General features: G+C 41.9%; 194 protein-coding genes, 1 tRNA gene and 1 pseudogene (1 of these 196 cut by a window edge). 100 read left to right on the forward strand and 96 right to left on the reverse strand.

The window, feature by feature from the left end; all coding sequences use genetic code 11:
• Positions 1-464: 464 nt before the first annotated feature.
• Positions 465-1016, reverse strand: coding sequence for a DUF922 domain-containing protein (locus AC1DO4_RS10230; protein ID WP_477415440.1), 552 nt, complete (start codon positions 1014-1016; stop codon positions 465-467).
• Positions 1017-1036: 20 nt separating this feature from the next.
• A complete protein-coding gene (locus tag AC1DO4_RS10235) occupies positions 1037-1975 on the reverse strand; it encodes an SPFH domain-containing protein (RefSeq protein WP_477401191.1) in 939 nt (312 codons plus the stop codon).
• 94 nt (positions 1976-2069) lie between these two features.
• Here AC1DO4_RS10235 and AC1DO4_RS10240 point away from each other — a divergent pair, with 94 nt between their 5' ends.
• Positions 2070-2255 (forward strand): hypothetical protein, encoded by a 186-nt coding sequence (locus tag AC1DO4_RS10240; protein ID WP_477401190.1) that lies wholly within the window; start codon positions 2070-2072, stop codon positions 2253-2255.
• Here the strand turns inward: AC1DO4_RS10240 and AC1DO4_RS10245 are convergent, their stop codons facing one another.
• The 5 genes from AC1DO4_RS10245 to AC1DO4_RS10265 are packed head-to-tail and all read right to left on the reverse strand — an operon-like array spanning position 2256 to position 6333.
• The gene (locus AC1DO4_RS10245) at positions 2256-3095 is read right to left on the reverse strand and encodes a maleylpyruvate isomerase N-terminal domain-containing protein (RefSeq protein WP_477415442.1); all 840 of its coding nucleotides are present in this window, start codon (positions 3093-3095) and stop codon (positions 2256-2258) included.
• 32 nt (positions 3096-3127) lie between these two features.
• Entirely contained in the window at positions 3128-3631 is a 504-nt protein-coding gene (locus AC1DO4_RS10250; protein ID WP_477415444.1) for a shikimate kinase, read from the reverse strand.
• A gap of 7 nt (positions 3632-3638) precedes the next feature.
• On the reverse strand, positions 3639-4697 hold the full coding sequence (locus AC1DO4_RS10255) for an ABC transporter permease (RefSeq protein WP_477415446.1): 1059 nt from the start codon (positions 4695-4697) through the stop codon (positions 3639-3641).
• 3 nt (positions 4698-4700) lie between these two features.
• Entirely contained in the window at positions 4701-5852 is a 1152-nt protein-coding gene (locus AC1DO4_RS10260; protein WP_477415448.1) for a BT_3928 family protein, read from the reverse strand.
• A 1-nt stretch (position 5853) separates the two neighbouring features.
• Positions 5854-6333 carry a DUF1599 domain-containing protein gene (locus tag AC1DO4_RS10265; RefSeq protein WP_477401185.1) on the reverse strand — a complete coding sequence of 160 codons (480 nt, stop codon included), beginning with the start codon at positions 6331-6333 and terminating at the stop codon, positions 5854-5856.
• Between the two features lie 183 nt (positions 6334-6516).
• Here AC1DO4_RS10265 and folP point away from each other — a divergent pair, with 183 nt between their 5' ends.
• Positions 6517-7374 (forward strand): dihydropteroate synthase, encoded by an 858-nt coding sequence (folP, locus tag AC1DO4_RS10270; RefSeq protein WP_477415450.1) that lies wholly within the window; start codon positions 6517-6519, stop codon positions 7372-7374.
• Positions 7375-7513: 139 nt separating this feature from the next.
• Positions 7514-10411, forward strand: a complete 2898-nt coding sequence (locus tag AC1DO4_RS10275) for a DEAD/DEAH box helicase (protein WP_477415452.1) — start codon at positions 7514-7516, stop codon at positions 10409-10411.
• A gap of 264 nt (positions 10412-10675) precedes the next feature.
• Here AC1DO4_RS10275 and AC1DO4_RS10280 read toward each other — a convergent pair whose 3' ends face one another.
• From AC1DO4_RS10280 to AC1DO4_RS10290, 3 genes are all read right to left on the reverse strand, one after another.
• On the reverse strand, positions 10676-11932 hold the full coding sequence (locus tag AC1DO4_RS10280) for a pyridoxal phosphate-dependent aminotransferase (RefSeq protein WP_477415455.1): 1257 nt from the start codon (positions 11930-11932) through the stop codon (positions 10676-10678).
• Between the two features lie 160 nt (positions 11933-12092).
• The gene (locus tag AC1DO4_RS10285; protein WP_477401180.1) at positions 12093-12827 is read right to left on the reverse strand and encodes an acyl-CoA desaturase; all 735 of its coding nucleotides are present in this window, start codon (positions 12825-12827) and stop codon (positions 12093-12095) included.
• Between the two features lie 162 nt (positions 12828-12989).
• A complete protein-coding gene (locus AC1DO4_RS10290) occupies positions 12990-14009 on the reverse strand; it encodes an LLM class flavin-dependent oxidoreductase (RefSeq protein ID WP_477415457.1) in 1020 nt (339 codons plus the stop codon).
• Positions 14010-14379: 370 nt separating this feature from the next.
• Between AC1DO4_RS10290 and AC1DO4_RS10295 the strand changes: the two genes are divergently transcribed.
• Complete coding sequence (locus tag AC1DO4_RS10295; RefSeq protein WP_477401177.1) at positions 14380-14799, forward strand: response regulator; 420 nt, start codon at positions 14380-14382, stop codon at positions 14797-14799.
• Here AC1DO4_RS10295 and AC1DO4_RS10300 read toward each other — a convergent pair.
• Positions 14796-15569, reverse strand: coding sequence for an MBL fold metallo-hydrolase (locus AC1DO4_RS10300; RefSeq protein ID WP_477415459.1), 774 nt, complete (start codon positions 15567-15569; stop codon positions 14796-14798). The two genes, AC1DO4_RS10295 and AC1DO4_RS10300, sit on opposite strands and share 4 nt — an antisense overlap.
• Before the next feature lie 85 nt (positions 15570-15654).
• On the opposite strand from AC1DO4_RS10300, the gene recJ reads away from it, so the two are divergent.
• The 3 genes from recJ to AC1DO4_RS10315 all read left to right on the forward strand — a co-directional run bounded on the left by recJ (position 15655) and on the right by AC1DO4_RS10315 (position 19747).
• Positions 15655-17355, forward strand: a complete 1701-nt coding sequence (recJ, locus tag AC1DO4_RS10305; protein WP_477415461.1) for a single-stranded-DNA-specific exonuclease RecJ — start codon at positions 15655-15657, stop codon at positions 17353-17355.
• A gap of 121 nt (positions 17356-17476) precedes the next feature.
• Positions 17477-18217, forward strand: coding sequence for an LPS export ABC transporter ATP-binding protein (gene lptB / locus AC1DO4_RS10310; RefSeq protein WP_477415463.1), 741 nt, complete (start codon positions 17477-17479; stop codon positions 18215-18217).
• Between the two features lie 6 nt (positions 18218-18223).
• Positions 18224-19747: a GH3 auxin-responsive promoter family protein gene (locus AC1DO4_RS10315; protein WP_477415465.1), complete on the forward strand. Its 1524-nt coding sequence runs from the start codon at positions 18224-18226 to the stop codon at positions 19745-19747.
• 61 nt (positions 19748-19808) lie between these two features.
• On the opposite strand, the gene dinB is transcribed toward AC1DO4_RS10315, so the two are convergent.
• The 3 genes from dinB to AC1DO4_RS10330 all read right to left on the reverse strand — a co-directional run bounded on the left by dinB (position 19809) and on the right by AC1DO4_RS10330 (position 21352).
• Positions 19809-20927: a DNA polymerase IV gene (dinB, locus tag AC1DO4_RS10320; RefSeq protein ID WP_477415467.1), complete on the reverse strand. Its 1119-nt coding sequence runs from the start codon at positions 20925-20927 to the stop codon at positions 19809-19811.
• 76 nt (positions 20928-21003) lie between these two features.
• The gene (locus AC1DO4_RS10325) at positions 21004-21183 is read right to left on the reverse strand and encodes a hypothetical protein (protein ID WP_477415469.1); all 180 of its coding nucleotides are present in this window, start codon (positions 21181-21183) and stop codon (positions 21004-21006) included.
• Positions 21184-21229: 46 nt separating this feature from the next.
• A complete protein-coding gene (locus AC1DO4_RS10330; RefSeq protein ID WP_477415471.1) occupies positions 21230-21352 on the reverse strand; it encodes a hypothetical protein in 123 nt (40 codons plus the stop codon).
• A gap of 105 nt (positions 21353-21457) precedes the next feature.
• On the opposite strand from AC1DO4_RS10330, the gene AC1DO4_RS10335 reads away from it, so the two are divergent.
• A complete protein-coding gene (locus AC1DO4_RS10335; protein WP_477415473.1) occupies positions 21458-21595 on the forward strand; it encodes a hypothetical protein in 138 nt (45 codons plus the stop codon).
• A gap of 317 nt (positions 21596-21912) precedes the next feature.
• Positions 21913-22512, forward strand: coding sequence for a GIN domain-containing protein (locus tag AC1DO4_RS10340; RefSeq protein WP_477415475.1), 600 nt, complete (start codon positions 21913-21915; stop codon positions 22510-22512).
• Between the two features lie 139 nt (positions 22513-22651).
• Here the strand turns inward: AC1DO4_RS10340 and AC1DO4_RS10345 are convergent, their stop codons facing one another.
• A complete protein-coding gene (locus tag AC1DO4_RS10345; RefSeq protein ID WP_477415477.1) occupies positions 22652-23188 on the reverse strand; it encodes a hypothetical protein in 537 nt (178 codons plus the stop codon).
• 270 nt (positions 23189-23458) lie between these two features.
• Between AC1DO4_RS10345 and AC1DO4_RS10350 the strand changes: the two genes are divergently transcribed.
• From AC1DO4_RS10350 to AC1DO4_RS10360, 3 genes are all read left to right on the forward strand, one after another.
• Entirely contained in the window at positions 23459-24061 is a 603-nt protein-coding gene (locus tag AC1DO4_RS10350) for a Crp/Fnr family transcriptional regulator (RefSeq protein WP_477415479.1), read from the forward strand.
• Between the two features lie 112 nt (positions 24062-24173).
• Positions 24174-24593 carry an ester cyclase gene (locus AC1DO4_RS10355; protein WP_477415482.1) on the forward strand — a complete coding sequence of 140 codons (420 nt, stop codon included), beginning with the start codon at positions 24174-24176 and terminating at the stop codon, positions 24591-24593.
• Positions 24594-24649: 56 nt separating this feature from the next.
• Positions 24650-25618: a zinc-binding alcohol dehydrogenase family protein gene (locus AC1DO4_RS10360; RefSeq protein WP_477415484.1), complete on the forward strand. Its 969-nt coding sequence runs from the start codon at positions 24650-24652 to the stop codon at positions 25616-25618.
• 89 nt (positions 25619-25707) lie between these two features.
• On the opposite strand, the gene AC1DO4_RS10365 is transcribed toward AC1DO4_RS10360, so the two are convergent.
• Complete coding sequence (locus AC1DO4_RS10365) at positions 25708-26526, reverse strand: CPBP family intramembrane glutamic endopeptidase (protein WP_477415486.1); 819 nt, start codon at positions 26524-26526, stop codon at positions 25708-25710.
• Between the two features lie 129 nt (positions 26527-26655).
• Between AC1DO4_RS10365 and AC1DO4_RS10370 the strand changes: the two genes are divergently transcribed.
• Together AC1DO4_RS10370 and AC1DO4_RS10375 are read left to right on the forward strand one after the other, a co-directional pair.
• Positions 26656-27072, forward strand: a complete 417-nt coding sequence (locus tag AC1DO4_RS10370; protein ID WP_477415488.1) for a helix-turn-helix domain-containing protein — start codon at positions 26656-26658, stop codon at positions 27070-27072.
• Between the two features lie 845 nt (positions 27073-27917).
• A complete protein-coding gene (locus tag AC1DO4_RS10375; protein WP_477415490.1) occupies positions 27918-28463 on the forward strand; it encodes a YciE/YciF ferroxidase family protein in 546 nt (181 codons plus the stop codon).
• Between the two features lie 407 nt (positions 28464-28870).
• Here the strand turns inward: AC1DO4_RS10375 and AC1DO4_RS10380 are convergent, their stop codons facing one another.
• Together AC1DO4_RS10380 and AC1DO4_RS10385 are read right to left on the reverse strand one after the other, a co-directional pair.
• Positions 28871-30214 carry a tetratricopeptide repeat protein gene (locus tag AC1DO4_RS10380; protein WP_477415492.1) on the reverse strand — a complete coding sequence of 448 codons (1344 nt, stop codon included), beginning with the start codon at positions 30212-30214 and terminating at the stop codon, positions 28871-28873.
• Positions 30215-30438: 224 nt separating this feature from the next.
• Positions 30439-30879 (reverse strand): Hsp20/alpha crystallin family protein, encoded by a 441-nt coding sequence (locus AC1DO4_RS10385; protein ID WP_477415494.1) that lies wholly within the window; start codon positions 30877-30879, stop codon positions 30439-30441.
• 441 nt (positions 30880-31320) lie between these two features.
• Here AC1DO4_RS10385 and AC1DO4_RS10390 point away from each other — a divergent pair, with 441 nt between their 5' ends.
• Positions 31321-32211: a patatin-like phospholipase family protein gene (locus tag AC1DO4_RS10390; RefSeq protein ID WP_477415496.1), complete on the forward strand. Its 891-nt coding sequence runs from the start codon at positions 31321-31323 to the stop codon at positions 32209-32211.
• 284 nt (positions 32212-32495) lie between these two features.
• Entirely contained in the window at positions 32496-32726 is a 231-nt protein-coding gene (locus AC1DO4_RS10395) for a DUF4287 domain-containing protein (RefSeq protein WP_477415499.1), read from the forward strand.
• Between the two features lie 92 nt (positions 32727-32818).
• Here the strand turns inward: AC1DO4_RS10395 and AC1DO4_RS10400 are convergent, their stop codons facing one another.
• Positions 32819-33811: a hypothetical protein gene (locus tag AC1DO4_RS10400; protein WP_477415501.1), complete on the reverse strand. Its 993-nt coding sequence runs from the start codon at positions 33809-33811 to the stop codon at positions 32819-32821.
• A gap of 115 nt (positions 33812-33926) precedes the next feature.
• Here AC1DO4_RS10400 and AC1DO4_RS10405 point away from each other — a divergent pair, with 115 nt between their 5' ends.
• The gene (locus tag AC1DO4_RS10405; protein ID WP_477415503.1) at positions 33927-34328 is read left to right on the forward strand and encodes a hypothetical protein; all 402 of its coding nucleotides are present in this window, start codon (positions 33927-33929) and stop codon (positions 34326-34328) included.
• Positions 34329-34355: 27 nt separating this feature from the next.
• Here the strand turns inward: AC1DO4_RS10405 and AC1DO4_RS10410 are convergent, their stop codons facing one another.
• Positions 34356-35240, reverse strand: a complete 885-nt coding sequence (locus tag AC1DO4_RS10410; protein WP_477415505.1) for a PhzF family phenazine biosynthesis protein — start codon at positions 35238-35240, stop codon at positions 34356-34358.
• A 102-nt stretch (positions 35241-35342) separates the two neighbouring features.
• Between AC1DO4_RS10410 and AC1DO4_RS10415 the strand changes: the two genes are divergently transcribed.
• Positions 35343-35711, forward strand: coding sequence for a winged helix-turn-helix transcriptional regulator (locus tag AC1DO4_RS10415; RefSeq protein ID WP_477415507.1), 369 nt, complete (start codon positions 35343-35345; stop codon positions 35709-35711).
• A 39-nt stretch (positions 35712-35750) separates the two neighbouring features.
• On the forward strand, positions 35751-36224 hold the full coding sequence (locus tag AC1DO4_RS10420) for a hypothetical protein (RefSeq protein ID WP_477415509.1): 474 nt from the start codon (positions 35751-35753) through the stop codon (positions 36222-36224).
• 11 nt (positions 36225-36235) lie between these two features.
• On the opposite strand, the gene AC1DO4_RS10425 is transcribed toward AC1DO4_RS10420, so the two are convergent.
• The gene (locus AC1DO4_RS10425) at positions 36236-36646 is read right to left on the reverse strand and encodes a DUF1801 domain-containing protein (RefSeq protein WP_477415511.1); all 411 of its coding nucleotides are present in this window, start codon (positions 36644-36646) and stop codon (positions 36236-36238) included.
• A gap of 298 nt (positions 36647-36944) precedes the next feature.
• Between AC1DO4_RS10425 and AC1DO4_RS10430 the strand changes: the two genes are divergently transcribed.
• The 10 genes from AC1DO4_RS10430 to AC1DO4_RS10475 all read left to right on the forward strand — a co-directional run bounded on the left by AC1DO4_RS10430 (position 36945) and on the right by AC1DO4_RS10475 (position 44921).
• Positions 36945-37520, forward strand: a complete 576-nt coding sequence (locus tag AC1DO4_RS10430) for a TerD family protein (RefSeq protein WP_477415514.1) — start codon at positions 36945-36947, stop codon at positions 37518-37520.
• 8 nt (positions 37521-37528) lie between these two features.
• Positions 37529-38203 (forward strand): TerD family protein, encoded by a 675-nt coding sequence (locus tag AC1DO4_RS10435; protein WP_477415516.1) that lies wholly within the window; start codon positions 37529-37531, stop codon positions 38201-38203.
• An 83-nt stretch (positions 38204-38286) separates the two neighbouring features.
• Entirely contained in the window at positions 38287-38976 is a 690-nt protein-coding gene (locus AC1DO4_RS10440; protein ID WP_477415518.1) for an HAD family hydrolase, read from the forward strand.
• A complete protein-coding gene (locus AC1DO4_RS10445) occupies positions 38976-39821 on the forward strand; it encodes a phosphoribosyltransferase family protein (protein ID WP_477415520.1) in 846 nt (281 codons plus the stop codon). The genes AC1DO4_RS10440 and AC1DO4_RS10445 overlap by 1 nt, the downstream gene beginning before the upstream one ends.
• The gene (locus AC1DO4_RS10450; protein ID WP_477415522.1) at positions 39811-40365 is read left to right on the forward strand and encodes a TerD family protein; all 555 of its coding nucleotides are present in this window, start codon (positions 39811-39813) and stop codon (positions 40363-40365) included. The genes AC1DO4_RS10445 and AC1DO4_RS10450 overlap by 11 nt, the downstream gene beginning before the upstream one ends.
• Positions 40366-40369: 4 nt before the next feature.
• A complete protein-coding gene (locus tag AC1DO4_RS10455; RefSeq protein WP_477401099.1) occupies positions 40370-40984 on the forward strand; it encodes a TerD family protein in 615 nt (204 codons plus the stop codon).
• Positions 40985-41087: 103 nt separating this feature from the next.
• Positions 41088-42230: a toxic anion resistance protein gene (locus AC1DO4_RS10460; protein WP_477415524.1), complete on the forward strand. Its 1143-nt coding sequence runs from the start codon at positions 41088-41090 to the stop codon at positions 42228-42230.
• Positions 42231-42445: 215 nt separating this feature from the next.
• Positions 42446-43366 carry a hypothetical protein gene (locus AC1DO4_RS10465; RefSeq protein WP_477415526.1) on the forward strand — a complete coding sequence of 307 codons (921 nt, stop codon included), beginning with the start codon at positions 42446-42448 and terminating at the stop codon, positions 43364-43366.
• A gap of 39 nt (positions 43367-43405) precedes the next feature.
• Complete coding sequence (locus tag AC1DO4_RS10470; RefSeq protein ID WP_477415528.1) at positions 43406-44227, forward strand: TerC family protein; 822 nt, start codon at positions 43406-43408, stop codon at positions 44225-44227.
• Positions 44228-44417: 190 nt separating this feature from the next.
• Positions 44418-44921 carry a phosphatidylglycerophosphatase A family protein gene (locus AC1DO4_RS10475; RefSeq protein ID WP_477415530.1) on the forward strand — a complete coding sequence of 168 codons (504 nt, stop codon included), beginning with the start codon at positions 44418-44420 and terminating at the stop codon, positions 44919-44921.
• Between the two features lie 88 nt (positions 44922-45009).
• Here the strand turns inward: AC1DO4_RS10475 and AC1DO4_RS10480 are convergent, their stop codons facing one another.
• The 3 genes from AC1DO4_RS10480 to AC1DO4_RS10490 all read right to left on the reverse strand — a co-directional run bounded on the left by AC1DO4_RS10480 (position 45010) and on the right by AC1DO4_RS10490 (position 47554).
• Positions 45010-45447: an SRPBCC family protein gene (locus AC1DO4_RS10480; RefSeq protein WP_477415532.1), complete on the reverse strand. Its 438-nt coding sequence runs from the start codon at positions 45445-45447 to the stop codon at positions 45010-45012.
• A 196-nt stretch (positions 45448-45643) separates the two neighbouring features.
• On the reverse strand, positions 45644-46882 hold the full coding sequence (locus AC1DO4_RS10485) for an ABC transporter permease (RefSeq protein WP_477415534.1): 1239 nt from the start codon (positions 46880-46882) through the stop codon (positions 45644-45646).
• A gap of 324 nt (positions 46883-47206) precedes the next feature.
• A complete protein-coding gene (locus AC1DO4_RS10490; protein ID WP_477415536.1) occupies positions 47207-47554 on the reverse strand; it encodes a HesB/IscA family protein in 348 nt (115 codons plus the stop codon).
• Between the two features lie 93 nt (positions 47555-47647).
• Between AC1DO4_RS10490 and AC1DO4_RS10495 the strand changes: the two genes are divergently transcribed.
• From AC1DO4_RS10495 to dnaA, 3 genes are all read left to right on the forward strand, one after another.
• On the forward strand, positions 47648-48178 hold the full coding sequence (locus tag AC1DO4_RS10495) for a DUF7935 family protein (RefSeq protein WP_477415538.1): 531 nt from the start codon (positions 47648-47650) through the stop codon (positions 48176-48178).
• Positions 48179-48183: 5 nt separating this feature from the next.
• Positions 48184-49728 (forward strand): acyl-CoA mutase large subunit family protein, encoded by a 1545-nt coding sequence (locus AC1DO4_RS10500; protein WP_477415540.1) that lies wholly within the window; start codon positions 48184-48186, stop codon positions 49726-49728.
• A gap of 437 nt (positions 49729-50165) precedes the next feature.
• Positions 50166-51593 (forward strand): chromosomal replication initiator protein DnaA, encoded by a 1428-nt coding sequence (gene dnaA, locus AC1DO4_RS10505; RefSeq protein WP_091150538.1) that lies wholly within the window; start codon positions 50166-50168, stop codon positions 51591-51593.
• Between the two features lie 173 nt (positions 51594-51766).
• On the opposite strand, the gene AC1DO4_RS10510 is transcribed toward dnaA, so the two are convergent.
• The gene (locus AC1DO4_RS10510) at positions 51767-53383 is read right to left on the reverse strand and encodes a Na+/H+ antiporter (RefSeq protein WP_477415543.1); all 1617 of its coding nucleotides are present in this window, start codon (positions 53381-53383) and stop codon (positions 51767-51769) included.
• 243 nt (positions 53384-53626) lie between these two features.
• Here AC1DO4_RS10510 and AC1DO4_RS10515 point away from each other — a divergent pair, with 243 nt between their 5' ends.
• On the forward strand, positions 53627-56428 hold the full coding sequence (locus AC1DO4_RS10515) for a PKD domain-containing protein (RefSeq protein ID WP_477415545.1): 2802 nt from the start codon (positions 53627-53629) through the stop codon (positions 56426-56428).
• Positions 56429-56545: 117 nt separating this feature from the next.
• Here the strand turns inward: AC1DO4_RS10515 and AC1DO4_RS10520 are convergent, their stop codons facing one another.
• The 4 genes from AC1DO4_RS10520 to AC1DO4_RS10535 form a co-directional block, all read right to left on the reverse strand.
• A complete protein-coding gene (locus AC1DO4_RS10520; RefSeq protein ID WP_477415547.1) occupies positions 56546-58183 on the reverse strand; it encodes a RagB/SusD family nutrient uptake outer membrane protein in 1638 nt (545 codons plus the stop codon).
• A gap of 20 nt (positions 58184-58203) precedes the next feature.
• On the reverse strand, positions 58204-61503 hold the full coding sequence (locus tag AC1DO4_RS10525; protein WP_477415549.1) for a SusC/RagA family TonB-linked outer membrane protein: 3300 nt from the start codon (positions 61501-61503) through the stop codon (positions 58204-58206).
• Positions 61504-61749: 246 nt separating this feature from the next.
• Positions 61750-62796 (reverse strand): FecR family protein, encoded by a 1047-nt coding sequence (locus tag AC1DO4_RS10530; RefSeq protein ID WP_477415551.1) that lies wholly within the window; start codon positions 62794-62796, stop codon positions 61750-61752.
• Positions 62797-62931: 135 nt separating this feature from the next.
• Positions 62932-63513 carry an RNA polymerase sigma-70 factor gene (locus AC1DO4_RS10535; RefSeq protein ID WP_477415553.1) on the reverse strand — a complete coding sequence of 194 codons (582 nt, stop codon included), beginning with the start codon at positions 63511-63513 and terminating at the stop codon, positions 62932-62934.
• Between the two features lie 655 nt (positions 63514-64168).
• On the opposite strand from AC1DO4_RS10535, the gene AC1DO4_RS10540 reads away from it, so the two are divergent.
• Positions 64169-66757, forward strand: coding sequence for a ligase-associated DNA damage response DEXH box helicase (locus tag AC1DO4_RS10540; RefSeq protein WP_477415555.1), 2589 nt, complete (start codon positions 64169-64171; stop codon positions 66755-66757).
• Positions 66758-67305: 548 nt separating this feature from the next.
• On the opposite strand, the gene AC1DO4_RS10545 is transcribed toward AC1DO4_RS10540, so the two are convergent.
• A complete protein-coding gene (locus AC1DO4_RS10545; RefSeq protein WP_477415557.1) occupies positions 67306-68382 on the reverse strand; it encodes a TlpA family protein disulfide reductase in 1077 nt (358 codons plus the stop codon).
• A 299-nt stretch (positions 68383-68681) separates the two neighbouring features.
• Positions 68682-69035 carry a hypothetical protein gene (locus tag AC1DO4_RS10550; protein WP_477415559.1) on the reverse strand — a complete coding sequence of 118 codons (354 nt, stop codon included), beginning with the start codon at positions 69033-69035 and terminating at the stop codon, positions 68682-68684.
• Between the two features lie 278 nt (positions 69036-69313).
• Here AC1DO4_RS10550 and AC1DO4_RS10555 point away from each other — a divergent pair, with 278 nt between their 5' ends.
• The 3 genes from AC1DO4_RS10555 (at position 69314) to AC1DO4_RS10565 (ending at position 72096) form a co-directional block, all read left to right on the forward strand.
• Positions 69314-69925 carry a hypothetical protein gene (locus AC1DO4_RS10555; RefSeq protein WP_477415561.1) on the forward strand — a complete coding sequence of 204 codons (612 nt, stop codon included), beginning with the start codon at positions 69314-69316 and terminating at the stop codon, positions 69923-69925.
• 172 nt (positions 69926-70097) lie between these two features.
• Entirely contained in the window at positions 70098-70427 is a 330-nt protein-coding gene (locus AC1DO4_RS10560; protein ID WP_477415563.1) for a DUF7668 domain-containing protein, read from the forward strand.
• 1270 nt (positions 70428-71697) lie between these two features.
• The gene (locus AC1DO4_RS10565) at positions 71698-72096 is read left to right on the forward strand and encodes a hypothetical protein (RefSeq protein WP_477415565.1); all 399 of its coding nucleotides are present in this window, start codon (positions 71698-71700) and stop codon (positions 72094-72096) included.
• Positions 72097-72162: 66 nt separating this feature from the next.
• On the opposite strand, the gene AC1DO4_RS10570 is transcribed toward AC1DO4_RS10565, so the two are convergent.
• The 3 genes from AC1DO4_RS10570 to AC1DO4_RS10580 all read right to left on the reverse strand — a co-directional run bounded on the left by AC1DO4_RS10570 (position 72163) and on the right by AC1DO4_RS10580 (position 74025).
• Positions 72163-72528: an SMI1/KNR4 family protein gene (locus AC1DO4_RS10570; protein WP_477415567.1), complete on the reverse strand. Its 366-nt coding sequence runs from the start codon at positions 72526-72528 to the stop codon at positions 72163-72165.
• Positions 72529-72851: 323 nt separating this feature from the next.
• Positions 72852-73511, reverse strand: a complete 660-nt coding sequence (locus tag AC1DO4_RS10575; RefSeq protein ID WP_477415569.1) for a helix-turn-helix domain-containing protein — start codon at positions 73509-73511, stop codon at positions 72852-72854.
• 196 nt (positions 73512-73707) lie between these two features.
• Entirely contained in the window at positions 73708-74025 is a 318-nt protein-coding gene (locus AC1DO4_RS10580; RefSeq protein WP_477415571.1) for an ArsR/SmtB family transcription factor, read from the reverse strand.
• A 199-nt stretch (positions 74026-74224) separates the two neighbouring features.
• On the opposite strand from AC1DO4_RS10580, the gene AC1DO4_RS10585 reads away from it, so the two are divergent.
• A complete protein-coding gene (locus AC1DO4_RS10585) occupies positions 74225-76987 on the forward strand; it encodes a TonB-dependent receptor (protein WP_477415573.1) in 2763 nt (920 codons plus the stop codon).
• A 54-nt stretch (positions 76988-77041) separates the two neighbouring features.
• Entirely contained in the window at positions 77042-78499 is a 1458-nt protein-coding gene (locus AC1DO4_RS10590; protein WP_477415575.1) for a hypothetical protein, read from the forward strand.
• Positions 78500-78588: 89 nt separating this feature from the next.
• On the opposite strand, the gene AC1DO4_RS10595 is transcribed toward AC1DO4_RS10590, so the two are convergent.
• The gene (locus AC1DO4_RS10595) at positions 78589-78957 is read right to left on the reverse strand and encodes a DUF1304 domain-containing protein (RefSeq protein WP_477415577.1); all 369 of its coding nucleotides are present in this window, start codon (positions 78955-78957) and stop codon (positions 78589-78591) included.
• 176 nt (positions 78958-79133) lie between these two features.
• Here AC1DO4_RS10595 and AC1DO4_RS10600 point away from each other — a divergent pair, with 176 nt between their 5' ends.
• Together AC1DO4_RS10600 and AC1DO4_RS10605 are read left to right on the forward strand one after the other, a co-directional pair.
• Positions 79134-81647, forward strand: coding sequence for a mechanosensitive ion channel family protein (locus tag AC1DO4_RS10600; protein WP_477415579.1), 2514 nt, complete (start codon positions 79134-79136; stop codon positions 81645-81647).
• 214 nt (positions 81648-81861) lie between these two features.
• Entirely contained in the window at positions 81862-82251 is a 390-nt protein-coding gene (locus AC1DO4_RS10605) for a RidA family protein (protein WP_477415581.1), read from the forward strand.
• A 184-nt stretch (positions 82252-82435) separates the two neighbouring features.
• Here AC1DO4_RS10605 and AC1DO4_RS10610 read toward each other — a convergent pair whose 3' ends face one another.
• Entirely contained in the window at positions 82436-84328 is a 1893-nt protein-coding gene (locus tag AC1DO4_RS10610) for a T9SS type B sorting domain-containing protein (RefSeq protein ID WP_477415583.1), read from the reverse strand.
• A 303-nt stretch (positions 84329-84631) separates the two neighbouring features.
• On the opposite strand from AC1DO4_RS10610, the gene AC1DO4_RS10615 reads away from it, so the two are divergent.
• Positions 84632-85516: a hypothetical protein gene (locus AC1DO4_RS10615; RefSeq protein WP_477415585.1), complete on the forward strand. Its 885-nt coding sequence runs from the start codon at positions 84632-84634 to the stop codon at positions 85514-85516.
• Between the two features lie 82 nt (positions 85517-85598).
• Here the strand turns inward: AC1DO4_RS10615 and ahcY are convergent, their stop codons facing one another.
• The 3 genes from ahcY to AC1DO4_RS10630 all read right to left on the reverse strand — a co-directional run bounded on the left by ahcY (position 85599) and on the right by AC1DO4_RS10630 (position 88511).
• A complete protein-coding gene (ahcY, locus tag AC1DO4_RS10620; protein ID WP_477415587.1) occupies positions 85599-86915 on the reverse strand; it encodes an adenosylhomocysteinase in 1317 nt (438 codons plus the stop codon).
• Between the two features lie 232 nt (positions 86916-87147).
• Positions 87148-87513 (reverse strand): bactofilin family protein, encoded by a 366-nt coding sequence (locus AC1DO4_RS10625; RefSeq protein ID WP_477415589.1) that lies wholly within the window; start codon positions 87511-87513, stop codon positions 87148-87150.
• A 125-nt stretch (positions 87514-87638) separates the two neighbouring features.
• Positions 87639-88511, reverse strand: coding sequence for a peptidoglycan DD-metalloendopeptidase family protein (locus AC1DO4_RS10630; RefSeq protein WP_477415591.1), 873 nt, complete (start codon positions 88509-88511; stop codon positions 87639-87641).
• 199 nt (positions 88512-88710) lie between these two features.
• On the opposite strand from AC1DO4_RS10630, the gene AC1DO4_RS10635 reads away from it, so the two are divergent.
• On the forward strand, positions 88711-89121 hold the full coding sequence (locus AC1DO4_RS10635; RefSeq protein ID WP_477415593.1) for a BrxA/BrxB family bacilliredoxin: 411 nt from the start codon (positions 88711-88713) through the stop codon (positions 89119-89121).
• 94 nt (positions 89122-89215) lie between these two features.
• On the opposite strand, the gene AC1DO4_RS10640 is transcribed toward AC1DO4_RS10635, so the two are convergent.
• The 8 genes from AC1DO4_RS10640 to AC1DO4_RS10675 all read right to left on the reverse strand — a co-directional run bounded on the left by AC1DO4_RS10640 (position 89216) and on the right by AC1DO4_RS10675 (position 107047).
• Complete coding sequence (locus tag AC1DO4_RS10640) at positions 89216-90745, reverse strand: alpha/beta hydrolase-fold protein (RefSeq protein WP_477415594.1); 1530 nt, start codon at positions 90743-90745, stop codon at positions 89216-89218.
• Positions 90746-90762: 17 nt separating this feature from the next.
• Positions 90763-93150 carry an ABC transporter permease gene (locus tag AC1DO4_RS10645; RefSeq protein WP_477415597.1) on the reverse strand — a complete coding sequence of 796 codons (2388 nt, stop codon included), beginning with the start codon at positions 93148-93150 and terminating at the stop codon, positions 90763-90765.
• 101 nt (positions 93151-93251) lie between these two features.
• Positions 93252-95612: an ABC transporter permease gene (locus AC1DO4_RS10650; protein WP_477415599.1), complete on the reverse strand. Its 2361-nt coding sequence runs from the start codon at positions 95610-95612 to the stop codon at positions 93252-93254.
• A gap of 97 nt (positions 95613-95709) precedes the next feature.
• On the reverse strand, positions 95710-98085 hold the full coding sequence (locus AC1DO4_RS10655; protein ID WP_477415601.1) for an ABC transporter permease: 2376 nt from the start codon (positions 98083-98085) through the stop codon (positions 95710-95712).
• Between the two features lie 145 nt (positions 98086-98230).
• Complete coding sequence (locus AC1DO4_RS10660) at positions 98231-100618, reverse strand: ABC transporter permease (RefSeq protein ID WP_477415603.1); 2388 nt, start codon at positions 100616-100618, stop codon at positions 98231-98233.
• 147 nt (positions 100619-100765) lie between these two features.
• Positions 100766-103195 (reverse strand): ABC transporter permease, encoded by a 2430-nt coding sequence (locus AC1DO4_RS10665; protein WP_477415605.1) that lies wholly within the window; start codon positions 103193-103195, stop codon positions 100766-100768.
• A 112-nt stretch (positions 103196-103307) separates the two neighbouring features.
• Positions 103308-106070, reverse strand: a complete 2763-nt coding sequence (locus AC1DO4_RS10670) for an ABC transporter permease (protein ID WP_477415607.1) — start codon at positions 106068-106070, stop codon at positions 103308-103310.
• Between the two features lie 515 nt (positions 106071-106585).
• Positions 106586-107047, reverse strand: coding sequence for a DinB family protein (locus tag AC1DO4_RS10675; RefSeq protein ID WP_477415608.1), 462 nt, complete (start codon positions 107045-107047; stop codon positions 106586-106588).
• Between the two features lie 150 nt (positions 107048-107197).
• Here AC1DO4_RS10675 and AC1DO4_RS10680 point away from each other — a divergent pair, with 150 nt between their 5' ends.
• From AC1DO4_RS10680 to AC1DO4_RS10690, 3 genes are read left to right on the forward strand one after another with little or no spacing between them, the layout of a single operon-like run.
• The gene (locus tag AC1DO4_RS10680) at positions 107198-108922 is read left to right on the forward strand and encodes an ArnT family glycosyltransferase (RefSeq protein ID WP_477415609.1); all 1725 of its coding nucleotides are present in this window, start codon (positions 107198-107200) and stop codon (positions 108920-108922) included.
• A gap of 11 nt (positions 108923-108933) precedes the next feature.
• Complete coding sequence (locus AC1DO4_RS10685) at positions 108934-109962, forward strand: hypothetical protein (RefSeq protein ID WP_477415611.1); 1029 nt, start codon at positions 108934-108936, stop codon at positions 109960-109962.
• A 54-nt stretch (positions 109963-110016) separates the two neighbouring features.
• Positions 110017-110748, forward strand: a complete 732-nt coding sequence (locus AC1DO4_RS10690; protein WP_477415613.1) for a DUF2490 domain-containing protein — start codon at positions 110017-110019, stop codon at positions 110746-110748.
• A gap of 115 nt (positions 110749-110863) precedes the next feature.
• Here AC1DO4_RS10690 and AC1DO4_RS10695 read toward each other — a convergent pair whose 3' ends face one another.
• The 3 genes from AC1DO4_RS10695 to AC1DO4_RS10705 form a co-directional block, all read right to left on the reverse strand.
• On the reverse strand, positions 110864-111601 hold the full coding sequence (locus AC1DO4_RS10695; protein ID WP_477415615.1) for a head GIN domain-containing protein: 738 nt from the start codon (positions 111599-111601) through the stop codon (positions 110864-110866).
• Between the two features lie 136 nt (positions 111602-111737).
• Positions 111738-113414 (reverse strand): M1 family metallopeptidase, encoded by a 1677-nt coding sequence (locus tag AC1DO4_RS10700; RefSeq protein ID WP_477415617.1) that lies wholly within the window; start codon positions 113412-113414, stop codon positions 111738-111740.
• Between the two features lie 153 nt (positions 113415-113567).
• Positions 113568-115229, reverse strand: coding sequence for a M1 family metallopeptidase (locus tag AC1DO4_RS10705; protein ID WP_477415619.1), 1662 nt, complete (start codon positions 115227-115229; stop codon positions 113568-113570).
• A gap of 208 nt (positions 115230-115437) precedes the next feature.
• On the opposite strand from AC1DO4_RS10705, the gene AC1DO4_RS10710 reads away from it, so the two are divergent.
• The 3 genes from AC1DO4_RS10710 (at position 115438) to AC1DO4_RS10720 (ending at position 118670) form a co-directional block, all read left to right on the forward strand.
• On the forward strand, positions 115438-116436 hold the full coding sequence (locus AC1DO4_RS10710) for a phosphotransferase enzyme family protein (RefSeq protein WP_477415621.1): 999 nt from the start codon (positions 115438-115440) through the stop codon (positions 116434-116436).
• Positions 116437-116712: 276 nt separating this feature from the next.
• Complete coding sequence (lpdA, locus tag AC1DO4_RS10715) at positions 116713-118116, forward strand: dihydrolipoyl dehydrogenase (RefSeq protein ID WP_477415623.1); 1404 nt, start codon at positions 116713-116715, stop codon at positions 118114-118116.
• Between the two features lie 113 nt (positions 118117-118229).
• Positions 118230-118670 (forward strand): sterol desaturase family protein, encoded by a 441-nt coding sequence (locus tag AC1DO4_RS10720; RefSeq protein WP_477415625.1) that lies wholly within the window; start codon positions 118230-118232, stop codon positions 118668-118670.
• Here AC1DO4_RS10720 and AC1DO4_RS10725 read toward each other — a convergent pair.
• The 3 genes from AC1DO4_RS10725 to AC1DO4_RS10735 all read right to left on the reverse strand — a co-directional run bounded on the left by AC1DO4_RS10725 (position 118660) and on the right by AC1DO4_RS10735 (position 120654).
• On the reverse strand, positions 118660-119079 hold the full coding sequence (locus AC1DO4_RS10725) for a putative toxin-antitoxin system toxin component, PIN family (protein ID WP_477415628.1): 420 nt from the start codon (positions 119077-119079) through the stop codon (positions 118660-118662). The genes AC1DO4_RS10720 and AC1DO4_RS10725 overlap by 11 nt on opposite strands.
• Positions 119069-119281 carry a hypothetical protein gene (locus AC1DO4_RS10730; RefSeq protein WP_477415630.1) on the reverse strand — a complete coding sequence of 71 codons (213 nt, stop codon included), beginning with the start codon at positions 119279-119281 and terminating at the stop codon, positions 119069-119071. The genes AC1DO4_RS10725 and AC1DO4_RS10730 overlap by 11 nt, the downstream gene beginning before the upstream one ends.
• 80 nt (positions 119282-119361) lie before the next feature.
• Entirely contained in the window at positions 119362-120654 is a 1293-nt protein-coding gene (locus tag AC1DO4_RS10735) for a sugar MFS transporter (RefSeq protein ID WP_477415632.1), read from the reverse strand.
• Between the two features lie 293 nt (positions 120655-120947).
• On the opposite strand from AC1DO4_RS10735, the gene AC1DO4_RS10740 reads away from it, so the two are divergent.
• The 4 genes from AC1DO4_RS10740 (at position 120948) to AC1DO4_RS10755 (ending at position 125769) form a co-directional block, all read left to right on the forward strand.
• Positions 120948-121931 carry a glycosyltransferase family 4 protein gene (locus AC1DO4_RS10740; RefSeq protein ID WP_477415634.1) on the forward strand — a complete coding sequence of 328 codons (984 nt, stop codon included), beginning with the start codon at positions 120948-120950 and terminating at the stop codon, positions 121929-121931.
• A gap of 284 nt (positions 121932-122215) precedes the next feature.
• A complete protein-coding gene (locus tag AC1DO4_RS10745; RefSeq protein ID WP_477415636.1) occupies positions 122216-123889 on the forward strand; it encodes an ArnT family glycosyltransferase in 1674 nt (557 codons plus the stop codon).
• A gap of 42 nt (positions 123890-123931) precedes the next feature.
• Positions 123932-124966 (forward strand): UDP-N-acetylmuramate dehydrogenase, encoded by a 1035-nt coding sequence (murB, locus tag AC1DO4_RS10750; RefSeq protein WP_477415987.1) that lies wholly within the window; start codon positions 123932-123934, stop codon positions 124964-124966.
• A 266-nt stretch (positions 124967-125232) separates the two neighbouring features.
• Positions 125233-125769, forward strand: coding sequence for an RNA polymerase sigma factor (locus AC1DO4_RS10755; RefSeq protein WP_477401628.1), 537 nt, complete (start codon positions 125233-125235; stop codon positions 125767-125769).
• Positions 125770-125879: 110 nt separating this feature from the next.
• Here the strand turns inward: AC1DO4_RS10755 and AC1DO4_RS10760 are convergent, their stop codons facing one another.
• A complete protein-coding gene (locus AC1DO4_RS10760; RefSeq protein ID WP_477415638.1) occupies positions 125880-126611 on the reverse strand; it encodes a helix-turn-helix domain-containing protein in 732 nt (243 codons plus the stop codon).
• 176 nt (positions 126612-126787) lie between these two features.
• Complete coding sequence (locus AC1DO4_RS10765; protein WP_477415640.1) at positions 126788-128266, reverse strand: phytoene desaturase family protein; 1479 nt, start codon at positions 128264-128266, stop codon at positions 126788-126790.
• Positions 128267-128430: 164 nt separating this feature from the next.
• Between AC1DO4_RS10765 and AC1DO4_RS10770 the strand changes: the two genes are divergently transcribed.
• Genes AC1DO4_RS10770 through AC1DO4_RS10785 form a run of 4 tightly spaced genes read left to right on the forward strand, consistent with a single transcriptional unit; the run spans position 128431 to position 130718 of the window.
• The gene (locus tag AC1DO4_RS10770) at positions 128431-129267 is read left to right on the forward strand and encodes a phytoene/squalene synthase family protein (protein WP_477415642.1); all 837 of its coding nucleotides are present in this window, start codon (positions 128431-128433) and stop codon (positions 129265-129267) included.
• Complete coding sequence (locus AC1DO4_RS10775; RefSeq protein ID WP_477415644.1) at positions 129267-129809, forward strand: hypothetical protein; 543 nt, start codon at positions 129267-129269, stop codon at positions 129807-129809. The genes AC1DO4_RS10770 and AC1DO4_RS10775 overlap by 1 nt, the downstream gene beginning before the upstream one ends.
• Positions 129806-130498: a lycopene cyclase domain-containing protein gene (locus AC1DO4_RS10780; protein WP_477415646.1), complete on the forward strand. Its 693-nt coding sequence runs from the start codon at positions 129806-129808 to the stop codon at positions 130496-130498. The genes AC1DO4_RS10775 and AC1DO4_RS10780 overlap by 4 nt, the downstream gene beginning before the upstream one ends.
• Positions 130482-130718, forward strand: a complete 237-nt coding sequence (locus AC1DO4_RS10785; protein WP_477401635.1) for a cytochrome b5 domain-containing protein — start codon at positions 130482-130484, stop codon at positions 130716-130718. Before AC1DO4_RS10780 ends, AC1DO4_RS10785 begins: the two co-directional genes overlap by 17 nt.
• A 108-nt stretch (positions 130719-130826) precedes the next feature.
• On the opposite strand, the gene AC1DO4_RS10790 is transcribed toward AC1DO4_RS10785, so the two are convergent.
• Entirely contained in the window at positions 130827-131741 is a 915-nt protein-coding gene (locus AC1DO4_RS10790) for a PfkB family carbohydrate kinase (RefSeq protein ID WP_477415648.1), read from the reverse strand.
• An 86-nt stretch (positions 131742-131827) separates the two neighbouring features.
• Here AC1DO4_RS10790 and AC1DO4_RS10795 point away from each other — a divergent pair.
• Positions 131828-131901: transfer RNA gene (locus tag AC1DO4_RS10795), tRNA-Asn, on the forward strand.
• Between the two features lie 126 nt (positions 131902-132027).
• Here the strand turns inward: AC1DO4_RS10795 and AC1DO4_RS10800 are convergent.
• Positions 132028-132294 carry a hypothetical protein gene (locus tag AC1DO4_RS10800; protein ID WP_477415650.1) on the reverse strand — a complete coding sequence of 89 codons (267 nt, stop codon included), beginning with the start codon at positions 132292-132294 and terminating at the stop codon, positions 132028-132030.
• Between the two features lie 78 nt (positions 132295-132372).
• Between AC1DO4_RS10800 and AC1DO4_RS10805 the strand changes: the two genes are divergently transcribed.
• The 3 genes from AC1DO4_RS10805 to AC1DO4_RS10815 all read left to right on the forward strand — a co-directional run bounded on the left by AC1DO4_RS10805 (position 132373) and on the right by AC1DO4_RS10815 (position 137489).
• Positions 132373-135357, forward strand: a complete 2985-nt coding sequence (locus tag AC1DO4_RS10805; RefSeq protein WP_477415652.1) for a TOTE conflict system archaeo-eukaryotic primase domain-containing protein — start codon at positions 132373-132375, stop codon at positions 135355-135357.
• Positions 135358-135439: 82 nt separating this feature from the next.
• Entirely contained in the window at positions 135440-136510 is a 1071-nt protein-coding gene (locus AC1DO4_RS10810) for a PDDEXK nuclease domain-containing protein (RefSeq protein WP_477415654.1), read from the forward strand.
• Between the two features lie 412 nt (positions 136511-136922).
• Complete coding sequence (locus AC1DO4_RS10815; protein WP_477415656.1) at positions 136923-137489, forward strand: RNA polymerase sigma factor; 567 nt, start codon at positions 136923-136925, stop codon at positions 137487-137489.
• A gap of 170 nt (positions 137490-137659) precedes the next feature.
• Here AC1DO4_RS10815 and AC1DO4_RS10820 read toward each other — a convergent pair whose 3' ends face one another.
• From AC1DO4_RS10820 to AC1DO4_RS10860, 9 genes are all read right to left on the reverse strand, one after another.
• Positions 137660-138436: a TerC family protein gene (locus AC1DO4_RS10820; RefSeq protein ID WP_477401642.1), complete on the reverse strand. Its 777-nt coding sequence runs from the start codon at positions 138434-138436 to the stop codon at positions 137660-137662.
• 81 nt (positions 138437-138517) lie between these two features.
• Positions 138518-139963: a DUF4097 family beta strand repeat-containing protein gene (locus AC1DO4_RS10825; protein WP_477415658.1), complete on the reverse strand. Its 1446-nt coding sequence runs from the start codon at positions 139961-139963 to the stop codon at positions 138518-138520.
• Positions 139944-141044, reverse strand: a complete 1101-nt coding sequence (locus AC1DO4_RS10830; protein ID WP_477415660.1) for an RNA polymerase sigma factor — start codon at positions 141042-141044, stop codon at positions 139944-139946. The genes AC1DO4_RS10825 and AC1DO4_RS10830 overlap by 20 nt, the downstream gene beginning before the upstream one ends.
• A 165-nt stretch (positions 141045-141209) precedes the next feature.
• Complete coding sequence (locus AC1DO4_RS10835; protein WP_477415662.1) at positions 141210-142367, reverse strand: PepSY-associated TM helix domain-containing protein; 1158 nt, start codon at positions 142365-142367, stop codon at positions 141210-141212.
• A 1-nt stretch (position 142368) separates the two neighbouring features.
• Positions 142369-144786 (reverse strand): TonB-dependent siderophore receptor, encoded by a 2418-nt coding sequence (locus tag AC1DO4_RS10840; RefSeq protein WP_477415664.1) that lies wholly within the window; start codon positions 144784-144786, stop codon positions 142369-142371.
• A 343-nt stretch (positions 144787-145129) separates the two neighbouring features.
• Positions 145130-146065, reverse strand: coding sequence for a LysR substrate-binding domain-containing protein (locus AC1DO4_RS10845; protein ID WP_477406372.1), 936 nt, complete (start codon positions 146063-146065; stop codon positions 145130-145132).
• A 297-nt stretch (positions 146066-146362) separates the two neighbouring features.
• On the reverse strand, positions 146363-148198 hold the full coding sequence (glmS, locus tag AC1DO4_RS10850; RefSeq protein WP_477406374.1) for a glutamine--fructose-6-phosphate transaminase (isomerizing): 1836 nt from the start codon (positions 148196-148198) through the stop codon (positions 146363-146365).
• 190 nt (positions 148199-148388) lie between these two features.
• Positions 148389-149789 carry a DUF4270 family protein gene (locus AC1DO4_RS10855; protein WP_477415666.1) on the reverse strand — a complete coding sequence of 467 codons (1401 nt, stop codon included), beginning with the start codon at positions 149787-149789 and terminating at the stop codon, positions 148389-148391.
• 15 nt (positions 149790-149804) lie between these two features.
• Positions 149805-150629 (reverse strand): glycogen/starch synthase, encoded by an 825-nt coding sequence (locus AC1DO4_RS10860; RefSeq protein WP_477415667.1) that lies wholly within the window; start codon positions 150627-150629, stop codon positions 149805-149807.
• A 154-nt stretch (positions 150630-150783) separates the two neighbouring features.
• Here AC1DO4_RS10860 and panC point away from each other — a divergent pair, with 154 nt between their 5' ends.
• The gene (panC, locus tag AC1DO4_RS10865; RefSeq protein WP_477415669.1) at positions 150784-151611 is read left to right on the forward strand and encodes a pantoate--beta-alanine ligase; all 828 of its coding nucleotides are present in this window, start codon (positions 150784-150786) and stop codon (positions 151609-151611) included.
• Positions 151612-151745: 134 nt separating this feature from the next.
• Positions 151746-152096, forward strand: a complete 351-nt coding sequence (gene panD / locus AC1DO4_RS10870; protein ID WP_477415671.1) for an aspartate 1-decarboxylase — start codon at positions 151746-151748, stop codon at positions 152094-152096.
• A 50-nt stretch (positions 152097-152146) separates the two neighbouring features.
• Here the strand turns inward: panD and AC1DO4_RS10875 are convergent, their stop codons facing one another.
• Positions 152147-152677, reverse strand: a complete 531-nt coding sequence (locus AC1DO4_RS10875; RefSeq protein ID WP_477415673.1) for a hypothetical protein — start codon at positions 152675-152677, stop codon at positions 152147-152149.
• Positions 152678-153076: 399 nt separating this feature from the next.
• On the opposite strand from AC1DO4_RS10875, the gene carB reads away from it, so the two are divergent.
• Together carB and AC1DO4_RS10885 are read left to right on the forward strand one after the other, a co-directional pair.
• Positions 153077-155893, forward strand: coding sequence for a carbamoyl-phosphate synthase large subunit (gene carB, locus AC1DO4_RS10880; RefSeq protein ID WP_477403282.1), 2817 nt, complete (start codon positions 153077-153079; stop codon positions 155891-155893).
• Positions 155894-155989: 96 nt separating this feature from the next.
• A complete protein-coding gene (locus tag AC1DO4_RS10885; protein WP_477415675.1) occupies positions 155990-156682 on the forward strand; it encodes a hypothetical protein in 693 nt (230 codons plus the stop codon).
• A 28-nt stretch (positions 156683-156710) separates the two neighbouring features.
• Here the strand turns inward: AC1DO4_RS10885 and AC1DO4_RS10890 are convergent, their stop codons facing one another.
• Complete coding sequence (locus AC1DO4_RS10890; protein WP_477415677.1) at positions 156711-157175, reverse strand: DUF4920 domain-containing protein; 465 nt, start codon at positions 157173-157175, stop codon at positions 156711-156713.
• 258 nt (positions 157176-157433) lie between these two features.
• On the opposite strand from AC1DO4_RS10890, the gene AC1DO4_RS10895 reads away from it, so the two are divergent.
• Entirely contained in the window at positions 157434-158804 is a 1371-nt protein-coding gene (locus AC1DO4_RS10895) for an NHL repeat-containing protein (protein ID WP_477415680.1), read from the forward strand.
• A 126-nt stretch (positions 158805-158930) separates the two neighbouring features.
• Here the strand turns inward: AC1DO4_RS10895 and radA are convergent, their stop codons facing one another.
• On the reverse strand, positions 158931-160388 hold the full coding sequence (radA, locus tag AC1DO4_RS10900) for a DNA repair protein RadA (protein WP_477415682.1): 1458 nt from the start codon (positions 160386-160388) through the stop codon (positions 158931-158933).
• Between the two features lie 271 nt (positions 160389-160659).
• Between radA and AC1DO4_RS10905 the strand changes: the two genes are divergently transcribed.
• The 5 genes from AC1DO4_RS10905 (at position 160660) to AC1DO4_RS10925 (ending at position 165012) form a co-directional block, all read left to right on the forward strand.
• The gene (locus tag AC1DO4_RS10905; protein WP_477415684.1) at positions 160660-161757 is read left to right on the forward strand and encodes an SGNH/GDSL hydrolase family protein; all 1098 of its coding nucleotides are present in this window, start codon (positions 160660-160662) and stop codon (positions 161755-161757) included.
• A 328-nt stretch (positions 161758-162085) separates the two neighbouring features.
• A complete protein-coding gene (locus AC1DO4_RS10910; RefSeq protein ID WP_477415686.1) occupies positions 162086-162556 on the forward strand; it encodes a carboxymuconolactone decarboxylase family protein in 471 nt (156 codons plus the stop codon).
• Between the two features lie 57 nt (positions 162557-162613).
• Positions 162614-162952 (forward strand): YciI family protein, encoded by a 339-nt coding sequence (locus AC1DO4_RS10915; protein ID WP_477415688.1) that lies wholly within the window; start codon positions 162614-162616, stop codon positions 162950-162952.
• 102 nt (positions 162953-163054) lie between these two features.
• Complete coding sequence (locus tag AC1DO4_RS10920; RefSeq protein WP_477415690.1) at positions 163055-164323, forward strand: RNA polymerase sigma factor; 1269 nt, start codon at positions 163055-163057, stop codon at positions 164321-164323.
• 242 nt (positions 164324-164565) lie between these two features.
• Positions 164566-165012: a DUF1569 domain-containing protein gene (locus tag AC1DO4_RS10925; protein ID WP_477415692.1), complete on the forward strand. Its 447-nt coding sequence runs from the start codon at positions 164566-164568 to the stop codon at positions 165010-165012.
• A 39-nt stretch (positions 165013-165051) separates the two neighbouring features.
• Here AC1DO4_RS10925 and AC1DO4_RS10930 read toward each other — a convergent pair whose 3' ends face one another.
• From AC1DO4_RS10930 to AC1DO4_RS10945, 4 genes and pseudogenes are all read right to left on the reverse strand, one after another.
• Positions 165052-169275: a hybrid sensor histidine kinase/response regulator gene (locus AC1DO4_RS10930; RefSeq protein ID WP_477415694.1), complete on the reverse strand. Its 4224-nt coding sequence runs from the start codon at positions 169273-169275 to the stop codon at positions 165052-165054.
• Between the two features lie 287 nt (positions 169276-169562).
• A complete protein-coding gene (locus tag AC1DO4_RS10935) occupies positions 169563-171113 on the reverse strand; it encodes an Rne/Rng family ribonuclease (RefSeq protein WP_477415697.1) in 1551 nt (516 codons plus the stop codon).
• A 231-nt stretch (positions 171114-171344) separates the two neighbouring features.
• Positions 171345-172187: a tetratricopeptide repeat protein gene (locus AC1DO4_RS10940; protein WP_477415699.1), complete on the reverse strand. Its 843-nt coding sequence runs from the start codon at positions 172185-172187 to the stop codon at positions 171345-171347.
• A gap of 8 nt (positions 172188-172195) precedes the next feature.
• Positions 172196-172522 (reverse strand): annotated as a pseudogene (locus tag AC1DO4_RS10945) (HU family DNA-binding protein); the annotation flags it as partial.
• A 406-nt stretch (positions 172523-172928) separates the two neighbouring features.
• Between AC1DO4_RS10945 and mutY the strand changes: the two are divergent.
• The 3 genes from mutY (at position 172929) to AC1DO4_RS10960 (ending at position 176008) form a co-directional block, all read left to right on the forward strand.
• Positions 172929-173975: an A/G-specific adenine glycosylase gene (gene mutY, locus AC1DO4_RS10950; RefSeq protein ID WP_477415701.1), complete on the forward strand. Its 1047-nt coding sequence runs from the start codon at positions 172929-172931 to the stop codon at positions 173973-173975.
• Positions 173976-173998: 23 nt separating this feature from the next.
• A complete protein-coding gene (locus AC1DO4_RS10955; protein WP_477415704.1) occupies positions 173999-174418 on the forward strand; it encodes a single-stranded DNA-binding protein in 420 nt (139 codons plus the stop codon).
• A 99-nt stretch (positions 174419-174517) separates the two neighbouring features.
• Positions 174518-176008 carry a serine hydrolase gene (locus AC1DO4_RS10960; RefSeq protein ID WP_477415706.1) on the forward strand — a complete coding sequence of 497 codons (1491 nt, stop codon included), beginning with the start codon at positions 174518-174520 and terminating at the stop codon, positions 176006-176008.
• A 174-nt stretch (positions 176009-176182) separates the two neighbouring features.
• Here the strand turns inward: AC1DO4_RS10960 and AC1DO4_RS10965 are convergent, their stop codons facing one another.
• Complete coding sequence (locus AC1DO4_RS10965) at positions 176183-178366, reverse strand: S9 family peptidase (RefSeq protein ID WP_477415708.1); 2184 nt, start codon at positions 178364-178366, stop codon at positions 176183-176185.
• Positions 178367-178471: 105 nt separating this feature from the next.
• Between AC1DO4_RS10965 and AC1DO4_RS10970 the strand changes: the two genes are divergently transcribed.
• The gene (locus AC1DO4_RS10970) at positions 178472-180001 is read left to right on the forward strand and encodes a serine hydrolase (RefSeq protein WP_477415710.1); all 1530 of its coding nucleotides are present in this window, start codon (positions 178472-178474) and stop codon (positions 179999-180001) included.
• A 102-nt stretch (positions 180002-180103) separates the two neighbouring features.
• Here the strand turns inward: AC1DO4_RS10970 and AC1DO4_RS10975 are convergent, their stop codons facing one another.
• A complete protein-coding gene (locus tag AC1DO4_RS10975; RefSeq protein ID WP_477415712.1) occupies positions 180104-180385 on the reverse strand; it encodes a hypothetical protein in 282 nt (93 codons plus the stop codon).
• A gap of 378 nt (positions 180386-180763) precedes the next feature.
• On the opposite strand from AC1DO4_RS10975, the gene AC1DO4_RS10980 reads away from it, so the two are divergent.
• The 3 genes from AC1DO4_RS10980 to AC1DO4_RS10990 all read left to right on the forward strand — a co-directional run bounded on the left by AC1DO4_RS10980 (position 180764) and on the right by AC1DO4_RS10990 (position 184539).
• Positions 180764-182635 carry a M61 family metallopeptidase gene (locus tag AC1DO4_RS10980; protein WP_477415714.1) on the forward strand — a complete coding sequence of 624 codons (1872 nt, stop codon included), beginning with the start codon at positions 180764-180766 and terminating at the stop codon, positions 182633-182635.
• Positions 182636-182637: 2 nt separating this feature from the next.
• On the forward strand, positions 182638-183933 hold the full coding sequence (locus AC1DO4_RS10985; protein ID WP_477415716.1) for a M20/M25/M40 family metallo-hydrolase: 1296 nt from the start codon (positions 182638-182640) through the stop codon (positions 183931-183933).
• 81 nt (positions 183934-184014) lie between these two features.
• Positions 184015-184539, forward strand: coding sequence for an AAA family ATPase (locus AC1DO4_RS10990; RefSeq protein WP_477415718.1), 525 nt, complete (start codon positions 184015-184017; stop codon positions 184537-184539).
• Between the two features lie 57 nt (positions 184540-184596).
• Here the strand turns inward: AC1DO4_RS10990 and AC1DO4_RS10995 are convergent, their stop codons facing one another.
• Together AC1DO4_RS10995 and AC1DO4_RS11000 are read right to left on the reverse strand one after the other, a co-directional pair.
• A complete protein-coding gene (locus AC1DO4_RS10995; protein ID WP_477415720.1) occupies positions 184597-185850 on the reverse strand; it encodes a peroxiredoxin family protein in 1254 nt (417 codons plus the stop codon).
• A 61-nt stretch (positions 185851-185911) separates the two neighbouring features.
• Positions 185912-187051, reverse strand: a complete 1140-nt coding sequence (locus AC1DO4_RS11000; RefSeq protein ID WP_477415722.1) for an acyl-CoA dehydrogenase — start codon at positions 187049-187051, stop codon at positions 185912-185914.
• 400 nt (positions 187052-187451) lie between these two features.
• On the opposite strand from AC1DO4_RS11000, the gene AC1DO4_RS11005 reads away from it, so the two are divergent.
• From AC1DO4_RS11005 to AC1DO4_RS11020, 4 genes are all read left to right on the forward strand, one after another.
• A complete protein-coding gene (locus AC1DO4_RS11005; RefSeq protein ID WP_477402731.1) occupies positions 187452-187694 on the forward strand; it encodes a helix-turn-helix domain-containing protein in 243 nt (80 codons plus the stop codon).
• Between the two features lie 86 nt (positions 187695-187780).
• Positions 187781-189832: a M13 family metallopeptidase gene (locus tag AC1DO4_RS11010; RefSeq protein WP_477415724.1), complete on the forward strand. Its 2052-nt coding sequence runs from the start codon at positions 187781-187783 to the stop codon at positions 189830-189832.
• A 563-nt stretch (positions 189833-190395) separates the two neighbouring features.
• The gene (locus tag AC1DO4_RS11015) at positions 190396-191046 is read left to right on the forward strand and encodes a hypothetical protein (protein ID WP_477415726.1); all 651 of its coding nucleotides are present in this window, start codon (positions 190396-190398) and stop codon (positions 191044-191046) included.
• 621 nt (positions 191047-191667) lie between these two features.
• The gene (locus AC1DO4_RS11020; RefSeq protein WP_477415728.1) at positions 191668-191991 is read left to right on the forward strand and encodes a GYD domain-containing protein; all 324 of its coding nucleotides are present in this window, start codon (positions 191668-191670) and stop codon (positions 191989-191991) included.
• A 348-nt stretch (positions 191992-192339) separates the two neighbouring features.
• Here the strand turns inward: AC1DO4_RS11020 and AC1DO4_RS11025 are convergent, their stop codons facing one another.
• Positions 192340-193524 carry a heparan-alpha-glucosaminide N-acetyltransferase domain-containing protein gene (locus AC1DO4_RS11025; protein ID WP_477415730.1) on the reverse strand — a complete coding sequence of 395 codons (1185 nt, stop codon included), beginning with the start codon at positions 193522-193524 and terminating at the stop codon, positions 192340-192342.
• 83 nt (positions 193525-193607) lie between these two features.
• Positions 193608-194663 carry a 4-hydroxythreonine-4-phosphate dehydrogenase PdxA gene (gene pdxA, locus AC1DO4_RS11030; protein ID WP_477415732.1) on the reverse strand — a complete coding sequence of 352 codons (1056 nt, stop codon included), beginning with the start codon at positions 194661-194663 and terminating at the stop codon, positions 193608-193610.
• 412 nt (positions 194664-195075) lie between these two features.
• On the opposite strand from pdxA, the gene rsmA reads away from it, so the two are divergent.
• A complete protein-coding gene (rsmA, locus tag AC1DO4_RS11035) occupies positions 195076-195855 on the forward strand; it encodes a 16S rRNA (adenine(1518)-N(6)/adenine(1519)-N(6))-dimethyltransferase RsmA (RefSeq protein WP_477415734.1) in 780 nt (259 codons plus the stop codon).
• Between the two features lie 45 nt (positions 195856-195900).
• On the opposite strand, the gene AC1DO4_RS11040 is transcribed toward rsmA, so the two are convergent.
• Positions 195901-196188 carry a type II toxin-antitoxin system RelE/ParE family toxin gene (locus tag AC1DO4_RS11040; protein ID WP_477415736.1) on the reverse strand — a complete coding sequence of 96 codons (288 nt, stop codon included), beginning with the start codon at positions 196186-196188 and terminating at the stop codon, positions 195901-195903.
• Complete coding sequence (locus AC1DO4_RS11045) at positions 196185-196394, reverse strand: DUF2683 family protein (protein WP_477415738.1); 210 nt, start codon at positions 196392-196394, stop codon at positions 196185-196187. Before AC1DO4_RS11045 ends, AC1DO4_RS11040 begins: the two co-directional genes overlap by 4 nt.
• Before the next feature lie 213 nt (positions 196395-196607).
• Between AC1DO4_RS11045 and AC1DO4_RS11050 the strand changes: the two genes are divergently transcribed.
• The 8 genes from AC1DO4_RS11050 (at position 196608) to AC1DO4_RS11085 (ending at position 204032) form a co-directional block, all read left to right on the forward strand.
• Entirely contained in the window at positions 196608-197357 is a 750-nt protein-coding gene (locus AC1DO4_RS11050; protein ID WP_477415740.1) for a carboxypeptidase-like regulatory domain-containing protein, read from the forward strand.
• Positions 197358-197531: 174 nt separating this feature from the next.
• Positions 197532-198431 carry a helix-turn-helix domain-containing protein gene (locus AC1DO4_RS11055; protein ID WP_477415742.1) on the forward strand — a complete coding sequence of 300 codons (900 nt, stop codon included), beginning with the start codon at positions 197532-197534 and terminating at the stop codon, positions 198429-198431.
• Between the two features lie 82 nt (positions 198432-198513).
• Positions 198514-199347: an SDR family NAD(P)-dependent oxidoreductase gene (locus tag AC1DO4_RS11060; RefSeq protein WP_477415744.1), complete on the forward strand. Its 834-nt coding sequence runs from the start codon at positions 198514-198516 to the stop codon at positions 199345-199347.
• Positions 199348-199496: 149 nt separating this feature from the next.
• Positions 199497-200336, forward strand: coding sequence for an oxidoreductase (locus AC1DO4_RS11065; protein WP_477415746.1), 840 nt, complete (start codon positions 199497-199499; stop codon positions 200334-200336).
• On the forward strand, positions 200303-200581 hold the full coding sequence (locus AC1DO4_RS11070) for an Atu4866 domain-containing protein (RefSeq protein WP_477415748.1): 279 nt from the start codon (positions 200303-200305) through the stop codon (positions 200579-200581). The genes AC1DO4_RS11065 and AC1DO4_RS11070 overlap by 34 nt, the downstream gene beginning before the upstream one ends.
• Before the next feature lie 96 nt (positions 200582-200677).
• Complete coding sequence (locus AC1DO4_RS11075) at positions 200678-202300, forward strand: NADP-dependent glyceraldehyde-3-phosphate dehydrogenase (RefSeq protein ID WP_477415750.1); 1623 nt, start codon at positions 200678-200680, stop codon at positions 202298-202300.
• Positions 202301-202488: 188 nt separating this feature from the next.
• Entirely contained in the window at positions 202489-203034 is a 546-nt protein-coding gene (locus AC1DO4_RS11080; RefSeq protein WP_477401062.1) for a peroxiredoxin, read from the forward strand.
• 413 nt (positions 203035-203447) lie between these two features.
• Positions 203448-204032 (forward strand): carboxymuconolactone decarboxylase family protein, encoded by a 585-nt coding sequence (locus AC1DO4_RS11085; protein WP_477415752.1) that lies wholly within the window; start codon positions 203448-203450, stop codon positions 204030-204032.
• A 263-nt stretch (positions 204033-204295) separates the two neighbouring features.
• On the opposite strand, the gene AC1DO4_RS11090 is transcribed toward AC1DO4_RS11085, so the two are convergent.
• The 4 genes from AC1DO4_RS11090 to AC1DO4_RS11105 are packed head-to-tail and all read right to left on the reverse strand — an operon-like array spanning position 204296 to position 208936.
• Entirely contained in the window at positions 204296-205846 is a 1551-nt protein-coding gene (locus tag AC1DO4_RS11090; protein ID WP_477401060.1) for a DHA2 family efflux MFS transporter permease subunit, read from the reverse strand.
• A gap of 4 nt (positions 205847-205850) precedes the next feature.
• On the reverse strand, positions 205851-206912 hold the full coding sequence (locus tag AC1DO4_RS11095; protein ID WP_477415754.1) for an HlyD family secretion protein: 1062 nt from the start codon (positions 206910-206912) through the stop codon (positions 205851-205853).
• A gap of 19 nt (positions 206913-206931) precedes the next feature.
• Entirely contained in the window at positions 206932-208305 is a 1374-nt protein-coding gene (locus AC1DO4_RS11100) for a TolC family protein (RefSeq protein WP_477415756.1), read from the reverse strand.
• On the reverse strand, positions 208289-208936 hold the full coding sequence (locus AC1DO4_RS11105) for a TetR/AcrR family transcriptional regulator (RefSeq protein ID WP_477415758.1): 648 nt from the start codon (positions 208934-208936) through the stop codon (positions 208289-208291). The genes AC1DO4_RS11100 and AC1DO4_RS11105 overlap by 17 nt, the downstream gene beginning before the upstream one ends.
• A gap of 561 nt (positions 208937-209497) precedes the next feature.
• Here AC1DO4_RS11105 and AC1DO4_RS11110 point away from each other — a divergent pair.
• The 3 genes from AC1DO4_RS11110 to AC1DO4_RS11120 all read left to right on the forward strand — a co-directional run bounded on the left by AC1DO4_RS11110 (position 209498) and on the right by AC1DO4_RS11120 (position 214124).
• Positions 209498-211957 (forward strand): PIG-L family deacetylase, encoded by a 2460-nt coding sequence (locus AC1DO4_RS11110; protein WP_477415760.1) that lies wholly within the window; start codon positions 209498-209500, stop codon positions 211955-211957.
• A 166-nt stretch (positions 211958-212123) separates the two neighbouring features.
• The gene (locus tag AC1DO4_RS11115; protein ID WP_477401054.1) at positions 212124-212315 is read left to right on the forward strand and encodes a hypothetical protein; all 192 of its coding nucleotides are present in this window, start codon (positions 212124-212126) and stop codon (positions 212313-212315) included.
• 108 nt (positions 212316-212423) lie between these two features.
• On the forward strand, positions 212424-214124 hold the full coding sequence (locus AC1DO4_RS11120) for a sodium:solute symporter family protein (protein WP_477415762.1): 1701 nt from the start codon (positions 212424-212426) through the stop codon (positions 214122-214124).
• A 77-nt stretch (positions 214125-214201) separates the two neighbouring features.
• Here AC1DO4_RS11120 and AC1DO4_RS11125 read toward each other — a convergent pair whose 3' ends face one another.
• A complete protein-coding gene (locus AC1DO4_RS11125; protein ID WP_477415764.1) occupies positions 214202-215050 on the reverse strand; it encodes a DUF2911 domain-containing protein in 849 nt (282 codons plus the stop codon).
• A 202-nt stretch (positions 215051-215252) separates the two neighbouring features.
• On the opposite strand from AC1DO4_RS11125, the gene AC1DO4_RS11130 reads away from it, so the two are divergent.
• Complete coding sequence (locus AC1DO4_RS11130; RefSeq protein ID WP_477415766.1) at positions 215253-216440, forward strand: class I SAM-dependent rRNA methyltransferase; 1188 nt, start codon at positions 215253-215255, stop codon at positions 216438-216440.
• 220 nt (positions 216441-216660) lie between these two features.
• Here AC1DO4_RS11130 and AC1DO4_RS11135 read toward each other — a convergent pair whose 3' ends face one another.
• Positions 216661-218952: a GH92 family glycosyl hydrolase gene (locus AC1DO4_RS11135; protein WP_477415768.1), complete on the reverse strand. Its 2292-nt coding sequence runs from the start codon at positions 218950-218952 to the stop codon at positions 216661-216663.
• Positions 218953-219137: 185 nt separating this feature from the next.
• Here AC1DO4_RS11135 and AC1DO4_RS11140 point away from each other — a divergent pair, with 185 nt between their 5' ends.
• The 5 genes from AC1DO4_RS11140 to AC1DO4_RS11160 are packed head-to-tail and all read left to right on the forward strand — an operon-like array spanning position 219138 to position 222006.
• A complete protein-coding gene (locus AC1DO4_RS11140) occupies positions 219138-219716 on the forward strand; it encodes a LemA family protein (RefSeq protein ID WP_477401046.1) in 579 nt (192 codons plus the stop codon).
• A 42-nt stretch (positions 219717-219758) separates the two neighbouring features.
• Positions 219759-220193: a TPM domain-containing protein gene (locus AC1DO4_RS11145; protein ID WP_477415770.1), complete on the forward strand. Its 435-nt coding sequence runs from the start codon at positions 219759-219761 to the stop codon at positions 220191-220193.
• A gap of 12 nt (positions 220194-220205) precedes the next feature.
• Positions 220206-220997 carry a TPM domain-containing protein gene (locus tag AC1DO4_RS11150; protein WP_477415772.1) on the forward strand — a complete coding sequence of 264 codons (792 nt, stop codon included), beginning with the start codon at positions 220206-220208 and terminating at the stop codon, positions 220995-220997.
• Between the two features lie 60 nt (positions 220998-221057).
• Positions 221058-221462 carry a hypothetical protein gene (locus AC1DO4_RS11155; RefSeq protein ID WP_477415774.1) on the forward strand — a complete coding sequence of 135 codons (405 nt, stop codon included), beginning with the start codon at positions 221058-221060 and terminating at the stop codon, positions 221460-221462.
• On the forward strand, positions 221455-222006 hold the full coding sequence (locus AC1DO4_RS11160; RefSeq protein WP_477415776.1) for an NUDIX hydrolase: 552 nt from the start codon (positions 221455-221457) through the stop codon (positions 222004-222006). The genes AC1DO4_RS11155 and AC1DO4_RS11160 overlap by 8 nt, the downstream gene beginning before the upstream one ends.
• 1 nt (position 222007) lies before the next feature.
• Here AC1DO4_RS11160 and AC1DO4_RS11165 read toward each other — a convergent pair whose 3' ends face one another.
• The 9 genes from AC1DO4_RS11165 to plsX all read right to left on the reverse strand — a co-directional run.
• On the reverse strand, positions 222008-222466 hold the full coding sequence (locus AC1DO4_RS11165) for a nuclear transport factor 2 family protein (RefSeq protein ID WP_477415778.1): 459 nt from the start codon (positions 222464-222466) through the stop codon (positions 222008-222010).
• A gap of 143 nt (positions 222467-222609) precedes the next feature.
• Entirely contained in the window at positions 222610-223365 is a 756-nt protein-coding gene (locus tag AC1DO4_RS11170) for an ABC transporter ATP-binding protein (protein WP_477415780.1), read from the reverse strand.
• A gap of 2 nt (positions 223366-223367) precedes the next feature.
• Positions 223368-224843, reverse strand: a complete 1476-nt coding sequence (locus AC1DO4_RS11175; RefSeq protein WP_477415782.1) for a DUF5687 family protein — start codon at positions 224841-224843, stop codon at positions 223368-223370.
• A 166-nt stretch (positions 224844-225009) separates the two neighbouring features.
• The gene (locus AC1DO4_RS11180; protein WP_477415784.1) at positions 225010-226290 is read right to left on the reverse strand and encodes a replication-associated recombination protein A; all 1281 of its coding nucleotides are present in this window, start codon (positions 226288-226290) and stop codon (positions 225010-225012) included.
• Between the two features lie 232 nt (positions 226291-226522).
• Positions 226523-227386 (reverse strand): twin-arginine translocase subunit TatC, encoded by an 864-nt coding sequence (tatC, locus tag AC1DO4_RS11185; protein WP_477401030.1) that lies wholly within the window; start codon positions 227384-227386, stop codon positions 226523-226525.
• A 75-nt stretch (positions 227387-227461) separates the two neighbouring features.
• Entirely contained in the window at positions 227462-228796 is a 1335-nt protein-coding gene (gene accC / locus AC1DO4_RS11190) for an acetyl-CoA carboxylase biotin carboxylase subunit (protein WP_477415786.1), read from the reverse strand.
• Positions 228797-228937: 141 nt separating this feature from the next.
• A complete protein-coding gene (gene accB, locus AC1DO4_RS11195; protein WP_477415788.1) occupies positions 228938-229408 on the reverse strand; it encodes an acetyl-CoA carboxylase biotin carboxyl carrier protein in 471 nt (156 codons plus the stop codon).
• 250 nt (positions 229409-229658) lie between these two features.
• Positions 229659-230648, reverse strand: a complete 990-nt coding sequence (locus AC1DO4_RS11200) for a beta-ketoacyl-ACP synthase III (RefSeq protein ID WP_477415790.1) — start codon at positions 230646-230648, stop codon at positions 229659-229661.
• Between the two features lie 10 nt (positions 230649-230658).
• Positions 230659-230686 carry the 3' end of a phosphate acyltransferase PlsX gene (plsX, locus tag AC1DO4_RS11205; RefSeq protein WP_477415792.1) on the reverse strand. It continues 911 nt past the right edge of the window, so the window shows 28 of its 939 coding nt (coding positions 912-939); its start codon lies off the right edge, out of view; it ends in the stop codon at positions 230659-230661.

Here is a 230686-nt window from a genome sequence, read left to right on the forward strand (position 1 = left end):
GGGGTTAACTCTGGTGTTGATGCTAAAAAAGTGAAAGTAAAAGGCTTTGGTGAAACCAACCCTATTGCTGATAACTCAACCGAAGAAGGACGTGTATTAAACCGTCGCGTTCAGTTCAAACAAAAATAATTTTTAATAAAAAATATTATTTGCGAAGGCTCCGGATAACCCGGAGCCTTTTTTGCTTTTACACAATTTAACCGGATTTATGAATTTTAGCAGTGGGTGGACAAAGGAATCGCTTTTAAAGCTGGTGCATCTATAGTAGTTTTACAATAAAACGATAAGGATTGAGACAAAAAAGATAAAATCTGGGTTGAAATATGTAATCCAAAAGTCGCCGACTAATATCATTAAGTATGAATAGCAGAGGGGCACCTGGGAGAAAAGGGACAGCTACAGATGAGCTATTGCTATTTACGGGCATGTCATCTGATTCACAATATGCCCAGGAGAAGGAATTTCTATTCCTCTGGGATATATTCTAACCTTTTTTGAAAATACAAATCCCAGCTGTTCTGCTGCTGACGATTGGTCATGTGTTGAGTATCTTCATCATAATCAGCGTTAAGCTTCTTATACCTGGCATCAATACGATTAAAGAGTTCCATGGCCTCATACCTGTAATTACGGCTAAAGCGGCTTTGCCCTATTTGCCGCAGCAATTCCTGCTGCTCCAGGTAGGCTATCAAATAATGCCCCTGCTCATGCTTTAAAACTTCGGCCATCATTTCCCGGGACGTCACCCTGCCCCTATCAAGCCATGACAGGTTATTATTGAGCGCAAGATTTACTATGGCATTCAATATATAACTTCCGTTTCGGTTACTTACCTCGTATTTGAAATTAATAGTGCAATTGGTATAAGCAACCACTCCCCTGGCATTTGCCCGCGGTGAACCTAAAAAATCATTAACAGTTAACTGGTGATATTGCTGATACTGCTGCCCTTTTGCCTTGTTAATTCCTAAAAACACGGCGATTACGCCAATCAACATCACAAATCCTTTTTTCATTCAAATACAGGTTAAAACTTTCACTTTTTGACATTGTCGGCATGTAAAAGGTTTAAGGCCATCATTTCTTTTAACGTACGTTGCATGGCTTCGGTTGAGCCATCAAGGAATATCACATTCCCTTTTGAGTTTTCAGAGAAGTGTTTGATAGATTCTGTCCACATGGTAAATAAAATTACCGAGGTATCCATATTGGCACCTGCCATTTCTTTAGCAGCTACGGTCATACCGCGGGCCACCTCCTCGCGGAACAGAGCAATACCCTGACCCCGCAGTTGTGCGGCTTCACGTTCGGCCTGCGCCGAGATTTTGATGGCATTACCTTCGGCCTCCGCAGCTTTTGTCTTGGTGATCAGCAGGGCCTGACCTTCATTTTCGGCAGCGGCTTTCAGGTTGTTTGATGCAACTACCTGGCTCATTGATTTCATGATAACATCATCAAAAGTAATATCATTCAGTTGCAAGTCCTGCAGGTGATAACCCCAGCCTTCGAGTATTACATCTAACTGTTCTTTTACATGTTCCACAATATCTCGCCTTAATATCAACACCTCACTTTGGCGTTTGGTGGCTACAAAGGCCCGGATAGATCCTTCAACGGTACGAATAAGCGCCTGCATTAGGTTACGGTCATCAACAAATTTAAAGGCTACGTTCTTGATGGTTTCTTCCTGCTGATCAAGTACCGAGTACAACAGCATCGCTTTAAAATAAACATTGGCCTGATCATAAGTTACTGCCTGGAACTCCAGTTCGACAGAACGATTCTGTATTGATATTTTGGAATAGATATTTTCAATAAATGGCAATTTAAAATTCAACCCCGGTGTAAGTATCCGGCGATACTTACCGAATACGGTAATTACCACTATTGTGCCCTGTTTTACAGACACAAAGGATGATAAAATTATGATCAATAAAATAAATACGATAACAATTGTGATGATTTGACCAGTCATAAGCAGTATTATTAATTAAATAAATATAAGGTAAATTATTGGTGTGCTATTTGTTTTTATATAAAATGCTTAATAAAAACAGCGCAAAATTATCATGAACCTAAAACGTACTTTCGGAGCCATACTTACTGTGCTTGGTATTATCGGCTTAATTTATACGGGCATTGGAGTTATAAATCACAGTGGCCAGGCCACCACATTGGTAGTAGTGGGTATTATATCCATCCTATTTTTCTTCACCGGCATCAGCCTGGTGCGCACTACTAAAGATGAAGTGTAATTAAGCCATTACAGATACCATTTTAAGCACCTGCCCGGCCAGTTCGGCATCACCCAACATTATTACTTTATCCCTGATCTCATCCGGGCGGATGCTTTTTGAAAACAATTTCCAGGACATTTCGGGCGGAATACTAACCGTGGCTGCAAAGTCATTTGAAACCATATCTTTCAATAAAGTCCATTTATCTTCCATTTTTTGCAGGTACCAGTCGCCGCCAATGTTGGTACTAATGGTAATTTTAATCACCGTACCGATTGGGGCGTCAATATCTTTAAAAGTATAGGGTAATGCTCTAAAAAAAGTATCAATACATGGATAAAATAACTCTTTGGTCATGATGCCATCCCGGCTGGTGGCTTCCCTGATTTGTTGCTGATGGTGCCACTTTTCGGTGTACTCGCGCGCAAGGTGCATCCAGTTTAAACTTTCAGATTCACCAGCCCAATCAACAGGGAATATTGCAGGGTCATTAAGATTTAAGGATTGGTGATAAGTGGTGGATAAATGGCCGGTGGCTTTGTGAAGGATTATCAAAACATCCGGACTAATCCTTTTTGATGCTTTTATCCAATCGGCATTTAACATATTGAGCCAGCTAACCAGGTCTGCATATGAATTGATAGCAGGTGGCTGTTCGCCAAAATACTTATCCCTTTGAATGGATAACGCGCGGATATTACCATCTAATAAATGCGATACTACATCCTTTACTTTCCAGGCTTTAGCTACGGTTTGTTTGTTCCAATCATCCGGACTAAGTGATTCAAGCAGCTCAATTAGCTTATCATCTAATGGCTTAAAAAGATGTTTTACCGCTATGATTTCATTCGTCATCATGGCATATATTATTTGCTTACAATAACAATAGCTTATGAAGAGGTTATCACATCCTCCAGCTTCTCAACCGACAAATCAATACCATCAACATGATGATGAGCCTGCAGGTAAAAATTTTCGCGCTCCGCCAATTTGCCGGCAATAAACTCAACCAATTCATTACCCTTTTTTCCCTGAAGCACCGGGCGGATAGTTTTACTGCCCTCCAGCCTGTCGGCTAATGTTTTGGGCGATAATTTAATATAGAGGGTCTTGCCGTTGGCATTCATCCAACTCATATTATCAAAAAAACAAGGCAGACCGCCACCAGTTGATACGACCGCATTTTCAGGGTATTCGGTTTGCTTCAGTATATCCGATTCCATCTTACGGAAAGCATCCTCTCCAAAACTCGAAAAATACTCGGCTATGCTCATGCCGATATTCTCTTCCAGCACATGATCAAGATCAATAAATTCGTAGCCCAATTTGGCAGCCAGTTTACGGCCCCAGGTGGTTTTGCCACAACCCATAAACCCGACTAAAAAATATTTCATAATAATATCAGCTTAATTTTACCCGCGGATCAATCCAAACATAAATAATATCTACCAAAATACTAATCACTACAAAAATAAACGCAATGAAAAGGATGGAGCCCATCACAACGGGGAAATCGGACATTTCGAGGGCATCAACTGTGGCCTTACCCAAGCCATTATAACCAAAAATGTATTCTACAAAAAAAGAACCCGCCAGCAGCGACGCAAACCAATTGGCTATAGCGGTAATAACCGGGTTCAGCGCATTTTTTAACGCATGTCTGTAAATAATAGCGCGATTACTCAAGCCCTTTGCTTTAGCGGTGCGAATATAGTCCTGCCCCAAAACGTCGAGCATAGCATTGCGTGTAAGCTGCACAATAATGGCCAGCGGACGCAAGCCCAAAGTAACCATGGGTAGTATTAAATTTTTCAGGCTTATAACTTCGCCTTTGAAAGGATCATAACTATACAAACTTCCTGACATATTAAGGCCGGTATACTTACTCAACTCAAAGCCAAAGATCCACGCTATGATAATTCCTGCGAAAAATGACGGTGCTGATATCCCCAAAGTAGAGAATGCTATGGCCAGCTTGTCTATCCACGTATCTTTATGTACAGCACTCAGCACCCCTAAAAATACACCTATAACAATGGCAAATATCATTGCGGTAGTTGCCAGTACCAGCGTATTGGGGATAACCTCTAAAAGCAGCGTAGTAACATCCTTGCGCGTTTGGTAAGATCGGCGCAGGTAAGGCCATTTCAAAGCAACCACTTTGGCTTTACTTACCCCAAACAGTTTTACATAGTGATATCGCTGCTGCTCATCCTTAGTATTCAGGTGGATCCCAACCGGCGAAAGATCATTCAGATAATATGCAAACTGTACGGGCTTTGATTTATCCAGGCCAAACTCCTTGCGCACTGCTTGTAATGATTGCACATCGGCACGTTGCCCCTGGGTCATCCGGGCAGGATCAACAGGCAGAATATTGAACAAAAAGAAAACTACCAGCACCACACCCAGCATAACTGCCAGTCCGTAAAGTAATTTGCGGATGAGGTAGCTGATCATGATTTATTGCTTTTGAAAATAATTTTTAACCAGGTCGTCATATTTAGGTGCCGAGTGATAATGCCACTTATTAACAATCACTCCCCCCTTCAACAAGATCACTCCCGGATTGGAGCGGATCATGGTTTTAAGCGGCACGCCATCGGCATAAAAAATTTCACTTATGAGTTTGTGTGCCTTGGCAAAAGCCTGGGCACTTTGCGCCGAATTGGATGTTAACAAAATGGTACGGATATTATAATTTTCTGTCGCGTTTATGGCCAGCGCGTTTAAGCGGTTTATTGCCTCACCATTGGTTTTATCCAAATCATAGGCTACTATAATGATGGTATAAAACGGACTTGCAAGCAGTTCCTTGGTAAAGTCGTTCCGCTGTGCGTCCTGGATAGAAAGGTCCCGTATTTTAGGCTCGTATCCCTTTTTAACCAGGCGATTTTCGGGATCGCCTATCACTTCCCAATTCGCATCCTGCCAAATATTGGTACTCAGGTATTCCTTATCGGTCATCACCTTAGTTTCTTTGGTTTTTTTATTTTTAAGGTGATAGGTAAGTACAAACACATCCTTCGGCGCATTTGGCGGCGTATCCATTTCCGCCGGGATATTAGCGCCGATTTTATAAGGTAAAAAATCAACTATCGGCAAAAAATTGTAAGTATACAACCCAAAACCTACCGAAACAATCGCTGCGCCTATGAGCCATTTATCACCGGCATTAGCACTAAATAAAGGTTTTATTTTAGTCCGGTTTACAAAAAGCACAGCCACCAATATCAGCAAAACCATATCCTTACTAAAGGATTGCCATGGCGTAAGCGGGATAGCATCGCCAAAACAGCCACAGGTTTGCACCACCTTAAAAAATGCCGAATAAAAGGTTAAAAAGCCAAAAAAGATGATGAGCAGCAGCAATCCCCAGGCAACTTTTACCGCGCGTGCGCCAATAAGCAGGGCAAAACCAAGCAGCATTTCTAATGCGCAAAGCAAAATAGCAATGGTGAGCGCGAGGTTGTTGAGGAACATGATATGGAAAACCTCAAAATATTCTTCCAGCTTGTAGGAGAAACCCAATGGGTCGTTCGCTTTTATGAGGCCCGAAAATATAAACAGTAAGCCTACTGCTATCCTGCAAAACCAAATAAGGCCATTCTTCATGTTATAATCCCAATTTTATGAGTGCAAATACTGCATAGTTCAGCATGTCCTGGTAATTGGCCTTTACACCTTCTGATGCTTCGGTAAGGCCTTTATTATCTTCAATTTGTTTTACACGCAGCAGCTTCATAAGTATCAGATCGGTTAAGGAACTGATGCGCATATCGCGCCAGGCTTCGCCATAATCATGGTTTTTGGCAAACATCAGTTCTTTTGTTTCCAGTACTTTTTCGTCAAATAATCGCTCCACATGTTCAACAGCCAATTCCGTTGGGGTATCGGCTGTACTATCAAGCTGCATCATGGCTATAACACAATAGTTAACAATGCCTATGTATTCGCCGGTAATATCTTCTCCAACTTTCGAGATCTTTTTTTCTTCGAGTGTGCGGATGCGTTGTGCTTTAATAAAAATCTGGTCGGTAATAGATTGCGGACGAAGGATGCGCCAGGCGGTGCCATAGTCGCGGGTCTTCTTCATAAAAAGTCCCTTACAATTGTTTATTACGGAGTCGTATTCTGCTGATGTGTTCAATTTAGCTGTTGTAATGTTGAAACGATGTAAAGTTGAAATGTTTAATTTACGAAGCAATGCACCAGCTGCAAAGTTAAGTAACTTTACAACATTAAAACATTTCAACCTTTTAACATTACACCAAACAAAGTGGTTAAAGATACATTTTTTCGTAAAAAAGTTACCCTAAATGCCGGGGGCAAACTAATTGATCTATCCACCCCAAAAGTGATGGGCATTATTAACATTACACCCGACTCGTTTTATGCCGGCAGTCGCAAACCCCATGTTGATGAGGCGCTGCAACAGGCAGAAAAAATGCTGACAGATGGCGCCGCCTTTTTAGACCTTGGTGCATACTCGTCGCGCCCGGGCGCAGATGACATTTCTGCTCCCGAAGAAACCGACCGCCTGCTACCTGTTGTTGAGGTAATTGCAAAAACTTTTCCCGATGCCGTTTTATCTATAGATACCTTTCGCGCGAAGGTTGCAGAGGCAGCTATTAAAGCGGGAGCTCATATAATTAATGATATATCGGGCGGTGCGTTAGATGCCGACATGTTTAATACCGTAGCCCGTTTGCAGGTACCCTTTATTTTAATGCACATGAAAGGAACTCCGCAAAACATGACCCAAATGGCGCATTATGATGATGTTTTTGATGAAGTGCTTGGTTATTTTGTTTCTAAATATCAGCAATTAAAGCAACTGGGGGTTCATGATGTGATCATTGATCCCGGCTTTGGCTTTGCTAAAAAACAGGAGCATAATTATACGCTGATACGCCGTTTGCAGGAATTCGATATTTTAGGTCTGCCGCTATTAGCCGGTATTTCCCGCAAGAAAATGATATATGGCCTGCTGGGCGGTACCGCCGCCGAAGCCCTGAACGGCACTTCGGTTTTAAATACCATTGCCTTAAGCAAGGGAGCCAATATTTTAAGGGTGCACGATGTAAAGGAGGCCGTTGAAGCGATAAAGATATGGGAGGTTGTTAGTAACTACTGATGCGTTATCATCCTTCATTAATCAACTCCCTTCCTTTAATCCATAATAAAAAACACAAAATATTTTCAATTACAGCAAATTCTCATTACGTTTGAATTTTTTGTTGATGTAACTTCTCTAAATTTTTTATCAGAAGTTAATGCTACGAGTCGACAGTACCAAACCATGCCAGATAATTTATGCCATTGCACGGCATGATTTCCTCGGCTATGTTATTGAGCCCCACATCGTTCAGCTTAACCCAAACGGCGAATTTTCATTAACCCACCAGCGTTTATTTTCCAATACAGCTAAAGAATTTATCCATTGTATTGATGAGGTCGACCTGAAGCTTATTAAGATATTGGAGGAGATGGAACAGGGCAACGTGATCAAAAAGTTTTACAAAAAGCCCATTCGTCCGTTCGAGTTCTTCTCAAAAATATTTACTGAGCAACTATTTGATACCATTCGCCCTAAACTGGAGAAACGCATGGCCGAAGCCCTGAACCTGCTATGCAATAAACAGGTGTACCAGATGAGCAAGGAAGGCTACCCTGGCGAGCGAAAGCTGCAGATAGCTACCGAGCCTGCTTCGGTGCTGTTCCATTTCAGGCGTAATGAGGAGGAGATCAGGTATTTCCCTACCATCAAATACCAGGGCCTGCGCATTGAGTTCATGTTTAAAAATGCCGAGATCATTTGCAACCATCCGGCCTGGATGCTGCTGGATGATACACTGTATTATTTTGATAAGGAGATAGAAGGTAAAAAACTGGTTCCCTTTCTTAATAAGCGTTTCATTGCCATTCCCAGGTCATCTGAACAATCATACTTTGAAAAATTTGTTGCCCCACTGATAGAAAAACATAATGTTTATGCCGAGGGATTTACCATCAACACCGAAAAGTATGATGCCCTGCCGGTGCTAAAGCCTATTTATGTGGAGGGCGGCACCTCGCAATTACAACTGTACTTTAAATACGCGGGCTATATTTTCCCTTATGGCGATGGCAGAACCATATCCGTAAGAATGGAAAAAAATGGGGATGATTACCTGTTCCATCGCATTAAACGTTCTACCACCTGGGAAAAAGGGAAGATGCTCCAGTTAGAGCAACTGGGACTTAAAACAGTATCAACCCTGTTCCAAAACCTGGAAGTTGATAATAAGCACGATGAGGATGCCGATCATTCCTTCTCGGTGTTTGAATGGCTTAATCAGTATCATGATCAATTGATTGAACAAGGGTTTGAAATTGAGCAGCCCGAAGGTCAAAAGCGCTATGTTTTTGGCAACAGCAAGATTGACCTTGAAGTAAAAGAAAATAACGACTGGTTTGACATCCATGCCATTGTATGGTTCGGCCCGTATCGTATCCCGTTTATGCAGCTTAAAAATCATATCCTTAACCATAAAAAGGAATTCATACTGCCATCCGGCGAGATAGCGGTGATACCCGAAAAATGGTTTTCGCAATATGGCAACCTTTTGCACTTTACCGAGGGGGGTAATGACCTGAAACTACGCCGCCACCATATAGGCCTTGTAACCGATCTTGCCGAAGGTGAAATGGCCAACGTTGCCATGACCCGCAAGCTGCAAAAACTAAGCAACTTTGAAGAACTGGAAGAGGTAGATATGCCCCTGAACTTTGAAGGCCACCTAAGGCCATATCAAAAAGCCGGTTACAATTGGTTCCACTTTTTAAAGCAATACCATTTTGGCGGCTGCCTTGCCGATGATATGGGTTTGGGTAAAACCATACAAACCCTTGCCCTGCTGCAAAAGCATAAGGAATTTACAGAGGCCGAAGGCAGCAAAAGCACCTCCCTGGTGATCATGCCCACGTCGCTTATTTATAACTGGCTTAACGAGGCAAAAAAGTTTGCCCCGCAGTTAAGGCTCATGGTACATACCGGTACGCTGCGTTACCGGTCTGCAGATGTATTTGCCAATTATGATGTGGTGATTACTACCTATGGCATCAGCCGGATAGACATCGATATGTTTAAGGGCTACTTTTTTGATTATGTGATACTGGATGAAAGCCAGAACATCAAAAACCCATCTTCAAAATCGTTCCAGGCGGTTAAACAACTTAAATCGCGCTTTAAACTGATATTGAGCGGTACACCGGTAGAAAACTCGGTGAATGACCTGTGGACACAGATGTCGTTCATTAATCCCGGGCTGCTGGGGAATCAACAGTTTTTCCAGAACGAGTTTGTTTCGCCTATAGAAAAGAAAAAGGATGAAGATAAAGCCCGCAAACTGCAGGCCCTGATAAAACCATTTGTTTTACGCCGTACCAAAGAGCAGGTAGCCACCGAGTTGCCGCCAAAAACCGAGAACCTTTTTTATTGCCAGATGAGCGAAGAACAGGCATCGGTTTATGAAAAAGTGAAATCAGAGTATCGCAACGAATTATTGAAAAGCCTGGAGGATGGCACATTTGCCAAAACCCAGATACAGGTTTTACAGGGTTTGATTAAACTAAGACAGATAGCCAATCACCCTATCATGATTGATAAGGATTACGAGGGTGACAGCGGCAAATTTGAGGATGTGGTGCATACCCTGGCCAACGTGCTGGATGGCGGACATAAGGTGCTTATTTTCTCTCAATTTGTAAAACAGCTTGCCATTTACCGCGAACATTTTGATATGGAAGGCGTACCCTATGTTTATTTGGATGGCAGTACCCAAAACCGCGGCGATGTAGTAAAACAGTTCCAGGAAGATGTAAAAACGAGAGTATTCCTGATCTCGATAAAAGCCGGCGGCGTAGGTCTTAACCTTACCGAGGCTGATTACGTTTTCATCCTCGACCCATGGTGGAACCCGGCAGTGGAACAACAGGCTATTGACCGTACACATCGCATAGGCCAAACCAAAAACGTTTTCATCTATAAATTTATCACCAAAGATTCTGTTGAGGAAAAGATATTGGCTTTGCAACAACGCAAGCTAAGCCTAAGCCGTGCACTTATTACAACCGAGGAGAGCTTTATCAAGTCGCTTTCTGTGGATGATATTAAGGAGATATTGGGGTAGAAAATACTTAATAATACGAGTTCCTCGCAATGACATACTATACAGAGTGGACCCGCACAGTTCGCGATTGCCGCGCTGCGCTACCCATGACGTATTAGGCTTTCAAGGTGTAAAGGCCTGTCAGTCTGAGCCTGTCGAAGACTCGTGCGGAGGGGCCTTTGCCCGCTATGCTTCGACAGGCTCAGCATGACAGCCCTTTAGTAACGTCATTCCCCCTTCAGAGTCCACGGATTTTACCACAATGACATCATAATTGATGGCTATCTACTTCAATTTCCCCAACGCTTCTTTAATCCTTGGTATCATTTGCTGAATATCTTCCAGCGTGATTGCACCTACCGATGCACGGAACCAGTTAACCGAATGATCGGTACCGAATGCTGAAAAAGGCACTAAAGCTACTTTGGCTTCTTTGATAAGGTAGAAATTTATGTCTGCAGAATCGTTCAAAACCGTTCCGTCGGGTGTGGTTTTGCCTGTATAATCTATTTTAAGCGTAAGATAAATGGCCCCCATCGGGATAATAGAATCAACATTAAAACCTTCGGCTTTAAGTGCCTGGAAACCTTCGTGCAGTGTATTCAGGCTTGCCTGGATCTTTTCTTTTAAATCATCTAAATAAGTATCAACAGCCGCTGCATTCTTTATAAAGTGAGCCATGGCGACCTGCTCGGCCTTTGGCGACCATGCACCCATGTGGCCTACTATGGCTTTCATGTTATCAATAATGTTTGCCGGGCCAAAACCCCAACCCACGCGTACACCAGTGGAGGCAAAACATTTGGATGCACCGTCAATAAACACAGTATAGTCTCTAAGTTCCGGGCGAAGGGTAACCGGATCATAGTGTTTAAAATCGCCAAAAGTTAATTGCGAATAGATCTGATCGTACAGCAAATACAATGGTTTTTCGCCAGCTGCCCGGGTTTTGTTTTCGGCAATCACGAGGTCGCAAATTTCTTCCAGGTCCTTTTTATTGAACATGGTGCCGGTTGGGTTCAGCGGTGAGCAAAGGGCAAGTAAGGTTGCGCCTTTTAAATGCGGACGAATTTCATCCGCCGTAGGCATAAAATTATTTTCGGGCCTGGTTTCAATAATTATTGCTTCGGCACAGGTAAGATCGCTGTAATGATTATTGTTCCATGAAGGTGCCGGAAAAACCACTTTATCGCCCGGATCAACTAATGCCAGAAAGGTTGAATAAATAAGCGGGCGTGAGCCACCCGAAATCAATATTTCGTTAGCCTTATAGTTGAGCCCCATCCTGCTGCTCAAAAACACCGAAACGCTTTCGCGCAGGTTTAACATCCCATCGGCAGGTGGATAGTTAGTTTGGTTATGGTTATAGGCATCTACAATGCCGGCCTTTAAATCGGCAGGTATAGGATAAATGTTGGAGTCGAAATCACCAATGGTTAAATTAGCGATATTCTGGCCTTGTCGTTTTAATTCGTTTATCTCGCCGGCAATCTTGATGATCTCGGACCCGTGTAAATTTTGAGCTAATAAAGAAACACTCATGTTGTGAATTTTATGAGCGGCAAATATAGGGGGAAAAGCTGAAAGCCAAAGGCTCAAAGCAGAAAGCTTTCAAAACAAAAAGCGATGGAATCATGATAACTCCATCGCCTTATATAGTTTGTATTTTGCTTTCTGCTTTTAGCTTTCTGCCTTCAGCTACTTACAAATATGCTTTCCTTAACCTGATTATATGCATCCAGTGCATCATTTTCATAACGGGATAAACCGGGTCGATCTCGAACCATTTTGCGCCGAAATTTGCACGGTTGGGGCGTTTGTGGTGATTGTTCTGGAACAATTCGCCAAGCATTAAAAAATCAAATGGGGTTGTATTTTTTGATTTATCGCCGTTATCAAAGTTGGCATAACCATATTTATGACCACACCAGTTAACAATAGCGCCATGGATAGGCCCCATTAAAAAGTGGATAGGAATCAATAGATACATCCACCATTGGGTAGCAAAAACAACGTAAAAAGCAATGTATAATATACCAAAAGCAATGCGCGATACCATTGATGAACCAATATAATCAATAGTGCGCCACTCCGGAATATTTCCTTTAAAACGCGCTTCGGGCTCTATTAGCTTTCTCTCGTGCATGCGGTAACTTTTAGCAGTGTAAACCATCATTTGGAAAACATCCTTAAAAAAATGCGGAGAATGTGGATCTTTTTCGGTGTCACTATAAGCATGATGCTCGCGGTGCATAATAGCATAAGCACGCGGATTTAAAAATGATGAGCCCTGGCAAATAAAAGTTAACAGGTAAAATGTTCCCTCAAAAAACTTATTGGTAGTGAACATTTTGTGAGATGCATACCTGTGTAAAAAGAACGTTTGGAAAAATAGCGACAGGAACCAGTGCGCTATGAAGAATATTATTATTACCACTGAATTAGAATAATTAGAAAATGAATTGTTATTTATAATCTTTCCAAAGATACGATTAAAACCGATAAAAAGTTTTTGTGCAATATGTTTGACGTGAATTTTACATGAAGAAAGGCTGAATCTATTTAAATAACAGCCTTTTTTCTATGAAATAATTTTTTGTTATGATTGCTGTAATTCAAATTGGCGGGCAAGTAATCTGTAGGATTGCAGCCTGTCGTCAAAATTTTCGGTGATAGTTACCGCCATAATTTCATCAATACCATAATCATCTGCCAGCCAGGTTAGTTTCAATTTTATTTCGGATGGTGTACCGGTAATTACCCGGTAGCGGTTATAGCGGATACGCTCCTGGTCATGTGCAGAATATACTTCGTCCTTTACGTCATCGTAACTTAAAGGCAAAATCGGACCGCCTTTTTCAAACTGCAGGAAACGGTGATCCATTACGGCCTGGTGTTGCTTAATTTTTTCCTCATCTTCGGAGCAAAAAACAAATATGGCTACATTTACCACCGGCTGCGCAAGGTCATCAGATGGTTGAAAACGCTCCCTGTATAATTTAACATTCTGCGGTCCGCCATTGGGGTTTATGAAATGGGCAAAGGAAAAGCCCATGCCAAAATGCGCTGCAAATAAACCGCTTTGCCCGCTGGAGCTTAGCAACCATTGAGCAGGTACGGTTTTAACCTGCGGTATAGCCCTTATTTTAGCCTGTATGGTACCGGGCTCATAAGTATCATGGAAATAGTTATTTAAATCGACCAGCTGCTCCACAAAATCCTGTTCCTTAAACTGGTTAGATGGATTTAATACCGATGCTGTAATACGATCGGTACCCGGTGCGCGCCCCATCCCCAGATCAATACGGCCCGGAAACAAGGCTTCCAGCATCCTGAAGTTTTCGGCAACCTTTAAAGTACTATGATTAGGCATCATGATACCGCCAGAGCCAATCCGCATCTTTTGGGTTTGCCCCGCCAGGTGGGCTATCAATACTTCGGGAGTTGAGCCGGCTAAACTCCCGGTGTTATGGTGTTCGGATACCCAATAACGGGTATATCCTAATTCATCGGCAAGTTTTGCCAGTTGTATAGTCTCTTTTACAGCGAGCTCGGCGGTGGCGCCTTTTCTAACCGGCGACTGATCGAGCACACTTAAGCGAATTTTCTTTGTATCCATATTATATATCAACACAAAAATAAGCATAGAGTTGCCTGCAATGATTATGGCTTTGGTTTTATGGCTTTGGAATTACTTTTAAGAAGCCTAAAAACCGCCATCTGCACGTATGAAATTTGCATTTTAAAATAGTTATCAATAAAATGTGATTTTTATTGATCGCAAATACCAAATGAGAAATTATTCAGTTAAAATATGATGCTTTATACCCGAAAAATCTATTGATCAGATTAAGAATATTGAAAAATTAAGACGTTCTTAGCCGAAAATTTATCACCCTGCGTATGAAACAATTATTAAAATACAACTTTTAGGGGTATAACCTTTTAATTTATTGTTCCGTATAAAGCATATCGATTTTAAACGAAGTATGACAATTAACACAAAATCCGTTAGTGTATTATTGGTTGATGATGATGAGATCAATAACTTCATCTCCATTAAATTAATAAAAAAGGCCTTATTAAATACCGAAATTATGGCCTGCCTGAACGGTAAATTTGCTATTGAACAACTATCAGAGATCCAGAGCAAAGACCCAGGTAAATTGCCCGATTATATATTACTTGATATTAACATGCCTATCATGAACGGATGGGAATTTTTGGACGAATACAAACGCTTAAACCTCGATCCATTAGGCAAAAGCAAAATCTTTATCATATCATCATCTGTATTTAGTAACGATATCAATAAAGCACGCTCATACCCATTGGTTAAAGATTTTATCAGTAAACCGCTCAACGTAGAAAAGATCAAGGAACTTTTTGAGGTTCAATCCCAGGATTAAGCAGGCGTAACTTTAAAATGTTCGCCGCCATCATCACTGCTTACATTGCCAATGGCAAATGATTTGGCATGATAAAACAGGCATGTCCATCCTTCTTCCGATGCTAATTTCCCATAGCCTTCACGCAGCTGCATTGCTTTGCGCCCGTCCATATCATATTTTGCTATAAACTTCCTTATCAGTTGCTCGGGTTCCGGTAGTTCATCGCCACCAAAAAGCACCTTAGTACCCTCTATATCTATCCAAAAAACCTGGTGAAAGGGACAATGTCCGCCGGATAGTTCATATCTTATTCCGGGTGCCAAATCGCCGCTACCTTCTACCAAAGTAATGTTAGCACCTTGCAAAGCTTCAAAGATCTCTTTATGATAGGACGAGGACTTCCCCGTTATCCCAAACTCCCACTCCCCTTTTTGTATCACATGCCTGGCCTGCGGAAAGCTGGGTTCCAGTTTGCCATTACGCTCGACTACCAAACCGCCAGAATGATCATAATGCAGGTGCGACATCAGTACCAAAGTAACATCATCAGGGTCGAAACCCGCATTGCGGATGTTTTGATGCAGAATGAGCTCATCGCGGGTATCTTTAAAGCCAAGTCCGGTATCTAATACGATGAGATCATGGCCGGTTTTTATCAGGAAAGGGTTTACATGGATGAACAATGAACCCGGTCGGTCCCTGAAATTATCAGTCTCGGGGTTAAAGGGGATAAATTTTTTAGTTGAATCAACTGAATATGAGCCCTCTCCTAACGCGAAAATTTCCATAGCAACGATGTGTCAGATTTTGAATGTAACTTTGTCTGTTTAAAAAGTCAATAAGTATATTTACTGTTTTAAAAGGCACAAAGATATGAATAAACGTTGGGCGGTAAGGGATAATGCTGATGAAGTATTGGTAAGCAAATTAGCCGCCGAACTTAACATTGATACCGTTTTAAGTACCTTACTGGTTAACAGGGGGATAAGCAATTACGAGGAAGCCCGTTACTTTTTCAGGCCCGATCAGCGCCACCTGCATGATCCATTCCTGATGAAGGATATGGAGAAAGCCATTGAACGCATTGAAACTGCAATGGCCGCCGGCGAAAAGATATTAGTATACGGCGACTATGATGTTGACGGCACTACAGCAGTAGCTACTGTTTATGGTTTTTTTAGCAAGCGGTACACAAACCTGGAATATTATATTCCCGACCGGTATAAAGAGGGTTATGGCATATCAACCGAGGGAATAGATTATGCAGCCAAAAATGGCTTTACCCTCATCATTGCGCTGGATTGCGGAATTAAATCAGTGGATAAAATTGCTTATGCCCATACTTTTGGTGTTGATTTTATTATTTGCGATCACCACCTTCCAGGTGCCGAACTGCCTGCCGCTGCCGCTGTACTTGATCCCAAACGTTCCGATTGCGAATATCCGTACAAAGAACTATCAGGTTGCGGAATTGGGTTTAAACTGATACAGGCTTATGCCGAAAAAAACGATATTGCCTTTGAAGAGGTAACCATTTATCTCGACCTGGTTTGCATCAGCATATCCTGCGATATTGTACATATCACCGGCGAAAACCGGGTGCTGGCGTATTTCGGCCTGCAAAAAATAAATACCGGTCCTTGCATCGGTGTAAAAACATTAGTTGAGATAGCCGGCAGAAGCACAGGTAACTTAACCATATCTGATGTGGTGTTCCTGATAGGTCCACGCATTAACGCGGCCGGGCGTATTGATGACGCCAAGCATGCGGTTGAACTGTTGATAGCCTGCGACGAAAACGTGGCGAAAGCAAAAGGCCTTATGATCAACACCCGCAATACCGAGCGGAAGGGGCATGACCTAAGCATCACCGATGAAGCCCTGGGTATAATAGATAATGACGAGATCCTGATAGGCAAAAAATCAACCGTGGTATTTAATAAGGACTGGCATAAGGGCGTTATTGGCATTGTTGCATCACGCCTTACCGAAAAATATTATCGTCCAACCATTGTGCTTACGCAATCAAACGGCCACGTGGCGGGTTCGGCACGTTCTGTTCTGGGGTATGATCTTTATGAGGCTCTTTGCGGGTGCAAAGATCTGCTGATCCAGTTTGGGGGCCATAAGTATGCAGCAGGCCTAACCATGCATCCCGAAAACGTGGAAGCGTTTAAGGACAGGTTTGAACAAGTGGTAAGCGCCACCATATTGCCCGAACAATTAATTCAGCAGATACAAATTGACGCCGAATTACGTTTAAGCCAGATAGAACCGAAATTTTTCAGGATATTGAACCAATTTGCACCTTTCGGGCCCGAGAATATGGCGCCTATTTTCATAAGTAAAAATGTGTATGTTAGCGGTAATGCGGGGCTGGTAGGTTCGGCGCATATAAAAATGGCCGTAATGCAGGAAGGCTCGGCAGCGTTTGACTGTATTGCCTTTAACCACGGCGAATACCTGCCCCTGTTAAAAAACGGCGTTCCGTTTGATATTTGCTACAGCATTGAAGAAAACGTTTGGCGTGAGAGACGGACGATACAATTGAACATAAAAGGCATAAGATTTTAAGTCAAAAAAAAAAATCAAAAGTCAAAAACAGGACGGCTTTTGATTCACCATAATGGTCTGATTGAAAAGCTAAGCCGCGCATTGGTTTTGGCTTTTGAATTTTGACTTTTGAATTTGCAACATGATACTAAGAGCAGAAAATTTAGTAAAGAAATACAAACAGCGCACCGTTGTTAACGACGTATCCTTCGAAGTGGCGCAGGGTGAGATAGTTGGTTTGCTGGGGCCGAACGGCGCGGGGAAAACTACCTCATTTTATATGATTGTGGGTTTAATAAAGCCCAATGAGGGTGATATTTTCCTGGATAATAAAAATATTACCGGCGATGCCATGTATCGCCGTGCGCAAAAGGGCATTGGTTACCTGGCGCAGGAGGCTTCCGTTTTCCGCAAGCTTTCTGTAGAGGACAATATAAAAGCTGTACTGGAAATGGGTACCATGCCTAAAGACAGGCAACGTGACAAACTGGAGGAACTGATAGATGAGTTCAGCCTGCATAAAGTACGTAAAAACCGCGGCGACCTGCTATCCGGAGGTGAACGCCGCCGTACCGAAATTGCCCGCGCCCTTGCTGCCGAGCCTAACTTTATTTTGCTGGATGAGCCCTTTGCGGGGGTTGACCCAATTGCGGTAGAAGAGATCCAGGCAATGGTTGCAAAACTGAGGCACCGCAATATTGGTATCCTCATTACCGATCACAACGTACAGGAAACCCTATCAATTACAGACCGCGCTTACCTCCTTTTTGAAGGTAAGATCCTGGAATCGGGTGTGCCCGAGATATTGGCTGAGAACGAAATGGTGCGTAAGGTATACCTGGGTGCAAACTTTGTTTTAAAAAGAAAAGTATTTCCTCAATAAGCTTATATGACAATTTTCAACTCCGTATTTACATGGTTTATGAAGAAGCGTATCCACCAGATAGAGCTTTTTATGAAATATCCTAATGAAGTACAGGAGGAATGGTTTGAGCAGCTGATATCGATGGCCGAAAGCACGGAATGGGGCCGCAGGTATCATTATAAAAGTATTGATAACCTTACCCAGTTTAAAGAGCGGGTGCCTATCCAAACTTACGATACGCTTAAGCCCTACATCGAGCGGATGCTCAAAGGCGAAAAAAACGTACTCTGGCCGTCAGAGATCCGATGGTTTGCCAAATCATCGGGTACCACCAGCGACAGGAGCAAGTTTATCCCCGTAAGTGAGGAGGCGCTGGAAGAATGCCACTTTAAAGGCGGCAAAGACCTGCTTACCATCTATTTTAATAATCAGCCAAATGCCCGCATGTTTACGGGTAAAATCCTCACCCTGGGTGGCAGTCACCAGGTGAGCCCGCTAAGTGCCGATACTTCTTTTGGCGACCTCTCTGCGGTGATCATGAAAAACCTGCCCCTTTGGGCCGAATTTCACCGAACACCCGAACTGGATATAGCCTTACTGGAAAATTTTGAAGAGAAGATTGAAAAGATGGCCATTGCCACTAAAGATGTGAATGTAACCAGCATCAGCGGCGTGCCTACCTGGAACCTGGTATTGTTTAAACGCGTACTGGAGATCACCGGCAAAAAGAACCTGCTGGAGGTTTGGCCCAACCTGGAAATGTATTTTCACGGGGCAGTTAATTTTACGCCCTATCGCGAGCAGTTTAAAAAGCTGATCCCCAGCGATGATATGTATTACCTGGAAAACTACAACGCATCCGAAGGTTTCTTCGGCATCCAGGATACCAAAGAGCCCGGCGATATGTTGCTGATGCTTGACTATGGTATCTTTTACGAGTTTTTACCGTTGGAGAACCTGCATGATGAAAACCCTCAAACGCTTACGCTTGATGAAGTGGAGCTGGATAAAAATTACGCGCTCATCATCAGCACCAATGCGGGCCTCTGGAGGTACATGATTGGCGATACCATTAAATTTTCATCGCTGGCGCCTTTCCGGATCCGGGTTACCGGCAGAACCAAACATTATATTAATGCCTTTGGCGAAGAAGTTATTATTGACAATGCCGAGCAGGCACTGGAAGAAGCGTGCCGTCAAACCGGCGCTATCATTCGCGAATACACAGCTGCCCCGGTATACTTTAACGGCAACGACTGCGGTGCCCACGAATGGATTATTGAGTTTGAAAAGAAACCTGCCGAGTTTGAACGCTTTGTTGACCTGCTGGATGAAACCTTGCGCCGCATCAATTCCGACTATGACGCCAAGCGTTTTAAAGACCTGGCCCTGCGCCGGCCGATAGTACGCCTTGCCCCCGAAGGCACCTTTTTTAACTGGATGAAGGAAAAAGGCAAACTGGGCGGCCAGAACAAAGTACCGCGTTTAGCAAACGACCGCGAGTATGTAGATGCTATTTTGAAGGTGATGGAGCTGGTAGGCTTATAGAGCCACGAGATTAGAATCGGCAGATAAGACCAGCCGGGACCTTACTATAAGTTTATCCCTCCTATAACTTCAAAGTTAGCTGATCTCCCGGACCGGCTTCTTTTTCCTCTTTATGTTTAGGTACAATATCACCAAAGTTGGATAATGAGATGCCCAATAGCCTGATGCGGCTGTCCTCGGGGTTGGTGGCTGCTATGAGTTGTTTGGCCGTTTGGCTGATGGTGTCCAGGTCGTTAAAAGCAGTGGCGAACGATTGGTTGCGGGTGATCTGCCTGAAATCGCTATATTTTACTTTGAGGGTAAGGGTCCGGCCTTTCAGCTCATATTGAACCAGGCGGTTGTGAACGGTTTGGGCTATTTTATCCAGCTCAATTTCCATTTCGGGCAAGGTTGTAAGGTCATATGCAAAGGTGTCCTCGGCACCTAATGATTTGGTTTCGCGATGGGGCTGCACTTCGCGGTTATCTATGCCACGCACTATCTGGTAGTAAAACCGGCCGGGCTTACCAAAGTGCCTGGTCATTTCCTCCTCGCTGAGTTTCTTGAGATCGGCGCCGGTGTGCAGGCCCATTTGCTTCATTTTTTGTGCAGTTACCTTCCCTACACCAAAAAACTTCTCAACCGGCAAAGCCTCCATAAAGGCCTCAATATTTGATGGCCCGATAAACTTCAGGCCATCAGGCTTGTTGATATCCGATGCTATTTTGGCTACAAATTTATTGATAGATACCCCTGCGGATGCCGTGAGGTTCAGCTCGTCTTTAATGGCTTGTTTTATCTGCCTGGCAATGTCAATGGCCGAGCCTATGTTGAGTTTATCGTTGGTTACATCAAGGTAAGCCTCATCTAAAGAAAGCGGTTCTATCAGGTCGGTATATCGGCTGAAGATTTCCCTGATGTGCTGCGATACTTCCTTGTAAGCCGCAAAGCGCGGCCTTACAAACAAGGCATGCGGGCACAGCTGCAAGGCCCTTTTTGATGACATAGCCGAGCGAATGCCAAACTTACGTGCCTCATAACTGGCTGTTGCAACAACACCGCCACGGCCCTGCGGCAAGCCACCAACCACCAAAGGTTTGCCCCGGTATTCCGGAAAATCCCGCTGCTCAACAGACGCGTAGAAGGCATCCATATCAATATGGATAATTTTACGGATGAGCTGTATGGGTTGGTTTGGCATCGGTAATGCAAATATAAGCACCGCGGCTTCCAAAAAGGAATCCGGAATTTCTAATCACCCGGCCTTTACTACAGTATTAGTGATTAAGCTTTTTTGCACCCCGCTTATAGATCCCCTTTACTCCTGTTTTGGCAGGCTCTGCCTCCTGCCTGGCATTTGCCCGAACGTGGATCTTATCATCCTTTCCTTTTGTATCGCCCGTGCTTCTATAGGCCAGGGGAATCCATTCCAGGTTAAGTTTATACCCGCTATTCATAGTCATGCTATTTTAATCGTATCTATCCGAATATCCGCATTTAATCTCAAAAATCAAGATCTTTCGCTTCGGCTAAATAAAGTAACGAGCCAGGATCTCCCCAAAACCGTTCCACCGGAACGCCTGGTACGCCCCGAACGCCCTGGAACGCCTTGGCGTTGATTATCAATACTTTACATTTTGTCAAAACACAGCATGGAACACCATTTATACTGGCTATCAACAACTTATCGTTTTTACAAATTGACACTTTTATACCTAAAACCCTAATAAAATGAAACTTAATCAGGCATATTCCCGCTACCGCCCAGGCCGGGCTTTATGCATACTGCGCCGGGCCTTACGAATGGTAAAAGCATCACTAACAGACGAAAAACCATTGCCGACATCGTGCCATTTTACACAGTCGTAAAATAAAATTAATGGTAAATATTCCGGTTAAGCAATTAAATAAATCCTTAAAGTCAAGCTATATCGAGTTATATTAATTTAAATCAAGATATATTAACATCATACCGCCTGCTAAAAAACGCATCAAAAAAACTTAGTGTAATAATTACACTAAGATGAATAATTTAACCCGAAGAAACCACACCTTTGCAGTGGAAAACAGGACACCAGTATATAACCCCACAGGGCGACAATATCGGGTTAAAATTGGCCCCGTTTTTTGGTTGTATTCATAGATAAGCAATACAATTAATTAACTCACAATTAAAAAATAAAACAATGAAAACCAAAATTTTATCCGTAATCACAATGTTTATTGTTGTGTTAGGATTAACAAAATCAACCTATGCCAACTCATTAACAATTGATGCCTTCACCGTATTAAATGATATCAGCACCATCAATAAAATAGAAGTTCACGGCAATGTGGAGCTATACATCTCTGATGCAACTCAAGACCAGGTAAAAGTTTATAATAAATACTACGCCGAACGCGCCTTGGTTCAAACCAAAAATGGCGTACTAAGCATTGCCTCATACACCAACGAAAAGCTGGTAGTTTGGGTAAGCGCTGCCAACCTGCGTTCCGTTTCGGTATTTGATAACTCCTCCGTAAAATCATTCGGTAAACTATCAAAAATTGAATTTAACGTCGATTTGCACAATAATGCCGTAGCCAGCTTAAACTTAGATGCTTTTAGTACTACCGTAACCGTAAAAGATCATGCAATAGCCGAATTAAAAGGCGCTACCGAAGAATTAAACCTTAACAGGGCAATCCAGTCGAACGTTATAAGCAACAGCTTTGCGGTAAGCCACTTAGTTGAAAACAAAGCCATTTTTACTGCCGGTATGAGCAGCAATACAATTGGCATGTAAGTACCAGACTTTTGCAAAAGTCCATCATATATTACAGGAGCTATCTGCTAAGCAGGTGGCTTTTTTGTTTTGGGGGAATTTGTTTCGGTCCTCTCCTACCGTCGAGGTGCGAAGCAATCCCTACTCCCGAAAAGGACAGTTAATCAAAGACAAAATTAGGACTGAAGTATTGCTTTACAAAAACCGTATCCCTGATAGATGGATCCGACACGCCTTGTAATATCACTTTACCTTCAAGCAGCCATCGTGCCTGGTCTGCCCGCTTTTCCGGCGTAGTGTTTACCCCTTTTACATAACCGTCTGCCGGTTTAAAAAGGACCAGGTTACAAGCCGGGCACGACTGGTTGAAAAGTACCCGGCCGGCCAACAGGTCTGCCTTGGTCAGCTCAAAGCTGTTTCCCTGCATAGGAGTTTTTATATAGATAGAAGTTGAGAAACCGGGAGATTGCTCTTTAAACCAGAATAAACGATAAGGGCCTGGCTTAAAACTGTTGTCGGCATTTAAGTCCGCTTGTTCCGTAAACAGATATTCGCAACCGGCACCGGATTTGCAGGAGGTTAAATTTTTATCATCAATTTTTAGCTCGTTTCGCACATCGCTTTTTTTAGTGCAGGATAAAAACAGTGTCATCCCGGTGAGCAGGCCGAATAACAGCAGATGGTATTTGTTTTTCATTGTTGTGTGATATTTATACTTGTTACGACGGCATAAACAGATGTGATACAGCATCCTATGTTACCTTTTTGTTAACAACTATGATGCAAGCGTAATTCATAAAAGGTGGCCATCGGCACTTACCCAACCCTGATAGCTGGCGCGATAATCACCGCTCATTGTTGCCTGGTTTTTACCCCTGGTGCACATGCCGCTTACCTTTGCCCGCTATGACACATAAACATGTTATATTTTGATAAAATTTTATGCTATTGTACTTATCTTTCATGAATGTTAGCCACTAAAGATGCATCAATAGCAAGTTTGATAAAATATTTTAGCAACTACTTTCCGCTTAATAGTAAGGAATGTGATGAATTGATGTCGCGCTTCACCGAACGTAAGGTTAAACGTCGTCAATTCATTTTGCAGCAGGGCGATGTGTGCAGTCACTTTACATTCGTTGTTTCCGGCTGCCTGAAAATGTATGCTGCAGACAAAAACGGTAAAGAGCATAATATTGAGTTTTCGGCAGAAAATGACTGGATTATTGATTTGAGTAGCTTCTATTCTGAAAAGCCAAGTCAGCTGTACATAGAAGCTATCGAACCAACTATTGTGTTGCAGATTAAGCATGATGATCTTTTAAATTTGTATATCAACCATCACAAATTCGACCGCAATTTTCGGATCATTATAGAAAAAAAATACATTGAGTTGCAAAACAGGGTACTTCAAAACATAAGCTCGACAGCTGAAGAACGGTACGGGTTTTTCCTAAAGCAGTATCCCAACCTCAGTAACCGTCTGCCCAATACACAAATAGCCTCTTACCTGGGCATTACTCCTGAATTTCTAAGCACAATCCGCAAAAGCCTTGCCCATAAAGGCTAACCCTTAAACTATCTTAAGGGTATTTCTTAAAGTTGTTTATTGGTTGGCCAGGCCCGGAATGGTCACCTTTGTCCTGATTTAACAGATAGTTCAATTAAAACATATAACCAACATGGTAACCGAAAATAATAAAGCCATTATGCACCGTTTTGTGGAGTTCATCAATACCGCCAATGAAGCATTGGCAGATGAACTGATTTCCCCGGATACCGTATTTTACGTACCGGGACGCCCCAACCCCATGCGCGGCTCCGCAGGCTACTTAGAGATTATACATATGATGCGCTCAGGCTTCCCGGATATCCAATGGACACTGGACGACATGATAGCCGAAAACGACCAGGTGGCGGCTCGTTATACAATGCGCGGAACACATCGGGGCACTTTTTTTGGTGTACCAGCCACCGGGAAATTAATTGAAGTAGGAGCTATCAATTTTTACCGTTTTTCGGGCAGCCAGATAATTGAAGAATTTGGTCAGCCGGATCTTCTTGACTTATTGCAGCAAATTGGCGCAGTACCGGCGACCTGATTGAAAGAGGCTGATTTATTGAGACCATATTTTAAACAACACCCTGGTAGTAGCATATGAAAGCAGCAGTATTATTAAGTGCGGGCGGTCCCGAAAATTTTGTTATCCGGGAAAGGCCATTGCCCAATCCGGGAGACGGCGAGGTATTGGTTAAAATAAAAGCGTTCGGGTTGAACAGGTCAGAACTGATGACCCGCAAGGGCCTGTCACCGGGAGTGATCTTTCCGAGGGTACTTGGTATTGAATGCGTGGGCGAAGTTGAAACCGATCCCGGCAGAGAATTGAAGACAGGGCAAAAGGTAGCCGCCTTTATGGGAGGCATGGGCCGGGATTTTGACGGCAGCTATGCGGAGTATGCGGTACTGCCCAGGTCTATTCTTTATCCTTTTGAGAGTCGGTTATCGTGGGAACAGCTTGGAGCTATACCCGAAATGTTTCAAACAGTGTATGGTTCGCTCCATCTTGCGCTGAAGATCCAAAAAGATGAAACCCTGCTCATCAGGGGCGGCACTTCTTCTATCGGAATGCTGGCCACACAGCTTGCTAAAATAAGCGGGCTCAGGGTTATTGCTACTACCAGGAATCATCAAAAGGAACAACTCCTGTTGCAGAACGGCGCCGATCATGTCCTGATCGACGATGGAAGTTTAGCTGTTAAGCTAAAACAGCTCTTTCCAACAGGTGTAAATAAAGTGCTGGAACTGGTTGGTACTTCCACATTGAAAGATTCACTTGCGTGCGCTGCGCAGGGAGGCACCGTTTGCATGACCGGTATGTTATCCGAACAGTGGTCTATTGCCGATTTCGCGCCGATGGAATATATTCCCGCTACCGTCAATCTCACCGTTTATGATAGCGGTCAAATTAGGGTCGGCAGACAACATTTTCAACAATTTATCCGGGATATTGAGACCGGGCTCATAAAACTGAGCATCGGCCGTACGTTTACACTTGATGAAATTATTGCAGCACACATGCTGATGGAAAGTAATACCGCAGGTGGAAAAATAGTTGTACTGCCGTGATGAATTAAATTGAGGTTCAAAAAATATAGCAGAAGAGCCGATAACCAGCGCCGGAGAGTTCGAGTCTCTCTTCGGGCACTGAAGCCTTTTTACTTTAATGTAGAAAGGCTTTTGTTTTTCCTTATAAAAACCTCCGTCCACCCAACAGCACCTATTAAAACAATTATCTGTAGTGCTAAACCTATATGCTCAGTTCTGGCAAGGTCGGCTTTAGAAGCAACTTCTACATAACCTACTTTCCAAACTGAGTTTGCGTTGCCACTTATGCCAATAAGTAATTGACCTATGTTTAGTGCGACATGTATCCCTATTGGCATAGAGATACCACGAGACCATATTGCTGACAAACCAAATACAAAGGCCCAAACAAACGGCCCAGTAAATGATGTGTATACACTCCAACCATTTAATACATGGTAACCAGCAAAAGCAAGCGCTGTGGCAAGTTGAGTTGCACGTAAACCAAATAGCTTATTCAGTTTTAAAAAAGGATAAGCCCTAAAGCCAACTTCTTCCATTAACGCTAACGGAAGAAGTGTAAGGCAACCGAGGAATGTTGCGTTGCTAGTTCCTTTGCCATTTATTTGAATATGAAGGCTGGTAAAACTAATTAAGGCAAACACCATCAACGTAAATATTAGCGCACCGATAAAAAGCCCTTTAATAAACCTTAAAAAAGTGCCGGCCTCCCAAATAAGTCCGATACTTTTAAATGATATTTTTTCGAATTTTATAAATATCCAGGTCGCGATAAAGGCTCCAACGGTTCCGAAAGAGCCATATAATAACCGGGATAATTTAGCGGAAAAAAAAGAAGCTAATAGCCCGCTGGCTGCAAGCAGGATTAGAAATACCGTCCAGAATAAAATACTTTTAACGAGTGCATTTATGTTAGAATGTTTTTCCATGTTAAAATAAATAAAGTATTGCTATTAAATTTACTGTCGTGGCAAATGTATTACCTTAAAAAGTAGAAATTTAACGTCATTTGTGTTTGGCGTAAGAATGTCGTAAACGTAATTTCACTATTACAAAGCATGCATCTGGTAAAAGAAGAAATCGCGCAATTGGTTAAAGGTGGTCGTATATCCAAAGGTTATACTCAACAAGAACTTTCAAAACGGACAGGTATTAGCCTGCGATCTGTACAGCGGATAGAAAATGGAGAGGTATTACCAAGGATGTATACATTAAAAATATTGTCAAAGCATTTGGACTTTTCTCTCGAACAAATACAAAATGGTAAAAATGAATTGAAGGTAGCTGTTTCTCAACGTGCCAATAAGCCCCAAAAAGTTATATTAACATTGGGAAGTGGAATAGTTATCTTGTTATTAACCGGAGCGTTTGTGGCCCAATCACCTAGATTTCCCGAAACACAGTTTGAATCTTTTCTGCTGATGGCTATTGTATTAGGGTGCTATGCCCTTATCCTTTTCAGGATATGGAAGTAAATAGATCTGAAAAGTAACATTATTTACTTCCTTTTCAAAGCTACGATCTTCCTGCAGTCATCTATAAAAGAGTTCGACATCTGTACCTTTGGGGTCACGTTGGTGTTGTCACAATTGCCATTAACCCTATTTTCTTAGCACGTTATATGTGCGGCTATGTGCTATACTGTTTTCCATACAACTTTAAGTTTTAACATTACACTACTTGTTGCTTTTGATAGAAAACCACCCCTCTGTTCCCCAGAGGCTGTCTAAAAATAAAAAAACAGACCGTCACACGGGTAACCACCAGGATAATCCTGGAAAAAATGGGGATGACGTTGGTTTAAACCAAGCAATCGGCTTTGCATGCTGGCAACGACTCACCCCGGCTACGCTTCGCTGGCCGACCCTCTCTTCAACTTCGTTGGAAAGAGGGTTTAAAACATTTTTATTAATTTTTCAAATCCCCTCTATGCGCGAAGCGGAGAGAGGGGTGACAAGCGCAGCGATGTCGGGGTGAGTCGGCTCGCCGCTATGCTGAAACATCATTTCAGTTTCACGAAATTTTACAATTCATATTATAGGTTATTTAAAACATATACTGATAATCAATAACTTATAAACGCGTCATTATAAGGCACGAAGCAATCCCCAACTATATGCAGATCGGATTTACAAAGCTACTCTGTAAGGTGGGGATTGCTTCGTACCGCAATGACGCGTGGATATATGCTTCATTAGAAGTCTAAAAACATTTAATAAATCATTTTTATACAGCCTCTCAGTAATTAATATTGTTGATAAACAGGTAAAACTGGCATTAGCTTTGTATTCTTTCATCATACCTTAAAAACACATTTATCATGGCAACTACAAAAACAAGGGCACCCGAACAAACAACCGATGTACATGATTCTGCATTAAATGAATTATTTTTGGATGAGTTAAAAGACATTTATTGGGCCGAAAAACACCTGACCAAAGCCTTGCCAAAAATGGCAAAAGCGGCAACCTCAGATAAGCTACGTGCTGCAATAGAAAACCACCTGAGTGAAACGGAACGCCAGGTTACCCGCCTGGAAGATGCCTTTGCATCGCTGGGCGAAAAAGCAGTTGGCGTAAAATGCGAAGCTATGGCCGGTTTACTGAAGGAGAGCGAAGAAATTATTGCCGAAACTGAAAAACACAGCAGTACCCGTGATGCCGGCCTCATCTCTGCCGCTCAAAAAATTGAGCATTACGAAATTGCCACATACGGAACGTTAAAAACACTGGCCAGCGTACTGGGTTACAACGAAGCTGCGGAACTGCTGGATTCAACCCTGCAGGAAGAAAAAAACTGTGATAGCCTGCTTACCCAAATTGCCCGGGCCGGTATAAACCAGCGATCAAAAACAGAGAAAGCCTAAGGCTTTGCTTAGAGGCTGTCTAAAAATGATTTATTAAATATTTTTAGACTTCTAATGAAGCACATACCCACCGTCATTGCGAGGTACGAAGCAATCCCCGCCTTACAGGTAGTTTTGCAAATCCGACATGTATTTTGGGGATTGTTTCGTTTCTTATAACGACGTTCTTGCAAGTTGTTGATTTTCAGTGCTATTTTTTAATATAATCTATGTCATTGCGAGGCACGAAGCAATCGCATACTGTACAGAGCGGATTTGCACAGTTCGCGATTGCCGCGCTGCGCTCGTATGACATTGTTGTTGTTGTGTCCTAAACCCAAAGCGTCATCCCCGTTTTTTCCGGGCTCTTCTTTTGATGCACGGTTCCTTTGCGTAAATTTTAAAGGTGCAACAGAACTTAAAAGCCTTTACCCTTCCAATACCCCTAACTTTTCCATTTTTGCGTGGCAAAGCTCCGTTAATGCCAACTTTACCATTGGCTGAACGCTAATAAGGTTGTTTTTTATGATGGCATTCATATACATATCGGCGCTATCAATATTATCAACTGCGGTAAAATAACGGCACATACAGGCGTAATAGTTTGCAGCCTCGGTAATGTGGAATACTTTGCGGTCGCGGTATAAATAATTAAGATCTATTGTACCATCAAATACCTCCAGGACACCCTCGGGCGTGCCTGCATCAATGAGCAAATTTGCATAACACACCTTGGCGGGTAAATAATCAGGAAACCTAAAATACATTTGTATAGCTACCTTATCGCTTTCTTTATACTGGTTATTGTAACTAAGCGCCGATTGTAACAGTGAGTAAAATGGTGCTGCATCAGCATATTTAACAATTGCCTTCCGTAATCCTTTTATTGCTAATTCAAAGTTATGGTCGCCCAATGCTATATCCAACAAGCGGTAATATTCCTTTTCCTCCTCCGGGGTATCAAATTTTACATATGCTGTTTCGGCCCCGTCATCGCTCAACCGGTAACCTAAACCAATAAAGGGCTCTTCGAGCGACTCCTTTGCCCTGGGTGTCCTCAGCTTATCATCATAAGCTATGCTAATTTTCTCAAAAACCTGCAGTACAGCTTCCAATACAACCGACTCAACATCTTCTTCATCCACATCATCTTCTTCATCCTCGTCATCTTCCCAGTCGTCATCTATATCATCAAAATCTTCATCCAGATCTGCTATTTTAAAATTACCTGCACCTGCAGTTTTGGTAAGCGTGCTGATAACGGCTTGTATTTTATGCGGGCTATCATTGGGACCCGGTACGTAATTGGGTATACCATCTATACCAAAATCCAATTCTATAAATTCCACATCGTCGGTATCCTCTTCCAAAATAAAGCGGGCAATTTCAAAATCCTTATGGGGTTTAAATCCATATTCTTCGGCAAAAGCAATACCGCCATAAATAATATTGTGCGCAAGTGAATATTCACACGCTTCCCAATCAGGCATCTTGCGTTTTAGCAGTTCATAATCAGCCGGAAGAAGATTAAATTCGTAAAATGTATCTTTAAGGCCAAGGCAAAACATATCCACTAAATATAATCCTGCCGTTATATTGCCGTTTTTATGTTTACGTGCAACAACAATATTGCAGATTCCTGCACTTTCCCAATCTTCATTTATAATGCATTCTACAATTGGCAACAAGCGTGCATTGTTCCTTATATAATTTTCTGCACTTTGCTGCACAGGTTTTAATGCAATAACCTTCCCTTTTTTCTTTTTAGCCATCGTAATTCAATCTGTAATACTCAAAACTAAAATAAACGGTGTTATTCTTCCTTAGTTGATAATAATTTTTTTAAGCTATTACCTTGTGCGGTTATTGCTTTCGGCGGAGCCCTATACGTAGCAGGCGAGCGGATGACTTGTATCCTTTAATCTGCAGAATTACAGTACCTACGCCAATAAAAAAGGTCGCCWTTTGGCGACCTTTTTTATTAACATTGAATGGATTATTTTAGCTCTATTTGGCGGCTTTGGGTTTTAGCTTCTTCTTTTTTAGCCACGTCAATTTTAAGCACACCATCTTCATAGGTTGCATCTATCCGGTTGTAATCGGCCAGTTCGGGCAAAGTAAATGAGCGCACGAAAGAGCTATAGCTGAACTCGCGTTTATTATATACGCGCCCGCTATTGGTATTTTCGGTTTGCTGCTCAACCGAAATGTGCAACATATTACGATCAACATTGATTTTAAAATCCTGCTTTTTCAAGCCTGGCGCACCCAGTTCGATATGATAACTTTCATCAGATTCGCTGATGTTTACAGCCGGAACCCGGGCTATCATACGATCATTAAAAAAGGTGTCGTTAAAAATGGATTCAAAAACGTCACTAATGCCTGGCATTGCGGCGTTACCTGGTTGGTTTCTGTTAAATTTAACCAGTGTCATTGCCTTTTCTCCTTAAATTGATTTAAAATAAATAAACATTAAACCTGGATAACTATCCACTTAATTGTATCAAGTAGAATGCCAAACAGGGCTAAAACTGCCGGGGTTTGTACCCAATGGAAAAAACGACAGCATCCGGGGTGAAAGAAATTCAGCCGGTATGTCAATTTTTCATTTTCTGCTGTTTTGTTTGCGACTGGGATCTTAAAAAATGTCGCTGTCAATAAATAATTTCACTATCGGCAATAATATCATCCGGTGTACCATGCACCAACATGGCTGGATAATTGATGATAGTTTAATGCTACTTATTTTATAAACCCATCGGCAGTAGCCTTAAATCCTTTAGATATTACTTCTGCTTCATTGTAGTCTCTTATTTGTTACTTTTACCAGGCAGGTTAATATCACGGCTATCAATAAAACCTTTATTATTATTAAATGAAACAAAACGTATCTTTAGTACTATCGGGTGGCGGCGCCAGGGGCATAGCTCACATTGGTGTAATTGAAGAATTAGTGAGGCAGGGGTTTAACATTACCTCGGTTGCCGGTACATCAATGGGGGCTGTTGTTGGCGGTGTGTATGCCTTAGGGCAAATGGATGCCTTTAAAAACTGGCTTTTTACCCTTGATAAGCTAAAAGTATTTGGCCTTATTGATTTTAGCTTCAGCGCACAGGGCATGGTTAAGGGCGATAAGCTATTTAATACCATTAAAGCGTTCATCAATGACGCCAATATTGAAGACCTTACCATACCATATGCAGCTGTGGCGGCCGATATTATTAATAAAAAAGAAGTGGTTTTTACCGAAGGGAGCATATACGATGCTATCAGGGCGTCTATTGCCATACCAACGGTATTTACCCCTGTAAAGCATGCCGATGGTTTACTTGTTGATGGCGGCATTATTAATAACCTGCCTATTGAGCATGTTAAAAGAAGTGCCGGCGATATACTGGTGGCCGTTAATGTAAATGCGATGATACCTGTTGACAAACCGGTGGTATCCCAAAATGCGATGGAAGTAAAACATTCCATTTACCGGCAAAAGATCAGGGATTTTTACAGCTATCTTTACACCGTGAAGCCATCTGACCACACCGAAAAGCTGGGGTATTTTAACGTGATCAATAAAACCTTAAATTTAATGACCTACCATACCACCCGGCTTGCTCTTGAAAAATATTCGCCAAATATCCTGATCAATATATCGCATGAATATTGCAGCACCTATGATTTTTATAAAGCCGAAGAAATGGTAGAAACCGGCAGATATGCCGCTTTAAAATGTATTAAAGCCTACAAAAACAGCCTCGATAAAATATGATAATGGAGAATTGCTACAGGAAATCGCTTTTTAAATTAAAAAAACGGGAGGCGCCTACGGAGCCAGGCTTTGGGGCTTTCTTGCGCTATAAACACGTGACTCCCACGGAGTCAATGATATACCAACCATTTCCAACTCCAGCGGAGTTATGTGTTTATAGTGAAAAAATATTTTATTCTTTGGCTCCGTAGGTGCCTCCTTTTTAAAGGCAATTTCCCTCGGGATTGCTATGCACAATGCTTACAATTATATATATTTAGGTTAATAAACCGATAAAAGCTATTATGTCATTCCAGGGATATTTAAATACTATTAAAACAAAAACCGGCAATGGTCCCGCTGATTTCAGGATCCTTGCCGAAGAAAAAGGCTTCACTCAAAATGGTATACTAAAGGCCGATGTAAAAGCAGGCGATATTGTAAAATGGCTTAAAGAAGATTTTGAACTGGGCCACGGCCATGCCATGGCCATTTACGAATTGTTGAAAGGTATGAAGAACGAGCACAGCGATTAATGATAGCAGGGATGCGGATTTGCATCTTATTCCTGGCAACTATTCATCCATATTCCGGCCTGGTTTTCGGCTTTATGCCTTCTGCATTTAGCTTATCTCAGCTTTTGCTTCATATCAAAATGCTCTACGGTTTTAATGCCCGTTGGCCACTCGTTAAAGGCGGCATACAAAACACACTTATTCTCCTGGTCAAGCCCGGGTATGGTTTTGTCAATCACCTTTCTTATCACTTCGTTTTCTTTTTTAATGGCCGTAGTATCCTTTAGTTTGATATTGGTAAGATAATATATCATCGGGAAATCGCCCTCGGGGGTGGGCTGGTTAAATATCCTTATTATTTCCAGATGTGTGGGCGCATCCTTTATAGCTAATGGGATGCGGTACCTGCCCGATACTTCGTTTAAAACTGTGTTGTAAAACCCGCTTATTTCGGTTTCCGCATCATATTTCCATATAGTGCATGGCCGGGTACAGTCAATGGCCGATGCAGCGGTGTTAAGCGCATTAACCAGGTAACCTTTGGCATAACTTGCTTTGGCAGCCTCATAAAGCTGTGGCGTGTTTAGGCCATTTTTGGCATAAGCGCTTTCATCAAGCTGGTTAAGTTTCCAGCCATAATCGTACTTGCAATAAATTGCCGTTATCATGTATTGATTGGGGATATTCTTAGGCACAAAACAGGCAATGTACATTTCTTTAACACCACCGGGGCAGTACAATTTATAATTGGCGTTACCCTTTAAATTAGCGTTAATGGTATCGCCATGAATGTAATGGTTTACTATATAGTACTCATCAAGCAGGGTGTAAGTACCCTCTTTAAAGCGGTTACTCGCCAGTTCCACCTGCCGTTTTCTGCCAGTGCCGGCAATAAAATCCTGCGACATGATAAACTCCAGCTGTGCTTCATCGTTTGTTTTAAGTGCATTAAATAACTTATTATTCAAATCATGGAAACGGCTTTGATCTCCTGAGCTTATCTTATCATTTTTATAGATCCCCGGAGCGGGTGGCGCGCAGCTTTGTAAAACAAAAACAGTTAATAAAAAAAAGAAGATCCGGTTTAGGGAATTAATATATTTCATTATAAATTGTAAAAGGTTGTTGCTACGATAATACATATTTAATAGCTATTGAGCAAAATTTAGTGTAGCATTTTCATTACCATGTGCGTAACTCTATTAACAAACCTGAGTATCAATGAAAAAATTATTATTGATAGGCATACTCGCCCTTTTATTTAGCTGTAAAAAAGATAACACTGCCAACAACTTAAACCTCACCGGCAACTGGGAGTACCGCGGCACAACGTGTTATTGTGCCCCACCAACTGATAGCAGTGCATATAAACCAGGTAACGGCACCGTTTACAACTTTTCGGCCACCAATTACAAATATTATCTTAAACACGCGCTACGGAAAAGCGGGACATACAAACTGTTTAAAGAAAAGGTAAACGGGACCGAGCTAAACCGCATCATTTTTGATAGTGATTATAGCAGCGAGGCAAAATATATAGGATTTATCGGAAACAAGTTTAGCCTGGGCGGTGCTATTGGGAGCGCCGCCGATGCACCGGTGGATTATTATGAAAAACAATAATACTTATTTAGCCGCCTGATCCATTTTTTACAGGTATATAATTCCTTCCATAACGATAACAGAAGATCCGCTTACCCAAATACCATCCTCCGAAACTTTAACATGAATTGATGAAGGGTGCTTAACCGCCCTACCCTGCAAAATCCGGTAATCCTGCTCCTGCTTAATATACCCTAACTTTTCCAGGTAACCGGCCAAAGGTCCGGCTGCTGTACCTGTTGCCGGATCCTCATCAATCCCGATACCGGGGTTAAAAAACCTTGTTTCGGCAACATATCCGGCATCCGGGTTATTGGTGGTAAACAGGTAGTAACCTTCAAAACCATATTTTTCAGAAGCCTGCTTTAAAAGCGCTTTATTGGGTACCGCGTTTTGTAATGTCTCCAGATCTTTTACCGGCACCATTAAATGCGCAACTTCTGTTTCAACTACGTTAATTTCCCAGCCGTTTAAATTTAAATCTTCGGATTTTAGCCCCACGGCTTTAGCAACCACATCAGCAGGTACTGTTCTGATTACTTTAGCCGGTTGTTGTTTCATCGCAACGTACGGGAGACCAGCATCTTCGGTCACCCGGAGCGGGATCCTTGTATCCTTTATAATTACCGATGGCGGCCCGTCCTGGTGTTTAAAAATATCCCAGCCCTTTATTAAAGCCAGGCATACCGCGCCTAACAGGTTATGCCCGGCGCCAATTACTTCAAATTCTGCAGGGGTGAAAGAGCGTACCTTTAATGCATTTTCTGTTGTTGAATAGCTTACAAAAGAAGTTTCGGAATAGCCAAATTCTCTTGAAATAGCATGGTACTCGCTTAGTTCAAGTTCGTCGTCGCTATAAACTATCGATAGTTGATTGCCTTTATATCTCTGATCTGTAAATACATCGAGCACGTAATAATTAAGTTTTTTCATTTTTATTTAATTAACCTGATGCCAAAATTAAAACGGGATAGTTTATTTTTGTTATGAGTTAACTAAAGGTAACCGGTTACCTTTAGTTAACTATCAATTATTATGGCCACTATCAACTTAAACGGAACTATCCAGGAAGCAAGCTGCGACCAGGAGTTAGCTGCCATTAAAGACAGCCTCGAAATATTGGGCGGGAAATGGAAACTAAGGATCATGCGCCACCTGAATAACCGCTCGGCCGAGAAAAATACATTTAAAAAGCTACAACGCGAAGTTGAAGGGATTTCGGCCAAAATGCTATCTAAAGAATTGCAGGACCTGGAATTGAACCTGCTTATTTCCCGAACGGTAATGGATACACGGCCTATCACCGTAAATTATTCCATTACCGATTATGGCCTGAGTGTTTTACCCGTTACAGAAACATTAGTACAATGGGGATTAAACCATAGGCAAAAGATCAAAGCCTGATGTTAGTATTAATACATTTTTTAATATATTAACCCAACCATGTCAAAAGAAGAAGTATCCGATCTGCTCAGATTCCTTTATGAATTTTCGCCGGAGGTAAGGGGAAAGGTATTGTGGCTGCGCGAATTTGTGTGGGATTTATACCCGCAAGCCAATGAGCTTATTTACGATAATTATAATGCTTTGGCTTTCGGCTGGTCGCCTACAGAAAAGCTGGGGCATACTTTTTGTTCCATAGCGGTATATCGCATCAACGAAGGCGTACACTTTGGCTTTTACTGGGGATCAGAACTTGCCGATCCGCAAAAGCTTCTGTTAGGCAACGGTAGCCAATACAGGTATATATTTGTAAAAAGTTTAGACGACTTTCCGCGCGATTATATCACCGCCCTGGTTGAGCAAGCCTGGGAAAACTCACTGGCAAAAATCAAAAACCCTAAAGACATTGTTGAGGGAAAAACCATTACCAAAATGACATCGCCGAAAAAAAGAGAAAAGAAGGCGAAGAAGTAAACCACAACATGCTACTTTTCCACCAGGGCCAGCCAATCCAGTATCACTTTCCTGATCCGGGCTTCCTTGCTTTTCAAATCATCCATATCCTTTATATACACCAACCTCCGGCCATCGGCGTAATCGCCCTCTAATAATCCGCTTTTATCATTAACCTTTGCCCCTCCCGGGAAAACCAGCAGGATGCGTTTATGCAGGTTCATCACAATAATGTATCTTTTATATTCCTTTGGATTGAAGGGTTTCATCTCACCGGTATACAAAAAACTTGGCGCATTCCATTTTATTTCCTCGCCAATTTCCGGGTGGGTGCTCAAAACAATCTGCCGGATCGTTTTCACAATTTCGGCAACCGGCGCCTCCAGTTTTTGGATGTATTCTGTTACCTGTTCAGTGTTTGATTTGGGTGGTAATTTTGCCATGATTGTTTGCAGGTTTATCGGAAATCAAGTTAAGATTTTTTTCGCGGAAAGACCCTACAACAGAAAGCGGCTATCATTATCAGGAGGTAGCTATTACCCGAATTCAATGGCGTCCTGTCGCGAAACTCCCTGATATTTAAGGCAAACGCCAGGTTCTCTCTCTTCATTTTTTATTCATATTTGGAAATCAAAAAACATATATCTTAGTCTAATATTTCGGGCCTCAACTGAGGCAAAATACACATGCATTTTCGTAACATTATTAGGGTTTGCATGTCTTTATATAAACATAATAACAATGGCTATTAATCTTCAAAAAGGACAAAAAATAGATATCGGATTGTCAAAAATGACAGTTGGTTTGGGCTGGAACCCCAACGAAGGCACAGGTTACGATTTCGACCTGGATGTATCGGCAATTATGATAGATGCCAACCGTTTTGTACCCCAGGATGAGTTCTTCGTTTTTTATAATAATGTCGACTCTCCCGATACCGCGGTTCACCATACCGGCGATGATCCATCGGGCGGTAACAGCGATGGTGGCGATGATGAATCCATGAATATCGACCTGACTAAGGTAGATGCCAAGATCCAGGAAATATTATTTGTGGTAACCATCCACGAGGCGCAGGCCCGCAGGCAAAACTTTGGCCAGGTGCGCGATTCTTACATCCGTATTATTGATGAACAAACCGGCAGCGAAGTTTGCAAATACGAGTTAGGCGAGGATTTCTCAATCGAAACAGCTATCGAATTTGGCAGGCTGTATCGCCGCAGCGGGGCCTGGAAATTTGAAGCATCGGGCGTGGGCTATAAAGAAGACCTGGCCTTCTTTTTAAGTAAATATTTTAAAGGACAGATTATTAAATAAGCAATACAATGGCAATAAATCTGGTAAAAGGTCAAACTATTGATCTTCGTAAAAATGATAAAGGCGAAAGCTTCGATCTGTCTTCGGTAACCATTGGTTTAGGTTGGGATGTAAGGCAAAACCACAATGGCGGCGGCTTTTTAGGCAAACTATTTGGCGGTGGCGGCGAGGAGGTGGAATATGACCTTGATGCTATAGCTTTCCTGTTAGATAAGAATGGAAAGGTAGCTGATAGGGGCCGCACCTGGCAAAAACCCAATGGCAATAAAGTAAGCTTATATGAAGGCGATGTGGTCTACTTCAATTCCATGAGGCATCCATCAAACCATATCTGGCTTACCGGCGATAACCGTACCGGCGCCGGCGATGGCGACGATGAGCAGATCATTGTAAAACTTGATTCACTTGACCCAAAGTTCGACCGTATCCTGTTCATTGTAGCCATATACCAGGGTCAAAGGAACAGCCAGCACTTTGGCATGGTTGATAATGCGTTTATCCGCGCGGTAGATAATAGCGGCAAAGAGATAGCTAAATTTAGCCTATCCGGCGACGCTACCTATAACGGCATGTGTTCAATGAAATTTGCCGAGGTTTACCGCAAAGATGGCACCTGGAAATTCCGCGCAATTGGCGAACCGTTTGCTACCGATAATTTTTTAGAGCTGTTGAAACAGTACTAAGTATGGAGTCGTTAGTCGAAAGTTTTAAAAGGAAATGCTAAATTGCGGCTTTCGATTTAAGACTTTCGACTAACGACTAACCTATGCCCTACCAACATTACTCCTTCGATCTCTGGCTTACACTCATCAAATCTAATCCCTATTTCAAGATCGAGCGGACCAAGATCTTTCACCGGGATTTTAACCCGACGGGTAAAAGTATCGATGAGGTTGCAAAAGCTTTCAGGCAGGTAGATTTGATGTGCAATGCCGTGAACGAAAATACGGGCAAAAACATTGATGCTGATGAAATGCACCTCATGGTAATCAGCCTTATTAATGATAACCAGTTAAGTCTTGCGGATATCGACGCCGCTAAACTGTACCAGGATATGGAGAAGCTGCTGTTTTACTATATGCCTGTGGTATACTCATCTGTAACAATTCCAACGTTGCAGCATCTAAAACAACAAAGCGGCAGTACCTTTAGTTTATTAAGTAATACCGGCTTTATTAAAGGAGTAACATTGAGAAAAATACTGGCGGAATTAAAGATGAACGAATACTTTGATTTTCAGCTGTATTCTGATGAGGCAGGGATGTCGAAACCAAACCCGGCTTTGTTTGATTTAATGTTGCAGCATATAAAACAGATTAATAAAAATATCAATTTAAACAGCATCATCCACATAGGCGATAACCCTAAGGCTGATATTGAAGGCGCCAACGCGGCAGGCATAAAAAGTTTGCTTATCAACTCAAACAACCAATCCATTTTAAGCTTAATAAGTTAATGAACGCAACCTGGTCATTACATCATATTGATAACGCCACGCAATTTGGGTTTTGCCCGGATAGCTACAGCCGTTTTAAATTTGGCGATGAAGCTGTAGCCCGCGATTTTGGCACCGCTTTGGCAAATGGATTTATACAGCAAAGCCTGAGCATAAAGCCTATATCACAACAAATTGTAGTGATATCAAGTCCGTACTCGTTTATCCCAACAGCTACTTTTGCTATGAAAACCTGGTTTGTGTACAGGCTTAACCGCTGGCTGGCGCAACATGGCTACCCTGTAGTACAGGAAACCAGGGTGCACCGCACTATTACTTACAAAGAGGATTATGGTGAGCTGGATGCCGAGCAAAGGATAAACCTCATCGGTAACGATTCGTTCCATATCGATAAGGATTTTTTGACCAACAAAACGCTGATATTTCTGGACGATATCAAGATCACCGGCAGCCACGAGCGTATGATCATGAAAATGGTTGATGCCAACGGCTTAAGTAATGATATCTATATGCTTTACTTTGCCGAACTGGTAAACAAAAACATTCATCCCAATATCGAAAACTTTTTGAACTATCACCAGGTAAAAACCATTTTCGATCTGGAGCCTATTATCCAAAGCGGTAACTTTTGCATCAATACCAGGATAGTAAAATATATCCTGAATTATAATTCTGATTGTTTCAGCATTTTTATACAAAACCAATCTACGGATTTTGTAAACTTGCTGTATGATATGGCTTTGGGCAATGGCTACCATACTATTGACGCCTACGCCAAAAACCTTAACTTTATTACCGGCAACCTATTTATAAACAACAAAAATTTAATTAAACATGGCAATTAATTTGCAAAAAGGCCAGCGCGAAGCTATAAATGCCCCTAAATTTACCATAGGGCTGGGCTGGGATACCAATACTTCATCAACAGGCAGCGCATTTGATTTAGATGCTTCGGTATTTATTTTGGGCGATAACAAAAGATTGGTGGCCGATGAATATTTTGTATTTTACAATAACCTGGCATCGCCTGATGGGTCAGTTGAACATACCGGCGATAACCTTACCGGCGCCGGCGATGGCGATGATGAGCAAATCAAGGTAGATCTGTCAAAAGCAGATGCTAAAGTATTTGAAATCTGCATTGTGGTAACCATCCACGAGGCCGAGGCACGCAAACAAAACTTTGGCCAGGTTCGCAATTCCTTTATCCGGATTTTTGACGCAGCCACCAATACCGAAATTTTAAAATACGAGCTGGAAGAGGATTTCTCGATAGAAACCGCCGTTGAATTTGGCCGGATCTACAAAAAAGATAACAACTGGAAATTTGAAGCTGTTGGTGTTGGCATGAAAGGCGGCTTACAGGATTACTTAACCAAATACCAATAAAATTATGGCAATCAATCTTCAAAAGGGACAACGCATCAGTCTCGAAAAAAGTAACGGCAGTAAATTACAAAGTGTTTGTATAGGCATCAACTGGGGCGCTATCGAAAAGAAAGGCATGTTCGGTTTTGGTGCAACTAAAGAGGCCGTGGACCTGGATGCCAGCTGTGCATTGTTTGATGAAAGCAAACGCCTGGTAGATGTGATCTATTTCGGCAACTTAAAATCAAAAGACGGTTCGGTAAAACATAGCGGCGATGACCTCACCGGCGATTTAAACGGTAATGATGGTTTGGATAATGAAGTGATCACGGTTGATCTTTCGGGTCTTCCTGCCTCAGTAACTTATGTGGCTTTTATGCTGAACAGTTTCCGCGGGCAGGATTTTGCGTCGATACCATTCGCATCTATCCGCATTTACGAAGGTACACCAACCCGCGTCAGCGAAGTATTTGCTACTTATGACATTGCCAACAGTAAGGATTTTGCAGGCCACGTGGCTATGGTATTGGGCGTATTTTACAAAAAGAACGCTGAATGGAAATTTAACGCCATAGGCGAACCAACACGCGACCGCAAGCTGGAAGAAACCGTTAAAACAGTAACACAGAACTATTTATAGTGAGTGGTGAATAGTGAGTGGTGAGTTTTGCGAAATGTAAATCAAATCACTACTTACACCTCACCGCTGACCACTCACAACTCACCATCAAAAACTTAACAAAATGGAAGGCACACCCAATAACAACCCAATAAATATAACCCCGGTAAACCTGGACATTACTCCTACCCCGGGCACTACCACCCCGGCAAAGCTGCTGGATAAAGAGGGGAATGTAGACCTGAGCAATATTTCGTCTACCGAAGTGCAAAAATACAGCGAGGTGGCTAAAGCACTCGACCCGAAAGATGTTAACTCCATCCTGAATTACGGTACTGATGTGCAGGCTTCGATGGAGAAATACAGCAACAACTTTTTAACCTCGGTACGTACCTATAACTCCGGTGAGGTTGGTCTGCTGATCAACGATCTGCTTACCGAGCTAAACTACATCGACGTTGATGAGCTGAACCAAAACGCGTTCACCTCCTTTATATCGCATATCCCTTTTGTTAAAAAACTAGTATTTGATACCAAAAAGCTTTTCCAGAAGTACGATACCGTTATCAACAACATCGATAAAATCACCAATAAGATCAAGGCCGGCCGCGTTAATTCATTGAAGGATAACAGCTCGCTGCAAACCATGTTTGATAGCAATGTAACCTACATTCACCAGATGGAGGAACTTATTATATCGGGCCAGTTAAAGTACAACGAGCTGAACGAGCAGCTGGCACAAATGGATGCCAACCCATCGGCCTATAATGATTACGAAATTGCCGATCTGCGCGATTTTGTGAACCGCCTTGATAAACGCCTGGCCGATTTGAAAGTGGTGCGCTTTATCATGATGCAATCACTGGCACAAATCCGTATAGTGCAAAGCAATAATACCACCATTGCCGAAAAAGCACAATCTATCGTATCAACTACCATCCCGGTTTGGAAAAATCAGCTCACTATTGCCGTTGCCCTCAACAGGCAAAAGGAAAACGTAGAGATGCAGAAAAAGATCTCGGATACAACTAACACCATCCTGCAAAAAAATGCCGAGCTGCTTAAACAAAACAGCATTGACGTAGCCCGCGAGAACGAGAAAACGGTTGTATCATTAGATACCTTGAAACGTACCACTGCATCCCTGATAGAAACCCTTACCGAGGTAAAACGCATCCATGATGAAGGTACAGCTAATCGGAAGGTACTTAACACCGAGCTGCAAACGCTGGAAACAGAGTTGAAGAAGCATGTGACTAACGCTTAGGCACCCACATACAAAAACCACGTCACGAGGCACGAAGCAGTGACGTGATTAATATTAATAAGGATTTTAAACCTCATCGCCTGTACCCACAGGCGATTTTGCTTTAAGGCTCCTCTGCCAATTGGCAGAAGGTTTGGGCGAGGCTTCTTTTTTCGTAGTTTTGTACTTAGTACATGGATGAACATCGGTTAAATATTCTAAATCAAAGCAACAGAATGCTCAGTAAGCTGCAATTGCTTTCTGTGTATTTTGGCGACGATATTATTTATAAAATTTACCTGCGCAGCCAGGTGATCCATAAACTGTTTGAGAGCAACCCCGAACTGGATATCAACAAGCTCGACCTGTTTCACCTGCAATTTACCCAAAGTTTGATCGACCTGCTCCGCAAGATCAAGAAGAACAACGAGGGTAATATCAGCCTGCTGTTTGATGAGATCCAGATCAATAAAGAAATGATTGAAAGGCTGAACGACCCTACATATACGCAGGCTAATTTCAACCTGGAAAAGCAAAGGCAGGCCTTAAAAATCAATCTTTCCCTACGCAAGTTGTTCCAGGTACTGTCTGACGATTCAACAGAAAACCCGTTTTCAAAAAATATCAACTCATTTAGCTCCAGGTTTGCTGCCGATTTTTTTTACACCGTCAGTAACGACCTGGTTGAGGAGGTAACAGCTTACGATATTAAGGATGTTTATAAAGACGAGTATGCTACCATACAGCGCAAGCTGATGGGCGTATTGTGTAAATATGATTTTAAAACTGAATTTTATTGCGGTTTAAAATCGGGCAGCCAGGTTATTGAGGTGTACAAGTTTATTGATGCCGACCGGCATTTTTTATATTCCCCATCAGATAGCCTGTTTGTGTTTTTTGATGTGGCCAAAATCGCTAACATCGATATGTCGACCAATCTTTCTAAAAAAGAACAACTGGTTTATGAGCTTAAGAACAAGAATGACAAGCTGGAAGGTAATGCTGCAGCTATGAAGGTATACATGCCACCCGAGATAAAGAATTTGCTTGCCGATAATTATAAAAAGATCTCGGACATTAGTTTTCTTGACGATATTACCAATATTGATGTTCAGGCCAATATTTTAAAAAGTATGCTGAATACCGATTTAATTTAGTTTATTTAACATTAACAAAAATACATTACCTGTTTAAATATGGATTTTTTACACACAATTTTAGGCCCCGACATTAAAGCGGGCTTGCTCGTAATTTTAAACTTAATACTTATTGAGAGCCTGCTCTCGGTTGATAATGCCGCTGTACTGGCCACCATGGTACTTGATCTGCCAAAAGATCAGCGTAAAAAAGCGCTAAGGTATGGTATCATTGGCGCGTATGTATTGCGTGGTGTGTGCCTGTTTTTAGCTGCATGGCTGGTGAAAATATGGTGGTTAAAACCTATTGGCGGCCTGTACCTGCTATACCTCAGCTTTGATTATTTTAAAGGCAAAATACAAGCGGCAAATGCTGGTGGCGAAGAAGAAGAGGTAGATAAAAACAAAAACTGGCTGTATAAATCAACAGTTGGCGTGTTTGGCGTGTTTTGGGCTACGGTTGCTTTGGTTGAGCTTATGGATCTTGCTTTTTCTATCGATAACGTTTTTGCAGCGGTAGCTTTTACCGATCATGTGGCATTAATCTATATCGGTGTATTTATTGGCATCCTGGCCATGCGTTTTGTGGCACAAGCCTTTGTTAAGCTGATGGAAAAATTTACTTTCCTGGAAACCGTTGCTTTTATTGTAATAGGTGTACTTGGCTTAAAATTGTCGTCGTCGTTATACATCCATTTTTACCCGGAAGCACCCTTCTCTAAAATGATGGAGGGCGAAAACGCCGATATCGCGACTTCGGTATTTACCGTTGCCATATTCATTATCCCGGTATTAACCTCATTGTTGTTTAACTATCCCAAACGCCATACCATTGAACCGGAAGTAGCTGAGGCCGCGGAAGATGTTTTAGATAAGCAGTAGGTAGTGAACGGTTTTGAATTGGCAATTTGCACAAGCCGGTTTGCAGCTAAAAGGAACAGGGTTGTAAAATTTTAATTTCGCGCCAGGGCGTAACAAAAATAAGCTAATCATTTTGCGTCTTCGCGTCTTTGCGTGAAAACTCTCTTAACTCAATGACATTTGGGAAAAGGAGAGGTAGGGGTTAAACCCGATGTATAAATTTAAAGCTGCACTATCGACTAATGACAAAATGAAATTTAATAAAATAATAGCCTCCATATTCGGCATAGGTTTTTTAAAGGGTGGCGGCACTTACGCGGCCATAGTTACCTGCGGAGCAATCTGGTTGCTATGGCGGTGTGCAGCGCTTCAAAACCCTTTTTATTTGCTGGCAATCACCATCGTTATAACCCTGTGGGGTGTTTATGTAAGCAATAAAGTTGAACCCGACTGGGGCGAAGACAGCTCGCGCGTGGTAATAGATGAAGTTGCCGGTATGCTTATTACAATGCTATTCATCCCGCAAAACCTTTACTTTTTATTGGCGGGACTTGTGCTGTTTCGTTTTTTTGATATTGTAAAACCGTTGGGGATCCGTAAGATGGAAGCCCTCCCAAGTGGCACCGGTGTTATGATGGATGATGTGCTGGCGGGTGTTTATTCCAACATCCTGCTATGGGTTGGATATTTGATTTGGATGAAATTCCTATTGTAGGGCGCAGGATTGCGTCTCCTGCATGCAAGAGGTCATCGGTTTCACTCCGATATTCTCCACGCTTGAGCAGCTTTAAATAATGGTTACTTTACCCCAGGTTTTCTGCCAATTGCTTAATCACCGGTAAGGTTCCGCGCCAATAAAATTCTAAATGATTTTTAATGATTACTGTTGGGAAATTTTCAAGGTTTACTGTTAATACCGTATGATCCTTTTCCGTGTTTAATATGAATTCCAGTTTGGTATAATTTTGGGGCTCGTCAGCAAGCATGGACAGTGAACTGAGGTGCGTGTAACTTAAAACTTTGGTTTCCTGGAACTTCAATACCATGCCTTTAATTTCAAATTGAGTATGATGAAACCCACTGATTAAAATCGGAGAATTGAGTTGCCAGCTTGTTCGAACCTGTATGGCCATTTCAACGTCGCCCATCCATTGTGACATGAGCCCAGGATCTGTTATTGCTGTCCAGACTCTGGCAGTTTCAGCATTTATCCTAATCGTTGTTGAATAGTTGTTGGCCATTGGTATCATATGACTTTAGCCACCACAGCTTCTGCGACTTTCTGCTCACGATTCTTTAACAACCACTGAATGATGGCAAATTTGTTTAGCATCAGTATTTCGATCCGGTCAAGATATTCTTTCTTTTGTTCTTCCTCAGGTATTTCAGCGAACAGATTTTCCGATTTAAAACGCTCGGCATTAAATACCTTCAGCTTTATTCATAACGCAAAGCCTCAACCGGGTCGAGTTTGGCGGCCTTTTTGGCCGGGTAATAGCCCGATATCAGTCCGATAAAAGTACAAAGTACTACGGCAAATACCAGCCACCCCCAGGGTATAGCAAACGTTCCGCTTATTTGAACCGCAATTACGTTACCTGCAGCCATACCAAGTATAATGCCTGCCGCTCCGCCCATGAGGCAGATCACAATGGCTTCAATTAAAAATTGCTTACGGATTACCGCTTGCGTGGCGCCAACAGCTTTACGTACTCCAATTTCGCGGGTACGCTCGGTAACAGACACCAGCATAATGTTCATGAGCCCTATTGCAGCACCTATTAGTGTAATAATACTAATGGTAAACCCACCAATTGTAATACCGGCTATCTGGCTTGAAAGTTCCTGCTGAACAGAATCGCTTCGCGAGATCTCGAAATTAGTTTCATTAGCTACACTAAGGCTACGCACGTTCCTGAATAATGATGTAGCCTCACCAATTGTTGCATCCAGGGCTCCGGGGCCATTTACTTTAATGGTAATAGTATATGATGCGTTTTTATTGGTATCTATCTGTTTGGCCTTTAATATTGGAATGATGCAAAATTTATCTCCCCCAAATGAGCTTGAACCTTTTGAAGCAATTACCCCAACTATTTTATATTTATTACCGCCTATAAAAACATTTTGGTTAACAGGATCGGTATGTTTAAAAAGTTTTTGTTTGATCTCATCGCCTATAAGCACCACGTTTGATCCATGCTCCAGCTCGGAGGTTGAAAAATTACGGCCAAAGGATAGCTTTTTACCGCTGGTGGCCAGGTAGTTTTCGTTCGATCCGGAAATAGAAATATTCTGATTTGTTTTCTCGCTGCCAAATTTGGCTATCGCTATACCGGTAACATCTAAATTAACAGCAACTATTACAGGTAGCTTAAATGTTTTTTTAAAGCGGTCGGCCTGGTCATAAGTAATGGATGGGTATACTTTATTGTGGCCTCCATTTCCAAAATTCAAACCTTCGCCTCGGTTCTGAATAGTGAACGAGTTGGCGCCCAGATCAGCAAAAGCATCATTAGTAAACTGCCTGATGCCCTCAATAGCAGTTAAAATACTTACCAGGGCCATAATGCCAATAGCAATAATTAACGCGGTAAGCGATGTACGCAGCCTGTTACCGGCTATAGACTGTAACGCTATCGAAATATTTTCTCTGAGAGAGGTTTTTACCGGCATGGGCGTAATTATGTAATAAGCAGCTATATGACTAACACCCCCATAGGTTTGTTACAGCTGTTGTTAAAAAGAATCAAGAGCAAGATAGGATTAAGGATGGAAGGAACAAGGATTAAAGGCAGTTTAAAAAGATAAACCCATTTTTATTCTTTACTCATTATCCTTTATCAAATCCCAATTTGATATATTATCGAATGAATGTCCATCAATAGAAAAAGGCAACCTTTTGGGCTGCCTGCATATTTTATAGAATCAAGAAGTATGAGTCAGAACTGGCTTTAAAAGTCTTTGCTCCTTAATCCTTCTATCTTTACTCCAAAAGAACTATACTGCGAACGAGGTTCCGCAGCCACAGGTGCTGGCAGCGTTAGGATTGTTAAAAGTAAATCCACGCGCGTTTAAGCCATCCTGGAAATTGATTTGCATCCCCATCAGGTACATGCCGTGTGCTTTATGCATAAATACTTTTATACCATCTATAATATATTCCTGGTCACCATCCTTTTTTTGGTCGAAACCTAAAACGTAGTTCATGCCCGAGCAGCCACCGCCTTCAACACCAACACGCAGGCCAAAGTCTTCACCTATCTCTTGCTGATCCCTCAATTTAACAAGTTCTTTAACGGCTCCTTCTGTAAAGGATACCGGGGCAATTTCAACAGCAGTACTCATCTTATTTTTATTTAACTATACAAATATAAGGTAAAATGTGGATTTTTACATCCACAGGTATTTTATGACTTCAGCTTAACATTTTAACAAAACATGCTAACACCGCTTTATTTACTTGATATTTTAAAATTTACCATTGCCGGAGCCGGCGTAGTATGGATAGCTTTTTACCTGTTTAAGCCCTACCTGGATAAACAAAGCCAACTACAAATACTGGAGCTTAAACGCAGCGCCGGCAACCAAACATTGCCCCTGCGTTTACAGGCTTATGAGCGGGTGGTTTTATTTATAGAGCGCATTAACCCTGCTAATATGCTTATCCGCCTTAATGTTGGCAGTTTATCAGCAGCCGAACTGCACATCATTGTTGTAAACGAGATCCGTAACGAGTTTCAGCATAACATTACCCAGCAAATTTATGTAAGCAGCCGGGTTTGGGCTGTGCTAAAACGCGTTAAGGAAGATACCCTGAGCCTGGTAAATAATGGCGTAAAAGCCCTGCCCGAAAATTCAACCGGCATGGAGCTGAGTAAAACCGTGCTGATCCATTTGAGCCAGCTGGAAGATGATCCGTACGAAATAGCCGTCAACCTGGTTAGGCAGGATCTGGAAGAATTATTTTAAACGCAATGGCTAAAAAATTCAGCACCACATCGGGTATCGAAATCAAGGAGGTTTATACCGGGCCATCCAATATGGACGAACTGCCGGGCCAGTTTCCCTTTACACGCGGTATCCAAAAGGATATGTACCGGGGCAAAGCCTGGACCATGCGCCAATATGCCGGATTTTCAACAGCCGAAGAATCAAACAAACGTTACCATTACTTATTAAGCCAGGGCACAACTGGTTTATCGGTAGCGTTCGATCTGCCTACACAAATTGGTTACGACAGTGACCATGAACTATCAGAGGGCGAAGTTGGCAAGGTAGGCGTAGCCATAGATTCATTAGAAGATATCGAGATACTGTTTGATGGCATCCAGCTAAAGGATATCACCACCAGCATGACCATCAATGCCACCGCGCCTATATTACTGGCCATGTACATTGCCCTGGCCAAAAAACAAGGCGCCGATCTGCGGCAGATCTCGGGCACGGTACAAAACGATATATTAAAGGAGTACGCCGCGCGCGGTACTTATATATACCCGCCTACCCCATCCATGCGCCTCATTACCGATGTGTTTGAATACTGCAGCCTGGAAGTGCCTAAATGGAACACCATATCTATATCGGGCTACCACATCCGTGAGGCTGGTTCAACCGCGGTTCAGGAGCTGGCTTTTACTTTAGCCAATGGCAAGGCTTATTTAAAAGCAGCGCTGGATAAAGGGTTAGATATAAACGTATTTGCCAAACGCCTGTCTTTCTTTTTCAATTGCCATAATAATTTTTTCGAGGAGATAGCCAAGTTCAGGGCGGCAAGGCGCATGTGGGCACATATTACCAGGGATTTGGGAGCAACCGATGCCGGGGCGCAAAAACTTCGTTTCCATACCCAAACAGGTGGCTCCACCTTAACAGCACAGCAGCCGCTTAATAATATCATACGCGTTAGCAACCAGGCGCTGGCCGCGGTATTAGGCGGCACGCAATCATTGCACACCAACGGCTATGATGAGGCTTTGTCGTTACCTACCGAAGCGGCGGCAAAAATAGCTTTGCGTACCCAACAGATCATCGCCTTTGAAAGCGGGGTAACTGACACGGTAGACCCGCTGGCCGGTTCCTATTTTATAGAAGCCCTTACCAACGAGGTTGAAGCCGCAGCGCAATTATACTTAGATAAAATAGATGCCATGGGTGGCGCAGTTAAGGCTATTGAGCAGGATTACATTCAGCGGGAGATTGCAGCATCGGCTTACCAATACCAGGTTGAAATAGAGAGCGGCGAAAAAATTTTGGTGGGCGTAAACAAATTTACCCAGCAGGAGGATGTTCATGCAAATGTGTTTAGGGTTGATGATTCCATCCGCATAATGCAAATGGAAAAAATTATTAAACTTAAAAACAAAAGAAACAACCAGGCTGTTAAAGACAATTTACAACTATTAAAGGAGGCTGCTTTGGGCACTAAAAATTTAATGCCTTTTATAGTGTCTTCGGTTGAAAATTATGCTACCTTAGGGGAGATCGCTGATACCTTGCGCAGCGTTTTTGGGGAGTACTAATATTACTTACAATGTGGCTTTTGAAACCGTGAGTATACTTTGCCGCATTTAATAAATATCAAATTTTAATTTTATTTGGCACTAATCCGGTGCTTCAGTTTTTAGTGCAACGCAAACGGCTGAAATAGCTCAACAATTGCCAAAATTTTGGCGCATAATTAACAAAGAAAAACGCAGTTTTTTTGGCGTTTTTCTTTGAAAAATCTAAAAGAAAACTATTTAATTAAAAAATTATAAAATTGCACTTTTCAACAAAAAACAATGCGTTATATACAATTTTTATATTTAAAAACAACTTTTGTTGATAACTTGAGAATTGTTAAAAAAGTGAAAATTTAATTTTTTTATACGTTTTTTTTGGCAATATTCGATGTTCCGTAGCAGTCCCAAAAGATGTTGGCTGAGGGATTGGAAATCAAATAATTACTTATATATACATGGAAAAAACTTGTACTAACGTTTGGAATAGCTGTCTTCAGATCATAAAGGACAACATACCGGCACAGAGCTTTAAAACCTGGTTCGAGCCGATAAAAGCCTTGAGAATGGAGGGGAGTGTATTGACCATACAAGTACCAAGTTTGTTTTTTTACGAATGGCTTGAAGAGCACTATGTGGGCTTACTGCGCAAAACAATAAAAAAACAATTAGGGGACGAAGGGCGTTTAGAGTATAATATTGTTGTTGAGCAATCATCATCAAGTAAACCCTATACAACTAATATGCCCTCGAACGGAAACGGCGCCGAGTCAAAGTATCAGTCAATGCCGATACCTATTTCAATCAATAAGGATATTAAAAATCCTTTTGTGATACCCGGCTTAAAAAAATTAAATGTAGATCCGCAACTGAACAGAAACTACACCTTCGAAAACTTTGTTGAGGGTGATTGTAACCGTTTGGCCCGTTCTGCAGGTTACGCTGTAGCCGCAAAACCGGGTGGTACCTCATTTAACCCTTTAATGATTTATGGTGGCGTAGGTTTAGGCAAAACACACCTTGCCCAGGCCATCGGTAACGAGATTAAACGTTCGCTGCCCGATAAACTGGTACTTTATGTATCGTGCGAGAAATTTACTCAACAATTTGTTGACGCACTGAAACATAATAACATTAACGATTTTGTGAACTTTTACCAGGCCATTGATGTACTCATTATGGATGATGTACATAACTTTGCCGGTAAAGAAAAAACGCAGGATTTCTTCTTCCACATTTTTAACCACCTGCATCAAAGCGGCAAACAACTGATCATCACATCAGACAAGGCCCCCAAGGACCTGGCAGGTTTGGAAGAAAGATTGCTATCAAGATTTAAATGGGGACTATCGGCCGATCTGCAGATCCCCGACCTGGAAACCCGTATGGCTATCCTGAAGAACAAGATCTACCAGGACGGCATCGAACTGTCAAACGATGTTATTGAGTATGTAGCCCATAACATTGATAACAATGTACGCGAACTGGAAGGCGCCATGGTTTCATTACTTGCACAATCAACCCTTAACCGCAAGGAGATAGACCTGAACCTGGCCAAACAAATGTTGAAAAACTTTGTGAAGAACTCATCCAAAGAAATTTCAATGGAGTATATCCAAAGCCTGGTTTGCGAGTACTTTGAAGTACCTATTGAAATGGTGAAATCACAAACCCGCAAGCGCGAAATTGTGCAGGCCCGCCAAATATCAATGTACCTGGCCAAAGCGCATACCAAAAGCTCATTAAAGTCAATCGGACATTTCTTTGGCGGTCGCGACCACTCTACCGTGATCTACGCCTGCCAAACTGTGGAGGATCTGATTGATACCGATAAGAAATTCAAAGGCTACGTTGCCGACATTCAGAAAAAGCTAAAAATGTCGTAACCGCGCTAATAATCATATTACTATGGGGCCTTGCATTAATATGCAGGGCCCTTTTTTGTAGGGCATAGTGGAGAATCTGGCTGAGAAAAGGTTGTAAACTAACCAGGACTAAAACTCCCCTGTCGAGCCCACCTACAACATCCCTCTCCAATTATCCCCGTTCCCTCAAAAAACTACTCTTCGCCAAAAGCAAAATGCTGCCTTAGTTTCTCTTCTTCCAGGTCGAGTAGCTCCAATTGTTGTTTAACAATATCGTCATTAACGGTTTCCTTCTTGTTTAGCGTTTGCAACAACTGGCGTTGCTCGCGCATCAGGTGCGCCATAATTTCACGGTAATCTTTATAATAATCTTCGGCGCGTTTGGCGTTGTCGCCCAGTTCCCAATCTTTGAGCAATTCCATATCGGCATTTAACCTGATGTGGAGCGATTTTACCATGTCATTATTTTCTAATTGACTGGCGTAATTATCTGTTAATAACTGTAACGACAGGTGCGATAGTTTTTTACGTACCAACTGCTTTTGCTGTTCAAATGAAATGGTATAATCCGGATCGGGCATGTTTACCCACTTTACCAGCACAGGCAAGGTTAAGCCCTGCAATACCAGCGTAACCATAATAACCGAAAAGGTAATAAACAAAATTAGGTTACGCTGCGGAAACGCGACACCGGATTGCAACACAACAGGCACACTCAGGGCAGCAGCGAGCGATACCACACCGCGCATGCCCGTCCACCCCAATAATAGCGGCGCTTTCCAGCCCGGGCTTGGGTCGGCGGTTGTTATATAACGGCTGATGAACATGGTAAAAATAGTGGCACCATAAGTACTTAGCAGCCGGGTAACAATAAGTACCCCCGTAATAATGAGGCTGTATTCAATTGCAGGTCCTAAGCCATCTGTCCCCAGCGCTTTAATGATCACCGGGAACTCCAGCCCAATCAGCAAAAAAACAAAACCGTTGAGCACAAATGCTACAGTCTCCCAAACGTTAATGCCCTGCAGTCTGCTGCGGTGGGTAAAAATTTCCTGGCGCCTGATTGATAGAAACAAGCCGCCGCTTACTACCGCCAGCACACCCGAAAAATGAAACTCTTCGGCGGCTATATACATGGCGTATGGGGTAATAAAAGTGAGGATAATATCAATATTGGTAGTAGTTGGCAGCCAGCGGTGAATGGCATAAAAAACCAAAGCAACTGCCAGGCCGGTAACTATCCCCATTACAATAACCACAACAAAACTGATAGCGGCCTGGCTAAATACAAAAGTTCCTGTAGTTATCGCGGCCAGTGCAAACCTAAAAATAACCAAACTGGACGCATCGTTCATCAGGCTCTCGCCTTCTACAATGGTGATGAAGCGTTTGGGTACTTTGATGTTTTTCAAAATATTGGTGGCCGATACCGCATCGGGTGGAGAAATGATACCGCCCAGTAGAAAGCCCGCCGCCAATGTAAAGCCAGGTATCACACTATGCGATACAAAGGCAATAACACAGGAAGTTACAATAACAATTAGAAAAGCGAAGCTGGAGATTACCCGGCGCCATTTCCAAAAATCTTTCCATGATGTGTTCCAGGCAGATTCATAGAGCAATGGCGGCAAAAATATCACGAAGATCAATTCGGGATCAATTTCTATACCGCGCAAAGCAGGTACAAAACCCAGTGGCAAGCCTACCAGCACCAGTAGAATGGGGTATGCAATTTTAATTTTTTGTGCCGCCATAACCACAAACAAAATAATGGCCAGCAGGCAGGTGTATTGAATAATAAGATAATGCATAGGCAGATTGCTTGAAATACTAATTTACAATAATTACCCTAATGTAAGGATAAGTTGGTGCGGGGATCGGGGAGTAAAATCTTTATCCTTCGTTTACCGATTCAAAGTGCCGGTTAATCGATACTTAATTTTGAATATGCGCTTTTTGAAACATCTTTAAGCTTGATAGCTGCTTATTACACGTGTTGTTAAACAGCTGCGTGCTTAGCTGCGCCAATCCACCATAATTAATTACGCTTATAAATGTTGGTTGCTTTAAAACCTAAAAAAAATCTTGCACTTATCGCATGTTTTTTACTTTCACTATTTTTTGGTCGCCAGGCACAGGCGCAAAGCCTGGGCGACCCGGTTGTTAAGATCACTTTGGGCTCAGGTACAGCTTCGCGGGCCGGGGCTCTATCTGCCGACTCGGGCACAACCACCTATGTTTACAGCAGCAGTGGCCAGATAGGCGAAAACTACTATACTATTACCAATCAAAGTAGCACTACGGTACATGGCGGCTTTGTTACCAGCTATGATCATGACTATGAAACAACAGGCAATACCAACGGCTATATGATGGTGGTAAACGGCAACGTGCAGGCTGGCACAGTTTATACCCGTAAAGTCACCAGCTTATGCGGTAACACGCAATACCAGTTTGGCGTCTGGATCAAAAACGTTTTGGCATCCGGCGGGATACTGCCCAACATGGTTTTCCATATTTACGCTGCCGATGGGGTAACCGAACTTGGCACCGGCGTATCAACCGGTGATGTACCCACCGGCAATGTTTGGCATAACTATACCGCCAACTTTACCCTGCCTGCGGGTACCGGCGATGTAGTAATTAAACTGGTAAGCAATGCCAGTGGTACGCAGGGCAACGATTTCGCGGTTGATGATATAACCTTTAGCCCTTATGGTTCAACAGTTTCAGCTGTGTTTGCAGAATCAACCAGTGGTACAGAGACTACCTGTGCAGGCTCGGCACAAACTTATACCATAAAGGCCACCAGCACACTGGCCAGCGGCTATGTACAAAAACTACAAATATATACAAATGACAGCTGGACCGACCTGAGCACTGCCGGAACGGCAACAAGCTACACCATCACCGCGCCCACCGCCGCAGGCACTTATAAGTACCGGTTGGTTTCGGCTATAACAGGTAATATTACCTCTGCCAATTGCGTGGTGGCATCAAACAACCTTACCTTAACGGTAACGCCATCGCCAGTGGCCGCATTTACCGTGCCCGACCCTACCTGCCTGGGCACTGCGACCGTATTCACAGATGCATCTGTTACCAACGGATCAATTATAACTTCGTGGTCATGGAACTTTGGCGACGGACAAACCTCCGCTTTACAAAGTCCATCGCATACATATACCAAAACCGGCACTTATGTGGTTACGCTCACGGTAGCCGGCAATACCGGCTGTACACCATCAGTAACAACCAAAACCATCAATATCAGTGCGCTGCCGGTTGCGGCATTCAGTTTTTCAACGCCCGATTGTTTAACAAAAGCGGTTACTATTACAGATCAGTCCTCAACCAATACCGGAACCATCACCAGCTGGCTTTGGAACTATGGCGACGGCACAACTGAAACCAAAACCAACAGCACAGCATTTGAGCATCTGTATAGTATCGCCGGTACTTATAGCATAAAGCTTACCATAACCAATTCCGGCGGCTGTACGGCCACCAGTACCAAAAGCATTACCATAAGCCCGTTACCGGTTGCAGCATTCGCCATGCCCGATGTTTGCCTGGCAGATGCGTCGGCCACGTTTACAGATAACAGCACCATTGCCGATAATACAACCAGTGGCTTTACCTATTTATGGAATTTTGGCGATGCAAATGCAACAACCGCCAATCCCAATACGTCCACACTAAAAAACCCATCGCATAAATATACCCAGGCGGCGGTATACCAGGTAACGCTTACCGTAACATCCGCAAGCGGCTGTACATCTGCCATAACCCAAAGTTTCACTGTTAACGGATCAATACCCGTTGCCTCATTCACGGTTGCAAATTCATCAGCACTTTGCAGCGATCAACAGGTTACATTCACCAATACATCAACCGTAGATTTTGGCAGCATCACCAAAATTGAGTGGTACTATGATTATGGGAATAATCCAACCACGGTAGTTACAGACGAAAGCCCAACTTATGGTAAGCTATATTACCATACTTATGCCGCATTCCATACCCCGGCAACGCAAAACTACCAGGTGAGAATGATAGCTTATTCGGGCGGCAGCTGCGTATCCATAATGGATAAAACCATCACTTTACTAGCAGTGCCCGAGTTAACTTTCACCGCACCATCGGCCGTGTGTATCAATGGAGGCACTGTGCAATTGGCGGCTCAGGAAATTGCCGGTGTGGCTGGTACAGGTATTTATACGGGCACTGGAGTAAGCAGCACCGGTTTGTTTGATCCTGCTGCTGCAGGGGCTGGTACATTTACCATCAATTATGTTTATACCGCTACAAACACCTGCCCGGTTACCGCCAGCCAAACCATTACGGTTAATCCCATACCGGTTATTACCGTAGGACCAGATATTACAGTACTTTCTGGCGGCAGCGCACACCTGCCGGCAACAGCCAGTGGCAACGGGCTTACTTATTCATGGACACCGGCAATTTACCTGGATGATGCGACCGCATTAAACCCCACCGTTACTCCCCTGCAGGATACCACTTATACCCTCACAGTAAGCAACAGCGCGGGGTGCACGGTAAGCGCACAGGTAAAAGTTTTTGTGTTGCAGGGACCGGTAGTACCAAATGCCTTTTCGCCCAATGGCGATGGTGTTAACGACCAATGGAACATTAAATACCTGGATACCTATGCCAATTGTACCGTTGATGTTTATAACCGCTATGGAGCCAAATTATTTGCATCCGTAGGGTATACTATCCCCTGGGATGGTACCTACAAAGGTTCAGCGGTACCGGGCGGGGTATATTATTACATCATCAACCCAAAACATGGCCGAAGTACTTTGTCGGGTTCGCTGACGATAATCCGATGATAGCAATTAGGGTATCGGAGCACATAAGAAACCTAACAGGGTTTAAAAAAGTAAAGGACAACATAAACGCTGCCCTTTACTTCAATCAATAACTTACATGCATTAAAATGCACTTAATTAATAGCCTGTGTTTTGTTTCAGGTTATTATTTTTTTCAATTTCTGTTCTTGGTATTGGAAATATTGTTCTGTTGCTATTGTTGGTAGCAGCATGTGATAACCATGATTTTTTTGTGAACGCTCCAAATCGTATCATATCGGAGCGCCGGTGCCCTTCCTGGTCAAACTCCCAGGCCAGCTCATCCAAAAATCTGCCATATTGAATATCGGCGCCGCCCTCTGTAGTATGCAGGTTATTTACATCATCCTGAAGACCGTAGGCATATGAACTCCCCAGTTGTAACTGCGCGCCGGTAACAATAGCTTTAGCAGGGTTTGATGCAAAATCCCTTTGCCTAACCTGGGTAACAAGGGCTGCAGCAGCCTCGGCCTGCCCGGTTCTAAGAAGACATTCCGCTTTCATCATTAACACGTCGGCATAACGGTAAACAGGATAGTCATTACTTAACCTGTTCATGGCACCCATTTTTATTTCAAATTTACCTAAACGAAATCCATGCACAGATTCCCCTTTTTCAAGTCCGGGCAACTTGTTGATAAAGATTAATGGCTTGCCGGAAAAATCGCCCTGAGCAACGTACAATTTTGCACCTGCAGAGGTATATTGCTGGCCTTTTATCCAGTTATTCAGGTACCGTGCATCAGTTGTATCAAATGAGGTTATAAATTGCGGAATTGCACATATACCGCCCCAGGGGGTGTATTTAAGATTATACGTAGCCTGGTTTTCCTGCTGCAATGTTTGCATATGAAGATCAAAAGCGTTCCAGTTGCTTGTATAATTCTCGTCCATAGGCAATGCAAAAATAATCTCCTTTGAGCCTTGATTTTCTGTTACAAATACGTTTTTCTGAGTAGGCTCTAATATATATCCCGCGCCCGAATTTGTAACAGCATCGCAGGCAGCAATACATTCGGCCCATTTAGTTGTTCCGGTGTATACACCGGCGTTAAGGTACATTTTAGCAAGCAATGTATAGGCTGCCCATTTATTGAATTTCCCATACGTAGTGCCATCGTTTGCAGCACTTAATAAAGGAATGTTATCCGTAAGTTCTTTAACAATAAAATCATAGACTTCCTTGCGGGTGTTTTGTTTTGGCAAATATCCGGCCGGCAAATCAAACTGTGTTACAATGGGAACATTGCCATAAAAGTCGCACAAAATGGCATAGTATGAGGCCCGCACAACTTTCAATTCGGCAAGTACTGCTTCCTTGCCATCAGAAATTGTAATAAGGCCCGATCCTATCTGGTAAATAAGCCTGTTACAATTTGTAATACCCTTATATGTTCGGGCCCAGGTTTGGTTAACCACATCATCATCAGTAGTCCAAGTATGTTTGTGTAATCTTTGGTAAACACCATCATCAAACCATCCCCATGGGCGTTTTGGTATAACTAACTGATCTCCTGTTATCTCCTGGGCCCGCCACAAGCCGTTCCAGTCAAGCATTATAAAACGCCATTGAGAATATGCTGCGCCTACCAGCGACGGCAAATCGGCTTTGGTAGCGGTAAAATCACCTGTTACAATGGCATTGGATGGACTATATTGTAATTTGGTACAGGCAGTTATAGCTATTGCGGAAACAAATACCGCGATAACCAAATATGTTTTTTTGAGCTTTTTCATTGTCCTTGTTTTTTTAGATATTAAAAATTCAAATTCACTCCTAAAGTAAATGAACGGGTTGTAGGATATTTATCACGTTCATCTATACCTGGGCTTAAGCCAAGCCTGTTTACTTCCGGATCCAATCCCTTATATTTGGTAATAGTGAAGGTATTTAATGTAGATATGTAAATACGCGCACCCTTTATATAACCGGTTTTTATATTATTGAAATCGTAACCGAATGTGATGTTATCTATCTTCCAGAAATCTCCATTTTCTACATAGTAGCTGTTAATCTCCAGCGCGTTTACTTTTAACTGCGTTTTTCCAAAAACAGGATCATAGGCGGATTTCAAAATATTATAATTTTGAATGGCTGGGTTTTCCATATACATTCTTTGCGAGTTGAGGATCTGGTAACCAAATGCGCCCCTCATGGTAATACTTAAATCGAAATTTTTATATGAAAAATTATTGTTCCAACCCGCGTACCATTTTGGCACACCGTTACCAATTACTTTTTTGTCTTCAAAGCTATGTGCAAAATTATCGTAGCTAACAGGTTTGCCATCCCTGCCTTCATATATCCATTTACCATTCGCGTCAACATCAATAACTTTATACCCATAAAAATCGCCAATAGCTTTGCCTACAGTTACAATACTGGTAAAGGTTTGAATTGGTATACCTGCAAAGCCGGTAGTGAAATAGGGTGAAGTTGTTTGATAAAGATCGTTTGATAAATTAATTAATTTGTTTGTATTGGTTGAAAAGTTAACACTTGTATTCCACGTAAAACTCTTTGATTTTACCGGTACAAAGTTTAGCATTACCTCTATACCCCTGTTTTGCATTGTACCCACATTGGCTCTTGTAGTTGGGTACAGGTTAGGTGGGCTTGGTACCGCGTAATCATAAAGCAAGCCTTTAATCCGGCGGTTATAAACATCAATGTTACCGCTCACCCTGCCTTTTAATATACTAAAGTCCACTCCAAGATTTGTTTCGGCTTTTTCTTCCCACCTGATCAATGGGTTACCATTTTGGGTAGGTACCAGGATTCTTGTCCATTTGCCATTTGAATATACATAGTCTCCGTATCCTATCAACGCCTGCCCGCGAAAGCTGTCTGAAGGTTGATTTCCGGTTACACCATAACCCGCCCGTAATTTTATGAGATCAAATAATTGCTGATCTTTCATGAAGTTTTCATTGGTAATTTTCCAACCTCCGGAAACTGCCCAAAAATTACCCCAGGGTTTATTGGCTCCATATAATTGGCTGGCACCTTCGTGCCTTAAACTTGCCAACAGCAAATATTTATCCTTATAACTATAATTAAATCGCGAAAAAAAGCTGATCAGGCTTGTTTGCCTTTTATAGCTGCTCATTGTAGCAGTTTTATCATTTACCCCTTCACCTAATCCTATGTCATTATAACTAAATAGATCGGTAGGAAAATTCTGGTTATCAAAATATGAACCTGTAGAAACGTTATCCTGGTAACCATAGCCACCTAAAACCACAAAGTGGTGATCGTTAATTGATTTAGAATATTCAGCTGTCCATTCGGTCAACCGGTCAACAGACAGATCAGAGCTTATTGACGCGAAACCATTTAAATTGTTTTTAACTGTAGAAATATGATGCTTGGTTTCTGAGTATCCGGTATTTCCGTTAAACCTTGAGTAAGAAAAAAGGGCAGATAATTTTAAATCAGCAATAGGCTTGTAAACAATATTACCGTTCATTCGGGAGTTTACGTTTTTCGATTGCCCGTCACTTTCATACAAAAGGGCAAGTGGGTTTTCGTAATCAAAGTTTCCGGTTTGTTCATAAAAAGCACCATCGGCATTACGTACAGGCTCCGTTGGGTTACGTACCACTGTTTGCCGGTAAATCCAGCCATTAAAGCTGCCTCCATTAAAATTTCTTTCGTAGTTATTGGTCTGATTAAGTATTCCGAGATTAAGCTTCAACTTATTGTCCCACATACTATGGTTCACATCAATTCTACCTGTAAATGTATTATTGTTGCTCTTTTTATAAATGCCCTGCAGCCCGCGATAATTTGCAGATGCCAGGTAATTAGTTGTACTATTTCCGCCTTTTATCGTCAGGTTATGAACTTGCGTAAATGGTGTGCGGGTAGCTTCTTTTAACCAATCGGTGGTACTTCCGGCATCCCATGAAGCATTTCTTGTTCCGGCTTTAATCTGGTCGCGGTAGTCTTGAGCGGTAAGTACATCCAGCTTTTTTGCAATAACCTGGGTAGTGGTATAACCGCTGTAATCAATACTGTTGGTAACGGTTCCTTTTGCCCTTTTAGTAGTTATTATGATTACACCATTTGAGCCTCTAACTCCATAAATAGCGGCCGAAGAGCCATCTTTTAGCACATCTATTGATTCTATATCCTCCGGAGCCACTGTTTTAAGATCGCCGGGAATGCCGTCAATTATTACTAAAGGATTTGAATTAGCTCCATATAAAGTTGTGCTCCCACGTAATAAAATCTGTGTACCATCGGTTGGGTTACCACTTGGGGCGCCAACTGTTAAACCGGCCACTTTACCCTGCAATAACTGGCCGGCATCCAATACCGCGCCTTTAACAAAATCTTTTGCCTTTACCGTAGCAACCGCGCTGGTTACATCGCCCCTTTTTTGGCTGCCATACCCAATTACAACAACTTCGTTTAACGAGTTTGGCGCTGCTTTAAGCAATATATTTATAACATTACGGCCGGCAACTAAAACATCCTGCTGCGTGTATCCAATAAAAGAAAATACCAGGGCGGCATTATCATCAGGAACATTTATAGCATATTTACCGCTTGCATCTGTTTGTGTACCCAGGCTGGTGCCCTTAACTCTAACACTTACTCCAGGCAAAGGCTGGTCATTTTCATCAGTTACTTTACCTGTTATTGATTTGGCTATAACTTCGATTGTATTGACTTCTGCGGGTGTAGCACCCTCCGCCGGTGCCGGCAAGTTAGTTGTATTGTCATTTTTATTGACTTTACTTAACACAATACGGTCGCTAATGAATTCAAAAGTAATACCCCTGGGCTGTAATAGTTCGGTAAGTATCTCTCCTATCTTTCCCTGCTTTACATTAATGGACACGCCCTGCTCCTTTTCAACAAGACTTTTGCGGTAAACAAGTTTTAAATTTGTTTCTTTCTCCAATTGCTTCAAAACTAAATTTAAGCTTGAGTTTTGGATATTGAAATCAACCCGCCGATCTAATACAGCCTGCCCTTTGCTTGACGTAGCATAGGACATTCCTGTAAAAATGAGGGCTATTACTAACTGACTAAAAGTGACTTTCATAATTTTAAACCAGTCAAAATGGTTTTGTAAATAAATCTTCATACATTTAAGTGTTTCTTTTGATAAAAATTGAGACAAAAAATTCCCGGTCCCCCTTGTTTAAGGCGTTGCATTCCGGGTATTAAAAAGGTTTAGGAGTGTCTCCAGCACTCCTATTCTTTTTCAAGAAAATTTGATGGGGTTAAGTACTAATTCGTTTCTCCATAATTTAATTATTCGGGGTTTATTGGTTATTTATATAATTGGTTATTTTTCGCTTTCCAAAACAAATTCATTTCCATGGACGCTGTAATTAACATTCAGGGTTCTTTTCAGAATCTCCATGATAGCAGGAAGATTTTCATTATTAAAATCGGCCTTCAAATAATCTGAATTAATTTTTTCATCTTTTGAACTTATATTAACGTTGAAGTTTTTATTAAGCACCTTAAATACATCTCTCAGCTGTGTATTGTTAAAAGATAAGCTTGCTTTTTTCCACATGTTTATCGAAACGTCTTTCACCTCGGTATTTTTTTGCAAATGACCCAGTTTCTTATCATAAACAGCCCCCTGATTGGGCAATAGCATCACTCCCTGGTTTAAATCATCAGCCTGATTAGCGGCATTTGATCCTGCTTTTTTATCCTCTTGCCCGGTGATGCTAACTGAAACTTTCCCGGTAACCACATCTACTTCTGTGGTACTGTCTTCAACGTATGATCGTACCCGGAAACTTGTTCCCCATACTTTGGTAATAACTTTTCCGCTATAAATTGAAAATGTTCTTTTATGATCTTTGGTTACTTCAAAAAAAGCCTCGCCGCTTAAAAACACTTCTCGCTTTTGCTTATTTAATACTTTTAAATACGTCAATGTTGATTTTGGACTTATCCACACCTTGCTACCGTCAGAAAGTGTAATTTTTTGGATGGTGTTTGTCGCATTAGTGACCACCACTTTTTCGCTGTTTTCCGGTAACGGATTCCCTGGAGAAACTTTATATTTTACAAAAAACAGGATTAATAAAACAGCAGCACAGCTGGATAACCAGTACACCACCGACCTGAACGGCGATGACCGTACCCTATCAAGCTGAACAACATTGTCATTATCAGCCTCCCTGATATTATTCCTGATGTCATTCCACATCAACATTTTAAACACCTCACGTTCCTCGGCAGGTAAATTAGAAACATCGTCCTGATCAGAGTCGAATGATTTATACCAGGCAAATATTTCAGCCATTTCATCTTCGTTACATTCCCCATTAAAGTATTTTTCCAGGATCTCTGATGATAATTTCTTTTTCATTAAGGGCTTGTTTTGGACAAGAATTAACTTTGGTTTATAATAAGATGTAACCTGAACCGGGGATAACCCCTACTCTGATTTAAAATAATTTAAAAAAAATAAAATTCCTGGGATTCCAGGAGCTGCAAAAAGCGGTTAGTGGCGCAAAAAGAAAAGGACAAAGAGAATTAAGCTATTAAGGTTAACCCTTAAATACCTTAACGCCTTGGTGAGATGATTTTCGACGGTTTTTTCGGAAATATTTAAAAGTTGGGCTATTTCCTTATTGGTTTTATACTGGTTCCGGCTTAGTTCAAAAACAAAGCGACATTTGGTAGGTAATTGATTTACTTCTATATCAACCCTTTCTTTTAACTCCTTATACCTGAAGTTTTCTTCTGTGGAGTTATCAAAGCTATCGTTCATCAACAGAAATAATTCGCTGTAAGTATTTCTTACCGCTTCTGCTCTTTTATAGTTTAATACTAAATATCTTATTGAAGTAAACAAATATCCCTGGAGTGAGGAATGTATTTTAACCTGAGTTCTGTTGATCCAAAAACCGGTAAAAAAATCCTGTACTATTTCTTTTGCGGGTTCTCGTTCTTTAAGTCGCTTATAGGCGGCAGCATATAATTTAAGCCAATATCTATTATAAATTTCTTCAAAGGCGGCAATATTATCCTGTTCGAAAAGCTCGATTAATTCATTATCCGAAAGGTCACGCAACTCCTTCATTTTATATGATATAAAACATCATTGCTTTGCACATTTACAAAACAGGAAAACATCTTAATTCTGCATGTGCAGTTACTGACAGCTAACAAGTAAACTTATTAAACACCAATTAATAACGGGTTTATTAGACGACAGACCATAATTTCAGTGAATTACACATCTTTCAAATTTTATCTATACCGAAATTATAGCTATATCAAGAACAACACTTAGGTTATAATAGCGAGCAATTTAGGCAATATTTTTTATTTACAAATCAAAAACACAGAAATAATTGTGTTTAAAACACTAATAATTTAGCCTTAGCTTTGATACCGGCAGGCTAAATGCAAGACCGTACAGACTTACAGTTTAAACACTCATTTTCTGGATACTTATATTCTTTAATTTAATATTTATGATGCTGGGGAACCTCATAAATAAGTGTCAATAACACTATTATTATTCGAGTTAACGCAAAATCGTTATAAATATCAAAAAGATAGTATCCAGGGGCCAAGCATTAGTTAAATGACCGAAATAAATTTTCAAACTGCCATTGATCCCTTTTTTGATTTATAGATTCTAAAAAAGGAGCTTATTTAATTGCCGCCTTTATCCGATGGTAATTTTTTGATTATCCAACTAAAGTGTTATTCCTTTGTTAAAATAAACCATGATAGAAAAAGGCCGGCAGGTTATACAGCATTGGTACAAGCAAAAAAACTGGCATCAGTTCCCGTTTCAGCAGGAAATGGAAGCGGCATACCTGGCCGGCTACTCCGGTTTGCTGAATGCGCCTACCGGCAGCGGAAAAACCTATGCGTTGTTTTTGCCTTTCCTGGCCGATTTTATAAATAAACATCCCGATACCTATACCACGCAAAAGAATAACGGCTTATTCATGCTGTGGATAACCCCGCTGCGCGCCTTAACCAACGATATCCGCAAAGCCATGCAGGAGGCCTGCAATGAGATGGGCCTGCCCTGGCAAATTGCCACCCGAACCGGTGATACCTCGGCTGCTGAAAAAGCCGCCCTCAAGAAAAAACTACCCGAAGTACTGCTTACCACACCCGAAAGCCTGCATCTGATGCTGGCCCAAAAAGAATATCCCAAAATGTTCGGCAACCTGCAGGTGGTGGTGATTGATGAGTGGCATGAATTACTGGGAACTAAACGAGGCGTACAGGTAGAGTTGGGCTTATCCCGCCTAAAGGGCCTTGCTTCAGTTGGCAGTTCTCAGTTAGCTGTGATGGAAAATGAGCCCCCGGGTAAAACTGCAAACCGCCAACTCCGTATCTGGGGTATCAGTGCTACTATTGGCAACTTAGAGCAGGCCGCAGAAGTTTTGTTAGGTAATGATTTCCCCCCGGAAAAGATCAAAATGGTACGGGCCAACCGGGAAAAGAAACTGGAGATTAAATCCATCATACCGGATAACGTGGAGAATTATTCATGGGCCGGGCATATCGGCTTAAAACTATTGCCACAGGTAATGGAGATTGTGGCCCGCAGTAAAACAACACTCATATTCACCAATACCCGTTCGCAATCCGAGATCTGGTACCATGCCATTTTGGATAATTACCCGGAGTATGCCGGCATTATGGCTATGCACCATGGTTCGCTGGATAACGAGCTACGCAATTGGGTGGAGCAGGCACTGCATGCCGAAGCTCTGAAAGTAGTTGTATGTACTTCGAGCCTTGATCTTGGGGTTGATTTTCGCCCTGTAGATACCGTTGTGCAGGTGGGTAGCCCGAAAGGTGTTGCCCGTTTTATGCAGCGTGCCGGGCGAAGCGGTCACCACCCCGGCGCGGTCTCGAGGGCATACTTTGTGCCAACTCATTCGCTTGAGCTATTGGAAGGCGCGGCTTTAAAGCAGGCTATCAGGAAAGGAATTTTTGAAAGCCGCGACCCCATGCTGCTTACCATGGATGTGCTGATCCAGTATATGGTTACGCTGGCGGTATCGGATGGCTTCACGGCCGAAGACCTGTTTAAGGAAGTAAAAGGCACCTACGCCTTTGCCGACCTCTCCCGAAACGAGTTTGGTCAGCTATTGGATTTTATAACAACCGGCGGCAAAACCCTGGCGCAGTATGATGAGTTTTTAAAGGTGGAGATTGTGGACGGCCTATATAAAGTAAACAATCGCCGGGTGGCTATGCGACATAGGTTAAGTATAGGCACCATTACCAGCGAGTTGAGCATCCGGGTAAAATGGCTCAGCGGCGGCAGTCTGGGTACTATTGAGGAATCCTTGGTATCAAAACTGAAACCGGGCAATACGTTCTGGTTCGCTGGTCGAAGCCTGGAATTTATCCGGGTAAAGGAAATGACAGCCTATGTAAAAAAATCAAATTCTACCAAAGGCATTATCCCCAGCTGGAATGGCGGGCGGATGCCTCTATCGTCCCAGCTATCAGCTGTGTTCCGGGATAAGCTTGATGAGGTGGCGCATGGTATCGAAAAGGATATAGAAGTTATCGCGCTTAAACCGCTGTTCAAACTACAACAGGAGTTATCCCTCCTGCCGCAGAGCCATGAATTTTTGATCGAATCCTTCAAATCGCGGGAGGGGCACCACCTGCTATTTTATCCTTTTGAGGGGCGGTTGGTACACGAGGGCATGGCATCGCTGCTGGCCTATCGCATCAGTAAAATAAAGCCAGCCAGTTTCTCTATCGCTATGAATGACTATGGCTTTGAGCTACTTACCGATGAAGATGTGCCCATTGAGCAGGTACTGGAGGATGCCAGCTTCTTCTCGATAGACAACCTACTCGACGATATCCAGCATAGCCTAAACGCCAACGAGATGGCCCGCAGGCGTTTCAGGGATATAGCGCATATAGGAGGGTTGGTGTTTACAGGCTACCCCGGTCAGCCGGTGAAGAACAAGCATTTACAGGCATCAACCTCGCTGCTGTTTGAGGTGTTTACCGAGTACGAGCCGGATAACCTGCTGGTGCGGCAGGCCTATAACGAAGCGCTGGCCTTCCAGCTGGAAGAATTCAGGCTGAGGGCGGCTTTGCAGCGCATTGGTACCCAAACCATTATCCTGAAAACCATTGAGCGACCTACCCCATTTGCCTTCCCCATTATGGTTGACAGCCTGGGCCGCGAACGCCTTACCACCGAAACCATGGAAGAGCGCATAGCCAAAATGGCCCGCAGCTACGGCGCTGAAGGTGTTGGCGCTATTGGCGATAATAAGAAAAGCAGGAAGCCGGGAATTACCCGGAAGAAAGGATTTTAGGCAGATGTGGAGGTAGGTGCCGCTTTTTTAGGAGTATCCGGAACACTGACAGGATCTTGTCAGCAGGCAATTAACTATAACCTGCCAATACCAAAAACATTATTGAAAACCAGCGATTTACACTTCAAAAAAATCAAACTTTGTGGTACAAATACACAACTAAATTCAGAAAAATACCACTTTTATACAGAAAAATTCATGTACTTAAAACTATCCTTCCAAACTATTAAGTACACCTTATAATGCACCGTTCGGGGACCAAATTACAACCTGCCTTTTACCTAACTTTGGCCATTGGTTCCGGCCTCGTGGCCCGGTGCTAATTGCTATACATACCGTAATTTTAAACTACAGGCATAGTCGTTCGAAGTCGGAGACATTCGAACAGCGGAAAGACTTCGGAGAATAGGAACATTCGAACAACGGAAAGACTTCGGAGAGCAGATAGATCAGAGCATTAAAAAAATAACATGTATTAACCGGTAACGCCGACCGATCTAAAGAGAAAGTTTAAACTTCAAGTAAAACGGCGAATCTACACTAATCTGCTATTTCAGTTTATCATTTAAAAACTTTTCCAGCTCGGCCGGGGGAATATTCCGCTTGATCATGGTACCATTTTCATCTAACAGAAAAGTAGTTGGAAAAACATTAACCGACAGCTTGTTAGCATTAACAGCGTTTTCATCCAAATACTGCGGCCAGATAAGTCCATATTCTTTAATTCTGCGTTGCCATATGGTAACATCTTTTGTTTTATCGGTAGATATACTGACGATTTCAAATCCACGGTCATGATAAAGTGAATATATTTTTTTCAGATAGGGAATGGTATCCAGGCAAGGCCTGCACCGGCTGAACCAATAATCGATAAAAACGTATTTGGCTTTAGGTATTTTTAGGTGACCGGCCTCAAGTTGAGCCGTTTTGAGCGACATATCGGGGAACCTGGAATTTTCTTTTATGGGCGCCTGCTCAAGATCAGTTCGAAGCATTTTCCAGATTTGCGAGCGTTTTATGTTTTGCGCAAATGAGTTTAATATATTCTCCCTTAACACGGTATGACCGAACAGGCTAAAACGTTCGATGAGGCCCCAAAGCGCTACGTAAGACGATGGGTTTTTATGGACATATTCCATCAATTTCAATTCAAAAACGGTGTCTTCATTTGATGATAACTCATAGAAAAAGTTCATGGAACAGTCATATCCTTTACCAAGCATAAAAGGAATAAATTTATCCTGAAATTCAGCAGCTGTAGTACCACCCACCTGAATGCATTCGTCCTTTAAATAATCCAGTTGCATACGGGTTGTAGATTTATCTACAAATATCACTCCCCAGCGCCATACCCGCATGTTCCTGTCACTGGCAAATAAAGCCCGGTACATTTGTGGATATGAGCCTGAATTGTTCAGCCTAAATCCGCCATTTATTACAGGTGCCGAAATTTTTTTTTGTTCAAAATATTTAGGAGCGATAACGCCTGTTGTCAATGATACCGAATCCGCTTTCAACGAATCGTTTACTATACTTCCCTGTATTGGCCTCGGCAAATTCTTATGCTGTCCCTGGGCGTAATACCCCGTTAACATAAAAAACAAAATTAAAACTTTTTTTTTCATAGGAATAGAAATATCCGGCAGGGTTGTTTAACCTGCCGGAATAATGCTGATTAGTTAAGCAACGCAACAGGTTGAGCAGTAGCCATCTTTCTCACATCATAAGTTACACGAGCTTGTGGTACATGTGCCGGTTTTACCGGTACCTCCCCCGCTGTCGCAGGGCTTCAGCCTTGTGACCCGCATGCTAAGTATTTATCGTATTCTTATCAAATTGACAATCTGCCTTTAAAAAAAATAAAACGGGCAGTAAATACGTGACAATGAAAAACTTGTAGTACATTTCAATTGATATAAATATGTTAATATTTTTCTAAATACGCTTTGGAATAGTTATCTAAATCTTCTTCTGGTATTTTTGTTGACCTATAATCCATCCCATTCCTTTTCAGGAAGTCAACAATTTGCATTTTCTTTTTATATTCTGCTGAACCCAATTCAAAATGCCAATCTCGCATGCCATCCGTAATATATTTATTTTGGCCATCTATGGTCTTATAAAGCACTTTCTGGAATCCGGCTCCTTTATTTATCAAATAAAGGACGATCTCCGGACGTCTGTATATATCAGCTGCGTCAACTGCAAACTCTAACGGACTACTCCCGTACTCATTTACAGTATCTACTTTTGCCCCTGCATCAACTAATAATTTCATATAGTTCAGATCGCCTTTTTCACTGGTAGTAATCTTCCGAACACCTATGGAGACAACTCCAACAAAGTGCGGCTAAGGCGACGGGGAACACCAACAAGGGCGGAATAAATTTTCTGGGGTAGATCAGCAAAGCAGCGGCGGATTAGATTTTCAATTGCTACCTTGGCAAAAATAGTGAAAGGTAAGTAGGATGTCGTAGTAAGAACTAACTACTAAAGATAACAGATGTTAAACTTGCATATTTGCTTACAGATCCCATTACAAATAAATATATAAATATGAACTACACTATTCGCATAGTTGCGGCTATTTTTATTTTTTTCACCCTCACTGCAAACGCACAACAAAAAGCGAAATCGAATGCCATGGTATCTGGTGATTACGATTTAATGAAGCTTTCAGTGGATACAACTACGAAGGCATTTACAGGCGTAATCGATGCAGCAGAAGGTAATTTTAGTTGCACACTTTTTATCTGCGGTCAGGGTATTGCTGACAATAATGGCAAATATCCGATCAAGGCTTTTCCTTATGGTCTCGATGGCGTTTCGTCTGAAGGCACGCTGGCTTTTCATCAGGGAAAAAATGGACACAGAGGGTCAATAGAAATTCACCTGGAAGAATCAGGTTCATGTCAAATGATGGTTGACTTTAAAAGTGGTATTTTCTTAACGCTGGATAAACTGGTGTCTTATCATAAATTTAGCATAGTTAAGGCTAAGAAGGCTGTGACTTTTTCTGAAGGCACGCCTACAGCCCAAAAGAAAGGGTATTTTTTACAAGGTGACCTGGTTTCCATTTTATCGGAAAAGAACGATTACTGTTATGTACAATATCTTAAGAAATCCGCTTCCAAAGCTTGGGTGAAAAAATCTGACCTGGTCCTTTGATATTAATCGTTGCCGCTTGATTTAAAATCGGCAACCTCCACCGTTGTTGGAGTTGTCTCCATAGGTGTGCGGCTGAGGCGGCGGAGAACACCAACAACGGCATAAGACGGATACTTTAAATCAATTGGTGTCAATATGAAAACGGTAACAAGAATTCCAGGACGATAGAAAAATGAAACAATCAGATATTCAAAATGTCATTAAAAGTATTGTTACTGATTTCATAGATGGAAATTATCAAAAAGTACACGAGCGAGATTATGGAAAAAGACTAACGGAGCGCGAAGTTAAAGAAGGTATAGAAGACTATCCTGGGATTATTACCGATTTTCCAGATTCTGCATTTAGTTTGATGCGATTATATAGAAACACAGATACAAATTGCGATATAGACTTTCCATTATGGTATGATCATAAAAGAAGCGATCTTACCATGGTCTGCAACGTTAAGCTAATTGATAGTGAGTATCGCTATACCATTGAAGATATACTGGTACAATGATTGGGAAATATCTTTAGCCGTTGTTGGAGTTGTCTCCAACAACTTTTTACCGGTGATAAATCCACTGAAACCTCCAACAAAAACCAACTCCTCCCGACGATAATTAGCCCCCGCTATCGCAAAGCTCTTGCCCTGTGACCCGCATGCTAAGTATGCGCCATGCATTTAGGACAGCACCATGTCAGGCAATCAAAATATTACAGCCTTACAAAAACATCTATCCAAAAAAGGTTGCAAAACTTACAAGATATAATCCTGCCGGATTTCTGAATTTATAATTGCAGCTCATACGTTAAAAATACAAAATCCCGGATGAAACGTATATCCGGGATTTGCTTTCTACACTATAAAAAATTTAACTTCCTCGCCATAATTAAAAATACGATATATAAAAACATCAACCCGATTGCTGTTGGCTTCTGGTATTTGGGACCCACAACGTAACAAATAATGAGTGTAAGTACAAAGCATACTAATTGAAGCCTACTTCCAAATATATTTAGGCTATGATCGGGATTTTCAATAATTGGTCCCGATAGGAAGTATATTATAACAAGCTCAATTACAAAAAGAATTGGGAAATAAATTTTTTTGATCATATAATATTTTATTACTTATAGTGAATTGTTTTGGATAGCTTTCTGTTAGAAGCTATGGACAACCCGAATGGCTTATATTTATAAATAAATCCCCCTAAAAACCAATACAATGATTAATAATACAAGCCCGTATAGATAATTAAACACCTCCCTATATTTCATACTCACAGTATATTTAAGCAGTAGCATAAATAAAAAATATAAAAAAAAGAAATATGAAAAGAATGGATGGATTTTATGATTTATCAATGGTTTTAATTAGGAATAACACTAAAATTACAACCACGAATAGGTAATAAATAACATTTTTCATCTTCAAATAAATTGAGTAGTGTATTCTATTTCCCAAGCTGGCGGCACGCGCGCTGCGTGTGTCCGGATTATTTAATACAACTATAGTCGTTTGCGAAAGTCAAACATAGTTATAGTACTTGTATAAAGCTACAATGATTCCGTTAAAATTAATCATCTCAATTAGTTGATCCAAGTACAAAAAAGCCCGGATGAACTTGATACATCCGGGCTTAAATAGCTGACCAGCATTATGTTTTCCTATCAGTGGGGTGGTCTGCGGCAGCGAAAGTTGGTAATAGAACCAGTTTCTTTATTTATCTGAGAAATGTTTATGTTTATGAAAATCTATTCCGCAAATCCAAATTATAACCATCGTCATGCGAAGATCTTTTCTACTTATTGCTTTGAATATTATCGGATTTAATTTTTGCTATGCACAGCACTATAGTATTATTAAACCTACCGTTCATTCTGCTTCCAGACATATGGGCGGGTTGGTCCGCGTTTATGCAGTAGCCGGAAAAGTCACCAAGTGGGACTCCACACTCTGTTATTTCGAAATCTCTACATCAAAAAAATACTGGCTGACTGTTGTAGTTTACGGCCCTTATGCTTTTGAAAGTGCATTACGAATTTCAAATTCAAATATGTTTTGGGGGCCTGTAAAAAGATTCAAAAAAAAGCCTGCTATTTTTATGTCAAGTGAATATCTTAGACGGAGATGGCAAATAGTTGAAAGTTGGAAAGGAGACCCAAATCAGGAAGTGGAAAATTAACGGCGATTATGTTTACCTATCAGTGGCGTATGCGTGCGCCAGCTGAGGAAATTATAGTCAATGAGATTAAACACTTTCCAATAATTCGTTAAAATTATCAAACTTAAATATTGCTTCTTCGTTCGCCATACCAATAAAGGGCATATCGAATATAAAACCAGTCGACTTTTCAATACAATAAGCGGTATCACCACCATCTGAGCCAAACACAAAAAATCCGCCTGCATACTCATCCACCTCATAATCTTTATTGAGCTGAATCATATCAGTTAGTCGCCATAAATCATAATATTCGTTCTCACCAACAATTTCCGCACCATCGGTATCTTTAAAAAAATCTAAAAAGCCAGCTGGCAGTTTAAAATTTATTGCACTTAGAAACACCTGTATCGCTGAAGTACCCGGAGGATTGTTTTTGTTGATTGTCCTCATTGTTTCTATTTTGATTTTTGATTAAATTCTGTCGTTATAATTGGAATACCAATATTATTTTGATTAAACTTATTAGCACCTGTCGGGCTTTGTGCTTTGGAAACCGCGATGTTTACCCGCTGTCGCAAGCATCCCCGGCTTGTGGCCTGCATGCTACGTACGCCCATGCAACCACACTAATCAGCGACTTGTGTATATTCCCGGTTAAAAATACAAAAACCGGGAGAAAAACTGAATCTGCCCGGCGGGATTGTACAAAAATATCGGAGTAAGATCTCGGTCCCGCTGTTGGATTGATCAGCCTGTGGTTGGTATTACCGGGTTTAATAATCTGCCATAACTGGTTTGTCTGCCGTAATAATAACTTTCAAGCCGCTTTCGTTGGCCAGTTCGTTTATCTGGTGGCTGTAGTATTCTTTTTTCAAAGTGGGCAGGTCGATATAAAGAGCGTTGGATAGCAGTTTTAATTTATCGGCGTCCAGGGTTTTCCTGCCGCGCTCAATACGGCTAAGGTCTGCCCGGTCGATGCCAAGTTTTTTTGAAAAAACTTCCTGAGACATGTTTAAATCCATCCGGTGGAAGTGAATAAATGCACCAAAGTTCTCGAATACAGGCGGTTTTTCACCATCCTTTTTTTCGGCTGTATTTTCAATAAGCGGCCGCAAATCATCAATTGTTTTAAAAAGGATGGAAAACATGGCCGACATCCGGCTAAAAAGGTCTTCGTCAATATTATATATGATATTTCCCTTTATCCCGGTTTGCCTGATGATTTTTAACGTTCTTAATTCAGAGATATGCCTGCTGATTATGTCGGGATTATGGGGAAGTGTGTATATCATGTCCTTTGATATACTATTCCCATGCTCAACAATCGTCCTGATAATGGCTATCCTTATAGGCAAAGCCAAAGCTTTTGCGAAAGTTGACAGTTCGTTATCACCGGCATCGAATTTTGATAAGGCTGATTTTGCGTACGGCATTTAACTTAACATTAAATTAATGTTGCTTTAAAGCAACATTGCAATATATAAGAAAAATAAATTAACGCAAATTACCAAAGCCGTCACCATTACAAAACGGAAGCAAATCTATCCCGCTACTAAGCCTGCATTTTGCCTCGATACAGTAACAATTATAGCGATACAGGCCGGATGTGCCTGGTTTAAAGAATACGCATTATTTTTTTTGCATCATGTCCAGCAGGTTGTCAAAAACCCCGGTGTAGCTGGTCCAGCTTTGCCAGTTTACCTGGTAGATAGACTTTTTACCTTCATTGGATGCAATGATCAGGTCTGATGCAATTAATTCTTTCAGGTGATGTGAAACTGTTGGCTGGGCTAATGGCAATAATTCAACAATTTCTCCCGTAGTAAAGTTAGGATGTTTGGCCAAAATGCGCAGAATAGCAATCCGCGCCGGATGCGACATTGCTTTCGCTACTAATGAAATATGCTGATCTGTAGAGGTAAACTCTTCTTTTTTGTGATTAGCCATTAAATAAAACTTATCTGTAATACCCTAAATCAATTAATTTCCTTTAAGCATTTCCGCAAAGGAAACAACGGATTATGAAGATTTGATGAGCGATTAACTTAATATCAAATCTAACATCTAAGATATTCGATATGGTAATTTTATATTAACATTCACTTAACACGAGGCGGGTAGTTTTGCAGCTGACTAAAATTAGCACGTGAAAAAATTATTACTTCTTTTTATATTATCGGCATTTTATACAAGTTTATTACATGCCCAGGGTACCGGTAAAATTGCCGGTAAGGTAATAGACCAAAAAACAAGCGAAACACTTATCGGTGCATCAGTTGGAATTCAGGGTTCAACAAAGGGGGCGTCAACCAATGTTGATGGCCGCTATGTGCTATCCGGATTACAAGCGGGAAAATACACCATAATCGTAAGATACATTGGTTATCAAAGCAAATCCATTTCTGATATTGAAGTTAAAGACGGTGCGGTTACCAATCTTGATGTAGTGATGCAAGACGCCGCCACCAATGCGCTGAAAGAAGTTGTGGTAACGGCCACTTACCGTAAAGCCTCGGCAGCGGCACTTTATGCGGTTCAGAAAAACAGCGCCTCTATATCCGATGGTATATCATCAGAGCTTATCAAAAAATCGCCAGACAGAAGTACAGGCGATGTTTTAAAGCGTGTAAGCGGTACTACCATACAGGACAATAAATTTGTGATTGTAAGGGGGCTTAGCGATAGGTATAACACCGCTTCTTTAGATGGCACGCCACTGCCAAGTACCGAGCCCAACCGTAAGGCTTTCTCTTTTGATATTGTACCTGCCAGCCTGATAGAAAACATAGTTATCAGCAAAACGGCCACGCCCGATATCCCTGCCGATTTTGCAGGCGGTAACATCCAGATAATAACAAAAGATATTCCAGATCAAAATTTTATAACCCTTGGTTTGGGCTATAGCTATAACACCCAAAGTGCATTTAAGAATTTTAAAAGCGGCTACCGTAATACAAGCGATTATTTTGCTTTTGACGGCGGAGCCCGCGAGTTGGTGAAAAATTTTCCCACAACCGATCAGGTTGTTACCCCCCCGGGTTTAACTGCAAAACAAAATCTGCAATCTATCAGCTCATTAAATAACAACTTTACTATTTATAACAAAAAAGCGTTTTTAGGCCAAAACTACCAGTTTACTTTAGGTAATGTTAAGGAAATTGGCGAAAACAAAAATCGTTTTGGTACTACCATCGCATTAACCTACCGCAATGCCGAAACTACCACCCCAGGCCTTGTAAGGCAGTATAATAACTTCGATTATACTGAAGATCAGTATAAGTTTTCGACCAACGTAGGTGTGCTGGCCAACTTTGCCTATAGTTTCGGTAAAAATAAAATTACCTTCAAAAACGTTTACAACAGAATCTTCGACGATATATTTACTTATCGTACGGGATCAAATACTTCAACCAGCAGTTTTGATAACCGGTTTTATACCTATGATCTTACCCAAAAATCGCTGTTAAAATCAACACTTGATGGCGATCATAAATTAGGTACCGGTAATGCTAAATTAGACTGGAGCCTGGGTTATAGTAAAGTACTGAATGATCAGCCCGATCAGCGCAAGGTAAATTATGTTCAAAATGCGGCGGGTGATCCGTTTGTTGCCAGCATTACCAGCTTAGGTAAAGAAAATGCACGGTTTTTCTCGAAACTGGATGAAAACATTTACTCGGGCAAGGTTGATTTTAAATTGCCTGTAAAGTTGTTTAATCAAACCAGCAATTTTAAAATTGGAGTTTCATCACAATACCGCGACCGTACTTTTGATGCGCGATTTTTGGGCGTAACCATTATTGATGGTTCAAGTGATATCCGCATGCGCCCTATTGCAACATTGTTTGGTCAAAACGCAATCAACTCAGGCGCATTCAAGCTGGATGAGATAGCAAATTATAACGACAGGTATAACGCGCATAGTTATACAAACGCTGCTTATGCCATGCTGGATAATAAGCTGAGTGATAAAATCAGGGTGGTTTATGGTTTAAGGGTCGAAAAATTTGACCTGAGCTTAAGCACCAAAGATCCGGATAAAATCCAGCCCCAGGCCGAATTGAATAATACCGATTTTTTACCATCGGTAAACTTTACATATGCTTTAACAGCAAAAGCCAATTTAAGGGCCTCCTATTACCGTACACTGGCCCGTCCGGAATTCAGGGAACTTGCTCCGTTTGCCTATTATGACTATGAATTGCTGGCAACCCAACAGGGTAACCCCAACTTAAAAAGAACCCTGATTGATAATGCCGATCTGCGCTATGAGTTTTACCCATCCGCAGGGCAGATATTTTCGGTGTCGGCTTTCTATAAAAAGTTCACTAACGCTATTGAACCCAGTATTGATGATGTAAACTCATCAACAACCATATCATATTTTAATTCCAAATCGGCCTATGTTTATGGCGCCGAGCTGGAAGCCAGGAAGTCGCTTGATTTTATCAACGAGTCGGGATTCTTTAAAAACAGTACGCTTTACGCTAATTTAGCGGTAACAAAATCAAAAATTCAAAATTCGGATAACCCCAATCTGTTGGAACCAAACAGGCCATTGGTTGGGCAATCACCGTACGTGATCAATGCCGGTTTCCAGCATAACGCTTTCAATAATACCTTATCATTTAACCTTTTATACAACCGCCTGGGTAAAAGGATCTTTTTTGCCGGCGGCCAAAATTTCCCAAGTATTTACGAAGCTCCAAGAGATGTGATCGACTTTCAGCTGGGTTACAAAGTGCTGAAAAATAAAGGCGAGATCAAATTCAATGGCACCGACCTGCTTAATCAAAATGACACTTTCTACTTTGATAAGGATAAAAACCCCAAAGGTGGCACAGGTAATACCTTTAAAAGATTTACGCCGGGTGCTACCTACTCTTTAACCTTCAATTATACTTTCTAAACAAAAAACCAAATTAACAATAACTCATTAGTTTTAATCGAACACAAAATTATTATGAAAAAACAAGGATTATATTTAGCGCTGGCTGTTGCATTATTGGCTTCGGCATGTAGCAAAAAAGAAGCTACAATTGACCCGCCTGTAACAGATACAACAAAGATAAGTACAACAGTAAATGTATCTGGCGATATCAATGTAAACACTACCTGGAAAGCCGATAAAATATATTTATTAAAAGGCTTTGTTTACGTAACTGATGGAGCTACTTTAACTATTGAGCCCGGAACTATTATAAAAGGCGAGAAGATTACCAAAGGTACTTTGATAATAACCCGCGGCGCAAAAATTATGGCCGAAGGTACTGCATCTAAACCAATTGTATTTACTTCATCATTTGCTGCAGGCACACGTTATGCGGGCGACTGGGGCGGCATTATCATATTAGGTAAAGCTCCGGTTAACCAGGGCGATAATGTAGGTATTGAAGGTGGATTGGATGATAAAGGCAATCCGGCCAAATACATCCAATACGGCGGTACTGTAGCCAATGATAACTCAGGTTCATTAAAGTATGTTCGTATTGAATATGGAGGGATCCCTTTTTCACCGGATAACGAGATCAATGGTCTTACTATGGGTGGTGTAGGTTCGGGCACAACACTTGATTATATTGAAGTTTACCGCGCTGGTGATGATTCATACGAGTGGTTTGGCGGTACAGTAAATGCCAAACACTTATTAGCTATTGGCGGTTTGGATGATGATTTTGATACCGACTTTGGTTTCTCAGGAAAAGTTCAGTTTGGCTTATCACAACGTTACCCTACCATTGCCGATGTTTCTGGCTCAAACGCTTTTGAATCTGATAACGATGCAAACGGATCTGATAAAACTCCGCAAACCTCGGCTATCTTTTCAAACATGACATTGTTGGGTCCTATTTCTGCTTCAGGCGCTTCAGGCATCAATGCTAACTATCTGCATGCAGCTCAAATTCGTCGTAACTCTGCCGAAAGCATATTCAACTCAGTATTTGCAGGTTTTGTAGAAGGCATTTATATTGATGACTCCAAAGTAACCACTCCTAATTCAACCTCAACAAACTTTACTGCAGGCCGTTTGGTTTTCCAAAACAATTTAATTTACGGCAGCAATGCTAAAACTAACGAAGTTAAAGGTACCGTTACAGCTGCAGGTACAAATAAAACTATTTTTGAAGCCACGCTTCGCGCTCAAAACACATTTGATGCATTATTATATGCAGATGCGGTAATTACCGATCCTTTCAAATATTCATCAGATTTTGCTAAGGCCGGTACACCAATATTTACAGTAAAAGCAGGTTCGGCAGCAGCAACCGGCGCTTTGTTTACAAACGCTAAAATCAGCGCTGATACCTTCTTTGAGAAGGTTGATTACCGCGGTGCTTTTGGTGCAACAGACTGGAGTGCAGGATGGGCTAATTTTAACCCACAAGTATTGCCATATACTACACCAGGTGCAGTAAATTAATTAAAAGTCTATTATAAAAAAAGCCCGCTTCAAAACTTTGAGGCGGGCTTTTTTATTTAAAATGGAATTTGCATTGGCTGATTTGCAACTTACTTACCAAGCAACACAAAAACAACGGCGACAATTGCGGGCAATGCCTGTGTAAAAAATATTTTTTTGCTTGCTGTAAGCGCTCCGTAAAGCCCGGCTGTAATTACACAGCTTAAAAAAAACACGCTGATATTAAATGCCCATAATTTATCAGTAATAAAAAAGGTCCAGATTAAACCTGCTGATAAGAAACCATTATACAAGCCCTGGTTAGCAGCAAGTCCTTTTGTTGGGCTAAACAAATTATCGGGCATAGCTCCTTTGAATGTTTTGCGGCCAAGTGTTTCCCAGGCAAACATTTCCATATAAAGGATATATAAATGTTCAATTGCAACAAGTCCAATTAAAATTTTTGCTATGATCTCCATGTTTTCTTGCCTGTTTATGTTTTTCTAATTTAGATAATTAAAGCGGATTTAAATAAAAGCTGCTAATTTGATCGTCGGTTACATTATATTTATTTATGTGAAATTATTTAATAGGCTTAATATAAAACAATTTCAGCTCCAATAATATAAACCCCAACTATTACGTATAATTGATCATGCGAAATCTACTTAAACTCATCTGTATTTTTTCAATTTTGGTACAGGCATTAACCTTAAGCCAGGACTGTTTTGCCCAGGTAAAAAAAAAGAGGGTGCACCTGTCAATGAGAGACTCTTTGAGAGCGAAGGTTTTGCGAAGGGATTCGGTGATCCGTTCTTTCAAAAGTTCAAAAGGCTCTGTAAATATATTGCTTGGTAAAATTGAAGATTACACTACCTCCTATGTCGAAACCAACTCCGATCTGTTACGCGGATTTGATACTTTAGAAATTAGCCAGCAACTGCCCCCTTTAGAAAAACGCATGGCCTTAATGCGCAATGCCATTGATAAATCATCCACGTTGGGAAACCTTGTTACCATAAGGGATATGATTGATCACCTTAAAGACCAGATGAACTCCTGGGAAGACCAGATAACAGTTTATAATAACCAACTGGATGATATTCGCACCAAAGTATCTGATTTTAAAGCCGATACCATTTTACGTACCGTACCCGCCGACAGCAGCTTAAGGGTGAAGAGCTTTATGCAGGTGCAGAACCTGGACGTAAAGTGGAAAAGCCTCGATAACAATGCCGAAAAATCAATGATCAGGATCGGACTTTTAGAAAACAGGGTATCCGCCTTATCTATTTTACTGATAGATCTGGACGATAGGATAGACCTGAAGATCCACGAATTTACCATTAAAGCCCTAACCAATGAATATGGCTTTATATGGAACCCTTATAAAATTAACAGCCTGGCCGCGTTAGATGTAGCGGTTGCTAAAACCATTCGTTTAAATCACCTGTTGTTCGTTTATTTCGCCACCAACAAATCCAATTACGCGGGGCACCTGGGCAACCTGTTTATTTTAACAGCCTTTTTTATATGGATCTACAGCAGCCGCAAAAAAATCACCCGCATCAATACCGGGCACAACAGTATTTTTGATCAAACAAATTATATAGTAAAATATCCATATCTATCAACGCTAACCGTTTTTAGCGTAATAGCGCCTTACCTGTATGATCACCCCCCACAAGCGTTTGCACATACCATGCTTTTGATAATGATGGGGAGCATTGGCCTGTTAATAAAAAACAACTGGCCTAAGCCTTTATTTAAGTTTTGGGGCGTATTGTTTATTGCCGCTGTTGTTTTTTGTATCAGCAGCCTAATGGTAGTTATCACTTATGCCGATAGGATAATTTTGTTGCTGTTATCGGGTTTTATAATTTATTACTCATTAAGGCTGCTCAAGCAATTAAAAACCGCTGTAGATACATATCCACCTTATATGCTGCCCATTTTAAAAGTGTTTATAGCGTTGCATGGGTTTTCTATCCTGTTAAATATTACCGGAAGGTTTAGCCTGGCCAAAATAATTGGGGGTACGGCCACATTAAACCTTTGCCTGGCAATGGGCTTTTACTTACTGTTGCAGATACTCATGGAAAGCTTGTTTTTACAATTAGAAGGCAACAAAAAAGCTGATAATAGAATAATCTCTTATCTCGACTTTAAAGAATTGCAACAGAAATCAAAGGGTTTTCTTGTTAAAATCATAGCCATATTATGGTTAGTTGCTTTAGCTAAAAACCTAACTATAGATGATTATTTGTATGACCAGGCTAACGATTTTTTAAACTCTCCTCACCAGGTGAGCAGTACTGCTTTCACTTTTCGCAGCATATTGGTATTTATCATGGTAATCTGGCTCTCTGGTCTGTTAGCCCGGGTGATTAGCTACTTTTATGATTTTGCAGGCCAACAAACCAAACTTACACCCCAGGCTAAAAAAACCAGGTCGTCTATATTGCTTATCAGGTTAACAATTTTTGTGCTTGGCTTTTTTATAGCCATTACAGCTGCAGGTATCCCTATGGATAGGGTAACCATTATTATAGGCGCATTAGGCGTAGGTATTGGCTTTGGTTTACAAAACATAGTAAATAACCTGGTATCGGGGATCATACTGGCCTTTGAAAAACCTGTACAGGTGGGTGATATTATAGAGGTAAGCGGTAAATCCGGAACTATTAAAGAGATAGGTATCCGATCGAGCAAGATAGAGTGCGGCGATGGATCAGAACTTATTGTACCTAATGGCGACCTGATATCGCAGCATGTAATAAACTGGACCTTAAGCAATAACAACCGCCGTGTTGAGCTTATTATCCGGGTTGCTTACGGATCAGATGTGATGAAGGTTGAAAGTATCCTTAATGCTATTATACAGAGTCATGGCGATATCATGAAAACTCCCGCCCCATCTGTTTTTCTGTATAATTTTAGCGATACCGCCATTGAATTCAGGGCCTGGTTTTGGGCTGCAGAAATTTCAAAGTGGTTAAGCTTAAAAAGCAGCGTGATGCGTGCTGTTTATATAGCGTTTGATAAAGAAGGTATAGAAATACCGCAAGGGCAAAAAGAGATCCAGGTTAATTTTCCGGGCAATCCGGGTGCTGAAGCAAAGCCCGGGCAAACTGATAATGAAACCAATATCCTTCCCGGCGGGCATTGATGTTAATGCCCCAGGTTTAACCAGGATATCTGTTACGGTTTACCTTTATGAATATATATACCGGTGAAGCTGTAATTATAAATTTCAGCTCCGCCTATGGCCAGCCTGTCGGGTGGTGYTATCAGGCTGAAAAATAAAAATACCGGCCTAATTAAATATAGCCGTCTATATTTTTATATTTATATCAATAAATACAACCAAAAATCTTATCAGTATGTCGCAAAAAACAAGTTTTAATACAACAAAAATCCCACGCAGCAATATGGTAATACCACAGGCTGTAATTGCCGCCGGTTTAATTTTTGTTTCGGGAACTGCGGGCGTCGACCCGCTAACCGGTAAACTCGTCAGCGATAGCTATGAAGAACAAGCTTACCAGGCATTCAAAAACATTAAAATCATACTTGAAGAAGCAGGCAGCAGCATTGATAAAATTGTAAAAACCACCATTTTTATGGTTACCGGCCAGGATACCAGCTTTGCCATTATTAATAAAGTTTATAGCGAATTTTTTTTCGAAAACCCACCCGCACGCAGGGCCCCGCAGGTAATGCCATTTCCTGGTGGTATTTTAATATCGGTAGAATGTATAGCATTGGCGTGATATAAGAAATGTGCTATTTTCCTTAATTCAATGGGGCAAAACAGTAAAAAGATTTTCTGAACAGACCAGGATTTTTAACTTTTTCAGCCTGCAGGCAAAATAACTATAGTTCAAGAAAGGTGAATGATAAATACTTTATCATTCACCTTTCTTTTTTTATTTCTTTTTTAGCCCCCGACCCGGATTATCTGACGATGGTAACACTCCCCGACAACGACTTGCTACCATTTTTAAGATTAACAATATAATAATAGGTAGCCTGCGGAACAGGCTGTCCCTTAAAAGTACCATCCCAGGCAATACTGTAACCAATTGATCTGAACAGCCTTTGCCCGTTCCTGTTGAATACTTCAACCGTATTATGAGGGTAAGCGTTTAAATTTTTTATCTCCCACAGGTCATTTCTGCCGTCGCCATTGGGCGAAAAGCTATTGGGAATAATGATATCACCTGGAGTTTCAGGAGGCGTTGCCGGGGGATCAACAGTAATAGTAAATTGCACCGGCAAACCGCCGCATAAATTATCACTGAATATTGTCATAAAGTTCCCGCCGGCTTGCACAGGGATCTGCTGTGTAGTCGTATTGGTAGCCGCATCTATAACCGATATATGAGCTGAAAGTGAATTAACCACGTAAACCTTGCTTCCATCGCTGTTAATGGTAATACCGGCCGGGCTATCGCCAACATCTACGGTAGTTAGTATGTTATTGGTTAGGGTGTTGATAACGGTAACCTTTTTTACTGTTGTATTTGAAACATACAACCTGTTTCCGTCCGGACTTATGGCAATGCCCCCAGCCGGCGTTGCAACGTCAATTTTATAGGCAACAAATCTGCCTGCAATATCCACAACCGCTATATCATGTGAATTATAATTGGCTATATATAGCTTCTTGTTATCCGGGCTTATGGTGATACTGTTTGGGGTTGTACCGGTAACTAAACCATATTCGAAGAAATTGGTGGCGATATCATAAAACTGAACCGCATTTGAACCAGTGTTAATGATGTATAGTTTTTTACCATCGGCACTGATGACCATATCATTAGGGTTGAGGCCGGTTGCAACTGTTTTTACAATGCCGTGTGTACCACCGGCATCGATAACGCTTAACCGGTTAGATGTGCCACCTGTAACATACAGCCTGTTGCCATCGGGGCTTATTACCATACCGGTTGGGTTAACCCCTGCGGCAAAAGCAGTAAGTACCTTATTGGTAGCGGTACTGATTACAGATATTGTATTTGAGCCAGGATTGGCCACATAAAGCAGGCTTTTATCGGGGCTCAGCACTACCCGCAACGGGTTTGAATGTTCCGGTATCCCTTCAGTGATAATCTGCTCTGCTTTGTTGTTAATGGTATTTATTAGCAAAACCGAATTTAATAAGGCGTTAGGCGCATAGGCATAGTTTGTAGGCACCGGGCTAACCATAATATTAGCCGTAACAGCAGCAGTGCCTGCATTTACTGCAGTGAATTTGCCGATGTTCCCGGTACCGTTGGGGGCTAAACCAATAGTTGTATTGTCATTTGTCCACGCGTAGCGGCCTGCTGTTCCGGTAAAATTAACGGCGTCTGTAAGTTGTCCGTTTTGTTTGGTTTGATTGGCGACCGGATTAACCACAGGCAGCGCAGTGATATAGCCTGTTACCCTTGCCGTTTGCTTAACTGAACCCGAGCTTAGCGCAACATCTCCGGATATATTACCTACCGCCGCCTGCGCCGATGAACGCACATAAACCACTATATTGGAGATCAGTCCTGAGTTTTGGGTAAGTATTATACTGTTGCCATAAGTTCCGTCGGCAAGATGCGAAATCTCAAAATTATTGGGAGCAGTAACCGTTACATCAGCAGACAAACCACTTGCCGAAACCGGGAATTGTTGAATAGCCGGGCTTACAGACGCGGTACCAGCACAGGCCGAAATGACGCCTGATACATCGCCAACAATAATCTGCGGTGCAGCCGTTGTTGATAATATATGATTTACCCGCTGCCCGGACTGCGCCCCAACTGTTGTAATCAGTGAAAAGACAATGGCGCTTATTAAACGCAGATATTTTTTCATGTAGTTTTATTGACCTGCATATTAAAAATAACATTAACTACGATAATGTTTTTTAAAGCTGATAAATATAATACTATTAAAATTATATGATATCGTTACCCCATCGCCGTGCAAGTGTATCGCAACCATTACATAACTTAATTTGTTTGTTCATTAACAGATGGCGTAGTGCAATAACCAACAATCCCTTACGACAATAGCAGAGGATGGGCGGCATTTACTCGATATTTACTAAGAGCGCTCTTGTTGACGATATTTGCGCACGTGCGTTGAATTTCATATATTGTTGTGCCAAACCTTCATATGAAAAAGTTAACAACCCTATTTTTTACAGTTTTTATTTCCCTTATACTTTACATTCTGGTAGGTTTTGAAAGTAATGGCGGCTTTAAATATCAAAACGATGTAAAAGCAGCAAACCTTAAAGGCAAAGTAAAATCATGTAGTAGCTATTACTATCCATCGCCGCAAACCGGCATTAACATAAATAGAGGATGGCAATACTGTGAAACACGCAATTACAGGACCGATGGTAAAATAGAAAGCTTCCTTTATGTTGATTCTGTTAAAGTTAAACAACCAAGGTTCGGTTTGTTTTACAGCTACGATGGAGAAGGTCGGCAATTGACCGAAAAAGATATTAATGGGAAGTTATTAGACAGTTCGACATACAAAACAAATAAGCAAGGACAGTTAGAGGAGTATAATTATTCCGGAATTACGGTTTATAACAAGCAAGGCTTGCTCCAGGCCTTTTATATAAATACGCAAGGGGTCCGCATCCTACAATGCGCTAACCATTATGACAAACAAGAGCATATTATTGAATCTTTGTTGTATGGAGAAGATGGTAAACTGACAGAAACGATAAAATACAAAATGGATGCCCTTGGCCGCAAAATCACCGAAGAGACATATGACCCCCAAAATACCTTAACTCTTAAAATTTCTTATATATATGATAATCACAACAATGTGATCATTCAAAAAGATTCATCAGCTACGGACGCGCGATACGTAGGTGGTTTTGTAGCGCACGAGGATTTAACACCCGATGGTAAAATTACACAAACAGTGAGCAGGTATAAATTCTACGACAAGCACGGCAACTGGTTATTATGGGATATCCTTTATAAAGGCAAAGTAGTTAAAACGGTGAAACGTCAGATAACCTATTATAAAGATTGATTTTGGGGATGTTCAAGCAAAAAAGGCACAGTCCTAAAACCATGCCTTTTTGAATTTTTACTTTTGAATTTTGAATTTCTTCTTAGTACCTGTAATACTCCGGTTTAAACGGACCATCAACAGTTACGCCAATGTAGTCTGCCTGTTCCTGGTCAAGTACTTCCAGTTCAACGCCAATTTTGGCAAGGTGTAAACGGGCAACTTTTTCGTCGAGGTGTTTTGGCAGGGTGTAAACTTCGTTTTTGTAAGCGGCACCGTTTGTCCAAAGCTCCAACTGGGCTAAGGTTTGGTTGGTGAACGAGTTACTCATTACAAAGCTTGGGTGACCAGTTGCACAACCTAAGTTTACCAAACGGCCTTCGGCTAATACAATAACGTCGCTGCCATCAATGGTGTATTTATCAACCTGTGGTTTAATTTCAATTTTGGTATTGCCGTAAGCACCATTTAACCAGGCCATGTCAATCTCGTTATCAAAGTGACCGATGTTACAAACAATAGCCTTATCCTTCAAAGCACGGAAATGCTCTTCGCGAACGATGTTTTTGTTACCTGTTGCAGTAACTACAATATCTGCTTCTTTAATAGCGGTACCCAGTTTTTTAACCTCGAAACCTTCCATAGCAGCCTGTAAAGCGCAGATAGGGTCAATTTCGGTTACGATAACACGTACGCCAGAGTTACGCAATGAATCTGCAGAACCTTTGCCTACGTCGCCGTAACCGCAAACAACGGCTACTTTACCGGCCATCATTACGTCGGTTGCACGACGAATGGCGTCAACCAGCGATTCGCGACAGCCGTATTTATTATCAAATTTGGATTTGGTAACCGAATCATTAACGTTGATTGCAGGCATTGGTAATGTACCAGCTTTCATGCGCTCATATAAGCGGTGAACACCGGTAGTGGTTTCTTCTGATAAACCTTTGATTTCGCCTATCAGTTCAGGATATTTATCCAGCACCATATTGGTTAAATCGCCGCCATCATCAAGGATCATGTTTAGTGGCTTGCGATCCTCACCAAAATAAAGGGTTTGCTCAATACACCAGTCAAATTCTTCGGCGTTCATACCTTTCCAGGCGTAAACAGAAGTACCGGCAGCAGCAATAGCGGCAGCGGCATGATCCTGGGTAGAGAATATATTACATGACGACCAGGTAACTTCGGCACCAAGCTCAATCAATGTTTCAATTAACACAGCTGTTTGGATGGTCATGTGCAGGCAGCCTGCAATACGCGCGCCTTTTAAAGGCTGGCTTGGTCCGTACTCCTGGCGTAAAGCCATTAAGCCCGGCATTTCGGCCTCGGCCAGTTCAATTTCCTTGCGGCCCCATTCGGCTAACGAAAGGTCTTTTACTTTGTATTTAACGAAAGCAGTTTCTACTGATGACATATCATTTCAATTTTGATGCAAATTTAACTTATAAGTTTGTGAAAACGAAATGGAAGAAAAGTAGGGTTTGGGGGTAGAGGATTTTCTCGTGCAAGAATGCCTTGTAAAGGTATTGTGCAAACGGGCTAAGGCGCAAAAGTTTTCTTGTTAACATATAAAAATATCATCCTCTCCTTCGCAAAAAGGACTTCTCACTATGGCACGAATGACATTTTCTTTTGAAATTATCCCTCTACTTCACACCTTGCTGCATAGTCAACTGCCCATTATAAATTCCCCCGGTTTCAACCAGCAGAGTTTGAGTTTTTATGCTGCCGGTAATTTCGCCGCTTGCTTTTATTTCCAGGGAGCCGGTTTGGATGTCGCCGTTAACGATACCATAAACCACAATTTCTTTGGTTACTATGTTACCCTTTACCTGGCCCTTTTCACCAAGTATTAAACCTTCATCAACCGTTACATCTCCATTTACCAATCCGTCAATACGGGCAAATGAGGGGGCTTTAAGGCTGCCTTCTAAAACGCTGCCCTCGCTTATTAGGGTTGATATAGCCTGAAGGTCAAGCGCCACTTTGTCTTTTTTTCCGAAAATAGCCATGTTTTTGTGAGGGGGATGAAATGGTGAGTTGTGAATGGTGAGCGGTCAGTGGTGAATGGTAAGTTTATTTAATTGATAAGTAAATCCCCTACTCACCATTAACCAGTCACTATTCACCATTTCACCTATTTGTTTAATGTTAAATATTTAACCGGGTTTACAGGTTTGCCGTTCACGCGCACTTCGTAATGTAAATGTGCGCCGGTTGAGTGCCCTGTTGAGCCTACAAGGCCTATCTCGTCGCCTACGTTCACTTCCTGTCCTACTTTTACCTTTATCTTGGATAGGTGCCCGTAAACAGTTTGGATATTATTTATATGCTGTATACGGATGCATTTACCATAACCACCGGCCCAGTCAGCAAAAACCACTTTGCCGCTTGCCGTACATTTTACTTCATCGCCACGGTTACCTTTAAAATCAATCCCCGGGTGAAACTCGGCATTGCCGGTATCAAAGGGATCGCTGCGGTAACCAAAAAATGATGTAAATGAGCTGACGCGGGGATAACCCATCGGAGTAAAAGCGATGGTACCCATCAGGTGATTCAGGTAATCGTTGTAAAGGGAGTAAACTTCTGTATCAGGTAGTGTTTTGCCTTCGGCATTGCCATCGCCGCCAAGGCCTTTGGTGGAGAAGCCTTTTAAACCACGACGGCGTAAATAATCATTAATGGTTTTTAGCTTGCCTTCAATAGCCTGGATGTATGATTGCGCGCTGCCTTCTTTAACATCGGCCGGCACGACCATTTGTGCAGGGGCGGCTACCTTAAGCTTTGCTATTTGTGCCAGCAGTTTTTGTTTTTCAATTTCCTGCTGCGAGTTTTGCGATCTTAAATAAATTATAACGCCCACCATTACCACTATTACCGATAGTATGCTGATTGCATAATGGCGGAGCCTGTTGAGGTGTTTTGTTTTAATTTGTAAAGACCGTGTAGGTTGCTGGTTTTTATTAATAATAACAACCGTACTGATATCAGATGTCTTTTGTTTCATCAAAATCAATTAATTAGGGTTTGCAATATAACTATTACTGTGTATAAATCAATAGCGATTTTAAACAAACCACTTGTGCCCTGATGGTTACCTTAAATGGCCCATCGTCAGCAAATTGTTATTATTGCGTTTTATAAACGTAAACTGTTAATCATTTGTTATTTTTGTAATTGATAAAATCTAAAAAAAGAAATATATTATGTATCCAGAATATTTAGTTGCCCCAATGCGGGAAGATTTAACAAAGGTGGGTTTTGAGGAGCTGAAAGATGCCGACGCAGTAAAAAACGCAATTGAAAGCGAAGGAACTGTATTTGTAATGGTGAATTCTGTTTGCGGTTGCGCTGCTGCCAACGCACGCCCGGCTGCAAGGATAGCTGCTGCTAACCAAAAACATCCTGATAAATTAGTTACCGTTTTTGCAGGTATGGAAAAAGAAGCGGTTGATGCTGCACGCAACTACATGTTGCCTTATCCTCCGTCATCGCCCGCGATGGCTTTGTTTAAAGATGGCAAACTGGTTCACATTATCGAGCGTCACCAGATAGAAGGCCGCCCTGCGCAAATGATAGCCGATAACCTGATCGGTGCTTTTGAGCAATACTGCTAATAAGCCAAAAGCGGAAAGCAAAAAGCCTAAAGATAAAAACAGAAGATCCGGTGTAAACAATACCGGATCTTTTGTTTTTATAAATGACAAACGCCTAATTGCGGCTATATTGCGCTGCTAAAGGAATAGGGATAGGCTCTTTAGTATTCATGGTGCCTGGCGTAAGGTAACTCAGCTTCAATTTAAAGGCTTCATTTTTATGCAGGTATTCTAACCGGAAAGGGTAAAATCCTTTTGTCAATGGTATTATGTACGTGTACGTCCGGCGATTGTAATTGCCGTCCCATTGTATCAGGAGCTTATTGTCAAGATATAATTTCGAATCTTTATCGGCATCTAAAATAAATATATAATACCCCTCTTCCTTTGTTTCCAGCAGTCCATCAATAACCAGGGCGAAATTATTTTTTCGCGGTAGCTTTTCCGCATCAAAATCGTTGTTTGTTATTCCTGTCTTTACCGGCTTTAAGCTTTTAAGATCCGGCCATTTGTCCCATTCTCCCTCATAATAGGCATAATTAAACCCACCCGGTTTTACATTTTTTTGTTTTGAAACAGGATGCAGCGTTTTTCCAATTGTAAAATTACCGGCCGAGGTTTTATCATAGCGACTGCGGCTGGTGAAACGTTTATAAGTAACCGTGGCAGCGCCGGTTAATGTTATCTCGGGCTGTGCTTTTGCAGATAAGGTTGTGGGAGCTGTTCCATCAAGCGTATAACGCACTTTTGTGGTATCGTTAAAATACCATATTTTAATAGGTTTGTCTTTCAAAACAATACCATTCATGGGGTGAAATTCAATAGAACCGGTGGAGCCGGCATAGGTAAATTTTAACCCGTCGTAAATGCTTTTTAGCCTTACCGAACTATGTGTTTCATCGGGATAGGCAAGTATTTTCCAGGCTAAGCCCGCGGGGGCAGTTTTTTTTAGGACAGCATCCATAGTATCAATCCTCATCGATTTACCATCCTTTCCCTCCCGGCCACTTATAAACAGCGTGGTATTTGAACCGGCTAAAGCAGGCAGTTTATCGGCCGCTATTTTTGGCAGATAGCACTTATCCCACCAAAGGCTGGGGTCGACCGCGATGTACGACTTAAACGCTTTTGGTTCATTTAACATCGCGTACATCGCAAACAAGCCACCTAATGAATGCCCCCAAAGTGTATTATCGCCGTTGGAGGGGTATGTTTTATCAACATACGGTATCAACTCATTTTTAATAAACCCAAGGAATTTATCCGCCCCGCCCGATGTTTTCCAACCTTCTAAATGAGTTGGTGTAAGGTCTTTGTTCCGGTCGATACCCAAAACACTCACAATTATTGTTGGGGGCATATAGCCTTCTCCCTCTAAAAAGCGCTGAATCTGTTTTATTAAGCCTGTATTCCAGTTGCCGCCATCAAGCACATACAATACATCGTATTTATCGGTACTCCCCGGTTTATAATTTGGCGGAATAAATACCTGTATAAGCCTTTTTTGATTTAATATGCCTGAATTTAAAGAGTCGAGCCTTCCCATTTCGGGTATTCTAAGAACGGTATCCTGTGCTTTGGCCATGTTAACCAGCCCGCCAGTCATTGTTAGCAGCATCAAAAAAAGGCGAAGTGTATTTTTCATTTTTATTGTAACATTCATTATTCGCTCCTTAAACTCTTTACCGGGTTCATCAACGCGGCTTTAATACTTTGGTAGCTTACCGTAAGCAGGGTGATCGTGATAGAGCCGATGGCGGTTGCACCAAAAATCCACCAGGAAAGCTCGGCGTGGTACTTGTAATCTTTTATCCAGCCTTGCATAAAATAGTAGGCAGTAGGTATAGCTATCAGTAATGATATAGAAACCAGCACCACAAAATCTAACGACATTAAGCGCCACAAACCAAATACCGATGCGCCAAGCACCTTGCGTACCCCAATTTCCTTGGTGCGCTGCTCGGCCATAAATGATGCCATGCCAAATAAACCCATACAGCTTATAAAGATAGCAAGCAAGGTAAAGAAACCGGCCAGCTTACCTACGCGCTCTTCGTTGGCAAATTTTCGGGCGTACTCTTCATCTGTAAATTTATAATCGAAAGGGCTGGCCGGGTCATACTGTTTAAATACAGCTTCAATTTTATGTAATGCTTCGCTGGCACTTTTGCTGGTGTTCAACCTGATATCAACTATCCCGGGAGCATACGAAACCAGATAAAATATAGTTGGTTTTACCGGGTCATAGGGTGATGACATAACCATATCCTTCACTACGCCTATAACTTTAAAAGTTTTGTACCATTTAATGGTTTCGCCAACCGGGTGTTTAAAGTTCATGAACTTTACGGCGGCTTCGTTCAATACTATACCCGATGAATCAGTCGAAATGTCCCTTGAAAAATCGCGCCCGTCGGTAAGTTTCCAACCCGCCGTTTTTCCAAATTCAGGGCTTACCGGAACAGTGCCGAAATCATCTTGCAAATTAGGATCCTTATCCCTCCAGGTAAGGCCGCTATTATTGGAATATACCCCGGTTAACGGACTATCAGACTCGGCCATTTCAACTATTGCTCCCGACTGCAGCAGGTCATTCCTTACTGCCGTAAAGTGCTGATGAATAGCATCCGTTTTCATTTCTATCTGTATAAGGCCGGTGCGGTCATAGCCTATTGGTCTGTTCTTGGTAAATTGCACCTGTCTGAAAACAATAATAGTACCTATGATTAAAGTAACGGAAACCGTAAATTGTAAAACCACCAGTACTTTACGGGGTAATGCAGCCATTCGCCCGGCCTTAAAGGTTCCTTTTAAAACTTTCACCGGCTTAAATGATGACAGGTAAAAAGCAGGGTAACTACCCGCTATGAGCCCTGTTATGAGGCTAAAACCAATTCCCAGTATCCAAAACATCGGGTTGGCCCATAATACCTGCATGGTTTTATTGGCCACCTGGTTAAACCAGGGCAAAATGAGTTGTACAATAAGTATGGAAAACAAGAAGGCAAAGGCCGAGATCAGCACCGACTCTACCAAAAACTGACCAATAAGCTGGCCTCGCAGCGATCCTACCGTTTTACGTATACCTACTTCCTTGGCCCGTTTTTCTGACCGGGCCGTGCTTAGGTTCATGAAATTGATACAAGCCAGCAGCAATACAAATATGCCAATAATACCAAACATCCATACAAATTGTATAGCTCCCCCGGTATTAATACCATTTTTAAACTCCGAATATAAATGCCACTTGCTTATCGGGTGCAAAAACACAGTTGGCTTAAAAGATAAACCCAGCTTATTGCCCTCAGCGGCAAAAGCATTCAGTTTCAAATCTTTTATCCTGGTCGATACCTTGTTTATATCTGCATTGGGGCTTAGCTGTGCAAATAGCTGCCATGAATTATTACCCCATTGTGTAATGTTTGTTTTTACATGAGTAGTCATGTACAAATCCCACGGTGCAATAAATGCCACTTCAGCTAAGCTGTTATTATGCGGCAGATCTTCGTAAACGCCGGTAACCTTAACGTTCCATTTATTGTCGATCTTTAAGACTTTAAACATGGGATCAGTGTCACCAAAAAGTGCCTTAGCCAATGATGCAGATAGAATGATAGACGATGGATCTTTTAGACCAGATCGTGTGCCTTTGATCATTTTTAAGCTGAACAGGTCTGGTGCTTCGGCCTGCATATAGTTTCCCTGTTGGGTTAATTTTTTATTGCCGAATGAGAGAATGTGTGCGTATGTCCAGGTAGATAGTACGGCATACTTAAAATCATTCTGATAGTCGTCCCGCAGTTTATAACCCAATGGCATAGGTATATCAGATTGTGTGCCTACAATCCCATTAAAGGTTTGATGCTGCATAACCTGTACCAGTCGGTCATAGTTTTTAAAATACTTGTCGTATGACAGCTCGTCCCAGATCCAAAGACCAATAAGCATAGCCACAGCCATACCCACCGATAGGCCGGTAACATTAATAAATGTATGCGCCTTATTCCTGATAAGGTTTCGCCATGCTATTTTCAGATAATTTTCTATCACGATGTTGTATATTTTAAGCTTAAAGCAAAAGGCATAAAGCCTAAAGCTCTTATAAAATCCTGTTTATTGCTTTTAGCTTTAAGCCTTCGGCTTTAAGCTCCCTACTCGCTCCTTAAACTTTTCACCGGGTTCATCAGCGCTGCTTTAATAGCCTGGAAGCTTACCGTAATTAATGTAATGGCAATTGCCCCTGTACCCGATAGTGCAAAAATCCACCAGGTTATTGGCGACCGGTACTGGTATTGATGAAGCCAACCGTTCATAAAATAATAAGCCACAGGGATTGCAATAAGTAATGATATAACTACCAGCACCACAAATTCAGTTGATAATAAACGCCATAGGTTTACTACCGATGCGCCAAGCACCTTACGTACCCCTATTTCCTTAATGCGTTGCTCAGCCACAAACGAGGCCAGCCCAAACAGGCCCAGGCAACTGATAAAAATGGCCAGCACTGCAAACACGGTAGCAAGGTTGCCTATGCGCTGCTCGTCGCTAAACTTATGGGCGTATTCATCATCATTAAACTTAAACTGGAAGGGACTGCCGGGATTGTATTTTTTAAATACTGGCTCAATTTTGCTCAGGGCTTCGCGCATAGGTACTTTAGGGTTTACGCGCAGGGTGATAAGATTAACCCAACCGGGGTTCATATGAAAAACGGTAGCGATGGTAGGCTTGTATGGCGATTCCATTACCATATCTTTTACCACACCGGTTATTACGTGGTTTTTACCTGCCCAATGCATGATTTTACCAATAGGGTTTTTAAGTCCGCTTAGTTTTACTGCCGATTCATTTAATATAAACGCGCCGGTATCTGTAGGGAAGCTTCTCGAAAAATCGCGGCCTTCAATTACCTTCCAGCCAACGGTTTTACCATAATCATAGGTTACGGCTATAGTACCGAATAGCGGATCGAAACCAGGGGCTTTTCCAGCCCAATCGAAGCCATTATTGTTTGCCCATACCTGCGTTGTTGAACTGTTTGATTCTGTCATATCGGCCACTGCACCGGTTTGAATCAGGTCGTTCCGCATGGCTTCATAATGGCCATAAATTTCGGGGGTGTTCATATCAATCGTAATTAGGCCCTCGCGGGTATAGCCAATAGGCCTGCTGCGCGCAAACTGAATTTGCCTGAAAACGATAATGGTGCCAATAATTAGCACAATAGACACTGTGAACTGCACCACCACCAAAACCCTACGCGGCAGCGAAGCAAAGCGCCCAACACGGAAAGTACCTTTTAATACTTTGATAGGCTCAAAGGCCGAAAGGTAAAATGCCGGATAGCTACCTGCTATGATGCCGGTAAAAAATGTAAAGCTCAAAGCCGCTGCCCAGAACCAGGCATTAGTAAACGGCATGGCAATTTGCTTATCAGCAAGGTTGTTAAAATACGGCAAGGTCACTAAAACCATTATAAGCGTAACCACCAAAGCCAAAAATGCAAACATCAGCGATTCACTCAAAAACTGTTTTACCAGTTGTGAGCGCACGGAACCTATCGCTTTACGAATACCCACTTCTTTTGCACGTTTTTCGCTGCGGGCGGTGCTTAGGTTCATAAAATTGATACAGGCCAGCAGCAATACAAACATACCAATGATGCCGAACAGCCATACCAACTCAATGCGGCCGCCAACTGATTTGCCGTTTTTAAAATCGCTGTACAGGTGCCATTTGGCCATGGGGTGTATTTGCATCACCTCGTCATTTGTCTTAAAATGCGGCTTGGTAATGTTCCTGATTTTGGCCGATACTTTATCAAAATCGGCATTCATGTTCATCAGTGCGAATAAATGGCAGCCATGGTTATCCCATGCACCGCTTTGCGTGTTCCACCAGTTTGCGGGGCTGCTCCAGGGTAACATAAATTTAGTTGGATAAAAGGTGGTATTATAAGGCAGATCCTGGTAAACTCCGGCTACCTTCATATCGGTTTTGTTATCAATCCGTACTACCTTATTTATGGGGTCGGCGTTGCCAAAAAGGGCGATAGCTACAGATTGCGACAGTACAAAAGATGAAGGATCCTTAAAGTTGGCGTAACTACCTTTTATCATTTTTAATGAAAGTATAGCCGGCAGACCGGGCTCGGCCCACATGCCGTTTTGGGAGATCTTTTTATCGCCAACAGCCAGTATATGTGTACTCTCCCAGGTAAGGGCCGTTAATTTAAAATCACTGCTGTATTTGGTTCGCAGTTCTGCACTAAGCGGCACCACGGTCGACCCGAAAGTTATCGTTTCACCGTTGGCTGTTTGGGTGGTCATTACCTGGGCCACATGATCGTAATTTTGGTGATACTTATCAAAGGATAGTTCATCCCATATCCATAGCCCGATAAGCATGGCCACCGCCATACCAACCGATAACCCCGCTACATTAATAAAGGTATGAACCTTATTTTTGACAATGTTGCGCCATGCGATTTTTAAATAATTTTTGATCATTGCTATATGTTTAAAGCTTAAAGCTAAAGGCACAAAGCCTAAAACTTTTATAATCCTGTTTATTGCTTTTAGCTTTAAGCCTTCGGCTCTCAGCTTCCTATTCGCTTCTTAAACTTTTTATCGGGTTAATCAGTGCTGCTTTTATGGCCTGGAAACTTACGGTTGCAAGGGCTATCATAATTATTAACGCACCAGATAAGGCAAACATCCACCATTGTATTGGGGTGCGGTAAGCAAAACCCTGTAGCCATTGGCCCGCCGCGTACCAGGCTATCGGCAGCGCAATAAACAAGGCTATAATCACYAGTAATAAAAACTCTGAGGACAGCAAAGCAAACAGCGATTGCACACTTGCACCCAATACTTTACGAATGCCAATTTCTTTAATACGCTGTTCGGCAGTAAACATGGCTAAACCCAGCAAGCCAAGGCATGATATAAATATAGCCAGGAAGGCAAATGCGTTTGAAAGCCTATCCACAATCTGCTCGTTCTGGTACAGTTTCTGGTATTCTTCGTCGCTAAAATAATAGGTGAACGGGAATGCCGGATTGAGCTGTTTGCATAATTTTTCGATACTGGCCAGTGCTTCTTTTGTTTTGCCTGGCCGCGTTCTTATCAATATGTTACCATAATTTTCATTTTCACCAGCGCGCAGGATCATCGGTTTTATTTGCTCATGTATGGAGTTAAAATGAAAATCCTGTATTACGGCAATGATTTTACCATGTTTGCCCCAAAAAGTAAGTGGTTGTCCTATAGGTTTTTTATAGCCTATCCTTTTTAAGGCAGCTTCATTTAGTATAAAACCAACAGAATCTGTGGCGTAATCTTTTGAAAAATCACGGCCTTCCAATACCTTCAGTTTCATGGTTTTTACAAAATCATACCCTACAGATGATTGGGTGAACTGGATGTTTATGTTGGGGTCTTTGCCTATCCAGTCAACACCGCCTGTACCGTTCTGGATATTTGTGGGGGCATCGCTCATCCGGGTTACGGTTTGTATGCCCGGCAACTGCAACGCCTCATTTTTAAACAGGCTGTATTTAGCAGTAAGATCACCTTCAAGCGGAATATACACCAGGTTTTCTTTATCATATCCCAGGTTTTTAGATTGGATATAATTCATCTGCTTTGATATAACAATAGTACCGGTGATTAATACAACCGATAACACAAACTGAAATACCACCAGTCCTTTACGGAAGATGGTAGTGCCCGAATCTAACTTTAAGGTTCCTTTTAAAACTTTTACCGGGTTAAACGACGATAAAAACAAGGCCGGATAACTGCCCGATACTAACCCGGTTATTAAGGTAATAGCCGCCAGTTTTACCCAGAAAGCAACCTGATTAAATGGCAAATCAATTTGTTTTTGGGTTACCTGGTTAAATACAGGCAGTAATAAAATTAATAATGCCAGCGATATAATTACCGATATAGACGTAATAAGCAACGACTCGCTAATAAATTGCTGTACTAAAACCGACCGCACTGCCCCAACTACTTTACGTACCCCAATTTCTTTAGCGCGCTTAACTGAGCGGGCTGTAGATAAGTTCATGAAATTGATACAGGCTATAAGCAGGATAAAAATGGCGACAATGCTAAATATGTTAACATATTCAATACGCCCACCTACAAATTTACCATCCTCAAAATTGCCATGTAAGTATAGTTCGGAGTAACGTTTTATACCCAGGTCAATAATAAAAGTAGATGTTTTGCGGTTGGTGCCGTTATATTTGTCCAAAAAATGGCTAATCTTTTTTTCAAATTTTACCGGGTCGGCATCTGCCCGTAGCATAATGATTAGCCCCGGTCCCTGGTTGCCCCAATCCCTGGCCCAGGTATTTTCTTCTAAAAAGTTATACCAGTTTACAAGATACTCAAATTTTTGCGAGGTATTTTTAGGCAGGTCTTCAAATACAGCCGTTACAGTTAAGTTTTTGTGATTTTCGTACCGGATAGTTTTGCCTATTGCAGCCTGCGGGCTGCCAAAAAATGCGGTGGCCATTTTATGGGATATGGCCAGGCTCGCCGGTGTGTTTAAAGCGTTATGTGCATTGCCCTGTAATAACCTGAAGCTAAATATTTTAAAATAATCGGCACCTGCCGATGTCCCCGTTTGTTTTAGTATCTTATCGCCAACCTGGAAAGTATTGATCTGATTGAACCCCAGGTTCATGGCATACTGCACTTCGGGCAGTACCTTTTTCATTTCATCGGCAGTACTGCCGGGAGTATTAAAGCTGCCATGAATTTTATGATCGTAATTCTGCAACTCATATACCGAGTAAATACGAGATTCTTTTTTTAAGCCCGAATCCATAATCAACTCATCCTGCACCCATAGCAAAATAAGCAGGCTGCAAACCAGGCCTACAGAAAGCCCTGCAGCATTAATAAAGGTATGCGTTTTGTTTCTCCACAAATTACGCCAGGCTACTTTTAAATAATTCCTAATCATTGCTATATTTTAAGCTTAAAGCTAAAGGCACAAAGCCTAAAGCTTTTATAATCTTGTTTATAACGTTAGCTAAAAGCTAAAGGCTTAAGGCCGAAAGCTTTTATAAGCTTGCTTTCAGCTTTAAGCCTTCGGCTTTTAGCTTTCTCTACTCCGTTTTCAAACTCTTCACGGGGTTTAGCAAAGCGGCTCTGATGCTTTGATAACTTACCGTTAATAAAGTGATTACCATGGCTCCGGCGGCGGCGGTGGCAAATATCCACCAGGCTATGCCGGCGTGATATTGATAGCCTTGCAGCCAGCCATGCATAAAATAGTAAGAAACCGGGGTTGCTATCAGTATGGAAATAACAACCAGCACCACAAAATCTGCCGACATTAAGCGCCATAGGCTAAATACGGATGCGCCCAATACCTTGCGTACACCTATTTCTTTAATGCGCTGCTCGGCCAGGAATGATGCCATGCCAAACAAGCCCAGGCAACTGATAAAAATAGCCAGGCCGGCAAAGCAGGCAGCCAGTTTGCCAATACGCTGTTCGTTGCCAAATTTTTTGGCGTACTCATCATCTACAAAGTGGTATTCAAATGGTTGTGATGGGTTATATAGTTTAAAAATGCGCTCTATTTTGCCAAGGGCTTCTGTTGCGCTAACCTTCGGATTAATTTTTAGCAGGATAGTAGATTCTGAATTTTTGGAGAGATAATAAATAAACGGCCTGACCTCTTCATAAGGCGAGTTGATGATCATGTCCTTCACTACCCCTATCACCTTTAATGGCTCACCATTCCATTTAATGATTTCACCAACAGCATTATTATTAAAGCCCATAAAACGGGCCGCGGTTTCATTGATCACCAAACCAGACGAATCTGTGAGGAACGACCGGGAAAATCCCCTGCCCTGTTTAAAATTCCAGCCGATTGTTTTTTCAAAATCATAGGACACCCCTTCATTAGGAAAATCCACGCTCATGTTAGGGTCTTTGCCTTTCCAATCAAAACCACTGCTGCTTGAGCTATATTCTGTTGGTGCGGCACCGGCTTCGGCTACAGATACCACGGCCTGGCTTTTTAACAGTTCGGTTTTAACTACATCGAGGTGTTTGTGAATATCATCGTTAAGTACAGGAACCGAAACCAACCCATCACGACTGTAACCAATAGGCCGGTCTTTAGCAAACTGGATCTGCCGGAAAACAATAATAGTACCGATGATAAGGGTGATGGATACTGTAAATTGTATTACCACCAATACCTTGCGCGGAACGGCGGCAAACCGGCCAACCTTGAACGAGCCTTTTAAAACTTTTACAGGCTCAAACGACGACAGGTACAGTGCCGGGTAGCTTCCGGCTATTAATCCGGTAAATAAACTGAAGCCCACAACCATTAACCAAAACAATGTGCTACCCCATAAAACAGACATGTTTTTATCAGAAACAGCGTTGAAAAACGGCAGGCTTAACTGTACCAGCAATATGGATAATGCCAGCGCCAACACCACAAACAATAACGATTCGCTAAAAAACTGGTAAACGAGCTGGCTGCGTAAAGAGCCTATTGCCTTGCGGATGCCCACTTCTTTGGCCCGTTTTTCGCTACGGGCTGTACTTAAATTCATAAAATTGATGCAGGCCAGCAGCAACACAAACACACCGATTATGCCAAACAGCCAAACGTATTTAATACGGCCGCTTACATTTACACCATTTTTAAAATCGCTGTATAAATGCCATTTGCTCATGGGCTGTAAAAAAAGCTGTGGCTTCTTTTTAGCCAGTTCGGGATTGAGGTTGCGCAGTTTGGCATCTTTTATTTTTACAGATACATTGGCAAAGCTGGTATTATCAATCAACTGAACAAATATCTGGAAGGCATTTGGCCGCCAGGGATCGGCAGCTGTGCGTACCCATTCGGTATTATTAAAATAGAGCTGCCATGGTGCAATAAACGAAATATCGGCAAAGGTTGAATTGCGCGGCAGATCTTCATAAACCCCTGTTACTTTAACATCCAGTTTATTATCAATCTTTAAAACCTTGTTCATCGGGTCGGCATCACCAAAATAAGCTTTGGCATTTGATGCGGATATTAAAACCGTGTAAGGATCTTTTAACCCATCGCGCGTGCCCTTCAGCATTTTAAGCGTAAACATTTCTGGCGCCTGGGGCTCAAAATATACGCCCTTTTTGTTTAGCTTTTTATCGCCCAGGCTTAACAGGTGGTTACCCATTCCTGCAGCCATCACTACAGCTTTAAAACTGCTACCATAGTTTTTACGCAGCTCGTTAGCCAGCGGATAAGGCGTTGCCGCCCAGGTATCAATTTCGCCGTTGTTTTTCAAATTTTGTTCAACCAAAGCAATGCGGGTATAGTTCTGGTGAAACTGATCGAACGATAATTCGTCCCATATCCATAACCCGATAAGGATGGCTACCGCCATACCAACCGAAAGCCCCGCGATATTGATAACAGAGTTAGCCTTATTTTTGATAAGGTTACGCCAGGCGGTTTTTAAATAATGTTGGTTCATATTTTGTTAAGCTTAAAGCCAAAGGCACAAAGCCTAAAGCTTTTGTTTATCTTATTTATAACTTTAGCTTAAAGCTGAAGGCATAAGGCCGAAAGCCTTTTCCTCTTATTTTTGCTTTCGGCTTTAAGCTTTACGCCTTTAGCTTCCTCACTCCGTTTTCAAACTCTTCACCGGGTTCATCAGAGCTGCCTTTATAGCCTGGAAACTTACTGTAAACAGGGCTACAAACGCGGCCAGGATGCCGGCCAGGGCAAACATCCACCAGCTGATAGGTATGCGGTATTCAAAGGCCTGCAGCCATTTATTCATGCCCCACCAGGCTATAGGGGTTGCAATGATAAAGGCAATGATAACCAGCTTTAAAAAGTCTGTGGATAGTAACTGTACAATGCCCGATACACTTGCGCCTAATACTTTACGAATGCCTATTTCTTTGCTGCGCTGCTCGGCGCTAAAGGCGGCTAAACCAAACAGGCCAAGGCATGAAATAACAATGGCTACCAGCGTAAATGAATTAATGATCTGCGATAGCGTAATCTCTGTTTCATATTGCTTTTGAACCTCGGTATCTAAAAACGAATATTCAAAAGGCGCATCGGCAATATTTTTACGCCATAATACCTCTATTTTTGCCAGCAGTGATTTATAGTTTTTGCTATCGGTAGCAACCACCAGGTTATTAAAATCTCCGGCATCTTTATCATAAACCAGCATAAATGGCTTTACTTCACTGTGGAGTGAGTTGTAATTAAAATCCTTCATAACGCCGGCCACTTCTACAAAGGTTTCGGGGTTGGGTTCATACTTGGTGTATAACCTTGTGCCCGGAGCAGTTTGAGGGTTTAATCCTAAACGCTTTGCCAGGGTTTCATTGATTAATACCCGGGTTGAATCGTGCAGGCGGAAATCGCGACCGCTAATGATCTTTATACCATTGGCTTTCGCAAAAAATTCATCGGTGTTTATATTTTGCGCGTCGATAGCAGTGGTCATGTTACCACCTGCCGGGTAAACACCATGATCGTGCGGTACAAACTGGCTTAAATAATTGTCGGCGCGGCTTACTACTTTAACCTCGGCCAATTGCCTCAGGTCGTTTGCAAAATTCTGCATTTTGCTTTGTGTGCCAACTGTATAAAAGTTAAAGATGAGCTTCTGCCTGGCATCAAAGCCAATGTCTTTATTTTTTATATAGTTGAGCTGACTGTATATAATAATAATGCCGGTAACCAGCACAATAGATAATACAAACTGAAAAACAACTAACGATTTGCGAATGCCGGCTGCCGAAATGTGGCTGGTAAAATTGCCTTTTATTACTTTGATAGCTTTAAAGGCTGATAAATAAAACGCGGGATAGCTGCCCGCAACCAGGCCTGTAACAAGCACCAGGCTTATTAACATTACCCAAAGCTTGTAATTTGTAAAAAAAGACAGGTGGATGTCTGTTTTGGTTACCTGATTCAGGTAAGGGAGCAGGATCATTAACATCGGCAGCGCTATAGCCACACCTATCAACGCTAATAAAAACGACTCGCCCAAAAACTGTTTTATCAAATCGCCCTGGCCCGCGCCTATCACTTTACGTACGCCTACTTCTTTGGCGCGTTTGGATGCGCGCGCGGTAGACAGGTTCATGAAGTTGATACAGGCTATCACCTGGATCATTACGGCTATCAGTATTAGTATATACAAGAAAGAAGGGGCGAGCGTTTTGGTTAATTCATGTTCAAAACCCGGGGTGGTGTGGATGGATGCAACCGGCTGCAGGTGCAGTGATTTTTTCATGCCTATTTCCTTCATTTGGGCAGCACCATATCTGTTTAAAAATCCGGGCAGTTTTTTTTCAAATGCTGCAGCATTGGCATCGGGCCTCAGTTTTACATAGGCAAAAAGAAAGTTATTGCCACCCCAGGTATTGTTTTGGCGCACATATTGACCCAGGCCCCCACTGTTCATGGCCATAAACATATTGGCGTGAATGTGCGTTTTGCCGGCGCTTTCGTCAACCACTCCGGTTACCTTAAAATCATGTTTCCCAAAGGAGTTATCAATAGATATCATTTTGCCTACCGGGTCTTCGCTGCCAAAAAGCTTGTCGGCAACAGGCTTAAGCAATACAATGGAGTAGGGCTCGGCTAATACTTTTGATGCATTGCCGCCAACAAAGTGATAGCTGAACATATCAAAAAAGGTAGAGTCGACATAAGCGGCATCCTTTTGATAAAATGATTTTTCTTTATAACGCAGCAGGTGTTGTTTTGCGCCAAAACCTTCGGTAGTAACCAGGCGGGTAAATTGTACCACTTCGCCAAAATCATTTTTCATGGCGGGGGTAATAGGCGGTGAGCTTGCCGCTCCGTGGTGTTTATCGCCGGTTAACTCTAAATCGGTGGTAATGCGGTAAATATGTTGTACATCTTTATGATGCTTATCATAATTATACTGATCCTGCACATACAATAAAATATACAAACAACACAATGTACCAGTAGCCAGGCCAATAATGTTGATGAAACTAAACGTTTTGTTTTTTAACAAAAACCGCCATGCTGTTTTTAAATAACTCCGGATCATTGTTACGTAGTTTTAGCTTAAAGCTAAAGGCATAAAGCCTAAAGCTTTTTTATCATTAATTTAACTGTTCAATTTTTTTTGCTTTCAGCTTTATGCCTTCGGCTTTCGGCTTTTACTCCGCCTTCAAACTATTTACCGGGTTCATCAGCGCGGCTTTTATGCTTTGGTAACTTACAGTAAACACGGCTATCAGTATGGCCACTATCCCCGCCAAGGCAAACATCCACCAACTGATATTGATGCGGTTACTGGGGTTAAAATCCTGCAACCATTTGTTCATGGCCCACCACGCTATTGGCGATGCAATTAGAATGGCGATGAACACCAGCTTAACAAAATCGACCGAGAGCAGGCGTGTGATGCTGGCTATACTTGCCCCAAGTACCTTGCGGATGCCTATCTCTTTGCTGCGCTGCTCGGCCATAAAAGCGGCTAAGGCAAACAAGCCAAGGCAAGCTATAATAATGGCCAATACGGCAAAGCTGGTAAATATGCGTCCCATCCGTTGTACGTCGGCGTACATATTGGCAAATTGCTCGTCCATAAACGTATACCTGATGGGCTGGTTTGGCGAAAAGTTTTTCCAAACCGCGGTTATCTGCGCGAGTGTATTTTTAACATCAGTAGGTTTTATTTTTACCGATACAATTGTAGGACTATTACCCAAATGCATCACCAATGGTTCGAGGCTACCCTTTAGCGATTCAAAATTAAAATCCTTTACCACACCAATAATGGGCACAGGAGCGCCGTAATTACTTATCCGTTTACCTACCGGGTTTTTAAGTCCTAATTTTTGTGCCATGGTTTGGTTAATGATCACGGCCTGCGAATCGGTTTTTAGTTTAGGGTTAAAATCCCGACCGGCCACTATAGTCATGCCCAGGGTTTTTATGTAGTCGGCATCAACATCCCAAAACTGGCCGCCGGTACCGGCTTCTAATTTCTGTTTACCCTCGTTATGAAATTCATTTCCGTTCCGCTTGGTGCCCGATACCGGTAAAAAATCGCTCACGGTGGCGCTTTTTACAGCCGATAGCTTTAGCAACTCGTTTTTGAAGTTTTGCACTTCACCCTCCAACGTGTGCGTGCCCTGTATCATCAGCACCTGGTCTTTTTCAAACCCTACCTTTTTATTCAGGATGTAATGCATCTGGTTATAAATAACCACCGTGCTGATAATTAATATAATGGATGTAGTAAACTGAAAAACCACCAGCCCGTTGCGCAAAAAAGAGCTCTTGCTGCCCGTAGCCAGCTTGCCCTTCAGAACGTCTACCGGTTTAAAGCTGGAAAGGTAGAATGCAGGGTAAACACCGGCCAGTATGCCAACTACTACCGCGGCAACTATTATAGTGGGCATAAACCACCATTGCAGCCATGGTATGGTTAGTGTTTTTGATGCCAGCGTATTAAAATAAGGCATTAATAATGCCGCCAAAATGATTGCTATAATAAAGGAGATAAAGCTGTAAATCAATGATTCGGCCAAAAACTGGCCGATCAGGCCGCTGCGCTGTGAACCTACCACTTTACGCAAGCCCACCTCTTTTGCCCTGTTGGCAGATTTTGCCGTTGCCAGGTTAATAAAATTGATACAGGCAATCACCAATATAAAACCCGCCACCGCGCCAAATAACCACATAAACCGAATATCCCCATGCGACAAGCCATCGCGGATATCATACGAGTACAGATTAATATCTTTAATATTTTGCAAAAACATGGTTAAAGCGGCGGCAATCCTATCCGCGTTTTTATCGCCACCCCTTCTCATATCGGGGATGTAATAGCCTTTTATTATGCCATCGGTTATCTTTTTATTCAGGCTTTTAACATCGGCACCTGGTTTAAGTAACACGTAAATATCATAGTTACTGGCTCCCCAGGTTTCCTGCTCACCATCCCAAAACTTAACACCGGTAAGGGTAAGCAAAAAGCTGTAATGAAAATGTGAGGTAGTTGGAAAATCCTGCATTACGGCCCCAATTTTATAAGGGCGGCTTTTATTGTTGTTAAGGTACATCACCTTGCCAACCGGGTTTTGACCAGGAAAATATTTATCGGCTTTGCTTTTTGATATCACCATGGTTTGTGGCTCGGTAAGCGCATGCGCCAGGTCGCCGTATACCATGGGGATTTTTAGTATTTCCAGCAGCGACTGATCTGCGTAAGCAAAACCATCCTCGTGGGTGTTTTGCATGCCGTCTGCACGTTTCAGCTCGTTACTGCCCGCACCCCAAAACAGGGAGTTGTTCATTATCCGGCCCGATTTTTCAACCTCCGGGTAATCATTTTTAACCGTTTTGGCCATCACCGCCGGCCAGGAAGTACCTTTTTCGTGTATGGCATCTATATTATAGGCACCTACTATCCGGTAGATCCTATCGGCATCGGGGTAGCTTTTATCAAAACTAACTTCGTCGCGGATATATAATGCTATTAACAAACATGCAGCAATACTAAATGCAAAGCCACCAATTTTTATGGCCGCGTACATTTTTTGCTTTTGCAATTGCCTTAAAGCAACTTTTAAATAATTTTTTATCATACCGGTGTTAATTAAAAAACGATTTTTATTTATGGATTTCTTTATATCCTTATAATCAGGCTGCGGAGGCTGAACTTTAATTTTGTTTTGTCCTGTATCCTTATATATCGGTTTTATACTTTTCAATACCCGCTCAAAAAGTAAATTATTATTAATTTTTATATCATAAGTCTCATCTTTCCACCAATCAAAAAGGAGCGTTAATGAAGTTTTAAGGTGCGGATGTTCCAGCAGCAGTATATCTAATTCATGCAGCTCTTCTTCCGAAGCCTCGTTAGCCAGTTTTTTTGTTGCCAGTTCCCAAACATGATCCTCTATGTTCATACTTAACTTGCTTTAAGGTAAATGAGTATATACTACCAAACACATAGAATAAAATATGTGCCATTTATTTAAATAGCTCAATATCAATACATTAAATGATTTTAATAATACCTACTGTACGAATACGAACAGCTGGTGTTCGCTTTTAAGCGTCTAAAAAAAATTGGGGGAATAATTACGGACTCGTCCGGAAATAGCTATACAGGTCTGTGAGTAAATCCTGTAATTACTATGCAATGAATTCTGTTAGTCCTAAGATGACTTTCGGACAAAGGATGTTCGAACAAAGGATAAAAGACTTTCGGACAATGGAAATGTATGTTATGCAGGGTACATTTTGATACTGCAGGGACCAGATTTGAGTAAAAAGCGTCAATGTATCAAAAACTTAAATGTTTGACAATCAGCATAATTGGTGTTCCACACCCTGTTTTGACAAAATATAAAGTATTGATAATCAACAACAATACGTTCCGGGGTGTTCCACCGTTCCAACGGAACGCCTGCAAAAGGTATTACCTTGCCACCACTCTTTTCAATGCCATAATATACCCGGCATGCAAACCTTCATGAAAAGGCAAAAATGCAAGCGCGGTTTCAACAGAATCGATCTCGACGCCATAGCGGGTTTTCCAGGTGGGGTAATTTACAAACAGGTTGTTATTGACATCTGTTTCCAGCTGATCGATGGTTGACAGGAATAGTTCTTTGATGGTGGCTACATCTCCCGCCTCCACAAAAGCGGTGGGTTTGGTATCCGGGCGGTAAGGGGTATAGTATTTATCGGCCACTAATACCGGTAAGCCTGCCCGCGTGTAAAAAATACCCTGCTGGCCCGAGATCATGTGCGCTACATTCCAGATGATATTATTGTTAAAACCTTCGGGTACGTGGTTAAGCTGCTGAGGCGTAAGATCTTTAACCAGGTTAAGTACCATTTCCCTGGGTTTCCTTATAATTTCTATCGATTTAAGCATTGGAGATAAATGTTTAGTTGCTGATATAACGTGGCTAAAGTAGGAAGATTTAAGGTATTATTTTGTCTAATTACTTAATCATGATAGGGATTGCTTTATGTGTTTGGTGTTTTATTATACCTTTGCAAACTCAATTTCAACAGTTCATTAATGCAGGATACCGCCATAAGTAATACGCCGGCCCAAACAAAATACAACAAGCCTATTATTTATTTTTTATTGCTGTGGACGGCGCTAAACATCCTGCAGGCCTCCACATTGGAGATGCATGCCGATGAGGCCTACTACTGGATCTTCTCGCGCATGATGGATTGGGGATTTTACTATCACCCGCCCATGGTGGCCGTATTTATCCGCATTGGCGATACACTGATGCATAACGGTTTGGGCACAAGGCTGGTAACTGTACTATCAAGCACATTCAGCATCTACATCATCTGGCTCATGCTTAAAAAGTATGAGGTAAGCACCAAATGGTTCATTGTGCTGATGTCGGGTGTGTGGGTTTTCCAGATCTACGGTTTTACTGCCACTCCTGATGCACCGCTGCTTTTCTTCACGGTAGTGTTTTACTATTTCTACCAGCAATACATCAATAACAATAGCTGGAAACTTGCCCTGGTATTGGGCATTGTGGTGGCCTGCCTTATGTACAGCAAGTACCACGGTATATTGCTGGTGAGCTTCACCCTGCTATCAAATCTGAAACTGTTAAGGCGCCCGTCATTTTATTTTATTGTGCTGTTAGCTTTGGGTTTATATGTGCCTCATATTATGTGGCAGTATCACCATAACTTCCCGGCTGTAAACCTTGGCCTGTTTAAGCGTGATGATGACGGATTGCACTTCAATGCCGGGTCCGATTTTTTGTTTGGGCAACTGCTTTTGGGTGGGGCACTTACTTCGTGGTTCCTGTTTTATGCTGCTTTTACTGCCAAAATTAAGGATGCCTTTATGCGCGGTCTCCTGGTTAATATGGCATGCACGTTTACCTTTTTTTTAATAAGTGCTTTTAAGGCTACAGTGCAGTTACACTACGCACTTATTGGCTTTGTACCCCTTGTGATGCTTGCGCTGATTTGCCTTAAACAAAAGGGGATTAACCCAGCCTGGCTTTACCGTTTGGGTATTGCCAATATTGTGCTGTTTGTGGCGTTCAGGCTATGTGTGGTTGCCGGTTTTAGCTTTTTAAAGGGTAACGAGCAGTTGGAGGCATATTTTGGTCATCGTGAATGGGCCGATGCTATTCATGCCAGGATAGGCGACAGTTATTTGATCATGAAAAATGAGTATCAGGACCCATCAAGATATAGTTATTATACCAACTCGTTAAAAGGCTTTGCTTATGATTCCAGGTACTATCGTACCACGCAATTTGATATGTGGCCATTTGAAGAACAGTTTCAGCATAAAAGGGTTTATTACCTTACCCACGATAAGATCCCCAACGTTACTACGGATAGTATGACTATCCGGGGTAAATGGTACGGCTCATGGGTTAACGATACGCGTACTTACCAAAAAGTGGTGTGTAAAATTTTATCCGGCAGTTTTACTTTGGCACCCGGAGAAAAGCGTGTTATAAATATGAGCATCACCAATCCATACCCCTATACTATTGATTTTAGCAACCAGGGCGCAACACATGCGCTTACTTTAGAAGCCTGTATGTTTATTGGGGGTAATCTGGTCAACATACAGCCTTCGGGAGATGATTTTCACCGGATCTCCTTAAAACCCGGCGAACAAACGAAATACGCATTTACGCTGACTGCCCCCGATAAAAAGGCAGTTTACCAGCTGTTTTTTTCCTGGCGTACAGAACCTTTCCAGGGAAGCAGGAACAGCGATATTATTAGTTTTACAGTTAAATAATAATTACACCTATGTTTAAAAAAATATACTTACTTGCAATTTTGACGCTGATTACAGGTACAGCCGCATTGGCCCAGGAAACCATTGATATTCATTTTAAAGCAATGGGCTTTATGGATAACCGCGAGTATAAGCCTTCCCTGATACGATCGCGCACCTACAATGGTGTGCGTACCGCGCTTGATGTTGGCTGGAACATTGATAGCTTAAATCACTTTATTGTGGGTGCCAATGCTATTCATGAGTTTGGTGCCAAGCCATATTTTTTAGATGTAAACCCGGTTGCTTACTATAGTTTTACAGGTAAAAGCTGGCTTTTTAATGCCGGGGCTTTTCCGCGTGAGGGCTTACTGGATGATTATCCAAGAGCCTTACTTAACGATACCTTACGCTATTATCGCCCCAATGTGGAGGGACTTTTAGCCCGCGTGCACAATGATCATTTTGTAGAAACAGGTTGGATTGATTGGGTAAGCCGCCAAACCAATACCGATAGGGAGCAGTTTTTATTTGGATTTTCGGGCAGGTACAAACCATCAGTTACCGGTATGTTTTACATATCACATTATTTTATGCTGGAGCATGATGCCGGTGCAATCATTGCTGTACCTAATGATAATATACAGGATAACGGCGCAGGCCAGGTAAGGCTGGGGCTTGATTTTAGCCATAAAACCTTCCTCGATTCCTTATCAATAGAAGCAGGCGGGATGACGTCATTTGAGCGTACCCGCGGGGTTGATGGTTTTCAGAAACCTGCGGGCTTTGTAGCCAGCGCTTATTTAAGCTACCACCGTTTTGCTTTGTTTGATGAATTTTATAAAGGCCAGGGCCATCATATAATGTACGGCGATGCGTTTTATGAAAAGAAAACATATAACCGTATGGATATTATCTGGACGCCTTTTCTGTATAAGCGCATAAAAGGGCAGTTTATTTTAAGCTTTCATCAAACACCTGGTTTTAAAACCAGCAACCAGGAAGCTTTCAGAGTTACGGTTGACCTGGGCAGGCGAACCTTGGTAAGGTTGAAAGATTAGCGATTGGTTTATTGGATTGATTAGGTTGAATTTTTTTAATTTATATATACATCTATGCAGTTGAAGCAAAAATTAGTAGCATTATTTATTGTAGTTATATTGTTTGTAATACCAGCAAAGGTATTTGCGCAGGATAACCAGTTTTCGGGTTGGGCGGCCTGGTTCCACAGCCAAAAATTATCCGAACATTGGGGTTACTCGTTTGATGGGCAGATCCGTTCACATGACGAACTCAGTTATCTAAAGCATATTTTGTTGCGTCCATCAGCCAATTATTACTTCGCTAAAAACAAAGTAGGGGCATTGGGCTATGCTTATATAGCTTCATATGGCCGCACAACGGCAGGCGATCAAACCTTTCGCCCGGAAAGCCGCATTTGGCAGCAATATACTTACACCCACAAACTAAGTAAAAATATTAACCTGGCGCACCGTTTCCGTTTGGAGCAACGCTTTTTGGGCAATACTGCTGCCAACAAGAATGACCATTATTTTGCGCAACGGTTAAGATATTTTGCCAGGGCGGTTGTGCCTTTGAAAAAAGATTCGGCGGCATTTAACCAGGGACCTTTTGTTGCCTTACAAAACGAAGTGTTTGTGAACATCCAGAATAAAAACAAAGGGAATAAGCACTTTTTTGATCAAAACCGTGCCTATGTAGCCATTGGTTACCGTATTAACAAAAAGATTGATGTTGAAACCGGCTACCTTAACCAATACATTAAACAAGCCGATGCGTATACTCTAAATCACGTTGCTCAGTTGGCTTTTTATACAAGGTTTTAGCCTCTAAATCCTCTCCTTTGGAAAGGATTTAAGACAAAATATAAAAAGCGATGGGTTTCTCCATCGCTTTTTATATTAACCAATCTTTTTTGCTCGCTCTCCTTTGCTAAGAGGCCTACATCCTGCTCACATCGCCGCTGCCAATCTTGGAGCTGCTTACGCTTTTAACGCTGCCGGTATAGTAAACATCCCCCGATCCTACTATCGATGCATCCAGCTTCTGGCTTACATTGACCCTGGCATCGCCAGAACCTGCTATACGTACCGAAGCTGTATTGGTTGTTAAATCTCTTGCTGTATAATCACCAGATCCGGCTACGCTTATATTGGAATTATCGGCACTGCCGCTTATCTTGATATCGCCCGAGCCGGCAAGGGTTACATCTAAATTTTTCACCAAAAGTTTACCGCTTACATCGCCGGAACCTGTTAGTTTCAGTTTAAAAGAATTGCCACGCAAACCTTCCCTGAATGTTACATCGCCCGACCCGGAAAGTGACACACCATTTACTTCTTTAATAGAAACATAAATCACGATCTTTTTGTGGCCGCCATCAGACCAATGCCAGTCGTTATCGTTTTTGGTGTAAATTTTAAGCGTGCCGCCTTCAACTTCGGTAATAATGCGGTTAATAATATCAGATGGGGCCTGTACCTTAACTGATTCTGTAGATCCCTGGGTAATAACCACATCAAACGAACCAGCAACGCTTACCGAGGTAAAACCGGATAAGTGGCGGTCTTCTGTATTTTGGACTTCCTCGTCGGTTGGGGTATTTGTTTTTGCAATGGTATAGCCTGCAGCACCGGTTACCAAAGCGGCAACCAGTAATATTTTGCGTAGTAATTTCATGTTACTTATATGTTTTGTTTATATATGACGCAAGATATTTGTACAGGTTGCACGGTTTGGAAGAAATAGTTTAATATGTCATTACTATTTTTTCCAGGTTACCCCTGGTGATCACCGGCAATGACATGAAAGATTATCACTTAACCAATACCCCAATATAATAATTAAAAGTATCAACCTCAATATTATCCCTGGTTACACCGGCTAATTCTATCGGTTTAAAACGGGTTGTTGGGGTGATGAATTTATAGTCGCCCCCCTTAATCCGTATTTTAACGGGCATATTGAAACCTTTGGCCTCGGCGCTGGTCCAGCGGCAGTATGTTTTGCCTTTCCTTACCATCAGCTCCAGTATAGGCAGGGTTTTATAATGCAGGTATTGGTCAAATACCGGCGACAGGTCGATACCTGCCTGCTTGTTAATGAAATCAACTACCTCGTTGTAAGTTACCGTTTGATGATAGAACGTTTTGTTGAGCCCGCGCAGGATATTGCGCCATTTTTCGTCATCATTAATAATGGTGCGGATCATGTTGAGCAAATTACCGCCCTTGTAATACATATCGCCCGAGCCCTCTTTGTTCACGTTGTATGGGCCTACTATGGGGCTATCGTTTGCAATATTAGCACGTGTGCCGTGCACATATTCCTGCCCCGCCTGCTTGCCATAATATGTTTCGATAAACAATGATTCTGAATAATTGGTAAAACTTTCATGGATCCACATATCGCCCAGGTCTTTCGAGGTAATGTTATTACCGAACCATTCGTGCCCGCTTTCGTGCACAACAATGAAATCCCACTTAAGTCCCCAACCTGTGCCCGAAAGGTCGCGACCGAGGTATCCATTTTGGTAATGGTTTCCATAAGCAGTACCACTCTGGTGTTCCATACCCAGGTGATGACTTTCCACCAGTTTGTAACCGTCCTCATAAAAAGGATAAGGACCAAACCAGTGTTCAAAAGCTTTAAGCATGCGCGGTGCATCAAGTCCCCATTGCTTTTTGGCTTTTTTTATATTATAACTTAAAGGCCAAAAGTCCATAGTAAGCTTGCCTTTTTCGCCTTCGTATACACCTTCGTAGTGGGTATAGTCGCCAATGTTAGCCTCTATATCATAATTATTAATTGGGTTAGCTACAAACCAATCAAACCGGGTATACCCGTCTTTCAGATTGGTGACTTTGCGCAAACGACCATTCGAAACATCTTTTAAGCCTTTTGGTACGCTGATGCTAATAAGCGCGCTATCCACTTCGTCGGCCTGCTGATCCTTAGTTGGCCACCATACGCTGGCACCCATACCCTGGCAGGCTGTTGATACCCATGCATGGCCCAATGAATCTGTATTGTACTCAACGCCTCCGTCCCAGGGTGCGCGTTTAGCTATTGTAGGATTACCTGAGTAGTAAACGGTAAATTCATCCTTACTGCCTTTAAGGATGTTTTGGGGGAAAGTTAAAAACACAGCGTTAAACTCACGGGTGTATTTCAATTCCTGCCCTTTGTAAACAACCTTTGCTATCTGGAGGTTATTCCACAAATCAAACTGCAGCTTGTTAAAATCATTAACAGCGGTAAACTTAAACAACACATTACCGCTGATGAATTTTTTATCGATATCAAACTTCACATCCAGGTGATAATAGTTTATATCGTAACAAGTGCGCAGGGGCGTGGTTAACGAACCGCGTAAAGTATCAGCCTTTGTAAACGTTTCTTTTGCGGTACCCAATTGAGCCCTTGCCGGCAAAAAGCTTGCACCAGCCATCAAAAGGGCCAGCGTGTATTTATATAGATTTTTATTTTGCATATTTATTATTTGTAAAGCTATCAGCCTCCTCTAAATGGCGAAGCCCTTATTAGCTCCATCAAGTAAAATTAAACACTAATAATCCCTCGCTAAAATGGGAAACTTTTAAGTTTTTTTAAACCCTCCCCTTCAGGGGAGGGTTTGGGTGGGCTCTTAATCCACCAGCACCCCTATATAATAATCAAACGTATCAGCCTCAATATTATCCTTGCCTGCACCTTCTATATCAACCGGTGTAAAATGAGTTGTTGGAGTGATAAATTTATACTCACCACCTTTTACCCTTACCAATACAGGCATGCTAAAATCTTTTACATTGGCTATCCACCGGCTGCAAAATTTACCTCCTTTTGTGGCAAACTCCAGCGTCGGCAGGTTTTTGTAATGCAGGTACTGGTCAAATATGGGTAGTAGTTTTTTGCCCGACTGCCCGGTGATGTAGTTAACAACCTGGTTATAAGTTACCGTTTGATGATAGAATGTTTTGTTAAGGCCGCGAAGGATATCGCGCCATTTTTCGTCATCATTAATAATGGTGCGTACCATGTTAAGCACCACCGCGCCTTTAGGGTACATATCGTCGGAACCTTCTTTGTTCACATCGTACGGACCAACAACAGGGCCATCATTATTAATACCAGCCCTCAAACCAAAATTATATTCCTGGCCGGCTTTTTTGCCCCAGTTATCTTCTATAAACAACGATTCGGAATAGCAGGTAAAGCCTTCGTGGATCCACATATCGCCCATATCTTTCCCGGTGATGTTATTACCAAACCACTCGTGGCCGCTTTCGTGCACAATAATGTAATCCCACCTGGTTCCCCAGCCTGTTCCCGACATGTCATAACCCAGGTAGCCATTTAAGAAATGATTACCATAAGCCGTAGCGCTTTGATGCTCCATGCCCAAATGTGGAGTTTCAACCAGCTTATAGCCATCCTCATAAAAAGGGTATGGGCCAAACCAGTGTTCAAAAGCTTTAAGCATGGGTTTTGCATTGGCGCCGAAATGTTCTTTTGCTTTTTCAAGACTGGCAGGCAGCACCCAGTAATCCATCGTGAGCTTGCCTTTTTCGCCCATGTAGCTATCGCTGAAATGGGTATAATCGCCAATGTTTGCAGCAACATCATAGTTGTTGATAGGATTGGCCACAAACCAATCAAACCGGGTGTAACCATTGTTCAAAGGCGTTACCTTACGCAGGCGACCGTTGGATACATCTTTCAGTCCTTTAGGTACGCTGATGCTGATGAGCATACTATCAACCTCATCGCTCAAATGATCTTTATTGGGCCACCAGATGCTGGCGCCCACACCTTCGCATGCAGTAGCTACCCAGGGCTTTTTTAGCGAATCTTTTTTAAATACCAATCCGCCATCCCATGGTGCATTTACCGCAATGGTTGGCTTGCCCGAATAATAAACGGTAAACTGATCCTTGCTGCCTTTTACAATGGCTTTGGGAAAAGTTACAAACACTGCATTGGCATCGCGTTTAAATGGCAGCATTTTGCCTTTATAAACTACCTTATCTACCGATAGGTTTGCAAACAGATCAAACTGCAGTTGCGTAAAATCCTGCGTGGCGGTAAACTTAAAGAGGTTGCTGCCACTGATAGATTTTTGAGCGATATCGAACTTCACATCCAGGTGGTAGTAGTTAATATCGTAACAGGTACGCAAAGGCGTTAAATTACCGCGCAGACTATCGGCATGGGTGAAGGCTTCTTTTTTCTGCAGGAGCTGGGCGCGTGATACAAATGGAATTAATCCAACAAGGATCAGGAGCGAGTATAAAGGCTTAAAGTTCATATCTAAAGATGCGCGGAAATGAAGTGAATAATAAAGTCTGTCAATTATAGTGACTAATTTAGCAACATAATTGCTAACAAATAATTTAATACAACACTGTTACATTAAAGGGTTAATAATTAACCATAGTTGGTTAAAATAAGGACATGTGCAGCGTTCAGTTTATTCATTTTCGTATCATTGCTGCCCCATTTCAAATTTTAAAACTATGGCTCATTTCCCCGCGCAATATTCTACCTTATCGGCCATCGCTTTAAAAGCTTATATTGAGCATGCTTATGGGTTGCAGCTTATAAGCTGCAAATATTTATTACGTGGCGTAAGTGATACTTATATCATAGAGGCCGCCAATACCAAATATGCGCTAAAGATCTACCGCGAACAGCACCGGTCTGTAGATGAAATAAAAGGAGAAATAGAACTGCTGAACCTGTTAAAAGAAAAAGGGGCAAGCGTTTCTTATCCCATTAAAGATCTCAAGGGCTATCAACTGCAGAAGTTTGAAGCTGCAGAAGGTATCCGCTATGGTATTTTGTTTTCATATGCCGAAGGCGCCCCTGTTTTTGACTTTACAGATGAACAATTGAGAACTATAGGTAAGCAAATGGCAATTGTTCATAATATAACATCAGCTATCCAGCTAAAGCATTCCCGCAGGGAATATACTATTGAAACTACACTTAATGCGCCCTTAAAAAGTTTTGAGCCTGCTTTTATAGATCTGCCGGATGAATATGCCTATTTACAGGATATAGCCGGTAAAGCAGCACAAAAGCTTGCCTCCTTAGATACTACCGGATTTAGTTACGGCTATTGCCAGTACGATTTTCTGCCCAAGAACTTCCACTTTAATGAAGCCGGAACTTTAACCTTCTTCGATTTCGACTTTGCCGGTAAGGGTTTCCTGGCTAACGACCTGATGTCGTTCTTCGTGCATTTTTTTATGCATGTCTATACCGGCAAGCTTACGGACGACGAAGCCGAACGGATGCTTGCCGTTTTTGTGTCGGCCTACCGTGAAGTAAGGGCTGTTAGCGAAGAAGAGCTAAAAGCGATCCCTTACCTGGGTGTAGGGTTCTGGATATTTTATTTAGGATTTCAGTACGAGCACTTTGATGATTGGTCGAACCTGTTTTTTGGACCAAGGTTTGTTAAGGACAGGGTAACACTCATCAGGGCATGGGCAGCTAAGTATTGCGGGTTTTGATTTTGTAGGATAAACTTCTACAAGAAAAATGTCATTTCGAACGAGGCACGAGGAGAAATCCTATACGACTTGCTAAGCGGACCGTGCTCTCTGTATACATGTCGTACAAAGATTTCTCCTCACCCCTGCGCAAAAGCCCGCCCGCGTTCGTTTCGATGACAACTCGTTTAATATTGATGATAATTAAACCCATACCACGCCACAACATTTTGACCTCGCCGATATAAATAATAAGCTAATTACCATTAACTTTGCCATCCACAAAAAAACACTACTATGCAATATGATGTTATCGTTATCGGTTCGGGCCCAGGTGGCTATGTGGCCGCTATACGTTGTGCCCAGCTGGGTTTAAAAACCGCTATCGTCGAAAAGTATAACACCCTTGGCGGTACCTGCCTTAATGTAGGCTGTATCCCTTCAAAGGCGTTGTTAGATTCATCCGAACATTACCATAACGCCGCCCATACCTTTACTACACACGGTATCAAGCTTGATAATTTAGGTATTGATTTTGGCCAGATGGTAAAGCGCAAGCAGGAAGTAGTGGATGCCAATACCAGCGGCATTAGTTATCTAATGAAGAAAAACAAGATAGATACCCATTTTGGTACCGGATCTTTTAAAGATAAAAACACCATCACCGTTAAAAAAGCAGATGGCACCGAAACCGAGATCACCGGTAAAAATGTGATCATTGCAACCGGTTCAAAACCATCCGCTTTACCATTTTTAAAGATCGATAAAAAACGCATCATCACCTCAACCGAAGCTTTATCGCTTATCGAAGTACCTAAGCACCTGGTACTGATAGGTGGCGGTGTTATTGGTTTGGAGCTGGGTTCTGTTTATGCGCGTTTAGGCGCCAAGGTATCTGTAATTGAGTTTATGGATGGCATTATCCCAACTATGGATAAAGCATTGGGCCGCGAACTACAAAAAGTATTGAGCAAACTGGGCATGGAATTTTACCTGGGTCATAAAGTTACCGGCGCTACCGTAAAAGGCAAAGAAGTGACCGTAACTTTTGATACCCCTAAAGGCGAAAAGAAAGAGCTGAAAGGCGATTACTGCCTGGTAGCTGTTGGCAGGGTAGCTTATACCGATAATTTAGGCCTGGATAAAATAGGCATTACCGTTGAAGAACGCGGCCGTAAAATTACCGTTAACGATCACCTGGAAACCAGCGTTAAAGGTGTTTATGCTATTGGCGATGTGATAAAAGGTGCTATGCTTGCCCACAAAGCCGAAGATGAAGGCACTTTAGTTGCCGAGATCATTGTCGGCCAGAAACCACATATTGATTATAACCTCATCCCGGGCGTAGTATATACCTGGCCCGAAGTTGCCGCTGTTGGGCAAACAGAAGAGCAATTGAAAGCTGCCGGAGTAAAATATAAAACAGGATCGTTCCCGTTCAAAGCCAGCGGCCGCGCCCGTGCCAGCGGCGACCTGGATGGTTTTGTGAAAGTTTTGGCCGATGCCACTACCGACGAGATCTTAGGCGTACACATGATAGGTCCCCGTGCTGCAGATATGATAGCCGAGGCTGTTGTAGCCATGGAGTTCCGTGCGTCAGCAGAAGATATTGCCCGTATCAGCCATGCACATCCAACCTATACCGAAGCCATGCGTGAAGCGTGTTTGGCAGCTACCGAGAACAGAGCGATCCACATTTAGGATTTCGGAATTGAGAATTTTGATTACGGATTTTTAAACTTCGAAGTAAAGAATACCAGGGCAGAAACAATTTAAGTGTTTCTGCCTTTTTTGTTTTTAGATTAGGTTGTAAAATGCAGATGCTTTTGAATATCGCTATTGTTTTAATAACCATTGTAGCCATGGAGGCGTTGTCTTGGGCAATGCATAAATATCTGTTCCATGGTCCGCTGTGGTTTATACACAAAACTCATCACCTGGAAAAACATGGTTTTTTAGAACTGAACGACATCTTTAGTATTGCCTTTGCTTCGCTGGCCTTATGGCTGATGTGGGTAGGACATATCACTTTAGATTATCATTTTTTGATAGGCACGGGTATCAGCATTTACGGCATCATCTATTTTATTTTTCACGACTGGTTTATCCATAACCGCTTCAAAGCCTTTAAAAGCAGTAATCGTTATTTAATGGCCATTCGCAGGGCACATAAAATTCATCATAAATCGATGGAGAAAAGCCCGGCTGAAGAGTTTGGGTTGCTGGTAGTGGGGAGGAAGTGGTTTAAGAAGTGACCTGATTAAAAAAATCAGTAATGGTTAAAATCGACGTTTCTTCAATAGATTTTAATTCTAAAAGATCTTTATCACCGGTTAATAAATAAGAGGCGTTACTATCTACGGCCAATGATAGCAGAAAGTTATCCTTCTCGTCTCTGCAAATTTCAACATTAGTCTTAACACTTACGAACTCAGCGTAGCTGTCAATTAGTTCAGTCAAAAGCTGAATGTCAGATTGCGAAAAGTACTTTTGCAGCTTCGGTCGTTGAGATACATTTACAAACTCTTCTAATAGCTCGGAACTGAAAATTAAAATTATTCGTTCTGAAAGAAGAAGAGAAGTGAKTTTAGAATAGTCTTTAGTAATAAGAAAACTTATCCAAAGGTTAGTATCTATTATTAGCCGAATAGAACTATTTGGCATAACGCTTAGTTCGTTCAGCCTCTACCTCTTTTGTTATTTCTTCGAGCGAGGGCGCTGAATCACTTTGAGAACGTAGGCGTTCTAATAAATCCTCAAATGCATTTTTTGAGTTATTCTGGATCGAGATCAAATCCATATCAGCTAAATCTTTTAAAAGATTTAACGCTTTGGGATTTAAAATATTGATTTTTAGCGTATCCATAAACAAATATAAACAGAAAAAGGCACAATTGAAATTGCGCCTTTTAGGAATTGAAAATATCGCTGACCTTAGATAGTGTTTTACACCGCCACCACATGTTTTCCCTTTTTATAACCAATAGTAGCAAAATAAAGGATGAACAAATAAATAGGTATTAAAATTATATAAGCGGTTTGGGCCGATATTTTATCGACCAATAAACCATAAATAGGCGGGAAAACGGCAGCTCCTGCAATACCCATTACCAGTAACGACGAGCCTATTTTTGTAAACCTGCCTAATCCTGAAAGTGCCAGCGGCCAAATAGCAGGCCACATTAATGAGTTGGCCAAACCTAAAAGCGCTATGCAGCTTATAGATGCATATTTAGGGGTGAAAAGCGCACATGCCGTTAATATAACACCAAATACCGCCGAACAAACCAACGCTTTTTGTTGTGAAATGTACCTGGGAATAAACACGATACCGGCAATATAGCCGATCACCATGCATATTAATGTTCCGGATGCAAAATACTTGGCCGTAGAAAGCGGGATATCATGTGCTATACCGTAACCTATTATTGAATCGCCTGCAATAACTTCGGCACCAACATAAAAAAACAACGCTAACACGCCCAATATCAGATGCGGAAATTGCATTATACTGGTTTTGCCCGAATTGGCAGCGGCTACAGTTTCGTCTTCATGATCGGTATCAATTTCTGGCAGGCCCGAAAAATAGATGAGCACAGCCAATATGGCCAATACAATAACCATTAATACATAAGGTAAAATCACCCTGGAGGCTAATTCATTCAGCTCGGCTGTTTTTTGGGCAACATCCAATTTGGCAAGGTTGGCATTAAACGCATCAATGTTATTTAAAACCACGGCACCAAGCGCTATTGGCGCCAATACACCGGCAAATTTGTTAAATATCCCCATCACACTGATCCGTTTTGCAGCACTCTCTGGCGGGCCAACTATAGTGATATATGGGTTTGATGCCGATTGTAAAACCGCAAGCCCGCTGCCCTGAACAAATAAGCCTATTAAAAAGATAGCGTAGGTTCGGGTTAAAGCGGCAGGTATAAAAATAAGTGCGCCAATGGCAATGATGACAAGACCTACTGCCATTCCGTTTTTAAAACCAAATATTTTAAGCAGCCAGGCTGATGGCTTGGCCATTAACAGGTAAGCTATGTAAAAGGCGCTGGCCACCAAATACGATTCGCGATTGTTTAGCTGGCAAGCTATTTTTAAATAAGGTATCAATACCGAATTTAACCAGGTTACAAAACCGAAAATAAAAAACAAAACGCCTATGATAATTACCGGGCTTACAATTGTTTTCTTTTGTGCCGATATTTCGGATTTGGTAATGGTTGTCATTTCTTTTATTTAAATCGTTAATAAGTTAATCAAGTTCCTAAAATAATTAAAAAAGTTGATAAATTATGTTCTTGATATGAAAATTTTAAAATAAGTAAATTTAAACGATATCTACCCCTGGAGGCAACCTGGGGATCTGGGTATACAACTCGAACCGATACTGTTGCCTGGCTTTGAAATTGAAACAGGCGACACCTACGGCATCTAAAAAGGATATCTGCTACGCTATAAGAACCTGGATGCCTCCTTGCAATCCGATTTAAATTCCGAAATTCGGACGCTTACATTTTTCAATGAAGATATTAATAGTAAACAATACCCCGATCCCTGCCACAAAGTATGGTGGTACCGAAAGGGTGATCTGGTGGCTGGGCAAGGAGCTTACACGCCTTGGTCATCAAATAACTTACCTTGTAGCCGCCGGTTCCTCATGCCCGTTTGCCAGGGTGTTGTTTTATGATCCCGCTGTTGATATGAACCAACAGGTGCCCGATGATATTGATGTGGTGCATTTTCATTTCCAGGTGAGTGGATTTACAAAGAAGCCTTACCTTATTAATGTTCATAATAACCCAGCCTACGGACAGTCGCTTGATCAGAATTCGGTATTTGTTTCTGCCGACCAGGCCCACCGCCATGGTGGTACCGCTTTTGTGCATCACGGTCTGGATCCGGACGATTATCACAAGCCCGACCTGTCAAAAAAACGGGTACACGCTCATTTTTTAGCAAAAGCCGCATGGAAGGTTAAAAATATTAAAGGAGCTATTGATGTAGCAACTGAAAGCGGTAATAAACTGATTGTTTTAGGTGGTACCCGATTAAATTTAAAAATGGGCATCAGGTTTACACCAAATCTAAATGTGAGGTTTAAAGGAATGGTTGATAATGACGAAAAAGCTGTGGTGCTCAATAGTTCAAAGGCTTTGTTATTCCCGGTACTTTGGCACGAGCCTTTTGGTTTAGCCATTATTGAAAGTTTATACTTTGGCTGCCCGGTGCTGGGTACACCTTATGGGTCATTGCCCGAATTGGTACCCGCAGAGGTAGGTTTGCTAAGTAATAGTAAGCAGATCCTTACAGAAGGACTTAAATCCGTAGACCGGTTTAGCAACCAGCTATGTCATGATTATGCGATGGAGAATTTTACGGTTCAAAAAATGGCAAAAAAATACCTGCAGCTTTATGAGCAGGTTATGAACAGCGAAATATTGAACGCCGGAACGCCAACTTTGCAGGTAGCTAATACAGCAAAATATTTGCCATGGAATAGTTAGTAATGCAGGCGTTTAATAGCGTATTACATTTAGTTAAAAGTCGTAAGTTCTAAGTCGGACGAGGGCACATTTCACTTGCCGCTAATTACTTTTACCTTAACACTAAGCCTATAATTTACTATTATATATTAATACCGTTAAGTTAAGGAAACATCTAAACTTTATTTTTGCAGGATGCCCGGGAGCCAACAATGCAATAATTACACTATTTTAGATCACGAGCGTTGTTATGAAAAAAATCTTAATGCATAAATGTTATATGCTGCATAATAATTAATACCCTTGTGAATAGCTTTGTAAATCCTATATCATCGGCACAAAAAAAAGCCTACTTATTGGTATTGCTGTTGGCTATATTGGTAAATGTGGCTGGTATAGGCGTAAAATACTTTACAGACGATCCGGGCTTGTATAGCATATTGGCCCGTAATATGGCTCAAAGCAACAACTTTTCCGATTTGATTTATCATGGCAGGGATTGGCTGGATAAACCGCACTTTCCTTTTTGGATGGCTGCACTTAGTTTTAAAATTTTCGGCATTAATACCATAGCATATAAGTTACCCGCACTGTTGTTTTTTTTCATGTCGGTTGTGTACACTTATAAGCTTGCAAAAAAATTCTATGGAGCTGAAACGGCTTTAATAGCCATACTCATATTGCTTACAGCTCAACATGCAATAATGTCAAATACTGATGTACGTGCCGAGCCCTATATTATGGGTTTACTGATGGGTGCGGTTTACCATTTTTATAAGGTAAGGGATCGGTTTAGCTTTATTGATATATTATTGGCCTCGGTGTTTACAGCCTGCGCCGTAATGACCAAGGGGATTTATTTACTGATCCCTATCGGGAGCGCTATCATTGGCGATTATATATTTAAGAAAGATTTTAAAGGTTTGTTTAACTGGAAATGGCTATTGGCCATTATCATGGTAGCTATTTTTACACTACCCGAAATTTATACCTTATATATACAGTTTGACCTGCATCCCGAAAAAGTGGTTTTTGGCCGCACAGGTATTTCGGGCATCCATTGGTTTTTATGGGACAGCCAGTTTGGGCGCTTTAACAATAATGGTTTTATAAGGAATAGCCACGGCGACCCGTTCTTTTTCCTGCATACATTGCTTTGGGCATTTGCTCCCTGGGCATTTTTATTATATTACGTCTTTTTCAGGTTTATCCGGCATGTTATTAAGGGAACCGTTTTACCCGAATATGTTACCATCAGCGGCGCTATTATCATGCTGCTGATATTTTCTATCTCCAAATTCCAGCTGCCTTTTTATACCAATATTCTTTTTCCTTTTTTCGCTATCATAACTGCTGTTTTTATACGTGAGATCATCGGCAGTAATAAAAACCTTTTTTTTAGCATCACTCAATATATAACAACCGGACTGTTGATAGTACTCATTATTGTGCTGAATTTTGCTTTCGCACCCGGTAACTGGCCTGTATTTTTATTGCTGGCGCTTATATTGCTGGCGGTTACCTGGTATATCTATAAAAATAGCGGAACAAAAATCCGGGCTTTGTTCTTATTTACCTGTTGCGTTGCTGTATGGCTTAATGCTTATTTAATAATGGTAGTTTATCCAACATTGGATTATTTTAAGGGAGATGTGCATGCAGCAGAATACATTAACCAATATTATCCAAAAAAACAGGTAATATCAGCATTTAACGCTCAAAATGCCTTTGAATTTTATACGCAACAGCCTGTTTCGTTTATGGATATTACCCAAGCCAGTAAACATGGCAACGCACTCCTGTTAATTAATGAAGATCAAAAAGCCGAATTGCAAAAAACCGATACGCCATTTCAACTGCTGAAAGAGTTTGACAATTATCCTAATGAGAATATTACCTTGCCATTTCTTATCGAATCTAAAAGATTGACAACGCTAAATCATTTCTTTTTGGTGAAGATAAACGGTATCGCAAAATAAAAATTCCGAAATTCGCCATAATTCCGAAATCGAACGACCCACATCCGACATCAAATTATGCTGCAAATACAGGAAAACGTATCTCTTAAAAATTTTAACACTTTTGGTATTGATACCTGTGCCAGGTATTTTGTGGAGATAGCCCACGAAGATAACCTGGTTGAATTGTTTGCCGATCCGCTATGGCTGCAAACCGAAAGGTTGGTAATAGGCGGTGGCAGTAATTTATTATTGGTTACTGATTTTGATGGTTTGGTTATCCGGATGAATATCCGTGGCATCGAGCACCGCATAAGCCATAATGATGTATTTGTGGAGGCCGGCGGCGGCGAGGTATGGAACGACCTGGTAAACTTTTGTGTAGCCCGGGAATATGCCGGCATCGAAAACTTAAGCCTCATCCCAGGTTCTGTGGGTGCATCCCCTATTCAAAACATTGGCGCGTATGGGGTTGAGCTTAAGGATACTTTTGTAAGCTGCAGGGCTTTTGAAATAGCTACAAGTACTTTTAAAACCTTTAGCAAAGCCGATTGTAAATTTGGCTATCGCGAAAGTGTTTTTAAAAATGAGCTGAAAGGGCAATACATTATTGTATCGGTAAAGTTTCATTTATCACTTATCCCCAATATCAATACCCAGTATGGCGCCATAGGGCAAGAGCTGGCAGTGCGGGGTGTTGCATCGCCTACAATAAAAGATGTTTCAAAGGTAGTATCATATATCAGGGTATCTAAACTGCCCGATCCTTCAACCATAGGCAATGCCGGTAGTTTCTTTAAAAACCCGGTGATAAGTAAGCCGGAATTTGAAGCTGTACACACTAAGTATCCCGATGTAGTAAATTATCCGGCCGCCGATGGGCAGGTAAAATTAGCCGCCGGATGGCTTATTGAGCAATGCGGATGGAAGGGAAAAACTGTTGGCCACACAGGAACCTGGAAAAACCAGGCCCTGGTATTGGTGAACCATGGGGGTGCCACTGGCAAGGAGATATACAGCTTTTCGTCGCAAATCATAGACAGTGTGTACACTAAATTTGGCGTTATGCTACAACGCGAGGTGAATATTATTAGTTAAAAATTTAAATCTTAACTAAATATTTCATTTTGTTTTCATTATTTACAAACAGCATTCGTGTTACAATTATAGTTTTCATTATTGTTTTTTATTTACCATTTATTGCTTTTAACGTACTGTTTGTTAGTTATTTAATTACAATAGCAGTGTAATATATACACATAAGGTTTTGTTAGCAGATTTTTGGTTAAGGAGTGAGTTTTGTAGTTAACATAGCGCTAAGTGGCATCATGCTTGCCTAACTAATAACACAAAACTTTAACAAAATGACAAAGATTGAGTTTAACACCCTTGTATTGCGCCAGGCAACGTCACTAAGGTCTTATGCCTTACACTTTACCCATGACGCAGACGATGCTAACGACCTTGTTCAGGATACAATGTTGAAGGCCATAACTTATTACAATAAGTTTAAAGAAGGCACAAATTTAAAAGGATGGTTATACACCATCATGAAAAATACTTTTATCAACAACTATCGCCGTTTTGTTAAAATGAGCACATTTGTTACCAAAAGTGACGAGATCTCATCTCCAAACCTGGTATTCAGTTCAACAAAAAACCAGGGCGAAGCCAAATTTGTGATGGATGATATTAAAAGAGCTTTGGACAGGCTGCCCGGAGATTACTACATACCATTTACCATGTATTTTGAAGGCCATAAATATCATGAGATAGCCGATCATTTAGAGATCCCTATAGGTACAGTAAAAACCCGCATCCATGTAGCCCGTAAGCTGCTCAAGAAAAACTTAAAAGCTTATGATAACGGCATTACCAAACCTGTGTACGCAGAGAACTGATATCATAAACTCAATATCATAATTCTTTAAACAGAAAAACCCGCTAACGAAGCGGGTTTTTCTGTTTAAAGTTGTATTATCAATAAGCTATAAGGCCCGCTCATATAATCCTATTTAACTTTTTTCCAAACTTCATTATAATTATTGTTAGTTCCCTGCACGGTTAGCAATGAATCAGCAATTGTATATTTAAATGAATTTCTCATACCTAAATATTGCGAATAACCATTTCCTGCAGTTTCGATAAATTCGCTATAAGTATTACCGTCCATTATAGTAAATGATCCGGAGAAGGCTGCATACATCAATTTCTCCTTATATTTTATATCAGTAACCATAAATCTTCCAGGTGTAATTATTTTATACCTTATCTGCTGGGTTTGATTACCATAAGTAGTATCTGGTTGGCCATTTTTTAAAATTTGCCAGGTGCCTATAAGTCCGGCCTGGTTGTTCATCGCCTTTTTTGTGCTGAGGCAGGCCGAAAAGATAACTGTACAAAGGGTTAAAAAGAAAATAGATAAGATCGTTAATTTTTTCATTGCATTGGTTTTTAGGTTAAATAAATCAATTGTGTAACTACAGAACTTACGGATACTATTGAAGGCAACTTCCCCGGCTTTATTTAACCTGCCGGATAAACCTGGTGCGGATTCATAAACATCATGGCCGAGGGCAGAAAAAATCAGCTTTACTGTGTAACTCCGCGGTATTACCTCGCCAGATTCTATCCGTTGAAGCGTACGTACACTTAAGTTACATTTCTCCACAAGTTCTTCCTGCGTTAAACCTTTGGCTTTTCTAAGTTTAGCAATCTTTTTACCTAAGCTTGGTTGCTGCATAATCCAATAAAATTCTTGAGCAATATTATAATTAACCCGATTAAGGTACAATAATTTTGCCTGTATTTATAGGCGTCATTAACCCGACATTCCAATGTCAGCCCTAAGGCGGCATTATTAACTCTGCATTGCAGATGCTTATACATTTGAAAAGAATGAGCGCCTGATCGCTAATGTTAACCAAGCTCCTTCATTGCCTCCCCGGCCACTATTTGCCCCGAAATAATTGCCGGCGGAACACCCGGGCCGGGTACAGTTAACTGACCGGTGTATAACATGTTTTTAATATGCTTTGCCCGCATGGCCGGTTTAAAAAAAGCCGTTTGTGCCAAAGTATTGGCCAGGCCATAGGCATTGCCCTTAAAGGAGTGGTAGTCGGCTTTAAAATCATTGAGCGCATAGCTGCGTTTAACAACTATCGCGTCGCGGATATCCTGCCCGGTGAGCTGTTTAAAGCGATCAAGCATCAGATCGAAATATTTTTCGCGGATGCTTTCATCATCATGCAAACCCGGTGCTACAGGCATCAGGAAGAAAAGGTTTTCGCCCCCCTCGGGCGCTGCGTTGCTATCTGTTTTTGAGGTACAGCAAACATAAAACAGCGGACTGGTTGGCCACACTGGTGTGGTATAAATCTCTTTGGCATGCAGCTCAAAATCCTCATCAAAAAATAAATTGTGATGTTTGAGACCCGCCGCTTTTTTGTTGATACCAATATAAAATAACAGGCTTGATGGCGACATCGTTCGGCTATCCCAATATTGCGCCGTATAGTTTTGATGCTGCTTATCTAATAAGTGTTGATCAACATGCTCGTAATCGGCGCCGGCTATTACAAAATCCGCATAAAAAACATCTTTATTGGTTTGTATGCTATTTACCTGCTTATTTTCAACATCAAGTTTGGTTACTTCAGTATCCAGCTTTATTTCCACGCCAAGTTCTTCTGCAAGGCTTACCATGGCTTTTACAATTTCGTTCATGCCACCCTGGGGGTACCAGGTGCCCAGGGCAAGGTCGGCATAGTTCATCATGCTGTACATGGCCGGCGTATTTTGTGGGGTAGCACCAAGAAACAGCACCGGGAACTCCAATAGCTTTATCAGCTTAGGGTTTTTAAAATACTTGCGCACATGCTTGCTCATGCTACCCAGCAACTGCAGGCTGAAACTTTTTTTGATAAGGTTAAAGTCGATAAATTCGGTTATGGAATGCGAAGGACGAAATACGTATTCGCCCATGCCAACTTTGTATTTGTAGGCAGCCTGTTTTAAAAACTCCTTTAACTCTTTACTGCTGCCCGGTTCTGTTTGTTCAAAAAGGGCTTCCAACTCTTCCATCCCGGCGGGCACATCCATAATATCATCCTTGCCAAAATAAACACGGTAGCCCGGGTCTAAGCGCTCCAATTGGTAATAATCGGATGTTTTTTTGCCAAACAGCGCGAAAAAGTTTTCGAACACATCGGGCATCCAATACCAGCTGGGGCCCATATCAAACTTAAAGCCATCCTGCTCCCAAACCCCTGCCCTGCCGCCCGCCTGGTTATTCTTTTCAAGTATGGTAACCTTAAACCCCTCTTTAGCTAAAACGCAGGCCGCTGATAAGCCGGCAAACCCCGCTCCTATAACGATGATGTGCTTATTATTGTTCATTTGTAGTGGTTCCTGTTGCCCGGTTCGCGTTTGCTGTAACCGCCCTAATCCCGCCCCTCGTAACACGCACCCCGAACCCAATCTCCGTGTAAGGTAAATTGTTTTGTGCGGATAAAAAACAATACGGATGCGATTTTGTATTTTTGAACACAACGGCATTGCAAATGATGAAACTGTACGATGAGACCTGTTTTGAATGCAGTAAGTTAATCACCCAAAAATACAGCACTTCTTTCAGTTTGGGGATAAGGGCATTTGATAAGTGTTTCCGTTATCCTATTTATGCCATTTATGGTTTTGTAAGATATGCCGACGAAATTGTGGATACCTTTCATGAACACAATAAATTGCAGCTCATCAGCGATTTTCGCAAGGAAACTTTTAAGGCCATTGAAGATGGCATCAGCCTTAACCCGGTTATTCATTCTTTTCAACAGGTGATTACCAGGTATGCTATCGACCACCAGCTGATAGATGCTTTTTTACGCTCGATGGAAATGGACCTCGACCAAAAACAGTATGATTGCGAAAAGTATAACACTTATATTTATGGATCGGCGGAGGCAATTGGGTTGATGTGCCTGCGGGTTTTTACTAATAATGATGATGGCCTTTACCATGTGCTGCTACCCCAGGCCCGAAGCCTGGGCGCGGCTTTTCAAAAGGTAAATTTCTTACGCGATATAAGGTCGGATTTTAAAGAGCGTGGCCGAACCTATTTCCCTGGTGTTGATTTTAATAATTTTACCGAGCAGGATAAAATGGGGATCCAGGAAGATATTCAGAAGGATTTCAACGAGGCCTTTAAGGGTATACAACGGTTACCTAACGGTACTCGGCTGGGTGTTTATATTGCCTATGTATACTACCTGCAATTGTTTAAAAAAATAAGCTATACACCGGCAAATGTTATCCTTCAAAAAAGAATCCGTATTTCTGATACCCGCAAAATAGGGTTATACGTTAAAGCTGTATTGCAACAAAAACTAAATGTGATTTGATGAAGCAACGTGTATTTTTTATAGTCCCGTTTTTTTTATTGCTGATTGCACAAAACGTAAAGGCTGATGACCTCAATCTAAAAAATATACGCAAGCAGTTGGTAATAGCTATAGATAACAGCAAAACCACCGATTCATTGTACAAAAGCCTGACCGCTATAAAGAACCCTACAGGATTGATCTGCGGATATACAGGGACTTTGCTGGCGTTAAAAGCCAAACATTCCTGGAACCCCTACCTTAAGTTCAAGTATTTAAATAACGCTGAAACCACTCTTAAAGCAGCTGTAAATGCCGATCCGCATAATATAGAGATCCGGTTTATGCGTTTTTCTATTGAGCATAATGTACCCGGTTTTTTAGGTTTTAATAAAGATCTGGCTGCCGACAGAGAAGATATTATTGCCCAGTTAGATAAAAAAAATTATGGCACTGCAGATAAGGAGCTTACCGTTGCCATAATTAAATTTCTAATCCAATCCAAACGCTGCACACAAGCTCAAAATGATGACCTGAATAAACATTTAGCCGAATTAAAGTGAAATACACTTACCTGCTTATAAATATACTTACGGTGTTTTTTCCGGTTGTTTTATCGTTTGATAAAAAAGTACATTTTTACAAAAGCTGGCAATTCACCTGGCCGGGGATGCTGATAACAGGTCTGTTCTTTTTGTTTTGGGATGTATTGTTCACCCAGAAAGGGGTATGGGCTTTCAATTCGCATTACATCATTGGCATAACCTTTTGGGGATTACCCTTGGAGGAAGTCTTGTTTTTTTTTACAGTACCCTTCGCATGCCTTTTCATATATGCCTGTTTAAACTATTACACCAAGTGGAGGATAAATACCCGGTTAACCCGTATTATCAGTGGCCTTTTAGTTATGTTGTGCGTATCCGGGCTAATATTTTATTATGACAGGATTTATACAGCAATTACTTTGGGGCTATTATTGGTATTGATGTTGATTTTACAATACGCTATCAAGGTAAGCTGGCTTAACAGGTTCTATATTGCTTATATGGTTGCACTTATTCCGTTTTATATTGTAAATGGTTTTTTAACTTCAATACCAATAGTACTTTACAATAATAACGAGAATTTAGGCATAAGGGCAGGGACGATCCCTGTGGAAGATCATTTTTATTTAATGGCCCTGCTGTTGATGAACATCGGCTTTTTTGAATATTTTAAGGCTAAAAACAAAACTAATGACTCATTTGCCTGAATATACCCGGTCACAACTTGCTCTTCGTAACGGGCAGGACAAGCCTCAGATATGGGTGGCCTATAAAGGCATTATATACGATGTAACCGAAAGCCGCCTATGGAGCAACGGCAAACACTATGAGCACTGGGCCGGCCAGGATTTAACACCTGAGCTTGTGGATGCTCCGCATACAGAAACGGTGTTTGAAAAATTTGAGAAAGTAGGAAAACTTAAGTAGCCCCGCACACAGAAAACCTACGAAGTTTTGGAAACTTCGTAGGTTTCAAACAACATGCAAATCTACAAATCAAAAACCCTCTCCATTAGAGCTGGCTGCATGAGGTTCTTATAACTCAAACTTTGCCAGGCTTATGAACTCCTGTATACGGGCTGCAATTTCCTGTTGCGATAAATTTCTTAACCTTTCGGAGCCAAATTTTTCGACACAGAATGAGGCCAGTGCGGAGCCAAAGATGATCCCGTTTTTGATGTTATTAAAGCTCACTGTGCCCACTTTGGCCATATAGCCGATAAATCCCCCGGCAAAGGTGTCGCCCGCGCCTGTAGGATCAAACACTTCGGCCAGTGGCAGGGCGGGGGCGCTGAATATTTTATCCTCGTGAAAAAGAAGGGCACCATGCTCGCCTTTTTTAATGATGAGATATGTAGGTCCCATGGTTAATATTTTGCGGGCCGCCTTAACCAATGAGAATTCGCCTGATAGCTGACGGGCCTCGGCATCATTAATGGTTAAAATATCAACCATGCTGATAGTTTTTAAAAGCTCATCGAGTGCAATGTCCATCCAAAAGTTCATGGTATCCATTACAATGAGTTTGGGGCGGTTGGTTAACCGGTTTATAACACTTTGTTGCACCTGTGGAGATAAGTTACCCAGCATCAGGAACTCGCAATCCTGGTATGAATCGGGAATGATGGGGTCAAAATCGGCCAAAACATTCAGTTCGGTAACCAGCGTATCCCTGCTATTCATATCATTATGGTACTTGCCGCTCCAAAAAAATGATTTTTCTCCTTCTTTAATTTGCAGACCCTCAGTATCTACATTGTGTTTATTAAGATCTTCGATTTCGCTTTGCGGAAAGTCATCACCTACCACAGCAACTATATTTATATCATCGTAAAAGTAAGATGCGCCCAAACTTGCAAAGGTGGCCGACCCGCCAACGATTTTTTCTGTCTTCCCAAAGGGTGTTTCAATAGCGTCAAATGCCACAGTACCAATAACTAACAAACTCATGTAAAATATTTTTAATTTTTTTTGTCGCAAATATTGTGAAATTACCGCAGAAATTATACTTTTGCACCACTCCAAACGGAAAATAGTCCTGAGTAGCTCAGCTGGTTAGAGCATCTGACTGTTAATCAGAGGGTCGCTGGTTCGAGCCCAGCCTCAGGAGCAAAAGGGCAAGCACGTTAAAACGGTCGCTTGCCCTTTCTATTTTCAATATAAAGAGCCTTTTGATGCGATTATGATTTTGGGTTCGAACCCATTCTCCCACGGACACTGGGTAAGATTTTCAATTTTATTTTTTAGCTTGTCTAACTCGTTGTTTTATAGTTGTTTGTTTTGCTTTTTTTAGCCTGAAATATGGTTCGAGCTTTTTGGATTCGTCCGATGTCTCGTTTTTGGAGGAAATAAAGTTTTGTTTAACCACTTGCTTAGCCAAAAAGTACAATAGATTAAGATATTTTTCAGCATCCGATTTAGATAATTCAAAACCTCTTTTCTTAAAGTAAGTAATTACTTGCGTGCTAGTAGATCGTTTTAAGTCTTCGTGTATAGTTTTCATGATTTATAAATTATAGTTTGTAAACACTAAAATAAACTGATATTTGAATAGCTTGATGTAATGAGTTCAGAGTGGTAAATGAAAGACGATCGACTAAACTTATATAAATCCCTATTCAAAGGCAGAGAAGATGTGTTTGCTTTAAGATGGGAGAAGAATGGTAAAAGCAGCTATATGCCCGCTTATAGTTTCGATCCCAACCGATATCGGCTCCATCAAATGAAAGGCGGTACTTTTCAAACGTTCACTGATAAAACTTACCTGGTGCTAACGGACGACCATTTAATCAAACACCTCAAAGGCGAACAGGTTGTAGGATTGTATCCATTGCTACAGGATAATACCTCCTGGTTTATCGCGGCTGATTTTGATGAAGCTGATTGGGTTGAAGAATGCAGGACATTTATAAACGCTTGTGAGGAGTATGACATGCCAGCCTATTTAGAACGGTCTCGTTCTGGTAAAGGGGGGCACGTGTGGATATTTTTTGAAGAGCCCTTTGAAGCATTCAGAAGCAGAAAAATAATGATGTCCCTGCTTCAGAAGGCAGGTTTAATTTCGGTGTTCGATAAAAACTCAAGTTTCGACCGGCTTTTTCCTAATCAGGATTATCATTCAAAAAAAGGTTTGGGCAACCTCATTGCTTTGCCTTTAAATAAAGCCAGTTTAAATAACGGTAATAGCTGTTTTATTGACCCTGAATCGTTACAGCCCTTTGATGATCAATGGGCATTTCTAAAAACAATCAACAGGATCGCAATAAGCCAACTCAATTATATCTATAAGGAGCAAACTAATCAAGACGAACTATCTACGGGTTTATTTCAAAAAGAACAGCCTACGGCTGGTAAGTTGGTGATTATATTAAATAGCGTAATTCATATTAGCCGTGCAGGTTTGCCTGCTTCTCTTATTGCTTTTCTGAAAGAGGAACTAAACTTTGCCAACAATGAATACCAGGTAAAAAAGAATATCAATAAAAACACATTCGGCATAAGACGTTACTTTAAGCTATTGAATGAAACATTAGAATCCATTTCAATTCCACGTGGTTTTATTGGCAGGCTATTGCGTTTTTGTAAAGAGCAACAAATAGAATATACCCTCGGGGATCAAAGAAAGAAAATAGAACCGGTCAGGTTTAAAGGCGCTATTACTTTAAGGGAATATCAAATACCAGCACAGGAAGCTGCTGCTAAAAAAGATTTTGGAATTATTGTCGCTCCGCCTGGTTCGGGTAAAACGGTGTTGAGTTTGGCTATTATAAAAGATAAACAACAACCGGCGCTCATTTTAGTCCATCGTAAGCAGTTGGCAGATCAGTGGATGGAACGCATTGAATCCTTTCTGGGCATTTCGAAGAAAGAGATTGGACGTATTGGTCAAGGAAAGAACAAACCCGGTAAACACATTACTGTCGCTATGATCCAAAGTATGGAAAAGGCGTTGGACTCACCAGAATTCTCCGAACTAATGAACGCTTTCGGTACCATCATCATTGATGAATGCCATCATATACCGGCAGAAACATACCAAAGGGTTATCGAGAAACTGAATAGTTACTATATGTACGGGCTTACAGCCACACCATTCAGAAAATACAATGACGGTAAGCTGATATTTATTCATTTAGGTGAAATCATCCATGAAGTTAAAGCGCCGGAGGTAAAAAATCAATCAGGCACGCAGATCATCATTAGAGAAACAGACTTATTTGTTCCGTTTAATATCAAAACAGACAAATTCGAAACGCTCTTCAAAATTTTGATACATGATTCAGTCCGGAACCAGCTCATTTTAAATGACGTGGTTTCGCAGCTAAATACTGGTAAGAAAGCCGTTATTATTACAGAGCGGAAAGAGCATATTACTTCTATTCAACAATATTTAAAGCAGCATTATGATACCATTGCATTAAGTGGCGAAGATTCTGACTTAAATAAAAAATCTAAATGGGCTGCCATAAACAAAGGAGACTTTCAGGCACTGATTACAACAGGCCAATATTTTGGCGAAGGAACCGACATTCAAAATATAGAATGCTTGTTTTTAGTTTACCCATTCGCTTTTGAAGGTAAACTGATTCAATATGTCGGCAGGGTACAACGATCTGAAATATCACCTGTTATTTACGATTATCGTGATCACAGGATCAGCTATCTGGAAAGACTTTTTCAAAAAAGAAACCTCTACTATAAAAAGCTCTATCAAAGTGGCTTAACAATCCCTGTTGATGATAGCGAAATAGTTAGCGGTCAAATCAACGAAAAAATTGAGGTGCCAATCGAACAATTGGAGTTCAGATTTGGCAGCATTGCTTTTAAACATAACATTGCCGATTTTGGTGGAAAAGAGGTGGAGTTTGAAATAGAAAACCTGAATATCAGGCCAGAATTTACGGTACTTAAACCATACTTCATCCGATTTCTAAAAAGTACAACGGTATTGATTAATATCCGGGCAACATTTCAACATAACATGTTGGTGTTTAAATCTGCATCCTCCTATGACCTTGATAAAATAAACCGGGAGGTTATTGAAAGTGTAAAGTTCCGTTTTTTGAATAAAGAAATCATTAAAGGAGTGCCGACAGGTGAAGAAAATCTCTTGGATCCCGGGCAATTGCAAAGTGGCGGCGAACGGCTGATTTATGCAAATGAAGATGACTTATTGGAAAATATCTTAGCGCTTAAACAATATAAGCACCATCGCCACCTTCGATATCTTTCTCATAAACATGAACGAGCGATATTGAAACTTCGTTTTGTATTGGAGCCCTTCTCATTTGTGTTTTTGCTTTCCGGTAATAATCAATATCATTTAGTTTGGGAAACATTAGATACTGAGGAAGCGACCTATATATGGCACATCGGGAAATCAATTTATGAACTTGAACAAAGTGTAAAGAAGATAGATAGGTTGCTTGGACAAATAAGAATAAAAGGGCGGCAACAATATCTTGAAACTAACCCCGAACAGTTTAGCCGTATTGTACATGATTATTCTGATGATACCAAAGGCATGATTATTTGGAAAGACCTTTTAGAGGAAAGGCTATTTTAAGTTGACTATCGTAATGTTCTACTTCTAATTTGGCGTCTTGCTTATCATTCTTTAAGTTTATCACTAAATCATTACAGGTTATATGGATTTTAAAGATTATCAATCTTTGTTAACAGACATAAAGGCAAGAATTCGCAACGCGCAAACTAAAGCAGCTCTTGCGGTAAATGCCGAATTGATTATGCTTTATTGGGATATCGGTAAAACTGTAAAGCAACTTCAAAGCGAACAAGGCTGGGGAGCTACGGTTGTCGCACGATTAGCCAATGATATTAAAAATGAGCTGCCGGAGGTAAAGGGTTTTTCTGAACGAAATCTTTTATTTATGGTTCAATTTTATAAGGAATATGATACCGAAGATCTAATTATGAAACAGCCTGTTTCACAATTAGAAAACTCTAATCATGCTAAGATTGAATTTATGAAACAAGTCGTTTCACAAATTCCCTGGGGGCATAATATTTTGCTAATCCAAAAGGTTAAGGAAAAAAACATACGTCTTTGGTATATGCAACAAACGCTTTTAAATGGCTGGAGTAGAGATACGCTTTCATTAATGATAAAGAGTGATCTTCATCTTCGACAGGGAGAAGCAATCAATAACTTTTCAAAAACCTTGCCCAACCCACAATCTGAACTGGTAAAGGAAACACTAAAAGACCCGTACATCTTTGACTTTATTACAATTGCACAGCCTTTTACAGAACGCGAGTTAGAAACTGAACTGGTAAAGCATGTGGAAAAGTTTTTATTGGAATTAGGTGCTGGCTTTGCTTTTGTTGGCCGGCAATACAAATTAGTCGTTAGCGATCAGGATTTCTATTTAGATCTCTTGTTCTATCATCTTAAAATGAGATGTTTTGTTGTCATTGATTTAAAAAGAGGTGACTTTAAGCCAGAATATGCGGGCAAAATGAATTTCTATTGTTCGGCTGTGGATGACCTAGTAAAACATCCGACTGATACACCAACCATTGGTCTTATTCTTTGTCAAACAAAAAATAAGGTTATGGCAGAATATGCTTTAAGGGACATGAATAAACCCATTGGTATTTCGGAATTTGAATTAACTAGGTCATTGCCGAAAAATCTGCGTTCAAGTTTACCAACTATTGAGGAAATAGAAAATGAATTGAAAAGTGGCAGGGACTAACTAAGCTAAATCGTCCGTTACAACTTTGTCAATATTTACTTTCAAAAAGCAGTAGGTCATAGACGCCTCTCGCCAAAATTCCCAATTCTTCGTAATTTTTCAATGAATTGGTTCGAAAAAACGCCACTGTCGGGAGCCTTAAAATCAATAAAAAAAACAAGCAACAGGTTATTTGATCCTTATCATCTTAGGACTAACAGAATACAATGTATAGTATTTACAGGATTTACTCACCATCTGTATAGCTATTTCCGGACGRGTCAGACGGGTCACCATTCTGTCCGCATGTGCACAATCACCGTCCGCTATCGAACAGTTTATAAAACCTGCAATTAATTAAGTAACTAACAATCAATATCTTATAAAATGGCACTGGTATTGGCATTGGCATTATATATAAATACAATATACAATGAGTACCGCCGACGACCGTTTACAGACAATTTGGGAAGGATGCTTACGCAACGAACGTAAATGCCAGGAACAATTTTACAAACTATTAGCACCAAGGATGCTGGCTGTTTGCATGCGTTATGCTACAGACAAAGATGAAGCACAGGACATACTACAGGAAGGCTTTATTAAAATATTCAGAAACATGAACAACTACCGGGGCGATGGCAGCCTTGAGGGTTGGGTACGCCGTATTATGGTGCATGCCGCTATATCGCGCTATCGCAAATTAAAGCCAATTGTTTTGGTTGAAGATTTTGCCACGGATACCGTAATGCCGATAAACAAAGCTTACAATGATAATGGTCTTGAAGCAAAGGATCTGATGAAGCTGATACAAAAACTACCTAAAACTTACCGTTCGGTATTTAATATGTACGCCATTGAAGGCTACTCTCATCAGGAAATTGGTAATTCATTAGGTATGAGCGAACTTTTATCTCGTACTACTTTATATCGTGCAAGAACTATCCTTAAAGATATGATAGGTAAACTGACCATGCGCGAGGAGCGTTGCCTGGCTTAAAGCCACATTGTGATGGGTACATATTTGACCATAAACGCGCAGTGAAGCTGACAATGCTTATAATTACCCGCATGGCGCTTTAAAAGAATATTCATCCCGGAGTGTTCGAGAGATGTGATATTAAAAGCCGGGGATGCGCCGGATACCCTGGCTTTTGCTATTCTGAAGCTTTATCTTTGAACTTTATCAACAGTCTTTTGTGCCTTCTTTGCCTTCATTTTCAAATTCAGCATCTCCACCAGCATCGAAAAAGCCATGGCAAAGTAGATATACCCCTTAGGGATATGCTGCTCAAAGGCTTCGGCTAAAAGGGAAACACCTATCAGCAGTAAAAAAGACAGCGCCAGCATTTTTACCGTTGGATGCTTGTTTACAAAAGAGGCCACACCATTTGATGACCACATCATGATGCCTACTGCTATTACAACTGCAAGTATCATGATCTCCACATGGCTGGCCATGCCTACGGCTGTAATTACCGAATCTAATGAGAAAACGATATCCAGCAGCATGATCTGGATGATGGTTGCTACAAAGCCCTGGGGTTTTACATTTTCGCTGCCTTCTTCTTCGCCTTCTATTTTATGGTGGATTTCGGCCGTACTTTTATAGATCAGGAACAAGCCTCCTATGATCAGGATCAGATCGCGGCCCGAAATAGCTAATTTTTCAGCCCAATCTACGTCTGTAACATTAAACAGATGCCCCAGGTTAAAAAGCGTTGCAGTAAGTGTCATTACCCAACTGATGGATAACAGCAGCAATACCCGGGTAATCATGGCCATGCCTAAGCCTACCCTACGCCCTTTGGCCTGTTGCTTTACAGGCAGCTTGTCAGATAGTATTGATATGAATACGATATTATCTATCCCTAAAACAATCTCTAACAGGGTAAGGGTAACTAACGAGATCCATGTTTCTGCCTGGGCAAATATTTCTAAATTCATAGGTGCGACGCGTTTAGGCCAAAAATAACAAAACCCCTGCTTTTTAGGGCAGAGGCTTGCGTAAAAGGATGAATTTATTAATTAATCAAAGTTTACACTACCAAATGTGGAGTTAATTGTAATGGTTTTATCGGTGCCTCCTTTACCAAAATGGCCTTTATAGTTTTTGGTAGGATTAAATCCACGTTCGCCGTCGGCAGGAGTTTTACTGGTTAAACTTACATCGCGGTTGCCATAATTAAAGCTGCCATAGTGCACAGTTACATCAAAATCGGCGCTTTGGTCATCGCTCAGGCCAAGTTTTATACTGGAGTATGACGACCTTACAGACAGATCCTTCAGGTTTTTATCAATATCCTCAATACTAATCCCTCCACCAAATTTAACGTTGATATTTCCTGAGGTTTTAATGCGGCCTATCTTTGCCGAACTGTAACTCAAATGTGCATTAAGTTTATCACAATCGCCCAGGCTTAAGCTGCCATAAGCTACATCCAGATCGCTGCCATTAAGGTTGCCTATTGTTGCATTACCATATTTTACCCTGATTTGGTTACTGGGGTTGCTCAATGCTTTAGCTACCAGGCTACCGAATGAGTTATTGATAATGAGCTTGCCGCTAAGGTCGGGCAAATCGGTACTGCCATATTTATTACTGATGGTTAAAGGGCTTTTGGCCGGCATATACACTGTGTAGTTCACCTCAATTGAACGCGCCGAGTTATGATTCCCTTTAAAAAAAGAACCCCATGAACCATTATTATCCTCATCAGGATCGATTGAGGTTTTAAAATATACTCCGTTACCGTCTTTACTATCCTTTATGTTTACATTATCCAACAGCTTTTGTGCCTTATCCTCATTGTTGGTTGTTACTTTTATCTGCACGTCGACTTTTACCTCATTTTTGGCCCAGGTGTTTACTGTTATCTTACCAAATTTATTGTCAATATTAATTACATCATTGGCATCAATGCTATAGCTTTTGCTGTAGCTTTTGGTTTTTACAACTTCATCACCGCTTTGTGTTTGTTTGTCATTATCGTCATCGTTGCTATCATAGCTAAAGTTAAAGCTTTTATCAAAATCCTTAAAGCCATAAGCTATCATAGGGGCTATTTTGGCATCAAATTTATAGGCGAAGTTTAACATGCTATCATTAAACTTAAAAGCAAAGCGTTTTAAACTATCGTACTTAAAGTTTTTATCAAAATGCTTGAAGCTTTTGTTAAAATTTTTCATGTTCAGCTTCATGCTTTTGTTAAACTTCTGCTTGTTAAGTGAGCTCATTTGCTTTTGCAGATCGCGCATCTTTACTTGCAGGTCTTTCATTTTCTGTTGATAATTTTTATCAGCTATTGCCGAATCATCGTCGTCATCATCACCTGATGAGGTAACTTTAGGCGTAGCAGGAGTAGCAGGCTTTGTTGGTTTTACCGGCTTTTTTTGCTGCGCAAAATTTGCCGTACTAATGGTTAATAAAATCATTAAGGCAAACAGGAACGGTTTATATATTTTTGATTTCATTTTTTTGATCTTTATTAGTTTCGTTAAACTGCTCTATCACATTTAGTTGCTGATTAAGTACCTCGGTTTGTATTTGCAAGTTCCGGATCATTGCACGTAAAACACGTTCCTGGTTAGGACTGGTAGCTAAATCATTATTCAATTTTTTATAGGTCGAATCCATTTTGGCAATTTCGGCGGTAAACTCCTTAAGCAGTTGCGGATCGCCTTTAGATGCTGTTTTAAGCTGGTTAAGCTGCGTTTTAACTAATGATGCATAATGCACCTGTTGTTTGGCATATTCGGGGTTGATAGCAGCCAGGTCAACGTTTTTTGGGCCTTTTTGACCTTGAATATACACCCCGAAGCCTATCCCCATTACCACGATGATGGATGCGGCCACCTTTAGCACAAAAGCGAGCGAAAAGGTTTTGGCTTCGCGCTTTTTTGGCGCAGCCTCCAGCACGTTTAAACGCGCCTCTATTTTGCCCCACAGGTCTGCTGATGGTTCTATCTCGTCAAAATCTTCGTGATTATTTTTCATGAAATCTTCAAATCGCTTGCTCATGACACATTTCCCTTCCTGTTTAAAATTTCCATTAGTTTTCTTTTTGCTCTCAGGAACTGTGTTCTTGAGGTGTTTTCTGATATATTTAAAATCCCCTTCAAGCAGGTAAAGCGATATTACTACCCGGTAACCATCCGGCAATTGTTTCATGCCCTCTTTTACCATTGTTACCTGGTATTGTATTTCATCATCGTCCGCAGCTTCCTCATCGGGGATATTCTCCAAATGATTGCCGTCCAGTTCTATCAGCTCAAGTTTGCGTTTACGCAACTGGTTTATTGACCGGTTAACCACTATTTGCTTAAGCCATAAACCAAATGTGGTTTCCTGCCTAAAATCTTTGAGTTTATTAAACGCATCAAGGAAAGCCTCCTGTAAAACATCTTCGGCTTCGCCAATATTGCCCACTATCCTAAAGGCGACGTTCAGCATCGCTTTTGAATATAAACGGTAGAGTTCATAACAGGCTTTTTTACTTCCCTGCTTACACTCTGCCACCAGGCTGTAATGCTTATCTATAAATATTGCTTCCAAGTTGTGTTAAGCTTCAGTTTAATAGACGCAGGGTATTCTACAACGTTGCACAATTGGTTGATTTTTTTTGAGTATGATGATTTTAATGGAATATAGCAAAAAAAAGTCATTGCTGAACGAAGCAATGACGATGTACAATATAACCTATTAAGTTTAAATCTCTTTTCAAGTATGCTGCTTTTGTACCCTGCGGTGCACCAGCGCTTTTACTTTTTTTGATTTGCCTTTTTTACGTTTGCCCAGCCAGATAATAAAACCCGTTACCGGCAGCGAGGCGCAGATAAGACTGGCCAAAAAAGCGGTGATCTTGCCGGGCAGACCCAACACCTGGCCAACATGGAGATCGTAATTCATATCGTTCATCTTCATGCCGGGGCTTTTTTGTATATGAGGAGTTTGTTTTAACAGTTTGCCTGTATACTTCTCAAACTCATAGCCATCGCTTTTATAAAAGTACAGGCTTTTGGCATAGGCGGTTATACCTACCGTACCCGCTGCCGAAGCATCATCATAGATCAGGAACATCTGCGCCTGCGGCGATTTGGCTTGTGCCTGTACAAATGCCTTATCAATAACAAAGCGGTTATCCACCCTCGTTTTTAACAGGGAGTCGGATTTTAGGGATACTTTTTCTGATGGATAAGCTTTACCCAGGTTAGCGGTTGTATAAATACCTTCCCGCACCGATTCAAAAACCATGGATAAACCTGTCAGTGCCAATATAATGGCAATACCGGTTGCATAAAATCCCAGCACATTATGCAGATCATAGTTAACCCTACGCCAGCGGCCATTCCATTTAATGTTGAAACTGCGTTTGCGGTCGCTTTTACGTTTGGGCCACCAGAGGATAATGCCGGTTATCATCAGCACAATAAAAACAAGAACAGATATGCCCACTACCAGCCGGCCAACATTGGCAGGCAGCAGCAGGTAAAGGTGGATGTACTCAACAATAATAAAAAAGTTCCGCGCCGGATTTTCTGTATGGGTAACCTGCCCGGTATAGGGATTCATGTATACATATAACATCCCCTGCTCCTTAGGCAAATTTACTAATAGCGCCGCGGGCCTGTCAACCCCATAGTAATACATATAGCTTGCTGTAGCGCCGGGATGCCCTTTTAACCCTTCGGCTTTTAGGGTTGATGGAGGTAGGTATGGCTTATGCTGTACTTCTACCCTGCGGTAGTTGTATATGGCATCCTGAATTTCGTCCTGGAAACAAAAAATACAGCCGGTAATACTTACAATAAGCACCACCAGCCCGGCTATAAAGCCGAGCCAGCGGTGTATAAATAATATGACTTTTTTAAACGTCATATTAAAATTTATAGGTAAATGTAAGGGCGTAGTTCCTTAGTTTTTGTGGGTTAACAGTGGTGTAACCTATCCAGTATTTTTCGTTGGTAAGGTTATCCATTTTTACACCGATCCTATAGTGGCTCAGATCATAAAATGCCGAAGCATTAAATACCGTGTATGCCGGTAATATAAATACCCCCTGGCTCACGCTATTGATAATCTTACTATCGCTGGCATAGTTACCACCTAGGCCAAAGCCCAGGCCTTTAACTTCGCCTTTTGATATCCGATAACTTACCCAAAAATTAGCCAGGTAAGGTGATGACGCAGTTGTAGGGCGGCGATTGGCTACATCGGCATTGGAGGTTGCATCGTATTTCGAATCGTTGTATGAGAAACCGGCCACTACATTCAATCCAATAATTGGATTTGCAATAACTTCGGCCTCAATACCTTTACTTAATTGAGTGCCATCCTGCAGGTAACGGTTTGGTGTTGCCGAAGGACGGCTTATATCTTTAACCTTAATATCGTAATAGCTCACCGTGCTGGTTAGTTTACCGTCAAACAGGTCGAGTTTAACACCGCCTTCAAGCTGATTTGCATGCTCGGGTTTCAGGGGGGTGTTATCCTCCTTTACGCCAGTTTGGTTACGGAAACTGTTCTGGTAATTGGCAAATAAGGATAGATGATCTTTTATTGGCTGATAAACCAATCCAAACTTTGGCGAAAACGCGGTTTGCTTATACGCGCCTGATGTAGTATTACTTGCTGGATCATAATTACCGTTATTAACAAAGCGATCAACACGCAGGCCGGCAGATGCAATCAGCTGATCGGTAATGTTAAACACATCAGATACATATGCGCTGTAAGTGTTCCGTTTGTAGATTGCCGGATAGGTAAAGCCATATACTCCTGTTGCGTATATGGCATCCATTGCGGCCTTGTTAAAGTTAGTATAGTTTTGGTTACCTGTTAATGATACTGTGTCGAGGGTACTGCCAAAGAAGAACTGGTTGGAGTTATCCCTGAAAAAATCAAGCCCCCCAACAAACCTGTTTCTGAATTTCCCGATCTTGAAATCGCCGTTGAAGTTTTGCTGGATTTCGATCATATCATCCTTGCTTTTACGGGTCGACTGGTCGTTACGAGAAATGGAATCGCCGGGTAACAGGTAAAAGTATGGCCCAAAACCATCAGAGTAGCTATGTGTAGCCGCTATGTTGGTATGGGTGGTCCATGAATTCGATATCTTGTAATTTACCCCGCCATAAAAATTAGTGGTTCTTGAAGTTTGGGTAAGGTCGTTGCCATAATAGGTCTGTTTATAATCAAGGGCAAGCTCATCGGCGCGATCGTGCCCTAAAGCTGCAATAGTTTGTCCGTAGGGGAAAAAGAAGATGGATTTACCGATGCTTTTACCGTAGAAAAGCTCAGCATCTAACGAGATGCTCAACCTGTTGTTAACGTTATACAGCAAACTTGGGGCTACGGCGATATTACGGGTAAAACCATTGTTTTGGAAACTACCTTCGTGATTATAGGCTGTGTTTAAACGGAAAAGTACTTTTTTCTTATCATCAAGCGGGGTATTAATATCGGCACTCACCCGTTGAAAATTAAAATTGCCTAATGAGCCTGAAACTTCGCCACCAAATGAATCATAAGGTTTTTTGGTTACCCTGTTAATAAGGCCGCCGTATGAAGTTAAACTGCTGCCAAATAAAGTTGCAGATGGTCCCTTTATAATTTCAATCCGTTCGATGTTTGAGGCATCAATGGTGCTGGTTACATTACCGGCAATGCCATTTCGCAAAGCGGTTTGAACCACAAAACCACGGCTGCTGTAATAGGCGCCGCCATCGCCGCCCCGCCCGGTTGCTTCCCACATTTTTTGGATCCCCGATGCATTCCTGATAGCATCATCAACAGAAAAAATCTGTTGCTCCTGCAATAATCCGCTGCTGATGGTATTGTAAACTGAGGCATTCTCCAGGTTATTTAATGGCATTTTGGCCACATCAACACTTTTACTGCGTTTAAACTTATTGGTTTTGTTGGCGTTGATATTAATTTCCTGCAGGTTGTTTGTAGCACCAGAAACTGTGAACTGAGGTACAATAAGCGTTTGTCCGGCGGTTACATCAACGGCGGTTTCCTGGCTTTTACTGCCAACCTGCGAAATAACCAGGGTATATTTTCCTTGTGGTGCCCTGAAGCTGAAATCACCATTTTCGTTAGTGATAGCGCCATATTTTGTTCCCTTCAGCATTACCGAAACGTTTTCGGAGGGTTGATTGGTATTGGTGATCACATGTCCTTTAATTGTGGCACGGATTTGCTGAGCCAGCACCGGGGTAGTGTTACATATTAATACGATCGATAAAAAAAGAAAAAAGAATTGCTTCTGAATAGATAGTTGGGGGTGCTCCATATTTTATTTAGACTAATTATAAATAATGTCCAAAAGTACACGAATACCGCAACCCATCCAAATTTATTTAGAAAGATTATAAATAAGATGCAAAAAAGTATCAGGTAGTTAGTAGCAAGTAGCAAGACTTAGAAATATAGGATGGCATATAAACGAACTTTGGGCAGTAGTTATATAAGAGCAGAATGCACAAAAGCAAGAAGGTAATGATTGGGTTATCAATAATATCGGATCGATACTTAATATAACAGTATAATTGGGCAATGGATTTTTAGAGAAAGAACTACATTGCCCAATATCATTTTCCATCTGCATATTTTCACATCTGAAATTTGCAATTCTATTATATATCCATCAATTCCTTCTTCTTTTTACTTTTCATTCGTTTGGGTACAAATTCAAGTATTTCGTTTTTAAGGGCTTCTATCATGCGGCGTTTTAAAAAATTACGCTGTATTACTATGCTCACTTCGCGGGCCGGTTCGGGCGATTTAAAATAACGCACCTTATCCAATTGCTTATCGGTAAGTTCGGCCAGGGCAAGTTCGGGTAATATGGTGGCACCATTATTCTGGTCAACCATACGTTTAAGGGTTTCAACGCTGCCCGTATTATATTCAAAATGCTGAAATCCTTTGGTAGCCTTACGGCGCTGACAGATGTTTAAAACCTGCTCGCGCATGCAATGGCCTTCGTTCAGGATCCAGATCTCTTCCATATCGATATCATCCGGTGTGATGCTTTTCTTTTTGGAGAGTTTGCTGTGTTTGGATACATAGGCCACAAAGTTTTCGTAAAAAACGGGGATCTCTGTTAAATTGTTTTCGTGCAGCGGGGTAGATAATATGCCGCAATCAATCATACCCAACTTTAGTTGCTGAACTATTTCTTCGGTGGTTTGCTCCCACACAATAAGTTTTACCTGCGGATATTTCTCTATAAAACCATGAATTATTTTTGGTAATATATATGGTGATACAGTAGGAATGATACCAACCCTTAATTCTCCCGATAGCTCCTTCTGCCTGTCGGTGATGATCTCCTTGATCTTCTCACTTTCGGATAGCATGATGCGTGCCTGGGTAATTATTTCGATGCCTATTTCAGTTGGGGTTACGGGTTGCTTACTGCGGTCAAATAGCTTAACGCCGAGTGTGTCTTCCAGTTTTTGCACCTGCATGCTTAGGGTTGGCTGGGTAACAAAACATTTCTCGGCGGCTAATACAAAACTCCTGTAAGTATCAACTGCTACAATATATTCAAGCTGTGTAATTGTCATATAGATAAATCCTATACAAACATAGCAATTATTGGTTTTCTCTATTAACTTATTATTGCAAAGTTTAAAATAAGAAAACAATCGATATGGATGCGAATAAAAAAGCAGACCACTGCCTCGCGCAAACATTATGCGGAAAATAAAAACTCACAAACTCAATATATAGTTAGATTTGAGATGTTAGATATGAGATTTGAGATGCCTTGCAAAAGGTATCTTTTTCGTTAAACAAAAATGAGATTTGAAACGCCTGTGAAGCTGTCTCAAATCTCATATCTAACATCTCCTATCTAATTCCTACTCCACGGTAACAGATTTTGCCAGATTCCTTGGCTGATCAACATTACAGCCGCGCATTACAGCAATGTGGTAAGCCAATAACTGCAGTGGTATTGTTGCTATCAGGGGGACAAAAGCTTCGTTGGTTTGCGGGATCTCAATCACATAATCGGCCATGGCTTTAACCTCGGTATCACCTTCGGTAACTATGGCAATTACATGGCCCTTACGAGCTTTTACCTCTTGTATATTGCTGATTACTTTTTCGTATGATGAACTCTGTGTAGCAATTACAACAACAGGCATATCATCGTCAATTAAAGCGATAGGGCCGTGTTTCATTTCTGCAGCCGGATAACCCTCGGCATGTATGTAGGAGATCTCCTTAAGCTTCAAAGCGCCCTCCAACGCAACCGGGAACGAGCTTCCTCTGCCCAGGAACAGGCAATTGGTTGAATCCTTAAACTTGGCCGCAATTTTAATAACATGGTCATTGCATTTTAAAGCTTGCTCAACCAGTTGTGGTATTTCATTAAGTTCGGTTAAATATTCAACCAGTTTGCTTTGGGTTATCGTTCCACGTTGCTGTGCTATGTAAAAAGCTATCAGCGTTAAAACACTTACCTGCGCGGTAAATGCTTTGGTTGATGCTACGCCTATCTCGGGCCCGGCGTGGGTATAAACCCCTGCATGCGTAATCCGAGGTATAGATGCACCAACCACATTGCAAATGCCAAAAATAGTAGCCCCCTTTTCTTTGGCTAATTCAATGGCAGCCATGGTATCGGCGGTTTCGCCGGATTGTGATATGGCTATAACCAGGTCCTTCTCTGTAATGATGGGGTTACGGTACCTAAACTCCGATGCGTATTCAACCTCCACAGGCACACGGGCGTACTCTTCTATCAGGTACTCTCCCACCAAACCGGCATGCCATGAGGTACCACAGGCAATAATAATAATCCTGTCTACATTCTTTAGCTTTTCGGTATATTCCTTTATCCCGCCTAATTGTACCTTGCCCTGCTGCGGATAAATACGTCCGCGTAAACAATCGCGGATAGACCGTGGCTGTTCGTAAATCTCTTTTAGCATAAAATGCTCGTAGCCTCCTTTTTCCAGCATTTCCAACTTCAGGTCGAGTTCCTGGATATATGGGGTTTGTACCGAGTTATCGATATTTTTTATCAGCAGGTTGTCACGGTTAATGTAAGCAATCTCATTATCATTTAAATAGATCACATTTTTGGTGTACTCCACAATAGGCGTTGCATCAGATGCTATAAAATATTCGCCTTTACCAACACCAATTACCATAGGGCTCCCCTTTCGGGCTGCTATCAGCTGATCCGGCTCATCGGCGCTCATGATCACAATAGCATAAGCCCCAATAACCTTGTTCAGGGCGACCCTAACAGCCTCGCGCAGATCAAGGCCTGTTTGCTCTATAATGTCTTCTATCAGGTGAATTAAAACCTCGGTATCGGTATCGCTTTTAAAAACATGGCCTTTTGCCGTAAGTGTTTCTTTAATGATGCCATAGTTTTCGATAATACCATTGTGGATAATGGTGAGCTTACGGTTGCCTGATGAGTGTGGGTGAGAGTTACGATCACTTGGAGCACCATGTGTGGCCCAGCGGGTATGGCCCATGCCTGCCGTTCCTTTAAGATCAATATCCTTAACAAACTTCTCAAGGTCATCAACCTTTCCTGCCTTTTTGTAAACTTTAAGTTCTTTATCGAACAATGCGATGCCCGCGCTATCATATCCCCGGTATTCTAAACGATGAAGCCCTTTTATAATAATGGGATATGCATCCCTATAGCCTATATAACCAACAATTCCGCACATGGTAAATTTTATAAAATGTAAATGGAGCAAAAATAATCAGCTATATAACATACTTCATAGCTAATTATTTTAATTATTTACGAATAGTGCAAGGTTTTTACTTACTTAAAAATTAATTTTAAGAAGTGCTGTTGGCTTAAATAAAAAAATCCCCTAAGCGGGGATTCTTTTTATTTACCTTAAGGATTTTTTACTTAGGAATCTTAGTATAAATGATATTTAACTTAATGCGGTAAGGCGAACTTTTATCGTTACCAATTAGTATAGCACGCGCTGCGGTTTGCACACTTGGAGTAATACCTGTTGCGCCAGTTGTTGAATTAACTTCTGTAGTATCTATAGGCGCTATATAAGTTCCATAGTCAACAGTTTTTTTACGTATCAGGTCCTGAACATAACCGGTAATCACAAACCGGTAAGCTTTTACAGGCTCTTTGGTTGTTCTGCCATAATAACCTCCAAATATACCAGCCTGGTAACGGGCATCTCCTGCTGATGCATCCTGTATCAGTATGCGCTGCTTAGCAATATCCAGTTGATACATGGTCAACTTAGGAAAAGGCGCGTACGGTATTCCTGAGCCCTGTACCGGTGTTATAACCAGTTCTGCACGGTTTAACACAATTGAATCGGGATTAAGCTTGCTTAGCCCCGGGAATGACACCTTACTGCGTAAGCCTCCCAAACCTTGCAAATAGAAGGTGGCTTGTGTAGTTGTTGCCTTTTTAGCATTGTTTATTGTTGCATTATAGGTATGTATTATTTCGGCGGCATGTATCGGGAACGTTAAGGATACGCTCGCCGTATCCGTTGTGGTATCTTTTACGGCCTTATAAAAAACATCTAAATGTGATGAAGCAGTAGCCAATTTTAGCTGTAATGTACCACCTGCATTTGATGCCTGCGCTCTTTCAATAGTAAGGTATAAGCCTTTCACCGCATTTTGAAAAGCCGCATCTGATGATAATTGCGTGCCGCTTGCATTAAACAAGTTATCGTAAATAAACTTTTTGCTGAATGCAACACGCAGTTGAGGGGCTACCCTTTGTACCGTATCAATAGTATCCTGGCGTACCCTGGTAATTGTTAAACTATCATGCGTGTTAGCTGTAAATGTTTTGGTTGCTAAAACAGTTGCCTCATTTTCCCAATGCTTGTTGCTATAATAAGTTTGGTTAAGCGGTTTCTCTTTTAGCTGGTACACATTAATTTTATAACGTGTAGCTACAGAATCGCCATAAAAACCATCGGCATAACCCAGCACCAATACAGCCGAATCAATAGTAAGTGTACCTGCGGGCACGGTATAGGGCGAGGTTGGTAAAATCATACCAAGGGCAATATTTGATTTAACTGTACCAAAAGCAGGGTCAACAAACTCGCCAAGCGGTGTTTTTGTAAGGGCAGATGTAATTACAGCTGATGAGTCTTCACCAACAGTATTAATAATCACATTGGTATCAACCAGTAAGGTTCCACTTATCTGATTTGATGTATCAACCCCTAAACCAATACCATCCTGGCGCTTACAGCTATTCAAAATAAAAAGACTTATTAACAGGGTCAATAAGTCTAATCGGAAAAATTTCATATATAATATTAAGTATTATGCAACATGCACCAATTCGTCGTTGGTAATTTCGTCGTAAAAATTGTAATAATTTTCGAAATCTACGGTAGAATCAAATTCTAAAACCGATTTATTGCTGTTTTTAACATTATTTAACACATCTGCATCAATATTCTCGCTGCCCAAAACAATACCATCGGAGTATTGAATTGCACCTGCATAAAGTGCAGAATTTGTACCTTCCTTATAAGCATCTACGTGCTCTTCGGTCATGTTGCTCATGATTGCTTTTTGTGCAAAGTCAGCAGCCATTTTTTCCTTGAAGTCATTTTCGTAGATCGAATAAATGATCTTTGAATTTTTAAAAGTTGGATCGTCTTTGTAAGTAGTTTTTAAATAAGCGGGAACCAAAGCGCTTAACCACCCATGGCAATGGATGATGTCAGGAGCCCAGCCTAATTTTTTTACAGTTTCCAGTGCACCTTTGCAAAAGAAAATCATTCGTTCATCATTGTCGGCGTAAAATTTACCGTCCTTATCACCAAACACATGTTTACGCTGAAAATATTCTTCATTGTCTAAAAAATATACCTGCATACGTGCTGCCGGGATAGATGCTACTTTAATTATCAGCGGGTTATCATTATCGTTGATAATAATATTCATACCAGATAAACGGATAACTTCATGAAGTCTGTTCCTGCGTTCATTAATATTGCCAAAACGGGGCATAAGAATACGAATCTCGTAACCCTTCTCCTGCATTGCCTGCGGGAGTTGTCTTGTTATTTCAGCAATTTTTGTGAGTTCAAGGAAAGGAGACATTTCATGAGTTATAAACAATAGCTTAGATTTACCCATCACTTAATCAGTATTAAAAATATGTAAAGAAGTCAAAAATTTGAGTTTGCAAATGTAATCATTATTATATAAACTGCCAACGAATTATGCAAGTAACTTTTGGTATTTTTTGCAAAAAAACACACCTTTGCCAAATTTTGTAATTTAAATTGCATTGAAGATATTTACCACCAGGCAAGAGTTAACGCAATACATTACCCATAAAGCAGGCGAAACCATTGGTTTCGTTCCCACTATGGGCGCGCTTCACAAAGGCCATATATCATTAGTTAAACAAGCACAACAAATTAGCACCAAGGTTGTTTGCAGCATTTTTGTTAACCCTACGCAATTTAATGACCCCAAAGATCTTGAAAAGTATCCCCGCCCAATAGCTGCAGATATTGCAATGCTGGAGCAGACTGGCTGCGATATTTTGTTTAATCCTGCTGTGAGCGAGATTTATGATGATAATGAGAAATGGCATTTAGATATTGGCGACATGGAACATTTGCTGGAGGGCAAATTCAGGCCCGGGCATTACCAGGGGGTTATGCAGGTTGTAAATAAGCTGTTTAATATTGTTAAACCCGACATCGCCTTTTTTGGGCAGAAGGATTACCAGCAATTTATGGTGATTAGCAAAATGGTTGAATTGCTAAACATGCCGGTTAAATTGGTGATGTGCCCAATACAGCGTGAAACCGATGGATTGGCCATGAGCTCCAGAAACATTCATTTAACTGATTACGACAGGCAGCATGCGCTCATTTTATCTAAAGCTCTTAGCTGGGTTAAGGCAAATTTTAATGCCGGCAATATTGCGCAGTTACAACAGCAGGCCGAACAGATGGTGGGCAGCGAGCCTGGAATCGGGCTGGAATATTTTGAAATTGTTGATGGCGATACCCTGACGCCGGCTACCGCTGATACTAAAAAGATAGTTGCCCTTGTAGCTGCCCGCGCCGGCAAAACAAGATTGATAGATAATATGTTGATTTAATTAGTCCATGGTCGATAGTCCTTGCACCATAGATGAATTGGGTTGCGTATTGCTAAAAGGCCGGGACTAATCATTTTACAATCTATGGACTATCGACCATCGTCTGTGGATTAAATTATTTATAACTTTGTGCCATGATTATTGAGATATTAAAGTCCAAAATTCACAGGGTGAAGGTAACGCAGGCAGAGCTGAATTATGTGGGCAGCATTACAATTGACGAGGCTCTGATTGAGGCGGCTAATATTATACCGAACGAAAAAGTCCAGATTGTAAATAATAACAACGGCGCCCGCTTTGAAACCTATGTGATAAAAGGCGAACGGGGCAGCGGTACAGTTTGCTTAAATGGTGCCACCGCCAGGCTTGCCCAGGTAGGCGATGTGGTGATCATCATGTCATACGCATATATGGAAACCGATGAAGCCCGTGCTTATGAACCAATATTGGTATTTCCTGATGCTGATAATAAGCTTATCAAATAAATCTGGGCCCTTTAATATCCCTGCTGTTTTTGCTTTAACCGGGTTTTGACTTAGCGTTCACGTACCTCGGATCCAATACCAAGCGATACTTTCAAATTGACATCAACATTGGCACCTTTACGCAGCAAATAAACCATCCTTACACGCACACTCGGTTCGCGGACCAAATCATCCAAAAAGTGCGAATTATCAATATCAAGCACAATACTGTTACCTACATTAGGGGTGATATCCTTACGCACAGCCACTAAAACCTCTTCGCTGCCATCGGCTTTTGCCATATAGACCCTCAATGATTCTATGTTGCCGATATTATAATCAGATGGGTCTTTGGATTGTAACTTAGCCGATATGATACGCACCTCGCTTATCCGGTTTGCATTATTGCCATCTTTTGTAAAATCCTGGTCAAAACTGTTTGCTATACTTATAGCTGTATGAGGCTCACCCACCGTTACCGATGCCGGAATTACCAGGTTGGCTGTATAAGGAAATGTAGATTTCACTATAGACTGCAACATACCGCAACTCCCTAAAAACAAGGCTATCGTAATCAGAATAAGAAAATGTTTCTTTTTCATAATAATTCAGGTGTTATGTTTAACTACAATTACCCGTTGAATAAGTTTGTAACGCAAATAGTATAATAAAACTCCAGATAAATCAACTTAAAGCAGTAAAAAATCAAATTAAATTTAACATTCTGGTTTGATAATTCAACGTGTTGCTTAAATAATAATTGGTATTGGTTTATACGGATGGGCGCGCATTTGGGTATATTAAATGTAAAGTTTTTTTTGCCAAAAAGCAGCCGGATAAATATTATAAAAAATAGTCTTTAAAAGTTTAACAAAACTCTATCTTTGCACCCCGACACTGAGGTCGGGATTTCTCGCCTTCAGTGCATAGGAAAAATCGTTTATGGGCCTTTTAAAAGCCTTTAACTTTTGACTTAGAACTTTTGACTTAAAAAAAGCCCTATGCCCAAAGATAATTCCATCAAATCCGTTCTCATTATTGGCTCTGGCCCCATCATTATTGGCCAGGCCTGCGAATTTGATTACGCCGGCTCGCAAGCTGCCCTTTCCCTAAAAGAAGAAGGTATTACCGTTTCTATCATCAATAGCAATCCTGCTACTATCATGACGGACAAGGTTATTGGTGATCATGTTTACCTGCTGCCACTTACCTGTGCAAGTATTGAACAGATACTTACCGAACAAAAAATTGACGCCGTACTGCCTACTATGGGCGGCCAAACTGCGCTAAACCTTTGTATTGAGGCTGCCGAACGCGGAATTTGGGAAAAATACGGTGTAAAAATTGTAGGTGTGGATATAGCCGCAATTGAAAAAACCGAGAACCGCGAAGCTTTCCGTCAATTAATGGTTGATATAGGCGTGGGGGTGGCTAAATCAAAAATCGCTAACTCCTTTTTGGAAGGCAAAGAAGCTGCACAGGATATCGGTTTCCCGCTGGTTATCCGTCCAAGCTATACGCTGGGTGGTAAAGGAGCAGGTTTTGTGCACAAAAAAGAGGATTTTGATGCCGCTTTAAGCAAAGGCTTACAGGCATCTCCTACCCACGAGGTTTTGGTTGAACAGGCTGTAATAGGCTGGAAAGAATACGAGCTTGAGCTGCTGCGCGATAACAATGATAACGTTATCATCATCTGTTCTATTGAGAATTTTGATCCGATGGGGATCCACACAGGCGATTCGATAACCGTAGCCCCGGCCATGACCCTGAGCGACCGCTGTTACCAGGATATGCGCAACCAGGCCATCCGTATGATGCGCGCCATTGGCAATTTTGCCGGCGGCTGTAACGTACAGTTTTCGGTTAACCCTGCCGATGAATCTATCATCGCCATTGAAATTAACCCACGCGTTTCGCGCTCATCTGCCCTGGCATCAAAAGCAACGGGTTATCCAATTGCTAAAATTGCTGCCAAACTGGCCATAGGTTATAATCTTGACGAAATAGAAAACCAGATCACTAAAACAACTTCGGCTTATTTTGAGCCTACTTTGGATTATGTGATCGTAAAAATACCACGCTGGAACTTTGATAAGTTTAAAGGCGCCAACCGTGAGCTTGGCCTGCAAATGAAATCAGTAGGCGAGGTAATGGGCATTGGACGCAGCTTTATTGAAGCGCTGCAAAAGGCCTGCCAGAGTTTAGAGATCGGACGGGCCGGTTTAGGTGCCGATGGCCGTCAAAGCCGCAACCTGGATGAGATCATGCACAGCCTGGAGCATCCAAGCTGGGACAGGTTGTTCCATATTTACGATGCGCTGAGCTTAGGCGTTCCTATCGAATCGGTACGTAAAGTTACCAAGATCGACCGCTGGTTCCTGAACCAGATCATGGATGTTGTTAATTTAGAGAATGAACTGCGCCGCTATTCACTGAACAACATTCCAGAGGAATTCCTGTTCACACTTAAGCAAAAAGGTTTCTCGGATACACAGATAGCTTACATACTTGGAAACGTAACGGAAGAAGATGTTTACCAACGCCGCAAATCCCTGGGGATTAAGCGTGTTTATAAAATGGTTGATACCTGCGCTGCCGAATTTCCTGCACAAACCCCCTACTATTATTCCACTTACGAAGGCGAGAACGAATCCATATCATCTGATAAAAAGAAGATCATCGTATTAGGATCGGGCCCTAACCGTATTGGCCAGGGTATTGAATTTGATTACAGCTGCGTGCATGGTTTGTTAGCCGCAAAAGAATCGGGTTTTGAGGCCATCATGATCAACTGTAATCCCGAAACAGTATCTACCGACTTTAACATGGCCGATAAGCTGTATTTTGAGCCGGTTTACTGGGAGCATGTTCGCGAGATCATTGAACTTGAAAAACCATACGGTGTTATAGTTCAGCTGGGCGGGCAAACCGCTTTAAAAATGGCCGAAAAAATGCACGAGCACGGTATCAGGATCATAGGCACTTCATTTAATGATATGGATGTAGCCGAAGACCGCGGTCGTTTCTCAGACTTGCTGAAAGAACTTGAGATCCCTTATCCTAAATATGGTGTTGCCGAAAGCGCCGAAGAAGCTCTTGAAGTTGCCCACCATGTAGGTTACCCGGTATTGGTTCGCCCAAGCTACGTTTTAGGCGGACAGGGCATGAGTATTGTTATTAACGACGAGGACCTGGAAAAGGCTGTGGTAAGCTTATTACGCAACTTGCCTGGTAACCGTGTGCTGATAGATCACTTCCTTGACCGTGCGGCAGAAGCCGAGTCGGACTCGATAAGCGATGGCGATGATGTACACATCATTGGTTTGATGGAACATATAGAGCCTGCGGGAATCCACTCCGGCGATTCATTTGCCGTATTGCCACCTTTTGACCTTTCTGATCATGTGATTAGCCTGATGGAGGAATATACGATTAAAATTGCCAAAGCATTAAATGTGCGCGGTTTGCTGAATATCCAGTTTGCTGTTAAAAACGATAATGTATATGTAATTGAAGCTAACCCGCGTGCCTCACGTACGGTTCCTTTTATAGCTAAGGCTTATGATGTACCATACATCAACATAGCCGCCAAAGTAATGCTTGGAGCTAATAAACTGAAGGACTTTACCATTGAGCGCAAGCTATGGGGTTATGCCATCAAAGAACCTGTGTTCTCCTTTGATAAATTCCCGGAAGTAAACAAAGAATTAGGTCCCGAAATGAAATCAACAGGCGAGGCTATCCGCTTTATACCCAACCTGCAGGATCCCTATTTCAGGCATTTGTACAAAGAGAAATCAATGTACCTGAGCAGGTAAGAAAGCATTAACTCACAACACCATTAATGGCTTATAACATTTTCCTGTGACCCTTTGGGTTACAGGAAAAATATGGTTAAATTTAGTTGCTATAGTTTGAAAGTTAATTTGAATAATAACCAGGCATTCAACCTTAATAACGTTGACCCTGAGGATTTAGATGACGTTCTTGTAAAAATTGAAAGATCATTTAATATCAGTTTAGAAGATACATCTTTTAAAGATGTTAAAACCTTTGGCAAGCTTTGCGATGTTGTAATTGAAAAAGTAAAGCAAACCAATAACGAAAGCTGTACCACACAGCAGGCATTCTATAAAATCAGGAATGCTATTAATTCAACCATTGCGGCCCCTAAAGAGCTTGTAAAACCCCAAACCAAACTGGAGGATATTTTTCCCCGCGATAACCGTATTGTAGTTATAACCGAGATTGAAAAGGAAATAGGCTTTCAGCTTAACCTGCTACAGCCCAAGCAAGGTATAATAACCGCGTTTGCACTTATACTTTTAGCATCATTAACCGGTTTCTTTTTTCAGCCTGTAATGGCTACTTTAGGGCTTATCGTGGCTATATCAGGGTTCGCACTTGCCGGCAGGTTTGGCAAAGAGCTAAAAGTAAAAACACTTGGCGACCTGGCCGAAAAAGTAGCAAGGGAGCATTACCTTAAATGCAGGCGCAATGCCGCTACCGTTAACAGGGCCGAAATATCACAAAAACTAAAGAAACTGTTTACTTCCGAATTGTACCTGGAGCCATCAGTATTGAGCCGGGAAGCAAGGTTTAACTAAAAATAGAATGGGGTAATTGGTAAAAGGGCTATTTAACTATCATTAGCCCCTTTACCTCAAGGGTTAACCTTCTCTTAGGATCTGTTTTTACCTTATGCTGCTTTTTACCGGTAACAGTATCTCCGGCAAGGTGCTGCAGATCGTCAGCAATAAATAGTTTTTGGGCTACGCCTTCAATAATCACCATGCGCCCCACTATAGCTTTTGGAATAGTAATGTTATAATTTTTAAAGTGAGCGGCAATTATTTTGCCATTGCCTGCATCTATTTCAAACCAGCCCCCTTTTTCTTTGGTCACCTTTATAACCTTGCCTGCTATTGTTGTGCTAATGCGCGTCTTCTTCCCCATAAACGCTTCTGTTTTACCGGCAGCTATCAGCGTAGTAGAATCAGGCTTTTGCCCGTATACCATACCATGTGGTAGTGGTGCACGCAACTGGGCAAACACCATGGTTACGCAAAATACCGGAGCTATTAACAGGAGCAATTTCATAATATAGTTATTGGTGTACAACAACATAAAATGCAAAATGTTGCCTGCCCCGGTTTATTGAATATTACTTGTTACGTTTTAATATAACTAAGCGTATATGTTCACTATAAACTCATTTAGTATGTTCAATTTGCGGGTATTATTTACTTAAATGTTAATGTATGTTAAAATGCCTTCATAAAATAGTAAGCTATAGCAAGTTGTTTATTTTTACTGCTGATAATGCACCCTTGCTTAATTAATTCACATAATTTCCCAATGAACAAAACCCCTACCAAATTAATCCTGTTTGTGGCAATCCTTTTTGCTTTTGCCGGTACAGGATGTCTTAAAGGCAACGATTCAACCGGCTCGGTTCCGGTTATAACCACAACCGATGTAGTTAAGGATGCCGCCGATACAAGCGCCCACAGCGGCGGATTAATTACCGAAGCCCCTACAAATTCTATTACTTATTACGGTGTTTGCTGGAGCTCAACAAATTCAACACCAACTATTGCCGATTCAAAAACCCAGGATTCTGTTATCCTTTTTAGCTTCGTAAGTAAATTTAAGGGCCTAAAAATCAATACCAAATATTATATACGGGCTTATGCAACTAACGCTGTTGGTACAGGTTATGGAAACGTAATTACGTTTACAACCGCCGACAATCTTTCTGCAAAGGTTGGAACAGTGAGTACCCTTGCAGGCAACGCTTCGTCAGGGTTTGCTGATGGTAGCGGTACCAGCGCTTCTTTTTATAGCCCACAGGGTATTGCTATGGGTATTGACGGTAATATGTATGTTGCAGATGCACTTAACAGTGCCATCAGGAAAGTTACAACCGGCGGAGCTGTAAATACGCTCACCGGCAACGGAACTATTGGTTATGTTGACGGTTCATTGGCCGATGCGCGTTTTTATGCTCCACAGGGCCTGGTTTCTGATGCTTTGGGCAATATGTATGTTGCCGATTTCAGCAATAACCTTATCCGTAAAATTACCCCTGCAGGTGTGGTAAGTACCCTGGCCGGCAGCGGATCAGCAGGCGATGATAACGGCACCGGAACCGCTGCCTCATTTAATAATCCGCGTGGTTTGATTATTGATGGCGCCGGCAATCTTTATATGGCCGACAGAGGCAATAACCTTATTCGTAAGGTTGTTATATCAACAGGAGCGGTAACCACCTTTGCGGGTAATAAAGTAGCCGGGTACCAGGATCATACAACTGCTGTCGATGCCGAATTTAATAAACCTTCGGGCATTGCAATTGATGGCTCTGGCAATATTTATGTGGCCGACGCCCTGAATTATTCGGTGCGTAAAATTACAAGCGCCGGCATTGTTACTACTTATTTAGGCAATACAAGGCATAAAGTAATTGGTTCTCCATCATCACTTGCATTTGATGCCAAAGGCAATTTATTCATTACCGACCAAACCGGCAGAATATTTGAAGTTACTGCAGATAAAGTGTTATTACCATTAGCTGGCCTAAGTGCAACCGCCGGCTTCGCCGAAGGTGCCGGAACAAGCGCGTTATTTTCTTCGCCGCAAGGCGTAGTTGCTGATGCAAGCGGTAATATTTACGTAACTGACTCGGGCAATAACCGTATTCGTAAAATAGTATTACCATCGCTATAAGCTAAAAGCTGAAAGCAAAAGGCTTAAAGCCATAGCCATATTTCAACAAAAGCTCAGGGACAACCTTGAGCTTTTGTTTTACTACCTAACTGGCTTTAAGCTTTTAGCCTTATGCTTTAAGCTCCTCTACCCAAACAACTGGCCAAATACTTCCTCTATGCTGCTTACTATCTTGATATCGATATCGTAGCGCGATAGATCCATTCGTTTTTTATCCTGCCCGCCGGATGGAAGGTTGTATTTAGAGATAAATATCTGGTTAAAGCCCAGCTTTTGTGCTTCGGCAATGCGTTGCTCTACCCGGTTAACCGCCCTGATCTCGCCCGAGAGGCCAATCTCACCGGCAAAACAGGTTTTAAACGGTACCGGCATATCCTCATGCGATGATATAATGGCTGCTGCCAAACCCAGGTCGATAGCCGGGTCTTCTACCCTGATGCCCCCTGTAATATTCAGGAACACATCTTTAGCCGCCAGCCTGAATCCACAGCGTTTTTCCAACACGGCCAATAACATACTCATCCGTTTGGTATCAAAGCCCGTAGCGGTACGCTGAGGGGTTCCATAGGCCGATGTACTTACCAATGCCTGGGTCTCTATCAGCATAGGGCGCATGCCCTCCAAAGTGGCTGATATGGTGATGCCGCTCAATGGTTCATCCCGGTGGGATAATAGTATTTCGGAGGGATTGGATACCTCCCTTAGTCCCTCGCCAAGCATTTCATAGATACCCAGCTCGGATGATGAGCCGAAACGGTTTTTTATAGTGCGGAGGATACGGTAAACATGGTGCCTGTCGCCCTCAAACTGCAATACGGTATCAACCATGTGTTCCAGTATTTTCGGACCTGCTATCATGCCATCTTTAGTAATGTGGCCTATCAGGAATACCGGGGTGGAGGTTTCTTTAGCAAAGCGAAGCATTTCGGCAGTGCATTCCCGTACCTGCGATACGCTCCCCGGTGTTGATTCAATGTGTGATGAATGCAGGGTCTGGATGGAGTCGATCACCACCAGATCGGGCTCCAACGACTCTATCTGTTTAAATATGTTTTGGGTTGATGTTTCACAAAGCACGTAGCAAGCCCCCCCGCTGGAGTTAGCCAGTAGCGCGTCATTCTGTATTGCTCCCCCTTCAGGGGGTTGGGGGGCTACCAACCTTTCCGCCCGCATCTTAATCTGTCTTTCGCTTTCCTCGCCCGATACATACAGCACTTTCAGGTTAGGCATGTTGAGGGCCAGCTGCAGCATCAGGGTTGATTTGCCTATGCCAGGCTCACCGCCTATCAGTACTAATGATCCTGCAACTATACCGCCTCCCAAAACGCGGTTAAACTCTTTGTCGGGAGTAAGCATACGGTGTTCTTCGCTGAAGGTGATATCAGCAACCTGCACAGGCTTGTTGGCCCTTTGCTGGGTATTTGAGGTAACCTTCCAGGTAGGTACGGCATTGCCGGTATTGCCTTTGTCTATAATCTCCTCCACAAAGGTGTTCCACTGCTGGCACGAGGGGCATTTGCCCAGCCACTTGGCCGATTCGAAGCCGCAGCTTTGGCAGAAATATGCGAATTTAGTTTTAGCCATGTTTTCGGATGTGCAGATTACAGATTTTGGATGTGCAGATGATGCATGTTTGGGTCATATCCACAAATATGCAGATAAAGTTTATATCGTGCTAATTTAATTAGTAAAATATAGGCATTCGCTTTTTATGAGTATGTGTGTAGTAAACAGCTTCTCAAATCCTTCGCGCAATTTGCGGCATAATATTTTTATAGCATTTTATACTTATTAATTGAACAAATTTGGATTCTATCAAAACATAGCCAATATTGGCGCTCGCAACGTTACGTTTATGAAAGGCAGATTAGTTATAGCACTTATTTTATTTGTATCAGTTGCCGGGCAGGCTTATGGAAGTATCAAAGGCGCAGATACCATATTTGCTGAAAATTTAAAACCTGTTGGACGGACGATCATCAACAGCCGGCATAATTTAGAATTAATTACTTCTGCCGCGCATTTTGGCTTTAGCTTTACCGGCACTGCCTGCGCTGTATACGGAACCATTGCCACAGCCAACCAACACAACTATCTTCAGTATGAGATGGACGGCGTATATCAAAAACGGATAAGGGTGGAAGGGGGCTCTGCTGAGCCTGTTATTATTAAAGCCAGTAGCCCCGGCAAACATACGGTATGGATTTATAAGGCCACAGAGGCACATACAGGCGCTTTAATTATCTCAAAAATAGCTGCACCCGGCATTAAAAATTTGAAAATACCAAAGCTGCCTTTAATTGAATTTATTGGCAACAGCATTACCTGCGGCGCTGCAGCCGACGACTCGGAGATACCTTGCGGAACCGGTGAATACCATGATCATCATAACGCGTACATGGCTTACGGGCCAAGGGTAAGCCGGGAGCTAAAGGCCAATTTTATTTTATCAAGTGTAAGCGGCATCGGTATTTACCGTACATGGAACAGAGATAACCCTTCGATGCCGCAGGTATATGAAAATGTTGATTTCCAGGTGAACAATACGCAAAAATGGGATTTTAGTACTTATAGTCCTAAAATTGTGAGCATTGCTTTAGGAACAAATGATATGAGTAAAGGCGATGGCACGCCGCGGGCGGCTTTTGATACACTGCGGTTTGTTACCGACTACGTAAAATTTGTGCAGCTGGTAAAATCCAAATATCCTAAGGCTCAAATAGCATTGCTTAGCAGCCCGATGATAAAAGATACATCTGCCGGTATTTTACAACGATGCCTGGTTAACGTAAAAAAACAAATCGATACCATTTATCCTCATGATAAACCGGTGGCCACGTTCTTTTTTAAACCGATGGAGGCGCATGGCTGTTCGGGTCACCCAAGCGTGGCCGATCACCAGGTACTGGCCGAAGAACTTAAACCGTTTTTTGGCAGATTGTTGAAAGATTAGTCCCCTGCTCCCTTAAGGGGAGCTATCAATAGAGATCCTTCGTTTCTTAGGACAAACCTTTCAAAACATTATTTCCCGTTAAAAATTTCGCGAAATTTTATCTTTCAGCTTGCGAGTCCTTTTAGCAACATCATTCCCCGCCAGCGATAGCTTGGAGCCATTATTACCCTGGGTATCATCCTGCCGGTGGTTTTCATTTCGTACACGCAATGGAAAACAAGATGGACGTGACCAGGTTTAATAAAAAAAATAAAAATATTTTTCCGGGCATGTCCAATTAGCATATACTCAGTCATTATTGGGGTATAAATCAATAATTAAAAACAAAATGGAACAACGAATTAATGTTTTTGAAAAAGGCCAGGGTGCAATGAAAGCTATGTACAGCCTGGGAGCATACCTTGCTAAATCGCCGATTGAACAATCACTTTTAAATTTAATTTATTTCAGGGTATCACAAGTTAACGGCTGTGCGTATTGCCTTGATATGCATTCCAAAGATCTGCGCGCAAGCGGCGAAACCGAAGAACGCCTGTATGTTTTAAATGCATGGCGCGAAGCTGCTTTTTATACCGACCGTGAACGGGCCGCGCTTGCCTGGGCCGAAGCGCTTACCAAAATTGCAGGCGGGGCCGTACCTGATGCGATCTATACCGCAGCGCGGGAACAATTTACCGAAGAAGAACTGATTGACCTTACTATGGCGGTTATCACCATTAACAGCTACAACCGCATTAACCTGGCTTTCCCCAACCCAGCGGCAGTTGGAACGTACAAAGTTGGCGCATATGCTCATTAATAATTAATTTGTGACGCAAAACCAGGATAAATCATATATTCATTAACAAATATAAAAATGAAAGATTTCGCATTATTATTTAGACAACCCAGCTATGATTACAGCAAAGCATCACCCGAAGAGATGCAGCGCATTGGTAAAAAATGGGCCGACTGGGTTGGAGGTATAGCAGCACAGGGGAAATTAGCTAACAATGGCATTCGCCTTGCTATAGATGGCAAAGTGCTTAAAGCCGGTGGCGTTGTAACTGATGGTCCTTTTGTTGAGATCAGGGAGATGCTGGGCAGTTTTGTTGTGGTTAAAGCAGATAGTTTGGAAGATGCTACAACACTGGCCCACGGCTGCCCGGCGCTGGATGCCGGAGGCAGTGTGGAGATAAGGCCTGTTTTTGGATAGGTTTTAAGACCTGCTTATAAGGCAAATATTGTTCACTTTAGGGTCAGACTTACGAAGTTTTTCAAACTTCGTAAGTCTTTTCGCTATTAAATAAGCACGTCATTGAGGCTGGATATACCTAAGGTAAAGGATAAAATGGAGCACGGCGATTTAAAACATTTATTTCAGCAGGAATTTTCAAAAATGGTTGCTGTTATCAGCAAAGTTTTCGGCTTGCAGCATATCGAAATAGCAGAAGATATTGTAAGCGAAACCTTTTTATCAGCAACCGAAACGTGGGGAGTTAAGGGTGTGCCTAAAAACCCTACCGCGTGGCTTTACACCGTAGCCAAACAAAAAACGCTGTATCATTTTAGGCGCAACAAGATCTTTGAAAATAAAGTGATTCCCGAACTTGAAATACGGCAGGACAAAGATGTGGAGATTGCTGATTTAAATTTTTCGATGCAGAATATCAGGGACAGTCAACTGCAGATGCTTTTTGCCATATGCACCCCGGCAATTGCCAGCGAGGCGCAAATTGGACTGGCGCTGCGCATACTTTGCGGCTTTGGCATTGATGAAATAGCCGAGGCGTTTTTATCAAATAAAGAAACCATCAACAAAAGGCTATACCGTGCAAAAGAAAAACTAAGGACCGAAAAAGTAACCATGGAGCTGCCGCCAGAACATGAAATACCCAATCGGCTTAATAATGTATTGCATATTATTTACCTGCTTTTCAGCGAGGGCTATTATTCCAAAACCCAAAACCAAATTTTGCGAAAAGACTTGTGTTTTGAAGCCTTGCGCCTGGCTGTAATGCTTACCGAATATAAAGGCACCAACATCCCCAAAACAAATGCCCTGCTGGCGCTCATGTGTTTTCATGCCTCGCGTTTTGGCGCCAGGCAAACTGATGGTGATGATTTTGTTTTATATGAGCAGCAAAATGAAGATTTATGGGATGCAGCCCTGGTTAACCGGGGAAGGCATTTTTTAGATCTTTCGGCTCAGGGAAACGAATTGAGTTCGTATCATTTAGAAGCAAAAATTGCGTCCTGGCATTGCATAAAAGAAGATACTAAAGAAAAATGGGAAGATATTTTGCAACTATATAACCAATTGTTGCTGGTTAACTATTCGCCAGGCGTTGCGCTTAACCGTACTTTTGCCTTATACAAGGCCAATGGCTGGCAGGCCGCATTAGCCGAGGCCGAAAAACTAAAGCTGGAAAGCAATCATTTTTACTTTGTACTGCTTGGCGAGCTTTACAGCAACGTTGATCATGAAACAGCAAAACTTCACTTTAAAAAAGCTTTTGCCTTAGCCAAAACGCATACCGAGAAACAAAGCATCCAAAAGAAAATTGATACATTAATGATCTTTTAAAAAGTTTTGCCGGTGTTGTTGCTAAGGGTTAGGGGATATTGACATTCAGCCATTGTATTATCTCATAGCACACAGGCTTGCAATAAAGGCTTGCCTGGGGCGCTTCTCAATCTTATTTTTGTCGCATTTAACCCCTGTATTTGTCATAGCTTAACCTATCTTTATTACTGTTTAACACGTAATTTTGATTGATAGCCGGAAGCAAAATTAATTGACCTGAATTTTTAAATTATTTGAGCCAGATGAAAACCATATTTGACCAAACAACCAGGAATGAATTGATTAACAGGATCAGCACGCTTAATGAAACCAGCACAGCCCAATGGGGTAAAATGAATGTTTACCAGATGCTGAAACATTGTACCCTGTATGAAGAAATGATGTTAGGTAAACAAAAATATGAACGGGCGTTTTTGGGCCGTTTGTTTGGTAGAATGGCTTTGCCGGATTTTGTAAAAGATGAAACGCCGATAAAGCGAAATCTACCTACCCTTATACAACTTAAGGTAAAAGAGCCCAGTGGCAATGTAACAGCTGAAAGGAAGAAATGGATGGCCCTGCTGGAAGAATACGCTCATCTTTCAAACAATGAAGTTATTCACTCTTTTTTTGGTAAACTCACTAAAGAGCAGGTTGGGTATTTAGTTTATAAGCATACCGATCATCATTTAAGACAATTTGGCGGTTAGGTTATGGCGTTTTATAAAAAACTTATGGCCGGTTTATACTTATTGTTCTTCTTTAATGGTTTTGTTTTTATTGTACATCTCGGCGAGCGATAACAATAACCGTTCAAGGTCTAATGGTTTAGACAGGTAGCCATTCATGCCTGCCTTAAAACAATGGTCTTTATCTTCGGTAAGTGCATTGGCCGTCATGGCCAGGATCATTGGTTTGGCCCCGTATATCTTCCTGATCAATCGCGTTGCTTCCAATCCGTCAATATTTGGCATTTGGATATCCATTAAAATCAATTCATACTTTTTGCTGCTCATCATATCCATAACCTCCTTGCCATCATTTGCAAGGTCGGGCTGATATCCCAGTTTGTTTAAAACCCTGGTTATAAGCTTCTGGTTCATTAAATTATCTTCGGCAATTAACATTTCAAAAGGATATGTTAACGCAAAGGTTTCGGATAACAATGTTTTTTTCTTTTCAACACCCGGTAAAATTTCTTTTTTTAATTCGGCCTCAATTATATTATAAAAGTATTGCTGCTTAACAGGTTTGGTAAGCACTGAACTAAACAAATGGGCGTGCTTTTTTTTACTTTCATTACCAACCGAGCTTAGTAATATAATCGGGCTTGAATTTGGCAGGGCCCTTATCTTTTTACCCAGGGTTACGCCGTCCATATCCGGCATTTGCATATCTGTAATAATGAGGTCTATATTGTTTTCGGTTGATAATATTTTTAAGGCTGCTTCCCCTGAGGTTACGGCAATTGTATTAATTTTCCATTTTTCGAGTTGAATTTTGAGGATTCTTAAGTTGGTTGGGTTATCATCAATAACCAATACTTTTTTTCCATCACCTATTCCATTAACCGGTAATTGGTTTACCTGTTCTAACACCGTTCCTTTTTTGCATTTAATGTTAAAGGTAAAGGTGCTGCCTACTCCCCGTTTACTTTGTACCCCGATAGTACCACCCATTAATTTAATCAGGCGCTCGCTAATAACCAGGCCAAGCCCGCTGCCACCATATTTGCGGGTTATGGATGAGTCAACCTGGTTAAATGCTTTAAATAAATTATCAATCTGGTCTTCGGCAATACCTATACCGGTATCTCTTACCCTGAAGATTAATTGCAGCTCGCCGGTTGCTAATGCAGCGGATGTTACATATACAAACACTTCGCCTTTGTGGGTAAATTTGGTAGCATTACCAACCAGGTTAACAAGAATCTGGCGCAACCGCGATCCATCGGCAAAGATATGAGCAGGAACATTATCCTCGATATGGTAAACAAGGTCGATTCCAGCTTTTGCAGATTTTGAAGCGAAAAGATCAAAAACATCTTCTATACATTTTCTCAGGTCTACATCTGCCGGGTCGAGCTCAAGGTTGCCCGATTCGATCTTGGAGAAATCAAGAATATCATTAATAACCGTTAATAATGATTCGCCGCTGGTGAGTATGGCATCCGTATATTCTCTTTGCTCGGCATCCAATTCAGTATCGGATAATAAAGATGCCATACCCAATACGCCATTCATTGGTGTGCGTATTTCATGGCTCATGGTAGCCAGGAAAGTGCTTTTGGCTAAATTAGCTTTTTCGGCTTCTTCACGGGCCTGGTGCTCCTTTTCCTTCTGCTCTGCTAACTCTTCTGACTGGGCCTGGTATTCTTCTGCCTGTACCTGTAATTCTTCGTTAAGGGTTTGCAGATCGTTAGCCTGCCTGCTTATCTGGCCGGTACGCTCATAAACTTGTTTCTCAAGCTCGTGCTTTTGTCTTTTAAAAAAACTTACCCTTAACCGGTAAACTGTATACGAACCGCCTAAAACAAAAATGGCGACCAATGTACGGAACCACCACGTCTCCCAAAATGGAGGAATTATAATAACTTTAATTGATGTTGCCTTATTATTCCAAACGCCATCGTTGTTGGCAGCTTTTACCCAAAAAGTATATGTACCGGCATCAAGGTTGGTGTAAGTTACGGTATGTTTATTTTCAATATACCTCCATTCGGGATCAAAACCTTCCAGTTTATAGGCATACTTGTTTTCATGGGGCGCAACATAATCCAATGCTGCAAACTCAAAAGTAAATACCGATTGCCAATACTGCAATACTATTTGCTTTGCCGATAAAACACTTTGTTTTAACGGCGAGTTTGGCGCTTGTATACTTACAGGTTTGTTAAATAAATCAAACCCGGTTAACCGAACGGTTGGCGGGTTATTATTAAAACTTAACCTGGCCGGATCAATGATGTTAAACCCATTAACGCTTCCAACAGCAATCCTGCCATCTGCCATTTTTATCCCGCTTGCGAGACCAAATTCAAGACTTTTAATGCCATTATTTTCACCAAAGTTTCTGAAGGTTTTATTGCCCGGATCAAAACGGGTTATGCCTTTTAATGTGGTGAGCCATAAAATACCCGCAGCGTCGGCCGCTATAAAATTTATGGTGTTATTAATTAAGCCATTATCCTCTGTATATGCAGTTATCTTTTTTGTTTTAAAGTTATAGCAATTCAGCCCACCCTCCAGGGTCCCTATCCACATATGGTCCTTGTTGTCTTCGTAAAAATAACTGATCACATTACTGGTGAGACCGCTGTTTTCGCTATTTATTTTCTTGAATTTACCTGTGGATGGATTGAAAATACTAATGCCTTTTGAGTAGCCCCCCATCCAGATATTGCCATCGTGATCTTCATAAAACGCATTTACATAATTGTCGGCAATAGAATTAGGGTCCAGGGGGTTATTCAGATATTTTTTTATCGTATTAGTTTTTGGATCGTAACAGTTGGCCCCACCCTGGTACGTTCCCATCCAAATATTCCCTTTTTTATCTTCAAGCAATGCATAAACCGAATTATTGTTGATATCCGCTGCTTGATTCCCTTTTATGAAATGTGTAAACCGTTTCGACTTCAGATCCAGCCTGTCGGCGCCATTATTATAAGTGCCTATCCACAAGGCGTCCTTAGCCCGGTTTATCAATATGCACGATATATAATTACTTAATATGCTGTTTTGTACAGCATCGTTATGGCTGTAATTGATGGAAGTATTTTTAACAACGTCAAAATAATCCAAACCGGCATCGGTAGCCAGGTAAAGACCGCATTTATCGTCTTCGGCCAGGCCCCTGATAATATTTTTTGCAGATGGGGAATTGTTTGGCGCCGATTTATAAGAGGGGAAAACGTTTAGGTATTTGCTGTACTTCAAGATCCCTTCGCTGGAGGTGCCTATCCAAACCATATGCTGCCGATCGGCTAAAATCGAATAAATACCATCATTAGGCATATCTTCATTCCCGGTTGTGCCGTTGTTTATAGGCACGAAGCTTTTTTTATTGACATCAAACAACTGTAATGTGGTGTTGGTACCAACCCAAAGGTTCCCGGCCTTATCGCCCGATAAACAGTAAATAGGATTATAGCCGGTTGCGCTGAAACGATCAATTTCATTTGCAAAACGCCGAAATGTTCCGTTGCTCCTGTTCAATAAGTTTAAGCCTTTATTGGTGCCTATCCAAAGGTTATGATGCTCATCTTCTTCTATTGCGTTGAGAAAATTGTCGCTAATACTTTGGTTATTATTGTCGTTATGAACAAAACGTTTAAAACCGTTTTTATTTTTGTTCAGCAAATTAAGTCCGTTTTCTGTCCCTACCCACACCTGGTGATAACTATCTTCAAAAATTGTATTCACCGAAGTACCACTTAAACTGTTTTTATTATAGGGGTCATGAGTAAAATKCTTAAAGCGGGTTTCCCCGTTCATTAACAGGTTTAAACCATTATCTGTACCTATCCACAGGTTATTAGCAGCATCGTTAAAAAGAAATATAATATTATTGCTGCTTAAAGAATTAGGGTTTCGGGCATCGGCTTTATAATTTACAAACTCATCCGTGGCTCGGTCCAGCCTGCTTAATCCCCCCGTGCGCGTACCTACCCAAATGTTACCCCGTTTATCATTGCAGATAGCCAAAACATTATTGGCCGGTAAGCTTTTGTTGTTGTTTGATAAATGCTTGTATGCGGTAAATTTATAGCCATCAAACTTGTTTAGGCCATCCTGGGTGCCAAACCACATAAAGCCATAACTATCTTTTAATATATAGAATATGGTGTTTTGCGATAAACCGTCGGCACTGTTAAACCTGGTTAATTTTTGCCCAATATCCTGTCCGGACACTTTGCTGTATATTACAACAAAAAAAAACAGGATTAACGACAAAGGGGGCTTTTTGTACATTATTGAGGATTATCGACACCTGCATTATACGTTTTTTTTACTTAAATGTTTAAACTTATTTGGACAGAGATTGTTGGACAAAGGATTATTGGACGAAAGACAAAGGACTTCTTTCTTTTAGACCAGTTTAATCTTATTTGGACAAAGGATTATCGGACAAAAGACAAAGGACTACTGTTCTTTTAGACCAGTATTCCGGAAAATTCTATCATCCCACGTTTCCCTAAATAAAAAATGTGCAGACGTTTCATCAACATCTGCACATCTGATATCTGCACATTTGAAATCTATAATTTGATCTCTTCGTCTTTACTGGAGAAGAAGTGGAACTCGGTGATCTGGTAAGCGGGGTTACTTTTAACCTTAATCCACTGGCCGTATTTCACAAACCACTTCATCTGGCGGGTATAAATACCCTGTTTAATAAAGGCTTCAATATATGGGTGTACGCATAGGGCAATGCCCTTTTCGTTTTGCTCATCCAATATATAATTGAAGTTATTTTCAATGTCGTCCATCAGCAAAATGGTTGGCCTAATGGTACCGGTACCATTACATGTAGGGCACACTTCGCTGGTTACAATGTTCATTTCGGGCCTTACACGCTGGCGTGTAATTTGCACCAATCCAAATTTACTTGGTGGTAAAATGGTGTGCTTGGCCCTGTCCAAAGTCATTTCGGTACGCAGGAAATCAAACAGTTCTTTGCGGTTTTGCGGTTTGTGCATATCAATAAAATCGATAACAACAATGCCGCCCATATCGCGCAAACGTAACTGGCGGGCAATTTCTTTAGCCGCTTCTTTGTTTACCTGGTATGCGTTCTCTTCCTGGTTTTCTTTACTGGCTGTGCGGTTACCGCTGTTTACGTCAATAACGTGCAAAGCTTCGGTATGTTCAATAACCAGGTAAGCGCCGCCGGCAAGGTTTACGGTTTTGCCAAAGGCTCCTTTAATCTGTTTATCAATGCCAAAATGTTCAAATATAGGCTCTTTATGCTTATGCATGCGCACTATACTTTCCATATCGGGCGAGATCTCATGGATGTATGACCGAATTTCTTCGAACATGCCGTTATCATTTACATAGATATGCTGAAAATCGGGGTTCAATATATCCCTGAGGATAGTTGATGTACGCCCAATTTCGCCCAGAACCTTTTTAGCCGGTTCGGTTGACGGCAACCTGGTTATAAATGATTCCCACTTTGATATCAGATCAAGCAAATCCTTTTGTAATTCCTCAACGCCTTTACCTTCAGATACCGTACGGATAATTACACCAAAATGCTTTGGCTTAATACTTTCAACAACCTTACGCAGGCGGTTACGCTCTGTATTGCTTTTTATTTTTTTGGAGATAGAGATGGCTTCCGAAAACGGGACCAGTACTACATATCGCCCTGCGATAGAAAGATCAGAACTTAAACGCGGTCCTTTGGTTGATATTGGTTCTTTGGCTATTTGTACCGGTATAAGCTGGCCCTTTGTCAATATATCAGAGATCTTGCCTCCTTTATTGATATCGGCTTCCAGTTTAAAGCCATCCAAAAGCTTTGACTGATATCCCCCGCTACGTACCTGCTTGGTCAGCTTCAGCAGGCTCTGCACCTGCGGACCAAGATCAAGGTAATGCAAAAAGGCATCCTTCTCGTAGCCTACATCCACAAAGGCGGCATTTAAACTGGGCATAATTTTCTTTATACGCCCAAGGTAAATGTCTCCAACAGTATAATTATTGCTGGTTTGTTCTTTGTGAAGTTCTACAAGTTGTTTGTCCTGTAATAATGCAATGGTAGCCCCATTGGGGGATGAATCGATAATTAATTCTTTTATCAACTGCTACTCCATTTCTTAAAACGGCAAAAACCGTATGTAAATAAGTGGGTAAAAAACACTCGTAATAAAAAGTTACCCACCTTTAATAAAGGCGGGTAAAATCTGCTAACATATAGCAGCTTATTTCTTTTTATGTCTGTTTTTTCTTAAACGTTTTTTACGTTTGTGGGTAGCCATTTTGTGTCTTTTACGTTTTTTACCGCTCGGCATAGTAATAATTTTTAAATGTGATTAATTCTTTAATTCTTTTATGTATTCATCAATACGTTGCCCAAACACAGGGTCGGGCATCATTTCTTTGCATTTTTGGTAAGCGTCAATAGCTTCCTTTTTCATGCCCAGTTGTTTGTAACTTTCGGCCAGGTAAAATGTTGGCTCCAGTTCGGTTTTTTGGGCAAGTAATGTTTTAAACCTTGTAACCGCTTTTTCGTACTGGCCCGATTTCATGGCAAACATCCCTAAATTGAGGTTTGCGTTCCAGTTCTTCGGGTCTTTTTTTACTACTTCAAGCAGTAAGGCTATACCTTGCATAGGGCTGGCAGCGCCATTTACATATGCTATGCCTAATCCTGTTTTGCCTACAAGGCTTTCAGGTTGTAACTTTAAGGCGTTTTGAAAAGCCTCTGCAGCGTTACTTACAAAAGCGGGCTGCAATAAAGTATCCTGGGTAAGTTTGTATGCATCGTTAAAACGATTACCTGCATTTAACCAATCTTCGGCTTTATTTTGCTTACGGGCCAATGCCTGGTAGTAAAATGCTGCCGGTGCAGGCTGGTTATCATCATCCCACTGTTTTGCCAGTTGCTGTTGCAACTTATCGGCATCAGTGCCCGATGCGTTTTTTAATTGCCCTTCAAGGTCGTTTATCTTGGCAGCCAAACCCGCCCCAATCGCGGTTTTGGCCGGTTCTGATACCATATCAACCGTTACTGTGGTGGCCTTGCGGCTGGTAAGTACGTTTGTTTTATCGCTTTTGGCCTCTTTGGGTTTTATTAAACCTTTAACAGGTAAATAATACAAATAGCCCATAACAATAACTATTGCTACACTAACGGCTATTTGTTTTTTATACATATCTTAAATTATTTGCTGGCTTTGTTGCCTGTTTTTACTTTCTCAACAAAAGTTTTTGCTGGTTTAAAGCTTGGCACAAAATGCTCCGGAATAATGATGGCAGTGTTTTTTGAGATGTTACGAGCAGTCTTTTTTGCTCTTTTTTTCACTACAAAACTACCGAATCCTCTGACGTAAACATTTTCGCCACCAACCATTGAGCTTTTAACAACTTTAAAAAATGCCTCAACAGTTTCCTGCACGTCTACTTTCTCAATACCTGTCTTAGATGAGATTTCAGTTATAATTTCTGCCTTAGTCATATCTGATTTACTTTTATTTTTTATATAAATACTTAACTGTTTTGGGGTTGCAAAAGTATCGCTTTAAAATTTAAGAGCGAAATATTTAACATATTTTTTTTACCCAGTACTAAAAACGTACATTCCTGTTACAAAGTATAGGGTAAAGCACCTATTTACAACTAATTAGGAAGGCTGAATAAGGGATGGGAGGTGAAAGGCGAAAGGTAAAAGGCGAAAGGCAAAAGAAAGGGTGCAGATACTATTAAAACTCTCGCCTTTTACCCTTCGCCAAAGCTACCTCTTTCAACCTGATGAAGCAACCTTTTGCCTTTAACTTAATTTTAGGTTGTTGAAAACTACTAACCAGGGAAACCTATTTTTTTAAAATGCCATCTGCATCCAAATACCTTTAACCTTTCGCCTTTTACCTTTAACCTAAACCATTACTTTTACCCCAATGAACTTTACCGACGAACTGGTGCAATGGTACCTTAAAAACAAACGCGATCTGCCCTGGCGAAACACCACCGATGCCTATACAATTTGGCTTTCTGAAATTATTTTACAGCAAACGCGTGTTGAGCAGGGTATGCCTTATTTTAACCGCTTTATCGAAAAATATCCTACTGTAAGCCATTTTGCTGCCGCCCATGAGGATGAAGTGCTTAAATTATGGCAGGGCCTTGGTTATTATTCACGGGGGCGCAATATGCTTAAAACGGCGCGCATGGTACAGGAGGCGCATAGGGGGGTATTCCCGCAAAGCTATGATGAACTTATTAAACTGAAAGGTATTGGCGAATATACTGCCGCAGCAATTGCTTCCTTTTCATCAAACCAGGCCAGGGCTGTTGTTGATGGAAACGTTTACCGGGTACTGGCCCGCTATTTTGGAATCTATGATGCTATCAATTCAACCACCGGCAAAAAAATATTCCAGAACATAGCAAATGATTTGCTTAATACTAAAAATCCGGGGCTGCATAACCAGGCCATGATGGAGTTTGGGGCGATGCTTTGCAAGCCTAAAAATCCGGCCTGCGGTATTTGCCCGGTGCGTACCGGCTGCGTTGCTTTTACCAGCAATGCAACAACTACCTTACCCGTGAAATTGAAAACGGTTAAAGTTAGAGAACGTTTTTTTAACTACTTTTTAATTACCGACGGCAACAGCATTTTAATGAATAAAAGGGGTGATAAAGACATCTGGGCCAATATGTACGATTTACCGATGGTTGAAACTGCATCTTTATTACCCGCAGGTGAGCTGGTGAAATTACCCGAAGCCGTTGCGATTTTTGGTGACGACATAAACATTATAGAAGACACATCAGTATTAAAACACATCCTTACCCATCAGCGACTATTTGTACGGATGATTAAAACCGATAAAAAGCCTTTAAAAACCGAAACAAACTGGATTTACGTATCAGTTGAAAATTTGCCTGAACTGGCACTTCCCCAAATTATTTTTATATTATTAAAAAACATTTTTAATTTGTAGATTAATTTTCGTTATTTTAGGGCATGTCAGGAATAAATAAAGTTATCCTTGTTGGCCATTTAGGCAAGGATCCGGAGTTGCGAATTTTAGATGGAGGCGTGTCTGTAACCAGCTTTCCGTTAGCTACTTCTGAAAGTTTCAATAAGGATGGCCGCAAAATTGAACAAACCGAATGGCATAATATTGTAATGTGGCGTGGGCTTGCAGATGTGGCTGCCAAATTTTTACAAAAGGGCAAACTGGTTTATATTGAAGGTAAGCTGCGAACCCGGTCGTTCGAGGATAGGGATGGCGTTAAGAAATACACCACCGAGGTAGTTGCCGAAAACTTCACTATACTTGGCCGCAAAAGCGATTTTGATACCGACCTGGTTAAATCTGCAAAAGCAAGCGAATCCTTCAATTATACGGAGAATGGGGAAGACGCAACCAACAGTTATTAATCATAGTTTTTTTAACCAATTATAAATGAATACTCCTTGCGCTTGCAAGGAGTATTTTTTTATGACTATATTCATGGCTTAAAACCTTACCATAATACCATGAAATTTTTAAATGGCTTTCTTTTTGCATGCCTGCTCCCAGCCATATCACTGGCGCAAACTACTCCCGATATTAAAGCGTTTGACAATTATGTACAACAGGCCGTTACCGATTGGCATGTACCCGGCCTGGCCATTGCAGTGGTGAAAGATGGGCATGTAATATTTGCCAAAGGTTATGGCGTGCGCGAGCTAAACAAGCCCGGCAAGGTTGATACACAAACCATCTTTGGCATTGCATCCACAACAAAGGCCATGACAGCTGCCTGCGCTGCTATGCTGGTTGATGAGGGCAAACTGCAGTGGGATGATAAGGTTATTGATTACCTGCCCGATTTCAGGCTTTATGATCCTTATGTTACCCGTGAGCTCACCGTTCGCGACCTGTTTCTGCATGACAGCGGTGTAGGTAATACCGATTATTTATGGGGAATCATGGATATATCATCTGACGAAGTTTTGCATCGTATGCGGCTGGTGAAGCCCCAGTATGGTTTTAGGGCAGGCTTTGTTTATCAGAATATATTTTACCTGGCCGCGGGCAAGGTAATTGAAAAAGCCAGTGGCATGCCATGGGAAACTTTTATACAGAAAAGGATCTTTACGCCACTAAAAATGACCCGTACGGTGCCTACTTTTGCAAAATCGAAAGGCATACCAAACCAAACCTCCACGCATGTTAAGGTTGATAGCGCCATTATTGTAGTGGAAAAAGACACTAACAACGCAATTGCCCCGGCAGGGGGCGTATGGTCATGCGTGGATGATATGGCCAAATGGGTAAATTGCATGCTGGATAGCAGCAAATATGGAAATCAGCGCCTGCTGAAGCCCGAAAGCTGGGCTATGCTGCTCAAGCCACAGGCATTTGTATCCGAAAGTGACTTTTACCCCACCGCGCGCATTACCAAACCACATTGGGTAACATACGGCATGGGCTGGTTCCAGCAGGATTACCAGGGGCAGAAGATAGATTTTCATACCGGAAGCCTTACCGGGCTGATAGCTATCAATGGGATGATAGTAGATAAGAAGATAGGCGTATATATACTGGCCAACCTGGATCATGCCGAGCTGCGCCACGCGCTGATGTTTAAAACATTTGATTATTTTTCATTGGGCGGCAACAGGGATTGGAGCAGGGAATTTCAAACCCTGTATACCGGCATCAGAGCCAAGGGTGAAAAGGCCGAAAAAGATTACGAAGCAAAACGGGTGATGGGGACACATCCAACGCTGGATATTAAAGCTTATGCGGGTACCTATTCCGATCCGCTTTATGGCTCGGTGGTGATCACTGTAGCCGGGGAAGTATTATCGTTTAATATAAATCAATTCCTTACCGCCCAGGCCACCTGCTGGAATTACGACACCTTTAGGGGACCGTATGCACGCAAGGAGTATGGTAAGGTTACCGCCAGTTTCAGCATTGATGAACTGGGTAAAATAAGTACTGTTACGGTGGATGGATTGACATTTGCCCGACAATAGGGTAAGCTTATTATTTCATAAATTGTAAAATGAAGCTGTATCAAAAGTAAATTGGGATTCAGAGAATTTCCTATAAAAAAAAGTTCTTCACCATCCCACCTTCCCCAATAAATGGCAAAAAAAAGAGGCTGTTCACAACCCTACGTGACAGCCTCCTTTTTGTAAACCAACGATCTATCTCCCGCCCGGAGGGCAATGCTCTTTTAAATATTTGGTAAACATAGTACGCAGGTGCAACGTTGTGCCCGGTCCTTCAAAAATACCATGCGTACGGTTGGGGTATGCCATCAGCTCAAACTGGCGGTTATATTTTACCAGCTCGTTTATCAGCTCTTCGGCATTTTTGTAGTGCACGTTATCATCGCCCGTACCGTGAATGTACAGCAGGTTGCCACGCAGGTTTTTAGCATACGTAACCGGCGAACCTTTAATAAACGCGGCACGGCCTTCGTCGTTAACCGGCACACCCATGTAGCGCTCCTGGTAAATATTATCATAAGTTAGCTGGTCGCCCACTGCCGCAACGGCTATCCCTGTTTTATAAATTTCCGGAAACTGGAACATCAGGTTTAGGGTTGATGACCCGCCGCCGCTCCAGCCGTGTACTGCTATACGGGTTGAATCAACAAAAGGCCATTTCAGAATTTCTTTGGCAGCCATTGCCTGGTCGCGGATGTTGATGATACCAATATTTTTATAGATCGCCTTGCGCCATGCTGTGCCCTTTGGCGCTGGTGCACCACGCCCCTCAACTGACATGTAGATATACCCGTCATCGGCCATGCTGCCCACGTATAAGCCATTGCGGCCCGCACCCCAGGTATCGATAACAGTTTGCCCGGCAGGCTCGCCATAAACGGTAAATACAACCGGGTATTTTTTATTAGGATCGAAATTGGTTGGTTTCATCATCCAGCCATCCATCTCGATGCCATCGGCCGTTTTTACTTTGAAAAATTCGGGCTTGTTTTTGGCATCTTTGTTCAGCACAATCATATTGCCGCCAATATGTTTATGGTTGGGCAGGCTTACCACCTCGCTAACAGGCTGGGTATAGCTGTTGCTAAAATTGTGCAAGGCAACCTTTCCGTTTGGCGAAATATCATAACCATGCGTTCCCGGTTCATCGGCAGGCGAAACGCGCTCAGCTTTGCCGCCGGCTATCTTTATGCGGTATAAATATTTCTGGGTAGCATTATCCGGCGAAGCCATAAAATAGATATAGCCCCCGGCCTCATCAATCAAACTCACGGTTATTACATCATAATCGCCTTTGGTGATCAGGGTTTCTTTGCCTTCGCGGCTAACACGGTAAATATGTTTCCAGCCGTCTTTTTCGCTCACCCACAAAAAGTCTTTGCCTTTGTTTATCCACTCCCAGCCAATCGGGTCGCCATTATTCCAGCGTTCCTTACCATCAATCCATGAATCACTTTTTTCTTCGCGGATGATGCGGGTTTTTCCGTTTGATACATTGCCAATAAACACACGGCTCTCGGTTTGCGCCCGGTTCAACTGCTCCAGGATAATTTCGTTCGGGTTTAAGCTCCACTCCATACGGGGGATGTAATGCTGTACGGCATCGCCGGGTATATCTATCCATTTGGTTGCAGCTGTATTAATATCAACTACGCCAATTTTTGCCGAACTTGGATCTTCGCCCGCAACCGGGTACTCAACCGGCACTACAAATGGGTAAATAGAATCTGTGGTGTTCAGCATTAAATAGCTTTTAATTTTGGTGGCGTTTATTTTCCAGTAAGCGATGTTGCGGCTATCCGGCGACCAGCGAAACCCATCGCGGCAACCAAATTCTTCTTCATACGCCCAATCAAAAGTACCATTGATTACATGGGTACTGCCATCGGTTGTTAATTGTTTAACAGTACCACCCGCCAAATCCTCTGCATAAATATTATGCCCGCTTACATAAGCCGCCTTGCTGCCATCCGGCGAAAGCTTGGCAAACATCAGCGATGATTCGGGCAGGCTTTTACCAAGCTGCCAAAGCTTTTGTGTACCGGTATCAAAAACCCAGTAATCGCCCCGGGTATCATAACGCCATACTTTTTTTGTATTGGTGTTGATGAGCACTTTTTTACCATCATCAGATACGGTAAATCTTTTTATGCCAATTGGCTTGCCTCCGTTGGGAGTAAGCATGGCGCTGCTTATCCAAATTGTTTTTTTACTGGTATCACGGGTATCATAAACGGCTATTTCGCCGCCTGTAATTTTATAATACTGGTAGCCATTGTTTGCCCAATGGGTAAGCGCGCGTTGTGCTTTAACCCAACTGCTGCTAAAAACGAACAAAACGATCAACAGGAATAACGATCCCGAACGGTAAAATCTCATATAATTATACTTTGAATGATGTGTGCGGCATTATTTTGAGAATAAGCAATGCCGCCGTAAATTTTGCGTTAATTTAGTACATTAACAAAGTATAAAAACTGTGTAATGAAAAAAATACTTCTACCTGTCATCTTTTGCATTTCGTTTATAAACATTACCCTGGCTCAACATGCCAACAGAAGCAAATTTATTAAGGATAGCCTTGATCTGTATGTAAGCCGGGCGCTAACCAACTGGCGTATTCCGGGTGTTGCGGTTTGCATTGTTAAGGATAACAAAATAGTACTCATGAAAGGCTATGGCATCAAAGAACTTGGCCTGCCCAATAATGTTGATATAAATACGCTGTTTATGATAGGCAGCAACACCAAGGCTTTCACGGCTACCGCCCTGGCCATGCTGCAGGCCAATGGCAAGCTTTCATTGGATGATAAGGTAACCAAATATATACCCGAGTTTAAACTTGATAATAAACCGGCCGGTGAGGAGGCAATAGTGCGCGATTTGTTGTGCCACCGCCTGGGTTTACGAACCTTCCAGGGCGATTTTACTTTTTACAACACCAACCTTACACGCGATGAGGTTATTAAAAAATTAGGGCAAATTAAGGCGCCCTATGCCTTTCGTACCAAATGGGGATATACCAACGCGGCATTTTTAACCGCCGGGCAAATCATCCCGAAGGTAACCGGCAAACCCTGGGAAGTGTACCTCAAAGAAAATATTTTTGCCCCGCTGGGCATGAGCAACACCCTTGCCCTAACGGCAGATTTGCCAAAATCATTAAACCGCACTGTACCGCATTCGCTTACCGATGGCCGCCTTACTGCCATACCTTATTGCCAGATAGATGGGCTTGCACCCGCGGGGGGCATCAGTTCATCGGTAAATGATATGAGCAAATGGGTAATGGCTTTGCTAAATGACGGCAAAGTTGGCAACAGGCAGGTGATTCCATCGGCGGCGATACAAGCCACCAGGCAACCACAGGATATTGTTAGCAGCGTTCATCATTTAAATGGCGAAGATAACTTTGAGCTATATGGTTTGGGCTGGTTCATCCAGGACTACTCGGGCCACCGGTTGGTGATGCATGATGGAGGGGTAAACGGTTACCTGTCGTCGGTAACACTATCGCCAAAGGATAATTTGGGTATCATCATACTAACCAATACCGATCAGAACCTGTTTTTTGAGGCGCTGCGCTGGGAAATTCTTGATGCCTATTTTGGGCAGGGTTACCGTAATTATAGTGATGCTTACTTAAGAGATTTTAAAACCAGGGCGGCCAATGCCCAGGCAACAGACAAGAAGTTACGCGATTCGGTATTGTTAAATCTTCGCCCATCATTATCTGCAGGCGATTATATCGGCAAATACACCAACAGCCTTTATGGTACAATGACAGTTACGCAGGGCGAAAACAATGACCTGGAGATGCGTTTTGAACACCATCCAAAAATGTTCGCCAAACTGCAGCCATTAGGGGGCAATCGCTTTTACGTTACTTTTTCGGATGTTACTTTGGGTAAAGCTGTTTTCCCGTTTACAGTGCAAAACGGTAAGGTAACAGGGGTAAGGGTTAAAGTAGCCGATTTTGTAGAGTATAACCCTTATGATTTTAAAAAGGAGTGAGCCGGTGAGTGGTGAGTAGTGAATGGTGAGTAGTGAATGGTTAAAATGTGGGCTATTTGAAGCATAAACCAACTTAACAACCATTCACCTAATTAACCAACGCTAAAACTTCAGATTTGCTTTTAGCCACAGCTGCACGTCCTCCTGGGTAGTAACTTCTGGCGGCAGTTTATCGTGAATGAGCTTTTCCATTTTATTGCCGGTATTGGCAAAACGGTAGTCCCATAATATCATTAGTTTATTTATTAAATACACAATTTCGTTACCCTCATCCTTAGCAAAAGGAGTTGCATCCGGTTTACCGTTCACGCGCGGATCGTTTGTGGTATAGCTTGTCCACTTGTAATCGGAATAGTGTAAGTTTCTTCTTGAAAAAAGGATCATGAGGTTAAAGAATTTCTTTAAAGGTACGCATAATTAGCCCGGTATTCTGTTAAAGGCGTTTTTATGTGAATTACCCGGGTCGATAAGTGATTAACAAAAAGTTATGTAATGTGTTTATTATATTTGTGATGCGATGCAACTTTCAACAAAAGATATAAACATGTCACGGAGTTGGATGAAGGAAAAAAGATGAAAGACAAAGGATACACCTTCTTCTAATTGATCCGTCAGATAACCTAAACAAGCTTTGCGTGAAAACTTTCTTGGTTTGTCAGTATTAGGGTCGTCTGAAAGGACAAAACAAATAAATCCGAAATCAATAAGATATAATACATTTCCCCGATTAGTTGTATTTTCAGCCCTGATAACCAGGATTACATGAAAAGATCATTTCTACTCGCCTTTGCTACCTTGTTTGCTACCGCAGTGAGCGCACAGCAGGATGCACCAAAAGCCATTTATTATTCCATATCGTTCCCTAACGCTGCCCACCACGAGGCCGAGATAACCATAACCATTCCGCAAGCGCCGGATAAAATGCTGTTGCGCATGAGCCGTTCGTCAGCCGGGCGCTATGCCACCCATGAGTTTGGTAAAAATATTTATAACGTAAAAGCCACCAATGTAGAGGGTAAAGCACTTGAACTTAAGCAGCTGGAAGGTGACCTGTACGAAATAGAAGAACACCCGGCAACCGTAAAAGTAAGCTATACCCTATTTGGCAACTGGACAGACGGAACCTATGCCAGTATTGATCCCAGCCACGCCCACCTCAATATGCCGGCCACCTTTATGTGGGTTGTAGGCCAGGAGAAAAGACCGGTAACTTTCCAGTTTAACGACCTGGAAAAGTACGGATGGCGTGTTGCCACCCAGCTTAAGCACGAAGGCAGCAACGTTTACAGCGCGCCCAACCTGCAATACATGATGGATTGCCCTACCGAGCTGTCGGATCATAAAGTCAGCAGCTGGGATGTGGTGAACACCGATAATAAAAAACTGAAGATAAACCTGACCGTCCACTCCGACGACAATCAGCAGGTGATTGATAACTTCGGTAAAATGGTGGCTAAAATGGTATTGGAAGAAAAAGCTGTTTTTGGCGAACTGCCTGCCTATGATTATGGCGAGTACACTTTCATCAGCGATATTTACCCAACCACATCGGGCGACGGTATGGAACACCGCAATTCTACTTGTATCACTATCCCCGCGCCAAAGGTTGAAGGGTTGGAGAAAAGATTATTAGGTGTATACGCCCACGAATACTTCCACAGCTGGAATGTAAAGCGCATCCGCCCAAAATCATTGGAGCCATTTAATTTTGAGCATGCCAACATGAGCAGCGAGCTCTGGTTTGCCGAAGGGTTTACGCAATATTATGGCGAACTGCTGCTGGTACGGTCGGGTTTTGTTGATCTTGATGATTATACCGGTACTTTGGCTGGCTTAATCAACCAAATACTCAATACTCCCGCTGCCGCTAAATATCCGGCTACACAAATGAGCCGCTACTCAGTATTTGCTGATGCAGGGGTATCTATCGACCCGAACAATAATGCCAACGATTTTACAAGCTATTATACTTACGGCGGCGCCATAGCTCTCGCCCTTGATTTACGCCTGCGCAGTGATTTTAATATGACGCTGGATGATTACATGCGCCAGGTTTGGCTAAGCCGGGGCAAGGTTATGAAGCCCTACACCGTGCCGGATTTGCAAACCGACCTTGCCAAAGTAACCAACAACCCTAAATTCGCGGCCGATTTTTTTAAGAAATATATTACCGGCATCGAAAAAAACAATTATGAAGAACTGCTGGCTAAAGCCGGTTTGGCATTGCGCAAGGCCGATCCCGGTAAAGGATGGGCAGGTTCATTGGCAACCACTGCCGGTCGCGGAAGGTCGGGGCAGGCGCGTGCCGCCAATGCCGAGGGTTTACCTATATTATCAAGCACCATAATCGGATCGCCGGTTTACAAGGCAGGGCTTGATGCAGGTGATGTTATTTTAAAAGTTAACGGTGTTGATATTAAAGATCAGAAAGGGTTTGACGATCAGCTGAGCGGGAAAAAACCGGGAGATAAGCTTACCGTAAATTATAAAAACCGCACCGGGAGCCATGAAGCAACCATTGTATTAGAAGAAAACCCTAATTTTGAAGTAGTACCTTTCGAAAAAGCAGGTAAACAACTATCAAAAGAGCAGGAAACCTTCCGTAACAATTGGTTACAATCAAAAGTCAAATAGCCATGAAAAAAACCTTATTAGCAGCAGCTTTATTAGCTGTATCAACCTGCGGCTTTGCGCAGGACGTAAATAAACTGATCGGTCAGGATGATGTTGCCCGCATCATTAAAACCTTATCTGCCGATGATATGCAGGGCAGGGCCACCTTTACGCCGGGCATTGAAAAAGCAGCTAAATTTATTGAGGGCGAGTATACCCAGGCCGGTTTAGTGCCCTTAAAAGGTAACAGCAGTTTCAGGCAGAATTTTACCATGGTACGCACAACCCCTGTTAAGCTCACGGTGAGCATAAATGGCAAAAGCATTGTGGCCGACAGCGCATTTGCCACAGGCGGCGAATCATTTAGCTGGGCAACCAGCCCGGATGTGCAGGTGGTACAGGTAACCGCAGACAAAAATTTCCGGCAGGAATATGGCGCTATCGCCCGCAGTGGTAAAAAAACACTGGTGCTGGTTGACCCTAAGTTTAAAGACCTGTTTAACCGTGTGCGGGGGGTTAGCGGCAGGGGCAGCGTTACCTTCAAAGGTAAAAAAAACACTCCCGTTGTATTTGTGCTGGGCAGGTTTGATGCCGTAACAGCATTTGATGTAAGCTTTGAAGCCAAAAGTGAAGAGTTGCCTTTATTTAACGTTGCCGGCATGATTCCCGGTAAAACCAGGCCGGATGAATATGTAGTGTTCTCGGGCCACTATGATCACCTGGGCATCATAAAACCTATGGAAGGTGATAGCATTGCCAATGGCGCCGATGATGATGCATCGGGCACAACAGCTGTACTATCATTAGCCAAATACTATAAAAAACTAAACAACAATGCCCGTACGCTTATTTTTGTGGCCTTTACTGCCGAAGAGATTGGTGAATACGGCTCACAGTATTTTGCAACCCAGGTTGAGCCTGATAAAGTGACGGCGATGTTTAACATCGAAATGATAGGCAAAGCCTCAAAATTTGGTACAAACTCGGCATTCATTACCGGCTTTGAACGATCTGATTTCGGTAAGATCCTGCAAAAAAACCTGGAAGGAACTACCTTTAAGTTTTACCCAGATCCGTACCCGGAGCAAGACCTGTTTTATCGCAGCGATAACGCCTCACTGGCCGAAGTAGGTGTGCCGGCGCATACCATTTCAACAGATCAAATAGATATTGATAAGCTTTACCATACCGTAAAAGATGAGTTCAGTTCGTTGGATGTAAACAATATCACATCAACCATAAGGGCAATTGCTTTAAGCTCGCGCAGCATAGTTGCAGGTACAGATACGCCAACGAGGGTGCCGAAGCTGGAAAGGTAATCTGTTTTTAATTTAAAGCGGGTAGTCATGCCGAACTTGTTTTCAGCATGACTACCCGCTTTTGCATCGGTAAACTCGTTCATGAACAACATTCTCAAAATAGCAGTAGTAGGTCCCGAATCAACAGGTAAATCAACCATGTCTGATTATTTGGCTGCGCATTATCATACCATTGCAGTACCAGAGTATGCACGCGGTTATTGCGAAAAACTCACTGATCCCTGCACCTGGCAGGATGAGATCAATATGTTTTATGGTCAGCTGGCCTTAGAAGAAGAACTGCTGCCGAAGGCCAATAAGATCCTGATCTGCGATACTACTTTCATCACCGTAAAAATCTGGAGCGACGAGATGTTTGGCCGCTCGCCACAGGAGGTACTGGATGAATTGCCCAAGCATCCTTATGACTTATATTTATTATTAAATATCGATCTGCCCTGGCAGGATGACCCCTTGCGTAACTTCCCCACCATGCGCGAACACTTTATGAATGTTTGGTACAAGGAACTGAACGCCCTCAATGCAAGGTATGTGCTCATCTCGGGCACGGGAGATGACCGGTATGAGAACGCGGTAAAGGCCGTAGATGAGTTTCTTAAAGAATAAATTATTCTTTGATCGTTAATCGTTCTGTACGTGAAGGATTATAATTACACTCTTTTATTACTTCCCCTTTATTGCTCCGGAAGGCTCGGCCAGCAGATCATCTGTCAGTTTCTCAAACTCATTAATAAACACGGTATAATACTCACCAGTACCAGGGCCGTTAAAGCCGGTATGGATCTTACGTACATCTCCGCTTTTATCAATAATAATGGTTGTAGGGAAACCCACTACTTTCGAGAGCATAGGCAAACTTTTTGATGTCTCTGCCCTATCGCTGGTATAGCCGGTTATCAGCAATTCATAAGGCACGTTGAAACGGTTTTTAACCTGCTGTAAGGCCTTTTGCGATTTGGCAAAATCGGTAGTTCTTTCATAGGCTAAACCAACTACCTCTACGCCTTTAGGCTGGTATTTTTTATAGTAGTTAACCATATAAGCGGTTTCGTCCATACAGTTGGGGCACCACGAGCCCAGGATCTGTACAATAACTACCTTGTTTTTGTATTTATCATCCTGTAAAGAAACTGTTTTGCCGTTGATGTCCTTAAAGCTAAAATCTATCTTTTTAAAGCCTGGCTTAAGCGCGGTTAATGAATAGGCATCCGGCAGTTTGGCGTTTGCATCCTTTACCGCGACCCATGATTGTACAGAGGAGTAACCAGCGTAAAACTTACCATCGGTAATGGTTTGTTCATCTTTTATTGTTGCGGTAAAAGTATAGGCATGGCCACCGTCAAAGCAGGAAAGATAAAGCTTATCTCCCGATACAATTCCTTCCAGGTAACGGTAATCGCCGGTGGTGGTTAAAAATGTGCCGGTTAGCTTATCGCCCACCTGTTTAAATTCACCTACGGTGGTATCCCGCCCCTCACCTTCGCCAATGAGGGCCGACCACCGGCCGCCTGCATTAAAAGCAGGTTTTGCAGGGTTCTTTAAAAACCGCCAGGCAGTATTGGGTTCGGCAGCAAATGGCACCAGCAAATCCTGGCTGGCCAGGTGCCTTACCCAGTTACCTTTCAGCTTATCACCATCCAGCTTCAGTTTAAATTCCGAATTAAAAAGGGGCATTTGTATAAAAACAGAATCGCCCCTGGAGGTAACATCCGTTACCTTAAACCTTTCGGCACCATTAATTATAGCAAGCTGTTGTTTACCGGCGGTATCTTTAACCTCAAAATTAAAAGGGATCTCGTTAGCCGATTTTGTTGTAAGCGCACCGCGCCAAACACCTGTTTTAAGTTTTGTTTGAGCCGATGCAGCCTGCAAAAGCACAGCGCATGATAGGGTTGCTATAATGGTTTTTAAATTCATGTTGATTTAAAAATAGTCTACTAATTTAATATACTTTTTCAAAAGTATAAAAATCGGCCCATTATTTCAACACCTCGCGCGAAATGACAATCCGCTGAATTTCTGATGTACCCTCATAAATCTGGGTAATTTTAGCATCCCGCATTAAACGTTCTACATGGTATTCCTTTACGTAGCCATATCCCCCATGAATCTGCACGGCTTCAACAGTAACCCGCATAGCTACATCCGATGCAAAAAGCTTGGCCATTGAGCTGGCCTGGGCATATGGCAATCCATTATCTTTTAACCAGGCGGCTTTAATGCAAAGTAAACGTGCAGCTTCAATTTCGGTAGCCATATCTGCCAGTTTAAATTGAATGGCCTGTAAATCGGCTATGGTTTTACCAAAAGCCTTCCGCTCTTTTGCATATTGTAAAGCCAGCTCATGCGCTCCCGCCGCTATCCCTAAAGCCTGCGCGGCAATACCTATCCGCCCGCCGTCCAGCACAGCCATCGCGAATTTAAAACCGAATCCTTCTGCCCCGATCCGGTTTTCCTTAGGCACTTTAACATCAGCAAACATGATTGAATGCGTATCAGACCCACGGATGCCCATCTTATTTTCTTTAGGGCCTATTGTAAAGCCCTCCATGCCCTTTTCAACAATAAGGGCATTAATACCATTATGCTTTTTTGAAACATCAGTTTGGGCCATTACAATATAGGTAGAAGCGGTGCCGCCATTGGTGATCCAGTTTTTTACGCCATTAAGCAGGTAATAATCGCCCATATCAACAGCGGTGGTTTTTTGCGATGTGGCATCAGAGCCCGCTTCCGGTTCCGAAAGGCAGAAAGCGCCTATTTTTTCGCCCCTGGCCAGGGGTACCAAATATTTTTCTTTCTGAAATTCATTTCCAAATTTCTCCAGCCCGCTACAAATCAACGAGTTATTTACAGAAAGCACCACAGCAGCGGAGGCATCTATCTTCGAGATCTCTTCCATGGCCAGCACGTATGATATGGCATCCATACCACTGCCGCCATATTGCGGCGAAACCATCATCCCTAAAAAGCCAAGCTCTCCTAACTTTTTTATTTGTGCGGCCGGGAATTTCTGGTGATCATCGCGCTCAATTACACCGGGTTTTAATTCGGTTTGGGCAAAATCACGGGCAGCCTGCTTAATCATCAGCTGCTCATCTGTAAATTTAAATTGCATAGTATTATAAAAATCTAAATATAGTAATTACTATGCATGCATAGTAAAAAATATTAAACAAAAAAAGAGAGCCTTTTTGGAAGCTCCCTTTCCCCTAATTAATTTAAACTATTGATTAAACCCAAAACAAAGAACAAAAAATCTCAACTTGGGCGTCTGAGAATTCAAAAAAAGTTTTTCACAGGTAGGTGATTTAATTTTTTTTCACAGAACATATGCAGGGCAAAACTTAATAAACAAATTCGCTGCCAGTAATTGTTACGCGGTACAAATTTTTACCTAAATAAATAGTTAATTACACCTTATTATTGCAAATATTTTTCACGAACTTTAAATACTAACGCTAATTATTTTTGAATCCCCTGTCAAAAATCAGTTTTTTTATTAATTTTATTAAATCATGTTACTTACTGACTTTGAATACCTTACTAACTCCGACGAGGCATTTAAGAAGAAAATTGCGCTCCAGATCAAAAATCTGCGCAGGCAAAACCAGGTTACACAGGAAAAGTTTCTGGCCGAAACCAATATTAATATCGCCAGGCTCGAGTCGGGAAAAATTGATATCAGGCTGGATACGCTCAGAAAAGTGTGTTATTATTTTGATGTTTCTTTAGCAGGTTTTTTTCAGGGTATTTATTAAGACTGTCTTTTTTAATAAATTTGTTGTCCTGCATTCTATTATTCCATACAACCGTTGTATTTTTTTTTATACACTTAAATAATTTTATGATCAAAAAAATTTCGCCTCCTGCGTTGTTAGCCGGAGCATTAATGCTCACCCTGTTTGCCGCCTGCGAGAACAAAACAAAAATTTATGCTGATAACGATCCGGTGATTAAAAACATGGATACCACCATAAGGCCGGGCGACGATTTTTTTAAATATGCCAACGGAACATGGCTCAGGAAAAACCCCATCCCCGGCGCCTACGCGGCATGGGGTATAGGTAACGTAGTACAGGAAGAACTGCGCGACCGTATGAAAAAGATCAACGAAGACGCAGTTAAAGCCAATGCCCCCAAAGGCAGCAACACGCAAAAAATAGGCGATTTTTATTACAGCGGGATGGATACCGCTGCTATTGAAAAGCAAGGCCTTTCTCCGCTTAAGGATGAGCTGAAAAAGATAGATGATATAAAAGATATTAAGAGCCTGGTTGAGGAGTTTGCCCACCTTGACGGAATTGGCGTAACTACGCCTTTAGGTACTTATGCCGGCCAGGATAGCAAAAACAGCGATAAGATTATGCTGCAGTTAGGCCAATCGGGGATAGGGTTGCCAAACCGCGATTATTATTTCAACAAAGATGCACACAGCGTTGCCATCCGTACAGATTATCAGCAGAAACACTTACCAACCATTTTTAAATTGAGCGGACTACCTGCCGATGCTGCAAATGCCGCTGCTAAAAAAACCTATGCTTTAGAAACAGCTTTGGCCGATAGCAGCCGCAAACTGGAAGACCTGCGCGACCCTTACCACAACTATAACAAAATGACCCTGGCCGGTTTAAACAAGCTGGCGCCGGATGTTGACTGGAAATCAACATTTGAAAAGATGAATTATAAAAATGTGGATACTGTTATAGTTGGCCAACCGGAGTATTACCGCGCTTTCAACAAAGCACTGCACAATTATAGTATTAACGATTGGAAAAATTACCTGCGTAAAAACCTGGTAACAACCTTTGGCTCCTATTTAAGCAAACCTTTCGACCAGGAGCTTTTTCGCTTTTATGATATGGTGATTTATGGCAGCAAAGAACAACTGCCCCGCTGGAAACGCGTGCTTGATACCGAGAACGGTTTAATGGGCGAGGTATTAGGGCAAATATTTGTAAAGGAATACTTTCCCGAAAAAACAAAGGGACGTTACGTAAAACTGGTGGAAGCCATGCGTGAAACCTTCAGGGAACACATCGAAAAACTGGATTGGATGAGTCCACAAACCAAAGAAAAGGCGTATTACAAGCTTAACAAGGTAATGCCGAAGGTTGGTTACCCCGATAACTGGAAAGATTTCTCGAACCTGGAGATCAACCGCGGGCCCTATGCTTTAAATGTAATGCGCGCTAATAACTGGTGGCACAAGTTTAACGCTGCCAAATTAGGCAAACCTGTTGACCGTACCGAGTGGGGAATGACACCACAAACCTACAACGCTTACTACAATCCATCAAATAACGAGATAGTGCTGCCTGCCGGTATTTTCACTATTCCGGGTTTTAAGGACGAAAATATTGATGACGCCATCATTTACGGCTATGCCGCCGCATCCACCATCGGCCACGAAATGACCCATGGGTTTGACGACCAGGGCCGGCAGTTTGATGCCAAAGGAAATTTAAAAGCCTGGTGGTTACCGCAGGATTCGGTAAAGTTTACGCAGCGTGCGCAAATGCTCATCAACCAGTTTAACGGCTATAGTATTTACGGGCTGCACGTGAATGGCAAAGCAACCCAGGGCGAAAACATTGCCGATTTGGGCGGTATAGTGATCGGCCTGGATGCGTTCAAGAAAACCGATCAGTATAAAGAAGGCAAACTTATCAATGGCTTTACACCATTGCAACGCTATTTCCTGGGTTATGCTTTAGGCTGGCTGGGGCAAGACAGGCAGGAATCACTATCCAGCCAGATCCTTACCAACGAACACTCCCCCGGCTTTATGCGCGTAAACGGGCCATTTACAGATGTACCCGAGTTTTACCTGGCTTTCCACATTAAAAAAGGCGATAAAATGTGGCTGGATCCGGAAAAAAGAGTGAAGATTTGGTAGGTTAAGCCCCCGCCCCCCCGAAGGGGGAGTAAAATGATCAATGTAATCATAGGAAAAAAAGCAACAAACAACCATGTCACTACTGGAAGTATCCACCAGAAAAATACCGCAAAAAACAACAATGACGCGCTAATTTTAGAACCCAACAACCACGTCATACGAGTAACCATCAGGTAAAACCTGAAAAAAATCGTTATGACGTACAACGGAATATAAATTAAATCAATGGCCTAAACTACCGTCATTGCGAGGCACGAAGCAATCCCCAACTTACAGAGTAACTGTGCAAATCCGATCTGTATTTTGGGGATTGCTTCGTCGTACCTCCTCGCAATGACGATCACGAGGAGGTTGTGGTACCCATACATGTCATTACTGTTTTTTCCAGCGGGGCTGCTCGGTACTCGGCAATGACATAGATTATATGCCTGATAACACCCACCACAGGCGTAACAGCACCTTTCTTACACCCTTTTCTTCTCTTCTAAAAAGGTGTTTTTTACCCTATTATGTAAAATGGCCACACGCTACCTTGCAGCAACTTAAAACTCTTTATTATGACGATGCCAACAATTAAATTATTGCCGGATCCACCAGCCCCTAACGGAATTAATGACTTTCCGCTTCCACCGCCTGCAAAGGTAATCATGAAAATACCCTTGCCTGATCAAACCATAGCTTTAGGGCAAAAGACTGTTTATGGCATGACGTTTATCGGAGAAAAGCGGCTTACCAAACAGCAATTAGAATTCAAACAGCAATGGGTACGTGTAACCAGCTGCACCATTACGCCTGATACCCCTTTTTCACAGGAAGAGTCGGTGAGCATCGGCGTGGCGTTAAGTGTTGGAGCGCGTGCGGAATTTTCTGCCTCGCTTGGTTTAAAGGTGGAATCGCTGATTGATATAGGCGCAAAACTATCACTGTCGCTTTCGGCAGAAGTGTCGCTTGCTGAGGTGGTTACTAAAAAGAAAACCTTTAATGCCAAAACAGAGGACCCACGGGCATCTTATATGTGGTGGCAGCTCAAAAGTACCTACACGGTTACCGGACATCGTCAATTGGTTGTAATAGTAGATGATGGAAAAACACGGCCAGAAATCATCAAAGAAGCAGCCGACTTTACAAATCCGCTGGTATGCGACGAAGATGTTAGTATGAGTACTCAATTTCCGCTTTCGGTAAAAGCAAACTTTTCGGTTTCCGACATCTAACTAACCCTGGTACGGCTTAATAGCCTACGGCCGGGACCGCAAAACAATGAAAGCCTTTGGTTGAAAAATTAAAGGCTTTCATTGTTCAAACAAATCTGAGCACGTTAAAATAAGAATGTTTGATTTGACAGCGAGGTTTAAAAATGGTCGTCGAACACGATAACTAAAACATTAATATTCCGTCCCCCCGGGATCTCTCCAATGCTATTAAGTTAAAAAAAACAGCCTGAGATAATTTCACGCAAAGAGGCTAAGGCGCAAATCAAAAATAAGCAAATCAATTTGCGTCTCTGCGTCTTTGCGTGAAAAACTGCTTAACTTAATAGCATTGGAGAGACCCTGCGGGGACGGGATTTTTTGTTTTCCAATTTGGCTACATATCGGGCTGGATGTTAATAATTTAGCTGCATATCATCAACTTTTATTTATAAATTTAGCTTTATTAACCGGGCTAGCGGATTTCTATTTTCCCGCTTCGGCAAGCCCTAAACCTCATGTGCTATACTACAAGCATTCTCTAAACTAATATTGTTTCTAAATACGAATGGAGACCAGAGACCATCCTAAAAACGGGGCGCATCCGAAAAGCCATAAGAGTAGGGAAATTCAAAAATAACAGACATGAAAAAGTATTTGATTAAAGGAACCTATAACTCCGAAGGAACAAAGGGGTTAATTCAAGAGGGCGGGTCTGGACGCAGAACTGCCATTGAAAAAATGCTGGAAGGAATGGGAGGTAAAATGGAGTCATTTTATTATGCCTTTGGCGCGGACGATGTGTATGTTATTGTAGAACTCCCTGATGATATTTCTGCGGTGGCTGTTGGGTTAGCAGTTAATGGTTCAGGTCTTGTCAAGATTTCAACGACTGTATTACTTACTGCAGCCGATATTGACGCAGCATCTAAAAAATCTGTCAGTTACCGGGCTCCTGGTAAAAACTAACAATAGTATTTTGCTCAATAAATTATATTCATTTCGTTACCAGGAAAGTACAGCACATACCAAAAGGTTTGGCAAAAGCGGGGCAAGACAATGAAACTGGTATTCCGTCCCCTCGGGGTCTCTCACAGAGGACCCTGAGGTACCACGATCACCTCGCATAAACGCCGCTTTCGTGAACAATACGGGCTTAGTACAACCGCAGGGTCCTCTTTGAGAGACCCTGCGGGGACGTGACCTTGCAAATCGAATATCATATGTTATAATTGCAAGGCTGATTAAGAGAAAGAAGCCAAACCTTTTGTCTTTGACCTTTCGCCTTTAACCTTTTCCCTTTCGCCCTCCAAAAACCTAAATTTTCAGCCTGATATTGATCTTATCCAGCAGCCCCGTTAGCCACACCATCACAAAAGCAAACACAATACATTTAATAAGCCCCCCGGTGCCCTGGCTCAGGTATTCGGGATAGCCAATATTGCTCATTTCATACATGGGGTAAAACAAAAACGGCACTATGTAGCAGGTAAAAGTATTGGTGCCCGCGGGTTCAATAATCTTAAACCACTTGTACTTATGCTTAAAATCGACTATGTAAATAAATATTGCATATACAATAAGGCTTATCCCTGTACATATCAGTACCCAGGAAGGGGTATCGCGCGCTTTGGAGATTCCCCCGCTAAAATAGCGCACAATAAAGCCCATATTAAACAGGATAATGGCAATAAGCACAAGAGCCGCCCACAGCATTTTAAGTTCGTTATTGACCTTTAGGCGCATATACAACACCGAGACAAATACCCCTGCCATAGTAAAGGCCTGCATAGCGCCATTACCGGCTATCCATACATATTTTTGCACAGGAGCCAAAAAGTTAAGGAACCCAAAGTGCACATCCATATTAAAAAACATGAAGAAGATCCATGCGGCAGCCTGGATCCATAAATGCCCGCCCGAGTAGTAATAAATGAGCGCGCACAGGAGGTAAGCCCAGCCTATAAGCCCTAATATTCCCCACCAGGTAAAGTGCAGCCAGGTATGCCCCGGATCGTTGGTTTTGTACAGGATAGACATGACTATCAATAACACAACCCCTACGCCCTGCAGCAGGTAGCGCTTAAGGTTGCTGGTTTCTTTACCGTAATCTAAAAATATAAAAAAGAAGCTGAAAGTTACCAGGCTTTCCCATACCGGTTTGGGCAAAACGGCGGTATGCTCATTATAAGTTTCCATATTGGCATGGAAAAATCCTATAAATACCAGCGCGAACGACCGGCTTGCTATGCGCGATAGTATTTTATAATTACCACTTTTTAACCTGTTTTGAAATGCAAAAGGAATAGATAGCCCTACAATAAATAAAAATGCAGGAAAAATAGTATCGGCAAGACCCAGCCCGTCGGCATTTTCTGCAACATGTTTAAGCCATTGTGGTGTACCCGGGATGCCATCAAGGTCATTCACAAATATCATGAGCAACATAGTAACAGCACGAAGGGCATCTATAGAGCGTATCCGGTCCGTGAAATTATTCATTATGGGAGTAAATGCATTATCAAAGCAAATGTTTTAACTTAACGGCAATTAAATTGAAACATTATAGTTACCCGCCCGTTTTTTTAGTCCCTATCGCGGCTTAGCTTGGCAAATACAAGTGGGTTTTCGTTCAGTTCCAGTGTTTCCTTCCGGTGTTTTACAATGTGGATAGCTGTAAATAGCGCCTCGCGGAAAGAGATCTCTGATGCCTGGTTTTTGCCGGCAATATCATACGCGGTGCCATGATCTGGCGAGGTGCGTACAAAGTTTAATCCCGCGGTAAAGTTAACGCCGGTTTCAAATGCTATCTGTTTAAAAGGGATCAAACCCTGGTCGTGATACATAGCCAATACAGCATCAAACTGCAAATAAGTTCCGTTGGCAAAAAAGCCATCGGCCGAGTACGGGCCAAAAGCCAGTATATCATTATTACGTGCTTCTTCAATAGCCGGGATAATGGTATCTTTCTCTTCGTTACCAATAAGGCCGTTATCGCTGGCATGCGGGTTTAAGCCCAGCACCGCTATTTTGGGTTTACGAATCCAGAAATCATTTTGCAAACTGTGGTTCATCAGCTTTAGCTTGGCCACAATTTTATCGGCTGTAATGCTTTCAGATACTTTTGAAATCGGGATATGTCCCGTAACCACACCAACGCGCAGGGTATCGCTCACCAAAAACATTAATGATTCGGCCGCGCCATCCTTTTGCTGCAAGTATTCTGTATGGCCGGGAAAATTAAACTGATCGCTCTGGATATTATCCTTATTGATAGGCGCTGTAACCAGGGCATCAATATAGCCCTCCTTTAAATCATAGGCGGCACGCTCAAGTGATTTAAAAGCGTACTTGCCACCCGCTTCTGATACTACACCCGGCTCAATCTTTACATCCTCTTCCCAGCAATTAATCATGTTGGGTTTTTTAGGCTGTGCCTGCGAAGGATCATTTATAACATGAAAATTAAGCTCGCTAACATTGGTAGCACGACGGTGGAATGATGCTACTTTGGTATGGCCATAAACAATGGGGGTACAATAATCATAAATTTTACTATCGGCCAGGGTTTTTATAATAATCTCTAAACCTATGCCATTCACATCGCCTATGCTGATACCTACTTTTATTTTATCGCTCATTTCTTTATTTATGATTTCACCGATTTTTTATGATTTCACCGATTTTTGTGGTGATTTCGCTGATCAAAATCAGTGATTGAATTTATATTGGTTACCTGAAATTACGTCCAGGCTTATTTTATTCTTTTGTACTTATTGTATAATCCAAATATCTTCCCGATGCTTTCAGGGGCGTTCCCTGCGGGCGGGCTTTACGTTCATACTGCTCATGGCCTTAGCTACCGGGCAGGTATCCACTTCAATCCCTAACGCAATCTGGCTAAACCATGATTTTTACCCTGTTAAACATCAAATTCCAGGTCTCAAATCTCACATCTCATATCTCAAATCTGCCATTTCTCCTTGCAAATAAAAGATTTGTTCCTGATTAAAGCACAAATATGACGTTATTTGCTCAAATATTTGATTAATAATGACATTGGTAAGGGCAAAAAAACATTTAGGGCAACACTTTCTTACTGATAAAAATATAGCAGCCAAAATTGTCGACAGCCTTAAACCCGAAGGCCGGTACAACCATGTGCTCGAAGTTGGCCCGGGTATGGGGATCCTGTCGGATTTTTTACTGCAGAAACCGGAGTATGAGGTATCGCTGATTGATATTGATGAAGAATCGTTTCACTACCTTAAAAAAAAATACCCGCAGCTGGGCACGCGCCTTATCAATGCCGATTTTTTGGAGATGGATTTTAAAACCGTGGTTGATGGTCCGTTAGCTATCATTGGTAACTTCCCTTACAACATATCGTCGCAGATACTATTTAAAGTGCTTGATAACCGCCGGCAGGTAATTGAAGTAGTTGGCATGTTTCAGAAAGAAGTTGCCGAGCGCTGCGCTGCCAAACCGGGCAGCAAGGAGTACGGCATCCTAAGCGTGTTTTTGCAGGCCTATTATAAGGTTGAGTATCTGTTCACCGTAAAGGCGGGCGTATTTAACCCACCGCCCAAAGTGCTCTCGGCAGTTATCCGCCTTACCCGTAACGACGCCGAAAACCTGGACTGCGACGAGAAATTATTTTGGCAGATAGTAAAAGCCGGTTTTAACCAGCGCCGCAAAACCCTGCGCAACGCTATATCGTCCCTCATCAACAAAGAAAAAATGACCGATAATGCCACCCTCGACTTAAGGGCAGAGCGTTTGAGCGTGGATGATTTTGTGAAGCTTACCAATGCGGTGATGGCAGCGAGATAGATTCCGGAGTATGAGCTGCTATTTTAGCTAATTCATCCATTACTTTTACACTAACGGATCTTGCCTGTTATCCCAAAAGAAAAGAATTTCGATTCGATCTTCCTTAACTTCATAAAACATAGAGCAGTTTTTATGAATGAAACCTTTACGAATATTTGGAGCTTGTTTAATTCCTTGAAAAATAAAAGGAGATTTACTAATTATTTCAAGTACTTCAAGTGTCCTTTTTTCAAGCTTTATAACAAATCTGCTTCCCCATTTTTCCAATAGCTGAGATTTAATGGAGTCAAATGTATCTACAGCAGTTAAGGAAAAAACTATGCTGTAGCTCATTTAGAAATGGTGAGCCTTTTTTTAAAGTCCTCAAAACTCACGGTAAGGCCAGCCTGAATATCTGCTTGCCCTTTAGCAATACCTTCTATAACATGCGGCGGCAAAACCTCATCTTCTTTTTTTTCGAAAGGAATGTTTAAGGCTTCAAAAAAAGCTTTGATAACTTTTTCCTGTGCTTTTGAGGGATATACAACATATGCTTCCATGATTATAAAGTTACGACTAATGATTAAGTAAAACAAAAACTGAAGATTAAGGGTGTAGTTTATACAGACGATCATTGAAATAAAAACTGCCAGTAAATTATATACGCCATAACCATTTGTAAGTCTTAGTTAAAAGATGTTAAACCCTACCTACCAAACCTGCCTGCCGGTTACATTTGTAATGCACTGATCACTAAACCAATCGTTACAAATATGCGGTACCTGCTTATTATGCCTTGTATATGTATCTGCCTTTGCTCATACGGGCAAAAAATAAGCGGCATCGTAACCGATAAAGCTACCGGGCAACGCATCAGCGGGGCATGGGTAACATCAACAAACTCAAGCGCCATCAGCGATATGGCCGGCGCGTTTAGCATCAATATATCAAAACCGACGGATACCATTAAGGTAAAGATGCAGGGCTATAAGTTGTACACCCTGCCCGTTGATGCAACAAAAATCAAAGATGTGGTTTTACCGCTGGAACAAGCTACTATCCAGCTTAACCAGGTAAACATAAGCGCCCGGCGCAACAGGGTGAAGGACTCTATCAATAACCGGAAGGAGTTTGCTAAGGATTTTAATAGTGCGCCGCCTAAACTTAAGGATATTATAAGGCCCTCTGTAGGTTCGGGGCCAATACCTATCGCGGGTGTTACCATCAGTTTAAGCCCGCTGATAACAGCCCTCACCTACAAACACAGCAGGGCCTATAAATTTAAGCAGGTATTGATAAGGGACGAGCAGGCAAAGTATATTGACAGCCGCTTTAGCGATGAAAGGGTAGCCCAGCTTACCGGCCTGCAGACCGATTCATTGTACAGCTTTATTAACATGTACCGCCCCGGTATAGGCCAGGTGAAAAAGATGAGCGATTACGATATTTTCACTTATATAAAAAAGTGCCTGGTGAAATTCAGGAAACCCCACCCGGATTCGGTCCGCGAGGTAGAATTTTAAGTTTTACAATTAAATACCCCGTTTTATTGCCATTGGCTACCAGCCTGCATAAATTTGAATAAAAGTTACCTAAAAGTTGATAAAAGTGCATTAAACTAAAATAAAAGTACTGCAATTTTAATGTAAAAATGGTGCTACTACTTGACATGCGGTTTGAATTTTGTAATTTTGAGTATGACCACCGAAACACTTGAAGATTTTTACAGGCATAAGTTTGATTGGCTGCCCGATAACCTGCAGCAAAACATGGGTCATTTTAATGTTTTCAGGATTGAGGATTGTATTGGCCCCAATGCCAAACCGGTTACCTATAGCCGCAGAAGTTTTTACAAGATCAGCCTGATGCATGGTGAAAATATTATTCACTACGCCGATAAAAGCCTCAACCTTTCGGGCACTTCGCTGATGTTTTTTAGTCCGCATGTGCCATATACGTTTGAGCACATGAGTGATGATCGCACGGGTTTCTTTTGCATATTTACCGAGTCGTTTTTTGCCGATCGGTTCAGGGGCGGCTTAAGCGAGCTCCCCATGTTTGGCCTGGGCGCCAAACCGGTTTACGCTTTAGATGCCACCCAAAGCGAATATGTAACCGGTTTGTTTTTAAAGATGACCGAAGAGATCAACTCCGATTATCCCTTTAAATACGACCTGATCCGCAATTACGTTACCGAACTTTGCTACTACGCCCTTAAAACCCAGCCATCAGAAAACGTGTACAAACACGCCGATGCCAAATCAAGGATCACATCAGTTTTTACCGAATTACTGGAGCGGCAATTCCCGATAGAAACACCTTCCCAGCGATTTGCACTGCGGTCTGCCAATGATTTTGCGCAGCGGCTGTCGGTTCATGTAAACCACCTCAACCGCGCCATCCGCGAAACCACCGGCAAAACCACCACCGACCACATTGCCGACCGCCTGCTAAGCGAAGCCAAATCCCTGCTAAGGCACACCGACTGGAATATATCCGAGATTGGCTACTGCCTGGGCTTTGAGGAGCCTACCCATTTCAACAACTTTTTCAAAAAAAACACCCGGCTTACCCCCTCTTCATTCAGAAATGTTTGAATTTTGTAACCATTGGTTTGATTAGCGTAATGCTTCGCCCCGGCCGCCATATTATCTTTGTTATATCAAAACAAACAATAATATGGACAACAACAAAGTATGGTTTATCACTGGCGCTTCAAAGGGATTTGGGCTCAGTTTAGTAAAACAATTACTGGAAGCTGGTCAGCTTGTTGCCGCCACCTCCAGAAATCAACAGGAGCTAACCAAAGCAGTTGGCTCAAACAGCAATAACTTTTTACCCCTGCAGGTCGATCTTGTTAACGAAAGCAGTGTATCACTGGCCCTGCAGCATACCAATGAAACATTTGGCCGGATAGATGTGGTTATCAACAATGCCGGCTATGGTATTGGTGGCGCTATTGAAGAGGTTACGGATAAAGAAGCCCGCCAGGCCTTTGATGTAAATGTATTTGCTACGCTCAATGTAATCAGGTTTGTGATGCCTTATCTGCGCAAACAACGTTCGGGGCATATCATTAATATAGCATCCATCGCTGGTATTACCGGCGGCATTGGCTGGGCCGTTTACGCGGCGGCCAAGCATGCGGTAATCGGCCTGTCAGAAGTTTTGGCCGGCGATGTTAAGGCATTGGGTGTTAAAGTTACGGTGGTTGCTCCCGGCGCGTTCCGTACCAATTTCCTTGATCCCGGCTCGTTGGCTATTACTGATAACCCCATTGCCGATTATGAAGATGTAAGATTATCGCACTGCAAATACCGAAGCATGAACGGCGAACAGGCCGGGGATCCCGAAAAGGCCGCTACCTCTATTATTAACGTAGCATATGAAGAAAATCCACCGCTTTACCTGTTATTAGGTGGCGATGCCTTCAACAGGGCATTAACAAAGCTTGATGGTTTGTATAAAGAGATTCACCAGTGGGAAGATATTACCTGTGCAACTGATTTTTAATGATAAAACATCTACCAAAAACAAACTCAGATGGGAAACATTAAAGATAAGGCTAAACACGATAATCAAAAACATTAAAAATCAATCACAACTTTAGTAATCAGTGAAATCACCCTTGAAATCGGTGAAATCATAAAATTTATATAGAAATGGAAAACCAAAAAATATGGTTCGTAACCGGCGCCTCAAAAGGATTGGGCCTTACCCTAACAAAAAGACTATTAAAGGAAGGTTATAAAGTAGCTGCAACATCAAGAAATATAAGCGACCTTGAAAATGCTGTTGGTACCAACAACGATCATTTTTTACCGCTTGCCGTAAACATCAAAAGCGAAGACAGCATACAGGAAGCTATCGAAAAAACCATCAGCACCTTTGGTAAAATTGATGTGGTAGTTAATAACGCGGGCTACGGTATGCTGGGGGGCCTGGAAGAAGCAACCGACCAGGAAGCACGCGATAATTTCGAAGTAAATGTATTTGGGGCTTTAAACGTTATCCGTAAGGCATTACCTTACCTGCGCGGTCAGCAATCCGGGCATATTATCAATATTTCTTCAATAGGAGGCTTGGTTGGGGGTTTTCCAGGTTTCGGAATATATTGTGCTACCAAATTCGCGGTCAATGGTTTTTCTGAAGCTTTGGATGCAGAAGTAAAACCATTCGGCATTAAGGTGACCATAGTTGAGCCGGGCTATTTCCGCACCAACTTCCTTTCACAAGGATCATTAGTTACCCCAAAAAATCCAATAGCTGAATACCAAAGTATCCGCGATTCGCAAAACCTGCACCAAAACCAAATGGACCAGCAACAGGCAGGCGACCCCGAAAAAGCCGCGGCGGCAATGATAAAAATAGTATCAGACCCGAATCCGCCGCTGAATTTATTTTTAGGGGCCGATGCATACCAGCTGGCTAACCAAAAAATAACGTCGTTACAAAACGACCTTGAAACATGGAAAGAATTAACAACATCAACTGGCTTTTAACAATGAAAAACAATGAGCATATAGGCGTTTGGGTAACCAAAGACGGTTATATACGCCATGAGTTTTTACCAAACGGCCGCTATAACGAGGCCCGCGGAAATAAAAAAAGTGCCTACACCGGCTATTATAACATTTTGGGTAAACACGTTGAATACCTGGATGATACCGGTTTTACTGCCGATGGGGATTTTAAAGATGGAGCCTTTTACCATGCCGGTATGGTACTGTATAAAGAGAGTGCCTGAATTGCAAAAATGGCAATAATTCATATTCTTTATAAAAAAGCTTGCTTATTAAAGCAGGCTTTTTTTATCTTTAAGAAAATCTAATCCCTGAAAAATATGAGTTTTAACGACCAGCTCAGTTCAATATTTGTAGCAGAAGACCAAATTCCTCCCGAATTTCGGATAACAGAAGTACACCAGCGCGAATATTTAAGCAATGGTAAAATGAAGCCGTGGCACGGTGAAGTAAGCGAAGTTTACTCGCCCGTTGGCTTTCTTTCTGCGGATGGCTTTACCCGAAAGTTGATAGGAACCTACCCGGTTTGTACCGAAAAGGAAGCTTTTGAATCATTAGATGCCGCTTTGGCCGCTTATGATAGCGGTCGCGGCGAATGGCCAACCATGAGCATTGCCGACCGCATTAAATGCATGGAGAGCTTTATTTATAAAATGAGCGAGCAACGCAGCCTGGTTGTGAAACTACTGATGTGGGAGATAGGCAAATCATACGGCGATTCGGCAAAGGAGTTCGACCGTACTATCGAGTACATTAACGCTACCATAGATGCATTAAAAGATATCGACCGCCAGTCGTCCCGTTTTGAAATGGCCGAGGGACTGGTAGCCCAGATTCGCCGTTCGCCATTAGGTGTAGTGCTTTGTATGGGGCCGTTCAACTACCCGCTCAACGAAACTTTTACCACCCTGATCCCCGCTTTGATCATGGGCAATACTATATTATTTAAACCACCTAAGCATGGTACATTATTGCATTACCCATTGCTAAAGGCCTTCCAGGAATCTTTTCCAAAAGGAGTAGTGAATACCATTTATGGCCGTGGAGCGGTTGTTACACCGGGCTTGATGGCATCAGGCAAGGTAAACGTGCTGGCTTTTATCGGATCGAGCAAAGTGGCTAATGATCTTAAAAAACGTCATCCTAAAATAAACCGTTTACGCGCGGTTTTGAGCCTGGATGCCAAAAACGCCGCCATCGTTACCAAAAATGCCGATCTGCAGCTTGCTGTAAGTGAATGTATTTTAGGCGCGTTATCATTCAACGGGCAACGTTGCACGGCCATTAAAATGATATTTGTGCAAAAGGAAGTTGCCGATGAGTTTTTAAAATTATTGAGCGAGGCAATAGCCAAACTAAAATTTGGATTGCCATGGGATAAAGATGTAAAGCTTACGCCCCTGCCCGAGCCTCATAAACCTGCTTATCTTACCGATATTGTTGAAGATGCCATTGCCAACGGCGCCAGTATCATCAACCCAAACGGTGGTGAAACCGTAGCTTCATTTTTTTACCCGGCCATTGTGTACCCGGTTAACGAGAAAATGAAGCTGTACCGCGAAGAACAGTTTGGCCCGGTTATTCCCGTAGTTCCGTTTGATTCTATTGAGGAGCCAATTGATTACCAAATAGATTCGCCGCATGGCATGCAGGTGAGTATTTTTAGTAACGATGCTAAAGAGATTGCTTCGCTGATAGATCCGTTTGTGAACCTGGTAAGCCGGGTAAACATCAACAGCCAATGCCAGCGCGGGCCCGATGTATTTCCCTTCACCGGGCGTAAGGATAGCGCCGAGGGAACACTTTCGGTACATGACGCCTTAAGATCATTCTCTATCCGCTCACTTGTTACCACAAAAATGACGGAGACTAATAAGCAAATCATCAACGAAATTGTAAACGGCAACGAATCAAATTTCCTGAGTACTAAGTTTATACTCTAACCGGCTTTGTTACATACTATAAGGTGGCATATGAAAATGCGCCACCTTTTTTGTGCAAACTGACCAAATAGCTAATTTAAATAATACTTTTTATCTATATCAATAAAATCTATATCGTATAGATTTTTAGTATGAAACGCTGCCTTTTAAATCAGTATATTTGCATAAACAATAAAAAAAGAACACTTATGTTAACGATAGGACAAAAATTCCCTCAATTTTCTAAAACAGCCGTAATAAGTATTGAAAAAGGAAAAGAGTTTGAAACACTTACTTCTGAGTATCTTGTGAATGACGATAACGTTTGGACAGTAATGTTCTGGTGGCCAAAGGATTTTACTTTTGTTTGCCCTACTGAAATTGCCGAGTTCAACAAAAACTATGGTGAGTTCCGCGACCGCGAAACCCGTTTAATTGGTGCTTCTACAGATTCTGAATTTGTTCATGCTGCCTGGAGACGCGATCATGATGATCTGCGCGACCTTAAATTCCCAATGTTGGCCGATACTTCAAAATCATTAGCCGAAGACCTTGGTATATTGGAGCCAAACGAAAAGATCGCTTACCGTGCAACTTTCATCATCGATCCTACCGGAATCATCCGTTGGGTATCTGTTAACGACCTGAGTGTAGGCCGTAACGTTAAGGAAGTTTTACGTGTACTTGATGGCTTACAAACCGACGAGCTTTGCCCATGTAACTGGGAAAAAGGACAGGAAACACTTACCGTTTAATTCCCCCTATAACATATGTCCCCGTACAGTTAATTATTGTGCGGGGATTTTTTATAAGCAGCTAATAAGCTAAAAGCTTAAGGCATAAAGCCGAAAGCTTGAAATAGACCGTCAAAAATAGACTGCCATTGCCTCCTCGTGATCGTCATTGCGAGGAGGTACGACGAAGCAATCCCCGAAATACAGATCAGATTTGCACAGTTACTCTGTAAGTTGGGGATTGCTTCGTACCTCGCAATGACGGGTGAGAGGTTTGCTTGTAAAAATGCATATTGATAATCAAAAACTTACAATCATGTCATTATAAGGCGCAAAGCAATGACGGTGAGGGTTAACCCAAATAGAAATACAATGATAACCGCTTTTAAGCTTTAAGCCTTCAGCTTTCTGCTTTAAGCCCAAACAATAAATTTATGAACGAAAGTACCGAAGTGATCCAGGAAATACTGCAAAGTGTTGGATTAGATAAAGATTACCGTACCACAAGCCTTACGCTTTTAGAAAAAGGCGAATCGCGCTACCTGCGCGATTTGAAGCTTAACTTTACCAGTACGCTTACATCAGCCCATTTAACCGCTAAGGAATGTGCATTATTAGGTTTAAGTATTGCTGTGAATAACAATAATACACCACTTACCACTTATTTTACCAAATACGCCGAAGAGCAGGAAGCTACAGCTGCCGAAATTGGTGAAGCCGCAGGTTGCGCATCATTGCTGGCATCAAACAATATATTCTACAGGTTCAGGCATTTTACCCAGAAGGAAAAATACACGCAGATCCCGGCCCGTATCCGCATGCAGCTGATGATGAAACCCGTAACCGGCAAAGAATTTTTTGAGCTCATGAGCCTTGCTGTGTCAGCCGTAAACGGCTGCGAAATGTGCGTGAATGCCCATGAAGATTCACTTATAAAAATGGCTACAACCGAGGAACGTATTTTTGATGCTGTACGTATTGCATCACTGGTAACAGCTACCGGTAAAGTTATTTTTTAAGCAGTTTAACAAATATTAACAACAAAAAAGACGTGAGATACAGAAATTTCATGTCTTTTTCATAAATAACAGTTTATTAATCAATTAAATTTGCGTTTGTTAATTAAAAACTTCTAAATTTATGCCTAAGATTAAACAAACCTCAACTACACTAAATTTTTATTTAAATCAAATGTAACTCTGAGGGGAGTTATTTAAATTTTAATTGTTAATTTTTTTTGGGGAAAGCCGTTCCAGGTAATAGTGGAACGGCTTTTATCGTTTTAATGCGCATCGACCGGCATTTTAACATTAGATTTTTTGAAGGGCTGCAGGTAAAGCAGCGGGATAGAAAACAACATCACCAAACCCGAGATCCAGTAAGCATCATCGTAGGTTAATAACAATACCTGTTTGGTTAGGGCGCCTTCAATAGCGCCATAGGCCATACGGGTAGCATCTAACAAGGAATGACCTTTTGCCATAAACCCATGCATTGAAGCATTAAAGCGATCAACAAAAGCCGGATTTGTGGCTGTAATATTTGTTAACAGGTTTTGGCGGTGTACCCCCTGGCGTAAGTGAATAATGGTAGTTAAAGTTGCAATACCAAATGAACCGCCTAATTGACGCATCATATTGTTTAAGCCGGTTCCCTGTCCAACTTCCGCCCCCTTCAGGTCGGCAATAGCAAGCGTAGTTAACGGTACAAACAGCAATGCCATACCTACACCGCGTATCATCAGCGGCAAAAAGAAATTTCCGGTCCCCATAGCCAGTGTTGAATTACTGAGCATGGTGGTAAATACAAAAAACAGGAACATACCCGCAGTTGCCATAAACTGCGCCGGAATACCTTTATTAAGCATTTTACCAATAAATGGCATCATTACAATAGTACAAAGTCCGCCCGGGAACAGGATCTCGCCCGTTTGCTGTGCCGTAAAGCCAAGCAAATTCTGGCAAAATACCGGGAATACGAACACCGATCCATATAAACCAAAACCGAGCACAAATGAGGTAAACATACCTACCGCAAAACTTCGGTGCCGCAATATGGCAAAGTTTACAATAGGGTAATCGATGCTCATTTCGCGCCATATAAAAAGTATCAGCCCCAATATAGCGGTTATGGTTAATACGGTTATATAAGGTGTGGCAAACCAATCTTCCGATTCACCTTTTTCTAATATAGTTTGCAGACTGCCTACAGCTATCGCCAACAGGGCAATACCCCACCAGTCTACCGGTCGTCCTTTAGCCTCCTTAGGCGTTTCCCTTACATAGGTATAAGCAAAAAACGCAGCTAAAGCACCTACCGGGATATTCACATAAAATATCCAGGTCCAGTTTAGGTGGTCGGTAATATATCCGCCAATGGTAGGGCCTACAGTTGGGCCTACTACGGCTCCTAAGCCAAACAAAGCTGTTGCGGTACCAATTTGTTCACGGGGCCAGGTTTCTATCAAAATAGCCTGCGATGTGGATATTAAACCACCACCTGCAATACCCTGTAAAATCCTGAATAAAACAAGCTCGTTAAGGCTGGTTGCATTACCGCATAAAAACGATGCTATGGTAAATACAATTATTGATGTAATGAAGTAATTTTTCCGTCCGAATTTACTGCCCAGCCAACCCGACATGGGGAGTATAATTACGTTTGCTACTGCATACCCGGTAACCACCCAGGCCACATCCTCGAGGGTTGCACCCAGGTTACCCTGTATTTTGGGCAAGGACACGTTCACAATAGTAGTATCAATCAGCTCCAGTAACGAAGCCGTGATCACTGTAATTGTGATGATCCATTTTTTAAAGCCTGTTTCAGCCATTTTATTATCCTTTAATTACAGAAACACTTACACTCATACCTGGGCGTAATTTATCCATAGTTGCCTTTTCGGCGGTTATTTTAATTTTAACGGGTACGCGCTGTACAACTTTTACAAAGTTACCGGTGGCATTATCTGGCGGCAATAATGAAAATTTAGCGCCTGTGGCCGGAGAGAAGTTATAAACTTCGCCCTCTACCTTCAAATCGGGGTAAGCATCCACTTCAACTTCAACTTTTTGACCGTTTTTCATGTTGGTAAGCTGGGTTTCTTTAAAGTTGGCAGTTATATACAAACTGTTATCGTTTACTATGCTGAACAATGTTTGCCCGGCTTGCACCAGCTGACCTAACTGAACGCTTTTTTTAGCGGCAAGGCCGCTTGATGGCGCTTTAACAGTTGTATAGCTTAACTGCAGTTTAGCGTAATCAATATCAACCTGCTTTTGGCTAACACCTGTATTGGTAACTTTTAACTGGCTGCGTGTAGTACCAATTTGTTCAACCGCTGCTTTGTACTGATCCTGTGAAGCCCTAAGGTTTGCCTTAGCTACGTCAAGATCGGCTTTAGCCTGGTCAAACTGTTGTTGAGTTACAGAGCCGTCTTTTATAAGGTTAGCATAACGCGCGTAATCCTTTTGCACTTTATCTAAACGGGCAGCATTTGATTCAACTGTTGCCCTTGCACTTGCCGAATTTGCCTGTGTAGCGTAGATCTGCGATTGGTTAACATTAATGCCTGCGCTTGCGCCAACCTGGGCAGCCTGTGCCTGCTCTAATTTAACCCGATAATCATGGTCGTCTATTTTAACCAATGTTTGACCTGCGGTAACGTGTATGTTGTCTTCAAAAAATATCGAATCAACGTAGCCGCCTACGCGGGCCACCACTGGGCTGATGTCGCCATCAATCTGCGCATCATCAGTATCGATGTGTTTGCCGTAGTATATATATTCTTTGATACCGAAAATGATACCGATAACCAATATCAAACCTAAAATGATAGGGATAACTTTATTGGGTTTCTTTTTTGGTTCCTGTTCCTGTGTTTCTTGTGCCTGTGCCATTGTATTATGTGGTTTAGTATTATTTGTTGTTGATTTTTCCGGTTGATTTTAATAAAGTATAGTAAGCAAGGCCTGCATCGGCTTTGGCTAACTCCAGGTTGATTTGTGCCTGGTAAAGCAATGTTTCTGCATCGGCTCTGTCTGTAGCTGATGCTATATTGCTTTTATATTTCGAATCGAGGATCTTGTTGTTCTCGCCTGCCTGCTCAATGGATGTTTGTAAAAGCTTTATCTTATCCAGGGCCATGGTCCAGTTCTGGTAGTTTTGGTTCACTTCGTCCTTAATGCGGTCAACAGTGATGCTTTTATTGATAACTACCTGCTCACGCTGGATATGAGCTCCGGTAATCTTGTTTTTGTTTGTCCATAAATTACCAAAGTTCCATGAAAGTGTTAAGCCTACAGATAGCGGGGTAATAAACTTACCGCTCTTTGGGATTGGGTTGGCACTTACATCAACATAATAAGCACTGCCCGATGCTGCCAGGGTTGGCAAGGTATTGGCCTTTATGTTTTTGATCTCGGTTTCTGCAACCTTGGTACGCAAATCGGCCTGTTGCAGCTCGGCCCGGCTTGCATATGCCGAATCCAGGTAGTTACTCAAAGGCGCCACCTGCCTGTCGGCTTCGGTTATCTGATCAATGTTTAGCTGTGTACCTTCTGGTAATCCCAACAAAACATCCAGGTTGTAATTGATGATCCTGCGGTTAGTTTCCAGGTCGATACCATTCAATTCAACGTTTGAGCGTTGCAGTTGAAAGCGCAACACATCATTTTTGGTAACCAGGCCCTGTTCAAAAAACCTTTGCGATTGCTTGATCTGTGCATCAATGGTTGATAAATTTTGCGTTACTACCTTTTTGCTTTGCAGTACCTTATATAGGTTATAGTAGGAGTTAATAATATCGTAAGTTATCTGGTCCTTATCATTATTTACATCCAAACGGGCAACCTGGGTAAGCAGTTCGGTTGATTGGCGGGCATATTTAAGTTTACCGCCTGCAAAAATGGTCTGGCTTAATGATAGCGTACCTAAATAAGCATCGGCCCTGTTGGGTAAATTAAAGCTGCTTTCGCCAAGGGCAAGCCTGTTTGCAGGAATTTCGGCGTGGTTATAACCATAGCTTACTTTACCGGTTGGCAGCGCCTGGTCTTTGGCCTGGTTGTATTCAGATACAGCCTGGTCAATTTTTGATTGCGATAGCTTTAAAACTTTACTGTTATCAAGGCCAAGTTTAACGGCCTCATCCAAGGTAATTGTGCGGTCCTGGGCAGTTGCTGTTCCTGCAAACAGCAAACCAGACACTGCAAGGGCAGTACCATACCTCCAAAACACGCGGACTGTATTTATTAACAGCTTAAGGTGGTCGGTTTTATTATTTCGAGTTGTCATTTTCATTAACTAAATAAGCTTTTAAAAGTCTTTTCATGTATGTTTTGATCCTGGGTTTCAGATCTTCTTCCATAAATTTTTCATCGCGAACATCATGGCCTAATATCAGGGAAGATAATTGCGGCATATTGATTACATAATTTTTAGTACCGAATATGGTTGCTATCACCATCGGAACATCAATATCCTTATAAAAGCTGCCATTATTAACGCCCTCTTCAATTATCTTCCTGATCTCAACAACATTTACCATCAATATATCGATGATCTTATCGGTGAGCTCCCAGCGTTTGTTCATCGATATTTCGCGGCTGATGAGCTTTTGAAAACAGTTATTCACAATAATGCGCTCTACATAATTGTCAATACATTTATCAAGCTTGCACCAGGCCGACATGCTATCATCATTACCGATATTTTGCAGCAGCGTACGGAATGAAGAAATTTTCCGCTCAAAAATTGCCAGGAAGAGCCCTTCTTTCGATCCGAAGTAATAATTGAGCATGGCCATATTTACGCCGGCCTCACCCGAGATCACCCTGGTGGAGGCGCCATCAAACCCATAGTCGGCAAACACGCGTTCGGCGACGTCAAGGATGTGGTCTTTTTTGTCTATTTTATCTTTGTCCATTGTTTTAACGGCACAAAATTAATCAAACGATTGATTAATCAAGGATGATCGACACTAAAAACTAATCGTTTGATTAATCATTACTGTTGAATGACAAAATTGTTTTGAGTGGTTTTATTTTTCTGGATTTAGTTTGATAATTATTGCATAAACTATTATAATTCTTTACAATTCAGGTTAAGCGAAACATATTATACAAGAGCTTACTTGTGTTGTGTTAAATGATGGCATGTTGTAAATCAGCAAAAATTCAAAAACCTAACTCGTTGTATATCAAACACAGAAGTGTTCCAACCCTGTTTTTTCAAAACTTAATTTGTTGACTATCAGACACAAAGGTGTTCCACCCGTTCCGGTGCGTTCCAGCGTTCCGATGGAACACTTTATGCATTGTATCGTCCTGAAAAAAGTTTACACTATTGATGCTTAATCCTGTGGTTAATTCACATACCATATCCGGGTTAAAGCTCAAAATATGCTAACGCCCACGCTCTATCATGCCTCTGTTATATTCTTGATACATCAAATTGTAAATTGGTATCTTTCAATATATTTGTTTCCATGAAGCGTTTCAACCTGGTTATTGCCTTATTGATAATATATAGTTGTGTAATTGCCCAAACCTCGCCACCTACGGACATGGGCACTATTCAGCAGAATTTAAAAAAGCTGAACACCCTGGGCAGTGTTTTATACCTGGCTGCACATCCCGATGATGAAAATACCCGCCTGCTGGCCTACCTGGCGCAGGAAAAACATTACCGAACGGGTTACCTATCCATTACCCGCGGCGATGGCGGGCAAAATTTGATAGGCAACGAGCAAAGCGAGCTGTTAGGGTTGATCCGCACGCAGGAACTGCTGGCTGCCCGCAAGGTTGACGGCGCCGAACAATTCTTTACCCGTGCAAATGACTTTGGTTTTTCAAAAGGGCCGGATGAAACGCTGAAGATATGGGATAAGGAAAAGGTATTGGGCGATGTGGTTTGGGTGATCCGCAAATTCCGTCCGGATGTGATTATTTGCCGTTTCCCTACAACAGGCGAGGGCGGTCATGGCCACCATACTTCATCTGCAATATTAGCCCAGGAGGCTTTTACTGCCGCCGCAGACCCAGGCCGTTACCCCGAACAATTAAAATATGTAAAACCATGGCAGGCCAAACGCCTGATGTGGAACACCTTTAACTTTGGCAGCACAAACACCACAGCTGCCGATCAGTTTAAGATAGATGTAGGTGTTTATAATACCACCCTGGGCAAAAGCTATGGTGAAATAGCTGCCGAAAGCAGAAGCAACCATAAAACCCAGGGATTTGGCTCGGCCAAACAACGTGGCGAGTCGTTTGAATTTTTCAAGACGATTTTAGGTGATGCCCCACAAACCGACCTGATGGATGGCGTTGAAACCTCCTGGAAACGCGTTAAAAATGGCGAGGGCATAGGCGAGTCTATCAGGATCATCAACAAGAATTTCAACGCTGAAGAACCCGAAAAATCGGTACCGGCCTTAGTAGCCCTTTTGAGTAAAGTTGAAAAGGTATCTGATATTTACTGGCGCGAACAAAAAACAAAGGAGCTGAGCAATTTGATAGCTGCCTGCGCGGGTTTATGGTTTGAGGCTTATGCCAGTACGCCTACCTATGCTATTGGTGATACTATCAGATTTACCGCGCAAGTGGTGAACAGGTATAACGATAAAGTAAAAATTAACACAATAGATGCAGGGCGTAATACTTTAAGTTTAAATTCAAAAACAATACCGGCCAATCAACTGCAAACCTTTAACGGATCAACCATAGCCAATAAAATTACACAGCCATATTGGTTGGAAACACCACACAAAATTGGCACCTACAGCATTCCTGATACACTGGCCGGCAACCCCGAAAACCCCGACCTTACCAAAGTGGGCTTTCAGTTCATTATTGAGGGTAAACCGGTAAATTTTGAGCGCCGCTTGTTATACAAATATGTTGATCCTGTTAGGGGTGAGATTTATCAGCCACTTGTTATAGCCCCACCTGTTACAATTAATATTACCGACCATGTATTTATTTTCTACGGACCAACATCTCAAAGCCTGCAGGTAAAGCTAAAAAGCTTTAAAAATGTACATACCGGAAGTATCCGGTTGAAATTACCCAAAGGGTGGAAGGCCAATCCTGAAATGATCAATTTTACGAATAAAAACAGGGGCGATGAATGGACGGCACGATTTGCCATAATACCAACTTCCAACGCCCAGGATGGCCTTGCAGTAACCGGCGTTGCGGTTGACGTCGACTCGCGTTTATATGAGTATGAAATAAGGGAGATAAAGTACGACCACGTGCCTGCTATCACCCTATTCCCACCAGCTGAAGCCAAGCTGGTGAGCCTCGATTTGAAAACAACCGGCAAAAAATTAGGTTACATAGCCGGTGCCGGCGACCAGATGCCGGAGGCCCTGCACCAGGTAGGTTATGATGTACATATATTATCAGAAAATGAGATCATGAACGCCGACCTATCGGTTTATGATGCCATCATCACCGGGGTACGTGCCTACAACGTGAACGAGCGCCTGGCTTTTGAACAATCCAAACTGATGGAATATGTAAAAAACGGCGGCAACCTGGTAGTACAGTACAACAATAACTCGGGCCTGGTAACCAAACAAATCGGCCCCTACCCTTTTACGGTTGTAAACCGCCGCGTTACGGATGAAGAAGCTGTAATCACTGTGTTAGATCAGCAAAATCCTGTGCTCAACTACCCTAACAAAATAACCCAGGACGATTTTAAAGGCTGGATCCAGGAGCGTGGCTTATATTTTGTAAACGACATTGATCCTCAATACAAATCCATCTTCCAAATGAATGATAAAGGTGAACAGCCCCTTAATGGCTCCTTAATAGTGGGCGATTACGGCAAAGGCCGGTTTGTGTACACTTCGCTGGCTTTTTTCAGGGAATTACCTGCAGGTGTGCCGGGTGCTTACCGCCTGTTTGTGAACTTATTAAGCAAGCCGAAAGATTAGTATAATACGCCATTGAAATTTCCGAAGTTTTAAAACGGCGAAGCCCCTCAACGAGGTCAAAAACAATATTACAGGGTTAAACCCCACAAGTTTTATATACATCAAATAAACTGTTGCTATAATTCAATTAATCACCTATTTTTGTCCCCGTTATAATACAACAAATATGAAACATCACGAAGAAGAAAAAGAAAACTTAGATTATATATACTACTTAGTAGCATTAGTATCGGGTATGTTTGTAGGTGCAATAATTGATAAAGGTTATACCTGGATTTTTGTTGGCGGTGTATTAGGCTTATTAACTGCCGCATTCTTCATCAATGTTTTGGTTAAAGGCCGTGGTGAAAGGGCGTGATCCTGATCTGCCATCGTTTATAAGTAATTGGAACCAGTTTTACGGCATCGTAGTCGCATGGCTGGTTCTTTTGATTTTTGTATTTTGGCTCATTACAAAGTATTTTGAATGAGCTTACCCGACTGGATAGTTTTAGGCTTAACCCTTCTCTGTATAGTGCTGTATGGCATATGGAAAAGCGGCAATAATAAAAACATCGACCAGTTTTTAATGGGCAACCGCTCCCTGCCCTGGTACCATGTAGGATTTTCGGTTATGGCTACGCAGGCCAGTGCTATCACTTTCCTTTCGGCCCCCGGCCAGGCCTACTCCGATGGAATGCGCTTTGTGCAGTTCTACTTTGGTTTGCCGCTGGCTATGATCGTGCTTTGCATTACTTTCGTCCCTATCTTTCACCGCCTTAAAGTTTACACCGCTTACGAGTTTCTTGAACAGCGCTTTGATCTTAAGACACGGGCATTCACCGCCTTCCTTTTCCTGGTATTACGCAGCTTATCTACCGGGGTATCCATTTATGCTCCAGCTATTATTTTATCAACCATTCTAAACATCGATACTGTTTATACAACGGTGTTTATTGGCGGTTTGACGATATCTTATACCGTATATGGTGGCAGCAAAGCGGTATCATACACCCAGCTACTGCAGATGAGCATCATATTTGCCGGGATGTTTTTGGCCGGGATGTTAGTGGTAAGCTTCCTGCCACACGGAGTTGGTTTTACCCATGCTATAAAAATGGCAGGCAAGCTGGGCCGCATGAACGTGATTGACTGGAAATTTGATTGGGATAACCGCTATAATGTTTGGAGCGGATTAATAGGTGGTTTCTTTTTGCAGCTATCCTACTTTGGTACCGATCAAAGCCAGGTTGGCCGTTATTTAACCGGCAGCTCCATAGGGCAAAGCCGCCTGGGGTTGATCATGAATGGATTGATCAAAATCCCGATGCAGTTCCTGATCTTGTTAATTGGTGTGCTGGTTTTTGCCTTTTACCAGTTTAACAGGCCCCCTATGTTTTTTAATAATTACGAGGTGGACAATGTAAAAAAAAGCAGCTATGCAAAGGAATATAACCAGCTCGATCAGCAATATACCCTGGCTTTTGACCAACGAAAAGAAAAAACAGATGACCTCATAAAAGCCTTTGACAGCAAAAACCAGGATGAGGTAAGCAAGGCTCAAACTGCCTTGAAAGTGGCAGATAAGCAAGCTAAAGACATCAGAAAGCAAGCCGTTGAGGTGATGAAAAAGAACAACGCCGGTGCCGATGATAATGATACCAATTACGTGTTCCTAACCTTTGTTAAACAATACCTGCCCCGTGGGCTTGTAGGCTTACTCATTGCTATTATATTCCTGGCCTCCATGGGTTCAACAGCAAGTGCATTAAACTCGCTGGCTTCAACAACGGTAATCGATATTTATAAACGAACCATAAATAAAGATGCATCAGATAAAAACTACCTGCTTGCCTCGCGTTTAGCGACCATATTTTGGGGAATTGTATGTGTAATTATGGCTTTATACGCCAGTAAACTGGGCAACTTACTGGAGGCAGTAAACCAGTTGGGCTCCTACATATATGGAACCGTATTAGGTGTATTTGTGGTAGCTTTTTATATGAAGCGGATAAACGGAACCTCTGTTTTTATTGGCGCCCTTGTCAGTGAAGCGGCAATATTGTACTTAGGATTAAGCAAAACAGTTGCTTACCTATGGCTTAACCCTATCGGATGCTTTTTGGTGATGATTGTTGCTTACATTATGAATAAAGCAGTCCCTTCTAAACGGCCAAGCCTTCAATAACTCAAAAAAAGGCCTTTTTGCTTATTGCAAAAGGCCTTTTTAAAGTCTTTACTCCGGGGAGGTTTTGGGTGAGGCTTTTAATCCTTAGCGTGATCCAATGCTTCCTTATTCAAACGCTCGTACTCATCATCTTTACTGGCTTTTGCAAGGGCAACACCAGCTTCGGCAGCGGCAATGGCGCCGGCTTTATCGCCTTTACGTAATAACAGGCGCGATTCCCAAAGCTTGTACCAGGGGCCTTTAGGATCAATCTTTTCTGCTTCATAAACCCAGCCTAATGCTTTATCAACATCTTTATTGTTTTCATAATAGTATTGAATGGCGTTAAAGTAATAAGGCTTCCTATCGCCTTTCATCAGCTCGTCAATATTGGCAGTAATCTTGGCATCATCATCTGTTTCCAAATGTATCGAGGCGGCAGTATGGTCCCAAACCAGGTAAAGATCTGTCGCCTTGGTGGTTGAATTGGCAAAAGCCATGGTAAAGGTTTCCCTCTTTTCGCTTACGCGCAAAGGTTTTATTTTAAACCTTACAAAATCCTCACTTTGTTTGTAGCTATAGGCCCCCCACTGTTTAACCACCTTATTTAATATAATGGTCCACTCATTTTTTTCGGGAATACTGAAAAGCGAGTAAGTACCAGCTGGTACGCTGTTACCTTCAATAAGTACTTTTTCGGTAAAGGTGATGGTTGTAGCCGCATTGGCGCCTGTGCGCCAAACCTCACCCCAGGGAATAATACCGCCAAATATTTTACGGTCCTTCACATTCGGGCGCGAATAGGTGATGGTGATCTTCCCTAATCCAAAATCCTGGATAATGGTTTGCGTAGAACTGGCCTCAGGAATGCGCGGAACCTGGGCATAGCTTTTATAGCTCAAACACGCTAACAGCATGGTGGCTACCAGTAAGTAAGTTTTTCTCATGTTATGTTTTCGATACTAAGATACCAAATGTTTTTAATCGGGAAATATTGTGTTGGAGTAATAAAATTAGTAATAGTTTAATGGGTTGTAAGCATAAAGCTAAAGGCTAAAAGTCAAAAGCTAAAACATCACCGATGTTGATCATATTTGGAGCTTTGAGCCCTCCGCTTTAGGCTTTCAGCTTTTTATTACCTTTGCAACCATGATTGATGTTGTATTAAGTAAAGGTAAAGAAAAAGCTGTTGTACAAAGGCACCCCTGGGTATTTTCCGGCGCTATTGATAAGGTACAGGGCAAGCCAGCCAATGGCGATGTGGTACGCCTGCTCAATGCAAAAGGCGACTTTATGGCCTATGGCTTTTACAACGATCAATCGCGCGTTGCCCTACGCCTTTTGGAGTGGGACGAATCGGTTGAAATTAATGACGACTGGTTCCGTCGTAAACTGGCCACAGCGGTTAAAAGCCGGGCCAACGTGCTGGAAAATGGCACCAATACCTGCCGGTTAGTTTTCAGCGAATCTGATTATTTACCTGGGTTAATTGTTGACAAATATGCAGGCCACCTGGCTGTGCAGGTACTTACATCGGGGATGGAACGCATAATGCCGGTAATTATTGATGAGCTGAAAAAACTGCTGAACCCCGAAAGTATCTCTGATAAAAGCGATGCTGCATCCCGCGCCCACGAAGGTATGGGCGAAACGGAGAATAAAGTATTATCCGGTAACCCACCACCCGAAATTGTAGAAGTGTTGGAAAACAATATAGTATACGGCATTAATATCACTGAGGGTCAGAAATCGGGTTTTTATTGTGACCAGCGCGATAATCGCCATATATTGGCCTCCTACGCCAAAAATAAAAAAGTGTTGGATTGCTTTTGTTACACCGGCGGTTTTACGCTAAACAGCCTGAAAAATGGGGCTGCCTCTGTAACCAGTGTAGATAGCTCGGCATTAGCCATTGAAACGTTAAAGGAAAACATCCTGCTTAATAAACTTGATGCCATTAAACATACAGCCATTAAATCCGATGTAAACGCTCAACTGCGCAAATTCAGAGATGATGGCGAAAAGTTTGATATTATCGTACTCGATCCGCCTAAATACGCGCCATCCCGTTCGGCGCTTACACGAGCTTCGCGCGCGTATAAAGACCTTAACCGCCTGGGCATGCTTTTACTGAATGAAGGCGGTCTGTTAGCCACCTATTCCTGCTCGGGCGCTATGGATATGGAAACCTTTAAACAGGTAATTGCCTGGGCCGCCCTTGACGCCGGTAAACAGGTACAGTTCATTTATCAATTTCACCAACCCGAGGACCACCCAGTAAGAGCCTCGTTCCCCGAAGGTGAGTATTTGAAGGGGCTGTTGTGCCGGGTATTTTAGGAGAAAGATAAAGGCCAAAGCTTTGTTGATAGCAAAGATCAAAAAGCTTTGGCCAAGAATGATTCTCTTCCCCAGGAACTACGCTGTACACAATTCTGCGATAGAAATCAGCCTTTTGCGGGATAGTAATGAAAGTTCGGTTTCATTTTCAAATCTTCAAATTACCAAATCATCAAATTTCTTCCATCTGCACATCTGAAATTTGAAATCCTTGCATCTGTTATTTATGTTTCGCTCCCATGTAAAAAGTAATCTCGCCGCCATTCATGATGTCGGCATGGCTGATAAATAGGCTATCCAACGATTTTCCGTTTAATACCATCTTTTGCACATAAACATTCTTAGGGCTTTGGTTTTTTAAATTGATGATGAACTTTTTGCCGTTGTCCAGGTTAATGATGGCCCCGTTCACCGCCGGGCTGCCTGTCGAGTATTGGTCTGATCCAGGCGCTACAGGGTAAAAGCCCAGTGTGCTGAAGATATACCAGGCGCTCATTTGCCCGGTGTCATCGTTACCGCCAAGTCCGTCGGGCGTTGGTTTGTACATCCTTGGTAATATCATTCTGATCCTTTCCTGTGTTTTCCAGGGCTGGTTTGTCCAATTATATAAATACGCTACATGGTGCGATGGTTCGTTGCCATGCACGTAGTTGCCGATGATACCATCCCTGGTGATGTCTTCTGTCTCGGCAAAGTATTTGTCGGGCAGGTTCATCGTGAACAGCGAGTCGAGGTAGGTAGTAAACCTTTTGTTACCGCCCATTAAAGCAATCAGGCTTTTGGGGTCCTGCGGGGCAAAAAGCGTATAGTTCCAGCTGTTGCCTTCTATAAACCCTTCGTTAATGGTGCTCAGTGGATCGAACTTTTTGCGGAAAGTGCCGTCAGTTAGTTTGGGGCGCATGAAGCCGATCGTTGGATCGTACACGTTCTTATAGTTTTCTGACCTTTTGATGAATTCGTTATAGATGTCCATCCGGTTCAGCTTTTTGGCCAATTGGGCGATGGCCCAGTCGTCAAAGGCATATTCCAGGGTAGAGGATACCGATACACCGCTTTTTTCATCGGGAATATAGCCTTTATCCATATACTCGCCTATGCCTTCATAATCTTTATGCCTGGCGGTGGCTACACAGGCGTCCAGCGCCTTGTTAGCATCAAAGTTTATGTTTCCCTTGACCACGGCGTCGGCTATTACGGCTACGCTGTGATAACCGCTCATACACCAGTTCTCGTTACCCGAGTTGGACCATACAGGCAGCATATGTTCCGGGCTCTGGTCATAATGAGCCAGCATCGATTTTACCATATCTGTATTCCTTGCGGGTTCGATGATATTGAACAGCGGGTGCAACGCCCGATAGGTATCCCAAAGAGAGAATGTGGTATAGTTTGTAAACCCTTCGGCTTTGTGTACGTTTTGGTCAATTCCTTTATACTGGCCGTCAGCATCCATATACATGGTAGGGTTGATCATCGTATGGTACATAGAGGTATAAAAGTTCTCCTTGATCTCCTGGTTACCCTGTATCACTATTTTATGCAGCTCGGTTTCCCAAAGCTGTTGTCCATCCGCTTTTACCTTGTCAAAGTCCCAGCCGGGGATCTCGGTTTGCATATTATTCAGCGCCCCTGCCATGCTTACCGGCGATATGGAGAATTTGATCTTGATCTTTTCTCCCGCTTCGGTCTTGAAGTCGAAGTAGCTCCTGATCTGCCTGCCTGCTATCTCAGGGAAGTTTTTGATTTGATTGAACTTGCCCCAGAAACCGCCGTATACTTCCCGTTTATCATATTTTTTATAGCCGTGCTGGTAAAAAGCTTTGTTAAAGCTCATTGCAAAGTACAAGGTTCTTGTCCTTGCCCAGCCGTTGGTTTGCCGGTAACCAATTACGGTACTGTCGTTTACTACCCGCAAATACGTCCATACGTTTTTATCGGGATAGTTATAGATACCTGCCATCAGATCGAGCACTATATGCGCGTTATCTGATTTTGGAAATGTGTATTGGTGGAAGCCTACCCTGGCTGTGGTGGTCATCTCGGCTGTAATATTGCTTTCGTCCAGCTTTACTTTATAGTAATTGGCCTGGCTCACCTCGTTCTGGTGCGAGAATCCGGAGCGATAGCCGCTGCCCGGTTTATCGGCAGTGCCGGGGTTTAGTTTTAAAGTGCCTACGGTTGGCATGATTAAAAAGTCGCCCAGGTCCGAGTGACCCGTACCACTAAAGTGGGTATGGCTGAAGCCTACTATCGTTTTATCATCATACTGGTAGCCCGCGCAGTATTTGTATACATCGGGATTGTATTTGCCATTCAGCTCGTAGCCTGCAGTATCCGTTTCGGGGCTCAACTGCACCATCCCGAAAGGCACTGTGGCTCCAGGATATACGTGCCCCATCCGCTGTGTGCCAATGATCGGGCGTACATATTGTACTAATTGCTCCGGTGAGGCCGTTTGTCCATGTGCTCCAAAAGAGACAAGAGCTAAAAAAACATAAAATATCTTCTTCATTTTAATGAACGGGGTCAGTTGGTAAAACGTTTTAAGTCCCCAAATATAAAGCATAACACTTAAATGTTTCTATAACGGTAATAAAAACTGTACCTTGACATAATGTCATTAAACCGTACCTTTTGTAACAACGGTATGCGTTTTGTAATCTAAATCGAAAACATATCTAAAAAAACAAACCATCAATGAAAAAGCTATTATCAGTAATATTAGTTGTCACGGTTGCTATGTCCCTAAGTTCGTGCAGCTACAACAGCATGGTTAAGCTCGACGAAAATGTAAAAACTCAATGGGCCGCTGTACAAAGCCAATACCAACGCCGCAGCGACCTGATACCAAATTTGGTAAACACTGTTAAAGGTGCAGCCAACTTTGAAAAAAGCACGCTTACCGCCGTTGTTGAGGCCCGTGCCAAAGCAACATCAGTTCAGGTTGATCCTACTAAACTAACCCCGGAATCTATCAAAGCATTCCAGGCTGCCCAGGGAGAATTAAGCTCGGCCTTAGGCAGGTTGCTGGCAGTTACAGAAAACTACCCTGATCTGAAAACTAACCAGAATTTTTTGGGACTACAGGCACAGATAGAAGGTACAGAAAACCGCATACAGGTTTCCCGCCAGGATTTTAATACTGCCGTACAGGAATTCAATACCAAGATCAGATCATTCCCGGCTAATATCACCGCTAAAATGTTTGGCTTTTCCGAAAAAGGATATTTTACTGCCGAGCCTGGGTCAGACAAAGCGCCGAAGGTTCAGTTTTAGTTTTTAGTTTCACAAATAAAATCAGTGTAACCACAAAAACAAATGGCAGTATTTAACGAAGAAGAACAGCAGCGGATCCGCAAGGTTATTGAGGATGCCGAGAACCGCAGTACTGGTGAAATACGGGTTTGTATAGAAAAAAAGTGCAGTGAGGATGTACTTGATCGCGCCGCAAAATATTTTTACCAGCTTAATATGCATAAAACCGCCATGCGTCATGGGGTGCTTGTTTATGTAGCCACCGTAGACCGTAAGTTTGCCATTATTGGTGATGCAGGTATAAACCAGGTGGTACCGACCAATTTCTGGGACGATACAAAAGAAGAAATGCTTAAGCATTTTAAGTATGGCGATATTGTTGAAGGAATTGTTACGGGTTTAAAAATAGCCGGCGAACAGCTTCAAAAATATTTTCCGCATAATACCGGCGATGTTAACGAATTACCTGATGATATTGCTTTTATGGATGGCGAATAACCAATGAAATACATGTTCAAAAAATTCATCATATTTTGTAGCCTGGCACTTTGTACCGCTATAGGATTTGCCCAGGAGCTCCCTGAGCGCTCAACTACATTGGTTACCGACTATACCAATACCTTATCAGCGGCTGATAAGCAAAAGCTGGAAGACAAACTGGTTGCCTTTAACGATTCTACATCTACGCAAATAGCGGTTGTGATCATGAGATCAACCGGCAACTATGATATTAATGCCTACGGTGTGCAATTGCTGCGTAAATGGGGTATCGGCGAGAAAAAGAAGAATAATGGCATTTTGGTGTTGGTTGCCATCAGCGACCGCAAAATGAGTATCCAAACCGGGTACGGCGCCGAAGGTGCTGTACCGGATGTGATTACGCAGGAGATCATCCAAAAGGATATGAAACCTCACTTTAAGCAGGGTGACTATTACGGCGGACTGGAGGCTGCAACCAACAGCCTCATGAAGTACATGAAAGGCGAATATAAAGCCGAACCAAAAGAACAGGGGAGCAAAGGTGGCGGCAGCGGGTTTATTGTGATCATTATAATAGTAGTTATCCTGATACTGGTATTCCGTAACCGTGGTGGCGGTGGTGGCCGCCAAATCATTGGCCGCAGAGGTGGCGCAAGCCCCTTCTGGTGGTTTTTGGCCGGCAGTTTACTTGGTGGTAGTGGCCGCAGCAGCGGATCTGACTGGGGAGGTTTCTCTGGAGGAGGTGGCGGTAGCGGTGGCGGCGGTTTTGGAGGTTTCGGCGGCGGTAGTGGCGGCGGTGGCGGTTCAAGCGGCAGCTGGTAGAATTAATAAGAGAATTACCGAGTTTTGAATTATTGATAGCCAGTCCAAATTTACCTTTGAATGCATAAAGATTATATTTTAAATGAGTTGGAGAAAATCTCACTCATGATGGCTCGTATTGCGGGTTTTAAAGAACAGGCAAAACCGGATGAATTTATCAAGCTTGCAGATACCATGCTGCAAAATGAGTTTAATATAAAGCTGGATGAATTATTAGCATTAACTGCCGAAGATTTTGAACTGTTACTGGCAAAAGGAAATTATAAAGCCGATAAACTGGAAGCTTTGGCACAATTACTATACATGCATACCGAGCCATTTACCCCCTCGCCAGAAACTTTAGCCACCCTACAAAAAATACTGATGCTTTTTGAATTGCTGGAGAAAAAGCACCATAGCTCATCATTTGAAAATATTAACAAACAAAACGCCATCTATCAATTTATAAAAAACAACTATGAGTAAAAATCTTACCTGGAAACTGCTTTCATCTAAATATATACACAAGGGTCCGTGGGCTACACTGCGCATTGACCGCTGCCAAATGCCCAGTGGCAAAATTGTTGACGATTACTATGTTTTAGAATACAGCAACTGGGTTAATGCAGTTGCCGTTACCGAAGATAATAAAGTACTTATGGTAAAGCAATACCGCCATGCAGCAGGCATTATATCGCTCGAAATTCCTGGTGGAGTAATTGATGGTGATGAATCACCGGTTGAAGGCCTGCGCCGTGAGTTGCTGGAAGAAACAGGTTACCAGTTTGATGATTTTGAACTACTATGTACTGTTTACGGCAACCCATCCACAGCCAACAATCAAACATTTACTTATTTGGCTAAGGGAGGTAAAAAGGTACAGGAACAATCATTAGATGAACATGAGGAATTAATTGTTGAAGAATACTCCATTCCCGAAGTGAAACAATTACTCCTGGAAAATAAAGTTGTACAGGCTATGCATTGCGCCGGTTTGTTTTATGGGATGGTGAAATTAGGGGCGTTGTAGTTTACTCCGGGCAATTATCCTTACGCCGGGTGTCAACAACGTAAATAATCTTCCAGCCTGCAGGTGTGCGCATGAGTGAAAAAACGTCTACCCCGCAATGGCTAAAGGTTTTGCCCAAATAAAACTTATAAGGCGTCCAAACGCTGGCCAGGTCACCATCAATTTTAATATCCTTAAAGATGATCTGCTCATCCCAGATTTCTTTATGCGGCGTACCAACAGCTTTTATAAAATCATTGGGGTTATCAATATCCAATGAAACTGTGTCATCTTTTTTGTTTGAGATCCCCTCGAAAACAATATCTTTATGAAAGGCCGACCGCAGCATGGTACTATCGCCTTTGCGCATGGCATCAAACATGGTATTAATGGTTTGCTTTATGGCATCCTGGTCAGCTTGCTGGGCAACGGTCTTTAATGAAACAAGCAGGATAAGGCTTGCAAAGAGGATTTTTTTCATGTAATGGATTTTCGAGACAATTTAGGTAAATTTGATCGATAATTAGACTTGCTAACTTTTTAAACGGCAAAGCCCTTAACGAGGCCAAAAACAATATTATCGAGTTAAACTTCGTAAGTCTTTCCAAAATATGATCCGTTTTCTTAATGATTCTCTTCCTCGTCAACCTTTAAAATAAAAGGCGTAGGCTCCTCGGCGGTTTGCCCCACCCCAAAATAATCTTCCAACTCCTTTAATGTCGATGAACTGGTGGCAATATCCTTAATGATCACACCTTTTTCCATCAGCAGGATCCGGTCGCAAATATCGGTGATGTGGTTAAGATCATGGCTGGATACTATATTGGTAACCCCTTTGTTTTTATTCTGATCCTTCAGCATATTCTTTAGCCTGAACTGTGTACTTGGGTCAATATTGGCAAAAGGCTCATCCAACATCAGCAATTGTGGATTTTGCAGCAGGCACGATGCCACCCCAACCTTACATTGGTTCCCTTTAGATAAATCGCGGATGTATTTGCCTTTCTTTAGTATCTCATCGTTAAAAAAGTCGCCCAATTGCGATAGGGTTTCTTCTACCGTGGCTTTGCTTTGCTGATGCAGCCCGCCAATAAAATACAGGTACTCCTCTGGTGTGAGGTAATCTATCAGGAAGCCCTCATCAAGATATGAGGCGGTATAGTTTTTCCAGTTTTCATGACCGGCCACAACTTCGCCATTTGATAATACCTGCCCGGTTTCCGGGCGGATGAGATCAAGGATCATGCGGAACAGGGTAGTTTTACCAGCACCATTATTACCAACCAGACCTACGCTTTCACCTTTGCCGATCAGCAGGTGGGGCACATCTACCACAGTAATGCCGTTATATACTTTTTTAAGGTTATTTATTTCAATCATGGTTATTTATTTCTGAAGCCTTCGGCTATGGTATATCTTTTTTGAACAAAATCTTCTTCCAGCTTTTTTATCCAGAAGTTACGGGTTAAAATAAATATCACACCTATTATTCCCAATACCAGTAATCCTGTAATGCCATGTTTAAATAATGCAAAAGGTATGTAAATAATATAGGGCGCTAAAATAAGCGGGAATGATAATAGCAGTTGTGTAGCCCCCACGCCTTCCCAATTAAATGAGGCGCCCTTAGATAGGTCGATTCGCTTAGCGTTCCGATTGGCAAAAAACAGTACAATTGTAGTATTAACGCCAATGTTCCATAAATACATTACAAAATGCACCAATAATATCTGCCAGCCAAAATAAACGTAAGGCGTTGTAAGCAGAAAGGCAATAGTTGATACTACGGTAAAAAGCAAATACTTAGCCTTCAAAAAATCGATGAAATTGATTTTGCTTACCAATATACCATCAAAGTGCGAAGCTTGCCAGCTAAACATAAACTGGCCATAGCTAATGATGAAGATACCCGTCATGAACATGCCTACAAAAATGTACCAGCTTTGGCCGTAATGGCTGTTGGTATAAAATATGAGCCCATAAAACATAAAAAACAATCCCATAACCAGGGCCGAGCGCGGGCGTTTATTACGCAGAATGAGTTTGACCTCGTTAGCTGCCAAATCTCCAACCCTGCCAAACCTTGAAAGGAATGGTATATCTGTACTGCTCTTGTATGATTTTATTTTATGCGCGGTAAGCTCTTCCAGGTAAAGGTTTTGCTTTAAGTAATAAAAGTTAAAGTAATACATTACAATAGCAAGCGCCAAAGGTAATAGCGCCAATACCGGCATAGTAATTAAATGACCGAAGTAAGCATATGAAATATCGCGAACCGAGAACAGGTGCCACCTGAAATCACAGGTGATGATGAGGATTAAAACAGTTGCTGCTATTAAAAATACCCAACCATTGAGGTTCGATCTTCTTTTAATGTATAGTGCCAGGTAGTTGTTAAATACCGTAAGCCCGGCGATAGCCACAACAAAGGCCAGTGCAACCAGGCCCCCCGAATCCTGCGCAACTATCTTGAATATAAATGGTAAAAACAATATGAAAGGCCACAAATTAAATATGGATAAGGCCGCAGTTAAAGCCAGGTAGCGCACCAAAGAGTTTCTTTTTATAGGCAGGTGCAAATAAGGCTGAACCCGAAGGGTAGGTAACTCCTGCAACTGCAGGCGCATTAACAGATCGAAGAGAAAATAAATAAGAATGATCCCACAAAAAGCTTTAACCAAATCTTCGTTAGGAAACATCCCTTCAAGCATCTTATCCAAAAATATACCCACCACAAGTACATTTAAAAACAGGTAAAGGATCAAAATGCCCATTACTACACGTATAGCAATGCTTTTACCTGTATTTTTTGATCGCCAGAAAGCTTTTAACTCATGATTGAAAAAAGTAGACACCATGTTTTATAGATAAGATATGTTTTGTTGAAGATACGGGTTTAGATTCAAGAGCCAAGAATCAAGAGTCAAGACAGAAAATAAAAACATCAAAATTAGTCGTTGTTAAAAGATACGAAGCTACAAAGCTGGACTTCCTAATTCCTGTCTTGATTCTTGACTCTTTTATTCAATACTTATACCTATCGCCCCACAGTTTTTTCAACTTCTCTTTTGATTCGTTTTCTTTAGCATTGTTACCCGGCTGGTATATTTTTGTTCCCCTGATTGCATCCGGTAAAAAATCGAGGTCGGTAAAATTACCTTCATAGCTATGGGCATATTTATAATCTTTACCGTAGCCTATATTTTTCATGAATTTGGTTGGTGCGTTACGCAGGTGCAGCGGAACAGGGAGATCGCCGGTTTGGCGTACCAATGCCATTGCTGCTCCAATGGCTGTTGTGGCCGAGTTGCTTTTAGCAGATGTTGCCAAATAAATGGCTGTTTGCGATAATATCAGCTGCGACTCTGGCATACCTATTTTGTTCACTGCTTCAAAACAGCTCTGTGCCAACAAAAGAGCATTTGGATTGGCGTTTCCTATGTCCTCAGACGCCAGGATGAGCATACGGCGGGCGATGAACAACGGGTCCTCCCCACCAATGATCATCCGCGCCAGCCAATACACGGCCCCGTTGGGATCGCTGCCACGCATAGATTTGATAAAGGCCGAAATGATATCATAATGTTGCTCGCCTGTTTTATCATACAGGGCCATATTTTGCTGTACATGCTCCAGTACTACCTCATCGGTTAAAACTATCTCAGGGCTATCAAAAGCGTTTACAAGCAGTTCAAATATATTGAGCAGCTTACGGGCATCACCTCCCGATAAGCGCAGCAGGGCCTCATGATCTTTTATATTAATGCGCTTTTCTTTGAGCACCACATCATCCTTCATGGCTTTATCGAGCAGTTTCAGCAGATCCTCCTCTTCCAAAGGTTTCAAAATGTATACCTGGCACCGTGATAGCAAAGCCGAAATCACCTCAAATGAAGGATTTTCGGTAGTGGCGCCTATCAGCGTAACTATGCCACGCTCAACCGCACCCAATAATGAATCCTGCTGCGATTTAGAGAAACGGTGAATTTCATCAATAAACAAAATGGGCAACGTTTCGCCTTGTTCTTTTAACAAAGATGCTTTTTCTATTACTTCGCGAACATCCTTCACTCCTGAATTAATTGCGCTAAGCGAAAAGAACGGGCGATACAATGATTGCGAAATGATATAGGCCAATGTAGTTTTACCCACCCCTGGCGGCCCCCAGAACAGCATAGAAGGCAACGCTCCCGATTCAATTGCCTTACGCAAAACCGCACCCGGACCAACAAGGTGCTTTTGCCCCACATAATCATCTAACGATTTCGGGCGCAGACGTTCGGCTAATGGCGGGAGATTGGTCATGTAATTTAGATATGCAGATTTCAAATGTGCAGATATGCAGATGATGAGCTGCATATGCGTACATTAATTAAGTTAAGCATTGTATCCTTCAAATGTGCAAATTGTGGCTTAATAAACAAAGCCCCACCGCTAATAAACGATGAGGCTTTCAATAAGTTTTTTTATTATCAGCTTATCTAAAATAGATTTACTTCTTCATCTGCACATTTGAAATCTGAAATCTGCACATCATTTAAAAGCCATCAGCTTCTGCTCTCTTCAGCTTTCTTTTCTCCACAACTGCCGATACCAGGATACCTACTTCGTATAAAATAAATAGCGGGATACTTACCACCGTCATGGTCATCATATCTGGTGTAGGGGTTACTACAGCAGCCACAACCAATATGGCAACTATTGCATACCGCCTTGTGTCTCGCATAAATTTAGCAGTAAGTACGCCCAGGCTTGATAATACATACACTAAAATTGGCAGCTCAAAAACTACACCTGTTGCCAGGGTTAATGTAGCCACCGATGAAATGTAGGAGTCGATATCAAATAAATTATGGATTGATGAACTTACTGTATAGCCCGAAAGAAAATTGATCGACTCGGGCGTGATCACATAGTAACCAAACAAAACTCCTGTAATGAACAGGCCGGTTGCGTAAAACACAAAACCCGATGCTGCTTTACGTTCTTTTTCATGCAAAGCCGGACGTATAAAACGCCATAATTCAAACAATAGGTAGGGGAAACCTAATGTGATACCAATTAATAATGATGAGTTAATTTGCAGGGTAAACTGCCCGGCCATCTCGGTATTTATGAGCTGGATGTTAATTTTATCAATACAAAAGCCCGGGCGATGCAAGGCCTCACCCAGCGCGCAAAGCATCCGGTATGTCCAGAAGGTTGGCTTGCTGGGACCCATAATAACGGTATCAAAAATCCAATCGTAATAATAAAAAACCACACTGGTAAATACTACAATTGCTATGGAGGCCCGTATCAAATGCCATCTTAAAGCTTCAATATGGTCGAAGAATGACATTTCTGCCTCCATCGTTTTGCCTTTATCCTTTATGGCTTTAATTAATTTATTGTCGCTCATTATATATTTAATACCGCTGTATCAACGCTATTGTGCTAAGTACGTTCTATTGTATGAAGATAGTTTGAATTTATTTTACATTTCAAACGTGTCCATAAACTTGGTAGTAAAATTACCTGCACGGAAGTTTGCATCTTTTAACAATTTCAGGTGGAAAGGGATGGTTGTTTTTACACCTTCAATTACAAACTCGCTTAAGGCGCGCTCCATGGTACTTAAAGCCTCCTCGCGTGTTTGGGCGCAGCAAATTACTTTTGCTATCATGGAATCGTAGTTTGGCGGTATTACATACCCCGTATAAACATGGGTATCAATACGTACACCATGTCCGCCCGGCGAATGAAAATTGGTTATTTTACCGGGTGAAGGGCGGAAATTGTTATAAGGGTCTTCGGCATTGATACGGCACTCTATAGCATGCATAGTTGGCTCGTAATTTTTACCAGAGATCGGAATTCCCGATGCAACCTTAATCTGTTCTTTGATCAGGTCGAAGTTGATCACCTCTTCGGTAACGGGGTGCTCTACCTGGATCCGGGTGTTCATTTCCATGAAGTAGAAGTTACGGTCTTTATCAACCAAAAACTCTACAGTACCGGCACCTTCGTATTTCACAGCCTTCGCTCCTTTTATAGCAGCTTCGCCCATTTTTTTTCGAAGTTTTTCGGTCATAAATGGTGATGGAGATTCTTCAACCAGTTTTTGGTGACGGCGTTGAATAGAGCAATCACGTTCAGACAAATGGCATACTTTACCATACTGGTCACCCACTACCTGGATCTCGATGTGACGCGGATCCTGAACATATTTTTCAAGGTACAGGCCGTCGTTACCAAAGGCAGCGCCAGATTCGGCACGGGCAGAATCCCACGCGTTCTCAAACTCGCTGTCTTGCCAAACAATGCGCATACCGCGGCCACCGCCACCGGCAGTTGCTTTTAGTATTACGGGGTAGCCTATTTTATTAGCTATAGCGATACCCGATTTAATATCAGTAAGTAATCCATCAGATCCCGGCACAATAGGTACACCGGCTTTTTTCATGGTTTCCTTAGCTGACGCTTTATCACCCATTGAGTTGATCTGATCGGCAGTAGCACCAATGAATTTAATTCCGTAATCGGCACAAATAGCCGAGAATTTGGCATTTTCTGATAGGAAACCATAACCCGGATGTATAGCATCCGCGTTGGTAAGCTCGGCAGCCGAAATGATGTTAGGAATATTCAAATAAGAATCGCGGCTTGGAGGGGGGCCTATACAAACAGCTTCATCAGCAAAACGTACATGAAGGCTATCTCGGTCGGCAGTTGAATATACAGCTATGGTTTTAATACCCATCTCTTTGCAGGTACGGATAATTCGCAGGGCTATCTCGCCCCGGTTAGCTATTAATATTTTTTTAAACATGGTTTCTTTGATGTGCAAATTACAAATGTGCAAATATGCAGATGAAAAATATTAATGATTGATGTTCAATTGTGTAAACTACAAATGTGCAAATGAATTAAAAATCATCTGCACATTTGAAATCCGCACATTTGCACATCGTTATATAGGCTCTACTAAAAATAAAGGTTGGTCGTATTCTACAGGCGATGAGTTATCAACCAGTATTTTTACAACACGGCCTGATATTTCCGATTCAATTTCGTTGAAAAGCTTCATAGCTTCAATGATACAAACCACGCTGCCTGCTTTAATTTCGTCGCCAACATTTACAAACAATGGTTTATCAGGACTTGCCGAGCGGTAAAAAGTACCGATCATCGGCGATTTGATAGTAAGATACTTAGATGTATCCGGACCAACAGGTAGTGCAGGAGCAGCTGGCTCAATTGCAACCGGGGCTGCCGGCAACGCAGCTGGCGCAGTTTGTGCCGGTATGCTGGCATGAATAACTTGCGGCTGTGTCTCGTTGGTTTTTATAGTGATCTTAAAATCTTTCTGCTCAATTGACACTTCGTTTACGCCCGATTTTGACACAAAGCGAATAAGGTCCTGAATTTGTTTAATATCCATAGTGGGATTAATTGGTTTGGGACAAAGTTTTATTATCTAAGTTAATTGCAAATGTGCAGATTTAAGATGTGCAAATATGCAGATGTGCAGATTATTTTTACCTCTTATTTATTAGTTAATTAACGGTATTAATATGCGATTTTATATTTATAATAATTACCTATTAAGCAATTTAACATTTAATAATGGTCGGATGTTTTAAATTTCTAATATACATCCCGCCATATTTGCACATCTATAATCTGTACATCTAATAAGCCCACCTTAGGTAGATGGAACCCCAGGTAAAGCCACCGCCAAAGGCCGCTAAAATAAGGGTATCACCTTTTTTAAATTTGCTTTCCCACTCCCATAAACACAGTGGAATGGTGCCGTTTGTTGTATTGCCGTAACGTTCAATGTTAATGATCACCTTATCATCGCTTAAGCCGGTGCGCCTTGCGGTAGCATCAATAATGCGTTTATTGGCCTGGTGAGGTACCAGCCATGCAACATCATCGGCAGTTAGGTTATTGCGTTCCATTACCTCATGTGCCACATCGGCCATATTGGTAACCGCGAATTTAAAAACAGCCTGGCCTTCCTGGTAAGCATAGTGCTCACGGGCATCAACTGTTTCATGTGATGCAGGCTTTACAGATCCTCCTGCTTTTTGGTGCAGGTAAGCAACGCCGGAGCCATCACTTTTTAATATGGAATCCATGATCCCGTTGCCTTCATCATTGGGTTCAAGCAAAACGGCACCGCAGCCATCGCCAAAAATAATGCAGGTAGCCCTATCATGATAGTTAGTTATTGATGACATTTTATCGCCGCCAACTACTAATACTTTTTTATGCTTGCCGCTCTCGATAAACTGTGAACCTGTTGCAAGGCCAAATATAAAGCCCGAACATGCAGCCGAAAGATCATATCCCCAGGCATTTTTTGCACCAATTTTATTTGCTAAAATATTTGCGGTAGCCGGGAAAACAAAGTCGGGTGTAGTGGTGCAAAAAATGATAAGGTCAAGTTCTTCGGCACCGATACCGCGTTTTTTTAGTAATGCCTGCACAGCAGGTACAGCCAAATCAGATGTACCCAAACCTTCGCCCTTTAATATACGGCGCTCTTTAATGCCTGTACGGCTCACAATCCACTCGTCGTTAGTATCAACCAATGTTTCCAGTTCCTGGTTGGTTAATACATAGTCGGGCACGTAACCATGTACAGCAGTAATAGCGGCATGAATTTTACTCATCTTTATATTTTTACTGAAAAGCTTGTTTTATTTTATCA

It is taken from the genome of Mucilaginibacter sp. P5_A6, from assembly GCF_056400585.1.

Bases quoted from the DNA above. Each gene is read 5' to 3' on its own strand.
- AC1DO4_RS10230 (WP_477415440.1), bottom strand. From the start codon at position 1,016: ATGAAAAAAGGATTTGTGATGTTGATTGGCGTAATCGCCGTGTTTTTA.
- AC1DO4_RS10235 (WP_477401191.1), bottom strand. From the start codon at position 1,975: ATGACTGGTCAAATCATCACAATTGTTATCGTATTTATTTTATTGATC.
- AC1DO4_RS10240 (WP_477401190.1), top strand. From the start codon at position 2,070: ATGAACCTAAAACGTACTTTCGGAGCCATACTTACTGTGCTTGGTATT.
- AC1DO4_RS10245 (WP_477415442.1), bottom strand. From the start codon at position 3,095: ATGATGACGAATGAAATCATAGCGGTAAAACATCTTTTTAAGCCATTA.
- AC1DO4_RS10250 (WP_477415444.1), bottom strand. From the start codon at position 3,631: ATGAAATATTTTTTAGTCGGGTTTATGGGTTGTGGCAAAACCACCTGG.
- AC1DO4_RS10255 (WP_477415446.1), bottom strand. From the start codon at position 4,697: ATGATCAGCTACCTCATCCGCAAATTACTTTACGGACTGGCAGTTATG.
- AC1DO4_RS10260 (WP_477415448.1), bottom strand. From the start codon at position 5,852: ATGAAGAATGGCCTTATTTGGTTTTGCAGGATAGCAGTAGGCTTACTG.
- AC1DO4_RS10265 (WP_477401185.1), bottom strand. From the start codon at position 6,333: ATGAAGAAGACCCGCGACTATGGCACCGCCTGGCGCATCCTTCGTCCG.
- AC1DO4_RS10275 (WP_477415452.1), top strand. From the start codon at position 7,514: ATGCTACGAGTCGACAGTACCAAACCATGCCAGATAATTTATGCCATT.
- AC1DO4_RS10280 (WP_477415455.1), bottom strand. From the start codon at position 11,932: ATGAGTGTTTCTTTATTAGCTCAAAATTTACACGGGTCCGAGATCATC.
- AC1DO4_RS10290 (WP_477415457.1), bottom strand. From the start codon at position 14,009: ATGGATACAAAGAAAATTCGCTTAAGTGTGCTCGATCAGTCGCCGGTT.
- AC1DO4_RS10295 (WP_477401177.1), top strand. From the start codon at position 14,380: ATGACAATTAACACAAAATCCGTTAGTGTATTATTGGTTGATGATGAT.
- AC1DO4_RS10300 (WP_477415459.1), bottom strand. From the start codon at position 15,569: ATGGAAATTTTCGCGTTAGGAGAGGGCTCATATTCAGTTGATTCAACT.
- recJ (WP_477415461.1), top strand. From the start codon at position 15,655: ATGAATAAACGTTGGGCGGTAAGGGATAATGCTGATGAAGTATTGGTA.
- lptB (WP_477415463.1), top strand. From the start codon at position 17,477: ATGATACTAAGAGCAGAAAATTTAGTAAAGAAATACAAACAGCGCACC.
- AC1DO4_RS10315 (WP_477415465.1), top strand. From the start codon at position 18,224: ATGACAATTTTCAACTCCGTATTTACATGGTTTATGAAGAAGCGTATC.
- dinB (WP_477415467.1), bottom strand. From the start codon at position 20,927: ATGCCAAACCAACCCATACAGCTCATCCGTAAAATTATCCATATTGAT.
- AC1DO4_RS10325 (WP_477415469.1), bottom strand. From the start codon at position 21,183: ATGAATAGCGGGTATAAACTTAACCTGGAATGGATTCCCCTGGCCTAT.
- AC1DO4_RS10335 (WP_477415473.1), top strand. From the start codon at position 21,458: ATGAAACTTAATCAGGCATATTCCCGCTACCGCCCAGGCCGGGCTTTA.
- AC1DO4_RS10340 (WP_477415475.1), top strand. From the start codon at position 21,913: ATGAAAACCAAAATTTTATCCGTAATCACAATGTTTATTGTTGTGTTA.
- AC1DO4_RS10345 (WP_477415477.1), bottom strand. From the start codon at position 23,188: ATGAAAAACAAATACCATCTGCTGTTATTCGGCCTGCTCACCGGGATG.
- AC1DO4_RS10350 (WP_477415479.1), top strand. From the start codon at position 23,459: ATGTTAGCCACTAAAGATGCATCAATAGCAAGTTTGATAAAATATTTT.
- AC1DO4_RS10355 (WP_477415482.1), top strand. From the start codon at position 24,174: ATGGTAACCGAAAATAATAAAGCCATTATGCACCGTTTTGTGGAGTTC.
- AC1DO4_RS10360 (WP_477415484.1), top strand. From the start codon at position 24,650: ATGAAAGCAGCAGTATTATTAAGTGCGGGCGGTCCCGAAAATTTTGTT.
- AC1DO4_RS10365 (WP_477415486.1), bottom strand. From the start codon at position 26,526: ATGGAAAAACATTCTAACATAAATGCACTCGTTAAAAGTATTTTATTC.
- AC1DO4_RS10370 (WP_477415488.1), top strand. From the start codon at position 26,656: ATGCATCTGGTAAAAGAAGAAATCGCGCAATTGGTTAAAGGTGGTCGT.
- AC1DO4_RS10375 (WP_477415490.1), top strand. From the start codon at position 27,918: ATGGCAACTACAAAAACAAGGGCACCCGAACAAACAACCGATGTACAT.
- AC1DO4_RS10380 (WP_477415492.1), bottom strand. From the start codon at position 30,214: ATGGCTAAAAAGAAAAAAGGGAAGGTTATTGCATTAAAACCTGTGCAG.
- AC1DO4_RS10385 (WP_477415494.1), bottom strand. From the start codon at position 30,879: ATGACACTGGTTAAATTTAACAGAAACCAACCAGGTAACGCCGCAATG.
- AC1DO4_RS10390 (WP_477415496.1), top strand. From the start codon at position 31,321: ATGAAACAAAACGTATCTTTAGTACTATCGGGTGGCGGCGCCAGGGGC.
- AC1DO4_RS10395 (WP_477415499.1), top strand. From the start codon at position 32,496: ATGTCATTCCAGGGATATTTAAATACTATTAAAACAAAAACCGGCAAT.
- AC1DO4_RS10400 (WP_477415501.1), bottom strand. From the start codon at position 33,811: ATGAAATATATTAATTCCCTAAACCGGATCTTCTTTTTTTTATTAACT.
- AC1DO4_RS10405 (WP_477415503.1), top strand. From the start codon at position 33,927: ATGAAAAAATTATTATTGATAGGCATACTCGCCCTTTTATTTAGCTGT.
- AC1DO4_RS10410 (WP_477415505.1), bottom strand. From the start codon at position 35,240: ATGAAAAAACTTAATTATTACGTGCTCGATGTATTTACAGATCAGAGA.
- AC1DO4_RS10415 (WP_477415507.1), top strand. From the start codon at position 35,343: ATGGCCACTATCAACTTAAACGGAACTATCCAGGAAGCAAGCTGCGAC.
- AC1DO4_RS10420 (WP_477415509.1), top strand. From the start codon at position 35,751: ATGTCAAAAGAAGAAGTATCCGATCTGCTCAGATTCCTTTATGAATTT.
- AC1DO4_RS10425 (WP_477415511.1), bottom strand. From the start codon at position 36,646: ATGGCAAAATTACCACCCAAATCAAACACTGAACAGGTAACAGAATAC.
- AC1DO4_RS10430 (WP_477415514.1), top strand. From the start codon at position 36,945: ATGGCTATTAATCTTCAAAAAGGACAAAAAATAGATATCGGATTGTCA.
- AC1DO4_RS10435 (WP_477415516.1), top strand. From the start codon at position 37,529: ATGGCAATAAATCTGGTAAAAGGTCAAACTATTGATCTTCGTAAAAAT.
- AC1DO4_RS10440 (WP_477415518.1), top strand. From the start codon at position 38,287: ATGCCCTACCAACATTACTCCTTCGATCTCTGGCTTACACTCATCAAA.
- AC1DO4_RS10445 (WP_477415520.1), top strand. From the start codon at position 38,976: ATGAACGCAACCTGGTCATTACATCATATTGATAACGCCACGCAATTT.
- AC1DO4_RS10450 (WP_477415522.1), top strand. From the start codon at position 39,811: ATGGCAATTAATTTGCAAAAAGGCCAGCGCGAAGCTATAAATGCCCCT.
- AC1DO4_RS10455 (WP_477401099.1), top strand. From the start codon at position 40,370: ATGGCAATCAATCTTCAAAAGGGACAACGCATCAGTCTCGAAAAAAGT.
- AC1DO4_RS10460 (WP_477415524.1), top strand. From the start codon at position 41,088: ATGGAAGGCACACCCAATAACAACCCAATAAATATAACCCCGGTAAAC.
- AC1DO4_RS10465 (WP_477415526.1), top strand. From the start codon at position 42,446: ATGCTCAGTAAGCTGCAATTGCTTTCTGTGTATTTTGGCGACGATATT.
- AC1DO4_RS10470 (WP_477415528.1), top strand. From the start codon at position 43,406: ATGGATTTTTTACACACAATTTTAGGCCCCGACATTAAAGCGGGCTTG.
- AC1DO4_RS10475 (WP_477415530.1), top strand. From the start codon at position 44,418: ATGTATAAATTTAAAGCTGCACTATCGACTAATGACAAAATGAAATTT.
- AC1DO4_RS10480 (WP_477415532.1), bottom strand. From the start codon at position 45,447: ATGGCCAACAACTATTCAACAACGATTAGGATAAATGCTGAAACTGCC.
- AC1DO4_RS10485 (WP_477415534.1), bottom strand. From the start codon at position 46,882: ATGCCGGTAAAAACCTCTCTCAGAGAAAATATTTCGATAGCGTTACAG.
- AC1DO4_RS10490 (WP_477415536.1), bottom strand. From the start codon at position 47,554: ATGAGTACTGCTGTTGAAATTGCCCCGGTATCCTTTACAGAAGGAGCC.
- AC1DO4_RS10495 (WP_477415538.1), top strand. From the start codon at position 47,648: ATGCTAACACCGCTTTATTTACTTGATATTTTAAAATTTACCATTGCC.
- AC1DO4_RS10500 (WP_477415540.1), top strand. From the start codon at position 48,184: ATGGCTAAAAAATTCAGCACCACATCGGGTATCGAAATCAAGGAGGTT.
- dnaA (WP_091150538.1), top strand. From the start codon at position 50,166: ATGGAAAAAACTTGTACTAACGTTTGGAATAGCTGTCTTCAGATCATA.
- AC1DO4_RS10510 (WP_477415543.1), bottom strand. From the start codon at position 53,383: ATGCATTATCTTATTATTCAATACACCTGCCTGCTGGCCATTATTTTG.
- AC1DO4_RS10515 (WP_477415545.1), top strand. From the start codon at position 53,627: ATGTTGGTTGCTTTAAAACCTAAAAAAAATCTTGCACTTATCGCATGT.
- AC1DO4_RS10520 (WP_477415547.1), bottom strand. From the start codon at position 58,183: ATGAAAAAGCTCAAAAAAACATATTTGGTTATCGCGGTATTTGTTTCC.
- AC1DO4_RS10525 (WP_477415549.1), bottom strand. From the start codon at position 61,503: ATGAAAGTCACTTTTAGTCAGTTAGTAATAGCCCTCATTTTTACAGGA.
- AC1DO4_RS10530 (WP_477415551.1), bottom strand. From the start codon at position 62,796: ATGAAAAAGAAATTATCATCAGAGATCCTGGAAAAATACTTTAATGGG.
- AC1DO4_RS10535 (WP_477415553.1), bottom strand. From the start codon at position 63,513: ATGAAGGAGTTGCGTGACCTTTCGGATAATGAATTAATCGAGCTTTTC.
- AC1DO4_RS10540 (WP_477415555.1), top strand. From the start codon at position 64,169: ATGATAGAAAAAGGCCGGCAGGTTATACAGCATTGGTACAAGCAAAAA.
- AC1DO4_RS10545 (WP_477415557.1), bottom strand. From the start codon at position 68,382: ATGAAAAAAAAAGTTTTAATTTTGTTTTTTATGTTAACGGGGTATTAC.
- AC1DO4_RS10550 (WP_477415559.1), bottom strand. From the start codon at position 69,035: ATGAAATTATTAGTTGATGCAGGGGCAAAAGTAGATACTGTAAATGAG.
- AC1DO4_RS10555 (WP_477415561.1), top strand. From the start codon at position 69,314: ATGAACTACACTATTCGCATAGTTGCGGCTATTTTTATTTTTTTCACC.
- AC1DO4_RS10560 (WP_477415563.1), top strand. From the start codon at position 70,098: ATGAAACAATCAGATATTCAAAATGTCATTAAAAGTATTGTTACTGAT.
- AC1DO4_RS10565 (WP_477415565.1), top strand. From the start codon at position 71,698: ATGCGAAGATCTTTTCTACTTATTGCTTTGAATATTATCGGATTTAAT.
- AC1DO4_RS10570 (WP_477415567.1), bottom strand. From the start codon at position 72,528: ATGAGGACAATCAACAAAAACAATCCTCCGGGTACTTCAGCGATACAG.
- AC1DO4_RS10575 (WP_477415569.1), bottom strand. From the start codon at position 73,511: ATGCCGTACGCAAAATCAGCCTTATCAAAATTCGATGCCGGTGATAAC.
- AC1DO4_RS10580 (WP_477415571.1), bottom strand. From the start codon at position 74,025: ATGGCTAATCACAAAAAAGAAGAGTTTACCTCTACAGATCAGCATATT.
- AC1DO4_RS10590 (WP_477415575.1), top strand. From the start codon at position 77,042: ATGAAAAAACAAGGATTATATTTAGCGCTGGCTGTTGCATTATTGGCT.
- AC1DO4_RS10595 (WP_477415577.1), bottom strand. From the start codon at position 78,957: ATGGAGATCATAGCAAAAATTTTAATTGGACTTGTTGCAATTGAACAT.
- AC1DO4_RS10600 (WP_477415579.1), top strand. From the start codon at position 79,134: ATGCGAAATCTACTTAAACTCATCTGTATTTTTTCAATTTTGGTACAG.
- AC1DO4_RS10605 (WP_477415581.1), top strand. From the start codon at position 81,862: ATGTCGCAAAAAACAAGTTTTAATACAACAAAAATCCCACGCAGCAAT.
- AC1DO4_RS10610 (WP_477415583.1), bottom strand. From the start codon at position 84,328: ATGAAAAAATATCTGCGTTTAATAAGCGCCATTGTCTTTTCACTGATT.
- AC1DO4_RS10615 (WP_477415585.1), top strand. From the start codon at position 84,632: ATGAAAAAGTTAACAACCCTATTTTTTACAGTTTTTATTTCCCTTATA.
- ahcY (WP_477415587.1), bottom strand. From the start codon at position 86,915: ATGTCATCAGTAGAAACTGCTTTCGTTAAATACAAAGTAAAAGACCTT.
- AC1DO4_RS10625 (WP_477415589.1), bottom strand. From the start codon at position 87,513: ATGGCTATTTTCGGAAAAAAAGACAAAGTGGCGCTTGACCTTCAGGCT.
- AC1DO4_RS10630 (WP_477415591.1), bottom strand. From the start codon at position 88,511: ATGAAACAAAAGACATCTGATATCAGTACGGTTGTTATTATTAATAAA.
- AC1DO4_RS10635 (WP_477415593.1), top strand. From the start codon at position 88,711: ATGTATCCAGAATATTTAGTTGCCCCAATGCGGGAAGATTTAACAAAG.
- AC1DO4_RS10640 (WP_477415594.1), bottom strand. From the start codon at position 90,745: ATGAAAAATACACTTCGCCTTTTTTTGATGCTGCTAACAATGACTGGC.
- AC1DO4_RS10650 (WP_477415599.1), bottom strand. From the start codon at position 95,612: ATGATCAAAAATTATTTAAAAATCGCATGGCGCAACATTGTCAAAAAT.
- AC1DO4_RS10660 (WP_477415603.1), bottom strand. From the start codon at position 100,618: ATGAACCAACATTATTTAAAAACCGCCTGGCGTAACCTTATCAAAAAT.
- AC1DO4_RS10665 (WP_477415605.1), bottom strand. From the start codon at position 103,195: ATGATCCGGAGTTATTTAAAAACAGCATGGCGGTTTTTGTTAAAAAAC.
- AC1DO4_RS10670 (WP_477415607.1), bottom strand. From the start codon at position 106,070: ATGAACATAGAGGATCATGTTTGGGAACTGGCAACAAAAAAACTGGCT.
- AC1DO4_RS10675 (WP_477415608.1), bottom strand. From the start codon at position 107,047: ATGCTTAAATCGATAGAAATTATAAGGAAACCCAGGGAAATGGTACTT.
- AC1DO4_RS10680 (WP_477415609.1), top strand. From the start codon at position 107,198: ATGCAGGATACCGCCATAAGTAATACGCCGGCCCAAACAAAATACAAC.
- AC1DO4_RS10685 (WP_477415611.1), top strand. From the start codon at position 108,934: ATGTTTAAAAAAATATACTTACTTGCAATTTTGACGCTGATTACAGGT.
- AC1DO4_RS10690 (WP_477415613.1), top strand. From the start codon at position 110,017: ATGCAGTTGAAGCAAAAATTAGTAGCATTATTTATTGTAGTTATATTG.
- AC1DO4_RS10695 (WP_477415615.1), bottom strand. From the start codon at position 111,601: ATGAAATTACTACGCAAAATATTACTGGTTGCCGCTTTGGTAACCGGT.
- AC1DO4_RS10700 (WP_477415617.1), bottom strand. From the start codon at position 113,414: ATGCAAAATAAAAATCTATATAAATACACGCTGGCCCTTTTGATGGCT.
- AC1DO4_RS10705 (WP_477415619.1), bottom strand. From the start codon at position 115,229: ATGAACTTTAAGCCTTTATACTCGCTCCTGATCCTTGTTGGATTAATT.
- AC1DO4_RS10710 (WP_477415621.1), top strand. From the start codon at position 115,438: ATGGCTCATTTCCCCGCGCAATATTCTACCTTATCGGCCATCGCTTTA.
- lpdA (WP_477415623.1), top strand. From the start codon at position 116,713: ATGCAATATGATGTTATCGTTATCGGTTCGGGCCCAGGTGGCTATGTG.
- AC1DO4_RS10720 (WP_477415625.1), top strand. From the start codon at position 118,230: ATGCAGATGCTTTTGAATATCGCTATTGTTTTAATAACCATTGTAGCC.
- AC1DO4_RS10730 (WP_477415630.1), bottom strand. From the start codon at position 119,281: ATGGATACGCTAAAAATCAATATTTTAAATCCCAAAGCGTTAAATCTT.
- AC1DO4_RS10735 (WP_477415632.1), bottom strand. From the start codon at position 120,654: ATGACAACCATTACCAAATCCGAAATATCGGCACAAAAGAAAACAATT.
- AC1DO4_RS10740 (WP_477415634.1), top strand. From the start codon at position 120,948: ATGAAGATATTAATAGTAAACAATACCCCGATCCCTGCCACAAAGTAT.
- AC1DO4_RS10755 (WP_477401628.1), top strand. From the start codon at position 125,233: ATGACAAAGATTGAGTTTAACACCCTTGTATTGCGCCAGGCAACGTCA.
- AC1DO4_RS10760 (WP_477415638.1), bottom strand. From the start codon at position 126,611: ATGCAGCAACCAAGCTTAGGTAAAAAGATTGCTAAACTTAGAAAAGCC.
- AC1DO4_RS10765 (WP_477415640.1), bottom strand. From the start codon at position 128,266: ATGAACAATAATAAGCACATCATCGTTATAGGAGCGGGGTTTGCCGGC.
- AC1DO4_RS10770 (WP_477415642.1), top strand. From the start codon at position 128,431: ATGATGAAACTGTACGATGAGACCTGTTTTGAATGCAGTAAGTTAATC.
- AC1DO4_RS10775 (WP_477415644.1), top strand. From the start codon at position 129,267: ATGAAGCAACGTGTATTTTTTATAGTCCCGTTTTTTTTATTGCTGATT.
- AC1DO4_RS10785 (WP_477401635.1), top strand. From the start codon at position 130,482: ATGACTCATTTGCCTGAATATACCCGGTCACAACTTGCTCTTCGTAAC.
- AC1DO4_RS10790 (WP_477415648.1), bottom strand. From the start codon at position 131,741: ATGAGTTTGTTAGTTATTGGTACTGTGGCATTTGACGCTATTGAAACA.
- AC1DO4_RS10800 (WP_477415650.1), bottom strand. From the start codon at position 132,294: ATGAAAACTATACACGAAGACTTAAAACGATCTACTAGCACGCAAGTA.
- AC1DO4_RS10805 (WP_477415652.1), top strand. From the start codon at position 132,373: ATGAAAGACGATCGACTAAACTTATATAAATCCCTATTCAAAGGCAGA.
- AC1DO4_RS10810 (WP_477415654.1), top strand. From the start codon at position 135,440: ATGGATTTTAAAGATTATCAATCTTTGTTAACAGACATAAAGGCAAGA.
- AC1DO4_RS10815 (WP_477415656.1), top strand. From the start codon at position 136,923: ATGAGTACCGCCGACGACCGTTTACAGACAATTTGGGAAGGATGCTTA.
- AC1DO4_RS10820 (WP_477401642.1), bottom strand. From the start codon at position 138,436: ATGAATTTAGAAATATTTGCCCAGGCAGAAACATGGATCTCGTTAGTT.
- AC1DO4_RS10825 (WP_477415658.1), bottom strand. From the start codon at position 139,963: ATGAAATCAAAAATATATAAACCGTTCCTGTTTGCCTTAATGATTTTA.
- AC1DO4_RS10835 (WP_477415662.1), bottom strand. From the start codon at position 142,367: ATGACGTTTAAAAAAGTCATATTATTTATACACCGCTGGCTCGGCTTT.
- AC1DO4_RS10840 (WP_477415664.1), bottom strand. From the start codon at position 144,786: ATGGAGCACCCCCAACTATCTATTCAGAAGCAATTCTTTTTTCTTTTT.
- AC1DO4_RS10845 (WP_477406372.1), bottom strand. From the start codon at position 146,065: ATGACAATTACACAGCTTGAATATATTGTAGCAGTTGATACTTACAGG.
- glmS (WP_477406374.1), bottom strand. From the start codon at position 148,198: ATGTGCGGAATTGTTGGTTATATAGGCTATAGGGATGCATATCCCATT.
- AC1DO4_RS10855 (WP_477415666.1), bottom strand. From the start codon at position 149,789: ATGAAATTTTTCCGATTAGACTTATTGACCCTGTTAATAAGTCTTTTT.
- AC1DO4_RS10860 (WP_477415667.1), bottom strand. From the start codon at position 150,629: ATGGGTAAATCTAAGCTATTGTTTATAACTCATGAAATGTCTCCTTTC.
- panD (WP_477415671.1), top strand. From the start codon at position 151,746: ATGATTATTGAGATATTAAAGTCCAAAATTCACAGGGTGAAGGTAACG.
- AC1DO4_RS10875 (WP_477415673.1), bottom strand. From the start codon at position 152,677: ATGAAAAAGAAACATTTTCTTATTCTGATTACGATAGCCTTGTTTTTA.
- carB (WP_477403282.1), top strand. From the start codon at position 153,077: ATGCCCAAAGATAATTCCATCAAATCCGTTCTCATTATTGGCTCTGGC.
- AC1DO4_RS10890 (WP_477415677.1), bottom strand. From the start codon at position 157,175: ATGAAATTGCTCCTGTTAATAGCTCCGGTATTTTGCGTAACCATGGTG.
- AC1DO4_RS10895 (WP_477415680.1), top strand. From the start codon at position 157,434: ATGAACAAAACCCCTACCAAATTAATCCTGTTTGTGGCAATCCTTTTT.
- radA (WP_477415682.1), bottom strand. From the start codon at position 160,388: ATGGCTAAAACTAAATTCGCATATTTCTGCCAAAGCTGCGGCTTCGAA.
- AC1DO4_RS10905 (WP_477415684.1), top strand. From the start codon at position 160,660: ATGAAAGGCAGATTAGTTATAGCACTTATTTTATTTGTATCAGTTGCC.
- AC1DO4_RS10910 (WP_477415686.1), top strand. From the start codon at position 162,086: ATGGAACAACGAATTAATGTTTTTGAAAAAGGCCAGGGTGCAATGAAA.
- AC1DO4_RS10915 (WP_477415688.1), top strand. From the start codon at position 162,614: ATGAAAGATTTCGCATTATTATTTAGACAACCCAGCTATGATTACAGC.
- AC1DO4_RS10925 (WP_477415692.1), top strand. From the start codon at position 164,566: ATGAAAACCATATTTGACCAAACAACCAGGAATGAATTGATTAACAGG.
- AC1DO4_RS10940 (WP_477415699.1), bottom strand. From the start codon at position 172,187: ATGTATAAAAAACAAATAGCCGTTAGTGTAGCAATAGTTATTGTTATG.
- mutY (WP_477415701.1), top strand. From the start codon at position 172,929: ATGAACTTTACCGACGAACTGGTGCAATGGTACCTTAAAAACAAACGC.
- AC1DO4_RS10955 (WP_477415704.1), top strand. From the start codon at position 173,999: ATGTCAGGAATAAATAAAGTTATCCTTGTTGGCCATTTAGGCAAGGAT.
- AC1DO4_RS10960 (WP_477415706.1), top strand. From the start codon at position 174,518: ATGAAATTTTTAAATGGCTTTCTTTTTGCATGCCTGCTCCCAGCCATA.
- AC1DO4_RS10965 (WP_477415708.1), bottom strand. From the start codon at position 178,366: ATGAGATTTTACCGTTCGGGATCGTTATTCCTGTTGATCGTTTTGTTC.
- AC1DO4_RS10970 (WP_477415710.1), top strand. From the start codon at position 178,472: ATGAAAAAAATACTTCTACCTGTCATCTTTTGCATTTCGTTTATAAAC.
- AC1DO4_RS10975 (WP_477415712.1), bottom strand. From the start codon at position 180,385: ATGATCCTTTTTTCAAGAAGAAACTTACACTATTCCGATTACAAGTGG.
- AC1DO4_RS10980 (WP_477415714.1), top strand. From the start codon at position 180,764: ATGAAAAGATCATTTCTACTCGCCTTTGCTACCTTGTTTGCTACCGCA.
- AC1DO4_RS10985 (WP_477415716.1), top strand. From the start codon at position 182,638: ATGAAAAAAACCTTATTAGCAGCAGCTTTATTAGCTGTATCAACCTGC.
- AC1DO4_RS10990 (WP_477415718.1), top strand. From the start codon at position 184,015: ATGAACAACATTCTCAAAATAGCAGTAGTAGGTCCCGAATCAACAGGT.
- AC1DO4_RS10995 (WP_477415720.1), bottom strand. From the start codon at position 185,850: ATGAATTTAAAAACCATTATAGCAACCCTATCATGCGCTGTGCTTTTG.
- AC1DO4_RS11000 (WP_477415722.1), bottom strand. From the start codon at position 187,051: ATGCAATTTAAATTTACAGATGAGCAGCTGATGATTAAGCAGGCTGCC.
- AC1DO4_RS11005 (WP_477402731.1), top strand. From the start codon at position 187,452: ATGTTACTTACTGACTTTGAATACCTTACTAACTCCGACGAGGCATTT.
- AC1DO4_RS11010 (WP_477415724.1), top strand. From the start codon at position 187,781: ATGATCAAAAAAATTTCGCCTCCTGCGTTGTTAGCCGGAGCATTAATG.
- AC1DO4_RS11015 (WP_477415726.1), top strand. From the start codon at position 190,396: ATGCCAACAATTAAATTATTGCCGGATCCACCAGCCCCTAACGGAATT.
- AC1DO4_RS11020 (WP_477415728.1), top strand. From the start codon at position 191,668: ATGAAAAAGTATTTGATTAAAGGAACCTATAACTCCGAAGGAACAAAG.
- AC1DO4_RS11025 (WP_477415730.1), bottom strand. From the start codon at position 193,524: ATGAATAATTTCACGGACCGGATACGCTCTATAGATGCCCTTCGTGCT.
- pdxA (WP_477415732.1), bottom strand. From the start codon at position 194,663: ATGAGCGATAAAATAAAAGTAGGTATCAGCATAGGCGATGTGAATGGC.
- rsmA (WP_477415734.1), top strand. From the start codon at position 195,076: ATGACATTGGTAAGGGCAAAAAAACATTTAGGGCAACACTTTCTTACT.
- AC1DO4_RS11040 (WP_477415736.1), bottom strand. From the start codon at position 196,188: ATGAGCTACAGCATAGTTTTTTCCTTAACTGCTGTAGATACATTTGAC.
- AC1DO4_RS11045 (WP_477415738.1), bottom strand. From the start codon at position 196,394: ATGGAAGCATATGTTGTATATCCCTCAAAAGCACAGGAAAAAGTTATC.
- AC1DO4_RS11050 (WP_477415740.1), top strand. From the start codon at position 196,608: ATGCGGTACCTGCTTATTATGCCTTGTATATGTATCTGCCTTTGCTCA.
- AC1DO4_RS11055 (WP_477415742.1), top strand. From the start codon at position 197,532: ATGACCACCGAAACACTTGAAGATTTTTACAGGCATAAGTTTGATTGG.
- AC1DO4_RS11060 (WP_477415744.1), top strand. From the start codon at position 198,514: ATGGACAACAACAAAGTATGGTTTATCACTGGCGCTTCAAAGGGATTT.
- AC1DO4_RS11065 (WP_477415746.1), top strand. From the start codon at position 199,497: ATGGAAAACCAAAAAATATGGTTCGTAACCGGCGCCTCAAAAGGATTG.
- AC1DO4_RS11070 (WP_477415748.1), top strand. From the start codon at position 200,303: ATGGAAAGAATTAACAACATCAACTGGCTTTTAACAATGAAAAACAAT.
- AC1DO4_RS11075 (WP_477415750.1), top strand. From the start codon at position 200,678: ATGAGTTTTAACGACCAGCTCAGTTCAATATTTGTAGCAGAAGACCAA.
- AC1DO4_RS11080 (WP_477401062.1), top strand. From the start codon at position 202,489: ATGTTAACGATAGGACAAAAATTCCCTCAATTTTCTAAAACAGCCGTA.
- AC1DO4_RS11085 (WP_477415752.1), top strand. From the start codon at position 203,448: ATGAACGAAAGTACCGAAGTGATCCAGGAAATACTGCAAAGTGTTGGA.
- AC1DO4_RS11090 (WP_477401060.1), bottom strand. From the start codon at position 205,846: ATGGCTGAAACAGGCTTTAAAAAATGGATCATCACAATTACAGTGATC.
- AC1DO4_RS11095 (WP_477415754.1), bottom strand. From the start codon at position 206,912: ATGGCACAGGCACAAGAAACACAGGAACAGGAACCAAAAAAGAAACCC.
- AC1DO4_RS11100 (WP_477415756.1), bottom strand. From the start codon at position 208,305: ATGACAACTCGAAATAATAAAACCGACCACCTTAAGCTGTTAATAAAT.
- AC1DO4_RS11105 (WP_477415758.1), bottom strand. From the start codon at position 208,936: ATGGACAAAGATAAAATAGACAAAAAAGACCACATCCTTGACGTCGCC.
- AC1DO4_RS11110 (WP_477415760.1), top strand. From the start codon at position 209,498: ATGAAGCGTTTCAACCTGGTTATTGCCTTATTGATAATATATAGTTGT.
- AC1DO4_RS11115 (WP_477401054.1), top strand. From the start codon at position 212,124: ATGAAACATCACGAAGAAGAAAAAGAAAACTTAGATTATATATACTAC.
- AC1DO4_RS11120 (WP_477415762.1), top strand. From the start codon at position 212,424: ATGAGCTTACCCGACTGGATAGTTTTAGGCTTAACCCTTCTCTGTATA.
- AC1DO4_RS11125 (WP_477415764.1), bottom strand. From the start codon at position 215,050: ATGAGAAAAACTTACTTACTGGTAGCCACCATGCTGTTAGCGTGTTTG.
- AC1DO4_RS11130 (WP_477415766.1), top strand. From the start codon at position 215,253: ATGATTGATGTTGTATTAAGTAAAGGTAAAGAAAAAGCTGTTGTACAA.
- AC1DO4_RS11135 (WP_477415768.1), bottom strand. From the start codon at position 218,952: ATGAAGAAGATATTTTATGTTTTTTTAGCTCTTGTCTCTTTTGGAGCA.
- AC1DO4_RS11140 (WP_477401046.1), top strand. From the start codon at position 219,138: ATGAAAAAGCTATTATCAGTAATATTAGTTGTCACGGTTGCTATGTCC.
- AC1DO4_RS11145 (WP_477415770.1), top strand. From the start codon at position 219,759: ATGGCAGTATTTAACGAAGAAGAACAGCAGCGGATCCGCAAGGTTATT.
- AC1DO4_RS11150 (WP_477415772.1), top strand. From the start codon at position 220,206: ATGTTCAAAAAATTCATCATATTTTGTAGCCTGGCACTTTGTACCGCT.
- AC1DO4_RS11155 (WP_477415774.1), top strand. From the start codon at position 221,058: ATGCATAAAGATTATATTTTAAATGAGTTGGAGAAAATCTCACTCATG.
- AC1DO4_RS11160 (WP_477415776.1), top strand. From the start codon at position 221,455: ATGAGTAAAAATCTTACCTGGAAACTGCTTTCATCTAAATATATACAC.
- AC1DO4_RS11165 (WP_477415778.1), bottom strand. From the start codon at position 222,466: ATGAAAAAAATCCTCTTTGCAAGCCTTATCCTGCTTGTTTCATTAAAG.
- AC1DO4_RS11170 (WP_477415780.1), bottom strand. From the start codon at position 223,365: ATGATTGAAATAAATAACCTTAAAAAAGTATATAACGGCATTACTGTG.
- AC1DO4_RS11175 (WP_477415782.1), bottom strand. From the start codon at position 224,843: ATGGTGTCTACTTTTTTCAATCATGAGTTAAAAGCTTTCTGGCGATCA.
- AC1DO4_RS11180 (WP_477415784.1), bottom strand. From the start codon at position 226,290: ATGACCAATCTCCCGCCATTAGCCGAACGTCTGCGCCCGAAATCGTTA.
- tatC (WP_477401030.1), bottom strand. From the start codon at position 227,386: ATGAGCGACAATAAATTAATTAAAGCCATAAAGGATAAAGGCAAAACG.
- accC (WP_477415786.1), bottom strand. From the start codon at position 228,796: ATGTTTAAAAAAATATTAATAGCTAACCGGGGCGAGATAGCCCTGCGA.
- accB (WP_477415788.1), bottom strand. From the start codon at position 229,408: ATGGATATTAAACAAATTCAGGACCTTATTCGCTTTGTGTCAAAATCG.
- AC1DO4_RS11200 (WP_477415790.1), bottom strand. From the start codon at position 230,648: ATGAGTAAAATTCATGCCGCTATTACTGCTGTACATGGTTACGTGCCC.